The 230,686-nt window shown below is 52.0% G+C and carries 200 protein-coding genes, 1 other RNA gene, 4 pseudogenes and 1 riboswitch (1 of these 206 cut by a window edge); of the genes and pseudogenes, 93 read left to right on the top strand and 112 right to left on the bottom strand.

Annotated features, from left to right (window positions below):
• A protein-coding gene (locus K7X24_RS05880) for a YfgG family protein (RefSeq protein WP_103862474.1) crosses the window boundary here: on the top strand, positions 1-168 show its 3' portion. It extends 48 nt beyond the left edge of the window; 168 of the gene's 216 nt are visible here — the last part of the coding sequence; its start codon lies beyond the left edge, outside the window; it ends in the stop codon at positions 166-168.
• A gap of 295 nt (positions 169-463) precedes the next feature.
• Here the strand turns inward: K7X24_RS05880 and K7X24_RS05875 are convergent, their stop codons facing one another.
• Together K7X24_RS05875 and K7X24_RS05870 are read right to left on the bottom strand one after the other, a co-directional pair.
• Positions 464-889, bottom strand: coding sequence for an organic hydroperoxide resistance protein (locus K7X24_RS05875; RefSeq protein WP_039486432.1), 426 nt, complete (start codon positions 887-889; stop codon positions 464-466).
• 188 nt (positions 890-1,077) lie between these two features.
• On the bottom strand, positions 1,078-1,527 hold the full coding sequence (locus K7X24_RS05870; RefSeq protein WP_224553601.1) for a MarR family winged helix-turn-helix transcriptional regulator: 450 nt from the start codon (positions 1,525-1,527) through the stop codon (positions 1,078-1,080).
• Between the two features lie 220 nt (positions 1,528-1,747).
• On the opposite strand from K7X24_RS05870, the gene mgtE reads away from it, so the two are divergent.
• The 3 genes from mgtE (at position 1,748) to K7X24_RS05855 (ending at position 4,126) form a co-directional block, all read left to right on the top strand.
• Positions 1,748-3,226, top strand: coding sequence for a magnesium transporter (mgtE, locus tag K7X24_RS05865; protein WP_103862475.1), 1,479 nt, complete (start codon positions 1,748-1,750; stop codon positions 3,224-3,226).
• 115 nt (positions 3,227-3,341) lie between these two features.
• Positions 3,342-3,524 carry a type II toxin-antitoxin system HicA family toxin gene (locus tag K7X24_RS05860; protein ID WP_039515475.1) on the top strand — a complete coding sequence of 61 codons (183 nt, stop codon included), beginning with the start codon at positions 3,342-3,344 and terminating at the stop codon, positions 3,522-3,524.
• Between the two features lie 164 nt (positions 3,525-3,688).
• Complete coding sequence (locus tag K7X24_RS05855) at positions 3,689-4,126, top strand: hypothetical protein (RefSeq protein WP_102118900.1); 438 nt, start codon at positions 3,689-3,691, stop codon at positions 4,124-4,126.
• 41 nt (positions 4,127-4,167) lie between these two features.
• Here the strand turns inward: K7X24_RS05855 and galK are convergent, their stop codons facing one another.
• Complete coding sequence (galK, locus tag K7X24_RS05850) at positions 4,168-5,331, bottom strand: galactokinase (RefSeq protein ID WP_103862477.1); 1,164 nt, start codon at positions 5,329-5,331, stop codon at positions 4,168-4,170.
• A 9-nt stretch (positions 5,332-5,340) separates the two neighbouring features.
• On the bottom strand, positions 5,341-6,381 hold the full coding sequence (gene galT / locus K7X24_RS05845) for a galactose-1-phosphate uridylyltransferase (protein ID WP_109224849.1): 1,041 nt from the start codon (positions 6,379-6,381) through the stop codon (positions 5,341-5,343).
• Positions 6,382-6,845: 464 nt separating this feature from the next.
• Here galT and galR point away from each other — a divergent pair, with 464 nt between their 5' ends.
• Positions 6,846-7,856, top strand: coding sequence for an HTH-type transcriptional regulator GalR (gene galR / locus K7X24_RS05840; RefSeq protein ID WP_040031480.1), 1,011 nt, complete (start codon positions 6,846-6,848; stop codon positions 7,854-7,856).
• A gap of 484 nt (positions 7,857-8,340) precedes the next feature.
• Positions 8,341-9,648, top strand: a complete 1,308-nt coding sequence (locus K7X24_RS05835; RefSeq protein WP_224553599.1) for a maltoporin — start codon at positions 8,341-8,343, stop codon at positions 9,646-9,648.
• A 511-nt stretch (positions 9,649-10,159) separates the two neighbouring features.
• Here the strand turns inward: K7X24_RS05835 and K7X24_RS05830 are convergent.
• The gene (locus tag K7X24_RS05830) at positions 10,160-11,242 is read right to left on the bottom strand and encodes an ABC transporter ATP-binding protein (RefSeq protein WP_224553598.1); all 1,083 of its coding nucleotides are present in this window, start codon (positions 11,240-11,242) and stop codon (positions 10,160-10,162) included.
• A 494-nt stretch (positions 11,243-11,736) separates the two neighbouring features.
• Between K7X24_RS05830 and K7X24_RS05825 the strand changes: the two genes are divergently transcribed.
• The 6 genes from K7X24_RS05825 to K7X24_RS05800 all read left to right on the top strand — a co-directional run bounded on the left by K7X24_RS05825 (position 11,737) and on the right by K7X24_RS05800 (position 19,265).
• On the top strand, positions 11,737-12,969 hold the full coding sequence (locus K7X24_RS05825; protein ID WP_039486443.1) for an extracellular solute-binding protein: 1,233 nt from the start codon (positions 11,737-11,739) through the stop codon (positions 12,967-12,969).
• 88 nt (positions 12,970-13,057) lie between these two features.
• A complete protein-coding gene (locus tag K7X24_RS05820) occupies positions 13,058-14,374 on the top strand; it encodes a carbohydrate ABC transporter permease (protein ID WP_224553595.1) in 1,317 nt (438 codons plus the stop codon).
• A 12-nt stretch (positions 14,375-14,386) separates the two neighbouring features.
• Complete coding sequence (locus tag K7X24_RS05815) at positions 14,387-15,235, top strand: sugar ABC transporter permease (protein WP_039474975.1); 849 nt, start codon at positions 14,387-14,389, stop codon at positions 15,233-15,235.
• Between the two features lie 35 nt (positions 15,236-15,270).
• The gene (locus K7X24_RS05810) at positions 15,271-16,485 is read left to right on the top strand and encodes an arabinogalactan endo-beta-1,4-galactanase (protein ID WP_103160315.1); all 1,215 of its coding nucleotides are present in this window, start codon (positions 15,271-15,273) and stop codon (positions 16,483-16,485) included.
• A 226-nt stretch (positions 16,486-16,711) separates the two neighbouring features.
• Complete coding sequence (locus K7X24_RS05805) at positions 16,712-18,772, top strand: beta-galactosidase (protein WP_224553593.1); 2,061 nt, start codon at positions 16,712-16,714, stop codon at positions 18,770-18,772.
• 151 nt (positions 18,773-18,923) lie between these two features.
• A complete protein-coding gene (locus tag K7X24_RS05800; protein ID WP_010301002.1) occupies positions 18,924-19,265 on the top strand; it encodes a glucose PTS transporter subunit EIIB in 342 nt (113 codons plus the stop codon).
• A 395-nt stretch (positions 19,266-19,660) separates the two neighbouring features.
• On the opposite strand, the gene K7X24_RS05795 is transcribed toward K7X24_RS05800, so the two are convergent.
• Entirely contained in the window at positions 19,661-20,626 is a 966-nt protein-coding gene (locus K7X24_RS05795; RefSeq protein ID WP_224553591.1) for an aldo/keto reductase, read from the bottom strand.
• 263 nt (positions 20,627-20,889) lie between these two features.
• Between K7X24_RS05795 and K7X24_RS05790 the strand changes: the two genes are divergently transcribed.
• The 12 genes from K7X24_RS05790 (at position 20,890) to yegS (ending at position 39,056) form a co-directional block, all read left to right on the top strand.
• Entirely contained in the window at positions 20,890-22,080 is a 1,191-nt protein-coding gene (locus K7X24_RS05790) for a NupC/NupG family nucleoside CNT transporter (RefSeq protein WP_117624702.1), read from the top strand.
• Positions 22,081-22,325: 245 nt separating this feature from the next.
• Entirely contained in the window at positions 22,326-23,561 is a 1,236-nt protein-coding gene (locus K7X24_RS05785; RefSeq protein WP_010305664.1) for an MdtA/MuxA family multidrug efflux RND transporter periplasmic adaptor subunit, read from the top strand.
• Positions 23,561-26,683 carry an MdtB/MuxB family multidrug efflux RND transporter permease subunit gene (locus K7X24_RS05780; RefSeq protein ID WP_161509644.1) on the top strand — a complete coding sequence of 1,041 codons (3,123 nt, stop codon included), beginning with the start codon at positions 23,561-23,563 and terminating at the stop codon, positions 26,681-26,683. Before K7X24_RS05785 ends, K7X24_RS05780 begins: the two co-directional genes overlap by 1 nt.
• Positions 26,680-29,760, top strand: a complete 3,081-nt coding sequence (mdtC, locus tag K7X24_RS05775) for a multidrug efflux RND transporter permease subunit MdtC (RefSeq protein WP_224553590.1) — start codon at positions 26,680-26,682, stop codon at positions 29,758-29,760. Before K7X24_RS05780 ends, mdtC begins: the two co-directional genes overlap by 4 nt.
• Before the next feature lie 262 nt (positions 29,761-30,022).
• Positions 30,023-31,423 carry an MFS transporter gene (locus K7X24_RS05770; RefSeq protein ID WP_224553587.1) on the top strand — a complete coding sequence of 467 codons (1,401 nt, stop codon included), beginning with the start codon at positions 30,023-30,025 and terminating at the stop codon, positions 31,421-31,423.
• Positions 31,424-31,430: 7 nt separating this feature from the next.
• Entirely contained in the window at positions 31,431-32,798 is a 1,368-nt protein-coding gene (baeS, locus tag K7X24_RS05765) for a two-component system sensor histidine kinase BaeS (RefSeq protein WP_224553585.1), read from the top strand.
• A gap of 33 nt (positions 32,799-32,831) precedes the next feature.
• Positions 32,832-33,560: a two-component system response regulator BaeR gene (gene baeR / locus K7X24_RS05760; RefSeq protein ID WP_039474996.1), complete on the top strand. Its 729-nt coding sequence runs from the start codon at positions 32,832-32,834 to the stop codon at positions 33,558-33,560.
• 30 nt (positions 33,561-33,590) lie between these two features.
• Positions 33,591-34,235, top strand: a complete 645-nt coding sequence (locus K7X24_RS05755) for a Vat family streptogramin A O-acetyltransferase (RefSeq protein WP_411961336.1) — start codon at positions 33,591-33,593, stop codon at positions 34,233-34,235.
• Positions 34,236-34,288: 53 nt separating this feature from the next.
• A complete protein-coding gene (locus K7X24_RS05750; protein WP_010305694.1) occupies positions 34,289-34,840 on the top strand; it encodes a GNAT family N-acetyltransferase in 552 nt (183 codons plus the stop codon).
• Between the two features lie 367 nt (positions 34,841-35,207).
• Positions 35,208-36,167, top strand: a complete 960-nt coding sequence (locus tag K7X24_RS05745; protein WP_224553582.1) for a glutathione S-transferase family protein — start codon at positions 35,208-35,210, stop codon at positions 36,165-36,167.
• Between the two features lie 213 nt (positions 36,168-36,380).
• On the top strand, positions 36,381-37,742 hold the full coding sequence (gene yegQ, locus K7X24_RS05740) for a tRNA 5-hydroxyuridine modification protein YegQ (protein WP_103940871.1): 1,362 nt from the start codon (positions 36,381-36,383) through the stop codon (positions 37,740-37,742).
• Between the two features lie 414 nt (positions 37,743-38,156).
• Positions 38,157-39,056: a lipid kinase YegS gene (gene yegS, locus K7X24_RS05735; RefSeq protein WP_224553580.1), complete on the top strand. Its 900-nt coding sequence runs from the start codon at positions 38,157-38,159 to the stop codon at positions 39,054-39,056.
• A 28-nt stretch (positions 39,057-39,084) separates the two neighbouring features.
• Here yegS and psiE read toward each other — a convergent pair whose 3' ends face one another.
• The 13 genes and pseudogenes from psiE to K7X24_RS05670 form a co-directional block, all read right to left on the bottom strand.
• Complete coding sequence (psiE, locus tag K7X24_RS05730) at positions 39,085-39,492, bottom strand: phosphate-starvation-inducible protein PsiE (protein ID WP_224553578.1); 408 nt, start codon at positions 39,490-39,492, stop codon at positions 39,085-39,087.
• A 153-nt stretch (positions 39,493-39,645) separates the two neighbouring features.
• Complete coding sequence (gene thiD / locus K7X24_RS05725; protein WP_224553576.1) at positions 39,646-40,449, bottom strand: bifunctional hydroxymethylpyrimidine kinase/phosphomethylpyrimidine kinase; 804 nt, start codon at positions 40,447-40,449, stop codon at positions 39,646-39,648.
• Positions 40,449-40,808: pseudogene (locus K7X24_RS05720) on the bottom strand (hydroxyethylthiazole kinase); the annotation flags it as partial. The gene thiD and the pseudogene K7X24_RS05720, both read right to left, overlap by 1 nt.
• 36 nt (positions 40,809-40,844) lie before the next feature.
• A riboswitch (TPP riboswitch) is annotated at positions 40,845-40,942 on the bottom strand.
• Between the two features lie 234 nt (positions 40,943-41,176).
• Positions 41,177-41,503, bottom strand: a complete 327-nt coding sequence (locus K7X24_RS05715) for an IS3 family transposase (protein WP_411961335.1) — start codon at positions 41,501-41,503, stop codon at positions 41,177-41,179.
• A gap of 41 nt (positions 41,504-41,544) precedes the next feature.
• Positions 41,545-41,718 (bottom strand): hypothetical protein, encoded by a 174-nt coding sequence (locus K7X24_RS05710; RefSeq protein ID WP_224553574.1) that lies wholly within the window; start codon positions 41,716-41,718, stop codon positions 41,545-41,547.
• 8 nt (positions 41,719-41,726) lie between these two features.
• The gene (locus tag K7X24_RS05705) at positions 41,727-42,017 is read right to left on the bottom strand and encodes a transposase (RefSeq protein ID WP_224553572.1); all 291 of its coding nucleotides are present in this window, start codon (positions 42,015-42,017) and stop codon (positions 41,727-41,729) included.
• Between the two features lie 177 nt (positions 42,018-42,194).
• On the bottom strand, positions 42,195-47,303 hold the full coding sequence (locus K7X24_RS05700; protein WP_224553570.1) for a type I polyketide synthase: 5,109 nt from the start codon (positions 47,301-47,303) through the stop codon (positions 42,195-42,197).
• 55 nt (positions 47,304-47,358) lie between these two features.
• Positions 47,359-49,845: a pentapeptide repeat-containing protein gene (locus K7X24_RS05695; RefSeq protein ID WP_224553569.1), complete on the bottom strand. Its 2,487-nt coding sequence runs from the start codon at positions 49,843-49,845 to the stop codon at positions 47,359-47,361.
• A gap of 4 nt (positions 49,846-49,849) precedes the next feature.
• Complete coding sequence (locus K7X24_RS05690; protein WP_224553567.1) at positions 49,850-50,023, bottom strand: hypothetical protein; 174 nt, start codon at positions 50,021-50,023, stop codon at positions 49,850-49,852.
• Positions 50,020-50,991 carry a hypothetical protein gene (locus tag K7X24_RS21980; RefSeq protein ID WP_263499240.1) on the bottom strand — a complete coding sequence of 324 codons (972 nt, stop codon included), beginning with the start codon at positions 50,989-50,991 and terminating at the stop codon, positions 50,020-50,022. The genes K7X24_RS05690 and K7X24_RS21980 overlap by 4 nt, the downstream gene beginning before the upstream one ends.
• Positions 50,992-51,271: 280 nt before the next feature.
• Positions 51,272-51,457 carry a hypothetical protein gene (locus K7X24_RS05675; protein ID WP_224553560.1) on the bottom strand — a complete coding sequence of 62 codons (186 nt, stop codon included), beginning with the start codon at positions 51,455-51,457 and terminating at the stop codon, positions 51,272-51,274.
• Between the two features lie 4 nt (positions 51,458-51,461).
• Positions 51,462-51,590: a hypothetical protein gene (locus tag K7X24_RS21975; protein WP_263499239.1), complete on the bottom strand. Its 129-nt coding sequence runs from the start codon at positions 51,588-51,590 to the stop codon at positions 51,462-51,464.
• Positions 51,591-51,604: 14 nt separating this feature from the next.
• A complete protein-coding gene (locus K7X24_RS05670; RefSeq protein WP_224553558.1) occupies positions 51,605-52,846 on the bottom strand; it encodes a hypothetical protein in 1,242 nt (413 codons plus the stop codon).
• On the opposite strand from K7X24_RS05670, the gene K7X24_RS05665 reads away from it, so the two are divergent.
• Positions 52,845-53,066 carry a hypothetical protein gene (locus K7X24_RS05665; protein ID WP_224553557.1) on the top strand — a complete coding sequence of 74 codons (222 nt, stop codon included), beginning with the start codon at positions 52,845-52,847 and terminating at the stop codon, positions 53,064-53,066. The two genes, K7X24_RS05670 and K7X24_RS05665, sit on opposite strands and share 2 nt — an antisense overlap.
• Positions 53,067-53,357: 291 nt before the next feature.
• Here the strand turns inward: K7X24_RS05665 and K7X24_RS05660 are convergent, their stop codons facing one another.
• A complete protein-coding gene (locus K7X24_RS05660) occupies positions 53,358-54,434 on the bottom strand; it encodes a hypothetical protein (RefSeq protein ID WP_318013126.1) in 1,077 nt (358 codons plus the stop codon).
• A gap of 489 nt (positions 54,435-54,923) precedes the next feature.
• The gene (locus K7X24_RS05655) at positions 54,924-58,946 is read right to left on the bottom strand and encodes a hypothetical protein (protein WP_224553553.1); all 4,023 of its coding nucleotides are present in this window, start codon (positions 58,944-58,946) and stop codon (positions 54,924-54,926) included.
• Between the two features lie 1,158 nt (positions 58,947-60,104).
• On the opposite strand from K7X24_RS05655, the pseudogene K7X24_RS05650 reads away from it, so the two are divergent.
• A pseudogene (locus K7X24_RS05650) lies at positions 60,105-60,260 on the top strand (IS3 family transposase); the annotation flags it as partial.
• A 701-nt stretch (positions 60,261-60,961) separates the two neighbouring features.
• Complete coding sequence (locus K7X24_RS05645; RefSeq protein ID WP_224553552.1) at positions 60,962-61,456, top strand: hypothetical protein; 495 nt, start codon at positions 60,962-60,964, stop codon at positions 61,454-61,456.
• A gap of 201 nt (positions 61,457-61,657) precedes the next feature.
• On the opposite strand, the gene K7X24_RS05640 is transcribed toward K7X24_RS05645, so the two are convergent.
• From K7X24_RS05640 to K7X24_RS05630, 3 genes and pseudogenes are all read right to left on the bottom strand, one after another.
• Positions 61,658-61,816, bottom strand: coding sequence for a DDE-type integrase/transposase/recombinase (locus tag K7X24_RS05640; protein WP_411909697.1), 159 nt, complete (start codon positions 61,814-61,816; stop codon positions 61,658-61,660).
• Positions 61,817-61,832: 16 nt separating this feature from the next.
• Positions 61,833-62,093: a hypothetical protein gene (locus tag K7X24_RS05635; protein WP_224553550.1), complete on the bottom strand. Its 261-nt coding sequence runs from the start codon at positions 62,091-62,093 to the stop codon at positions 61,833-61,835.
• Between the two features lie 718 nt (positions 62,094-62,811).
• Positions 62,812-63,058: pseudogene (locus K7X24_RS05630) on the bottom strand (integrase); the annotation flags it as partial.
• A 131-nt stretch (positions 63,059-63,189) separates the two neighbouring features.
• Here K7X24_RS05630 and ahr point away from each other — a divergent pair.
• From ahr to K7X24_RS05615, 3 genes and pseudogenes are all read left to right on the top strand, one after another.
• Entirely contained in the window at positions 63,190-64,209 is a 1,020-nt protein-coding gene (gene ahr, locus K7X24_RS05625; RefSeq protein ID WP_224553548.1) for an NADPH-dependent aldehyde reductase Ahr, read from the top strand.
• A gap of 153 nt (positions 64,210-64,362) precedes the next feature.
• The gene (locus tag K7X24_RS05620) at positions 64,363-65,286 is read left to right on the top strand and encodes a GGDEF domain-containing protein (RefSeq protein WP_224553546.1); all 924 of its coding nucleotides are present in this window, start codon (positions 64,363-64,365) and stop codon (positions 65,284-65,286) included.
• A 36-nt stretch (positions 65,287-65,322) separates the two neighbouring features.
• Positions 65,323-65,415 (top strand): annotated as a pseudogene (locus K7X24_RS05615) (alcohol dehydrogenase); the annotation flags it as partial.
• A gap of 62 nt (positions 65,416-65,477) precedes the next feature.
• Here K7X24_RS05615 and K7X24_RS05610 read toward each other — a convergent pair.
• The 3 genes from K7X24_RS05610 to K7X24_RS05600 form a co-directional block, all read right to left on the bottom strand.
• Complete coding sequence (locus tag K7X24_RS05610) at positions 65,478-66,296, bottom strand: hypothetical protein (protein ID WP_224553544.1); 819 nt, start codon at positions 66,294-66,296, stop codon at positions 65,478-65,480.
• 195 nt (positions 66,297-66,491) lie between these two features.
• The gene (locus tag K7X24_RS05605; protein WP_029368761.1) at positions 66,492-67,259 is read right to left on the bottom strand and encodes a sulfite exporter TauE/SafE family protein; all 768 of its coding nucleotides are present in this window, start codon (positions 67,257-67,259) and stop codon (positions 66,492-66,494) included.
• Positions 67,260-67,332: 73 nt separating this feature from the next.
• Positions 67,333-67,719, bottom strand: coding sequence for a VOC family protein (locus tag K7X24_RS05600; protein ID WP_010305519.1), 387 nt, complete (start codon positions 67,717-67,719; stop codon positions 67,333-67,335).
• Positions 67,720-67,930: 211 nt separating this feature from the next.
• Here K7X24_RS05600 and K7X24_RS05595 point away from each other — a divergent pair, with 211 nt between their 5' ends.
• Positions 67,931-68,833, top strand: a complete 903-nt coding sequence (locus tag K7X24_RS05595) for a LysR family transcriptional regulator (protein ID WP_224553542.1) — start codon at positions 67,931-67,933, stop codon at positions 68,831-68,833.
• A gap of 16 nt (positions 68,834-68,849) precedes the next feature.
• On the opposite strand, the gene K7X24_RS05590 is transcribed toward K7X24_RS05595, so the two are convergent.
• Positions 68,850-69,623 carry a DUF3750 domain-containing protein gene (locus tag K7X24_RS05590; protein ID WP_130638265.1) on the bottom strand — a complete coding sequence of 258 codons (774 nt, stop codon included), beginning with the start codon at positions 69,621-69,623 and terminating at the stop codon, positions 68,850-68,852.
• A 409-nt stretch (positions 69,624-70,032) separates the two neighbouring features.
• Here K7X24_RS05590 and K7X24_RS05585 point away from each other — a divergent pair, with 409 nt between their 5' ends.
• The gene (locus tag K7X24_RS05585) at positions 70,033-71,166 is read left to right on the top strand and encodes a linear amide C-N hydrolase (protein ID WP_180780775.1); all 1,134 of its coding nucleotides are present in this window, start codon (positions 70,033-70,035) and stop codon (positions 71,164-71,166) included.
• A gap of 109 nt (positions 71,167-71,275) precedes the next feature.
• On the opposite strand, the gene K7X24_RS05580 is transcribed toward K7X24_RS05585, so the two are convergent.
• Genes K7X24_RS05580 through K7X24_RS05570 form a run of 3 tightly spaced genes read right to left on the bottom strand, consistent with a single transcriptional unit; the run spans position 71,276 to position 73,052 of the window.
• Positions 71,276-71,584, bottom strand: a complete 309-nt coding sequence (locus K7X24_RS05580; RefSeq protein WP_039545435.1) for a YciI family protein — start codon at positions 71,582-71,584, stop codon at positions 71,276-71,278.
• Between the two features lie 39 nt (positions 71,585-71,623).
• Positions 71,624-72,244 carry an FMN-dependent NADH-azoreductase gene (locus K7X24_RS05575; protein ID WP_119881719.1) on the bottom strand — a complete coding sequence of 207 codons (621 nt, stop codon included), beginning with the start codon at positions 72,242-72,244 and terminating at the stop codon, positions 71,624-71,626.
• A 34-nt stretch (positions 72,245-72,278) separates the two neighbouring features.
• Complete coding sequence (locus K7X24_RS05570; protein WP_224553540.1) at positions 72,279-73,052, bottom strand: alpha/beta fold hydrolase; 774 nt, start codon at positions 73,050-73,052, stop codon at positions 72,279-72,281.
• Positions 73,053-73,217: 165 nt separating this feature from the next.
• Between K7X24_RS05570 and K7X24_RS05565 the strand changes: the two genes are divergently transcribed.
• From K7X24_RS05565 to K7X24_RS05555, 3 genes are all read left to right on the top strand, one after another.
• The gene (locus K7X24_RS05565; RefSeq protein ID WP_224553538.1) at positions 73,218-74,246 is read left to right on the top strand and encodes a GlxA family transcriptional regulator; all 1,029 of its coding nucleotides are present in this window, start codon (positions 73,218-73,220) and stop codon (positions 74,244-74,246) included.
• 105 nt (positions 74,247-74,351) lie between these two features.
• A complete protein-coding gene (locus K7X24_RS05560) occupies positions 74,352-75,806 on the top strand; it encodes an SEL1-like repeat protein (protein WP_224553536.1) in 1,455 nt (484 codons plus the stop codon).
• A gap of 190 nt (positions 75,807-75,996) precedes the next feature.
• Positions 75,997-76,560 (top strand): YcxB family protein, encoded by a 564-nt coding sequence (locus tag K7X24_RS05555; RefSeq protein ID WP_224553534.1) that lies wholly within the window; start codon positions 75,997-75,999, stop codon positions 76,558-76,560.
• A 98-nt stretch (positions 76,561-76,658) separates the two neighbouring features.
• Here K7X24_RS05555 and K7X24_RS05550 read toward each other — a convergent pair whose 3' ends face one another.
• On the bottom strand, positions 76,659-76,874 hold the full coding sequence (locus K7X24_RS05550; protein WP_010279992.1) for a helix-turn-helix domain-containing protein: 216 nt from the start codon (positions 76,872-76,874) through the stop codon (positions 76,659-76,661).
• 447 nt (positions 76,875-77,321) lie between these two features.
• Here K7X24_RS05550 and K7X24_RS05545 point away from each other — a divergent pair, with 447 nt between their 5' ends.
• Together K7X24_RS05545 and K7X24_RS05540 are read left to right on the top strand one after the other, a co-directional pair.
• Positions 77,322-77,588, top strand: coding sequence for a type II toxin-antitoxin system RelE/ParE family toxin (locus K7X24_RS05545; protein ID WP_072014407.1), 267 nt, complete (start codon positions 77,322-77,324; stop codon positions 77,586-77,588).
• 4 nt (positions 77,589-77,592) lie between these two features.
• Positions 77,593-77,931, top strand: a complete 339-nt coding sequence (locus K7X24_RS05540; RefSeq protein ID WP_103158110.1) for an addiction module antidote protein — start codon at positions 77,593-77,595, stop codon at positions 77,929-77,931.
• Between the two features lie 113 nt (positions 77,932-78,044).
• Here the strand turns inward: K7X24_RS05540 and guaA are convergent, their stop codons facing one another.
• Together guaA and guaB are read right to left on the bottom strand one after the other, a co-directional pair.
• Positions 78,045-79,622: a glutamine-hydrolyzing GMP synthase gene (gene guaA / locus K7X24_RS05535; RefSeq protein WP_039545443.1), complete on the bottom strand. Its 1,578-nt coding sequence runs from the start codon at positions 79,620-79,622 to the stop codon at positions 78,045-78,047.
• A gap of 118 nt (positions 79,623-79,740) precedes the next feature.
• Positions 79,741-81,207 (bottom strand): IMP dehydrogenase, encoded by a 1,467-nt coding sequence (guaB, locus tag K7X24_RS05530; RefSeq protein ID WP_005970134.1) that lies wholly within the window; start codon positions 81,205-81,207, stop codon positions 79,741-79,743.
• A gap of 171 nt (positions 81,208-81,378) precedes the next feature.
• Between guaB and xseA the strand changes: the two genes are divergently transcribed.
• From xseA to K7X24_RS05515, 3 genes are all read left to right on the top strand, one after another.
• The gene (gene xseA / locus K7X24_RS05525; RefSeq protein WP_224553532.1) at positions 81,379-82,773 is read left to right on the top strand and encodes an exodeoxyribonuclease VII large subunit; all 1,395 of its coding nucleotides are present in this window, start codon (positions 81,379-81,381) and stop codon (positions 82,771-82,773) included.
• 228 nt (positions 82,774-83,001) lie between these two features.
• Positions 83,002-84,045 carry a M4 family metallopeptidase gene (locus K7X24_RS05520; RefSeq protein WP_224553530.1) on the top strand — a complete coding sequence of 348 codons (1,044 nt, stop codon included), beginning with the start codon at positions 83,002-83,004 and terminating at the stop codon, positions 84,043-84,045.
• Positions 84,042-84,386, top strand: a complete 345-nt coding sequence (locus tag K7X24_RS05515) for a protealysin inhibitor emfourin (protein ID WP_224553528.1) — start codon at positions 84,042-84,044, stop codon at positions 84,384-84,386. Before K7X24_RS05520 ends, K7X24_RS05515 begins: the two co-directional genes overlap by 4 nt.
• A gap of 192 nt (positions 84,387-84,578) precedes the next feature.
• Here the strand turns inward: K7X24_RS05515 and K7X24_RS05510 are convergent, their stop codons facing one another.
• From K7X24_RS05510 to ndk, 10 genes are all read right to left on the bottom strand, one after another.
• Positions 84,579-85,538, bottom strand: coding sequence for an AEC family transporter (locus tag K7X24_RS05510; protein WP_224553526.1), 960 nt, complete (start codon positions 85,536-85,538; stop codon positions 84,579-84,581).
• 92 nt (positions 85,539-85,630) lie between these two features.
• A complete protein-coding gene (gene der / locus K7X24_RS05505) occupies positions 85,631-87,118 on the bottom strand; it encodes a ribosome biogenesis GTPase Der (protein ID WP_224553525.1) in 1,488 nt (495 codons plus the stop codon).
• A 143-nt stretch (positions 87,119-87,261) separates the two neighbouring features.
• Entirely contained in the window at positions 87,262-88,443 is a 1,182-nt protein-coding gene (gene bamB, locus K7X24_RS05500) for an outer membrane protein assembly factor BamB (RefSeq protein WP_224553522.1), read from the bottom strand.
• Between the two features lie 10 nt (positions 88,444-88,453).
• The gene (locus tag K7X24_RS05495; protein ID WP_224553519.1) at positions 88,454-89,074 is read right to left on the bottom strand and encodes a YfgM family protein; all 621 of its coding nucleotides are present in this window, start codon (positions 89,072-89,074) and stop codon (positions 88,454-88,456) included.
• A 13-nt stretch (positions 89,075-89,087) separates the two neighbouring features.
• On the bottom strand, positions 89,088-90,362 hold the full coding sequence (gene hisS / locus K7X24_RS05490; protein WP_224553517.1) for a histidine--tRNA ligase: 1,275 nt from the start codon (positions 90,360-90,362) through the stop codon (positions 89,088-89,090).
• Positions 90,363-90,499: 137 nt separating this feature from the next.
• Positions 90,500-91,621, bottom strand: a complete 1,122-nt coding sequence (ispG, locus tag K7X24_RS05485) for a flavodoxin-dependent (E)-4-hydroxy-3-methylbut-2-enyl-diphosphate synthase (RefSeq protein ID WP_039274788.1) — start codon at positions 91,619-91,621, stop codon at positions 90,500-90,502.
• Between the two features lie 40 nt (positions 91,622-91,661).
• Positions 91,662-92,663: a cytoskeleton protein RodZ gene (gene rodZ, locus K7X24_RS05480; protein WP_224553515.1), complete on the bottom strand. Its 1,002-nt coding sequence runs from the start codon at positions 92,661-92,663 to the stop codon at positions 91,662-91,664.
• On the bottom strand, positions 92,653-93,408 hold the full coding sequence (gene pilW / locus K7X24_RS05475) for a type IV pilus biogenesis/stability protein PilW (protein WP_130621476.1): 756 nt from the start codon (positions 93,406-93,408) through the stop codon (positions 92,653-92,655). The genes rodZ and pilW overlap by 11 nt, the downstream gene beginning before the upstream one ends.
• Before the next feature lie 231 nt (positions 93,409-93,639).
• Positions 93,640-94,896: a bifunctional tRNA (adenosine(37)-C2)-methyltransferase TrmG/ribosomal RNA large subunit methyltransferase RlmN gene (locus K7X24_RS05470; protein WP_224553513.1), complete on the bottom strand. Its 1,257-nt coding sequence runs from the start codon at positions 94,894-94,896 to the stop codon at positions 93,640-93,642.
• A 241-nt stretch (positions 94,897-95,137) separates the two neighbouring features.
• Positions 95,138-95,566, bottom strand: coding sequence for a nucleoside-diphosphate kinase (gene ndk, locus K7X24_RS05465; RefSeq protein ID WP_224553511.1), 429 nt, complete (start codon positions 95,564-95,566; stop codon positions 95,138-95,140).
• A gap of 484 nt (positions 95,567-96,050) precedes the next feature.
• On the opposite strand from ndk, the gene K7X24_RS05460 reads away from it, so the two are divergent.
• The 4 genes from K7X24_RS05460 (at position 96,051) to K7X24_RS05445 (ending at position 100,809) form a co-directional block, all read left to right on the top strand.
• Entirely contained in the window at positions 96,051-97,631 is a 1,581-nt protein-coding gene (locus K7X24_RS05460) for a PTS transporter subunit EIIC (RefSeq protein WP_103971506.1), read from the top strand.
• Positions 97,632-97,644: 13 nt separating this feature from the next.
• Positions 97,645-99,006, top strand: a complete 1,362-nt coding sequence (locus K7X24_RS05455; protein WP_224553509.1) for a 6-phospho-alpha-glucosidase — start codon at positions 97,645-97,647, stop codon at positions 99,004-99,006.
• A gap of 103 nt (positions 99,007-99,109) precedes the next feature.
• Positions 99,110-99,979 (top strand): 3-mercaptopyruvate sulfurtransferase, encoded by an 870-nt coding sequence (gene sseA, locus K7X24_RS05450; protein ID WP_224553507.1) that lies wholly within the window; start codon positions 99,110-99,112, stop codon positions 99,977-99,979.
• 41 nt (positions 99,980-100,020) lie between these two features.
• Entirely contained in the window at positions 100,021-100,809 is a 789-nt protein-coding gene (locus K7X24_RS05445) for a MurR/RpiR family transcriptional regulator (RefSeq protein WP_224553505.1), read from the top strand.
• A gap of 219 nt (positions 100,810-101,028) precedes the next feature.
• On the opposite strand, the gene sseB is transcribed toward K7X24_RS05445, so the two are convergent.
• The 11 genes from sseB to trmJ all read right to left on the bottom strand — a co-directional run bounded on the left by sseB (position 101,029) and on the right by trmJ (position 110,093).
• The gene (gene sseB / locus K7X24_RS05440; RefSeq protein ID WP_224553503.1) at positions 101,029-101,823 is read right to left on the bottom strand and encodes an enhanced serine sensitivity protein SseB; all 795 of its coding nucleotides are present in this window, start codon (positions 101,821-101,823) and stop codon (positions 101,029-101,031) included.
• A 52-nt stretch (positions 101,824-101,875) separates the two neighbouring features.
• A complete protein-coding gene (pepB, locus tag K7X24_RS05435) occupies positions 101,876-103,183 on the bottom strand; it encodes an aminopeptidase PepB (protein WP_224553502.1) in 1,308 nt (435 codons plus the stop codon).
• 212 nt (positions 103,184-103,395) lie between these two features.
• Positions 103,396-103,596 (bottom strand): Fe-S cluster assembly protein IscX, encoded by a 201-nt coding sequence (gene iscX, locus K7X24_RS05430; RefSeq protein WP_005970169.1) that lies wholly within the window; start codon positions 103,594-103,596, stop codon positions 103,396-103,398.
• A 21-nt stretch (positions 103,597-103,617) separates the two neighbouring features.
• Positions 103,618-103,953 carry an ISC system 2Fe-2S type ferredoxin gene (gene fdx, locus K7X24_RS05425; RefSeq protein ID WP_039475101.1) on the bottom strand — a complete coding sequence of 112 codons (336 nt, stop codon included), beginning with the start codon at positions 103,951-103,953 and terminating at the stop codon, positions 103,618-103,620.
• Between the two features lies 1 nt (position 103,954).
• Entirely contained in the window at positions 103,955-105,805 is a 1,851-nt protein-coding gene (gene hscA / locus K7X24_RS05420; RefSeq protein ID WP_224553499.1) for a Fe-S protein assembly chaperone HscA, read from the bottom strand.
• A 75-nt stretch (positions 105,806-105,880) separates the two neighbouring features.
• Positions 105,881-106,399, bottom strand: a complete 519-nt coding sequence (gene hscB, locus K7X24_RS05415) for a co-chaperone HscB (protein WP_103862543.1) — start codon at positions 106,397-106,399, stop codon at positions 105,881-105,883.
• 71 nt (positions 106,400-106,470) lie between these two features.
• Complete coding sequence (gene iscA, locus K7X24_RS05410) at positions 106,471-106,794, bottom strand: iron-sulfur cluster assembly protein IscA (RefSeq protein WP_010307854.1); 324 nt, start codon at positions 106,792-106,794, stop codon at positions 106,471-106,473.
• Between the two features lie 80 nt (positions 106,795-106,874).
• Positions 106,875-107,261 carry a Fe-S cluster assembly scaffold IscU gene (gene iscU / locus K7X24_RS05405; protein WP_005970177.1) on the bottom strand — a complete coding sequence of 129 codons (387 nt, stop codon included), beginning with the start codon at positions 107,259-107,261 and terminating at the stop codon, positions 106,875-106,877.
• 24 nt (positions 107,262-107,285) lie between these two features.
• On the bottom strand, positions 107,286-108,500 hold the full coding sequence (locus tag K7X24_RS05400; protein ID WP_103862544.1) for an IscS subfamily cysteine desulfurase: 1,215 nt from the start codon (positions 108,498-108,500) through the stop codon (positions 107,286-107,288).
• 253 nt (positions 108,501-108,753) lie between these two features.
• Positions 108,754-109,248 (bottom strand): Fe-S cluster assembly transcriptional regulator IscR, encoded by a 495-nt coding sequence (gene iscR, locus K7X24_RS05395; RefSeq protein ID WP_039306127.1) that lies wholly within the window; start codon positions 109,246-109,248, stop codon positions 108,754-108,756.
• Between the two features lie 119 nt (positions 109,249-109,367).
• The gene (trmJ, locus tag K7X24_RS05390) at positions 109,368-110,093 is read right to left on the bottom strand and encodes a tRNA (cytosine(32)/uridine(32)-2'-O)-methyltransferase TrmJ (RefSeq protein ID WP_010307858.1); all 726 of its coding nucleotides are present in this window, start codon (positions 110,091-110,093) and stop codon (positions 109,368-109,370) included.
• A gap of 135 nt (positions 110,094-110,228) precedes the next feature.
• On the opposite strand from trmJ, the gene suhB reads away from it, so the two are divergent.
• The 4 genes from suhB (at position 110,229) to K7X24_RS05370 (ending at position 114,192) form a co-directional block, all read left to right on the top strand.
• A complete protein-coding gene (suhB, locus tag K7X24_RS05385) occupies positions 110,229-111,032 on the top strand; it encodes an inositol-1-monophosphatase (protein ID WP_224553496.1) in 804 nt (267 codons plus the stop codon).
• Between the two features lie 155 nt (positions 111,033-111,187).
• Positions 111,188-112,306, top strand: a complete 1,119-nt coding sequence (locus K7X24_RS05380; RefSeq protein ID WP_224553495.1) for an ABC transporter substrate-binding protein — start codon at positions 111,188-111,190, stop codon at positions 112,304-112,306.
• Positions 112,307-112,312: 6 nt separating this feature from the next.
• Positions 112,313-113,395, top strand: coding sequence for a FecCD family ABC transporter permease (locus K7X24_RS05375; protein WP_224553493.1), 1,083 nt, complete (start codon positions 112,313-112,315; stop codon positions 113,393-113,395).
• Complete coding sequence (locus tag K7X24_RS05370; protein WP_103971502.1) at positions 113,392-114,192, top strand: ABC transporter ATP-binding protein; 801 nt, start codon at positions 113,392-113,394, stop codon at positions 114,190-114,192. The genes K7X24_RS05375 and K7X24_RS05370 overlap by 4 nt, the downstream gene beginning before the upstream one ends.
• 137 nt (positions 114,193-114,329) lie before the next feature.
• On the opposite strand, the gene ybbP is transcribed toward K7X24_RS05370, so the two are convergent.
• Positions 114,330-116,759, bottom strand: coding sequence for a putative ABC transporter permease subunit YbbP (gene ybbP / locus K7X24_RS05365; RefSeq protein ID WP_224553490.1), 2,430 nt, complete (start codon positions 116,757-116,759; stop codon positions 114,330-114,332).
• Positions 116,756-117,487: a putative ABC transporter ATP-binding protein YbbA gene (gene ybbA, locus K7X24_RS05360; RefSeq protein ID WP_010307452.1), complete on the bottom strand. Its 732-nt coding sequence runs from the start codon at positions 117,485-117,487 to the stop codon at positions 116,756-116,758. The genes ybbP and ybbA overlap by 4 nt, the downstream gene beginning before the upstream one ends.
• Between ybbA and tesA the strand changes: the two genes are divergently transcribed.
• The 3 genes from tesA to K7X24_RS05345 all read left to right on the top strand — a co-directional run bounded on the left by tesA (position 117,410) and on the right by K7X24_RS05345 (position 119,863).
• The gene (gene tesA / locus K7X24_RS05355; protein ID WP_072036803.1) at positions 117,410-118,093 is read left to right on the top strand and encodes a multifunctional acyl-CoA thioesterase I/protease I/lysophospholipase L1; all 684 of its coding nucleotides are present in this window, start codon (positions 117,410-117,412) and stop codon (positions 118,091-118,093) included. The two genes, ybbA and tesA, sit on opposite strands and share 78 nt — an antisense overlap.
• A 28-nt stretch (positions 118,094-118,121) precedes the next feature.
• Positions 118,122-118,892, top strand: a complete 771-nt coding sequence (locus K7X24_RS05350) for an SDR family oxidoreductase (protein WP_224553488.1) — start codon at positions 118,122-118,124, stop codon at positions 118,890-118,892.
• A gap of 110 nt (positions 118,893-119,002) precedes the next feature.
• Positions 119,003-119,863: a co-chaperone YbbN gene (locus tag K7X24_RS05345; protein WP_010307439.1), complete on the top strand. Its 861-nt coding sequence runs from the start codon at positions 119,003-119,005 to the stop codon at positions 119,861-119,863.
• Between the two features lie 424 nt (positions 119,864-120,287).
• Here the strand turns inward: K7X24_RS05345 and K7X24_RS05340 are convergent, their stop codons facing one another.
• Positions 120,288-121,481: a nicotinamide mononucleotide deamidase-related protein YfaY gene (locus K7X24_RS05340; RefSeq protein WP_224553486.1), complete on the bottom strand. Its 1,194-nt coding sequence runs from the start codon at positions 121,479-121,481 to the stop codon at positions 120,288-120,290.
• A gap of 221 nt (positions 121,482-121,702) precedes the next feature.
• Between K7X24_RS05340 and tyrP the strand changes: the two genes are divergently transcribed.
• The gene (tyrP, locus tag K7X24_RS05335; RefSeq protein WP_211023245.1) at positions 121,703-122,911 is read left to right on the top strand and encodes a tyrosine transporter TyrP; all 1,209 of its coding nucleotides are present in this window, start codon (positions 121,703-121,705) and stop codon (positions 122,909-122,911) included.
• A gap of 141 nt (positions 122,912-123,052) precedes the next feature.
• On the opposite strand, the gene K7X24_RS05330 is transcribed toward tyrP, so the two are convergent.
• The gene (locus K7X24_RS05330; protein WP_211027509.1) at positions 123,053-123,592 is read right to left on the bottom strand and encodes a YfaZ family outer membrane protein; all 540 of its coding nucleotides are present in this window, start codon (positions 123,590-123,592) and stop codon (positions 123,053-123,055) included.
• A gap of 252 nt (positions 123,593-123,844) precedes the next feature.
• Here K7X24_RS05330 and K7X24_RS05325 point away from each other — a divergent pair, with 252 nt between their 5' ends.
• Positions 123,845-124,051, top strand: a complete 207-nt coding sequence (locus tag K7X24_RS05325) for a catalase (protein ID WP_224553484.1) — start codon at positions 123,845-123,847, stop codon at positions 124,049-124,051.
• A 1-nt stretch (position 124,052) separates the two neighbouring features.
• On the opposite strand, the gene menE is transcribed toward K7X24_RS05325, so the two are convergent.
• The 6 genes from menE to menF all read right to left on the bottom strand — a co-directional run bounded on the left by menE (position 124,053) and on the right by menF (position 131,379).
• A complete protein-coding gene (gene menE, locus K7X24_RS05320) occupies positions 124,053-125,504 on the bottom strand; it encodes an o-succinylbenzoate--CoA ligase (RefSeq protein WP_224553482.1) in 1,452 nt (483 codons plus the stop codon).
• A complete protein-coding gene (gene menC / locus K7X24_RS05315) occupies positions 125,492-126,463 on the bottom strand; it encodes an o-succinylbenzoate synthase (RefSeq protein WP_224553480.1) in 972 nt (323 codons plus the stop codon). The genes menE and menC overlap by 13 nt, the downstream gene beginning before the upstream one ends.
• A complete protein-coding gene (gene menB, locus K7X24_RS05310; RefSeq protein ID WP_010301311.1) occupies positions 126,463-127,320 on the bottom strand; it encodes a 1,4-dihydroxy-2-naphthoyl-CoA synthase in 858 nt (285 codons plus the stop codon). Before menB ends, menC begins: the two co-directional genes overlap by 1 nt.
• A gap of 5 nt (positions 127,321-127,325) precedes the next feature.
• Entirely contained in the window at positions 127,326-128,141 is an 816-nt protein-coding gene (gene menH, locus K7X24_RS05305) for a 2-succinyl-6-hydroxy-2,4-cyclohexadiene-1-carboxylate synthase (RefSeq protein ID WP_224553478.1), read from the bottom strand.
• Positions 128,129-129,811, bottom strand: coding sequence for a 2-succinyl-5-enolpyruvyl-6-hydroxy-3-cyclohexene-1-carboxylic-acid synthase (menD, locus tag K7X24_RS05300; RefSeq protein ID WP_224553476.1), 1,683 nt, complete (start codon positions 129,809-129,811; stop codon positions 128,129-128,131). The genes menH and menD overlap by 13 nt, the downstream gene beginning before the upstream one ends.
• A 245-nt stretch (positions 129,812-130,056) precedes the next feature.
• The gene (gene menF / locus K7X24_RS05295) at positions 130,057-131,379 is read right to left on the bottom strand and encodes an isochorismate synthase MenF (RefSeq protein ID WP_224553474.1); all 1,323 of its coding nucleotides are present in this window, start codon (positions 131,377-131,379) and stop codon (positions 130,057-130,059) included.
• Between the two features lie 343 nt (positions 131,380-131,722).
• Here menF and K7X24_RS05290 point away from each other — a divergent pair, with 343 nt between their 5' ends.
• Genes K7X24_RS05290 through rcsB form a run of 3 tightly spaced genes read left to right on the top strand, consistent with a single transcriptional unit; the run spans position 131,723 to position 136,255 of the window.
• Positions 131,723-132,892 carry an MFS transporter gene (locus K7X24_RS05290; protein WP_103860146.1) on the top strand — a complete coding sequence of 390 codons (1,170 nt, stop codon included), beginning with the start codon at positions 131,723-131,725 and terminating at the stop codon, positions 132,890-132,892.
• A gap of 16 nt (positions 132,893-132,908) precedes the next feature.
• A complete protein-coding gene (rcsD, locus tag K7X24_RS05285) occupies positions 132,909-135,596 on the top strand; it encodes a phosphotransferase RcsD (protein ID WP_224553471.1) in 2,688 nt (895 codons plus the stop codon).
• A gap of 8 nt (positions 135,597-135,604) precedes the next feature.
• Complete coding sequence (rcsB, locus tag K7X24_RS05280; protein ID WP_005976164.1) at positions 135,605-136,255, top strand: response regulator transcription factor RcsB; 651 nt, start codon at positions 135,605-135,607, stop codon at positions 136,253-136,255.
• 37 nt (positions 136,256-136,292) lie between these two features.
• Here rcsB and rcsC read toward each other — a convergent pair whose 3' ends face one another.
• Both rcsC and gyrA read right to left on the bottom strand, forming a co-directional pair.
• Positions 136,293-139,148 (bottom strand): two-component system sensor histidine kinase RcsC, encoded by a 2,856-nt coding sequence (gene rcsC / locus K7X24_RS05275; RefSeq protein ID WP_224553469.1) that lies wholly within the window; start codon positions 139,146-139,148, stop codon positions 136,293-136,295.
• Positions 139,149-139,263: 115 nt separating this feature from the next.
• Positions 139,264-141,903 carry a DNA topoisomerase (ATP-hydrolyzing) subunit A gene (gene gyrA, locus K7X24_RS05270; protein WP_224553467.1) on the bottom strand — a complete coding sequence of 880 codons (2,640 nt, stop codon included), beginning with the start codon at positions 141,901-141,903 and terminating at the stop codon, positions 139,264-139,266.
• Between the two features lie 260 nt (positions 141,904-142,163).
• Here gyrA and ubiG point away from each other — a divergent pair, with 260 nt between their 5' ends.
• From ubiG to K7X24_RS05240, 6 genes are all read left to right on the top strand, one after another.
• Positions 142,164-142,883: a bifunctional 2-polyprenyl-6-hydroxyphenol methylase/3-demethylubiquinol 3-O-methyltransferase UbiG gene (gene ubiG, locus K7X24_RS05265; protein WP_224553465.1), complete on the top strand. Its 720-nt coding sequence runs from the start codon at positions 142,164-142,166 to the stop codon at positions 142,881-142,883.
• 349 nt (positions 142,884-143,232) lie between these two features.
• Entirely contained in the window at positions 143,233-145,518 is a 2,286-nt protein-coding gene (nrdA, locus tag K7X24_RS05260; RefSeq protein WP_224553463.1) for a class 1a ribonucleoside-diphosphate reductase subunit alpha, read from the top strand.
• A 120-nt stretch (positions 145,519-145,638) separates the two neighbouring features.
• Entirely contained in the window at positions 145,639-146,769 is a 1,131-nt protein-coding gene (gene nrdB, locus K7X24_RS05255) for a class Ia ribonucleoside-diphosphate reductase subunit beta (RefSeq protein WP_224553461.1), read from the top strand.
• 3 nt (positions 146,770-146,772) lie between these two features.
• Positions 146,773-147,033 (top strand): class I ribonucleotide reductase maintenance protein YfaE, encoded by a 261-nt coding sequence (yfaE, locus tag K7X24_RS05250; protein WP_224553459.1) that lies wholly within the window; start codon positions 146,773-146,775, stop codon positions 147,031-147,033.
• Between the two features lie 274 nt (positions 147,034-147,307).
• Positions 147,308-148,222, top strand: a complete 915-nt coding sequence (locus K7X24_RS05245) for an SPFH domain-containing protein (RefSeq protein ID WP_224553457.1) — start codon at positions 147,308-147,310, stop codon at positions 148,220-148,222.
• The gene (locus tag K7X24_RS05240) at positions 148,222-148,677 is read left to right on the top strand and encodes an NfeD family protein (RefSeq protein ID WP_224553455.1); all 456 of its coding nucleotides are present in this window, start codon (positions 148,222-148,224) and stop codon (positions 148,675-148,677) included. Before K7X24_RS05245 ends, K7X24_RS05240 begins: the two co-directional genes overlap by 1 nt.
• A gap of 36 nt (positions 148,678-148,713) precedes the next feature.
• Here K7X24_RS05240 and cueR read toward each other — a convergent pair whose 3' ends face one another.
• Positions 148,714-149,121: a Cu(I)-responsive transcriptional regulator gene (cueR, locus tag K7X24_RS05235; RefSeq protein WP_224553453.1), complete on the bottom strand. Its 408-nt coding sequence runs from the start codon at positions 149,119-149,121 to the stop codon at positions 148,714-148,716.
• Positions 149,122-149,237: 116 nt separating this feature from the next.
• On the opposite strand from cueR, the gene copA reads away from it, so the two are divergent.
• Positions 149,238-151,961, top strand: a complete 2,724-nt coding sequence (gene copA / locus K7X24_RS05230) for a copper-exporting P-type ATPase CopA (protein ID WP_224553451.1) — start codon at positions 149,238-149,240, stop codon at positions 151,959-151,961.
• 93 nt (positions 151,962-152,054) lie between these two features.
• On the opposite strand, the gene K7X24_RS05225 is transcribed toward copA, so the two are convergent.
• Both K7X24_RS05225 and K7X24_RS05220 read right to left on the bottom strand, forming a co-directional pair.
• Positions 152,055-152,486 carry a type II toxin-antitoxin system HicB family antitoxin gene (locus tag K7X24_RS05225; RefSeq protein WP_103970630.1) on the bottom strand — a complete coding sequence of 144 codons (432 nt, stop codon included), beginning with the start codon at positions 152,484-152,486 and terminating at the stop codon, positions 152,055-152,057.
• A gap of 22 nt (positions 152,487-152,508) precedes the next feature.
• Positions 152,509-152,691, bottom strand: coding sequence for a type II toxin-antitoxin system HicA family toxin (locus K7X24_RS05220; protein WP_103941744.1), 183 nt, complete (start codon positions 152,689-152,691; stop codon positions 152,509-152,511).
• Between the two features lie 175 nt (positions 152,692-152,866).
• Here K7X24_RS05220 and K7X24_RS05215 point away from each other — a divergent pair, with 175 nt between their 5' ends.
• Together K7X24_RS05215 and ybaK are read left to right on the top strand one after the other, a co-directional pair.
• A complete protein-coding gene (locus K7X24_RS05215) occupies positions 152,867-153,685 on the top strand; it encodes a TraB/GumN family protein (protein ID WP_103941746.1) in 819 nt (272 codons plus the stop codon).
• Between the two features lie 70 nt (positions 153,686-153,755).
• On the top strand, positions 153,756-154,235 hold the full coding sequence (ybaK, locus tag K7X24_RS05210) for a Cys-tRNA(Pro)/Cys-tRNA(Cys) deacylase YbaK (RefSeq protein ID WP_005976136.1): 480 nt from the start codon (positions 153,756-153,758) through the stop codon (positions 154,233-154,235).
• Between the two features lie 303 nt (positions 154,236-154,538).
• On the opposite strand, the gene K7X24_RS05205 is transcribed toward ybaK, so the two are convergent.
• The 9 genes from K7X24_RS05205 to ushA form a co-directional block, all read right to left on the bottom strand.
• Positions 154,539-155,921 (bottom strand): glycoside hydrolase family 28 protein, encoded by a 1,383-nt coding sequence (locus K7X24_RS05205; protein ID WP_224553449.1) that lies wholly within the window; start codon positions 155,919-155,921, stop codon positions 154,539-154,541.
• 213 nt (positions 155,922-156,134) lie between these two features.
• Positions 156,135-156,551, bottom strand: coding sequence for a hypothetical protein (locus K7X24_RS05200; protein WP_224553447.1), 417 nt, complete (start codon positions 156,549-156,551; stop codon positions 156,135-156,137).
• 35 nt (positions 156,552-156,586) lie between these two features.
• A complete protein-coding gene (locus tag K7X24_RS05195) occupies positions 156,587-156,823 on the bottom strand; it encodes a hypothetical protein (protein WP_224553446.1) in 237 nt (78 codons plus the stop codon).
• 332 nt (positions 156,824-157,155) lie between these two features.
• Positions 157,156-158,118, bottom strand: coding sequence for a GTPase (yjiA, locus tag K7X24_RS05190; RefSeq protein ID WP_224553444.1), 963 nt, complete (start codon positions 158,116-158,118; stop codon positions 157,156-157,158).
• Positions 158,119-158,134: 16 nt separating this feature from the next.
• On the bottom strand, positions 158,135-158,338 hold the full coding sequence (locus K7X24_RS05185) for a YbdD/YjiX family protein (RefSeq protein ID WP_005976130.1): 204 nt from the start codon (positions 158,336-158,338) through the stop codon (positions 158,135-158,137).
• A 145-nt stretch (positions 158,339-158,483) separates the two neighbouring features.
• On the bottom strand, positions 158,484-160,637 hold the full coding sequence (locus tag K7X24_RS05180) for a carbon starvation CstA family protein (RefSeq protein WP_224553442.1): 2,154 nt from the start codon (positions 160,635-160,637) through the stop codon (positions 158,484-158,486).
• 290 nt (positions 160,638-160,927) lie between these two features.
• Positions 160,928-162,934: a discoidin domain-containing protein gene (locus tag K7X24_RS05175; protein ID WP_224553440.1), complete on the bottom strand. Its 2,007-nt coding sequence runs from the start codon at positions 162,932-162,934 to the stop codon at positions 160,928-160,930.
• A gap of 163 nt (positions 162,935-163,097) precedes the next feature.
• Positions 163,098-165,119: a discoidin domain-containing protein gene (locus tag K7X24_RS05170; RefSeq protein WP_224553438.1), complete on the bottom strand. Its 2,022-nt coding sequence runs from the start codon at positions 165,117-165,119 to the stop codon at positions 163,098-163,100.
• A gap of 233 nt (positions 165,120-165,352) precedes the next feature.
• Positions 165,353-167,002, bottom strand: a complete 1,650-nt coding sequence (ushA, locus tag K7X24_RS05165; protein WP_224553436.1) for a bifunctional UDP-sugar hydrolase/5'-nucleotidase UshA — start codon at positions 167,000-167,002, stop codon at positions 165,353-165,355.
• Between the two features lie 678 nt (positions 167,003-167,680).
• Between ushA and ybaL the strand changes: the two genes are divergently transcribed.
• Positions 167,681-169,366: a YbaL family putative K(+) efflux transporter gene (ybaL, locus tag K7X24_RS05160; RefSeq protein ID WP_224553434.1), complete on the top strand. Its 1,686-nt coding sequence runs from the start codon at positions 167,681-167,683 to the stop codon at positions 169,364-169,366.
• A 104-nt stretch (positions 169,367-169,470) separates the two neighbouring features.
• Here the strand turns inward: ybaL and hemH are convergent, their stop codons facing one another.
• The 8 genes from hemH to K7X24_RS05120 all read right to left on the bottom strand — a co-directional run bounded on the left by hemH (position 169,471) and on the right by K7X24_RS05120 (position 177,867).
• On the bottom strand, positions 169,471-170,433 hold the full coding sequence (gene hemH, locus K7X24_RS05155; RefSeq protein WP_107332486.1) for a ferrochelatase: 963 nt from the start codon (positions 170,431-170,433) through the stop codon (positions 169,471-169,473).
• A gap of 222 nt (positions 170,434-170,655) precedes the next feature.
• On the bottom strand, positions 170,656-171,300 hold the full coding sequence (gene adk, locus K7X24_RS05150) for an adenylate kinase (protein WP_130623114.1): 645 nt from the start codon (positions 171,298-171,300) through the stop codon (positions 170,656-170,658).
• Positions 171,301-171,564: 264 nt separating this feature from the next.
• Positions 171,565-173,448, bottom strand: coding sequence for a molecular chaperone HtpG (gene htpG / locus K7X24_RS05145; protein ID WP_224553866.1), 1,884 nt, complete (start codon positions 173,446-173,448; stop codon positions 171,565-171,567).
• A 179-nt stretch (positions 173,449-173,627) separates the two neighbouring features.
• Positions 173,628-174,233: a recombination mediator RecR gene (gene recR / locus K7X24_RS05140; RefSeq protein WP_039487881.1), complete on the bottom strand. Its 606-nt coding sequence runs from the start codon at positions 174,231-174,233 to the stop codon at positions 173,628-173,630.
• A complete protein-coding gene (locus K7X24_RS05135; protein WP_224553432.1) occupies positions 174,233-174,562 on the bottom strand; it encodes a YbaB/EbfC family nucleoid-associated protein in 330 nt (109 codons plus the stop codon). Before K7X24_RS05135 ends, recR begins: the two co-directional genes overlap by 1 nt.
• A 40-nt stretch (positions 174,563-174,602) precedes the next feature.
• Positions 174,603-176,627 (bottom strand): DNA polymerase III subunit gamma/tau, encoded by a 2,025-nt coding sequence (gene dnaX, locus K7X24_RS05130; protein ID WP_224553430.1) that lies wholly within the window; start codon positions 176,625-176,627, stop codon positions 174,603-174,605.
• Positions 176,628-176,701: 74 nt separating this feature from the next.
• Positions 176,702-177,256 (bottom strand): adenine phosphoribosyltransferase, encoded by a 555-nt coding sequence (apt, locus tag K7X24_RS05125; protein WP_224553428.1) that lies wholly within the window; start codon positions 177,254-177,256, stop codon positions 176,702-176,704.
• 215 nt (positions 177,257-177,471) lie between these two features.
• Positions 177,472-177,867, bottom strand: a complete 396-nt coding sequence (locus K7X24_RS05120) for a DUF454 family protein (RefSeq protein WP_224553426.1) — start codon at positions 177,865-177,867, stop codon at positions 177,472-177,474.
• A gap of 209 nt (positions 177,868-178,076) precedes the next feature.
• Here K7X24_RS05120 and priC point away from each other — a divergent pair, with 209 nt between their 5' ends.
• Complete coding sequence (gene priC, locus K7X24_RS05115) at positions 178,077-178,613, top strand: primosomal replication protein PriC (RefSeq protein WP_224553424.1); 537 nt, start codon at positions 178,077-178,079, stop codon at positions 178,611-178,613.
• 37 nt (positions 178,614-178,650) lie between these two features.
• Positions 178,651-178,821, top strand: a complete 171-nt coding sequence (gene rsmS, locus K7X24_RS05110; RefSeq protein ID WP_224553422.1) for a pleiotropic regulatory protein RsmS — start codon at positions 178,651-178,653, stop codon at positions 178,819-178,821.
• 57 nt (positions 178,822-178,878) lie between these two features.
• On the opposite strand, the gene acrR is transcribed toward rsmS, so the two are convergent.
• The gene (gene acrR, locus K7X24_RS05105; RefSeq protein WP_224553420.1) at positions 178,879-179,520 is read right to left on the bottom strand and encodes a multidrug efflux transporter transcriptional repressor AcrR; all 642 of its coding nucleotides are present in this window, start codon (positions 179,518-179,520) and stop codon (positions 178,879-178,881) included.
• 165 nt (positions 179,521-179,685) lie between these two features.
• Here acrR and K7X24_RS05100 point away from each other — a divergent pair, with 165 nt between their 5' ends.
• The 6 genes from K7X24_RS05100 to K7X24_RS05075 all read left to right on the top strand — a co-directional run bounded on the left by K7X24_RS05100 (position 179,686) and on the right by K7X24_RS05075 (position 185,902).
• Positions 179,686-180,879, top strand: a complete 1,194-nt coding sequence (locus tag K7X24_RS05100) for an efflux RND transporter periplasmic adaptor subunit (RefSeq protein ID WP_224553418.1) — start codon at positions 179,686-179,688, stop codon at positions 180,877-180,879.
• Between the two features lie 28 nt (positions 180,880-180,907).
• Positions 180,908-184,036 carry an efflux RND transporter permease subunit gene (locus tag K7X24_RS05095; protein ID WP_224553416.1) on the top strand — a complete coding sequence of 1,043 codons (3,129 nt, stop codon included), beginning with the start codon at positions 180,908-180,910 and terminating at the stop codon, positions 184,034-184,036.
• Positions 184,037-184,271: 235 nt separating this feature from the next.
• Positions 184,272-184,520 (top strand): type B 50S ribosomal protein L31, encoded by a 249-nt coding sequence (locus K7X24_RS05090; RefSeq protein ID WP_224553414.1) that lies wholly within the window; start codon positions 184,272-184,274, stop codon positions 184,518-184,520.
• A gap of 16 nt (positions 184,521-184,536) precedes the next feature.
• Entirely contained in the window at positions 184,537-184,680 is a 144-nt protein-coding gene (gene ykgO, locus K7X24_RS05085) for a type B 50S ribosomal protein L36 (protein ID WP_005976091.1), read from the top strand.
• Positions 184,681-185,277: 597 nt separating this feature from the next.
• A complete protein-coding gene (gene tomB, locus K7X24_RS05080; protein WP_224553412.1) occupies positions 185,278-185,646 on the top strand; it encodes an Hha toxicity modulator TomB in 369 nt (122 codons plus the stop codon).
• A gap of 52 nt (positions 185,647-185,698) precedes the next feature.
• The gene (locus K7X24_RS05075; protein WP_005976087.1) at positions 185,699-185,902 is read left to right on the top strand and encodes an HHA domain-containing protein; all 204 of its coding nucleotides are present in this window, start codon (positions 185,699-185,701) and stop codon (positions 185,900-185,902) included.
• A gap of 552 nt (positions 185,903-186,454) precedes the next feature.
• Here the strand turns inward: K7X24_RS05075 and ffs are convergent.
• Positions 186,455-186,551, bottom strand: an RNA gene (gene ffs, locus K7X24_RS05070) — signal recognition particle sRNA small type.
• A 211-nt stretch (positions 186,552-186,762) separates the two neighbouring features.
• On the opposite strand from ffs, the gene K7X24_RS05065 reads away from it, so the two are divergent.
• A complete protein-coding gene (locus K7X24_RS05065; RefSeq protein WP_224553410.1) occupies positions 186,763-187,083 on the top strand; it encodes an MGMT family protein in 321 nt (106 codons plus the stop codon).
• A 21-nt stretch (positions 187,084-187,104) separates the two neighbouring features.
• On the opposite strand, the gene K7X24_RS05060 is transcribed toward K7X24_RS05065, so the two are convergent.
• Positions 187,105-187,665, bottom strand: coding sequence for a YbaY family lipoprotein (locus K7X24_RS05060; protein ID WP_224553408.1), 561 nt, complete (start codon positions 187,663-187,665; stop codon positions 187,105-187,107).
• Between the two features lie 207 nt (positions 187,666-187,872).
• Here K7X24_RS05060 and tesB point away from each other — a divergent pair, with 207 nt between their 5' ends.
• Positions 187,873-188,736 carry an acyl-CoA thioesterase II gene (tesB, locus tag K7X24_RS05055; protein ID WP_224553406.1) on the top strand — a complete coding sequence of 288 codons (864 nt, stop codon included), beginning with the start codon at positions 187,873-187,875 and terminating at the stop codon, positions 188,734-188,736.
• Between the two features lie 134 nt (positions 188,737-188,870).
• On the opposite strand, the gene amtB is transcribed toward tesB, so the two are convergent.
• The 5 genes from amtB to K7X24_RS05030 all read right to left on the bottom strand — a co-directional run bounded on the left by amtB (position 188,871) and on the right by K7X24_RS05030 (position 195,241).
• Positions 188,871-190,157, bottom strand: coding sequence for an ammonium transporter AmtB (gene amtB / locus K7X24_RS05050; protein ID WP_161973278.1), 1,287 nt, complete (start codon positions 190,155-190,157; stop codon positions 188,871-188,873).
• Between the two features lie 39 nt (positions 190,158-190,196).
• Positions 190,197-190,535 (bottom strand): P-II family nitrogen regulator, encoded by a 339-nt coding sequence (gene glnK / locus K7X24_RS05045; RefSeq protein WP_002208627.1) that lies wholly within the window; start codon positions 190,533-190,535, stop codon positions 190,197-190,199.
• 359 nt (positions 190,536-190,894) lie between these two features.
• Positions 190,895-192,667: a SmdB family multidrug efflux ABC transporter permease/ATP-binding protein gene (locus K7X24_RS05040; RefSeq protein WP_224553404.1), complete on the bottom strand. Its 1,773-nt coding sequence runs from the start codon at positions 192,665-192,667 to the stop codon at positions 190,895-190,897.
• The gene (locus tag K7X24_RS05035) at positions 192,660-194,429 is read right to left on the bottom strand and encodes a SmdA family multidrug ABC transporter permease/ATP-binding protein (protein ID WP_224553402.1); all 1,770 of its coding nucleotides are present in this window, start codon (positions 194,427-194,429) and stop codon (positions 192,660-192,662) included. Before K7X24_RS05035 ends, K7X24_RS05040 begins: the two co-directional genes overlap by 8 nt.
• A 350-nt stretch (positions 194,430-194,779) precedes the next feature.
• Entirely contained in the window at positions 194,780-195,241 is a 462-nt protein-coding gene (locus K7X24_RS05030) for an Lrp/AsnC family transcriptional regulator (protein WP_010282169.1), read from the bottom strand.
• Positions 195,242-195,508: 267 nt separating this feature from the next.
• Here K7X24_RS05030 and K7X24_RS05025 point away from each other — a divergent pair, with 267 nt between their 5' ends.
• From K7X24_RS05025 to queC, 3 genes are all read left to right on the top strand, one after another.
• Positions 195,509-195,952 carry a hypothetical protein gene (locus tag K7X24_RS05025; RefSeq protein ID WP_039490505.1) on the top strand — a complete coding sequence of 148 codons (444 nt, stop codon included), beginning with the start codon at positions 195,509-195,511 and terminating at the stop codon, positions 195,950-195,952.
• A gap of 156 nt (positions 195,953-196,108) precedes the next feature.
• Positions 196,109-197,185 (top strand): PLP-dependent cysteine synthase family protein, encoded by a 1,077-nt coding sequence (locus K7X24_RS05020; protein ID WP_263499237.1) that lies wholly within the window; start codon positions 196,109-196,111, stop codon positions 197,183-197,185.
• 99 nt (positions 197,186-197,284) lie between these two features.
• The gene (queC, locus tag K7X24_RS05015) at positions 197,285-197,980 is read left to right on the top strand and encodes a 7-cyano-7-deazaguanine synthase QueC (RefSeq protein ID WP_224553399.1); all 696 of its coding nucleotides are present in this window, start codon (positions 197,285-197,287) and stop codon (positions 197,978-197,980) included.
• A gap of 96 nt (positions 197,981-198,076) precedes the next feature.
• On the opposite strand, the gene K7X24_RS05010 is transcribed toward queC, so the two are convergent.
• The 9 genes from K7X24_RS05010 to bolA form a co-directional block, all read right to left on the bottom strand.
• The gene (locus tag K7X24_RS05010; protein WP_224553398.1) at positions 198,077-198,475 is read right to left on the bottom strand and encodes an acyl-CoA thioesterase; all 399 of its coding nucleotides are present in this window, start codon (positions 198,473-198,475) and stop codon (positions 198,077-198,079) included.
• 105 nt (positions 198,476-198,580) lie between these two features.
• Positions 198,581-198,946, bottom strand: coding sequence for a helix-hairpin-helix domain-containing protein (locus tag K7X24_RS05005; RefSeq protein ID WP_224553396.1), 366 nt, complete (start codon positions 198,944-198,946; stop codon positions 198,581-198,583).
• Between the two features lie 138 nt (positions 198,947-199,084).
• Positions 199,085-200,965 (bottom strand): peptidylprolyl isomerase, encoded by a 1,881-nt coding sequence (gene ppiD, locus K7X24_RS05000; protein ID WP_224553394.1) that lies wholly within the window; start codon positions 200,963-200,965, stop codon positions 199,085-199,087.
• Between the two features lie 394 nt (positions 200,966-201,359).
• Complete coding sequence (gene hupB, locus K7X24_RS04995; RefSeq protein ID WP_005976031.1) at positions 201,360-201,632, bottom strand: nucleoid-associated protein HU-beta; 273 nt, start codon at positions 201,630-201,632, stop codon at positions 201,360-201,362.
• A gap of 197 nt (positions 201,633-201,829) precedes the next feature.
• Positions 201,830-204,211, bottom strand: a complete 2,382-nt coding sequence (gene lon / locus K7X24_RS04990) for an endopeptidase La (protein ID WP_224553392.1) — start codon at positions 204,209-204,211, stop codon at positions 201,830-201,832.
• 192 nt (positions 204,212-204,403) lie between these two features.
• Positions 204,404-205,678 (bottom strand): ATP-dependent protease ATP-binding subunit ClpX, encoded by a 1,275-nt coding sequence (gene clpX, locus K7X24_RS04985; RefSeq protein WP_039485483.1) that lies wholly within the window; start codon positions 205,676-205,678, stop codon positions 204,404-204,406.
• Between the two features lie 163 nt (positions 205,679-205,841).
• Positions 205,842-206,465: an ATP-dependent Clp endopeptidase proteolytic subunit ClpP gene (clpP, locus tag K7X24_RS04980; protein ID WP_224553390.1), complete on the bottom strand. Its 624-nt coding sequence runs from the start codon at positions 206,463-206,465 to the stop codon at positions 205,842-205,844.
• Positions 206,466-207,075: 610 nt separating this feature from the next.
• Complete coding sequence (tig, locus tag K7X24_RS04975; protein ID WP_224553387.1) at positions 207,076-208,380, bottom strand: trigger factor; 1,305 nt, start codon at positions 208,378-208,380, stop codon at positions 207,076-207,078.
• A 318-nt stretch (positions 208,381-208,698) separates the two neighbouring features.
• Positions 208,699-209,013 carry a transcriptional regulator BolA gene (gene bolA / locus K7X24_RS04970; protein ID WP_224553385.1) on the bottom strand — a complete coding sequence of 105 codons (315 nt, stop codon included), beginning with the start codon at positions 209,011-209,013 and terminating at the stop codon, positions 208,699-208,701.
• 323 nt (positions 209,014-209,336) lie between these two features.
• Here bolA and K7X24_RS04965 point away from each other — a divergent pair, with 323 nt between their 5' ends.
• The 8 genes from K7X24_RS04965 to K7X24_RS04930 all read left to right on the top strand — a co-directional run bounded on the left by K7X24_RS04965 (position 209,337) and on the right by K7X24_RS04930 (position 218,214).
• The gene (locus tag K7X24_RS04965) at positions 209,337-209,915 is read left to right on the top strand and encodes a lipoprotein (RefSeq protein ID WP_039472373.1); all 579 of its coding nucleotides are present in this window, start codon (positions 209,337-209,339) and stop codon (positions 209,913-209,915) included.
• Positions 209,916-209,974: 59 nt separating this feature from the next.
• A complete protein-coding gene (gene ampG / locus K7X24_RS04960; RefSeq protein ID WP_224553383.1) occupies positions 209,975-211,462 on the top strand; it encodes a muropeptide MFS transporter AmpG in 1,488 nt (495 codons plus the stop codon).
• A gap of 424 nt (positions 211,463-211,886) precedes the next feature.
• On the top strand, positions 211,887-212,849 hold the full coding sequence (gene cyoA / locus K7X24_RS04955) for a cytochrome o ubiquinol oxidase subunit II (protein WP_224553381.1): 963 nt from the start codon (positions 211,887-211,889) through the stop codon (positions 212,847-212,849).
• A gap of 4 nt (positions 212,850-212,853) precedes the next feature.
• Positions 212,854-214,845 carry a cytochrome o ubiquinol oxidase subunit I gene (gene cyoB, locus K7X24_RS04950; protein WP_103862982.1) on the top strand — a complete coding sequence of 664 codons (1,992 nt, stop codon included), beginning with the start codon at positions 212,854-212,856 and terminating at the stop codon, positions 214,843-214,845.
• Positions 214,835-215,449, top strand: coding sequence for a cytochrome o ubiquinol oxidase subunit III (locus K7X24_RS04945; protein WP_224553379.1), 615 nt, complete (start codon positions 214,835-214,837; stop codon positions 215,447-215,449). The genes cyoB and K7X24_RS04945 overlap by 11 nt, the downstream gene beginning before the upstream one ends.
• On the top strand, positions 215,449-215,781 hold the full coding sequence (locus K7X24_RS04940) for a cytochrome o ubiquinol oxidase subunit IV (RefSeq protein ID WP_039490482.1): 333 nt from the start codon (positions 215,449-215,451) through the stop codon (positions 215,779-215,781). Before K7X24_RS04945 ends, K7X24_RS04940 begins: the two co-directional genes overlap by 1 nt.
• Positions 215,782-215,795: 14 nt before the next feature.
• On the top strand, positions 215,796-216,686 hold the full coding sequence (cyoE, locus tag K7X24_RS04935; protein ID WP_010282097.1) for a heme o synthase: 891 nt from the start codon (positions 215,796-215,798) through the stop codon (positions 216,684-216,686).
• 163 nt (positions 216,687-216,849) lie between these two features.
• A complete protein-coding gene (locus tag K7X24_RS04930; RefSeq protein WP_224553377.1) occupies positions 216,850-218,214 on the top strand; it encodes an MFS transporter in 1,365 nt (454 codons plus the stop codon).
• Positions 218,215-218,276: 62 nt separating this feature from the next.
• On the opposite strand, the gene K7X24_RS04925 is transcribed toward K7X24_RS04930, so the two are convergent.
• Positions 218,277-218,768, bottom strand: coding sequence for a YajQ family cyclic di-GMP-binding protein (locus K7X24_RS04925; protein ID WP_005976012.1), 492 nt, complete (start codon positions 218,766-218,768; stop codon positions 218,277-218,279).
• A gap of 188 nt (positions 218,769-218,956) precedes the next feature.
• On the opposite strand from K7X24_RS04925, the gene panE reads away from it, so the two are divergent.
• Together panE and yajL are read left to right on the top strand one after the other, a co-directional pair.
• Positions 218,957-219,865 (top strand): 2-dehydropantoate 2-reductase, encoded by a 909-nt coding sequence (panE, locus tag K7X24_RS04920; RefSeq protein ID WP_103862979.1) that lies wholly within the window; start codon positions 218,957-218,959, stop codon positions 219,863-219,865.
• Positions 219,828-220,418, top strand: coding sequence for a protein deglycase YajL (gene yajL, locus K7X24_RS04915; protein ID WP_039356137.1), 591 nt, complete (start codon positions 219,828-219,830; stop codon positions 220,416-220,418). Before panE ends, yajL begins: the two co-directional genes overlap by 38 nt.
• A 217-nt stretch (positions 220,419-220,635) precedes the next feature.
• On the opposite strand, the gene thiI is transcribed toward yajL, so the two are convergent.
• Entirely contained in the window at positions 220,636-222,084 is a 1,449-nt protein-coding gene (gene thiI, locus K7X24_RS04910) for a tRNA uracil 4-sulfurtransferase ThiI (protein ID WP_224553376.1), read from the bottom strand.
• Between the two features lie 252 nt (positions 222,085-222,336).
• Here thiI and xseB point away from each other — a divergent pair, with 252 nt between their 5' ends.
• From xseB to dxs, 3 genes are read left to right on the top strand one after another with little or no spacing between them, the layout of a single operon-like run.
• On the top strand, positions 222,337-222,585 hold the full coding sequence (gene xseB / locus K7X24_RS04905) for an exodeoxyribonuclease VII small subunit (RefSeq protein ID WP_224553374.1): 249 nt from the start codon (positions 222,337-222,339) through the stop codon (positions 222,583-222,585).
• Positions 222,582-223,493 carry a (2E,6E)-farnesyl diphosphate synthase gene (ispA, locus tag K7X24_RS04900; protein WP_010299087.1) on the top strand — a complete coding sequence of 304 codons (912 nt, stop codon included), beginning with the start codon at positions 222,582-222,584 and terminating at the stop codon, positions 223,491-223,493. Before xseB ends, ispA begins: the two co-directional genes overlap by 4 nt.
• An 18-nt stretch (positions 223,494-223,511) precedes the next feature.
• On the top strand, positions 223,512-225,377 hold the full coding sequence (gene dxs, locus K7X24_RS04895) for a 1-deoxy-D-xylulose-5-phosphate synthase (protein ID WP_224553372.1): 1,866 nt from the start codon (positions 223,512-223,514) through the stop codon (positions 225,375-225,377).
• Between the two features lie 71 nt (positions 225,378-225,448).
• Here the strand turns inward: dxs and pgpA are convergent, their stop codons facing one another.
• From pgpA to nrdR, 6 genes are all read right to left on the bottom strand, one after another.
• A complete protein-coding gene (gene pgpA / locus K7X24_RS04890) occupies positions 225,449-225,985 on the bottom strand; it encodes a phosphatidylglycerophosphatase A (protein WP_224553370.1) in 537 nt (178 codons plus the stop codon).
• Positions 225,960-226,940 (bottom strand): thiamine-phosphate kinase, encoded by a 981-nt coding sequence (gene thiL, locus K7X24_RS04885; RefSeq protein ID WP_224553368.1) that lies wholly within the window; start codon positions 226,938-226,940, stop codon positions 225,960-225,962. Before thiL ends, pgpA begins: the two co-directional genes overlap by 26 nt.
• Before the next feature lie 68 nt (positions 226,941-227,008).
• Positions 227,009-227,428, bottom strand: a complete 420-nt coding sequence (nusB, locus tag K7X24_RS04880; protein ID WP_010282066.1) for a transcription antitermination factor NusB — start codon at positions 227,426-227,428, stop codon at positions 227,009-227,011.
• A gap of 24 nt (positions 227,429-227,452) precedes the next feature.
• Positions 227,453-227,929, bottom strand: a complete 477-nt coding sequence (ribE, locus tag K7X24_RS04875) for a 6,7-dimethyl-8-ribityllumazine synthase (RefSeq protein ID WP_103941805.1) — start codon at positions 227,927-227,929, stop codon at positions 227,453-227,455.
• Between the two features lie 111 nt (positions 227,930-228,040).
• A complete protein-coding gene (gene ribD, locus K7X24_RS04870) occupies positions 228,041-229,177 on the bottom strand; it encodes a bifunctional diaminohydroxyphosphoribosylaminopyrimidine deaminase/5-amino-6-(5-phosphoribosylamino)uracil reductase RibD (RefSeq protein WP_224553366.1) in 1,137 nt (378 codons plus the stop codon).
• A gap of 35 nt (positions 229,178-229,212) precedes the next feature.
• Entirely contained in the window at positions 229,213-229,662 is a 450-nt protein-coding gene (gene nrdR / locus K7X24_RS04865; RefSeq protein WP_005975999.1) for a transcriptional regulator NrdR, read from the bottom strand.
• A gap of 217 nt (positions 229,663-229,879) precedes the next feature.
• Between nrdR and K7X24_RS04860 the strand changes: the two genes are divergently transcribed.
• Positions 229,880-230,449, top strand: coding sequence for a DUF3251 domain-containing protein (locus K7X24_RS04860; protein WP_103862973.1), 570 nt, complete (start codon positions 229,880-229,882; stop codon positions 230,447-230,449).
• The last annotated feature ends 237 nt before the right edge of the window (positions 230,450-230,686 follow it).

Raw genomic sequence — 230,686 nt, 5'->3', positions numbered from 1 at the left:
AGTGGCTCTCGGATCGCCCGTGCCGTTTTACTCATCAGCTTCATTATTCTTTTAGGCCGTTTTGCTTACTCCACTGTCACCGCGTTTGGTCATCATCAAGACAAACAGCAGCAGCGTGCTGAACAATTACTGCTTCCTGCCAACGCACTCGTCAATCAGAAAGAGTAGCGCTTAGCCAACCCGTTCCTTATATTCTCTTTTTTCTTCATCAGGCTTTGTTGCCTTCGTATTCCCGTGCCCGTCATTCACGCCCGTTGCCTATTGAAATGATGCCGCACCAATAAAAAAACGTCGGGAGCGTTTTTCAACGTTGCGTAGCAACGGCCCGAAGGGTGACGGACGAGGATGTCCGTCATAAAAAAAACGGCAGTGCGAATCTTCGCAGCCACCGTTTTTATTAATCAATTTTGTTCATTAATCAATCGTGTTCACCAATCAATCATGAACTTGCTTCAAGCCGGACTTAGACGATAGTCAGGGTCACGTCGATGTTGCCACGCGTTGCATTGGAGTATGGGCAAACGATATGGGCTTTCTGCACTAAATCTTCAGCCACGGCGCGATCCAGGCCCGGCAGGGAAATTTTCAGTTCGACTTCGATACCAAATCCTGTCGGGATGGCACCGATGCCTACGCTACCGTTTACCGTGGTATCAGCAGGGACAGCGATTTTGTCACGCGCGCCGACAAACTTCATCGCGCCAAGGAAACAGGCAGAATAGCCCGCAGCGAACAGCTGCTCTGGGTTCGTCCCTTCAGCGCCTGCACCGCCCAGCTCACGTGGGGTCGTCAATTTAATATCAACCGCTTTATCGGAAGACACCGCACGACCATCACGACCACCAGTAGCTTGAGCATGAGCAACGTATAATACTTTTTCAATAGACATAATGTGACTCCAGATAGTTAGAGAATAGCCTAAGGCAGTATAGAGGCTGCTCAGGCCTTAATTACATAGCGAAAAATTAAATCGCGAACTACTTATTTGCGTAAAGAAAATCGCATAAAAGCATACTACTTAACAAATATAGCGCTGTCTGACAGCGCTACGGATGCACAAGGCAACCGCCAGTATTTTCAAAGATGCCCAATCAGATTCTTGCGCAGCGTCTCTAAATCTTTTTTGATCGTCTGTAGCTGGTCAAGATGGCATCCCGTCGCGCAAAACACGCTTTCAGGAATCGCTCGTGCCTGCTGCTGAAGTGCTCGCCCTGCTTCAGTTAACCCGACCAGCACCTGACGCTCATCTTCAGTTCCCCGATTACGCACCACTAAGCCTGCGCTTTGTAACCGCTTGAGCAACGGCGTTAGCGTGGCAGAATCGAGATACAGACGCTCGCCCAACTCAGACACCGTCAAACCATCACGCTCCCACAGCACCAGCATCACCAGATATTGGGGATAGGTCAGATTCAGTTCAGACAGCAAACGACGATACAGTTTATTCATCGCCAGATTGGCTGAATACAGTGCGAAGCACAGTTGTCCATCCAGTTTGTAAGCGTTGTCGTTCATCGTCTCTGCCATCGGTATCGGTTACGTTTCTGGAACTGACTATATATCGCCAAAAACTAAGTAGCAAGCGATTTAATAATCCGTTAGATAATTTTTTTCATAAAAAATACGTCTGGGTACACTATCGCACACCTTTCAGACGGCGATTCGCCAGTAATCCTATTCTTAATCTACTGATTTTGCGCTACGTTTAATAAAACACGGATAAAAAACAGATCGAGCATAAAACATTATGTCGAGTGTAAAAAAACTTACCGACCTCCGGCGCCGTATCTCCCTTCTGCTATTGGAAAATAAAGAACTGGTTGAAGACATTATCAACCGGCAACCGCGCGTTACAGCAGGCGATGACGCAACGTTGGGCGACAATGCTGCATTAAATAACAACATTAGGCTGCGCGAAAAAAGCATCCTGCTCGATCAAACCGCAGAAATCAGCGAGCTTATTATCGGGCTGCATGCCGCTGACCTTGCCGATCTGCTGGAATCCTTACCACAGGATGAACGGCTGGCGCTCTGGCGGCTTATTCCTGTAGAGAAGCGCGGCCGCGTGTTGATTGAGGCCTCTGATAGCATTTCTGACGATCTGATCGGCGATATGCAGGACAAGGAAATCCTAAGGGCGGTTCGGATACTGGATGTTGATGAGCAGGCTCAGCTGTCTCGCCTCGTCCCCCGTCATCTACTGGGCAGAATACTGACTTCGCTTGAGCCGAAGCAGCGCGCACAGCTACGTGCAGCCATCAATTATGATGAAGACTGCCTCGGCCACATGATGGATTTCAAACTCATCACCGTGCGCGCTGATGTCACGCTCGCGGCCGTACAGCGCTATCTGCGCTATCGCAAAAAGATCCCCAATTCCACCGATAAGCTGTTTGTTACCGATCGCAAGAACACGCTGATCGGCGAGCTATCGCTGGCCAACATTCTGCTCCATTCTCCTAATGCTCTGGTTACTGACGTCATGGACGATCAGCCGTTGCGGTTCCAGCCTGAAGATAAAGTCGAAGAGGCCGCAGGGGCTTTTGAACGTTACGATTTAATTTCCAGCGCCGTGGTCGATAGCAAAGGGAAACTCATGGGACGCCTGACGATTGAGGATATCCTCGACGTCGTGAATCGAGAAAGCGACAGCAATCTGCGGCGTTCGGGGGGCTTAACGCCTTCTGAAGACGTCTACGCGCCCGTGTATAAATCATTTCGCAATCGCTGGGCGTGGCTGGCCATCAATCTTTGTACGGCGCTCATCGCCTCGCGGGTCATCGGCCTGTTTGAGCACACGTTATCCCATTTGGTGGCGTTGGCGACGCTCATGCCAATTGTCGCCGGCATCGGTGGGAATACCGGCAACCAGACGATCACCATGATTGTGCGTGCACTGGCGTTGCATCAGCTTGAACACGGCAAGAAATCGTACCTGTTGCTAAAAGAATTAGGCGTTGCGCTGGTAAACGGGGTGATCTGGGGCACGATTATGGGCGTGGTGACCTTCCTGCTCTATGGTAATGCCGCGATGGGTGGCGTGATGATGCTGGCGATTCTGTTGAACCTGCTGCTCGCCGCGCTGATGGGCGTCGCTATTCCGTTGGTCATGATGAAACTCGGCCGCGACCCGGCCATCGGCTCCAGCGTAATGATTACGGCGATCACGGATACTGGCGGCTTCTTTATCTTCCTAGGACTGGCAACGCTGTTCCTGCTGCCTTGATAAAAGGGCTAGAGTTAACATTAATGATTCATTAGTTAACATATAAGTTGTCATTTTATACAAATAAGTTAGTGTGGTTATAGGGTGAAAACTGAGCAAAGTGGCGGAATGCCAAATGAAATATTCTGAATTCAGACGCTGGCTTCTGCAACAAGGAGCAGAATTGACTAAAGCATCGGGAGGTGGAAGCCACCTTAAAGTTAAATTAAACGGAAAAGCATCCGTTTTGCCTTTTCATGGCGCAAAAGAAATACCTGAGCCTCTTCGTAAGAAAATCATGAAAGATTTGGGGCTATGATACTTAAGGCTTACCAGCCAATTTGGCTATCTCATATACCAAAATTTCTGTAAATTCAGCGAATTGGTTAGAAGAACCACTAATATGATTAAGTCGATACCACTATAATCTATGTAAGTGCGATTCTCGTTACATCGGGGGAAACCCCATTTAGAGGTAAAAGTATGTTCAACTATCCCGTAAAACTGGAACTCGACGAAGCAACCGGACAATACGTGGTTTCTTGCCGCGATTTGCCATTAATGAATTCGGTTGGTGACTCCGTTGACTCAGCCCTTCTGGAATCTGTTGACGGAATTGTTACCGCCATAGCCATCGAAATTGAAGAACGCCGTCCAGTTCCTTACGCTAGCGCACCAATAGCAGGAGAGCACGTTGTCACGATCCCAGTATTAGTGACGATGAAGGCTGCATTACATAATGCAATGATTGAAACAGGAACGCGTAAAGCTGAACTTGCCAGACGCTTAGGCCAAAAAGGTCCGCAAATTGATCGCCTTTTGGATGTTGAACATTCATCAAAAGTTGAAACGATAGAGTTAGCTCTGCGCCAGCTTAACCGCGACGTTAATATTTCTATTTCCCCACAGGCTCGGCAATAAATGGAAAAGGTGAGGTTTCCCTCACCTTTTCCAGCCTGGGCTTAACTCACGCGACCCGCACCACCGGATGCCTGACACAGGTAGATGGACGGCTGAAGACCGGTACGCGCCGGATATTCCCGTTCAATCACCTGTTTGACTTCATCCGTCAGCGCCGAAGGGATAAGGGCGACAATGCAGCCACCGAAACCGCCTCCAGTCATACGTACACCGCCCCGCTCACCGACATACTCTTGAATCAGATCCACCAGCGCATCGATCGGTGGCACGGTAATTTCAAAGTCGTCGCGCATGGAAACATGTGATTCCGCCATCAGCGTAAACAAACGGTGCGCATCCTGACGCGCCAGCGCATCGGCCGCTTCCAGCGTACGGCGGTTCTCGGTAATAACGTGTCGCGCACGGCGTACCGCTACTGGATCCAGCCCCTCGATTCCCGCTTCAAACTGTGCGAGGGAAACATCACGCAGCGCCTTGACGTTAAAGTGACGCGCCGCGGCTTCACACTGCTGGCGTCGCGTGTTGTATTCGCTGTCCACCAGCCCACGGCGCACGTTAGAATTCACGATCAGGACGTCAACACCGTCGAGCATACGTACAGAGCGCCCTTCCAGAGAGCGGCAGTCGATCAACAGCGCCTGACCAACACGCCCTTGAGCAGAAATAAACTGATCCATAATGCCGCAGCTACAGCCAACAAAATGGTTTTCTGCCTGCTGACCGTTCAAGGCCACATCCAGCTGGCTGATGTCCAGATCATTCAGCTCCTTGAACGTCTGCCCGATAGCCACTTCCAGCGAGGCCGATGAACTTAGCCCTGCGCCAGAAGGCACGTTACCGGAGACAACCATATCCATGCCAGTGAGCGGCAGGCCACGCGCCAGCAAAAATTTCACCGTTCCACGGATATAGTTCGCCCAGGTATAGTCCGGGTGAGGCACGATCTCTTTGGCGAGATCGAATTCATCCTGCTGGTTGTCAAAGTCCACCGCCACCACCCGCACGATGCCATCCTGACGTACCGCCGCGCTGACCACCGTCTGGTAATCGATAGCACAAGGCAAGACAAAACCATCGTTATAGTCGGTGTGCTCACCAATCAGGTTGACCCGGCCGGGAGCCTGAATAGCCGCGTGCGGCGCATAGCCAAATAATCGGACAAAAACAGACTCGGTTAACTGACGTAGAGAATCAATACGGCTCATAAAATGACCTCAAATTTGCTCACGAAAATGGATATCACTCACGCTGCGTAAACGTTCAGCGGCCTGCTCTGCCGTCAGATCACGCTGTGCCTCAGCCAGCATTTCATAGCCAACCATAAATTTGCGCACGCTGGCAGAACGTAATAACGGGGGATAAAAATGGGCATGCAGCTGCCAGTGTGCGATGTCATCACCCTTGAACGGCGCGCCATGCCATCCCATCGAATAAGGGAATGAACATTGGAACAAGTTGTCGTAACGGCTGGTCAGCTTTTTCAGGAGCAGCGCCAGATCGTCACGCTGAACGTCATGTAGCTGTGGCAACCGCTGTACAGCGAACTTGGGCAGCACCAGCGTTTCAAACGGCCACGACGCCCAGTACGGGACAACCGCCAACCAGTGTTCCGTTTCCACCACGATGCGCGAACCGTCAGCCTGCTCGCGGCGAACGTAGTCCAGCAGTAACGGCGAACCGTGACGGGAGAAATAATCTCGCTGCTGCTCATCCTCACGCTGTACTTCGTTCGGTAGAAAATCATTAGCCCAAACCTGCCCGTGCGGATGGGGATTGGAGCACCCCATCATCGTCCCTTTATTCTCAAAGACCTGAACCCACGGATACCGCTTGCCCAGTTCTTCAGTCTGATCGCTCCACGTATCGATCACTGCTTTCAGCGCCGGTAATGAAAGCTGCGGCAGACTTTTACTGTGATCGGGAGAAAAACAGATGACACGGCTGACGCCACGAGCTTGCTGCACGCGGAAAAGCTCATCGTCGCCCGACGGTGCCTCCGGCGTGTCCTCCATCAAAGCCGAAAAGTCATTCGTGAAAACAAAGGTGCCCTGATAGTGCGGGTTGATATCGCCAGTAATACGTTTATTACCCGCACACAGATAGCAGGTCGGATCGTAAGGCGGCGGCGTGGCGCGATCCGGTTCATCCTGCTGCCCTTGCCAGGGGCGCTTGGCGCGATGCGGAGAAACCAGAATCCATTCGCCTTTCAGCGGGTTAAAACGGCGATGCGGATGTTCAGTCGGCTCAAACTGCATAAGCTATTCCTCAATACAAAACACAAATTCGGTACAACCGCGGCACCATCCGCAACCCATTGTATGGCGCTAACAGTCCGTCAGAGATCTGGAAGAGGCATCAGGTCAGTCCGTAAACTCAGCCAGAAAAATCCCTTAATGTAATCAGTTTCACTATATGGCATGGATAAAATAGCTGTAATAATGCTAAAGAAAGATAGTCAGCTATCGTTTAGTCATCACATAAGTGTAATCGGTTACCCTAAATTTAAACCCCGAAATGGTATTTTGGAAGAGAGAAATGACCGATGATTGTTGATAGCGATCACATAAGTACGGTCTGGATCAAAAAGGAAAGGTGGTCGGATAGGTAACATCCCCCAAAAACCTGTACATTTATAAATATAAGTAATCGATTTTTTCTTTTAACGTGTGCGTTAGGCTGCGGTCCGCCTCACCACGCATTTGACCGCTCAGGAATGCCAATGGCCACAATAAAGGATGTTGCTCGTCTATCAGGTGTATCAGTCGCTACGGTTTCGCGCGTGATTAATAACTCGCCCAAAGCCAGTACTGCGTCAAGGGAAGCCGTACACAAGGCCATGGCGGAGCTGCAATATCATCCGAACGCCAATGCCAGAGCGCTCGCGCATCAAAGTGCAGAGACTATGGGGCTGGTTGTCGCGGATGTATCCGATCCCTTTTTCGGGACGATGGTTAAATCTGTCGAACAAATTGCCCAGGCAACCGGCAACTTTCTGCTGATTGGTAACGGCTATCACAACGCCGAGCAGGAAAAGAAAGCCATTGAACAGTTAATTCGCCACCGCTGTTCCGGGCTAGTCGTGCACGCAAAGATGCTTTCAGATGAAGAACTGGCAGCGCTGATGAGCCACATTCCTGACATGGTGCTCATCAACCGCACGTTACCCGGTTATGAAAACCGCTGCGTTGCGCTCGACGATCGCTATGGCTCCTGGCTGGCAACGCGTCATTTAATTCAGGAAGGGCACCAGAGGATCGGTTTTCTCTGTTCTAACCACCAAATTTCCGACTCCGCCGACCGTCTGCAAGGCTATGTGGATGCGCTGCAAGAGCACGGCATCGCACGGGATGAACGCCTCATTGCCCGCGCCTCGCCGGACGAAGTGGGCGGCGAATCTGCCATGATGGAGCTGCTGAGTCGGGGCGGCAACATGACAGCAGTCGTGTGTTACAACGATTCCATGGCCGCAGGCGCGCTTTCCGTCCTGAGTGATAACAGCATCAGCGTACCGCAGGATATGTCGGTGATTGGGTTTGATGACGTATTGATCGCTCGCTACCTTCGCCCTCGCCTGACCACCGTGCACTATCCGGTTTCCGCCATGGCAATTCAGGCCGCAGAATTAGCCATCGCGCTATCTCACGGTAAACAGCTCAGTGAAACCACGAATATGTTTAGCCCGACGCTGGTACGCCGCCATTCGGTGAGTCCCCCGGCCCGTAAGAAGTAGTCGCCTTTCACCAACGTCGCTTGCCTGACGCAATACTCATTTGCATCAGGCAGGTAGCGACATCATTGCCTTCTGACCTCCCCCCTTGTTTGCGCTTTCCTTTTAACTAACCTCCTTTCCCTCTATTCCAAAAATGTTTCCTACTCGGCATCGCATCACTCCTTTTATGTAACGCCACCGATTCTGACATAAAAAAATTTTATGCTGCATTTTAGACGCGCCAGAAAAATGTGTAACCAGTTACACATCATTACGCAGCAAATAACACCGCTCCAGTACTGATAAACAATCAAAATACCACCTGTAACATCGTTACATCAGTGTAAATATTGGTGTAACTCTTTTGTGTTTTGTGAGAACAATCATGTCACGCGCCATTTTATTCCCCCATAATCCTTCGCCATGAGTGGAAACGTTTTACCTCCGTTCACGTCATGTTATTTGGAACATCCACATTCTTACCCGAATAAGCGAAAGGTATATTATGAAAAGAAAACTGCTGACAACATCCATTGCGCTGAGTTTGGCAATGCTGGCAACCCCTTCTTATTCTGTTGATTTTTCAGGATACTTCCGTTCTGGCGTGGGTGCATCAAACCACGGAAAACAACAGGCAGCCGATAAAAGTTATGTGGGAAGATTAGGTAACGAAGATGACACCTACGGCGAAATCCAATTAGGGCAGCAGCTGTATAACGAAAATGGGAAAACGTTTTACTTCGATAGCATGATTTCCATGTTCTCCAATGGCTCGAACGATAATGAAACGACAAAAAATGACGATGCCGAGTTTGGTTTGCGCCAGTTAAACCTTCAGGCAAAAGGCTTTGTACCTGGACTGCCGGATGCCACGGTCTGGGCGGGGAAACGCTACTATCAGCGTCATGACTTGCACATCATCGATACCAAATACTGGAATATCTCCGGTGCGGGTGCCGGGATCGAAAACGTCAAAGCAGGCGAAGGCGCGTTCTCTTTTGCCTGGATCCGTGCCGATGCTGAAAACATGAACATTGATTTAGGCTGCGACACCAGCACTCAAGCATGTAAAGACAGGACAGACACCTATAACGACCTGAATATCAACTATCTGGACGCTCGCTATGCAGGCTGGAAGCCGTGGGACGGCGCGTGGACGGAGTTCGGTATTTCCTACGCGATGCCAAATGAAGCAGACACGCAGAAAAATGCGTTCCTCGCGGAAGGACAAAAATTCGATCCTAAAAACTCGATGATGATCACGGGTGAGCTCAGCCACTACTTCTCTGGCCTCAAATCCAACCAGAAACTGGTGCTGCAATATGCCGACAAAGGGCTGGCGCACAACATGGTCGATCAGGGCGGCGGCTGGTATGACGTCTGGAGCATCAACGACAGCGCCAAAGGCTACCGCGTCATTCAGACCGGTGACCTACCAATCACTGATAATATTTCTCTTAGCCATGTTCTGACCTACGGTAAAGCGGATGAAATCAGCCGCTGGCGCGACAGCACAGAATTATTGTCTGCGGTAGGTCGCGGCCAATATGTCTGGACCAAGAACCAAAAAACCTATCTGGAAGCCGGCGCATATCAGAAAAAAGATAGCTGGAAAGCGGGTACAGAAACCAAATACAGTGGTGAGAAATACACGCTGGCACACGCCTTCACCGCCGATATTCCCATGATGACACGCCCGGAACTGCGCTTCTTCGTTTCTTACCAAAACCGTGGAAATGAAAACCGCAACACCTTCAACGACGATCGCAGCAATGCAGTGAACTTCGGTATTCAGGCAGAAGCCTGGTGGTAATACCGCACTAACCCTCAGCTCGACGGGCCCATCATTCCCGTCGGGCGTTTCCCAAAAGGCTTTCTACGGAAAGCCTTTTTCTGTTGCGGATGGTATCCGCTATAAAATTTTCACTGTTTCTTATACCGGCGTAAAAAATCGCGCTGAGGTGTGAATGACTGCCGGATGAGCGGCATGGACGCCGCGAAAGCCTGCGCCGCGTCTGGAACGCGTCGCAGGTGATCCGATCAGCAGGCATGCATACCGAAGGAACCGCGCAGCGGCGCGAATCACGCCGAAAAGCCAGTGGTCAAGGCGCTGCGGCGATTGAGCGCGCCTTGTCGGGCGTGTAACGATGTTACAGAGAAATAAGATGCCTAACACGCACGAAACACTTACACCGCATCAGCATAAAGAAAAACAGTTTTTATAATAGGCCGTAGACAGCGGCAGCAAAGCCAGCGCCCGCTAAGGGCGCTGTTTATGTTTAGTAGGGGTTTTGCTATTCAGATCAAGCGATTCAAAAACTTAACTACTCACTGATACGCAGGCCATCAGCGTTGAACACCAGACAGTTATTCGGGGAGAAGAAGACCTCAATATGTTCATAAGGCTTGAAGGCACTGTCGCCCGCCAGCAGAAGTTTGAAGTTATCGATGCCACAGCATTGTCCGAACAGGTAGGTACTGTTACCTAAACGTTCGACGACTTCACAACCGAATGACAGAGGTATCCCCTCACCTTCCGGTGACACGTGTTCCGGCCGCAGCCCCAGCGTTATCGTGCTGCCAACAGTCAGTTCGCCAGTGCAAATCGGCAGCTCAAGCTGCAACTGCTCAGCAACATTCACCGTCAGGCTATCCGGCGTCCAATCGATAACCTGCGCAGGCAGGAAATTCATTTTTGGCGAGCCGATAAAGCCCGCGACAAACTGATTAACTGGATGATAATAAAGCTCCATCGGCGATCCGACCTGCTCGACTTTGCCGTAATTCATGACCACAATTTTATCGGCCAGCGTCATGGCTTCGACCTGATCGTGCGTCACGTAGATCATCGTCGTTTTCAATTCCTGATGCAGTTTGGCAATGTGCAATCGCATATCCACGCGCAGCTCTGCATCCAGATTCGACAGCGGTTCATCAAACAGGAACACTTTCGGGTTACGTACGATGGCGCGCCCTATCGCCACACGCTGGCGCTGCCCACCGGATAGCTCCTTCGGCTTACGTTCCAGCAGGTGAGACAGTTGCAGCGTCTTCGCCACCATCTCGATTTGGTGCTTAATCTGGTCTTTCGGAACGCCATTCACACGCAGGCCGTAGCCCATATTCTCAGCGACGGTCATGTGCGGGTACAGCGCATAAGACTGGAACACCATCGCCACGCCACGGTGAGCGGGGGCAACATCATTCACCACTGCCTCATCAATCATGATTTCACCGCCCGTGACATCTTCCAGCCCGGCAATCATTCTCAGCAACGTCGACTTACCACAGCCAGACGGCCCAACAAAAACGGCGAACTCTCCATCCGCAATCGTCAGATTCACATCGTGAAGCGTAATCGTTTTGCCAAAATGCTTACTCACTCTATCCAACTGGATCGACGCCATAACGGTAACCTCTTGATAATTTTGCTTTTTAGGATATAAGCGCTGAGTCACAACGGCCCAGTGGTCGTCGACTCAAAATGGCTCGGTAGCCCTTCCAGACGCATTAGCATCCGGCCAGGTTTTACCTGCACGCTGGTCATAATTGCAATATAACAGCATGGTGTAACCGCTTGCACAAACAGGGGGTTACTTTTGTGCATAAGATCACAGCCTTTACATGTTTCGCTGGCAGACGTGGCGCACTCTGCTTAATGTAATCGCCATTGGTGTAACCGTTATCCTAGTTTGTGGAAAACGCGCAACAAAGCGTCAAGCGCCACACAGCGACGATCGCCAAACAACGTGTACTGTTAGATGACTCATTCCCTTCGGTGTACTGCCGTGTGATGTAACGTTACACCAACATCGCACAGGGACAGCAAAAACGGTGAAAACGGGAAAGTACGCGACAATTTCCGACCATGATTGGCCCACCAGGGCTTTGAGGACTAATGATGAAAATGAAAACACTGACCACCGTCATTATGATTTCACTGGGTATCACCGGCGTACTCAGCAAATCAGCGCTGGCAGCCGACAAAGAACTTCTGGTATGGGAAGATATCAAGAAATCTGATGGCATCGCCGACGCGATCAAAGCCTTTGAAAAACAGAATAATGTCAAAATCAAAGTGCTGGAAACGCCCTACGCGCAGCAGATTGAGAAACTCCGTCTGGATGGCCCAGCAGGAATCGGCCCGGATGTGATCGTGATGCCACACGATCAGGTGGGTACCGCCGTCGTTCAGGGATTGATTAGCGAACTGAAGCTGGATCAGACATTCCTGTCGAGTTTCACCAAACCTGCTCTGGAAGCACAAACCTATAACGGTAAGCTGTATGGCGTGCCGAAAGCCGTTGAAACCACCGTGCTGGTGTACAACAAAGACCTGATGCCACAGCCGCCGGAAAAATTCGACGACTTGTTCACCTTCTCCAAACAGCAACGTGCCGAAGGCCGCTATGGTCTGCTGGCGAAATTTGACGAAATTTATTACGCCTATGGCGTCATCGCTGGGATGGGTGGCTACATTTTCGGGCAGAACAGCAACGGTTCACCGAACGTAAAAGACATCGGTCTGGATAAACAAGCCACCATCGATGCCGTCAACTACATCAAGAAATTCTACGCCGATGGCCTGTTCCCGCCGGGCATCGTCGGTGAAACCGGCGCTAACGCCATCGACTCCCTGTTTACCGAGAAAAAAGCCGCTGCCGTGATTACCGGCCCGTGGGCATTCCAGCCGTACAAAAACGCAGGCGTAAACTATGGCGTCGCCCCACTGCCACTGCTGCCAAACGGCGAGCATCCGCGTTCGCTGCTGGGCGTGAAAGGCTACAGCATCTCCACCTACTCTAAAAACAAAGAGCTAGCGCAGAAATTCATTGAGTTCATCAATCAGCCTGAGTACGCCAAAATTCGCTTCCAGTTAACCGGCGAAATCCCACCGATCGCGGCGCTGGTTGACGATCCGCTGATTAAGGATGACGAAAAATCCCGTGCTGTCGCGATCCAGTCTGGCTATGCCGTTCCTATGCCGAGCGTACCGGAAATGCAGGAAGTCTGGACGCCAGCGAACAGCGCGCTGCAACTGAGCGTGACCGGCAAGCAGGACACCAAAGCGGCGCTGGAATCTGCCGTGAAGATTATCAAAATGCAGATCGAAGCTAACCACAGTAACCAGTAATCCCCCGCACCACCGTGGGTCAACATGGGATCCCTTATTTCTCCCCAATCGGTTTCGGGATGTGAGGGATACCCATGTTTTTAAGAAAATGGAGGTAGATGTGACCGTCAACGCCAGCGGCCTTACGCCACAAGAGAGAGGATGTCGCCACGCCAGAACGGCTGTATTGCTGGCGCTCGTCCCCGGACTCGGACAGATTTATAATCGCCAGTTCGTCAAAGGCGCGCTTTTCTTTATCGTCATGGCCTGCTTCATCGGTATATTCCATGATTTCCTGCGAAACGGTGCCTGGGGGCTCATCACGTTGGGCACTGAGCTGCCGCGCGATCACTCTATCTTTCTGCTGGCAAAAGGCATTATCAGCGTGATCGTCGCCGCCTTTGGCGTCGGCGTTTACTATTTGAGCCTGCGCGATGCCTACGCGTGCGGTGCCAGACGCGATAAAGGTCTGCCGTTGAACAGCGTGAAGAAGCAATATCAGATGCTGCTGAGCGAAGGCTTCCCTTATCTGATGATCACCCCCAGCTTCATCTTGCTGGTCTTTGTCGTGGTTTTCCCGATTATTTTCGGTTTTTCCATCGCCTTTACCAATTACAATCTCTATCACACGCCGCCCGCCAAGCTGGTCGACTGGGTAGGGATGACGAACTTTATCAACATCTTCCGGCTCGATCTCTGGCGTTCGACATTCTTTGACGTGCTGCAATGGACGGTGATTTGGACGCTGATTGCGACCACACTCCAGTGCGCCGTAGGCATCCTGTTGGCGATTTTAGTAAATCAGAAAGGGCTGCGTTTCAAACCGCTGATCCGCACCATTCTGATCCTGCCATGGGCAGTGCCGGGTTTCGTCACTATTCTGGTTTTCGCGGGGATGTTTAACGAAACGTTTGGCGTGATTAATAACGGCATTCTGGCCGCATTGGGGATTGAACCCAAGGCGTGGATGACCGATCCATTCTGGACCAAAACCGCACTGATCTTGATGCAAACCTGGTTAGGTTTCCCCTTTGTGTTCGCCATGACCACCGGCGTATTGCAGGCGATTCCTGACGATTTGTACGAAGCCGCAACCATTGACGGCGCCAGCAGCTGGTACAAGCTGACCACCATCACGCTGCCGCTGGTGCTCTACTCCATTGCACCGATCATCATCACGCAGTACACGTTCAACTTTAATAATTTCAACATCATCTATCTGTTCAACAACGGCGGACCGGCGGTGATCGGTTCCAATGCGGGCGGGACGGATATTCTGGTGTCCTGGATTTATAAGCTGACCATGTCTTCTTCCCAATATGCGATCGCAGCCAGCATCACCATTCTGCTGTCGATTTTTGTTGTGGGCGTCGCGCTGTGGCAGTTCCGCGCCACCAATTCCTTCAAACAAGACAACATGGCATAGGAAAGCGCGCAGATGAAAAAACACAGCGTTAAACGCCAGAATTTTATCAAACTCGGCCTGACCTACCTGCTGTTGACGATCGTGGCAGTCATCATTATTTATCCACTGATCTGGACGGTTGGCGCGTCGCTGAACCCCGGCAACAGCCTGCTCAACACCTCGATCATCCCGGATAACTTCTCCTTTATTCACTATGAGGAGCTGTTTAACGGCCAGATTGACTACGCGGCATGGTACTGGAACTCGATGAAAATCAGCTTCCTGACCATGATTCTGACGCTCGTCAGCGTCAGTTTCACCGCATATTCCTTCTCTCGCTTCCGCTTTCGCGGCCGCCAGAATGGGCTGATGTTGTTTCTACTCTTGCAGATGATCCCGCAGTTCTCCGCGCTGATCGCCATCTTCGTACTGGCGCAGATGCTGGGGCTGGTGAACAGCCATATTGCGCTGGTGCTGGTTTACGTCGGCGGCATGATCCCGATGAATACCTATCTGATGAAAGGCTATCTGGATGCCATTCCGAAAGATCTGGATGAGTCCGCGCGTATGGACGGTGCAGGCAACTTCCGCATCTTTATCGAGATCATTATGCCGCTGTCCAAACCGATCATCGCGGTGATAGCCCTGTTCTCGTTTACCGGCCCGCTGGGCGACTTCATTCTCTCCAGCACCATCCTGCGCACGCCGGATCAGTACACGCTGCCCATCGGGCTGTACAACCTGGTCTCACAGAAGATGGGAGCCAGCTACACCACCTACGCCGCTGGAGCCGTACTGATCGCGGTACCGGTCGCCATTCTTTATCTTTCATTGCAAAAGTACTTTGTCTCCGGCCTGACCTCAGGCGGAACCAAAGGGTAATAACTCAACATCTGTACCTATTCCAGGAACGTAAAATGAAAATGAAAAAACGCGTACTGATGGCCGCCATGCTGGCAACTGGCCTGTTGACCTTCTCCCTGCCGCAAACCCTGTATGCCGCAGAGAATGTGACGATCAATAAGTTGACGAACGTCCCTGCCGATTTCATTAAAGGCGCGGATATTTCCATGCTGAATGAGGTGGAAAAGCACGGCGGCAAATTTTATGACGAACATGGCAAACAGAAAGATGCCATGCTGATCCTGAAAGAGAACGGCATTAACTATATCCGTCTGCGCATCTGGAACGATCCGAAAGATGCAGCGGGCAACGGTTACGGCGGCGGTAACAACGATCTGGCTACCACGCTGGCACTGGCTAAACGCGCCAAAGCGAACGGCATGAAAGTGCTGCTGGATTTCCACTACAGCGATTTCTGGACCGATCCGGCTCACCAAAACAAGCCTAAAGCCTGGTCTGGCCTAAACGCAGCGCAGCTCACAACTGCCGTACATGACTACACCAAAGCCACCATTAGCGAATTCCAGAAAGCGGGCGTCATGCCGGATATGGTGCAGATCGGTAACGAATTGAACGGCGGAATGCTGTGGCCGGAAGGAAAAAGTTGGGGTCAGGGTGGCGGCGAATTCGATCGCCTCGCGGCGATGCTGAAAGCCGGTATTCAGGGCGTGAAGGACGTACAGGGCGCGAATAACGTCAAGATCATGCTGCATCTGGCGGAAGGCACCAAAAACGACACCTTTATCTGGTGGTTCGATGAAATCGTCAAACGTAATGTCCCGTTTGATGTCATCGGTGCCTCGTTCTACACCTACTGGAACGGCCCCATCAGCGCGTTGCAGTACAACATGAACGACGTCACCAAACGCTACAATAAAGACATCATCGTGGTTGAAGCCGCCTATGCTTACACGTTGGAAAACTGCGATAACGCGGAAAACAGCTTCCAGCAAAAAGAGTTGGATGCTGGCGGTTACCCCGCTTCCGTTCAGGGTCAGGCCAATTACCTGCACGATTTGATGCAAAGCGTCATCAACGTACCCAACCAGCGCGGCAAAGGCGTCTTCTATTGGGAGCCAATCTGGCTGCCTACCCCCGGCGCAACCTGGGCCACGAAAGCGGGTATGAAATACAACAACGACGAATGGAAAGAAGGCAACGCGCGGGAAAACCAAGCGCTGTTCGACTGCAAAGGCAACGTACTGCCTTCCATCAAAGCGTTTAAGTAAGTCGTAAACCGTATTCAGAGCGTGACAACCCGTTTAACTGAACAAGAGCGGCGATAATGGGATAGAAGAGTAAAGCGTTTGCGCCAGGGATGGCGCAACCCGAGCGTACAGGGATGTATTCACAGCGTCTTTACGATCTACCCATCATCGCCGCATCAGCACATTGCCAGCTATCTCGAACACGCAAACCGTATTCAGAGCGTGACAACCCGTTTAGGAGAGAACGATGTTCAAATTCCCCCCGCTAAGCAGCAAGGTGCCTGTTCTGCTGCACGGCGCAGACTATAACCCTGACCAATGGCTGGATGACCCAGAGGTTCTGGAAAAAGACATTGAGATGATGAAGCAGACCCAGTGCAACGTCATGTCCGTGGGTATTTTCAGCTGGTCTGGGATTGAGCCGGAAGAAGGTCGCTACGAATTTGGCTGGCTGGATGGCATCCTCGACACGCTGTATGCCAACGGTATCTTCGTTTTCCTGGCAACACCGAGCGGCGCACGCCCGGCTTGGCTATCGCAGAAATACCCAGACGTGCTGCGCGTGGGCAGCAACCGCGTGCAAGCGCTGCACGGCGGTCGCCACAACCACTGCCTGAGCTCGCCGAACTATCGCGAGAAAGTAAAACAAATCAACACCCAGTTGGCAAAGCGTTACTCGCACCATCCTGCGGTGATCGGCTGGCATATTTCCAACGAATACAGCGGCGAATGCCATTGCGATACCTGCCGCAGCACTTTCCAGAGCTGGCTGAAAGCGCGCTACGGCACAATAGACGCACTGAATAAAGCGTGGTGGAGCACCTTCTGGAGCCACACCTACACCGACTGGTCACAGTTAGAACCCCCGTCGTCCATCGGTGAAGTATCCATCCACGGCCTGAATCTGGACTGGAAACGCTTTAACACCTCACAGGTCAGCGATTTTTGTGCCGCCGAAATTGCACCGCTAAAAGCTGAAAATCCGTCTCTGCCAACGACGACGAACTTCATGGAATATTTCTATGATTACGACTACTGGCAGTTGGCGAAGGTGATCGACTTCGTCTCCTGGGACAGCTACCCGCTGTGGCATAACGCGGAAGATGACTGCACGCTGGGCGCCTACACCGCGATGTATCACGATCTGATGCGTACGCTGAAAGGTGGAAAACCGTTCTACCTGATGGAGTCAACGCCGAGCCTGACCAACTGGCAACCGATCAGCAAACTGAAAAAGCCGGGCATGCATATCCTGTCTTCGCTTCAGGCCGTCGCGCACGGGTCAGACTCCGTGCAGTATTTCCAGTGGCGTAAGAGCCGCGGTTCCGTTGAAAAATTCCACGGTGCCGTGGTCGATCATGTCGGACACATCAACACCCGCGTAGGGCGTGAAGTGCAGGAATTGGGTGACATACTCAACAAACTCGCACCGGTGGCAGGCAGTCGGGTTGACGCCAAAGTCGCCATCATTTTCGACTGGGAAAGCCGCTGGGCAATGGATAACGCCCAAGGGCCGCGCAACGCGGGGCTGTTCTACGAAAAAACTGTCACCGAGCATTATCGTACGTTCTGGGAACAGGGCGTGGCGGTGGATATCATCAACGCCGATGTCGATCTCAGCGGTTATCAGCTCGTGATCGCACCGATGCTCTACATGGTACGCGATGGCTTTGCCGAACGTGTCGATGCCTTCGTCAAACAAGGCGGTCGCTTCGTCACCACCTACTGGTCTGGCGTCGTCAACGAAACCGATCTGTGTCACCAAAACGGTTTCCCTGGCCCGCTGCGTCCGATCATGGGGATCTGGGCAGAAGAAATCGATGGGCTGTACGATCATGAAAGCAACAGCATCAGCGGTCTGGACGGCAACGAGCAACGTCTGGTCGGCCCGTATCAGGTCACCCACCTGTGCGAGTTGATTCATCTGGAAGGCGCGCGGGCGCTGGCAACCTATGACAGCGATTTCTACGCGGGTCGTCCGGCTGTTACAGTCAATGATCACGGCAAAGGGCAGGCCTATTATATCGCGTCGCGCAACGATCTCGCCTTCCAGCGTGATTTCTTCACCACGCTGATACAGACGCTGGATCTACCGCGTGCGCTGCCGACCGACCTGCCCTACGGCATTGTCGCTCATCGCCGCGATGACGGAGAAAGCGAGTTCATCTTCGTACAGAACTACACCGCAACGCCGCAACAGATCGCGCTGCCAGCCACCTACGAGGAAATGACGACGGGCAGCACGCTTTCGGGGTTTATTGACCTGTCAGGCTATGGCTGCCGGATTCTACGCCGCGCGCTACAGTAAGGCTCATGCTTGTTGGCTAAGCATTACGATACTGGGCGAGCGCGGTGAAGACGTTCCTACGGAACCTCATCACCGTGTGTCGCCTAACAGTAATGTTACGTGAACGGCATTATCATACGCACGCTGATAAACAAACGAAGAGGTGACTACGATGGGCAAGATTCACAATTTTCGGAAATTGTTCGCATCAATGTTGGGTAAGCAAATTACCGAGATTGAAATCGCTTCACCGCTAGACAAAGAAAACTTGCAGCAGTTGGTAACCGCCTTTGGCGGCAAAGAAAATATCGTCAGTCTGGATGCCTGCATCACCCGCCTGCGGGTCGAGGTTCACAGCCTACGGCTGGTTAACAGCGACAGTCTGCAAAAACTGGGCGCTATCGGCGTGATCATCGTCGGCCATCAGGTACAGGCCATCTTCGGCACCCAGTCGGATAACCTGCGCCGCGAGTTAGCCGCCTGGTTTGAGGATGATGGAGCAGAAGCGCGCTAAATGTTCGCTGTCTCTTAGTCACATTTTTATGCCACTGTTGAGGCGGTTTCGTGCGCGATAAATGTTGTAAATGTATGAGTATCTTGCCGTTATCTGGCGTAAAAATTATGCAGCGGTGGGCTTGACCGCCGAGTGAGCGACAGGACGTCGCGAAAACCAGTGCCGCGTCGGGAACGCGTCACTGGTGGCTCGATTAGCGGTCATGAACACCGATGGCACCGCGTAAGCGGCATAATTCCCGCCAAAAGCCGGGGTTCATAGGGGGCTGGCGTAGCCCCCTATGTCGGGCGCGTGCTACGAGGTAGCATGAAAATGGCGGTATGATGGCGCACGAAACCATTTCCACACCCGCATATAAAGTGTAATGAAGAAACACCTGCGAAGAAGGCAATTTCCTAATAGCGACTCGCACGATTCAACAGTTCAATATCTTCTGCTGGCAGCACCAGCCGCGTCGCGCCCGCCAGTTCTGCGACCTGTTCCAGCGACGTCGCACTGGCGATTGGGGCCGTGATGCTCGGACGTGCAATCAGCCAGGCCAGCGCGACCTGCGATGGCGTCGTCTGATGCGCATTCGCCACGCTATCCAACGCTTCCAAAATGGTGCGACCGCGCTCGTTCAGGTATTTTTCTACTACGCCCTGCCCGCGTGCGCTTTTCGACGCATCCTTCGGCTGACGATACTTGCCTGACAGAAACCCGCTAGCCAGCGAATAGTAGCTAATGACGCCAATCCCCTGCTCACGCACCAGCGGCTCTAGCGCGGCCTCATAACCCTGCCGATCGTACAAATTGTATTCCGGTTGCAGCGTTTCATAACGCGCCAGATGGTTGGCTTTACTGACTTTCAGCGCCTCCGCCAGACGCGTCGCACTGTAGTTAGACGCCCCAATCGCGCGCACTTTGCCCTCTTTAATCAGCGCATCAAACGCGGCCAGCGTTTCTTCCAGCGGTGTATCTTTGTCGTCAGTATGTGCCTGATAGAGATCGATGTAGTCAGTTTGCAAACGCTGTAATGAGGCCTCGACCGCCTGTCGAATATAGCGGGGAGACAGCCCTTTCTTGCCATCGCCTAAATCCATACCCACTTTGGTGGCAAGAATGACCTTGTCACGCTGGCCGCTTTTTTTCAGCCAGTTACCGATGATCGTTTCAGATTCACCGCCCTGATTACCGGTAGCCCAGCGCGAGTAAACATCAGCAGTATCAATGAAATTCAGCCCGTGCGCCAGCAGCGCATCCAACAGGCTGAACGACGTCGATTCGTCAACCGTCCAGCCAAAGACATTACCGCCGAAAGAAAAAGGTGGAACCACGATCCCAGAACGTCCAAGCTCACGTGTGGTATCTGATACTGACATAATCACTCTCCTTTTGAATCATGCAGAAAACATCATGAAAAGCCCCGCCAGCCTGCAACCTCAAGTAGGCCGACGTCACTTTCTGTGTGGAATAAGAATAATGAATGACCAGAAAAGTGCGAATAACGAGACGTAGCATTTAGTTTAGATAAAATCCCAAGGTATAATTGTTTTTTTGCGTTCTTCCTCTCATTTTTAATGCACGCGTTACATAAAATGACGTGGAAAATTAGGCCTGCCTCATATTTGGAGCACACATGTCCCTGTCCCATATCGCGCAATTTATTCTGGCGCTGGTTGTTGTTGCGGCGCTGGCACTACTCGTCTGCCGCGATCGTAAAAGTATTCGTATTCGTTTTATTATTCAGTTACTCGTCATCGAAATTTTGCTCGCTTATTTCTTCCTGTACTCCGACATCGGATTAGGCGCAGTCAAAGGGGTCGCAGCGCTATTCGACAAACTACTCGGATTTGCAGGTCAAGGGACGGACTTCGTATTCGGTGACATGGTTAACAGTGAGAAGAACCTGATTTCCTTCTTCTTTAAAGTGCTCTGCCCTATCGTCTTCATTTCCGCGCTGATCGGTATCCTGCAACACATTAGAGTGCTGCCCATCATCATCCGCGCGATTGGTACGGTTCTGTCCAAAGTGAACGGCATGGGTAAATTGGAATCCTTTAACGCAGTCAGTTCACTGATTCTCGGCCAGTCCGAAAACTTCATTGCCTACAAAGACATTCTGGGCAAGATGTCCGAAAAACGCATGTACACCATGTCCGCGACCGCCATGTCGACCGTTTCGATGTCTATCGTCGGTGCGTACATGTCTATGCTGGATGCCAAATTCGTCGTTGCCGCGCTGATTCTGAACATGTTCAGTACCTTCATCGTGCTGTCGCTGATTAACCCCTACAAAGTCGGTGAAGAGCAGGAATTGCAGTTGGGTAATCTGCATGAAAATCAGAGCTTCTTTGAAATGCTGGGCGAATACATTCTGGCAGGCTTCAAAGTGGCCGTTATCGTTGCAGCGATGCTGATCGGCTTCATTGCACTGATTGCCGCAGTCAACGCGATTTTCAGCGCCATTTTTGGCATCAGCTTCCAGGAAGTCCTCGGCTACGTGTTCTATCCGTTCGCCTGGATCATGGGTATCCCGTCTCACGAAGCCCTTCAGGTTGGTAGCATCATGGCAACCAAACTGGTTTCTAACGAATTTGTGGCGATGCTGGAGCTGCAAAAAGTAGCAGGCGAACTGTCTCCACGCAGCGTGGGCATCCTGTCTGTGTTCCTGGTGTCCTTCGCCAACTTCTCGTCCATCGGTATTATTGCCGGTGCGATTAAAGGCCTGAACGAACAACAGGGCAACGTGGTTTCCCGTTTCGGCCTGAAGCTGGTTTACGGTTCTACGCTGGTGAGCATCCTTTCCGCCGCTATTGCCGGTCTGGTGCTGTAATCCTTCATCACGTTATAAAATTTTTATCTCTATCCGGCAGCCTTGTGCTGCCGGATTCTTTTTCCTACAAACCCTGACATATCTTCCATAATTCCTTCATTTTTGTCCGGCATCCCTTGTTTAAACTAGTAAAATAAGGCCATTGGTCTAATAACGTGCTGGGTATGACAGCCAACGCACATGCAGCGTGAAGTATGCGGCTACGCCGTGCCTCCCGCGCAACCTGGAGAGAGTAATCCATCACTATGAATGCCAAACGTATCCGAGGCCTGCTGGTAATTGCCGCCGTTATCGCTATTGCCGTACTGATCTGGCGCCATTTTACCCAGGTACCGCCTGCCGCCCCTGGCACGAGTGAACAGCATGCCGCCCGTACGTCACATTCGGGAAGCAATAGCAATGGCGGTGGACGCCGCGCTGCTATGCGCACGCTGGCCCCTGTGCAGGCTGCGATGACGCAATCCGCTTCCGTGCCCTATTATCTGTCAGGTTTAGGCACTGTGACGGCAGCCAATACTGTGACGCTGCGCAGCCGGGTGAACGGTCAGTTGATGGCGTTGCACTTTCAGGAAGGGCAACAGGTTAAGGCTGGCGAGCTGCTGGCGGAAATCGACCCTCGTCCTTTTCAGGTTGAGCTGACGCAGGCTCAGGGACAGTTGGCAAAAGATCAGGCCTCACTGGCTAACGCCCGACAGGATTTAGCGCGCTATCAGCAGTTGGTGAAAACCAACCTGATCTCCCGTCAAGAACTGGATGCGCAGACCGCCGCCGTTCGTCAGGCGGAAGGCACGCTAAAAGCCGATGAAGGTGCCGTCGCCAGCGCACAGCTTCAGCTGGATTACAGCAAAATCACCGCCCCTATCAGCGGTCGGATCGGTTTAAAACAGGTCGATGTGGGGAATTACATCACCAGCGGCGACACCAATGGCATTGTCGTGATTACGCAGACCTACCCTATTGATGTGGTCTTTACCGTACCGGAAGCGGAAATCTCCACGATTCTGAGTGCGCAGAAATCAGGTCAGCCGCCCGTGGTAGAAGCCTGGGATCGTGCTAATCAAAAGAAACTCTCGCAGGGCATCCTGCTGAGCATGGACAACCAGATCGACGCCACCACGGGCACGATCAAGCTCAAAGCGCGTTTTGACAATCTGGACGATGCCCTGTTCCCGAACCAGTTCGTGAATATCCGCATGAAGGTCGACACGCTGAAAAATGCCGTCGTCGCGCCGTCCGCCGCCGTACAAATGGGCAATGAAGGCCGCTTCGTCTGGATTCTGAATGATAAAAATGAAGTGAGTAAGCGTCAGGTTACCACCAGTATTCAGTACGGCCAGTTGGTTGTCGTGACCGCCGGGCTGGACGCGAATGTTCAGGTCGTGACTGACGGTATCGACCGCCTGACCGAAGGCGCGAAAGTGGAAGTCATTCCCTCAGCGTTGACGGAGAAAACGCCCGCAATCGCTGGGGAGAAATCCTGATGCAGGATACCGTTCCAGCCAGCGGCGGTGGGCCGTCACGCCTGTTTATTCTGCGTCCGGTCGCCACGACGCTGCTGATGATCGCCATTCTGCTCGCCGGTATTATCGGCTATCGGGCGCTGCCGGTGTCCGCGTTGCCCGAAGTCGATTATCCGACGATTCAGGTTATTACCCTGTATCCCGGTGCCAGCCCCGACGTGGTGACCTCGGCGATTACCGCGCCGCTGGAGCGGCAGTTCGGACAGATGTCCGGGCTAAAACAGATGTCGACGCAGAGCGCAGGCGGCGCATCCGTCATTACGCTTCAATTCCAGCTTGAGCTATCGCTGGACGTCGCCGAACAGGACGTTCAGGCCGCCATCAATGCGGCCAGCAACCTGCTGCCTAACGATCTGCCCTACCCACCGACCTACAGCAAAGTGAATCCGGCGGATCCGCCGATTATGACGCTGGCCGTCACCTCCAGCGCCATGTCGATGACGCAGGTGCAGGACATGGTGGACAACCGCATCGCGCAGAAAATCTCGCAGGTGGCGGGCGTCGGGCTAGTATCGTTAGCCGGTGGGCAACGTCCGGCAGTACGGGTCAGGCTGAACGCGCCAGCGCTAGCGGCGTACGGTTTGACCAGCGAAACGATCCGCACCGCCATTACTGCCGCCAACGTGAATTCCGCCAAGGGGAGCCTGGATGGTCCGACGCGCTCGGTGACGCTCTCCGCCAACGATCAGATGAAGTCCGTTGATGATTACCGCAAGCTGATTGTTGCATGGAAGAATGGCGCGCCGGTGCGGCTTCAGGATGTCGCAACGATTGAGCAGGCCGCCGAGAACATTCATCTCGGTGCCTGGGCGAATCGGCAGCAGGCGATCATTATCAACGTTCAGCGCCAGCCGGGTGCCAACGTCATCACGACCACGGACAGCATTAGTAAGATGCTGCCCGCGTTAAAAGCCAGCCTGCCGAACTCTGTCGAAGTCACCACGCTGACTGACCGCACCACCAGCATTCGCGCCTCGGTGAAAGACGTCCAGTTTGAGCTGCTGCTGGCTATCGCGCTGGTCGTGATGGTGATTTACCTGTTCTTGCGTAACGCCGTCGCCACGCTGATCCCCAGCATTGCCGTGCCGCTGTCGCTGATTGGCACCTTTGCCGCCATGTATTTTCTCGGTTTCTCCATCAATAACCTGACGCTCATGGCGCTCACCATCGCCACCGGTTTCGTGGTGGACGATGCCATCGTGGTGATTGAAAACATCGCCCGCTATATCGAAAAAGGGGAAAAACCGCTTAACGCGGCGCTGAAAGGTGCAGGGGAAATCGGCTTCACCATTATCTCTCTGACTTTCTCGCTCATCGCCGTGCTGATCCCGCTGCTGTTTATGGGCGATATCGTCGGACGCTTGTTCCGCGAATTCGCCGTCACGCTAGCGGTGTCTATCCTGATTTCCGCCGTCGTGTCACTCACGCTGACGCCCATGATGTGCGCACGAATGCTGAGCCATCAGTCGCTGCGTAAACAGAACCGCTTTACCCGCGCCAGCGAACGTTTCTTCACTCGCCTGATTGATGCCTACGGCGTCTGGCTGCGCAAGGTGTTGAATCATCCGTGGCTGACACTCAGCGTCGCGCTCGGTACGCTGCTGCTGACAGTTTTGCTCTATATCTGGATCCCGAAAGGCTTCTTCCCGATACAGGATAACGGCATCATTCAGGGCACCGTGCAGGCACCGCAGACGGTCTCGTTCAGCAATATGGCCGACCGCCAGCAGCGCGTCGCATCCATCATCATGAAAGATCCGACGGTGGAAAGCGTGTCCTCGTTCATCGGCGTTGACGGCACAAACGCCGCGCTGAACAGCGGCCGACTGCAAATCAACCTGAAACCGCTCAGTGAACGCAGCGAACGTATTCCAGAGATCATCAGTCGCCTGCAACAGCAAACTGCCCAGATCCCCGGCATTCAGCTGTATCTGCAACCGGTGCAGGATCTCACCATCGACACCCAGATTAGCCGCACGCAATACCAGTTTACCTTGCAGGCGATGTCGCTGGACGAGCTGAGCGAGTGGGTGCCAAAGCTGATGACCGAGTTGAAAAAACTGCCGCAGCTAGAGGATGTCAGCAGCGACTGGCAAGACGGCGCAGCGGTCGCCTACGTCAACGTGAACCGCGACAGCGCCAGCCGTCTGGGTATTACAATGTCACAGGTCGATAGCGCGCTGTACAATGCCTTTGGTCAGCGACTGGTTTCCACCATCTATACGCAGGCCAGCCAGTATCGCGTGGTGCTGGAGCACGATACGACCAACAACACCGGTCTGGACGCGCTGAACGACGTACGCCTCATCAGCAGCGACGGCGGGACCATTCCGCTCAGCAGCATTGCCACCATTGAAGAGCGTCAGGGGCCGTTGGCAATCAACCATATCGACCAGTTCCCGTCGACGACAATCTCCTTCAACGTCGCTAAAGGCTATGCGCTGGGCGAAGCGGTTGATGCCATCACGCAGGCCGAGCAGCAGATGAACCTGCCTGCGGATATCACCACTCGCTTTCAGGGCAGTACGCTGGCGTTCCAGTCAGCGCTGAGCAGCACCGTATGGCTCATCGTGGCGGCGATTGTCGCGATGTACATTGTGCTTGGCGTGCTATACGAGAGCTTTATTCACCCGATCACCATCTTGTCTACGCTGCCAACGGCGGGCGTCGGCGCACTGCTGGCGCTCATGATGGCGGGGAATGAGCTGGATGTGATCGCCATTATCGGGATCATTTTGCTCATCGGGATCGTGAAGAAGAACGCCATCATGATGATCGACTTCGCGCTGGCGGCGGAGCGAGAACAGGGCATGAAACCGTATGACGCGATTTATCAGGCCTGTCTGCTGCGTTTCCGGCCGATTTTGATGACCACTATGGCGGCGCTGCTGAGTGCGCTGCCGCTGATGCTGAGTACCGGCGTCGGCGCAGAGCTGCGCCAGCCGCTGGGGATCTGTATGGTCGGTGGCCTGATCATGAGCCAAATCCTGACGCTGTTTACCACACCGGTGATCTACCTGCTGTTTGATCGTCTGGCGATGCGTTTCCGCCGTGCGCCACGTCAGGAGGAAGAAACCGAGTGAAGTTCTTCGCCCTGTTCATCCACCGCCCCGTTGCCACCCTGCTGCTGACGCTGGCCATCGCGCTCTGTGGCGTATTAGGTTTCCGCCTGCTGCCGGTGTCGCCGCTGCCGCAGGTGGATTTCCCGGTAATCTCGGTCAGCGCCTCGCTGCCCGGTGCCTCGCCGGAAACCATGGCCTCTGCCGTCGCCACGCCGCTGGAGCGGGCACTCGGCAGGATCGCGGGCGTCAGCGAAATGACTTCCACCAGCTCGCTCGGCAGTACGCGCGTCATTCTGGTATTTAATCTCGACAGGGATATCAACGGCGCGGCGCGCGATGTGCAGGCAGCCATTAACGCGGCACAGAATCTGTTGCCGTCCGGCATGTCCAGCCGTCCGACCTACCGCAAAGTCAATCCGTCCGACGCCCCCGTCATGATTCTGACGCTGACCTCGGACACCTACAGTCAGGGACAGCTGTACGACTTTGCCTCTACCCAGCTGTCGCAGAAAATTTCGCAGATGGAAGGCGTTGGCGATGTCTCCATCGGCGGGAGCTCGCTGCCCGCCGTGCGCGTCGCGCTGAATCCAGTGGCGCTGTTTAATCAGGGAATTTCCCTCGATGAGGTGCGGCAGGCTATCGCGCAGGCGAACGTGCGCCAGCCGCTGGGGAACGTGGAAAACAGCCAGAAAAGCTGGCAGATACAAACCAACGATGAGCTAAAAACCGCCGATGCCTACGCGCCGCTGATTATCCACTACAACAACGGGGCCGCCGTCCGCCTGAGCGACGTCGCCACGGTAGAAGATTCCGTCCAGAACTCACGTAACGCAGGGATGGCGAACTCGAAGCCTGCGATTCTGGTGATGATTCGCCGCGCACCGGATGCCAACATTATCACCACGGTAGACAATATCCGCGCCGCGATGCCAGAGCTACGTGCCAGCCTGCCTGCCGAAATACAGTTGGACGTCGCGCAGGATCGTTCACCCACCATTCGCGCCTCGCTGGCGGAGGTCGAGCAATCGCTGATTATCGCCGTCGCGCTGGTTATTCTTGTCGTCTTCCTGTTCCTGCGCTCAGCCCGTGCAACCGCCATTCCAGCGCTGGCCGTCCCCGTGTCGCTTATCGGCACTTTCGCGGCCATGTATCTGTGCGGTTTTAGCCTGAACAACCTGTCGCTGATGGCGCTTACCATTGCCACCGGTTTCGTGGTGGATGACGCCATCGTGGTGCTGGAGAATATTTCCCGCCACATCGAAGCCGGCATGAAGCCGCTACAGGCCTCGCTTCAGGGCGTGCGCGAAGTGGGGTTTACCGTCTTATCGATGAGTCTGTCGCTGGTTGCGGTGTTCATTCCGCTGCTGCTGATGGATGGCTTGCCAGGGCGGTTATTCCGCGAATTTGCCGTCACGCTGTCGGTAGCGATCATGATTTCTCTGCTGATCTCGCTGACGCTGACGCCGATGCTGTGCGCCCGCCTGCTGCGTGCCGTTCCCAAACTCAGTCAGCCGCGCACCCGTGGTTTTAATCGTGTATTGCTCGCCATGCAGCAAGGCTACGGGCGCTCGCTGAAATGGGTGCTCAACCATGCGCGCTGGGTGTTGCTGCTCCTGCTGGGCACGATCGCGCTCAACGTTTGGCTGTACATCAGCATTCCCAAGACCTTCTTCCCAGAGCAGGACACGGGCCGATTGATGGGCTTCATTCAGGCCGACCAGAGCATTTCTTTTCAGGCCATGACGGTAAAGCTCCAGAACTTCATGACCATTGTCAGCAGCGATCCGGCGGTGGATAACGTGAACGGGTTTACCGGCGGATCGCGCACCAACAGCGGCTCGATGTTTATCTCACTGAAGCCGCTGTCCGAGCGTGATGTATCGGCACAGCAGGTGATCAGTCGCCTGCGCGTCAAGCTGGCAAAAGAACCCGGTGCCAACCTGTTTTTAATGCCGGTGCAGGATATTCGTATCGGCGGGCGGGAAGCGAGCGCCGGGTACCAATACACACTGCTGTCTGACGATTTGAGCGAGCTGCGCACCTGGGAACCCAAGATTCGTGCTGCTTTCAGCAAACTCCCTGAGCTGGCCGACGTGAACTCCGATCAGCAGGATAAAGGCGCAGAAATGGCGCTCACCTACGATCGCGATGCGATGGCGCAGCTCGGCATCAGCGTTTCTGCCGCTAACGCACTGCTCAATAACGCCTTCGGACAGCGCCAGATTTCAACCATTTACCAGCCGCTAAACCAATACAAGGTGGTGATGGAAGTCGACAACGCCTACACGCAGGACGTCAGTTCACTGAACAAAATGTTCGTGATCAATAACGAAGGTAAGCCCATCCCGCTCTCTTATTTCGCCAGTTGGAAGCCGATCAACGCGCCGCTTTCGGTGAACCATCAGGGGCTGTCTGCCGCCTCGACGATCTCTTTTAACCTGCCGGAGGGCACCGATCTTTCCAGCGCGACGGCAGCGATAGAAAGAACCATGACGTCGCTGGGCGTGCCGTCAGCGGTACGCGGTCAGTTCTCCGGTACAGCGCAGGCGTTCCAGCAGTCGCAGTCTTCCCAACTGTTGCTGATTCTGGCGGCGATTATCACCGTGTATATCGTGCTGGGCGTGCTGTATGAGAGCTATGTGCACCCGCTGACGATTCTGTCTACCCTGCCCTCGGCGGGCGTAGGCGCGCTGCTGGCGCTGGAGTGGTTCGGCGCACCGTTTAGTCTGGTGGCACTCATTGGCATCATGCTGCTGATTGGGATCGTGAAGAAGAACGCGATCATGATGGTGGATTTTGCGCTGGTGGCACAGCGCAGCGGCGGGTTGAGCGCACAGGACGCCATTTTTCAGGCCTGCCTGCTGCGTTTCCGCCCGATTATGATGACCACATTAGCCGCGCTGTTTGGCGCACTGCCGCTGGTGTTGACCAGCGGTGATGGTGCCGAGCTGCGCCAACCGCTCGGCATCACAATTGTCGGAGGTCTGGTGATGAGCCAAATCCTCACGCTGTATACCACTCCGGTGGTGTATCTGTTTTTCGACAAGCTGAGGAATATTCGGCGCAAAGCACCGGAGAAGGATTTGTCACTATCATGATAATAATCAATATGTTATTTCAGGGGAGATTTCGTGCGCTTAACTCGCAACGAACTCCCGCCAAACAGCCTGGGTTCACAGGGCGGCGGCGACTGAGCGCCCCTGTGTCGTGCGCATACGGAAAGCATGCAGAGAAAAACAAATGTTAAGCGCACGAAACCTCTCCGAGATAAAAATATTCGTGCTTTGAGAGCACCATGCGAAATGTGAGGACACCACCGACTATGCCCAATGTATTCAACAATCAAGAAGGTCATGAAAGATGACCCAACCAGCCTCCGTCCGCTGGCAGCTCTGGATTGTTGCCTTTGGCTTCTTTATGCAGACGCTGGACACCACCATCGTGAATACCGCGTTGCCTTCGATGGCGGCGAGTCTGAATGAAAGCCCGCTGCATATGCATTCGGTGATTGTTTCCTATGTGCTGACCGTCGCGGTGATGCTGCCCGCAAGCGGCTGGCTGGCGGACCGTATCGGCGTGAAGAACATCTTTTTCGCCGCAATTCTACTGTTTACGCTCGGGTCGCTGCTGTGCGCCCGTTCGGAGACGCTGAACGAACTGTTGGTTTCACGCGTCATTCAGGGCGTCGGCGGTGCGATGATGGTGCCAGTAGGCCGCCTGACAGTGATGAAGATTGTTCCGCGCGATCAGTATATGGCGGCGATGACATTCGTGACGCTGCCCGGCCAGATTGGCCCACTAATGGGGCCCGCGCTCGGCGGCTTTCTGGTGGAATATGCCAGTTGGCACTGGATTTTCCTCATCAACCTGCCAGTCGGCATTATCGGCGCGCTGGCAACCTGGTTCCTGATGCCCAATTACACCATGCGCACCCAACGCTTCGATATCAGCGGCTTCCTCTGGCTCGCCGTCGGGATGGCAACGCTGACATTGGCGCTGGACGGCAATCGCAGTCTGGGCATTCCGCCAATTGCCATTTTCGCCCTGATCGCCGTCGGGCTGATAGCGCTATTGAGCTATTGGCTGCACGCCCGTCACAACAAACGGGCGCTATTTAACTTGCATCTGTTCGACACATCCACCTTTTCTATCGGCCTGACAGGCGGGCTATTGGCCCGCATCGGCAGCGGCATGTTGCCGTTTATGACGCCGCTGTTTTTACAGTTGGGAATGGGGTTTTCTCCGTTCCACGCCGGGCTGATGATGGTGCCAATGGTGCTAGGCAGCATGGGAATGAAGCGGATCGTGGTGCAGGTCGTCAACCGATTCGGCTACCGCCACGTGCTGATTATCTCCACGCTGTTGCTGGCGCTGATCACGGCGCTGTTTGCACTGGTTGCGCTAATGAAATGGATCTGGATGATCCCGATTGTGCTGTTCTTCCTCGGTACGGTAAACGCCGTTCGCTTCTCCACCATGAACACGCTGACGTTGAAGGATCTGCCGGATACGCTCGCCAGCGGCGGCAATAGCCTGCTGTCGATGACCATGCAGTTGTCCACCAGCCTCGGTGTGAGTATCGCGGGTATTCTGCTGGGGATGTTTTCTCAGCCGCACATGGCGGCGGGAGGCGCGGAAACACATACGGTGTTTATTTACACCTATCTCAGCATGATCGTCATCATCGCCCTGCCCGTGTTGATTTTTAATCGCGTGCCAATGGACAGCGTCAAGCAGTCCACGCTGCCGCGCAAATCGTGAGGTTGTCATGAAATTTGGAATCACCGCCAAGCTGTTCCTCGCGATCTTCGCCACCTGTATGCTGGTGCTGATTACCATGCACTGGGGCGTGCGCGCCAGCTTCGAGCGCGGCTTTATCGACTACATTAAGCGCGGCAACGAACAGCGGGTCACGCAACTGCGCGATGCACTGGCGGAGCAATATCAGCAGCACGGCAACTGGTCATTCCTGCGTAACAATGAGCGCCTGGTGTTCAAGATGCTGCACTCGATGGATCAGAACAACGATACCGACAACAGCATGCAAGGATGGCGAGTCCGTCTTTGGGTGCTCGATACTGGTAAACGCAAACTGTTTGGCTCTCCAGCCCCCATCCCGAACGAAGGCACCTGGCAACCGATTCAGGTGCAAAACCAAACGGTCGGCTGGATTGTCGCTTCACCTGTTGAACGCCTGACCCGCAACGCCGATATCAGTTTCGATCAACAGCAACAGCGCACCAGTTGGCTGATTGTCGCACTCTCGACGCTGCTCGCGATTATCGCCACCTGGCTCACCGCACGTGGCCTGCTCGCGCCCGTCAAGCGACTGGTCAACGGCGTGCACAGTTTGGCATCGGGGGATTTCAGTACGCGGGTGACGGCAAGCTCGCACGACGAACTGGGCAGGCTGGCACAAGACTTCAACCAGCTTGCCATCACGCTGGAAAAAAATGAGCAGTCCCGTCGCGCGTTTATGGCCGACGTATCCCACGAATTACGCACGCCGCTGGCGGTGCTGCGTGGCGAGCTGGAAGCCTTGCAGGATGGCGTACGTAAACCCGACTCGAATTCTCTGCATTCGCTCCAGTCTGAAGTCGCGACGCTGACCAAACTGGTGGACGATCTGCATCAACTCACCCTGTCCGATCGCGGGGCGCTGGCCTACCGCAAAACGTCCGTGGACGTGGTGCAAATTCTGCATATTGCTATCGCCGCGTTTCATGAGCGTTTCCAGAAAAAGCAGATTACGCTCACCACCGCTTTACCGATTCAGGCTGGCGTCTTTGGTGACCCGGACCGGCTCAGCCAGCTATTTAACAATTTGCTGGAAAACAGCCTACGCTACACGGATGAGCAGGGTCAGTTGACCATTACGGTGGTTCAGCACCATAAACGCTGGGCGATTATCTGGCAGGACAGCGCCCCCGGCGTGACCGACGAGCAGCTCACGCTGATTTTCGAGCGCTTTTACCGTGCAGAAAGTTCGCGCAACCGCGCCAGCGGCGGTGCTGGGCTGGGGCTGGCTATCTGCAATAATATCGTTGAGGCACATAGCGGACGGCTGTATGCTGAACATTCGCCGTTAGGGGGAGTGATGATTACTATTGAGCTTCCATCGCACCTCCCGGATTAAGCGCCACTCACGACACCCAAAATAAGCAGAGCTATGACAACCGCACCCGATTTCGCTATGGCGTCACCGATTCTAATCGTCGAAGATGAGCCCAAATTGGGGCAACTGCTGGTGGATTACCTTCAGGCAGCGGACTATGCCACGCACTGGCTGCCCAACGGCAACGATGTCGTCGAGTGGGTGCGGCAGCATTCTCCTTCACTCATTTTGCTGGATTTAATGCTGCCGGGCTGCGACGGCCTGACGCTCTGTCGCACTATCCGCCAGTTTTCTAACGTGCCGATTATCATGGTCACCGCCCGCAGCGAAGAGATCGATCGCCTGCTGGGTCTGGAAATTGGTGCCGACGACTACATTTGCAAACCCTTCAGTCCGCGCGAAGTGGTCGTGCGCGTCAGAACGCTGCTGCGCCGCTGCGGCTGGCAAAATGATGGGCTGAAAGCCGCAGAGAAAACCGAAACGGCCCTGTTGATTGATAAAAGCGGCTTTCAGGCCAGCTATCTGGGGCAGAATCTCGATCTCACACCAGCAGAGTTTCGCCTGCTCAAGACGCTCTCCACCGAGCCGGGTAAGGTGTTTTCCCGCGAGGCGCTGCTGGATAAGCTCTACGACGATTATCGCGTCGTGACCGACCGCACCATCGATAGCCACATCAAAAACCTGCGTCGCAAGCTAGAACAGCTGGACGAAGAGACCTCATTTATCCGCACGGTATACGGCATCGGCTATCGCTGGGAAGCCGCGCCCTGTAATGAGGTATAACGCCAACCACCTTACGATGTTATGGAGACCATGTTGAACGGACCAGACCCCGATAACCGCTACCCCATGGCCAGTTTCCCCCAAGTGTGTTTCATCAAGAATGTTGTCACCAACCCGAATATTGAAATTGGCAACTACACCTATTATGACGATCCCGATGGTGCGGAAAATTTCGAGCAAAATGTGCTCTACCACTATCCGTTTCTCGGCGATAAATTAATCATCGGTAAGTTTTGCGCTATCGCGCGTGGCGCAAAATTTATCATGAACGGGGCCAATCATCGGCTTTCCGGCTTGTCTACCTACCCGTTTCAGATTTTTGGCAACGGCTGGGGAAAAGTGACGCCCAACCCCGGCGATCTGCCTTACAAAGGTGATACCCTCATCGGCAATGATGTCTGGATTGGCTATGATGCCCTGATCATGCCCGGCATCCGCATTGGAAATGGCGCCATCATTGCGTCACGCGCCGTGGTCACCGCCGATGTGCCCGCTTATACGGTCGTTGGCGGCAATCCGGCCCAAATCCTTAAATCCCGTTTTGCGCCGGACATCATCGATGCACTGGAAACGCTGTGCTGGTGGGACTGGCCGATAGAAAAAATCACGCGTCATCTGGAAGCCCTCGCGGCTGGCGATATGGCGGCGCTGCAAGCTGGCCATCTGTCAGAGTAACCGTCTTCCGTTCCACATGAATCATTCCACACGAAGAAGAGGCTTTCACGCTAATGACTGCGCTATTTTCCGAAACCACCCGAATCGAGACACCTCGCCTGCTGCTGCGTCCGCTCTATCGTGATGATGCACCTGCGCTGTTCGCCTTTATGTCCGACCCGGTTGTGATGCGTTTCTGGAACCACCCGCCCTGGCAACACATCGAGCAGGCGCACGACGCGATTGACGAACACTGGAGCGCGCTGTGTGCCGGGCAGCACATGAAACTGGGTCTGGAAGTCAAAGAGAGCGGCGAGCTGATCGGCACCTGCGTGCTGTTCAACCTTGAGATTGAGTCTAAACGCGCCGAAATCGGCTACTGTCTGGCGGCGAGTGCGCAAGGCAAAGGCTATATGGCGGAGGCGCTCTCTGCGCTGCGGGATTTTGCCTTTGAAACGGCGGGTCTAAGCCGACTGGAAGCCGAAATCGATCCCCGCAACGTGGCCTCAGCCCGCTCTCTGGAACGACTAGGATTCACGCAGGAAGGGCTGTTAAAGCAGCGGTGGATTGTAGACGGCGAGGTGTCCGACTCTGCGCTATACGGCCTGCTGGCGGCTAAGCGTTAGCCTAATGTTGATCGTTTAAGGATCGAGATACCGGGGCGACCACGGTGTGAGGCATCCCTGCGGGAACCTCCTCACCGTGTTTCCCCTATAAAATGCAAACGCATTTTAAATGCCGCTTGTGGCAGCCCGTCAGGGCGAGCACAGGGACTGTGCGAGTAAATCCATGCTTAAGTGACTGGTATTAGGCTCTAGCTCCCCGGCCCCTTCCCATGCTGGTCAAAAATACTGTCTGACTTAATGAAAATTTTGTCATTTTCTCTTTTCCCAAGGCTGTTACTCTTTTAAGCCTACAATAATAACGGGTATCACCTCGCACACAGTGCGGGACAGGGGTAACCTGCAACAGTACGGATAAGGGGAAAAGTGTATGTCAGGCTTAGTGAATGGCAAATGGGTTAACGGCGATGTCGCAGCGGAAGAGATCAAAAACGGGGCGTTCCACCGCGAAGAAACCAAATTTCGGCAAACCAAGCTGGTGCCAGAGGCCGGTCGTTACCAGCTTTTTGTCTCCTATCTCTGCCCGTGGGCATCGCGCACGCTGATTTTCCGCAAGCTGAAAGGGCTGGGGAACATCATTTCCCTCTCCGTTGCCAACCCGCGTATCGCCGATAACGGCTGGGAATTTGCCACGCCACAGGATGCCGGCGAGCATGTGGGTGAGATAAACTACCTGCACCAGCTGTACACCGCCAGCGTGCCCGACTACACCGGAAAGGTATCAGTCCCTGTGCTGTGGGATCGGGTAGAAGGCCGCATCGTGAACAACGAATCGGCGGATATCATCCGTATGTTGAACAGCGAATTTAACGACCTGACCGGCAATCACCTTGATTTCTACCCGTCAGAGCTGCGCAGCAAGATCGACCGCTGGAACGAAACCGTGTACCACAACGTCAACAACGGCGTGTATAAGACCGGGTTCGCCAAAACGCAGGAACATTATAACGATGCTGTCACCACGCTCTTCGCCACGCTGGACGAACTGGACAATCATCTGGGTAGCCACCGTTATATCATCGGCGACACGCTGACCGAGGCCGACTGGCGTCTGTTTGTGACGCTGGTGCGTTTTGACGTGGCCTACCACGGCGCGTTCAAATGTAATCTGAAGCGTATTGCCGACTACCCGAACCTGTCGAACTACCTGCGTGAACTGTACCAATGGCCGGGCGTCGCAGAAACGGTCAATATCGACCACATCAAAGCGGGCTATTACGGTATTGCCTGGCTGAACCCGACGCAGATTGTGCCGGTTGGCCCACAGGTCGATTTATATCAGCTCCACAACCGCGAAACGCTTGGAAAATCCCGTATCACCACGCGTTAATACGGCCTTATCTGGCCTGTTCCATTAATGGCAGGCCATTCTTTATTTAGGTCAAAAAAATTGATTTACGTCAAACGATTGATTTACGTCAAACAAAGGCCCCACATTTCGTGTGTCGTCTACTGCAATTTACCCCTATTAGCGCTAGAATCCTCCGCCTTTACTGCTCCCGCCGTGGAGCAGCCTGACTTGTGATCAGAATCGAGAGATACCATGTTTAAACCGGAACTGCTTTCTCCGGCCGGTACGCTGAAAAATATGCGCTACGCCTTTGCCTATGGCGCGGACGCGATTTATGCCGGTCAACCTCGCTACAGCCTGCGCGTGCGCAATAACGAATTCAACCATCAGACGCTGGCGCAAGCCATTAACGAAGCGCATGAGCTGGGCAAGAAATTTTATGTGGTCGTTAACATCGCGCCGCACAATGCCAAACTGAAAACCTTCCTGCGTGACCTGCAACCCGTGATCGAAATGGGGCCGGATGCGCTGATCATGTCCGATCCGGGCCTGATTATGCTGGTGCGGGAAAACTTCCCGCAGATGGATGTTCACCTTTCCGTTCAAGCCAACGCGGTCAATTGGGCGACGGTGAAATTCTGGCAGCAGATGGGGCTGACGCGCGTGATTCTGTCCCGCGAACTGTCGCTGGAAGAGATTGCAGAAATCCGCCAGAACGTCCCAGATATGGAACTGGAGATCTTCGTTCACGGCGCACTGTGCATGGCCTACTCTGGCCGCTGCCTGCTTTCCGGTTACATCAACAAGCGCGATCCGAATCAGGGCACTTGCACCAACGCCTGCCGCTGGGAATATAAGGTTCAGGAAGGCAAAGAGGATGACATCGGGAATATCGTTCATCAGCACGAACCTATCGCGGTGAAAAACGTTGAGCCTGCACTGGGCATCGGCGAACCGACCGACAAAGTCTTTATGCTGGAAGAAAACCTGCGCCCCGGCGAGTACATGAGCGCATTTGAAGACGAGCACGGCACCTACATCATGAACTCCCGCGATCTGCGTGCAATCCAACACGTTGAACGCCTGACGCAAATGCAGGTTCATTCGCTGAAAATCGAAGGCCGCACCAAGTCATTCTATTACTGTGCCCGTACCGCACAGGTTTATCGTCGTGCCATTGACGATGCCGTCGCGGGGAAACCGTTCGATCCAACGCTGCTGGAAACGCTGGAAGGCTTGGCGCACCGTGGCTACACCGAAGGCTTCCTGCGTCGCCACGTGCATGAAGATTACCAAAATTACGAATACGGCTACTCCGTTTCCGATCGTCAGCAGTTTGTCGGTGAATTCACCGGCGTACGCCGCGATGGGCTGGCGGAAGTCAATGTGAAGAACAAATTTTCCTGCGGCGACAGCGTGGAGATGATGACGCCAAACGGCAATATTCAATTCACCATCGAATCTATGCAGAATACCAAAGGGCAGCCGACCGATGTGGCGCCGGGTAACGGCCATATCGTCTATCTGCCCGTGCCAGACGATGTCTCGCTGGATTATGCGCTACTGCTGCGCAATCTGCCGGGCACCACCACGCGTAATCCTAACGCGGAATAAACCGGTAATACCGCCGGATGTCGCGTACATCCGGCAATGCCTCCCACAAGGCAATCCTTCCTTGCAGTATGCTCCCCCCTTATCAACCTTCCCCAACCGCGAATCAGTACGTCAGCCGCCCGAAGGTATCGTTACAAAGCTCAGGGTTTTTTAACGAATATTAGAAACAGATCACATCAATTAGCTGGTCTTGTGGTTAGTATTGCATCGCTGAGAAAACATAGAACGAAAAATAAGCGTAGTGATACTACTAGGAACCACCTCCTTGGCCAGCTCAATCTCCCTTGAGCTGGCTTTTCTTTTTCTCACGCCCCCCTATTTCCATACCGCAAACATTCCCTGACTCTTCTGATTTCTACCTACCGATTTAGTGACTATTATTAATTCCACTATCCTGCTTAGGAGAAATAGGCCATGGAAAAAAATCCGGTGACGCTGCTGATTCTGAATGGGAAAAGCGCGGGTAATGAAGAACTTCGCGAGGCCATTGGTGAGCTACGCAAGGACGGCTATACGCTGCATGTCCGCGTGACTTGGGAATACGGCGACGCCAAACGCTATGTGGAAGAGGCGATTCAGCTCAACGCGGATAACGTGATCGCCGCTGGCGGAGACGGTACCGTCAATGAAGTTGCCGCCGCATTAGCGGTACAGCCGGAAGCGGTGCGTCCGTGTCTGGGAATTGTGCCGCTGGGTACAGCCAACGATTTCGCCACCAGCTGTCAGATTCCAATGGAGATGCACAACGCACTAACGCTGGCTATAAAAGGCCGCGCCACCGCGATTGATATCGCCAAGGTGAACGATAGCCATTACTTCATCAACATGGCGACGGGCGGATTTGCCACGCGCATCACCACCGAGACACCGGCCAAGATGAAGGCCGCACTCGGGAGTGCCTCATACGTGCTGCACGCGCTCTTTCGCATGGATATGCTGCAAGCCGAGCGCTGTGAGATTCGCGGACCGGATTTTCACTGGTCGGGGGATACGCTGGTTGTCGCGGTGGGTAATGGTCGTCAGGCTGGCGGCGGGCAGCAGCTTTGCCCAGAAGCGCTAATTAACGATGGGCTGCTGGAGCTGAGCGTACTGTCAGCAACAGAGCTGCTGCCGAATATGCTTCAAGCCTGGTTTACCGGCAGCGAAAACCAGAACATGATTTCCGCTACCCTGCCCTGGCTGGAGATCACCGCCCCAGATGATATGACGTTTAATCTGGACGGCGAACCACTCACCGCCAAACGTTTCCATATCGAGGTGCTTCCCGCTGCGATTCACTGCCGGCTGCCGCCCCAGTGCTCGCTGCTGGAATAGCGGCGCGTTTCGACTATTCCTGTTTCTACTATTCCCGCTTCAGGCGATTACTGTTTGCCAGGTACAGCGTCACTACCAGCAGCAGGATCGCCGCGGAATACACCAGCGTATCCGACGGGCTTTTGTGATCGACAATAATCAGGCGAATGATGGCCGTGATGCCGATGTAGATAAAATAGCGTAGCGGGAAGTGATAGCCGGACTGGAAATACTTCACGATCAGCGCAATGAACTCAAAATACAGGAAATAGATCACAATGCCTTCTATCAACTGATAGGAGGAATCTTTTTCGTTGGAGATCAGCAACACTTTCGCCAGATGAAACGTTTCCTTGACTAAAAAAATCACTAGAATGGTCGCCAGCGCCAGCAGGCCGATATTGAGTATCGTCTGAAGCGCCTTGGCAGCCATCACACTGCGAGCAGAACCTGCCATATTTTATCCCCACACCCGATTACACATTAACGCCAAGATTTCACAGCAAAATAACCGGACGAACCGCGTACTGTCTATGCCGAATACGCTTAATTTAATTTGAAATTACTGGCAAATATGTCACGCAAAGTACAAGTCAATTTATTTATGGTGTTACCACCAGCGGTGGAAATGATGAACAGGGCCGATTCCGTGCCCGACCTCTAGCGTGTCGGCCTGCTGTAACGCCTGCTGTAAATAGTCCTTCGCTACCTTGACCGTCTCTCCCCAACCATCGTGACGCGGCCGCAGCGCCGCCAGCGCGGCAGACAGCGTGCAGCCGGTGCCGTGTGTATGGCGTGTATTCACGCGCGGGGAACTAAAGCGCTGTGGTTCGGCCTGCCGGCTGAACAGCCAGTCTGGGCTTTCCGCTTCACTGAGGTGACCGCCTTTCATCAGCACCGCCTGACAACCCATCGCCAGCAGCGCTTCCCCTTGCTCACGCATTTCCCGTTCATTGGTGGCCGATGACGTATTCAGCAGCGCGGCGGCCTCCGGCAGGTTCGGCGTAATCAGGGAAACCAGCGGCAACAGCTCACGACGGATCGATTCCACCGCCTCGGGAGCTAATAGCGGATCGCCACTTTTCGCCAGCATCACGGTGTCCAATACCACGAAAGGCACGGCGTAATGGCGCAGGCGCTCGGCAACGGCTTCGACAATATCGGTCTGCGCCAGCATGCCAATCTTGGCGCTGTCGATACGCACATCACTCAGCACGGAATCCAGCTGCGCTGCGACAAAATCTGGTTCAATCTGGTAGACGGACTGCACGCCACGCGTATTTTGCGCCACCAGCGCGGTAATGACCGACGTGCCGTAAGCACCCAGCGCAGAAAACGCTTTTAAATCCGCCTGAATTCCCGCACCACCGCTCGGATCGGTGCCCGCAATCGTCAACGCATTAATACGCTTCATGCCAGCAATTCCCGACAAAATTCACTCCGAAAGGTCAACCCACCAACGGCAACCGGATCGAGCACCCACGGCGTACCCGCCTGATGTGCGCTGTTTATCGCCGCCCGCATCGCCTCGGCACGCGTACGTTCCAGCGTCCCGACATTAATCAGCAGCGCATCAGCCACCGCGCTGAACTGCGCGGCTTCTTCGGGATCGACCACCATTGCTGGCGACGCATTCAGCGCCAGCAGCACATTAGCGGTAAAAGATTGCACCACATCGTTGGTCAAACAGTGCACCAGCAACAAGGCAGAACGAAATTGGGTTAGTGATGTTGCTGCCTGAGCGGCAGAAAAGTCGGCGGGTCGCGTGTTCATAAATCTCCCAACCGGCGTGGAAGAAGGCGGCTACCGGTGGGCATACCGTGACTTCCCTACGCTGGCATTATCCAGATCAGGTGGTACGGGTATTTCTCAGCCTTCAACGAAGAAGGGCACCCCGAGTCATGTAGATTGTTTATCTCTAATTTTTGCCAGATTAGGGGAAGTAGTTTGCTGATGCAAGCCCGCCCTTCCGGTTATCGCTTCTTCACGCTGTATGACCTCTTCCCTTTGTTCAATACCGGCGTAAAATTGACTTATCGGTCAGCTTTATGCATAAAAAACTGTTTAAACAGAGTTAAGAATTTTGTTCGATTTATTCACGGACAGCAGATTGATCTGTCCCTGAAATTATTCCCACCTAATTATGCTGCCATTTCATAATCCACCGGAGTTTGATAACCCAGTGTCGAATGTTTGCGACGGCGATTGTAAAACACTTCGATATAATCAAATATGGCGTTCATCGCCCCTTCTCTGCTGAAAAACGCTTTTCCCCGCATCAACTCCGTTTTCAGCGTGTGATAGAAGCTTTCCATTACCGCATTGTCGTAACAGCTCCCCTTTCCGCTCATTGAACAGCGTAAACCGTTCTCTTTCAGTACATCCCGATATCGATGGCTCGCATATTGACTCCCTCTGTCCGAATGCGCTATCACCAGCCTTGTCGGCTTTCGCTGTTTTATCGCCATCTCCAGTACGTCAATCACAACCTGAGTTTTCAGTCTGTTGCTTAAGTTCCCCGGCTGTCGTGATGCAACTGAATCAGCCTCCGGCTCAGGATGTCGTCAGCCAACTGTCGTTGGCTGGGAGGGCGGTTGCGCCATGACTGGTAACCCCGCCTGCTGACATTGAGCAACAGGCAAACTCGCTTCACTTCATGGAAAGCCGATAACGGAGTGACCATGGCGTATCTTAGCGGCTTTCCCACGCAAAGAACGCCGCCGCTTTTTTCAAGATGAGCTTATCCTCTTCCAGTTCAGCGATTTTGGCTTTAAGACGGCGAATCTCCAGTTCCTGTTCTGAAAGCTGCGACGTGTTGGAGAAAGCCGCCTCCGCCTTATCCTGATAGCGTTTTTTCCAGTTGTAGAGTGTGTTTTCTTTGATATCAAGCTCCTGAGCCATACGGGCAACAGACTTCCCGCTTTCGAGCATTAACGCTACAGCCCTGCGCTTGAACTCTGGGGTATATTGTTGTCTCGTCATAGTGACCTCGCTTTCGTTGACTGATTTGAAAACAAGGTGGGCACTAAATCAAGGACAGATCAGGGTTTAGTGCTCTGCTTCGCTCGACCCGGCTGATGATTTAGGATATTCGGCGATTAAGATCGCTCAACTCTGGTTTCTCTCCAAGTACTATACAGTTCAGGACAACTATTTAGTTCAGGCCATCCGATATAAGACTTTCACGGCAAGCTCTGATAGGGATTGCACGCTTAGTACCTCGTCTAGCGACACCTCGACGTGCAGGCTCTGGTTGATCTCGTGTACGATCATCAGGCTGTTGAGCGAATCGATTCCACTCTCGGCCAAAGGGAGATCTGGAGCAATGCTGTCCTCGGGTACATCAAGCACACGTGCACAGAGTCGGCGCAACAGCACGATCACATCGTCGACATTGCCAACCGGCGCAATAGACGTATCTTCACTCCTTGCTATACCCCGCCGCAGCCAGATTCCGCGCAGCAATGGCAGCTCATGCAAGGTGCTGGCTTGCATCTTCATCCAGTCAGCGCCAAAGAGCAGTCTCTGCCCGTCCGGGGCAGAAAAATGATGCTCAAGGGCATTCAGTGCAACCTGGGCAGTCAAGGGCAAAAGGCCGTATCCCGCCAGAACTGGCAACGTTCTGGCATCGCGCTGGGCAATGCCGGTGTTCCAAGGCCCCCAGTTCAAGGCCAGCGCTGGTAAACCTTGCCGACGACGCCAGAGCGCCAGATGATCCAGCGCAGAATTAGCCGCAGCGTAGGCCGCCATCCCAGGCAACGCAACCAAAGATCCAAGCGAAGAAAAGAGGACGAAGTGTTCAAGCGGATCATTGAGCATGGCACTGTGCAAGGTCCATGCCGACTGTGCCTTAGCAGCAAACACTTGGTCAAACACCGCAGGATCGAGCTCCGGTAAGCGCTGGTCTTCAACATACGCAGCACAATGCATTAACCCTAGGAGCGGCAACCCCGAAGCCTGACGATATTGCCTTAGGGCAGCCTCGGTAGCAGAGGCATCGGCCAGATCGACACTCAGGTACACCATCTCGGCCCCGAGAGCCCTAAGCGTCGACAACCGTGCCTCATCCTCGGCTCCCAGCACCGGCCTTCGCCCCAAGAGCAACAAATGACGCGCTCCACGTTCCACCATCCATCTTGTCACGACCGAGCCGATATCCCCCAAAGCACCGGTGATAACATAGGCACCATCGCAGCGAAATGACGGCGGCAATCGACAGCCTTCCTCCTCAACCTCACGAAGGCGTGCTACATAACGCTCTGCATCTCGCAGCACGATCTGGTCCTCTCCGTCATCACACAAAATCGCATCCCAGAGACTGGAAACAGTGCTAGCATCATCGACATCCACTGCCCCTCCCCAAAGGCCGGGCGCTTCCTGCTGACCGATGACCCGCAACATCCCCCATAGTCCCGCCCCCCTAAGATCGCTCTCCGGGTTGCCCCCAGAAGGCGAGTAGAGATTACGTGTCATGACCCAGAGCCGCGGCACATCAGGACGCACCGCCAGCAACTGGCACAGCCGGATGAGTTGATGAGTAACGTCCTGCGAGATTGGCTGAGGCGGCACAAGTAAGATGGCCTCAGTTTCCACTGGAATTTGCTCTACCAACTGCATCACGCCATCAGTGGTCTGAGGAAATTTCATCTGGCACACTTGGGTAGCCCGGCGATCCAGCTCTGCGGCCAATGCCCTCGTCCACTCGCCATTCCCCACAATTGCCCAATGGCGTATGCCTGCTGACTGGGTGATGGCAGGTACCGCCACCCATTCCAGACGACACGTCTTAAGGGTGGAGATCTCGCGCTGCAAAGAGCCAGCCAGCCGAACGCGGAAAGCATCAACACGACAGAGCAGGTCGCCGCCAGCCGAGTAGACCGACATCCATCCTTGCCATTCACCGTTCCCTACCCGTTTCTTGGTGGCATATACCGTGACGGGTCCACGCAATACGCCAAAAAGGTGCACACAACTTACGCTCACTGGTATTGTGAATTGGCTTGCCGGAAGCAGCTCGGTTGTCCCTGGAGCATCACACACCAGCACGCATTGAAATACACCATCAAGGGCTGCGGGGTGGAACACCATCCCCTCGGGGGGATCGGGTAGATCAAGATGGCACACCACTTCCTGATCCCCAACATATGCCTCACGCAACGTTTGGAAAGTCGGGCCATAGCTATATCGCATCATGGCGAAAGCGTCATACAGCGAGGCCCTCAGCAACTGGATGGGATAGCGCACGCCTACCGCATTTTGATCTGCATACGACATGACAGCCTGTATGCCTGCCGGAATACTACACAAGCTAGCGCGAGCTACTATCTGATACAGGGGTTCTCCCCCTGTTTTCGTGGCGTGAATCTGCACGTCCCCGGTAGCCCTATTTAGGAAGGTTTGAAAGCGGCAGGCCTGTCTTGGTTCTAGCGTCAGGGCATAGGTCAATTCCAGCGACCGAACCTGAATTTCTCCTACCGTAAACACTTCACGAGCCGCAGCCAGAATCATTTCCAGATATCCTGCCGCGGGAAACATGATTTCATCCAACACTTTATGGTCCGCCAACCAAGGATGCTGCTCGGGAATCACCTCCGACTCCCAAGCATCTCCAGCGCCTTTGAGCTTCTCTCCCAACAAGGCCCCAGCGCGGGGACGAAGCCGCCGTTCACGACTGCTCGAAGGTTCTCGCCAGTGCGGCGTGGAATTCCATGGGTAACTTGGCAGGTCGATATACTGCGCACCGGGAAACAACGCGTGCCAATCCGGCTCGTGACCAGCATCAAACAGCTCGCCAAGCACATCGTTCCAGTCTTTCCCTGCCCGACAGGCAAATACCTTGCCGCGGTATGGCTGCACAGCCTTAGTAAGCACCCCAGACAGTACGCTTGTTGGCGATACCTCCAACACGTGGTGATAGCCCGCCCTCAGCAACACGTCCAGCGCACGGTCAAACTGGAAGGGATCGATCAGATTAGCGGCCCAGTATTTGCCGCCCACAGCCTGCTCGATAGCGGTGCCGCTAACCGATGAAAACAGCGGCAGCGACGGAAGCGATGCCGACAGTCGCTCAGCGTCCTCCGTCAATGCATGGCGTATTCCTTCCAACTGAGTCGAATGAAAGGCCAGCCTTCCAGAAATGGGGCGACTGGCCAATCGATGCTGTTTAAGGACCCCGGCCAGAGTACGCAAGGCATCAGATCCTCCTGACAATACGCAACTACGCGGTCCGTTGCTTCCAGCAATGCCAACTGCACAACCCGCCGGATGCTGCGCCAGAATCTCTCCGATCTGTTCACGCCCTGCAGCGACGACTAACATTCCGCCATCTGTAGCGACGCTATCAAGCACCCTACAACGCCAGTACAGCAAACTTATCGATTGCTCAAGGTCGTAAACGCCAGCCAGATGAAAGGCGGCAACTTCGCCAGCGCTGTGCCCCAGTACAGCAGCAGGCTGGATTCCCCATGCTTGCCACTGCTTCGCCAGTGCCACCTGAACACTGAATTGTACAACCTGGCTCCGGACCTCCCCCGGGGCCTGCAGCAAGGCATACAATGACTCGCCGGACAGAGACCGCCACAGAGCCGCGCAACGCCCGAAGGTTTCGGCAAAGACCGATTCCTTCTCCAGCGTAGCGACTGCCATGGCCCAATGGGTGGTTCCCAGCCCAGGGAACACCCAGGCCAACCGCCCCATCTGCGCTCCAGCACTGCATGGCGTCACATGGTGCAGTTTGGCAAGTAAATCATCGCGTGAGGTAAAGGCGATCCCTTTGCGCAAGGGCAATCTATCGCGGGTCAGTGCACAGCTGTATGCCATGTCCTGCGGTGTCACACCAGGTCGCTCCAGCACACCAGCAAGCTGTTCTCCGAGTTGCTTAAGCGACTCGGGCGAGTGGGCGGTCAGGGGCAAGATCCCAGCCCGGCCAGCAACAGGGCTGACATAGTCTACGGGCATAGCAGGCGGTGCAGTTTCCAATACCACATGTACGTTGGTGCCACCAAAGCCGAATGAATTGACACCGGCCAGACAACGACCGACAGGCAAAGGCTCGGGTTGGTCGGGCACCTTGAGTGACAAGTCGTCGAACGCGATATTAGGATTAGGGGGCAGTGAATGCAGATTGCCCGGCACTCGCCGATGCTGCAGACACAACACCGTTTTGATCAGACCGGCAATTCCTGCCGCCGCTTCAGTGTGCCCAATGACCGATTTGCATGATCCCACCAGCAAAACCCGGTTGCTGCCGTCCTCTTTGCGGCACACTGTGCCGATCGCTTCAGCTTCAATCGGATCGCCAACCGGTGTTCCGGTGCCATGCGCCTCGACATAATCCAATTCAGACGCAGCAATACCGGCATTGTCGCACGCGGCACGAATCACCGCTTGCTGGGCATGCACGTTGGGCTGGGTAATGGTAGGCGTGCGGCCATCCTGATTGGAGGCGCTTCCACGAATGACGGCCAATACAGGATTACCGTCACGCAGTGCAGCCACCAAGGGTTTGAGGACCACCACTCCGATCCCTTCACTGCGCACATAGCCATCCGCTGCTGCCGAAAAACTGTGACAGCGATTACTCAACGACAGAAACCCAGTGCGGCTTTCCGCAACACAAAAATCGGGGATCAGCATCAACTGGCAGCCCCCAGCCAGGGCTAGATGGCTCTCGCCTCGGCGCAGACTCTCACATGCCAGATGAACGGCCAGCAAGGAGGAGGAGCAGGCCGTATCCAGCGTCATGGACGGTCCGCGCAAGTCAAAGGCATACGATACGCGGCTGGATGCCATGGTCCCCATCGCTCCGGTGGAGGTGTATCCCGATGCCTCACGCAAATCGGTAAGTTGCATATGCAGGTAGTCGTGGGTAAAGGCTCCTACATATACCCCGGTCGCACTGCCAGCCAGACTGGACGGCACGATTCTGGCACTTTCCAATGCCTCCCGGCTTGTTTGCAGCATCAGGCGGTGTTGGGGATCGATGAACGCCGCTTCGCTACTACTGATGCCGAACATCCCCGGATCAAATCCCGCCACATCATCGAGGAATCCCCCCTCCTTGGCGACCGAGCGCCCAGGAAGATTACGATCTCTGGCGCTGTATGCCTCACTGGACCACCGTACAGGCGGGATAGGCGTTATAGGGTCAGTCCCGCTCATTAACAACTGCCAGTATCGCTCGGGGGAGTTGGCACCACCGGGGAAGCGGCATCCCATACCAATGATGGCAATGGACATGTTTAGGCAAGATTCGTGGCGTTCGGTCATGGTATGGCTCCTCGGACTAGAGTGAGATAAATAGAGGGACTCGCTCTTGCCCGAATCAGGTGCACCACGTGGTCGGCGACGGTATGCACTTAGGTGGATGTGGCGGCAAGCCACTGGTCATCAAGTCGACATAGGTGGTACCGCTGTTGTGCATGGCATAGCGCAAACCGCTCGGGCACGTAGTACTGTCATTCATGGCACTTCGCAGTTGCGCCGTTGCCCCAAAGGTGATCACCACCGGTTCCAGGGTATTACCGGCTGCAGTGCGCACGATGCGCAAGGAAGCACCGCCATAGACCTGCAAGGCGTTGCTGCCAAGCTGCTCCTCTGCCAAAATGATGAACTGCAAGTAGCCGCGGTAACTCAGGTCATTGCTCGGAGGGGCATTAGCGATCAGCCAACTGGTATTGTTTTGCTTCACGGTGATGGTGGCATTGCCCAGCAACGGGTAGCCTCTGTCGACAAACGCCTGGCGCAGCGCTGCAGATACCACGGCAGCATTCAATGTCGTACACAGGTTGCTGTCCAGGGTAAAGAGCGGTGTACCGACCAGAGTTTGACCCGCCACGCTGAGATCCAGTGATACTGCGGCATTGGTCAGGTTGGCACCGCCGAGCTGTGCTTCACCAAAATCTGCCCCCTGCATGGACGCGAAAGCTAACGAAGAGGGCTTCAGCCCTTGGGTAGGAGACAACCGGGCCTTGCGAAATACGGTATTGACCAAATTGGCATAGGAGAGATTGGCACCATACAACCGAGCCTGGGTGAAGTCCATCGTGGCTAGATTGGCGCTGGACAGATTGGCCTGCTCGAGATTGGCATTGTCGGCGCGGGCGGTACTGCCGTACCAATGCACACCAGACATGTCTACTGCATAAAGATTGGCATTAGTCAGGATGGCGTCGGGCATGAAGACATTAGCCAGAATAGCCGCATCTCGAGCATCGGCCTGCTGGATCACCAAACGCTCCGCTTCACGACGGACAAACAATGGCGGTCCACCATGCTCGATCAGCCACTCCTCCCCCGACTGGCGTACAGTAACGCGCGGCGCTCCATACAATACGACACGCCCTTGGGCACACACATCGCCAAACTCAACCAGCAATGTTGCTTGATCCAGAGCATCGGCATGATGACGCTCTAGCGATGCGCGCGTAGACAGCGCACCAAACTGGGCACCGGTCAAGTCGGCATACGCCAGACTAGCATTCGACAGATTTGCTCCGACCAGGGAAATATTGCCAGTAAGCGTCGCCCCGCTCAGGTCGGCGTCAACCAGTACGGCGTTGCTCAACGAGGTGTTGTCCAGCAGGGCTCTTTTCAGCGACGCGCCGTAAAACACCACGCCATCAAGCGCCTTGCCGTGCAGGTTAACCTCATCCATCACACTCTTAGTGAAGTTGGTATTAGCGGTAATGATCGCATCGCGTAGATCCAGACCGCTCAGATTGGCGGCCATCAAAACACTGTCACTCAGGTTCAGAGATGACGCTCCGGTCACCTTGGATAGTAGCGCATTGGTCAAATCGGCCTGCGCAAAATTACAATAATTGATGTCCGCGCCGTCAAAACGGGTTTCGACCAGCGTTGCACCAACAAAGATCGCGCTTTGCAAGGTGGTCTTCTGCAGGTTGACGCGCGTCATGCTCGCCCTGCTTAAATCCACAGCCGCAAGACTCGCGCCCTCCAGGTTGACATTGACCAGGTTCGCTCCGCGCAATTTGGCATCGTTCAATATAACGCGCGGTAAGGAGGCACCGGAAAAGTCGGCGCCGAGAGCCTCAAGACCGGTCATTACAGCCGAGCCCACCGCATTACAGCCGCGAAATACCGCTTCTGGCAAATTGGCTGCCATCAGGGATGTACCACCGCCCAATGTCACAGCGTCGAAACGGGCTTTCGTTCCACTAATACCGCCCATGTCTGTCTTACCAAGGTCGCACCCGACAAACAGGGTACGGTTCACCGTGGCACCAGCAAGCTTAGCGCCAGCAAGCGTGGCACCTTGCAGGTTGGCATCGGACAGATCGGCGGCCATCAGGGCACACTTGTTAAGATTTTCTTCAGAAAGCCAGGCATGGCGAAGATTCCCGCCCATGGCACCGAATCTCTGGATCACCGTCAACGCTGGCGTGATCTCAACACGAGTGAACAACGTCGAAGCCGACGGCGATGTCGATACAGGAACCCACTGCAAAGTGTTACCGGCAGCGCTCAGATAGCTGTCCGCCGTGGTCCCGAGTCGTCGCAAGCGAAAAGCGCCCGAGTCGTTTGTCTCAAGAGAGATCTGTGCCACCGCAGATGCGCCTCGTGTCTGATTAGCCTGCGGTGTAGCACTGCTGTTCGACACATAAAGCCCATTGGTCCCCTGTAACCACAGAGGACCACCTGACGTCTCAGCGTAGGCATTAAGCCATTGCATCGAAGCATCTTCCATGTTGGATGACAGAATCAAGACACCGTCGCTGCGGGTGGTAACCCATTGCTCCGAAGCCGTAGCAAACTGCCATTTACCTGCAAACGACCAAATGGACCCCATACATTTATCCTCCAGTGTGGACAACCGACACGGCACCGCGCATACCCCCTGCGCCGCCTGTGGCACTGCGCACAGGCATACCATTCTGGCCATTCGCACCATTGCTGCCGTTACCCGCATCGGCGCCGTTGGCCCTACTGCTACCGCTGCGACCCTGAATCAGACTATCTATGCTCATGTCGACGCCTCCATTCTCACTGGTATGCCGTTGACAAACACCTTGCCAGCCTTGCCTGCCTGGCCTCCGTTGCCATCCGTACCCCAATTACCAGTAATGCCATTGCTACCTTTCGTTCTGCCGGTCCCGCCAGTACCACCAGTGCCACGAGCGCCAGATACGCCTCCCCAGCCCCCCTTGCCGCCGACTGCGAAAACGTTGAACGATGGATTGCCGTACTCATAGGTGATGTAGATATTACCGCCATTGCCACCGTTACCACCGTTACCACCATTGCCACTGTCACCGCCATTGCCGCCATTGCCGCCAGCACCGGCAGGGCACTCGCTGGTGGATGCACCACCATTGCCACCATCGCCGCCATGGCCGCCATAGCCACCACCACCACCACCACCCCCATCGCCACCGATTGTGGATACACTGACTTCACCACTCAATTCCACAACCGAAATGTTTACATCATGGGTGTCGCCCCCTTCTGCTCCATTCCCCCCGTGCCCCCCGCTGGTCCCTCGCGCGCCATCACTACCCGATGTAGCACCGCTGGCACAGTAGCTCTTATTGTCTTTCCCAGGGGAACCCTTCACCCCCGCCCCACCATTGGCACCATTCCCGCCATAGCTGCCAAGGCCACCAAACCCGCCATGATTGTTGAGATTATTCTTGGAGCGGCCATGGACGATCATATTCTGTGCTTTGACCGTGCCGTTGGTACGGTAAATGATTTCTCCGCCCGGCTCGACAGTGATGGTGTCGTAAACCAAGACTACCGGGTCGCCATTCACCCCACGGCTCTCAACAATCAGCGGCTTGCCGGGCGATACGGTGAGGTTATTACCCGCGAATAACGCCACCTGCATGGGGAAACGCTTGGCGTTGAGAATATCCTGATAGTCACTGACACGCTGTGAATTGCCGAACATGTAGGCACGGAATGCCTTGCACAGGTCTGCATGGTTCCCGCTCACCTTAGCCAAACGTTGCGCATCGAACGGGTCAGGCAAAGGATGGTGCTCTGCCATACCGGCCGGACCATATTGGCTGTCGGGCACACCACCCAGCGCTTTGAGCTCCTGGAGGGTATTCACGGTAAAGAATGCTGGCGGCACGGACGAAGCGGCCGGATCATCGGAAAAGAGTACCGGCCCGGCGAAATCCGAGGTTTTCAGGGAGGGTGGCTGGGCTTCTAGACCGGTCAGATGATATGAACGGCTCAACTCGGCCACGGTTGCTGCAACGCTCTTAGGGTCACTCATGGAAAGTATCCTGAGTAAAAAGTTGAACAGGTGTGATAACGGAGACATCACACTGCAGCAGTCCGCCATCTTCCAGCCGCAAGGTGGCGACAGCCAGCACCACGGGAAAGAAGACGCCGTCGCTGCGGGTGGTAACCCATCGCGCCGAAGCCCCAGCAAACAACCGAGTGGATGCCATACATTTATTCTCCAGTGTGGACAAGCGACACGGCACCGCGCATCCCGCCTGTGGCACTGCGCACAGGCATACCATTCTGGCCATTCGCCCCACGGCTACCGTTGCGACCCTGAGTCAGAATATCAATGCTCATGTCGACGCCTCCATTTACTGTTGCCTGTTGTTGACAAACATCTTGCCAGCCTCGCCTGCCTGGCCTCCGTTGCCTCCCGTGCCCGCCCTACCAGCAATGCCATAGTTACCTGGCTTTTTGCCGGTCCCGCCATTGCCACCAGTGCCACCAACGCCGGCTTTACCTCCGCGCCCTCCCAAGCCGCCGACTGCGGAAGCTTTGAACGATGGATTGCCGGACTCATAGGTGACATAGAAATTACCGCTATTGCCACCTTTTCCACCATCGCCACCATTACCGCCATTGCCCCCATTACCACCATTGCCGCCATCACCAGCAGCGCACTTGCTGGTGGGTGCACCACCATTGCCACCATTGCCGCCATTGCCGCCATTGCCACCAGCGCCACCAAGCCCCCCATTGCCACCGCTCATGAATGCAGTGATATTACCACTCAATTCCACAACCGAAATGTTGACATCATGGGCTCCGCCCCCATTTGCTCCATGCGACCCGTGCCCTCCAGGTGTCCCTGGCGTGCCATCACTACCCGATGTAGCACTGGTGACGCAGGTGTGCTTCTTTTCCTCCCCAGGGGTACCACTCGCCCCCTCCGCACCATGGCCGCCACTCGCGCCATACACGCCATACACGCCATCCTTGCCCTGATTCATGATGACATACTGGGAACTACCATGGACGTTCATATTCTGTGCTTTGACCATGCCGTTGGTACGGTAAATGATTTGTCCGCCCGGCTCGACAGTGATGGAGTCGTAAACCACGACTACCGGGTTGCCATGCCCCTCCTTGTCCTCAACAATGAGCGGTTTGCCGGGCGATACGGTGAGGTTGTTACCCACGAATATCGCTACCTGCATGGGGAAACGCTTGGCGTTGAGAATATCCTGATAGTCACTGACACGCTGTGAATTGCCGAACATGTAGGCACGGAATGCCTTGCACAGGTCTGCATGGTTCCCGCTCACCTTAACCAAACGTTGCGCATCGAACGGGTCAGGCAAAGGATGGTGTTCTGCCATGCCGGCCGGACCATATTGGCTGTCGGGTACACCACCCAGCGCTTTGAGCTCCTGGAGGGTATTCACGGTAAAGAATGCTGGCGGCACGGACGAAACGACCGGATCATTGGAAAACAGTACAGGCCCGGCGAAATCCGAGGTTTTCAGGGAGGGTGGCTGGGCTTCAAGACCGGTCAGATGATATGAACGGCTCAACTCGGCCAAGGTTGCTACAACGCTCTTAAGGTCACTCATGAGAAGTATCCTGTGTAAAAAGTTGAACATTTGTGATAACGAAGGCATCACACTGCAGCAGTCCGCTAGCTTCCAGCCGCAAGGTATCGACAGCCAGTACCACGGGAGCGAAGACGCCGTCGCTGCGGGTGGTAACCCATCGCGCCGAAGCCCCAGCAAACCGTCATTTACCAGCAAACAACCGAGTGGACGCCATACATTTATTCTCCAGTGTGGATAAGCGACACGGCACCGCTCATCCCCCTGCGTCGCCTGTGGCACTGCGCACAGGCACACCATTCTGCCCATTCAAAGCGAAGGTGCCTTCAACGTTCTCGCCGCCACGCTTGCCTATGCCACTAACGCCGCCACTCTTGCCTGTCCCGCTCATACCGACATTGGAAGAGGCCTTGACTGGCAGTGGCAGATACGCACTTGCTAAACAAGGGTTTCGCCCTATTCTGACCATTCGCCCCACGGCTACCGTTGCGACCCTGAGTCAGACTATCTATGCTCATGCCGACGCCTCTATTTACTGTGGCCTGCCGTTGACAAACACCTTGCCAACCAAACCAGCCGCGCCGGCCTTGCCTGGCGTGCCTTGCTTTCCAGTGGTGCCATAGTTACCTTTCGTTCTGCCGGCCCCGCCAGCGCCCCCAGAGCCACCAGCGCCTGCTTCTCCTCCGCGCCCTCCCGTGCCACCGACTGCGGAAGCGTTGAGCGCTGGCGTGCCGGATTCATAGGTGATATAGACATTACCGCCATTGCCACCTTGTCCGCCATCGCCACCATTACCGCCATTGCCACCCTTACCACCATTGCCGCCATCACCAGCAGCGCACTGGCTGGTGGATGCACCACCACTGCCACCATAGCCGCCATTGCCGCCATTGCGGCCGGAGCCACCATCCCCCCCTTGGCCACCGATCGAGCGTGCAATGACATTACCGCTCAATTCCTCAACTACTATGTTGACATCATTGCCGTTGCCCCCTTTTGATCCATCCCCCCCGTGCCCCCCGTCGCTTCCTGGTGCGCCATTGCTACCCGACGAAGCGCCGCTGGCACAGGAATTCTTATTGTCTTGCCCACTCGAACCATGCCAACCATTCCCACCATTGCGACCACTGCTGCCAGACGCACCATGGCCGCCGTCCCCGCCCTGATTAACAATGGCGCTATTCCCGGAGCTGCCTTGGACGTTCATATTCTGTGCTTTGACCGTGCCGTTGGTACGGTAAATGATTTGTCCGCCCGGCTCGACAGTGATGGTGCTGTAAACCAAGACTACTGGGTTGCCATGCCCCTCCTTGTCCTCAACAATGAGCGGTTTGCCGGGCGATACGGTGAGGTTGTTACCCGTGAATAACGCCACCTGCATGGGGAAACGCTTGGCGTTGAGAATATCCTGATAGTCACTGACACGCTGTGAATTGCCGAACATGTAGGCACGGAATGCCTTGCACAGGTCTGCATGGTTCCCGCTCACCTTAGCCAAACGTTGCGCATCGAACGGGTCAGGCAAAGGATGGTGCTCTGCCATACCGGCCGGACCATATTGGCTGTCGGGCACACCACCCAGCGCTTTGAGCTCCTGGAGGGTATTCACGGTAAAGAATGCTGGCGGCACGGACGAAACGGCCGGATCATCGGAAAAGAGTACCGGCCCGGCGAAATCCGAGGTTTTCAGGGAGGGTGGCTGGGCTTCAAGACCGGTCAGATGATATGATGAACGGCTCAACTCGGCCAAGGTTGCTGCAACGCTCTTAAGGTCACTCATGAGAAGTATCCTGTGTAAAAAGTTGAACATTTGTGATAACGGAGGCATCACACTGAAGCAGTCCGCCATCGTCTAGCCACAAGGTATCCCAGCACAACGGGATCGGTACCATTGCCCTGGATGAACAGCGTCTGACTATCCAGCAGCGTCAGGAACTCGATGGGGCCAGCGTTTTTTATTCATCCAGACTTAACTGACCCCAACGGGTTCCGGTTGGTAAAGTGGCAGTTGGGGTCACCTCTACGAGCGAAATACCTAGGCTGAGCAATATCTGTTCAAAGCCTGACTTATGGTTAATGACGACATAGGTAGCTCCTTTCAGACAGGAAAACCGTAGGTGGAGATCACCTGCTCGTTGTTCTTGTCAATCGTGGCAATGACCGGGTAGCGCGTAGCCGTGTCAGTTACAATGAAATAACCGCTCTCATTAAGCGTTTCGATGCGAGCCTTATTCGTTAGTGAATGCCCATGTGAAGCGAACATCTGGCCGATCTGAGCCATGTCATGTCTCTGGAAACTAGGCAACGTATCGATCGGTAGATCGAAGAGCGGCGTGGTCGGATTCCATTGGCTGACCACCGGTTCAGTACGTCCATTCGTCCCCTGGAAATGGCCATAGTTCAGGGCAATCAGGGTACGGAACTGGTTAACGACCAAACGTGCAGCAGCAAGGTACTGGCGTTTTGCAGGGTCCTGGACCAACATTGGGTCCGGCGAGGACACCAAATAGCGGCCATCCGGTTCATAGATGTCCAAAATGAAGTCGGACGGTGACATCCCGTCGTTACGGTGGGATAGCACGTAAATGTATCCCTTGGATTCGACCGCCACATCCAGGTAAGTAATACCCGCAGGTTGATGCAACGGCATGTACGACAAATAATTAGCAACGATGATTTTTTCTGGGCGATCCTTGTCCACGGTTAACAGATATGATTTGGCACCGGTCTGATCTTCGATTACCCATTTGACACCTTCGCCGATGATCTTGACCACAACATCGCTCAGATCGTTGTAGACCGAGACCCCCTGCTTTGCATAGGTCAGGGTATAGGTCACCGGTTTCTGCGGGTCGATGACCTCCCAACGCTGTCCTTTCTCAATAACCTTAATCCGGGTACTGCCAACAGGGTCGATCGCGCCATCCGGCATCTGGTTGTAGCACAGGTAGATACCTTCTTCGGCAAAGACGGCAATAATACGTTCGTTCAGCAAACCAGCATCCAGATCGCGCAGGAATGCAGAATCGCTGTTCGTAAACAAGAAAGTAAGGCCATTATTCCGAAACACGGCTTGCAGGCCTTCCGAAAAACGTCCCGCGTCGAGAGAAGGCTGAAAGTCGACCGTGCTCAGGGTAAATAAAGTCGGGCCGGTGAAACTGGGCACCGGATTGCCTTTGGTATCGAAAGCTTGTACTCGTGTATTGCCGGTTTCCAGCAGCAGTATCCGACCATCCGGCGTGACGGTCAGTGCAATGGGGCCATGTGTTAACCCCTGCAACACTCCCTGCCCCGATACCATCTGTGCAGCAGGCGCCTTATCATCGGATACCGGCCCAGAGCCCAGTGGCAAGATCTGCATCTTGCTGTACTTCCAACTAACGGCAATCACGCAGCCACTGGGATGCACCACCATGGCGTCCAGATGAGGAATGGTAAAAGTGCCCCAGGATTCGTTGGCCTTGACCAGCCCAAAGGTGTGGTTACCGTCGCGCAGATCGACCTGGCGTAGATGATAAGTACCAAAACGCGAGTCGATGATGAAGTTTAAAGGCGTGATGCTTTTCTCATTAGGACCGGTGCCAAAGGTGTTGTAGGCAATCAGTGGCTGCACCGTGAAACCAGTCTCAGACTGTTTAAGACGCTGGTTCAGGGTCTCGTTGCTCAGGGTAGAAATGTTCTGCAGTACATACATCTGCCCACTGTTCGGGGAACTTCCTGGGTTTTCCAGAGGTATGTTCTGTCCCGACGCCTGATAGCAGTACCCCACCTGGTAGTCTGAATCCAGTAGGGTGATATTCACCAGCTTGCAGACATTTTTGCCCACATTGCTGCAGTTAGCACCGGAGAGCGTAGTGGTCGGCACAGATCCGACTATCCATTCATGGCGCTGTTCCTTGGCATTGAAGGACAACTGCTGGCTATAATCGTACTGGGTAACCTGCGTGAGCGGCACCAACATCTCTTCGATATTGCCTTCCACCCGCATGACTCCCTTCGAAGCACTGTCCGGCTGGGCATCCAGCAAGCTGCTGGCATAGACACCGGCCAGCCAACCATTGGCAGAGTAGACATTGGCCTTGATTTTCAAGGTACCGCCCCAGCCAATATTATCAAAAGTGAAGAGCAGTGGCGTATCGGAGCTGGTAGCTGGCAAGGTTTGGGTTTGCGTAAAGTAGGTGCCGTTGGTGTACTCCACCGTCACCTGACAGGTCGCACCGATTGGTGGCCAGATTGCTGTTGATGGATTGCCTACCTCACCATGCTTCGGATCGGGATTCAAGGTGAAGTCCAGCGTCATCTGACGCTTGATATCCACTTCCAGCGTGGCTGGCGTAGAGAACAACTGGCCAGTCGTTACGGCAATCTGTGCAGCGCCTATCGCCAAAGCGGCGAGGCGAATACCCCAGCCGACCACAGGAACGGCTTGTGCAGCTGCGGCTGAGGCCAAATTCAGGGTGACATAGGTCGCGAGTTGTTCCATACCTTTCTTGGCCAAAATACCGACGATCAGGTCAGCAACTATAAACAGCACCTTTTTGGTATTAAACAGGGCAGCCGAGGCAATAGTGCCACCGGCAATCATCGGAAAAACGACACCGACCAAAATATCCACAACTTCAGGGTCGGAAATGAAGTTCTTGAACCACTGGCTGCTGCTCACCACGGCGCCGCCGAGCATCATCAGACTAGGAATAGCGTACTGAAATACGCTGGTCATGATCACTCCGGGCCACACGATGGGCTCTTCCCATCGTGAGATGCCAAGGCCACCGAACAGGAAACGGGCGGCCTGAGCTTCGCCAGGCCAAGGCAAGGTAAATTTAGTTGGATCTGTGGGCATGGGGATACCCATGATGGTATTAACAGCGCACAGGACATCGATCATTTTTTGCGAAGGCGTTTCAAAGGTGTTTTTCCCCAGGAGATAAGAGGCCCAGGAACCATTGACCTTGGGGTTGTCGATCGGTTGCTGCATGTTGCTATCTTTGAAAAACTGAATGAACACCCCGAGCTGACGCAGATAGGTATTCTTGAAATCGATTGAAAAGACCTGCTGATCTGGACTGTAACTGATGCTGTCGGCATAGACCGAAAGACCGTGATTGGGCGTGGCGTTCGTCGCCGTCCACAAGCGGCTGCCAGCCTTGAGCAACTCAGGGGTCTGACGGGAGCGGAGTGATGCTTCCGTCACTTCGCTGACGTCCACCGAACGACTCTGGCTAACACTCCAGTTCTGGTTCTGCAGGCGATGGTCGTTACGCGACGAGCTCAGCGCATTCGCCACAGGTGAACCACAGCCGTTTTCGGTCTCGACGGACAAGTTGTATTGCATGACCGGATCGCCAGCGGGGAAAATCACCTCCCCGTCCTTTCCCAGCCAATCGAATTCATAAATCATCTTGCTGCCGTCTGGATCAACCACCTGTTTATATTGGGCAAAGCCACCATCGGCTGTCGCGGGTCCCTGCCGCGACAGCGACAGTGCCAGCTCGTAGACCCGATTGTACTGCGCAGGATCCATGTCGGCAGGCGGAGCGATGTGGTCATTCATAACGATGGTGGCTGCATAAGCCTGGCTATTCGCCAGTTCTGGATGTGAAAACAAGATGCTGCATGCCATATCCCATGGCGTTTTCATGACATTGGCGTCCACCAGCAGATCGGCTGTGTCAATCAACTCCCGAGTCAAGTGCAGGGCTTCAACGCCCATTGCGCTGAGCTTACCGGGCAAAGCGACGCCAGCATTGCGTACGGCAAGCCGTGCAACATGACGCCGAGCATGACGGCGCAAATGCGCGTCGGGAATGTGGTAAGAGAGATGGCAGAGATCAGGCAAGGAAGAGTGAAAAGGTCCATTTTTTTCGCCCATCACCTTGATCAAGGTGACATGGTGTGGCAAAAAACACGCTTTGGGAATTTCCGCGTAGTGGCTAATGCTGTGTTGCCCGTGCCGTACCGCCAGACCCAAGGCGGGATTGTCGGCAGCTGCGCGAGCCAAACTATGCTCATCGTGCAGTATCAGAGGGAAACTGTGTTCGCCGACCGTTACATTCAATGTCGCGGAATTAGTGCGCAAATGTCCTTGCGCCAGATCGAAATGCAGAATTTGTGTTGCCATGAAAAATACTCTCCGACTCGGTTGCCGATACGATAGGTAGCGCGATCCAGTGATTCTTCCAGCCTTGGTCAATTTGTCCTTGAAATGACTCCCACCTAATTACGCTGCCGTTCTTAATCCCCGTATTTAATAACTCAGCGTCCAATAGTTTCAACGCAATGATAAAACACCGCGATAGAATCGAATATAGCGGCCAGCACTTACTCTCTGCTGACAAACACGATTTCTACATTAGCTTCAATTTTTTTATCATTATTTTCAGAGCGTTTATCACAAACTATTCTTTCAGTCTATTACCCTAATTCCAACTGGTTATTCAGATAGAATAAAGACTTATAACTATTACCAAACACAATCCATTTTGTTTCGTCAATATATGTGCTATATCCCTTCAGAGCGTCTGACTCTCGGCTTTCAGATCAGGCTATTTCATCAGGCATCTGATAAGATTTTTTCCGTGAATACGTTTTTCATCCTGCAAATCACTTTACAGACGCAAAGCACCGCACTCTCCCCAACGGCCGTGATACAACTAATTATTTCATAGACATTCAGTTTTGAATGTCTATGATTTTGAGAGATATCTCAAAGTCATTTACTGTCAACGGAGGCTTCATAACATTTTCCAATCTTGCATGAAAGCACATTTTTTAATTCTAACAGTATAACAACCAATTACAATCGTTAAATCCCGATTGTAAGTAATAGATTACTAAGCAGGAATAATTACAACTCACCGATAATATCGGCATGTTCTTTGTGAGGCGTTTTTGGCAAGTCTAAAATAATAATAGGCATCGACATAAAAAAAGCAATATAACAGACAAAAAAAACAGGAATTAGATTACATAATTAACGATCTTATGAATTTGTTATTAATATCCTGGCTAATTATATCTCATTGTACATGGCTGTTCAAAATAACAAATTGCTGAATGACTTAGCATAATGTAGCTACACTCTGTGGAAGGTTTGTCAAACAAAGCATTAGAGGGTTATCGTCATCGAATGCCCAACTGATAAAACTGTGCTTTCGAACGTCGTTTTTTACAAAGCAATTACTGTATCCTAAAGGGCATTCCCTTGTTGTGATGGCTGAAAGCATGATAATCGCCTGAGGTCACCACCATGCACGAAAAGTCTCTCTACGTTCATATCCTCGGCCTGTCGACAACGACGCGCTGGGTAAGGCAGTGACGAGATGAACGGCAAGGTAAATCACCAAAAGCGTCTCCCATTACCCCTGAGCAGATTGAAATACGTGAGTTAAAGAAAAAACTACAACGTATCAGAACACTGAATGAAGTCAGGAAAATGACGGAACGTTGGCTGCATGAATATAACGGAGGGTTACCCCCAAACGAATCGGAAAACCGATACTGGAAAAACTCTAAAGCGGTGGCCAATTTTAGTTGACCACTACAAACAAAGCCGTAAAAGGCAGGAAGAGATTTGTCCGTCACGTTATTCAGGCGTGAAATGAGGACAGATAGTAGGGGAGATAAACGACAACGCGCCATCCAAAATGGCGCATTGTTTGTGTAATCCATAAGTCCTATCATGTGACGAAATCATGCTAACACGACTCGGCATTGCTTCCTTGATGTCTTATTATTTATAAGTCTGCTTATTAATGCAATTGCATTTTTTATTTTTTGTGAATGATAGCCATCCTTATAATTTTTAAATTTACTTCTATTCTTTAATTTTAATCGGAAGGTGATTTTATTACTATCATTCGTCGTTCATGATAATGATTTTTATCAAAAAAACAGCGTATTGTTTTTTAAGGTTTTTTTGAATGCTACTTTTTAAGATGGTGATAATGGTATTTTTTTTTAAAAATTCAATTTATATCTTATCTGAAATCATAGGGTTGGTTGACAATTTAATATTACTTTACTTAACTTAATCTGACTGTTAAACCAGTTGCCTTTAGGTTTATTTGATATTTTCTTAAGTATTATAACCATTCACTTAGCTAATTATTTATTGAAAATAAATGAGGTATTATTATGAATCTATTACGTTCAAGTATCTTAGTTGGAGCAATGCTAGCTATGCCGTTGGCATATGCATTAGAAAATGGCATTCGTGACATGAGTAACACCTTGCTCCATTCTGGAGAGAATCAAAATACGAAGACTACGTTGGGGTCGTCACAATACGGTATGACCTTAATTTCTGACAAAAAAGAAACTAATCATGTAGTGGTTTACCAAATAGAAAATGGTGTTGAAATCACTGAAAAAGACTTAAGTGATTTATTTGAGACTTATGATTTGGTAGTGATAAATTTGCGAGATGGGCGGTTGGTTCCAGCAATTCATACACCTAATCCTTCTGGATATCCATCACAAAAAGCCATTACTCTTAATAATACTTCCTCTCCTTCAGCCACACCCGTTAAATTGTATGTGAATGGAAAGGAGGAATTAGTGAAGCCCAACAGAGGAGCCTATATTTTTTCTAGCAATGGTGTATGGACCGTATCTGGATTACAGCCGTAGAGCCTTGTTTATAGAGTGAAAATGTTATTTTTATTAAAAAAAAGAGAGTTGACAATATGATTTTGGCAATTCTCTTTTTACTTTTTTAGTAAAGATGATTAAATTTCACAAAAAAAATAAAGGGTGAAAATTTCAATTGGTAGATTGGTATTTTGTTGTGTATCCAATATATATTTATCAATGAAGGCACTGATAACTCGTTCATCTCACCATCTCCAGTGCCTCAATCACAACCTGAGTTTTCAGTCTGTTACTCAGGCTCCAGCCAATTATTCGTCTGGAATACAGGTCTATGACGGTCGCCAGATACAGCCAGCCTTCTTCCGTACGGATATACGTTATATCCGTAGCCCACGCCATATCCGTTTCTGCCGGACTACATTCCCAGTTCAGCAGGTTGGGCGCTATAGGATAATCGTGCTGACTGTTCGTCCCGTAAATCACTTTGCAGACGCCGGATACCGTAAGTTCCCAGGCTGTCGTGATGCAACTGAATTAGCCGCTGGCTCAGGATGTCGTCAGCCAACTGTCGTTGACTGGGTGTTCGGTTGCGCCATGATTGGTAACCCCGCATGCTGACATTGAACAACAGGCAAACGCGTTTCACCGCATGGAAAGCCGATAACTGAGTGACCATGGCGTATCTTAGCGGCTTTCCCGCGCAAAGAACGCCGCTTTTTTCAGGATGAGTTTGTCCTCTTCCAGTTCAGCGATTTTGGCTTTAAGGCGTCGAATTTCCAGTTCCTGTTCGGAAAGCTGTGGCGTGTTGGAGAAAGCAGTTCCCGCCTTATCCTGATCGAGTTTTTCCAGTTGGGCACTAAATCAAGGACAGATCAGATCCTGTTTCCCGCCGAAAGTTCGATTTATTCAATAAAGCCCAGGTAAAGATGAATTTTTGACGATATGGACCAGAAGAGATGAATGGGCAATCTGGGGTGTAACAAGAGGAAAAAAACAGGTAGGCCAGAAACAAAAAAACCTCCGATTAAGGAAGTTTTTATGCTGCACTTTATGCATGACAGAATCAAAAAAATCATTGATTCTATTGAATGTGTGGCGGAGGAGTAGTCCGCAACCTTAAGGTTCTTAGCCGTCCAATACAGTACATTTTTAATATATAAAACAATATATTGTCATTAAATCATCGTTCGGTAACGTATTGCTATTTCCTCGGCAATCAGCCATTTTATGCAGTACCGTATGTAGGGCGGTATGGATGCTTCCATGATGGCTCGTCTCAAAGAACTGGAAAAGGAAAATCGCCGCCTCAAAAAGATGTATGCCGAAGAACGACTCTAAGCCGAGATTATTCAGGAGGCCATGGCAAAAAATGGTGCAGCCATCGCGCCGAAAGCAGTGGTATTCTCAGTTTTCCCCTGCCCTCCTTCTGAGATCAGGAAATAGTGCTGCTGGCTGTCCTCATCATATTTGATCTATGACTTCTTCTGCTTGGCAAGCTCACCTCTTCTAGCTCCGGTGTATACCAGCAGATATATGATCCACTTCCACCAATCGACAGGCTGCTTGAGCATCCCCAACAAACGTCTTTATTTCTGCGGTGCTATATGCTCCAAACCTCACTTTAGAAGGTACTACAACTACAGTTAGTGAGTAACGTAAAGCAAGCCATCGCTCCCCGACACAAAATGAAAAACCACAGGCACGTTGTGACATAGAGAAAAACGCCATAACCCTTTAGACTGGTTAATCAAACCCATACTGAGGAAATTGTGATGACGATGATAAAGAGTTATGCCGCACCGGAAGCAGGCGCAGCGCTGGAGTTGTATGAGTTTGATGCGGGTGAACTGCACGCGGAAGACGTCGAAGTCGTGGTTGATTACTGCGGCGTATGCCATTCCGATCTGTCGATGATTGATAACGAATGGGGCATGTCGAGCTATCCGCTGGTTGCCGGGCATGAAGTGATTGGCAGTGTACATGCGCTAGGTGACGCGGCGAAAAGCAAAGGATTAAAGATTGGTCAGCGCGTAGGCATTGGCTGGACGGCTCGCAGCTGTGGGCACTGCGATGCCTGTATCAGCGGCAGTCAAACTAACTGTCAGCAAGGCAGTGTGCCGACCATCCTGAATAAAGGCGGTTTTGCCAATAAGATTCGCGCGAACTGGCAGTGGGCTATCCCGCTTCCTGATTCCATTGATATCGAATCGGCGGGTCCGTTGCTGTGCGGCGGCATCACCGTGTTCAAACCGCTGTTAATGCACCATGTCACTGCGACCAGCCGCGTCGGCGTGATCGGTATCGGTGGCCTGGGGCATATCGCGATTAAGCTTCTGCACGCGATGGGCTGTGAAGTCACAGCGTTCAGTTCGAACCCTGCCAAAGAGCAGGAAGTGCTGGCGATGGGTGCCGATAAGGTCGTCAACAGCCGCGATCCGCAGGCGCTGACCGCACTGGCAGGCCAGTTCGATCTCATCATCAACACCGTGAGCGTCGATCTGGAATGGCAGCCTTACTTCAACGCGCTCGCCTATAACGGGAAGTTCCATACCGTCGGCGCGGTGATGAAGCCATTCAGCGTTCCAGCTTTCACGCTTATCGCAGGTGACCGCAGCGTTTCCGGTTCTTCTACCGGTTCACCGCATGAGCTGCGTTCCTTGATGAAGCTTGCGGCGCGTGCCAACGTGAAGCCGCAGACGGAACTGTTCCCGATGTCGAAAATCAATGATGCTATCCAGCACGTACGTGACGGCAAAGCCCGCTACCGCGTGGTACTGAAAGCCGATTTTTAATCGGTAAAGACGCCTGAGCAATCAGGCGTCTGCTTTTGCAGAATCAGTCCGCCCTATACCATCCTCTGGAGTACACCTGCGGTTAACATAATACTGAATCTATTCAATCTATTTCATGATAGGATTAAAAGGTGATACAAGAGGAGGTAAGCGATGCCTTTTAAACAATATGATCATGATTTCATTGATAAAAAAAAGAAGACGTTTTGCCCGATAAGGCTCGCCCTATTATCGTCAACGCTGATCGTTATATTTAATGTCCTGTTCTTAAAGCATCGAGATTTTCAGGAGCAGTTACACAACAATCCTGGGATTTATACCGATGCGATCGCACTGGTTTTTCTTTTTTTTATCTTATCGTGTACCAGTAAAATATCACTTAACCACACTTCTGCCTTATCCATTCGCCTCGGGCTACACGTATGGATATGCTCCGCCACGTTTGATTTTATGGATGAGTTTGTTTATCAGACTAAACTTATTGGATATTACGTTGAGGATTTACTGAGAATTATTGGTATGTTTGGCGTCGGATTTGGTGTTTATAACCTGATACAGCAAATCAACAATAAGTATGTTGAAGCCAGAATACAATCATTTAGCGATGAACTCACGCAACTTCCTAATCGTCGGTTTTTTATTAACGAATTAAAAAAACTCGAAGCGAAAACACCCTATTTATTTATTATCGACATCGATAATTTCAAAGTCATCAATGACAAATATGGTCATACGAAAGGCGATGAAATATTAAGTAAATTCGGCCATATTCTTTCCCGTTTCGATAATAGTGAAGTTGTCGCGACCCGAATAGGTGGCGAAGAATTCGCGATTATTCTGTATGCTGGGACACAGGCTCGGGCAGAGAAACTGGCAAGCGAAGTACTAAAAAATGCGAACAAAATCATCATTAAAAATATGCATCATCTTTCTGTTAGCATTGGGGCGGGTAAGAAACAGCCTCAGGAACCCACTGAACACTTTATGAAGCGCGTGGATGTTGCACTTTACCGAGCCAAAAGCACGGGTAAAGGCAAGGTTGAATGGGCTCTGGAACCGAAAGAAAAAACCCTGTAGCACGACTCCCCTTCTCTCCATAACACGGCCGCATGGACGCGCCGTCCACTGAAAGACATCAACGCCATTTTCGCTGAAATGAAAGACGGGAAAATCACAGGCCGTCTGGTGATCGAGCTGCCACGGTAAACCGCGATTTATTAATATAAAACGAGATAGCACAGCGCTATCCCGTCTATTTTTTTTATAGCTTAGCTAAGCGTTTGTGTATTACCTGGGCAAACGAGCTGCTTACTTTTAATATGGTAAACCTCGACGTCAGGACGCGTGAAAAAGGCAATTTCCCACGGGTTTTTAGTGACGAATTCATGGCGTACTTTTTCATAAAGCGGATTGTCACGCGCGATAATAAACGCTTCCCCTTCGATAATGGTGTAGTTCCATTCAATGGCCCGCTCGAAGGTATAATGGCTGCGTTCATCCATCGCAAAAAAGCAGTGCGGATTACGTTTGAGCAGCTGAGATTTAAAGGTTTCAGGGAACGTAATCAGGAAGATATCGTTATCCACAGACGACAGGAATGCCAGCACCGTAGTATGCGGCTGTTCGGCGGCCATAGTAATTAATACACCGACCTTATTGGAGAAATCCTGCTTTTCCGTCGGTGGAAAATCAACCATCGGCGTCAGCGGCACTGGCATTGATGGGCGGTCGTCTAGTGGAAACTGATAGCCCGGTTCGCGGATATCCAGCACGGGCGTGAAACCGTGCAGAAGCTGACACTCTCTCGGTTCCAGCACGACCCAATCCCCGTCGCTGGCGACCACACGCCCTTTGTAAGAGGCGCGATAAACCTGAATATTGGCATCAAATTCATCAACCCCAGAGCGATTATCAAGGTGGATAGTTGCCAGATCGCCAACGGCAAACTCATGCCCGTGTGGGAAAAAAACGCGCAGACTGTTATCCGCATTGGGATAGACGCCGCAAATATGGATGACCATGCCACCCTGCTTATATCCCGCCAGTACACCGAGAGTTTGCTTTCCTAAATAGCTCACGAGATTCATACATCACGCCTTATTCAGATTGGGCTTCAGAGAGGACGCGACCCAACTTCACTCGGGCCGTTCCAGCAGCGGTCAGGAAATTGAGAAATCATTTACGCTAACCGCATCACTTCCTACCTATCAACGGAGAAAGCGCTGAAAACTTTAGGCTGAATAGGTAGGAATTAAAAGCGATAAGTAGGACATACCACCCAGTTATTTCAGCACCAGCATAGTGATTCCCACTCCGATCAGCATCAGACAAAACGCCCCACGCAGGTAAACAACTGGCAGCTTGTGTGCTAAAGCCACGCCCCAGGACACGCTGAAGATCCCGCCCAACGCCAGTGGTAAACCAATACCCCAGTCAACGTTACCCGCCTGCGAGTAGGATAGCAGCGCCGCCAGTGCGCCCGGAACAACAAGTATCAACGCCATGCCCTGCGCCTGCGTTTGCGCAAAGGCAAACAGCGTAACCAGCACTGGCACCACAACCAGACCGCCGCCGACGGTAAAAATACCGGACATAAACCCGCTCGCTACCCCAAGTAGCGGCAGGTATTTGGTCGACAGCACAATTTCCGACGTTTGGCTGCGCTTCTTGTTATACCACTGCCACATATAGAACGCCGCCAACACCAGCAGGAAAGTGGCAAAGGCGCGCTGGAGATTGTGAACATCAATCGATGAAGCGATGTGAGCCGCAAGGTAAGCGGACCCCGTCGCGAAAGCACACATGGTCAACGCCACCCGCGTATCAATGCGGTTACGCTGGCGATAGCGTAGAAAACCAATCAGCACGTTAGGCGTAATCATCACCAGCGCGGTTCCCTGTGCCATATGTTGATCCATCCCGAAGAGCACGCCCAGAATCGGAATCGCGATCAGCCCACCGCCAATCCCCAGCATTCCTCCGCAAAATCCCAGCCCGATACCCAAAAGCAAACACAACAAAATATCGCTGAACATCATTAAGCTAAACATAAAAAATGCATGACCTATATATCACAAGACTATCTGGAGAACCGCGTTTCAGGCCGGTAGGCAGACAATGGCTTTAGGGTAAATATTCCGCGATTTCGATCAAATTCAGATCGGGATCGCGCAGATAGAGAGAACGGATTGGCTGCGTTGCGCCGGTTCGCATCACCGGTCCTTCGCTAATTGGCCAGCGGCAGCGTGCCAGATGATCCATAACCTGCTCCAGCGGCACCGACGCAATAAAACACAGATCGAGCGAGCCAGGAACGGGCAGATGTGCCTTGGGCTCATGCTCGGCTCCGCGCAGGTGCACATTGATTTTTTGATGACCAAAATGAAAAGCAACGCGCCCATTCGCAAACGTTTCTTCCCGCATTTGCAGCACATCAACATAAAAATGTCGGGTCGCCGCAAAATCAACGCAGGTCAATACAAGGTGATCGACATGATCGATAAGTGACATTGATAGGTCCTATCCTGAACGATATTTCTCACATCCTAGGAGTAACGCGGTCTTTTGATAATCCCTGAATACTCAATGACCCTTTCCTGATAGGAAAACCGCCTACTGTGATAGAGTAAGCGTGCCATAAGAAAAGTGACAACACGCTGCTCTGCATCAACACACTGGTCACTGACGTGTTTTTCAGACCACCGAGGAAGCTCGATAAACCATGATTAACCCAACGCACTTTGACCTCCAGTCGCTCCGCATCTTTTTGCAGGTTGCCCAAACGGGTAGCCTGACCAAAGCCGCAGAAAAATTCCACATTACGCTTTCAGCCCTGAGCAAGCGTATCGCCGAGCTGGAGCGCACCGTGGACTGTGCGCTGTTTATTCGAATGCCGCGCGGCCTGACGTTAACCCCGGCAGGAAAGGAATTGGTGAATCACGCGCGCAATGTGTTGAGCAACGTGGAGCGTATGGCGAGTGAAATGAACGACTACGCCGTTGGCGTGCGCGGCCACGTACACATGTGGGCGAATACCTCAGCGATTATTCAGTTTCTTCCACAGGATCTAGCGTCGTTCCTGCTGGCACGACCGCTCATTCGTATTAACCTGGAGGAAAAGCTCAGTAAAACCGTGGTGACGGCGCTGGCGATGGGCGAAGCCGATATCGGCATCTTCGCGGACAATGTCGGTTCACAGGGGGTCGAGAAGATTCCTTATCGTCAGGACAAGCTTGTCGTACTCGTTCCGCCACATCACCCGCTTTCCGTGCGGCCAGAAGTCAGCTTTAACGACACTCTGGGCTACGACTACGTCGGCCTCAATAACGGCAGTTCGTTGCTGAAACAGCTAAAAGATGCCTCAGATGAGCTGGGGAGAGTGCTGCGCCTGCGGGTGCAGGTCAGCAGCTTTGACGGCATTTGTCGCATGATCGAAGCAGGGCTGGGGATCAGCGTCTTGCCGGAAGGGGCAATTCGCCCAGGAGTGCTCGGCACCGAGTTACGTGCCATCAGTCTCACTGACGAGTGGGCTTCACGCCAGCTCTGGCTGGGCGTGAAATCCAGCGCGACGTTACAACCTGAAGTCGCTAACCTGCTGACACATCTGCGGCAATGCGGCGCATAAAGGTGAAGCGCGAGCTTCAGCCTTCTTCACTACCCGTTTTTTCATAGCCGAGGCGGCCAACAAAGGGTAAACGCAGCGCGGGCGGGTTCATATCCACGCCCATGTTCAGCCCCAGAATGTTGGCCTCAATTCCCTCTTCAATGCCCATCGTGATGCCCAGCACGCCCAACAGCGAGATTTGCACGCCACTTCCCGATGGCGACAGCCCCACTGGGCGCGTGATCGGACGGTAATCTTTACCAATGGCATTAGCGGGCATATCCAGCTTGAGCGCGGGCACTTCGCGGCCAATGTGCGCCAGAAACGTATTACTGTTCGGCCCCGGCCAGGCGTGGTAAGTATTCGGCCACGGATAGCTTTTGATCGCAGCTTCAATCTGCGGAATCATCGCTTCCGCCTTGTCGCCACGGTGCTCTACCAAGAGCTTCGGCTTCGCACCATACCAATAAGCATCGGCCACCGAACGGTTAAGACGGACGACGTTATCGCTCCCCCAGCTCACGACCTCATAACGGCGATATTGGGTTTCCCCCGCTTTCTTGAAAATGATCCACGGATGTACCGCCACCAGCCCACGCCAGCCGTACGTCGGCGCAGCATAAACCTGCACGATAGCAGTCTGGCGAAATTGCACAGGGTTCGGCGCCAAGCCGGAAGAATCACGTTTGGCAGACCACCAGCTTTGCCCATTAAACGTTTCGCCGTTACGCGTTGATTGCGCCCAGCTTTGCCAAAAAGACAGCAACAGCACACAAATAAACCCAATCCCCAAGAATTTGAGGTACGTCATAGGCCAGATAGCTCACTGAAAAAGAGGAAACGGAATCGATACGCCTGTGGGCGAGCGCCCACAGTGAAAATCGCTCAAAAAATCATTCCACCAGTTTACCGCCAGTTGGCGGTTAGGTTAAGCACTGGGTGAAATATTGACCTATTTTTACGTTATGTGGGTGCGACGACAACCGTCTCAACGCGTTTTATGCAACGTTCGTTTTAATGCGAGGATCTATTGAAAATAAACCTAAAATAAACGAACTATCAAAAAAGACATTCTCATCGAATAATAATAAATAAACTAATCAACACGCATTGTTATATTTATTTTTAGAACACCTGCCTGCCATAAATAAATCACTGACTATAATCATCGGTAAGATTAGTAAACGGCTCACCTCTGATAATAAACATGGAGAAATTAAATGATAAGAAATAATAAGCATCTTAAGTCTACGGTATGCGCGCTGTCATTAGCCGCATTAACGCTAGGCTCAGCGGTTTCACTCGCCTGTACGCGGTTCGTTTATATGGATCCACAGAATCCTGATTACCCCGTTACCGCACGTTCAATGGACTGGGCCGACGATACCGATACTAATCTCTGGATTTTTCCACGAGGATTAGAACGCTCTGGCGCTGCTGGAAAATATCCATCATTAGAGTGGACATCAAAATACGGCAGCGTCATTGCCTCTGCTTTCGACAGTAACGTCAACATGGCCTCTACAACCGATGGCGTTAATGAAAAAGGGTTGGCGGCCAACGTACTCTGGCTGGCGGAATCTAAATATCCTAAAACCGCACCGACGGCACAAAAACCAGGCTTAAGCGTCGCTGCGTGGGCACAATATGTACTGGATAATTTTGCTACCGTCGATGAAGCCGTAAAGGCGCTGAAAGAGGGAAAATTTATACTGGTCACAAAAGACTTACCACATCAGGATAGAAAGGCAACGCTTCACCTCTCCTTATCCGATTCATCCGGTGACAGTGCAATTATTGAATATATCGATGGCAAGCAGGTCATTCACCATAATAAGGATTATCAGGTGATGACCAATTCCCCTACTTTCGATCAGCAGTTGACGCTGAATACCTATTGGGATCAGATAGGTGGCAATGTGATGCTACCGGGAACGAACCGCGCGGCCGATCGTTTTGTTCGTGCCTCATTCTATGTGAAAAATGTTGCACCCAATAAACTCATTCCAGGGGTGGCAGAGAAAAGTAAAATAGAAAAAGATAAGGCGGACTTAGCCACCGCATTCAGTATCATACGTAATGTTTCGGTCCCTTATGGTTATTCATTACCGAATATGCCAAATATCGCTTCAACGCGCTGGCGTACCGTTGTTGATCATAAGTCGCTGCAATACTTTTTTGAGTCTGCCGTATCCCCCAATATTTTTTGGGTTGATTTGAATAAGATCGACTTTGCTCCGCGTGGAAATAACGCCAGCAAGTTAGATTTAGGACCAAACCAAAGTACGATTTATTCTGGTCAGGCTTCCGGGCACTTTAAACCCGCTACGCCGTTTAAATTCGCAGGGCTGTAAATCCGGAAATTACTTTTCGATACGCGGTTTATTCCACGATGATGCTAAAGCGCCATGTTCGCATGGCGCTTTAGCGCAATTATAATAAGTAAGGGTATCTACAGACTAGTTACAACGACTTCGCATTCCCCGCCCATTCACCATAGAAATGGCTCGAGCAAATTCCAGGTTCAATTTCCTTTATCTCTGTGTTGACTAATCCCAGATTGACAAAGGGATCGTCGGCCAGAATGTCTTCCATATCAGAAAGTTCTAACCCGTAGGCTAAAATAAACCCACCTGTACCATCCTCCAACGGGCCAGCAAAAATAACATTTCCCTTTTTAATATTATCCGCCAGCCATTTTTTGTGGGCGTCAATACTCTTTTCAAGTTCATCTTTCGGGCTGGTGTAATACAGCGTAATGGCATAGAGCATAATTGCTACCTCAATGATTATTGTTTGGCTATATATTTTTTAAGCTATGGATGTAACCACAGAATGGATAGAGGACTTCGCATTTTGGATTTCACGATTCTTGATTTCATCCCCTTTTGAAGCACCTTCTGCGCGGATGAAATGAATATCGGTAATGCCAAGAAAGCGGAAAAAACCCTGAAGATAGCGCTCCTGAAAATCCATATCTAAAAAAGGTGGCGTGGTATAGAAACCACCACGGGAGGAAACCACAATAACCGTTCTTCCCCCAGATAAACCTACTGGGCCTTTTTCCGTATATTTAAAGGTCTTTCCTGCCTGTGCAAGACGATCCAGCCACGATTTCAATTGGCTAGAGACAGAAAAGTTATACATCGGCGCGCCAATGACAATCACATCATTCGCCAGAAACTCCGCCACCAACGCTTCAGAGAGTTGGTGTTCCCGCAGCGTTGCTTCATCCGCTGAAGAAGACGCTATTTGGCGGAAACCCGCCGCAATCGGCCCGGTTAAGTGGCGTATTTCATTTTTAACCACATCCCGATAAGTGACGACGGCTTGCGGATGCTGTTTGACTAACTGTTCCACAACGTCAGCAGAAATCTGTCGGGAAACGGAACCGCTCTCAAGAATACTGGAGTCTATATGTAAAATGTTCACAATGACTTCTCCTACATTGAGTTTCAACGCTCACTTATTTAACTGCTTTAGCTGCGCTAGCAATAAAATCCGCGACAGCTTCCGGGTGTGACACCAGAGACATATGGCTAGACGAAATAGACTGTGTCTTTGCACCGATATGGCTCGCGATGTCTTTCTGAATCGATGGATTTAATGCCTTGTCCTTCTCCGTCAACAAATACCAGGTTGGTTTATTTTTCCACGCCGCCTGCTGAACGCGATCGCCAAAGGCTTTTGCAGCAATCGGCTGTTGCACCGCAGCCAGCGCCTGTGCTTTTTTCAGGGGGACATCACCCGCCATCACCTCACGGTACTGTTCGGGGTTATCCAGCCAAATCAGGCCATTAGAATCGGGTGCCATGCCTTCCATCGGCGCTTTCAGGCGTTGCAATAAATCAGAGACGGATTCTCCACTGTCTGGCACCAGCGCCGACAAATAGACAATGCCGCGAACCTTGGGATCATTACCGGCCTGCGTCACGACGGCCCCCGCCCATGAATGCCCCACCAGCAGCACATCGCCCTGCTGCCTTTGCAGCACGCGCTCCGTCGCTTCAACGTCATCCGCTAAGGAAGTGAGCGGGTTTTGCACCGCAGTTACGTGGTATCCCATTTCCTGTAGTCGAGCCGTGACGGCAGACCAACTGGAGCCATCGGCAAAGGCACCGTGGACCAAGACGATATTGTTAATTTTTGCCGCCTCCGCAACATTGTGAACGCTGGCAGACAGCACCAGACCTAACGCGATAGCCAGATGGCCGAGCCATTTAATGCGGTAATGCGTCATATGCTTTCCTCTGAAAGGGTGATACGGCTGCCGGTTTCCCCGATGCGTTTCATCAGGGGTAGCGAATGGTTGAATGTTAATCGTGGTTGATGCTTGCGGTAAGATGGCAAATTTGACATAGTTCATGCAAAATTCGCCAAATCGTGTCTGACAGGCAAAATCACTATGCACATCTCCATTATGGCGCTGCCGGGCAGCATGCAGTCGGCCATATCTGGGCTTTCCGATATCTTCTGGATGGTCAATCAGACGCTCATTACACAGCCTGATAGCATCGCTTCTACCGACTCGCCGCTGTCTTTTGAAACGTCCATCGTCAGTGCAGACGGCAAGCCCGTGCGTGATGCGCAGGGGAGACTGATTCACGTAGACAGTTCGTTTGACGCAGTGGGTAAGTCGGATGTCGTGCTGGCAACCGGAATGATGCTCGGGCCCGATAAATTACCGATGTCGATGTCATCCGTTAATGAATCCGCGCTGTGGCTCAGGGAGCAATATCGACAGGGCTCGCTGATAGGCGGTGCCTGTGCGGGGGGATTTATTCTGGCCGAGGCCGGGCTGCTGGATGGCCGGTTCTGCACCACGACATGGTGGCTCTACCACACGTTTAAGCAGAAATACCCGAAGGCAAAGCCGGTATGGGGCAAAGCGCTGGAAGAACAAGATGGCATCATTACCACTGGCGGGCCACTGTCCTGGGTCGAACTTGCCCTGCATATTATTCGCCGCAGTGGCGGACATAAGCTCGCAAAATTAGCAGCAGATATCGCAGTAGCAGATAGCCAGCCCCTTTCTCAACGTATTTATGCTCCGCAGGGGTTCATTAATACCGTACATCCTTTGCTGCTGCGTGCCGAACAGCTCATCCGCTATGAGAACCCGTCAATTACCGCAGAAGAATTAGCAAGCGCCCTGAATTTCAGTGACCGAACGCTTCACCGAAAGCTCAAAGAGCTCACAGCGGAAAGCCCGAAAAACTTTATTACCCGCGTCAGGATCGAAATGGCCTGTCGACTGCTTGAAAACCCGATGACCCATATCAAGCAGGTCGCCGCCGAATGTGGTTACAGTGAAGACACCGCCTTCCGACGCGCCTTTTCCCAGCAGATGGAGATGACGCCGACCCAGTTCAGGAAATGGGCGCTGTTGAGGAATAATCAGCAGATCGCGTTGGATCATGAGGATGATGATTAAGGCGATGACTCTGAAAGACACGGCTTACGGTAAACCACCGTCTTGATTGGCACTTTTGCTACACATTGCTATTCACTCAGGGAATGAATTAAGGACATAAAATCGATGATAAGGAAAACCGTTCTTGCCACGCTGATCGGCCTATCGGCAGTATCCATCAGCCAGGCAAATGACAAGATAGATACGCTCTACAAACGCCTCACGCAGCAGGATGCGGCTGCATTAACCGCGTTGACGGCGCTAGCGAAAGACAACGATCCGCAGGCATTGAGCACGCTGGGGTTCATCTATGAATATGGCATCACCGTCCCGCAAAATACGATACAAGCGCTCCAGTATTATCAGCAGGCCTGTGAAATAGACGGCAATGTTGGCTGCTACAACGTCTGGTATTTTTATCAATACGGCAAAGGCGTGGCGCAGGATAAAGCTCGCGCCAAACAGTTCGCAGAAAAAATGAACCGAGCCGACATAAAAATACCCGTTGATGTGATGGATAAGGTTGTCGATTACATTTATTCCGCGAAAGCCGCTGCCGATAGCGATATATCCTATCGCCCTAAACTAATTCGAGCAGTAAGACGATATTTGACTAGCGGCGATGCCGATACTCAACGCTTCTTCACCCATATTGGTTTTAGCCAGCAGGATATTCTGCGACTCGCGACATTCTGGGCAAAGGATGGCGATCCAGAAATTAATTTCCATGTCGGTCATTTCTATAATTTTGGCTATGCCGATATTAAAAATGAGAATATTGAGGCGTTGAAGTGGTTCCGTGTCGCTGCTGAAGGCGGCCATCGAGAAGCACAAAATATACTTGGGTTAGTATACGAAAAAGGACGTTGGGGCGTTTACCCAGATGGGACAGAAGCTGAAAAATGGTATGAGCGTGCAGCAAAACAAGGCGATGATAACGCATTAATGAGTCTGGGAAAAATGTATTATAATGGTGTGCTTATCAAGGCCAATTACGGTAAAGCCTATACCTTGTTTGAACAAGCCTATAAGCGTGACCTAACTGGTGCCAGCAGCTATTTATCTCAGATGTATTACAGCGGCCAGTACGTTGACGTAGATTGTCATGAGGCTCAAAAATACGCAGGGAGCACAGATAACAATTATTTTCGCCAGTGTGAAAAAGACAAACGCGAGAGAATAGCGACCCGCGGCGTATTACCTCTTTTAACGTTAAAGCATGAATCTAGCCCATACGGTGGAAATAATAATCCCTATAAATGCGAGCTTAATTTCTCTATCAATACAAATAAATTAGGCGAAGTCGCCAATTTTCGCGCCACGCTGCGACTCAAAAATAGTGAAGGCGCTTCAGCCGAACAAATACTCGCCTTCCCGCCTTTTGGGTTGAGTAGCCTTGATGCCGGAATGATGGGAGAAAAATTCATTTTTTCCCAGGAATCAACCCTGCTCCCGCAGTATCAATCCGATTTTTGCCAGTTCAGCGATCTGAAATTTCAGGTCACCTCCGCGACAGCCACGATTAACGGCGAGGAGGTAGATGTCCTTAAGGCGGGAATATTGAGGCAACAGGAGCGTTAACACTCGCGGTGAATGCTTGATTCTCCATACTGATAGCCCAGAGATCTGGGCTATTTAACCTTTCAGCGCATTCGACGACGTGGCTACTGTTACTTCTCACGTACAGAGAGGAAATTAGACAGAAAAATCCTCTACATCTCATGCACGATGTGAATATAATATTGTATGGATAATAGAGATCGTAAAGAAAATGGAAACAGAAATTAAAGAATTCATTATTCACCAGACGTTAACACAAAACGACTATGAAAAGAGTATTAAGTCGATATCTAGCTGGAATGAAAAGAGACAGAGTTATAAGCACAGGATAATTAATTCCCTGTCAATGCTTTCATTTGTTTTGTTACTTTTGTCGCTCTTTATATTACTGGCGATCATTTTTTTATCCAGCGAACGTGAAGCCCACCCAGTCATAAAATTATTTCCTTACCTTACGGCTTCACTAGTCGTACTTTATATTTTACTTTCATTACTCACCAGAAAAATAAAAAGCTATCCTTCAGGGGTATTTCCAACAAAGGTAAAAATAACGATAAACAATGATGGTATCTACGGAGAAACGGAAAGCTCATACAGTCTCTATAAATGGCATGCGATTTCTCACCTTAATAAAATCGATAATCATTTATTTTTACTCGTTGATAATATAATTGCTATCCCTATTTCGCTTCGTAATTTTTCTGATGAAAAAGAAGCTGAGTCACTCATTCTTTTTATTGAAGAAAGAATGGGGAACCCAGAAGCAACGCCATAGCGGTGGTCTCTGCATGACTCGGTCATGTGGCTGAGTCATTTAAACAAAGCGCCATCGATGAATGGCGCTTTCTCGCTTATCTCCCCTACTCCCTGCCCTCATTTCACGCCTGAATAACGCGACGGCCAAATCTCTTCCGGCCTTTTCCCCATCGCTTCGGCAATCAAGCGCTCGCCTTTCGGCCAATGTCTTGTAAGCGCATTTGCCAGCGTGGATGACGCCAACCCCGCTGCTCTGGAAACCGCCGCCAGCGTCGTCCCTTTCTTCCGTAATCCCGCGATAATATCCGCTGGGTGCCAGTCAGTGTGATTCATTCCATTTCCCTCCACCTATCAAAAACCATTTTGATTTCCGTGTGGGTAGGATCGCGCTTTGTGATGAGTAAGACCACGGACGATGAGTCACATATTTAAGGTGTTAGATGAGCGTTATGATTCTGACTATCTATTTATGTGGATAGCGACAAAAATTTCGTGCGTGCTAACCACCGTATTTATCTGTCATTTCATCATACGCGCTCAGTCGCCACAGCGCCTTGACCACTGGCTTTTTGGCGCTAATTGCGTCGCTGTGCGACACCTTCGGCGTTCGTGACCGTCATTCGGACCGCCAGTGACGCGTTTACTCGCCCCATAAATGGGGCTCACCCTTCGGGCCAGCACAAGTGCTGTTCAAAAACGTCTCGACGTTTTTGTCAGACGCGGCACTGACTTTCGCCGCATCCATGCGGCTCATCCGACGGCCACGATCGCCTCAGCGCAATTTTTTACGCCGAGGAAAAAAATCCTCGCGCTGCGTCAAAAGTAGGTATCCGAATAGATCGTGCAGAAAAGGGAAATTTCGGCGACCATAAATTTGAAAGAGACGGTGTTTGGGAGATCAAAGTTGATTATGGTCCAGGCTATCGAGTGTATTACGCGATAGAAGGCGATAAGATGATTTTGCTCTTCATCTGTGACGATAAATCAAGCCAAAGCAAAGATTTAGATAAAGCGGTGCAATACTGGCGGGATTATCAAAAGAGGTAACATCATGGCAATCATCACCCAATCCACTACATTCGAAAAAGCCATTAGCCACGATGATGCAATGGTTGCGGAACTACGAGAAAATCCTGAATACGCAGAAATATACCTCCAGACAGCACTAGAGGATATTTATGAGGAAGGTGGCATCGCTGCATTCCTGACAGCATTACGCCGTGTTGTTGAAGCGCGTGGCGGAGTGGGCGAAATAGCCAAAAAATCGGGTCTGTCTCGCCAACAGCTATACAGAACATTGTCTGCAAATGGCAACCCAACGCTGACGACACTCACCGAAATCACCAGAGCCGCAGGCGTTCGGCTTATTCCCCATACTCATCATAATTAAAAATATCAGTAGCTCGATCACGTAGAAATACGTAGTCAGACGTAAAAAAACCCGCAGTTACGCGGGTTTAGATATTTTTTGCTGTTTAGCACAACGCTATTTCAGACGCAGGCTTATTCCCACTCAATCGTGGCCGGTGGCTTACCCGATACGTCATAAACAACGCGGGAGATACCGTCGACTTCGTTGATGATGCGGTTGGAGACGCGGCCAAGGAAGTCGTATGGCAGGTGTGCCCAGTGCGCGGTCATAAAGTCGATGGTTTCTACCGCGCGCAGCGCGACAACCCAATCGTATTTACGGCCATCGCCCATCACGCCCACGGAACGAACTGGCAGGAAGACGGTGAATGCCTGACTGACCTTGTTGTACAGGTCGGCTTTGTGCAGCTCTTCGATAAAGATCGCATCCGCACGACGCAGCAGGTCGCAGTATTCTTTCTTCACTTCACCCAGCACACGCACGCCCAGACCAGGGCCCGGGAACGGATGACGGTACAGCATGTTGTACGGCAGACCCAGTTCCAAACCGATCTTGCGTACTTCGTCTTTGAACAGCTCTTTCAGCGGCTCAACCAGACCCAGCTTCATCTCTTTCGGCAGGCCACCCACGTTGTGGTGTGACTTGATCACGTGCGCTTTGCCAGTGGCAGAAGCCGCGGATTCGATTACGTCTGGGTAGATGGTGCCTTGCGCCAGCCATTTCACTTGTTCTTGCTTGCTGGCTTCTTCATCAAACACTTCAACAAACACGCGACCGATAATTTTACGCTTGGCTTCCGGCTCATCTTCACCCGCCAGTTCGCTCAGGAAGCGATCTTCCGCCGCCACGTGAACAATGTTCAGACCGAACTGATCGCCGAACATTTCCAGAACTTGATCGGCTTCGTTCAGACGCAGCAGGCCGTTATCAACAAACACGCAGGTCAGACGATCGCCAATCGCACGGTGCAGCAGCATTGCAGTAACAGAAGAATCCACGCCGCCAGACAGGCCCAAAATCACGTGATCGTTGCCTACCTGCTCACGAATACGGTTCACCGCATCGTCGATAATCTTGGCTGGCGTCCACAGCGCTTCACACTGGCAGATATCAAGAACAAAACGCTCCAGCATGCGCTGGCCCTGACGGGTGTGCGTCACTTCCGGGTGGAACTGCACGCCGTAAAAACGCTTCTCTTCGTTAGCCATAATGGCAAACGGGCAGGTATCGGTGCTGGCAACGGTCTCAAACCCTTCTGGGATCGCCGTTACTTTGTCGCCGTGGCTCATCCAGACATCCAGCAGCGGTGCACCTGCGGCGCTCAACGCATCCTGAATATCACGCACCAACGCGCTATCCGTTTTCACTTCTACCTGCGCATAACCAAACTCACGCTCGTTGGAACCTTCAACGTGGCCACCCAACTGCATCGCCATCGTCTGCATGCCATAGCACACGCCTAATACTGGTACGCCAGCATTGAAAACGTATTCTGGCGCACGCGGGCTGCCAAACTCAGTGGTGCTTTCTGGGCCGCCGGACAGGATGATCCCGTTCGGATTAAACCCACGAATCTGTGCTTCCGTGACATCCCATGCCCACAGTTCACAGTAAACGCCCAGTTCACGCACGCGACGTGCAACCAGCTGCGTGTACTGTGAGCCGAAATCCAGAATAAGAATGCGGTGTTGATGAATGTTTTGAGTCATGAGGAGCATGTTCCAAAAAGCAAAAGACAAAAGCGAAAAGTAAACCCAGCTAACCGCTCCGCCTCATTCAAAGGCAGAGCGGCGCGAAATAGTACAGGGTTTATTGCGTTAAATCACCTTATGAACCCATACGGTAGTTCGGTGACTCTTTAGTAATGGTAACGTCGTGAACGTGGCTTTCCTGAATGCCCGCGCCGCTGATGCGTACAAACTCAGCCTGCGTGCGCAGTGCGTCGATAGTGGCGCAACCGGTCAGACCCATACAGGAGCGCAAGCCGCCCATCTGCTGATGAACGATCTCTTTCAGGCGGCCTTTATAGGCTACGCGGCCTTCGATACCTTCCGGCACCAGTTTGTCGGCAGCGTTATCGGTCTGGAAGTAACGGTCTGATGAGCCTTTGGACATTGCGCCCAGTGAACCCATGCCGCGATAAGATTTGAATGAACGGCCCTGATACAGTTCGATTTCACCTGGGGATTCTTCTGTACCCGCCAGCATAGAACCGACCATGACACAGGCTGCGCCTGCCGCGATGGCTTTAGCGATGTCGCCGGAGAAGCGGATACCGCCGTCGGCGATAACCGGAATGCCCGTGCCTTCCAGCGCTTCAACGGCATCAGAGATAGCCGTAATCTGCGGTACGCCCACGCCAGTCACGATACGCGTCGTACAGATAGAGCCAGGGCCGATGCCGACTTTCACTGCGCTCACGCCCGCTTCGACCAACGCTTTCGCACCAGAGCCTGTCGCCACATTGCCACCGATGATTTCAAGGTTCGGGTATTTAGCACGTGTTTCACGAATACGCTGCAATACACCTTCGGAATGGCCGTGTGAGGAGTCGATCAGCAGGACGTCAACGCCTGCGGCAACCAGCGCATCAACGCGCTCTTCGTTACCTGCACCCGCACCAACCGCTGCACCTACACGCAGACGACCGTGTTCGTCTTTACACGCATTCGGTTTACGTTCTGCTTTCTGGAAATCTTTTACCGTGATCATGCCGATCAGGTGGAATTGGTCGTCAATCACCAGCGCTTTTTCAACGCGTTTTTCGTGCATTTTCTGCAACACGACATCACGCGCTTCGCCTTCTTTGACCGTGACCAGACGCTCTTTCGGCGTCATGAACGCGCTAACCGGCTTTTCCAAATCGGTAACAAAACGCACGTCACGACCGGTGATGATACCGACCAGTTCGTTGTCTTTTGCCACAACAGGATAGCCAGCGAAGCCGTTGCGCTCGGTCAGCTCTTTCATTTCACGCAGTGTGGTTTCTGGCGTCACGGTTTGTGGATCAACCACTACGCCGCTTTCGTGTTTTTTCACGCGGCTAACTTCTTCAGCCTGACGCTCAATGGACATATTTTTGTGAATAAAGCCCAGACCGCCTTCCTGCGCCAGCGCAATGGCCAGGCCGGATTCGGTAACGGTATCCATCGCTGCGGACAGCATAGGAATATTCAGGCGAATGTTTTTCGTCAACTGCGTGGACAGATCGGCAGTGTTAGGCAGAACAGTAGAATGAGCGGGAACCAGGAGGACGTCATCAAACGTCAGTGCTTCTTTAGCGATACGTAGCATGGGCAATATCTCACCAAGGTGGATGTAAGAATAGATAAAATATTGCCGTGGCATTATACAGAGCGTAATCGGTTGCCTCCAGCATTATTTTACTAAAATGCTTGATTACCTGTTTCAGGTAGGTAGTATCGATCAATTAAGTGACTGTTTTAAAATTTGATCTGGCTCACAATGTCTCAATTTCCCTCCTCTGCAATTTTTACCGTTAGCCGCCTGAATCAGACGGTTAGACAACTGTTGGAAATGGAAATGGGCCAGATTTGGCTCTCCGGCGAAATCTCCAACCTTTCTCAGCCCTCATCCGGCCATTGGTATTTCACGCTGAAAGACGAACGTGCACAGGTGCGCTGCGCGATGTTTCGTACCAGCAACCGTAAAGTAACGTTCCGCCCGCAAAACGGTCAGCAAGTGCTGATTCGGGCGAGTATTACGCTCTACGAACCCCGTGGTGATTATCAGCTGCTGGCGGAAAGCATGCAGCCCGCAGGTGATGGCCTGCTACAGCAGCAGTTTGAGCAGCTCAAGCAGCGTCTCGCCGCCGAAGGGCTGTTCGACCAGCAGTTTAAGCAAGTGCTCCCCTCTCCTGCCAAACAGGTCGGCGTGATTACGTCAGCCAGCGGTGCCGCCCTGCACGATATTTTGCAGGTGTTACAGCGCCGCGATCCGTCACTGCCGGTGATTGTGTATCCCACGTCGGTGCAAGGTGCGGAAGCACCGCTACAGATTGTTCGCGCTATTGAGCTGGCTAACCAGCGGGATGAATGTGACGTGTTAATCGTCGGGCGCGGTGGCGGTTCTCTGGAAGATCTGTGGAGCTTTAATGACGAACGGGTAGCCCGCGCGATTTTCGCCAGCCGCATTCCTATCGTCAGCGCCGTCGGCCACGAAACCGATGTCACCATCGCCGATTTTGTCGGTGACCTGCGTGCGCCCACGCCGTCGGCTGCTGCCGAGTTAGTGAGTCGTAACCAACTTGAGCTATTGCGCCAGATACAGTCCCAGCGTCAGCGGCTGGAAATGGCGATGGATTATTACCTTGCCCAGCGCAATCGGGACTTTACCCGTCTGCACCACCGCTTACAGCAGCAGCATCCGCAGCTGCGGCTGGCGCGTCAGCAGGCACAGCTGGTTAAACTGCGTCAGCGGCTGGATGACGCCATGCAGCAGCAGCTTCGGCAGACCTCGCGCCGAAGTGAACGCTTACAACAGCGCCTGATGCAACAACAACCGCAGACCCGCATTCATCGCGCACAGCAGCGTTTACAGCAGCTTAGCTATCAGATGCAGAGCGCGGTGGAACGTCAGTTGAATCAGAACAAACAGAAGCTAGGCATCGCCTGTTCGCGACTGGAAGGCGTTAGTCCGCTGGCGACGCTGGCGCGCGGCTATAACGTCACCACCGCACCAGACGGTAAGGTGCTGAAAAACGTCGCACAAATCACCCCCGGCGAAACACTGAAAACCCGTTTGCAGGACGGCTGGGTAGAAAGTCAGGTCACGACGCGGGTTCCGAATCAAAGCTCCGTGAAAAAGCGGCGAAAACCCTCATCCTCGACACCAAAATAACGCGAACGGCATAAAATGCATGAATGGGGATTTGTCCTAAAACAACGGCGATCCTCCATTCTTACCCCCAGTATCTGAACTATACTCATTCCCAGCTCACTAATTTATATTCACTGTTTTCACTGCATGGGTTACTAGCCTCCACGTGGCGAAATGAAGTGGATAAAGACAGTGAGCTTTGTTGATCGTCTGTGTTACCCCTGATGAGCGTTTTCAAGGAGATGAGGTATGAAGTCCAGACCGATTTGTAGCGTGATCCCCCCTTACATTTTGCATCGCATTATCGCAAACGGCACAGACGAGCAGCGCCACTGTGCGCAACAAACGCTGATGCACGTTCAGTCATTGATGGTTAGTCACCATCCCCGCCCAGGACCCCATGAAAAATTACCTGCTGGGCAGGCAAACCGCAGCATTCACGATGCCGAACAGTTGCAACAGTTGCTTGGCAAACTGGTACGCACCGAAGGTAAGCCCAGCATCGGTGATATCGCGGTGGATGAGGCCTATAACTATCTAGGCGTAACCTATGATTTCTTCTGGAAGGTCTTCCAGCGTAATTCACTAGACACCGAGGGGCTGTCGCTGGCGGGCACCGTGCATTACGGTCAGAACTACCAGAATGCCTTCTGGAACGGGCAGCAGATGGTATTCGGGGATGGCGACGGCAACATATTCAATCGCTTCACGATCGCGCTTGATGTAGTCGCGCATGAGCTCACCCACGGCATTACGGAAAATGAAGTGGGGCTGATTTATTTTCGCCAGTCTGGTGCGCTAAATGAATCGCTGTCCGATGTCTTTGGTTCCATGGTCAAACAGTATCATTTAGGGCAAACCGCTGAGCAGGCCGACTGGCTTATCGGTGCCGAGCTTCTGGCAGACGGTATTCACGGTATGGGGCTGCGGTCGATGTCCCAGCCGGGCACCGCGTATGATGATGAGCTGTTAGGTATCGATCCCCAGCCCTCTCACATGAATGAGTACGTGAACACCCGTGAAGACAACGGCGGCGTACACTTGAATTCAGGCATCCCCAACCGGGCATTCTATCTGGTGGCCATCGCGCTGGGCGGCCATTCATGGGAAAAAGCGGGTCGCATCTGGTACGACACGCTGTGTGATAAAACACTGCCGCAAAATGCGGATTTTGAAATTTTCGCGCGCCATACCATTCAACATGCCACTAAGCGTTTTAACCATACTGTTGCTGATATTGTCCAGCAGTCGTGGGAAACCGTGGGTGTGGAGGTTCGGCAGGAGTTCCTATGAAGACGCTGCCGGCGCTCAACGACGATGCTATCATTGAGCTAGCGCGTGAAGGGGGATTTGCCTTTATCCCCAAGCTGGCGGGGCCGCGACGCTTCGCGCTCGCCAGCGTGCCGTCATCCGAGCGGGGACGCATTTGTAACGCGATCCGTCATGCCTTTCCTAACGCTCGAGAACTCAGCGAACCGGACGACCCGGGCCGTGGCGACCAGTTTTATTACCGCATCAGTATCAGCTATAGCCACCCGCAGCAGAATCAGTCTACCGGTATCATCTTACTGATCCCCGAAGATAGTGCGCCACCGGAGCTGGCTGAGCTGTGGCGCAACGGCCTACCGCAGTAACGAAGGGTTTAGTCAGCGAGCGTGTAGCTAAGCACCACCCGCCGTTTAGAAATCATCCCGTGCTGCTGGCAAGCAGCGCAGTGAAATGTGTGATCTGTTTGCCATAGCATCACGCTATGGCAGTGCGGACAGATTGCCTCCATCTTATCGCCTCCTGAGCTTATGCTAAACCGTGTGTTCGCAATATTTACGTTAAATCACGCCCAGTGAACGTAAAAAGTAGAGCCCTAACGCAATCACAAAGAAGGCTCCTGCCGTCGTCAGCCCGATGATATTGGCCGCCAGCGTGGCATTTCCGCCCATCGCCCGCGTCATCACGTAGCTTCCCGATGCCGTTGGCGTCGAGGAAAACAGGAAGATGATTCCAAGTTCAACGCCCCGGAAGCCCACCAGCCATCCCCCGAACGTCAACAGTCCCGGAACGACAAACAGCTTAGCTACGGAAGAGAGCATCGCGACATTGGACGAACGAAACATACTGCGCCATTCCAGACTGGCTCCGGCACAGAGCAACGCCAGCGGCAGCGCCATTGAGGAAATAAAGCCGCCCGTTTGCTTAATCACAGTAGGCATTGGCAACTGACTCTGCGCATACGCGACCCCACAGAGCAAACCGATAATCAGCGGGTTGGTGACGATCCCCCGCAATAACGTAAGAATGCTGATACGCTGATCTGGCGATTTACGTTGCAGGCTGCGCGTTAGGGTAACCACCGACAACGCGTTAAACATAATTACCGTTACAATCAGATACAGCGACCCAACCGCCACGCCTTCTTCACCATACGCGCTCATGGCAAACGCCAGCCCCATGATGCCCGTGTTAGAGCGGAAGCCCCCTTGCACGAAGATCCCGCGCTCCGTGGGTTCTTTAATGAGGCGGACGGCAGCAATTTCCAGCAGTAAGAATGTTACCAGCGTGCCTAATGTGCCATACACCACCAGCGGCCACTGTTCTGAAAACGACTGATGGTTGGTTGCGACACTGAAAAACAGCAGGCAAGGCAAAGAAAGATTGAACACTAGCCGCATGGCTGCATCGCAGAAGGCATCGTTTAGCAGACCGATTTTGCGCAATGCGACGCCCATTAACAGCATTAGCAAATTAGGCATCGTAACGTTGAACGCGAAACTCCAGGTTTCCCAGGACATGACTTTCCTTGATTATTATTCGTTTCGTCGATGATTGTTTGTTTTATCAGAAATAAAACGGGGCGAATATCGCTATTCGCCCCGTTAGTAAATCACTTACTTTTTTTAAGATGCGACATCAGCCGCTTACGCTTGCGCAGCTGGTTTGGCGTCAGCGTGTTGCGCTTATCTGCAAAAGGGTTTTCCCCTTCTTTAAACTGAATACGAATCGGCGTGCCCATCACTTCCAGCGAGCGGCGATAGTAGTTCATCAAGTAACGCTTGTAGGAATCTGGTAGGTCTTTCACCTGGTTGCCGTGGATCACCACAATCGGTGGGTTATAGCCACCGGCGTGCGCATATTTCAGCTTAACACGACGACCGCGTACCAGAGGAGGCTGGTGATCGTCTGCCGCCATTTGCATGATACGCGTTAACATCGCCGTACTGACGCGACGAGTCGCGCACGAATAGGCTTCGGTTACCGACTCAAACAGGTTACCCACGCCGCTACCGTGTAGCGCAGAAATAAAGTGAATGCGGGCAAAATCGATAAAGCCGAGACGCAGATCCAGCATATCTTTCACCTGATCGCGCACTTCCTGTGACAGGCCATCCCACTTGTTCACCACAATCACCAGTGAGCGCCCACTATTGAGGATAAAGCCCAGTAGCGAGAGATCCTGATCGGAGATACCTTCACGCGCATCGATAACCAGCAACACCACATTGGCATCTTCAATCGCCTGCAACGTCTTGATGACGGAGAATTTTTCTACCGTTTCCGTGACTTTTCCACGTTTACGCACCCCGGCAGTATCAATCAGAATATACTCACGTTCGTCGCGCACCATCGGGATGTAGATACTGTCACGCGTCGTGCCCGGCATGTCGTACACGACTACGCGCTCTTCACCCAGAATCCGGTTAGTCAGCGTAGATTTGCCCACATTAGGACGCCCGACAATCGCCAGTTTGATCGGCAAATCTTCAGGATTGAAATCGTCTTCCGCTTCTTCTTCGCTGGCATACTCTTTCGCTTCTAACGCTGCCCAGTAAGCCGCGTTCTCTTCTTCTTCGGTTAACTCGACCGGCTCTTCTATTTCATCCTGCACGAACGGCAGCAAAACCGTTTCCAGCAGTGACGTCACGCCACGGCCATGAGACGCCGCGATCGCGTACACTTCGCCCATACCGAGCGAATAAAAATCCGCCGTGACCGTATCTGGGTCGAGGCCATCGGTCTTATTGGCGACCAGCACCGTGGTTTTTTTACGGCTGCGCAAATGCTTGGCAATGCCTTCATCCGCAGGCATCAACCCCGCGCGAGCATCCACCATGAACAGCACGATATCCGCCTCTTCAATCGCGACCAGCGATTGGCCAGCCATACGCGTTTCCACACCGTCTTCTGTGCCGTCGATGCCACCGGTATCGACGATAATAAATTCATGCCCTTCCACTTCTGCACGACCATACTTGCGGTCACGAGTCAGCCCAGGAAAATCCGCCACTAATGCATCACGAGTGCGCGTTAAGCGGTTAAATAGCGTGGATTTCCCCACATTCGGGCGCCCGACCAGCGCGACGACAGGTATCATTGTTACAACCTCATTACTTATATTTCAATACGTTATAGCGAAATACTCGCTGACGATAAAAAGACGAAACGGCCCCTGATAATGTCAGGAGCCGTTATATGAGCACACCCAAAAACGCTGTGCTCCAAATCAATACGGATTACTTAGCGAGTGAACGCGTAGACATCACCGTTTTTCGCCTGAATCAGCAGCTTATCGCTGGCAACCACAGGCTTGCTCAGGAAACCAGAACTATCCACTTTTTGCTGCACCACAAAGCGACCATCCGCCGTATTCAACCAGTGCAGGTAACCTTCAGCATCGCCCACAACCAGATAACCGTTATACAGCGCTGGTGCCGTCAAGTTACGGTGCAGCAGATCGCTTTGACGCCACACACTCACGCCGCCATTAGTGTTCAACGCAACAACGCGATCGTCCTGATCGACCAGATAGATGCGGTCGCCGTCAATGATGAAATCATGCACTGAACCCAGTTCACGCTTCCACAGAACCTGACCAGAACGCAGATCCAACGCGGTCATGTTACCATTGTAACCCAGCGCGTAAACCACTTCGCCCGCGACAACCGGCGTCGTGTCGACATCGTTCAGACGATCGATTTCGGTGGCGCCACTCGGCTGTGAAATACGCTGTTGCCAAATGAGCTGACCCTGATTGATCATCACGGCGTTCACACGGCCGTTATCCCCCCCCACAATCGCCGCACCAAATGCAGTTGTCGGGGCAGATTCGCCGCGCAGAGACAGCGTCGGCATATCCAGATTGACGCTCCACTTGATTGCGCCATCTGCTTCATTCAATGCCTGCAACATGCCGTTGCTGGTGTGAATCAGCACTACACCATCGCTGACGACAGGGCGAGACAGCGCTTCGCCAGCCACTTTGGTCTGCCATACTGGCGTACCATCTTCCACATTCAGCGCATAAACCTGGGCTCTTTCGCTGCCGACATAGACATGGTTACCAGAAACCGTTACGCCGCCGGACAGCAGCGCCGGATTATTGCGGGAGAAGAAATTGGTCTTCTCTGACAGATTCGCGCGCCAAATCTCTTTGCCGTCACTCAGATCCATCGCTTTCACGGTGCCACGACGATCGGCAGCAAAAACGCGATTATCCTGCCATGCGGGGTGAAGATTGGAATAAAACTCACCAATCCCGCTCCCAACCGAGCTGTTCCAAACCTTGGTTGGCGTGAACTGGTTTTCCACCTGCGGCAGTGGAGACATAGTGACAACATCTTCTTCGCTGTTAAACAGCGAGCATCCGCTCAGCAGGGCAACAGAAACCAGTCCTACCAAAAGTGTTTTACGCAATTGCATGGAATTCCTCTTAGCTGGACAGGTTATTCAGTTTCATACGCAGTAACGCTTGCTGTGCCTGCGATGGATTGGAAGACAACCCTTTGTTGTAGGCATCGCGCGCAGCCTGATTATCCCCTTTGCTCACCAGGATATCACCACGCACTTCCGCAGCCTGTGATGCCCAACCTTCCAGTTTGATGGCATCCAATGTTTTCAGCGCGTCATCCGCTTTGTTTTCCTGTAGCTGAACCCGCGCCAGACGCAGATTCACTACCGCCAGCAGGTCGGCATCTTTAGTCTGCGACTGCGCCTGTACCAGTTGCTGTGCTGCTTTAGCATAATCTTTCTGATCAACGTAATGACGAGCCAGCTCCAGAGAAGCCAGCGCACCATAGGTATTCTTATTCTCAGCCGTAAATTTCTCAGTTGAAGCAATCGCTTCAGCTTTGCCTTCGGCCAATTGCTCCGTCACCTGCTGATAAGATGAAGATGCCGCCATCACGCTGTCATTTTGGTGGCTTTGCCAGAAACGCCAGCCAACCAGTGCGCCAACGCCCAGCACAACACCGACAACTAACGCCTTTCCGTTCTCCGCGAGGAAACGACGTAGTGCATCAACCTGTTCATTCTCTGTGGTATAGACTTCCACGGTGTCTCTCTCCTCAATCCAGTAACGTTGCCAGCCGCGATGCGACGTCGGCCTGTGCCAATGTATTCTGCTCGCCATTGCTCAGGTTTTTAACCACAACCTGACCGGCCGCCACTTCATTTTCGCCTAATACCAATGCGACGCGTGCACCCCATTTATCAGCACGGGCGAATTGTTTCTTAAAGTTGCCACCGCCGTAGTTGGTCATCAGTTTCAACTGCGGCAGCGCGTCACGTAATTTCTCCGCCAGTTGCATCGCCGCAACCTGCGTTCCCGCACCGGAAGAAATCAGATAAGCATCTACGCCTGACTGTGCTTTGAAATCTGGATTGACAGACTGCACCAGCAGAACCAGACGCTCCAGACCCATCGCAAAACCGACCGCTGGCGTCGCGTGCCCGCCCAGTTGTTCCACCATACCATCATAACGCCCACCGGCACAGACCGTGCCCTGCGCGCCCAGACTGGTTGTCACCCACTCAAATACGGTGCGGTTATAGTAATCCAAACCACGAACCAGACGCGGATTAACGGTATATGGGATGCCGGACTGCGTTAAAAGTTCACCCAGCGCCTCAAAGTGTGTACGCGATTCATCATCCAGATAGTCCGTCAGCACTGGCGCGTCGTTCAGCAACACCTGAATCTGCGGATTTTTCGTATCCAGAACGCGCAGCGGGTTGGTGTACATCCGGCGCAGGCAGTCTTCATCCAACTGCTCTTTATGCTGTTCGAGGAACGCCACCAGCGCTTCGCGATAGCGCGCGCGTGCATCTAACGAACCAATCGAGTTCAGTTCCAGCTTCACGTGGTCGGCGATGCCCAGCACACGCCACCAGCGGGCGGTCATCAGGATCAGCTCGGCATCAATATCCGGCCCTTGCAGACCAAACACTTCACAGCCCAACTGATGGAACTGGCGATAGCGCCCTTTCTGCGGACGCTCGTAGCGAAACATCGGACCGACATACCACAGCCGCTGTTCCTGATTATAGAGAATACCGTGCTCAATACCGGCGCGGACGCAGCCTGCCGTCCCTTCTGGGCGCAGAGTCAGGCTATCGCCATTGCGATCGTCAAAGGTATACATCTCTTTTTCGACGACATCGGTCACTTCACCGATAGCGCGCTTAAACAGCGGTGTTTGCTCGACAATCGGCAAACGAATTTCATTATAGCCGTAGCCGCTGAGCACCTGTTTCAGGCTGTTTTCAATACGCTGCCACAATGCCGTTTCGGCTGGCAGGTAATCGTTCATGCCACGGATGGCTTGAATATTTTTTGCCACGTCAGTTCTCTATGCGTTTTTCAAAAAATAAACCCGATTATAGAGGGATTGTCGTCGCATCTTCAATGCGGGGCATCCCCATCGGGTTCAGGAATCGTGAATTAGGCGGGTAACGGCATACCGTCACGCCGTCAGAGTTACTTATCCACCAGATTGACAGTAATACGCTGATTTTCGTCCATCATGGAGGCTTTCGCGCGGATCTTGGCTTCTAACTGATCGATCATCTGTTCGTTATCGAAGCGCTCTCTCTGCCGCACGCCGTCTTCATAGAAGCCGCTCTTATTGTGTCCACCGGTAACGCCAATGGTCGACACCAGCGCTTCACCGGGGCCATTCACCACGCAGCCGATAATCGAAACATCCATCGGCGTGATGAGATCTTCCAGCCGTTGTTCCAGCGCATTCACCGTACCGATCACGTCAAATTCCTGACGAGAGCAGGTCGGGCAAGCAATGAAGTTGATTCCGCGCGCACGAATGCGCAGTGACTTCAGGATATCGAAGCCAACTTTCACTTCTTCAACCGGATCGGCCGCCAGTGAGATGCGCAGCGTGTCGCCAATACCTTCAGACAGCAGCAGACCGAGACCGATAGCCGATTTCACCGCACCGCTACGTGCACCGCCCGCTTCGGTAATACCGAGGTGCAGTGGCTGATCGATACGCGCAGCCAGCAGGCGATAGGATTGCACCGCGAGAAAAACATCCGACGCTTTGACGCTGACTTTAAACTGATCGAAGTTCAGGCGGTCGAGGATATCGACATGGCGCATTGCCGATTCGAGCAGCGCTTCCGGCGTTGGCTCACCGTATTTTTCCTGCAAATCTTTTTCCAACGAGCCACCGTTAACACCAATGCGGATCGGGATATTATTGTAACGCGCGCAGTCGACAACCGAGCGAATACGCTCTTCGTTACCAATATTGCCGGGGTTGATGCGCAGACAGTCGACACCGTATTCCGCGACTTTCAGTGCGATGCGGTAGTCAAAATGGATGTCGGCGACGAGCGGGACATTCACCTGCTGTTTGATAAGCTTAAAAGCTTCCGCCGCGTCCATGGTTGGCACGGAGACGCGGACGATATCGACGCCAACACGTTCCAACGCTCTGATTTGGTTAACGGTAGCTTCAACGTCGGTGGTTCGGGTGTTGGTCATGGATTGCACCGCAATCGGCGCACCATCACCAACAGGCACCTTGCCGACGTAAATCCGTGTTGATTTTCGGCGGGTTATGGGTGCAGCGTTATGCATTACTTCATCTCCAACATTGCAGTCTTACCTGAACAACACGTTATTCTGCGGTCAGCGTCAGACGTGCAACCTGACTGCTACGCACAAATTGGCTTAAATCGACCGGCTTACCTTGAAATTGAATCTGTACCGCAGCAGGCGCACCAATTTTAAGTTTATAGGGTGACTGACCATCCAGATTCAGTGTGCCGCCATTACGCTGCATACCGCTGAACAGTTTCTTACCGCTGGCATCTGTCACTTCCAGCCAGCAATCGGCCTTGAAGGTCATCACCAAGGCATGAGCCGCAGAGACCGGATTACTCTCCGCTACCGTACCCGCAGCGGGTGCAACGGCCCCAGCCCCCAACAGAACATTACCCACAGTTTGTGGCGGTGCGGCGTTCGCGTGTGAAGGCGATTGACTGGAAGGTGCAGCAGACGGTGCTGAAACGGAAGAAGAAGGCGTTGAAGGTGTCGCCGTGACAGTGGCAGAAAGATCGACTGGCGTGGAAGAAGGTGACACAGCAGAATTCAGTGTCGCCATTTCCTGCGAGGCACTGCTGTCCATCAGCGGAAGAGACTGCCCTTCCGTCTGTGCCTGCATCGAACTGGCGTGATCAACCATGCTATTGATTTCTGCCTGCTGAGCCTGATGGTTTTGCCACCACCATGCGCCCGTTAGCCCCAGAACAACCAGCACGACCAACCAGGTGATTGTCATCAACCAGCCATCACGCTTTTTGCGGCTTTTTTTGAGCGAAAAACTCTGCATCGGCGAGACTGAGATCGTTTTAGGTATGGCCTGCTTATCTACGATGGGAAGCAGTTCATCTTCGGGTAAATGAACCAGCTTGGCATAAGAACGGATATAGCCGCGCAGAAAGGTCGGCGCTAAATCGGCAGGCGTCGTCCCGTCTTCAATATCGCGAACGGTGGTGACTTTAAGGCACAAACGCTCAGCAATAGTTTGCTGAGTCAGCCCAAGGCGTTCACGCGCCTCACGCAGACGTTCGCCGGGTAGTTTTGCTTCTGTTTTATCTTGGGTGGCTTCAGTATTCATTAGCTAAGAAATGCTGGTACTGTTTAGATTGTGGAAAACTTCGCGCCAGCACGTTGCCATAACGTTCTTTATCGCCATCATGGCCCGCTAACGCGGCGAAACGAATCTGTAACCATAAGCTTTCGGCACTGGCCGGAAGAATATGCTGGTAAATATCAAGCAGCAGCTGCGCTTGCTCATTTTTCCCAGCAGCAAACTGTTGGTTTGCCTCCGTCAGCAAAGCACTGCCTTTCGTCGGGTCATACTTCAGCGCCCGACTCAATAAATTGCGCGCGTCTTCAGTCTGTCCGGCATTGAAAAAGCAGTATCCCGCATTTTCCAACGCATCAGCAACCTGACTGTAATCAGGAAGTTGTGCAGCCGCACTAAACTGTCGCTGAGCCGCTACATACTGCCCTAAACTACACAGAAACGCACCGTAATTATTCATGACGCTGCCATTTTCCGGCGCCATGTTCAACACATGCTGATAACGCTGTTCAGCCAGCCGATTTTCACCTATCCGCTGCTCGTAAAGCGCCATCCCCAATTGTGTTCGATAATCCTGCGGAGCAATCGCTACCGCCTTCTCAAGATTCTGCCGAGCCGAATCCAGATTATTGTGCGCCAGATAGGTCAACCCTAGCTGCAAGCGGGTTTGGGCGACCGCGGGATTTGTCGTCTCCTGAGGCGATTTCACACACCCCACTAGCAACAGCAGCGCAAACAAGCCACTCAGCCAATACGTTCCCTGCAATAAAGACATTCCTTGTAATAAAGAAAGTCCCTGTGATAGTGGCTTTGCCATCCCTGTTCCCTCGCCTTGTCGTCTTTGTCAGACATCCTGACCAGCGAGGTTACCTGAATATAACCAGGGTGACAGTCAGACCTAACAACAACGCGGCGCGACTCGCAATTTGCTCACTTTTGCCCTGCAAATTACCTCAGCGAACGACATCGGGTTAACGCTTCCGCATTAACCCGCGCCCATTTGATATCAGACCGCTTTCACCGCGATAGGTTCACCGGCCATTTTCTTCTTCAGCGTACGTTTGGTTCTGTCTACGACTTCACCAGCCAACTGACCGCAGGCAGCATCAATGTCATCCCCACGGGTCTTACGTACGATTGTCGTGAAGCCATACTCCATCAGTACCTTGGAGAAACGGTCAACGCGGCTGTTTGAGCTGCGGCCATACGGCGCGCCCGGGAACGGGTTCCACGGAATCAGGTTGATCTTGCACGGCGTATCTTTCAGGCATTCCGCCAGTTGATGCGCGTGCTCGGTGCCATCATTGATATGATCCAACATCACATACTCAACGGTAACACGTCCCTGATTCGCATTGGATTTTTCCAGATAGCGACGTACCGCGCTCAGGAACATCTCAATATTGTACTTTTTGTTGATCGGCATGATTTCGTTGCGGATGTCGTCAGTCGGCGCATGCAGAGAAATCGCCAGCGCGACATCGATCATATCGCCCAATTTATCCAACGCAGGCACTACGCCTGACGTAGACAGCGTCACACGACGCTTGGACAAACCAAAGCCGAAGTCATCCAGCATGATTTCCATCGCCGGCACCACGTTAGTCAGGTTCAGCAACGGTTCGCCCATGCCCATCATCACGACGTTGGTGATCGGGCGCTGACCGGTGACTTTAAACGCACCGATGATCTTCGCCGCACGCCACACCTGACCGATGATTTCCGATACGCGCAGGTTGCGGTTAAAGCCCTGCTGCGCCGTTGAGCAGAATTTGCACTCCAGCGCACAGCCTACCTGAGACGATACACACAGCGTGGCGCGATCTTCTTCTGGAATATAAACCGTTTCAACCCGTTGACCGCCCACCAGAATCGCCCACTTGATGGTGCCGTCGGAAGAGCGCTGTTCGTCCACCACTTCAGGGGCACGAATTTCAGCGATCTCCTGCAATTTGTTGCGGAAGACTTTGTTAATATCCGTCATCTGGTTGAAGTCATCACAGCAGTAGTGATACATCCACTTCATGACCTGATCGGCGCGGAACGGTTTCTCTCCCATCGACATGAAGAGGTCACGCATTTGCTGGCGGTTAAGATCCAACAGATTGATTTTTTCCGCACTGGCTTTGACGGATTGAGAGGCATCAGCGGACGCCGGAGTGAATTCGGACACAGTTTGCTCGGATACGGTAGTTTTAGATGCGGTAGTGTTAGATGCCGTCGTTTCAGACACGACGGTTTCAGACGCGATTTGCTTAGACATTGTCAATCCTGGCCTCGTTATTACACGTTATGGCGCTAAAAAGAAGGTTGAATTCGATGGTTATGACCAAAGAAACGCCCCGGATAAGTGCAGGCTCATCCGGGGCGCAGCATTGTACAAAGTTTAAAACAGGTAAGCTACCATCACCGCTTTTTTTCTGTGTCATTACTCCGACACTGCACACTCACGCAACGAAAAAGAAGCAACATCACACGCGCTAACCTGTTTATCACACGCAACATTACGCGCGCGCGCAGATTTCGTCATCGCTGAAGAAATAAGCGATTTCACGCTGAGCAGATTCGATAGAGTCAGAACCGTGTACCGCGTTCGCCGTGAAGCTGTCCGCGTAATCAGCACGCAGCGTTCCCGCCAATGCGTTTGCCGGGTTGGTGGCACCCATAATGTCGCGGTTACGTTGAACAGCGTTTTCACCTTCCAGCGCCTGCACCATGATCGGGCCAGACATCATGAATTCGACCAGGCCATCAAAGAACGGCTTGCCTTTATGCTCAGCGTAAAAACCTTCCGCTTGCTCACGGTTCAGGCGCAGCATTTTAGCAGCAACAATGGTAAAACCAGCGCTTTCAAAGCGTGCGTAAATCGCACCGATGGCATTTTTAGCAACCGCATTAGGTTTTACGATGGAGAAGGTACGTTCTATCGTCATATTGACCTCATTAACTAAACTGTCAGATTACAGCCGGATTATAAGAATTGTATCAACCCTAAATAATTCGAGTTGCAGGCAGGCGGCAACCGCACGAATCCCCGGGAGCTTACACCAGTAAGTGACTGGGGTGAGTAAGAGAAGCCAACGCACATGCAGCTTGAAGTATGACGGGTATACCCGGCCAGTGAAAGTGGCGCAGATTATAAGGGTAGCGGCCTTTGTTGCCTACCAAGGAGATAACATTTTATTAAAAAAAATATTACCTCTCACCCTCTCTTCATTAACGATTACGCCTCGTGCTTTTTCGCTTCCCACCGCTCAGTACTGAATGTAACAAATCATCGGCGATCACAGTTCTGAAGGTTACTTGTAACGTTATAGGTTATTTGTTTTTAAAACAATAAGATAACTGGAATCTCTTTGTCATTCACTGCTAGCCTTGCTGCTGTACCCACCATAATGGCCAGTAAGAGGGCTGATAATGAAAAGAGCGGTCAATGCATTGCAAAATTTCGGCAAGTCCCTGTATGGGCCGGTGCTGATACTCCCGATTGTCGGGTTATTCATCGCATTTGGGAATGTGTTCGGTAACGGCAATTTAGCGGGCTACGTCCCTTTACTTAATCACCCCTTGATTCAGGATTTTGGTCAACTGGTTTCCAAATCTGCCGTGGCGATTCTGGCTAATTTGGCGCTGGTGTTCGCCGTTGGAATACCGATCGGACTGGCGAAACGCGATAAGGGCTACGCTGCGCTGATTGGTCTGGTGATGTTTATCATCTTCATTAATGCCATGAACATCACGCTGCAATTGCAGGGCAAGCTCGTGCCTGCCGCAGAAATGCGCCCTGCCGGGCAAGGCATGGTGCTGGGCGTTCAGGTTCTGGAAATGGGCGTTTTCGCCGGTATCCTGATCGGTGGATTCGCAGGCTATCTGTATAACCGCTATTCCAGTAAGCAGTTTAACGGCGTGATGGCGATCTATTCCGGCCACTGCTTCGTCGCCATTCTGGTGATTCCGCTGGCGATTGCGCTGGGCTTTGCGATGAGCACCCTGTGGCCGTTTGCTCAGCACGGCATTACCTGGCTAGCCTTCGCTATCAAAGGCGCTGGCCCTGTTGGCATCGCGATATATGGCTTTCTCGAACGCGTGCTGATCCCCACCGGGCTGCATCATCTGGTCTATACCCCGTTCCTGTACACCGAATTGGGCGGAACCGCAGAGGTATGCGGCAAGCTGTATCAGGGCGCACGCAACATCTATTTTGCCGAAATGGCCTGTCAGGACGTCAAACAGCTGAGTTCTACCGTGGTCTGGGATGCGCGCGGTATCAGTAAAATGTTTGGTCTGACGGCCGCTGCGCTGGCGATGTACGTGACAGCGAAGCCAGAAAAACGGCTGGCCGCCAAAGCCATTCTGATTCCAGCCGCTTTTACCTCTTTCTTACTGGGCGTCACCGAACCGCTGGAGTTTTCCTTCCTGTTCGTCGCCCCGATGCTGTTTGCCGTCCACGCCGTACTGACTGGTATAGGGATGATGCTGTTCTCCATCATGGGCGTACATGCGATTGGTGCCAACGGCGTCATCGACTTCCTGCTTTATAACCTGCCGCTGGGCATCGAGAAATCCAACTGGCCGATGTACATCGTGGTTGGGCTGACTATGTCGGTGATTTACTTCTTCGTCTTCCGCTTCCTGATTCTGTACTTCGACATGCCAACACCAGGGCGTGAAATCGATGAGGAAGAGACGCGGCTTTATTCCAAAACCGAATATCAGTCCAAGACAGAGAATCAGGCAAAAACGCAGGATGCGGTGAAAGGCGATGCCCAACTTGTCGGTGCCACCATCATCGCAGGGTTGGGTGGTAAGCCCAATATCGAGGTGGTGGATAACTGCTACACCCGCCTGCGGGTCACGCTCATCGACCCCGCTTTGGTAGACGAACAACAGCTTAAGAACACCGGTGCGAAAGCCGTTATCCGACAGGGTAACAACGTACAGGTGGTTTACGGACTTCACGTCAAAACTATACGCGAAGCAGTTGAAAACGCGCTTTAACAGGAGACTGACCATGACGAAACCCCCATTTATTCTGACGATTGCCGGTGGCGGCAGCACTTATACCCCGGGCATCGTAAAAAGTCTGATGGTGCGTCTTGCGGATTTCCCGCTGGCAGAGATTCGTTTATATGACATCGACGGCCCGCGGCAGGACATCATCGCACCAGTGGTGGAAAAGGTGATTCGCGACCACAGTGACAGCATTGTCTTTACCGTCACAACCGACGCAGAAACCGCATTTACCGGCGCTCACTTTGTCTTTGCCCAGATGCGCGTCGGCCAGTACAAAATGCGCGAGCAGGATGAAAAAATCCCACTACGCCACGGCGTCGTCGGGCAGGAAACCTGTGGCCCCGGCGGGCTGGCCTACGGCCTGCGTACTATTCTGCCAATGGCCGAATTGATCGATCTGGTTGAGCACTATGCGCATAAAGAGGCGTGGATCGTCAATTACTCCAACCCCGCCGCGATTGTTGCCGAAGGCGTGCGTCGTCTGCGTCCTAACGCCCGCGTGTTGAATATCTGCGACATGCCAGTTGCCGCGATGCGTAATATCGCCGCCGTGCTGGGCGTCGATCGTCACGACATCACCGTGGACTATTTCGGGCTGAATCACTTTGGCTGGTTTACCCGCGTGCTGGTCGACGGTGTCGATCGTATGCCAGAACTGCGCGAACATATCGCCCGCTACGGCCTGCTGACCGCCGATGCCGCCGATACCGATCCGCAGCACGCCGATCCGTCATGGGTGAAAACCTGGCGCAACATCAAACCGATCATGGATCATTTCCCGGAATTCGTGCCGAATCCGTATTTGCAGTACTACCTGATGCCGAACCAGATCGTTGAGCATCAGGATCCTGACTACACGCGCGCCAATGAAGTGATGGACGGGCGTGAGAAGAAGCTGTTTGCGGCAGCGGCCAGCTACAAAGAAACCGGTATTCTGTCGGATGCGTTCCACGTTGGCGTGCACGGCTCGTTCATCGTTGATGTCGCCTGCTCGCTGGCGTTCGATCTGCGTCAGCGCCATCTGGTCATCGTCGAAAACCAAGGCGCTATCGCCAATCTGCCTTACGATGCGATGGTGGAAGTCCCGGCTTATATCACCGCCCAAGGGCCAGAGCCCGTGCGGATGGGGAATGTTCCGCAGTTCCATCGCGCCTTGCTGGAGCAGCAGTTAGCGTCCGAACAATTACTGGTTGAAGCCACGCTGGAAGGCAGCTACGAGAAGGCCTTGCAGGCATTTACCCTGAACCGTACCGTGCCAACCATGCAGCACGCCAAAGCCATTCTGGACGAGATGATTGAAGCCAATCAGGATTACTGGCCGCAATTAAAACAAGCATATAGAGACGGTATCGCCCAATAATCCGCTACTTGTCGGATTAGGGAAAATCGCTGACAATGAATCTATCATTGCACATCAATGATAGATTCGGGGTCGAATTCGTCGGCCCCAACGTGGAGGATCTATGTCAGCATCGTCTTCTGATTTGCCCGTTTCTCATGAACGGTTTGTCTCCGCAGACTGGCTTGCCAGCCACCTGAATGACAGCAGCATCACGCTCATCGATGCCCGAATGTTGCCTCCGGGCAACGCCACCCGTGATATTCATGCTGAATACCGCGCCGGTCATCTGCCTGGCGCGGTTTTTTTTGATATTGAAACGCTATCCGATCACAGCACCGACCTGCCACATATGATGCCAACGCGCGAAGACTTCGCACACGCAATGGGCAAGTTGGGGATCGATAACCAGCAGCATCTGGTGATTTACGATGAAGGCAACCTCTTCTCCGCGCCGCGTGCGTGGTGGATGCTGCACACCTTCGGCGCGACATCCCTTTCAATCCTGAGCGGTGGTCTGGCTGGCTGGACAGCACAGAACCTACCGTTGGAACAGGGCTATGTGACACCAAAGCCAACGACGTTCCACGCTACGCTGGATGAGAACGCCATTCGCTCACGCGATGAAGTGCTTTCCATCTGTCGGGATAAATCAGAACAGATTGTCGATGCCCGCCCCGCTCCGCGTTTTAATGCTGAAGTGGATGAGCCGCGCCCCGGCCTGCATCGCGGCCATATTCCCAACAGCCTGAACGTGCCGTGGACCGATTTAGTGAGCCATGGTGCGCTAAAACCCAATGCCGAACTGGCAACCATTCTTCATAAGCACGGCGTGGATTTCACTCGTCCCATCGTCGCCAGCTGCGGCTCTGGCGTAACGGCATCTGTCGTCGTGCTGGCACTGACGCAGTTAAATGTCCCGAATGTGACGCTGTACGATGGTTCGTGGAGCGATTGGGGTAGCCGCGATGATGTCCCCATTGCGCGTGATTAATCTCGTTCGGTGTTTTAGCGCCTGTTGGTCAGGAGTAGTAGGTGGATAATCGGCTGGCGTCCTTAATGCAGCACGGTCAGGCGCTGACTCGCGCGGAATACCGCGTGCTGGCTTTTATCGCCAAGCATTCATCACTGATAGGCAAAATCACGGTGCGGGAGCTGGCGCAGAAAACCTATGTGTCCACGGCGACGATCATGCGGCTATGCCAGAAAATCGGCTTTAGCGGCTACAGTGAATTCATTTATCACTGCAAAACGCTGCTCACGGATAATCCGCGTCTTGCCCCCTCACCTGTCGTTACACCCAATGACGCTTCGCTTCCTGATGCTTTCCAGCATTTTATCGACAATTATCAGCGCACGTTTGCCTACATTAGCCATCAGGATAGGGCCGCTTTCAGCGCTATCCTGCGGCAGGAAAGCCACTTTTTCCTCTATGGCGCGGGGTTTTCCCATCTGTTTGCCGAATATTTGGCGAAGAAACTGCAGGTGCTGGGGAAAGATGCCTTCTCCTCTGGGTTAGGAGACAGCCGAGGTATTTTTCTCAATAACGCGCCGAAATATCAGGTGTTTATCGCCATCTCTCGCAGTGGGGAAACCGAGCAGGTGCTGGATAAGGCGCGTATCGCCAAAAACATTGGCATGAAGGTGATCGCATTTACCCGCGCGTCGTTGAATTCGTTAGGCGAGTTAGCCGATTTGCACTTCCGGCTCTACGATGATGCGGTTCACTATGCGGCGGAAGCCGGTGAGATTAGCTCATTCGAATCGAATCTGGTGATGCTGATCGATTTACTGCTGTTGCAGGCAACAGCGGAAAAATCGTAATCCGCCGTTGCCTGTATCAAACTTATATACCCTAAATAATTCGAGTTGCGTGGCAAAACGTTAACGTTTTGAACAACGCTATGCGTTGGCCCGTTAGGGCAAGGCTCATTTATAGCCTTGTAACGCGGCAACCGCACGAATCCCCAGGAACTTACACAGGTAAGTGACTGGGGTGAGTAAGGGCAGCCAACGCACAAGCAGCTTGAAGTATGACGGGTATCAGGCGTTGCCGGTGGCCTTAAACTCCCTAAGGAAACTCCCCCACTTGCGCTCGTAAAACGGCGTGGTGTGTTTAATCATGTAGTGGCTGATGCCCGGTTCGCCTTCTTTCACCAGACACAGGTCGACAGGACGCTCGTCCGGCAACGTATCGCTGGCGACGCTGCCCGCTTCACGGATGATGGTTTCTTCATCCTGCTCGGCATCAATACCAATCAGCAGGTGCGGTTGCTCTTCACCCGGCTCCTGAATCTGCGCCAGAAACGCCCGTTTTACATGGCGATGTTTGGTAAACAGCTGCGTCAGGGAATCAATCATCTGTGCGGGCATCTCGGCTGGCTGGCTCAGTATGACCTGCATCTCTTCTTCAACAACGCGTTGCTGAACAAAGCCGTTACCTTCGCCAGACAGAATATGTTCAATTTCCTGTGGCAAAAACTCTTTGCCATACGGCAACTTAGGATTGAGGAACAGCGTGGCGCCCTGCGTCATTTCAAACAGCGAACGCGTCGGTAGCGCCAGAAAAGGCGCTTCTTCCGTAATCACGCTCTGTAATGCTTCCAGAGAAGAGAAGAAAGGAATAGCGGATGAGCCATCGTCTTTTTCCCAGTGTTGGATGTTCACATTACTGCCCGCGTGCAACACCACCTCACCGGATTCATCCCCGTCATCGGTAGTGCCCAGCACAAACACCGTGGCTTCCATCAGTTCACTGAAAAACTCAGGACGATGCGCGGGTTCCGTTGCAGCCAGAATCAACACTTCTTCCAGTTTATTACGTGGCGAAAACTCCATACTTTCCTCAACATGATTACGTTAAAAACCGACGCTTTAAGACCTGAACCGACTATTTGGCGTTGCTCAGCAGGAGGTTAGCCAGCGTGCGTACGCCGAGCCCCGTTGCACCTGTCGCCCACTGCTCTACCGCGCCTTTACGGTACGTCGCGGAACAGTCAATGTGCAGCCAGCCCTGCTGGTAATTTTTCACAAAGTGCGACAGGAAAGCCGCTGCCGTGCTGGCACCAGCAGTGTGTGCACCACTGGCAATGTTGTTCAGATCCGCAAAGCTGGACGGCAGATGGCTGCGGTGGAACTCTTCCAACGGCAGACGCCAGAACGGTTCGTTTTCTTCTTTCGCACTTTCCTGCAATGCCGCCACCAGCTCATCATCGAAGCTGAACAGCGCGTGATAGTCGTTGCCCAGTGCCGTTTTTGCCGCGCCCGTCAGCGTTGCGCAGTCGATGATCCACTGTGGATTCTGCTCAGAAGCATCGATCAGGCCATCCGCCAGCACCAAGCGCCCTTCCGCGTCGGTGTTCATTACCTCAACCGTTTTACCGTTGCGGTAGCGAATGATGTCGCCCAGTCGGAATGCATTGCCGCTCACCATGTTGTCCGCGCAGCACAGGTACAGCTTCACGCGCTGTTGCAAACCACGCGCCGCCGCCAGCGCCAGCGCGCCCGTCAGGGTGGCCGCACCGCCCATGTCCGATTTCATGGAATCCATAGAGCTGCTGGGTTTCAGGCTGTAGCCGCCGGTATCAAACGTAATACCTTTACCTACCAGACAAGCGAACACTGGCGCATCCGGGTTGCCCGTTGGGTTATAGTCCAGCGCCAGCAGCACCGGCTGACGTTCAGAGCCGCGCCCCACCGTGTGCAGGCCGGCATAATTCTGTTCACGCAGATCTTCACCTTTGGTGATGCGGTAGCTGACGGCATCACAGGCTACGTCACACAGCAGGTCGACTGCGCGGGTCGCCAGTTGCTCTGGCCCCAAATCTTCAGCAGGCAGGTTGATGGTGTCACGCACCCAGTCCACAATCTTCAGGCGAGCGTTCAGCTCTTTCTTGTCGGCGCCGTTCAGTTCCGCCCATTCAACCGTTCTTTGCCCTTTCGGCCCGCGATATCCCTGCCAGAATGCCCAGCTGTTTGCCAGATCCCAGCCTTCACCCGCTAACTTAACGTGTTTAATCCCCTGCCCATCAATTTTACGGGTGGCACGTTGGATCACCGCCAGTGCAGCTTTACCGTTCAGGGACGCCCCTGCATGAATGGTAAAACCCTGCTCATTCACACTCAGCGTCGCTTTTTCTCCCCAGCGCGCGTCAGCAGGTTGAGTGGAGAGTGAAATCAGCATGGTATTGTTCGTCATAGTGCTTCTCCGATAATAGGTATTCCTGCCACTTTTCATGTTTGCAGGTGATGTTCATATTTGCAGACATTCTGCTTATCAATGCGTGTTTATAAACGCTCTCGCTTATAAATACCCGGTTTGCAGATAAATAAACGGTGCATCATGACATGCAAATGTTACGAATTTTGGCACGAAATAAAATGGGCCACCCAAGGCAGCCCGTCATAATGTTAGTCGGCTTCATCTAACCAGACCAGCAGGATCGCTTCCAGAATTTTTTCATTGGAAGCGTCCGGTCGATCGTCAAATTCATCCAGCTCGCAGATCCACTGGTGCATGTCCGTGAAACGCACGGTTTTCGGATCGAGATCGGGAAACTGGTCGTAAAGCGCTTCGCCGATAGCCCGGCTGTCTGTCCATTTTAATCCCATCGCGGTTTCTCCTTATTCAGATCAATGCTCGCGTGCGTGGTTGATCGTGTAGCGCGGGATCTCGACAACCAGATCGTCCCCGGCGATACGCGCCTGACAGCCCAGACGGCTTTCCGGCTCCAGACCCCAGGCCTTATCCAGCATGTCGTCTTCTTCTTCCGTACTTTCCACCAACGAGTCAAAGCCTTCGCGCACGATGCAGTGGCAAGTGGTGCAGGCACAGGATTTCTCGCAGGCGTGTTCAACGTCAATACCGTTACGCAGAGCGACTTCCAAAATGCTTTCACCGCGTTCCGCTTCCAAAACCGCCCCTTCAGGGCACAGATCCTGATGCGGTAAAAAAACTATTTTAGGCATGTTACACCTCATCCACAGAATGGCCTGCCAGCGCGCGACGGATAGAGGCATCCATACGACGAGCGGCGAATTCCTGGGTTTGTTGATCGACTGTTTTAATCGCGGCTTCAATTGCCACGGGATCGCTTCCCTGCATCATCGTATGCAGGTGTTCAGATGCCGCGACAATGATGCCTTTTTCGTCATGGCTCAATAATTCTGCGTCGGCCACCAGCGCACTTTGCAAGCTTTCCAGCACGCGTGCAGCCTCAACTTTTTGTTCTGCCAGCCGACGTGCACCAACATCTTCCTTCGCATTCAGCATCGAGTCGGTGATCATCGTGGCAATTTCCGTATCGCTCAAACCGTATGACGGTTTAACCTGAATGGATGCCTCAACGCCCGTCGATTTCTCCATCGCCGTCACGCTCAGCAAGCCATCCGCATCGACCTGAAAGGTCACGCGAATGTGAGCCCCACCAGCAGGCAGCGGTGGCAAACCGCGCAGTGAGAAGCGCGCAAGCGAGCGGCAATCCGCCACCATTTCGCGCTCACCCTGCAAGACGTGGATCATCATGCCGCTCTGGCCATCTTTGAAGGTGGTGAATTCCTGTGCGCGGGCAACCGGGATCGTGGTATTGCGCGGAATGATTTTTTCCACCAGCCCGCCCATCGTCTCCAGCCCCAGCGACAAGGGGATCACGTCCAGTAGCAGCATTTCACTGTCTGGCTTGTTGCCCACCAGAATATCAGCCTGAATCGCCGCACCGATAGCCACAACCTTGTCTGGATCGATCGACGTCAACGGCGTGCGGCCAAAAAACGTTCCCACCTGCTCGCGCACTAGTGGAACACGCGTCGATCCGCCCACCATCACGACTTCCAGCACGTCTTCTGCCGTCAGCCCTGCATCTTTCAGCGTACGACGGCAGGACAACAGTGTGCGTTTCACCAGCGGAGCAATCAGCGCATCAAGCTGTTCACGGGTGATATCGCCCTGCCAACCTGCGACATCCACGCGTACTGTCTCGGCGCTGCTTAGCGCAATCTTGGCTTTCACCGCCGCATCACGAAAGGCATGATCCAACTGGCGATCGTCGCGATCGTGAATGCCCGCCTGCTCACGCAACCACTCCGCCAGCAGATGATCGAAATCATCACCGCCCAGCGCAGAATCGCCGCCCGTCGCCAGCACTTCAAAGACGCCACGGCTCAGGCGCAGAATGGAAATATCAAAGGTACCGCCGCCCAGATCGTAAATGGCGATCACACCCTCTTTACCGGAATCCAGCCCGTAGGCAATCGCGGCCGCGGTCGGCTCGTTCAGTAGGCGTAAGACGTGCAGCCCAGCCAGACGTGCCGCATCTTTGGTGCCCTGACGCTGTGCGTCATCGAAATAGGCGGGAACGGTAATCACCACGCCATCAGGCACGCCGCCTAACGCCGCTTCCGCACGCGCAGCCAGCGCGGACAAAATATCCGCCGATACCTGTACAGGATTGAGGTTGCCGGCCGACGTCTGAATCAGCGGCAGGCCGTTATCGCTGGCATGAAAGCGATAGGGTAAATGCGGGTAACGCTGCTGAATATCGTCCAGAGAACGCCCCATCAGGCGTTTAACTGAACTGACGGTATTTTCCAGATCGTGGGCAGCATTGTCGCGCGCGTGCCAGCCGACGCTGTGACCATCGTGACGATAGTGGACAACCGACGGCAGCAGGTCGCGTCCGTCACTATCCGCCAGCGTCTGCGCTTCGCCGCTGCGTACGGTAGCAACAAGAGAATGGGTCGTGCCTAAATCAATACCGACAGCCAGACGGCGCTGGTGTGGTGCGGCGCTAAGGCCGGGCTCACTAATTTGTAATAAGGCCATATTGAGCTTCCATCAATTGGCTGACGAAAAAACCGGTATGGTAATCACCATCGGTTTCCCCGCCGGATTAACCAGTTATCTGTCCAGCAATTGTTCTTCGAGTTCTTCAACCTGTTGCTGGAGCTTGTCTAAAAAGCGTAGCTTGCGCACGGTATCCGCGGCGTCTGTCCACGTCTCATTATCGAGTTCATCACGCATATGCGAACGGCGCTTAACGATCGTTGCCTGCAACCGCTCCGCGAAGGCAGTTAGCGCCTCATCCGCATCGGATCGCTGTGAGATCGTCTCCAACTCTTCGCGCAGTTCCAGCTGTTCCATCAGGAATGCCGTGTCCTTCATCGTATGCTGTTCGTTGTTCACATCAAAACCGTGCAGCGACAGCATATACTCTGCGCGTTTCAGCGGATGCTTGAGCGCCTGATAGGCATTATTGATCGTCGCCGCCTGCTGCACCGCCAGCATGCGCTCGCGCTCTGGGCTGGCAGCATAACGATCAGGATGGAACTGCCGCTGCAAATCCTGAAAACGGGATGCAAGCAGGCCGCCATCCACATCATAGCGAATGGGCAGCCCGAATAACGTAAAGTAATCCATAGTGGTACTCTGGGAGTTCTGGGTAGCAGCGCAGGCCATTAATCGATCGCACGCTCACTACCCAAGAGGGGTCAGACGTTGAAACTTTCGCCGCAACCACATTCGCCGGAAATGTTCGGATTATTGAACTTAAAGCCTTCGTTCAGCCCTTCTTTGACGAAATCCAATTCGGTTCCGTCAAGATAGACCAGACTTTTGCCGTCCACGATGACTTTGACGCCTTTGTCTTCAAAGACCGTATCACCGTCGTTCAAATCATCAACAAACTCCAGCACATACGCCATACCGGAACAGCCGGATGTGCGTACGCCAAGACGCAGCCCAAGGCCTTTGCCCCGGTTTGCGATGAAAGCACTCACGCGTTGTGCCGCACTTTCGCTCAGAGAAATCGACATACTGTTACCTCGATCGTTCGCCACCTCGACGGAATCTGGCACCGAGAGAAACAGTGCCCCGACGAGTTCAGCCGCAGAGATTACTGCGCGTCGCGTTTACTTTTGTAATCCGCAATCGCTGCCTTGATAGCGTCTTCCGCCAGAATGGAGCAGTGAATCTTCACTGGCGGTAGCTCAAGCTCTTCGGCAATCTGCGTGTTCTTAATCGCTTCAGCTTCATTCAGCGATTTGCCTTTTACCCACTCGGTGACCAGCGAGCTGGAGGCAATGGCAGAACCACAACCGTATGTCTTGAAGCGGGCATCTTCGATGATACCCTCATTGTTGACTTTTATCTGCAACTTCATCACATCGCCGCACGCTGGCGCGCCGACCATGCCGCTGCCGATAGACGGATCGGCGTTGTCAAACGAACCCACATTACGTGGGTTTTCATAGTGATCAATTACTTTTTCGCTGTAAGCCATGATAGTCGTCCCCGCTCTGGTGAATTAATGATGCGCCCACTCGATGCTGCTGATATCCACGCCCTGCTTGAACATTTCCCACAGCGGAGAAAGATCGCGCAGACGACCGATAGATTTACGTACCAGCTCGATGGTGTAGTCGATCTCTTCTTCGGTGGTGAAACGTCCCAGCGAGAAACGGATCGAGCTATGTGCCAGCTCATCATTCATGCCCAGCGCACGTAACACGTAGGAGGGCTCCAGACTGGCCGACGTACAGGCAGAACCGGACGATACCGCCAGATCCTTGAGCGCCATAATCAGCGATTCACCTTCAACATAGTTGAAGCTGACGTTCAGGATAGTGGGCACGCCCTGCTCGATGTCACCATTCAGGTAGACTTCTTCAATATCATTAATACCGTTCCACAGACGATCGCGCAGCGCACGCAGGCGATCCATTTCTGCAGTCATCTCTTCTTTTGCGATGCGGTAGGCTTCACCCATACCGACAATTTGGTGCACAGGCAAAGTGCCAGAACGCATACCGCGCTCATGGCCGCCGCCGTGCATCTGCGCTTCGAGACGAATACGGGGTTTACGACGAACATACAGTGCCCCGATCCCTTTCGGCCCATAGATTTTATGGCCGGAGAAAGACATCAGATCCACTTTTAACTGGTTGAGATCGATAGGCAGCTTGCCTACGCTCTGCGTGGCATCAACATGGAACACGATGCCCCGGCTACGGCACATTTCACCGATAGCAGCGATATCCTGCACAACGCCGATTTCATTGTTGACGTGCATGATGGAAACCAGAATGGTGTCCTCACGCATTGCCGCTTCGAGTTCAGCCAGATCGATAATACCGTTGCGCTGTGGGGCCAGATAAGTCACCTCAAAGCCTTCGCGTTCGAGTTGACGACAGGTATCCAGCACGGCTTTGTGTTCGGTCTTACTGGTGATGATGTGCTTACCCTTCTTCTGATAGAAGTTGGCAACACCTTTAATTGCGAGGTTATCGGCTTCGGTCGCGCCTGACGTGAAGACGATCTCACGTGGGTCGGCACCAACCAGTTCAGCAATTTGGTTACGGGCGATATCAACCGCCTCTTCCGCCTGCCAGCCAAAACGGTGGGAACGGGAAGCCGGATTACCGAACGTACCGTCCAACGTCAAACACTGCATCATTTTCTCAGCGACGCGCGGGTCAACCGGCGTGGTAGCTGAATAATCAAGATAGATAGGTAACTTCATTGCTCATAAACTCCGTACATCACTTCAAAACGTACAATGCGTTTTGTTTTATTGACAGGTTGTTTATACCCGCAACCTCTCGGGCCAATGCAAAAAATCTGACGATGTTATCGTTGGAACAATTTATCGTCGGAACAACACCGTGACAGTCGGATTAACACCAACACCACATTGGGCAATGTGGTCAGGATTATGCGGCTATCAGAAAGGCAAAACGTGACGAGTAAGAGTTACTCGTCACGTTGAAGGTATATTAGGCGCGCAGGTTAACGTTAATCGTTTCCTGGATACGTCCATTGGCAGTGCGGCGCGTGTCAGCATCCTGACGATCCGCAACGTTCAGTACTTCCTTATTGTTCACCAGCTCATCCAGCGTGATGTTATTCAGGAAGTCGGTAATACGGTCGCTCAGATCGCGCCACAGCGTGTGCGTCAGGCAGCGATCGCCACCCTGGCAGCCTTCGCGGCCTTGGCAACGCGTTGCATCAACAGATTCATCGACAGCCGAAATGACCATACCAACAGCGATTTCATTCGCGTTTTTACCCAGCAGGTAACCGCCACCCGGGCCACGAACGCTGGCAACCAGTCCGTTCTTACGCAAGCGTGAAAACAGCTGCTCCAGATAAGACAGTGAAATACCCTGGCGTTCAGAAATATCCGCCAATGGAACCGGTCCTTCCTGGGAGTGCAGAGCCACATCGAGCATGGCGGTAACGGCGTAACGGCCTTTGGATGTCAGTCTCATGATAGTGGTACCTGTAGATAAAACATGTATTATGAAAACATGTATTGGCAGAACATACCGCGAGTCTGACATTCCCGAGTGTTTTAGTCAACTATTTAACCGAGTAAAATACTCAAGTATTATTCGTCGTGTGTTTTTTGTACCGAACTCAGTATCCCACGCAGGATATTCAGTTCCTGACTTTCAGGCCTGGCGCGAGTAAACAGGCGACGCAGTTTGTTCATCACCTGCCCTTGATGTGCCGGTCGGATAAATCCGGTTTGCAGCAGCGTCTGTTCAAGATGCTGATAAAATCGCTCCAGATCGTCGACCAGCGGGTACGGCGATTCTTCGTGTTCCGGCTGCCCAGCCTGTAAGCGATCCAAATGCGCGATGCGCACTTCATAAGCAATGATCTGTACCGCCATCGCCAGATTGAGCGAGCTGTATTCCGGATTAGCGGGAATTGCCACGTGGTAATGGCATTTCTGAAGCTCCTCATTCGTCAGCCCCACGCGTTCACGACCAAACACCAGCGCGACTGGCGCGTGTTCCGCTTCCTGCGCGCTACGAATGCCGCACTCACGCGGTTCCAGCATCGGCCAGGGTAAGGTTCGAGAACGTGCGCTGGTGCCGACGACCAAACCACACCCTTCGAGCGCCTGATCGAACGAATCCACAATGGTGGCATTGCCGATAACATCGCTGGCACCTGCCGCCAACGCAATTGCCTGCGAATCAGGCTTCACCAATGGGTTGACTAAATAAAGTTTGCTTAATCCCATGGTTTTCATCGCCCTGGCCACTGACCCCATATTGCCAGTGTGCGACGTTTCAACCAGAACAATGCGAATATTGTCTAACATATGTACTCTATTGTGCGAAAGGAAGTCGTGCGAAAAGGAAACCGCCGTACTCTAACACAAACTTCGCTATTTGACTTTTCTCCTGCTATACTCTGCGCCGCTTTCCGTTCTTTAACATTCCAGTGGACCGATACCATGCATCCGATGCTCAACATCGCTATACGCGCTGCGCGTAAAGCCGGTAATTTAATTGCCAAAAACTATGAAACGCCAGACGCCGTCGAAGCTAGCCAGAAAGGCAGCAACGATTTTGTGACCAACGTTGATCGGGATGCAGAACGTCTGATCGTTGAAGTCATCCGTAAGTCTTACCCACAGCACACCATTATTGGTGAAGAATGTGGCGAGCTGGTTGGCGAAGATCCGGCAGTACAATGGGTTATCGATCCTCTGGATGGCACCACCAACTTCATCAAACGTTTACCCCACTTCGCTGTTTCTATCGCGGTCCGCATTAAAGGCCGTACCGAAGTTGCCGTTGTTTACGATCCTATGCGCAATGAGCTATTTAGTGCCACCCGTGGTCAGGGCGCACAATTGAACGGCTACCGTCTGCGCAGCAGCACTGCCCGCGATCTTGAAGGCGCCGTACTGGCAACAGGCTTCCCCTTCAAATTAAAACAGCACAGCAAAAGTTACATCAACGTCATCAGCGCGCTGTTCACTCATTGTGCAGATTTCCGTCGCACGGGTTCTGCGGCACTGGATCTGGCCTATGTGGCCTCGGGTCGCGTTGACGGTTTCTTTGAGATCGGCCTGAAGCCATGGGATTTTGCCGGTGGCGAATTACTGGTACGTGAAGCAGGCGGGATCGTGACGGACTTCGTTGGCGGCCATAACTATCTAACATCTGGCAATCTGGTTGCAGGCAACCCGCGTGTGGTGAAATCCATTCTGGGCACTATCCGTGAAGAACTGAGCGACGCGCTGAAACGCTAATCTCAACCGACTCCGGCCCACTTACATAAAAATGAAACAGGGCCGGAGTTGTTATTTTTCTTTACATATGAATCCTGTATACGCATTGTTTATCCTTATACGATAATAACTATCAAACTCATTACACTGATAGATTGTGAACTAGGATCGCCACCATGTTAAGAAAATCAGTAAGATCGTTCTTGCTAACTACACTCTTCACCGCTCCCCTTTTCAGCTACGCCACCCAGTATCCTCTTACTGTCACCGATTTCGACGGCAGAAGTGTCACCATTAAACAAGAACCACAGCGTGTCATTCTGCAAGACGGGCGCGATATTATGGCAATGGCATTGCTTGACCGCGATAATCCCTTTCAGCGTCTGGTCGCCTGGAACAATCTGGCGAAAAAACAGGACACCGCAACCTGGGATATGCTGAAAGGAAAATGGCCACAGTCCGTCGGTATTCTAGACATGGGATTCAGTGACAAAGGCAACGTTGATCTGGAAAGCGTGCTGTCAAAACAGCCAGATCTGATGATTGCCCAGTTGCGTGCCAAAGCAGCGCTGATGGAAAGTGGCGTGGTCGACAAGCTCAGCGCGCTGAACATTCCTGTACTGTTTGTCGATTATGAAATCAATCCGGCTAAAGATACGGCACCCAGTATCGACCTGCTGGGTAAAGTTCTGAACCGTGAAGCCAATGCCAAAGCGTATACCGATTTTTATCGTCAACACTTCGATGCTATTCAGCAGAAAACCGCTGCAATCACCCCGAAACCCAGCGTCTTTATTGAAGCCATCGCCGGCAATTCCGATTCCTGCTGCTTCACGCACGGCCACAATGGTTGGGGCGGATTGATTGAATCCGTCGGCGCAAAAAATATTGGCTCGGATCTACTGCCGGGCGCATCAGGCTTTGTCTCGCTGGAAAAAATTATCAGCATGAAACCTGACGCCTACATCATGACAGGCTCTAAACGCGGCAACAGTCAGGTGCTACCATTAGGCTATGGTGCCAATGTCGAAGACGTTCGCGCCCAGGCTAATGTGCTGCTAAGTCGCACTGGTATTAGCCAGATTCCGGCGGTTCAGGCTAAGCACGTCTATGGCATTTACCACCATTTCTACAATCATCCCTACAACATTGTCGGTATGGAATATCTGGCAAAGGATATTTATCCTCAGACGTTTACCAACCTGAACCCTGATGATACATATCGCCATATCATTCAAAGTTTTACCTCGCTGCCTGACAGTAACTTTATCTTTGCCTGGAAACAAGGTGAGTAATTTTTCATGAGTACAACCACTGAACTGAGTATCCGCAATACTGCTACGGATGCCAACACCGTTATGGACAACTATCGCGGCATCATTCGACGCCGCGTGGGTGTGATGGCGATACTGCTGTTGATCATCATCGGCTCGTTGTTGCTGGATTTCACGATGGGGCCTTCAGGGCTGACGCTTGATGTACTTTGGCAGACGCTGACCGATCCGGCCAGCGCCGATGCCGGTACGCGCGTGATCGTCTGGGATATTCGTCTGCCTTACGCGCTGATGGCTATCGTTGTCGGACTGTCACTTGGTCTGGCCGGTGCAGAAATGCAAACTATCCTGAACAACCCGCTGGCCAGTCCATTTACGCTCGGCGTTTCTTCCGCCGCCGCATTCGGCGCTGCGCTGGCTATCGTCCTCGGTATCGGTATCCCCGGTATTCCGGCTCAGTGGTTTATCTCCGCAAACGCCTTTATCTTTGCGCTGCTGGCAGCGTTGCTGCTTGATGGCATTACCCGCTGGACGCAGGTCGCGACCTCCGGCGTCGTGCTGTTCGGTATCGCGCTGGTGTTCACCTTCAACGCGCTGGTATCCATGCTCCAGTTCATCGCCAACGAAGACACGCTACAAGGTCTGGTTTTCTGGACGATGGGTAGTCTGGCCCGAGCCTCGTGGGAAAAACTGGGTATCCTGCTGCTGGTGCTGGCTATCGTGATGCCAATTTCGCTAATGAGCTCATGGAAACTGACCGCGCTGCGATTGGGTGAAGATCGCGCCGTTAGTTTTGGTATTAACGTCCGCCGTCTGCGTCTGGCGACGCTGCTGCGCATCAGTATTTTGTCCGCCATTTCGGTCGCATTTGTTGGCCCCATCGGCTTTATCGGTCTGGTTGCTCCGCATATCGCACGTATGATTTTCGGTGAAGACCACCGCTTCTATCTGCCTGCCAGTGCGTTAACTGGCGCGCTGGTGCTGTCGATGGCATCCGTTGCCTCGAAAAACCTCATCCCCGGCGTCATTATCCCAGTCGGGATCGTCACATCACTGGTTGGCGTCCCCTTCTTCCTGAGTATTATCCTGCGCCACAGAGGAAACGTATGAACCAGCAAACCTCTTCTGGGTTACGCCTTTCCCACTTTCGCGCCGGTTACCCCAAGCGTCAGGTGATTCGCGATCTGTCCGTACCGCAGTTGCCGCGCGGGAAAATTACCGTGCTGCTTGGCCCCAACGGCAGCGGTAAATCAACGCTGTTGCGTGCGATGGCAGGTCTGAATGCTTCCGAAGGCGAACTGTGGTTGGATGACGCCAACCTGATGGCGTTACCTTTTGCTCAGCGGGCGGAAAAAGTCGTTTATTTGCCGCAATCCTTGCCAGCCGGCGTTCACCTGCACGTGCTGGAATCGATTATCGTCGCACAGCGCGCGTCAGGCGGCATGCACAACGCCGAAAAGCAGGATGAAGTAATGAGCCTGCTGCGTCAGTTAGGCATTGAACATCTGGCGTTGAGCTATCTCGATCAGCTCTCCGGCGGACAGAAACAGCTGGTTGGTTTAGCACAATCGCTGATCCGTCAACCTTCGCTGCTCCTGCTGGACGAACCGCTTAGCGCACTCGATCTGAACTATCAGTTTCACGTGATGGATTTGGTACGTAAAGAAACGCGCAAGCGCAACATCATCACCGTCGTGGTAGTGCATGACATCAATATCGCGCTACGTCATGGCGACCATGTATTGATGCTGCAAAACGGTAATTTGATTGCCAATGGCGCACCGGCCGAGGTGATTAGTCCTGAAAGCCTGTCAGCGGTCTATGGCGTACGCGGACGCATCGAGCGTTGCTCGCAGGGCGTGCCGCAGGTGATTATCGACGGGTTGGTCAGCGAACCCACTATTTAAGCCCTCGCTGGTCGAGCAGACGGTGAGGTTCCTTCACCGTCTGTTTATCGTTTCTCACTACGCTGGCAATGGCTCATCGCGTAGGAATGGTACAGACAACCACCTCATCGGGATTTAATTTACCCAACAAACATCGACTACCCCGCAAACTGCCGGAACAGTGCTTTACCGCGCAAGAGTCGTAGCCCCAGCCAGCCGCCGCAGAGAGACAGAAGGAACGCTGCGATTAACGGCAGTGCTATCCACATCCCGATATTCGGTTCCCAGGCAAAGTTAAAGACCTTACGCTGCAACAGCCACAGGGCCGATTCTGCGCCAATCGCCGCAGCGGTTCCCGCAACCAGACCCAGCACCGCGAATTCACACCACAGCGTGGTGCGCAGCAGGCGTAAACCAGCTCCCAGCGTGCGGTATACCATCAGTTCCTGACGTCGCTGACGCATCCCGACCTGAATCTGAGCCAGCAACAGCAGCACGCCACAGAACAGCACCAGGATGACCATAATCTCCAGCGCGCGACTCACCTGCTGCAAGACCTGCCCAACCTGACGCAGAATACTACCGATATCCAGCACGCTCACTGTCGGGAACTGGCGGTTCAGCTGCGTAATCATCTTCTCATCGCCATCGTAGCGGAAGCTGGTCAGCCAAGACTGTGGCTGGTTATCCAACGCTCCCACGGGGAAAATAAAGAAGAAATTCGGACGCAGGCTTTCCCAATCTACCTGACGGAAACTGGTCACCGTGGCGCTAAACGGCTGCGTGTCGCCAGTGAAGGTCAGCGTATCGCCAATCTTGATGCCCATCTCTTTGGCTTCTTTTGCTTCCATCGAGACTTCACCCGTCTTCGGCGCTTCGCCTTCCACCAACACATTGTGTTGCGGGATCCCGTTCATCCAGGTCAGATTCAGCTCACGGTTCACCGTGTTGCCGCCCGGATCATCCTCGTGGATCACTTCCGTAGCAACCTGCTGATTAATCTCCGTCAGGCGCGCACGAATAATCGGGAAGAACTGCTCTGGCGTCACGTCATGCTGAGAGAGAAACTCCCTCACCTGCGGCACCTGTTCCGCCGTGATATTCAGCAGGAAATAGTTCGGGCTGCCCGGCGGCAACTGCTGTTGCCAGCGTTCCAGTAAATCACCGCGCATCACCAGCAGCAGCGCTAATAGCATGAAGGACAACGAAAACGCCGCCAGTTGGCTGAGTGTCGACCACGGCTGACGCAGCAGGCGATTAATCGCCAGACGCAACGCCAGTCGTTTAACCGTCAAACGCCGTAACAGCAGCAGACCGCCCCAGCCAATGACACCCAGCAGTAGCGACAGCACCGCCACACCGCCGAGCAGCGACCACAGCAGCACGCCGCCACCGGACAACACCGCTAGCAGGCCGACGACAATAATCAGGACAATCGGCAGGTAATAGCGCAGCGGCCACACGTCCGCCACCACATCCTGACGCAAAACGCGCAGCGGCTGTGTCGCCAGTAGCAGTCGATACGGACGCAGCCCAACCAGCAACGAGATCAGCACCAGCGATCCCAGCGCCCATACCCACGGCCACAGCCCGGATGCAGGCAATGCGGCGGGTAGCACCGGAGCCAACATTTTCATCAGCAGCGCCTCAAACCCAAGGCCGAGCACGCTACCGCAAACCGCCGCCAGACCCAGTACAGAAAGCCACTGCCCGATAATTAATCGCCTCAGCGCTTGTTTGCCGGCTCCCAGCGTTTTCAGAATAGCGACCAAATCATAGCGGCTGCGGCAGTAGTGCCCCATCGCCACCGCGACCGCAGCAATAGACAGCAACAGCGTCAGCAGCGCCGACAGCAACAGGAACTGCTGCGACCGCTTTAACGACTGGCTCAGCGCACCTTCGGAATCTTCCATGCCATACCAGCGCTGATCGGGCTTGAGCTGTGGCTTGATGAAGTTGCTAAATTCGCTAATTTGCTTCTCATTGCCAGAAAACATGTAGCGCCAGGTAATACGGCCCCCCGGCTGAATCGCCCCCGTTTTCTCGACATCGTCCAGATTCATCAGAATACGTGGAGCAGTCTCAAACGGATTGAAGCCGGAATCCGGTTCCTGAATCAGTTCACCGCTGATACGCAGCGAGGTATCGCCGACATCCAGCATGTCACCGACTTTCAGCCCAAGTAACGCCAGCAGGCGCGGAGCCACCAGCACCGTTCCCGCTTCTGCATGCAGCCCTTCAGGGCGCGTCTGCAAATTGCCGTACAGCGGATAACGCTGGTCGGTCGCTTTAACCTGCGCCAGCTGCGGTGTATCGCCCGCGAACGTCATGGTCATGAAAGAAATCTGGCGACTGAGCGTCAGCCCGCGCTGCTGCGCGTCTAAAAGCCAGTCTTCCGCGACGGGTCGCGACGCACGCAGCACGCGGTCGCCCGCCAGAAAATCACGGCTCTGCTGGCTGAGCCCTTTTTCCATGCGGTCGCTAATCGTACCCAGCGCCAGCACGCAGGCCACGGCCAGCGTTAGCGCCAGCCAGACAATCAATAAGGAAGGAGAGCGCCATTCGCGCCAGAACCATCGCCAGCTCATGCGTCCTCCCGCAGCTTGCCGTCGACTAACCGCAGGCGTCGCTCGCAGCGGGCCGCCAGTTGCTCATCGTGCGTCACCAGAATCAGCGTGGTGGCATAATCGCGATTGAGGGAAAACAGCAGATCAACAATGCGCTCACCGGTTTTACGATCCAGATTCCCAGTAGGTTCATCGGCAAACAAGACGTTAGGACGACCGCTGAACGCGCGAGCCAACGCCACACGCTGCTGCTCACCGCCGGAAAGCTGAGCGGGAAGATGATGTAAGCGCTCACCCAACCCAAGCTGCTGTAAAAGCTGTTCAGCCTGTCCACGACTGTGGCTGTCGCTTTCACCGCGCAACAATGCGGGTAACTGTACGTTCTCCAACGCATTCAGCGTCGGCACCAGCATGAAAGACTGAAAGACGAAACCGACATGCTGGGCACGGAGCGCCGCACGGCCTTCTTCATCCAGTGCGCTCAGCGATTTGCCCATCAGGCTAACGTCACCTTCGGTGCCATCATCCAGACCAGCCAGAATCCCCAGTAACGTCGATTTCCCCGAACCGGATTCACCAATCAGGGCAATTGTCTGCGCAGGTTTGACAATAAGCTCAACTCCGGTAAGGATGGAAAGCCGATTTTCTCCTTGACCAACGTGCTTACTAAGATGATGAACTTCAAGAATGTTTTCTACGTGCGCAGTTTTGCTTGGCGTAGCACTCGCTGGGCTGGTCTTCGCAAACATGTTTTCGTCCTTTTGCTTCTGGGATTATGCAGCGTACGCGCTTTCGCCGCTGACACATTATTAATTCTGGGCGATAGCCTCAGTGCGGGCTATCAGATGCCGATCGCTAACGCGTGGCCAACGCTATTGAACACGCAGTGGCAGACGCAGAAAAAAGGCGTCGCGGTGGTTAACGCCAGCATTAGCGGCGATACCACCGCACAAGCGCTAGCGCGTCTTCCTGCCCTGCTGAAACAGCATCAGCCGCGTTGGGTGTTGATTGAACTGGGCGGCAATGACGGTCTTCGGGGATTTCCAGCAGCCAACATCGAGCAGGATCTGGCGAAAATCATCACGCTGGTCAAACAGGCTAATGCCCAACCGTTGCTCATGCAGGTTCGTTTGCCGACCAACTATGGCCGCCGCTACACCGAGTCATTCAGCAATATCTACCCCAAACTCGCGGAGCAGTTTGCGCTTCCTCTGCTGCCTTTCTTTATGGAGCAGGTGTATCTTAAACCGGAGTGGATGATGGAAGATGGCATCCATCCAACCCGGGATGCCCAACCGTTTATCGCAGACTGGATGGCGAAGCAGCTGGAACCCTTAGTTAACCATGAGTCTTAATAAATAGGCTTTTGAATTAGGTAAAGTTATGCAAAAAACGGTCTTCATTACGGGTTGCTCCAGCGGTATTGGCCTGATTGCCGCTCAGGATCTGCAAAAACGCGGCTATCGCGTGATTGCGGCCTGCCGTCGCGCAGAGGATGTGGCGCGTCTGACCACGCTGGGTTTGGAAGCGATTACGCTCGATCTGGATGACAGCGCCAGCGTGGAACAAGCCGCGGCGGAGGTGATCAGACTGGCCGATAATCGCCTGTACGGCTTGTTTAATAACGCTGGATATGGCCTGTATGGCCCGTTGAATACCATTTCGCGCCAGCAGCTCGAACAGCAGTTTTCCAGCAACCTGTTCGGCACGCATCAGCTCACACAGCTATTATTACCCGCGATGCTGCCGCATGGTGAAGGCCGTATCATCCAGACCAGTTCCGTGCTGGGGCTGGTGTCTACACCGGGTCGCGGTGCGTATGCCGCCAGCAAATATGCGCTGGAAGCCTGGTCGGATGCGTTGCGTATGGAATTACACGGCAGCGGCCTGCACGTCAGCCTGATCGAGCCAGGCCCGATCAGCACGCGCTTTACCAATAACGTGGCACAGACGCAGACGGACAAACCGGTCACCAACCCCGGCATCGCTAAACGCTTCACGCTGCCGCCGGAAGCGATCTTGCCGAAGCTCCATCATGCGTTGGAAAGCTCACGGCCAAAATTACGCTATCCCGTGACGCTGGTGGCTCACGCCTTAACCTGGCTGCGTCGTTTGCTACCGGGGTGTCTGCTGGATAAAGTATTACGAGGATAAGGTCGCAGAGGGCGATGTATTGCGCACTCACCTCTGCACAAGGCTTGTAAGTGACACCGACAGGCCCCATCTAAGAGTCAAATGAATTCAAGAAGTAAGAGAGACTACTCATGTTAGAACAACAAGCGACTATCGTTGACGTCAATGAATCCAACCTGCATCAGGTGTTGGAACACTCCACGACACTGCCAGTCCTGTTTTACTTCTGGTCGGGGCGTAGCCAGCACTGCCTGGAGCTGGAACCGGTGCTGGACAAGCTGGCGCAGGAATACGCAGGACAGTTCGTTCTGGCGAAGGTTGACTGTGATGCCGAGCAGCGCGTCGCCGCTCAGTTTGGCCTGCGCTCAATCCCAACCGTGTATCTGTTTAAAGACGGGCAGCCGCTGGATGGTTTTCAGGGTCCACAGCCGGAAGAGGCGATTCGTGAATTGCTGAAACGCGCGCTGCCGAAAGAAGAAGAGCTGAAAGTCGCACAGGCGCAGCAGCTGATTCAGGAAGACAAACTGCCGGAAGCAATGCAACTGCTGAAAGACGCCTGGCAACTCAGCCAGCAGCGCAGTGACATCGGTCTGATGCTGGCGGAAGTGCAGATTCAAATTAAACGCAGTGAAGATGCTGAAGCCGTGTTGGCCACAATTCCTTTGCAAGATCGAGACACGCGCTACCATAGCCTCGTGGCTCAGATTGAATTGCTGAAACAGGCGGCAGACACGCCAGAAATTCAGCATCTACAGCAGCAATTGGACGCCGATCCGCAAAATGCGGATCTCGCGGTACAGCTGGCTCTGCAACTGCATCAGGTCGGCCGTAACGAAGAAGCGCTTGAACTACTGATGGGCTTCCTGAAGAAAGATCTGGCCGTTGCTAACGGCAGCGCACGTAAAACGCTGATGGACATCATGGCCGCCCTCGGCACCAGCGACGCCCTCGCCGCCCGCTACCGCCGCCAGCTCTATTCGTTATTATATTGATTTATCTTGTGAAAAAGGCCAGAACGTTGATTCTGGCCTTTTTATTTGCAGGCATTAGCAGTGTTGTTTTTTCATCGTCTTATGCTGAATTACTGTGATAGTTTCGGGCGTGCTAACCCGGCGTAAAAATTGCGCTGAGGTGAGCGTTACCGCCGAGTGAGCGGCATGGACGCCGCGAAAGCCAGTGCCGCGTCGGGAACGCGTCACTGGCGGCTCGACAAGCGGGAACGATCGCCGAAGGCACCGCGTAGCGGCGTAATTCACGCCAAAAAGCCTAGGGGTCACGGGGCGAGCGGCGCTTGAGACGCCCCGTGTCGGGCGCGTGCTATGAAGTAGCATGAAAATGACGGTATCATCGCGCACGAAACAGCCTCGACAGTGACATAAAAATACGACTCAGAGGCAGCCTTAGATCCCCCGCCGACTACAACGTCCCCAACACCGTGATCCAACCATGTCCGCCGTAGACGGACCAGCCATTTAGCCAGCGGCGCAGCATGTTCATCGCCAGCATCGCAACGACTTCCTGATGGGTTTTCAGGCTGTAGCGCTGTACGTTGAACTGTATCGTTTGGGCAAAAGATCCTTCCGGCGTATGCAGCGCTAATGACAGCTCTGCATCATTCCGGTTACCCACAACCAGCGCTAACGATGCCCCCTGACGCTCCGCCAGATGGCGAGCATAGTCCACTAACCCAGACAGGCTGGTATCCTCAACGTTTGCCAACAGTTCCCCGCCCGCCAGCGGAACGTTCGCCGACTGAAGCTGCCAGTTGAGCAATCCTGCCGTGAAGTGTTCACTCACTGCCAGCGTCATATCACGCTCGGCCAGACGCCGTGCTAGCTGTGCCGGTAACCCCTCGGTTCCTTCAAAGATGGTATTTTCCCCTGCCACGGTGCGCACCGTTTCCCACAGTTGCTCCATATTTTCCTGCTGCGCGGCTGGGCCAGTCAGCTTCAGCTCGATAATTGGCATAGAAGAGCGGTAGCCCAGCACCACGCTCGGCGGTAACGCCATGCCGTCCAACTGGCTTGCCAGATCGCTTTCAGAACGGCCAAAAGTCGTCAGGCGTAGGCACAGTGGGGCATCGGCGACAGCAAAACGCTCGCGCAAGCGCGGCATAATTTGCTGATCGACCATGACCTTAAACTCAGACGGCACGCCCGGTGTAAAAAACATCAGGCACTTGTTCAATTGCAGCGCAAAACCACAGGCGGTGCCCACCGGGTTATCCACCATTTCCGCGCTGGCAGGGATTTGCGCCTGTTTGCGGTTGCTCGGTGCCATCACTCTGCCACGCTCAGCAAAGAAAGCCTCCATACGCGCCAGCCATTCCGCGTGCTCAACCAGCCCTTCTCCTGCGGCAGTGGCCGCCGCCAACGCGCTGAGATCGTCGCTGGTCGGCCCCAGGCCGCCGTTCACAATCAGGATATCGGCTATCTGGCTACGCTGCGTTATCGCAGTCACCAGCGCATCGAGATCGTCCCCCACCGTCATCCGGCTGGTCATCGGTAATCCCTGCTGAAACAGATAATCCGCCAGCCAGGCCGCATTGGTATCAATAATCTGACCATGCAGCACTTCATCGCCGGTACATAACATCTCGACCCTAAGCATTTTTTTATTCCTCGTGACGATCCTGAAACCACTTTAAAAAGTCGCATGAACAAACACAATGTTTCTTTCTGCCTGCCCGATAACGCACCGCCTTCGACGCCCCTCACTCCAGTGTAAATATAAAATTACACCCCTCGTAACGGCGTTTTGACAGAAATCACTGAATACTCTACCCTGCTGCCAAAAATATCTGGATAGCCACGCTATTTATAGAGGAATAGGTGAAAAATCGTACTCTTGGCAGCATTTTTATCGTTGCAGGCACCACTATCGGAGCTGGAATGTTGGCGATGCCGTTAGCCACCGCAGGCGTCGGATTTGGTACTACATTGATGATATTGATCGGTCTGTGGGCACTGATGTGTTACAGCGCCCTGTTGCTGGTTGAAGTGTATCAACATCAACCCTCGCACACCGGGCTGGGCACGCTGGCAAAAATCTACCTCGGTCGCTGGGGACAGTGGATTACCGGCTTTAGTATGTTATTTCTGATGTATGCGCTCACCGCGGCCTATATCAGCGGCGCAGGCGAACTGCTCGCCAGCAGTATCAGCCAGTGGAGTGGCTACTCACTTCCATTGTCCGCAGGTATTCTGCTCTTCACGCTGGTTGCTGGCGGCGTCGTCTGCATCGGAACATCCTCAGTCGATTTGTTTAACCGCATCCTGTTTAGCGGCAAAGTGCTGATGCTCATCATCATGCTGGCAGTCATGGTTCCCCATATTCAGCGCGTCAACCTCTTAACGCTACCGCTGCAACAAGGTCTGACGCTCTCGGCATTACCCGTCATTCTGACGTCGTTCGGCTTTCACGGCAGTATCCCCAGTATCGTGCACTACATGGGTGGCGACAGCCGTAAGCTGCGCCGGATATTCCTTATCGGTAGCGTGATACCGCTGATTGCCTATATCTTCTGGCAGCTCGTGATGTTGGGCAGCCTCAGCTCTTCAACATTCAATGCTATTTTGGCCGATCAGGCGGGATTGAATGGGTTGATGCAGGCTATTCGCACGCTGGTTGCCTCACCGCACGTTGAACTGGCCGTCCACCTGTTTGCCGATCTGGCGCTGGCGACCTCTTTCCTCGGCGTGGCACTTGGACTGTTCGATTATTTAGCCGATCTGTTTAAACGTAAAAATAGCATCATCGGGCGCGCGCAAACGGGCTTGCTGACCTTTATTCCCCCGCTGGTGTTTGCCCTCTTTTATCCGCAAGGGTTCGTGATGGCGCTGGGCTATGCGGCGATTGCGCTGGCCGTGCTGGCATTGCTTATTCCGGTCCTGCTGAGCTGGCAGGTGCGCAAACAGCGCCCTGAAATACGCGCGACGCGCGGTGGTGTACCAGTCTTGGCACTGGTCTTTACCAGCGGCGTCGCCATCATCCTGATCCAACTGGCGATGGTGGCAGGCTGGCTACCGTCAATCAGTTAACCCGAAATATAAAAAAACGCAGGGAGCGTTTTTCAACGTCGCTTGCGACGGCCCGAAGGGGGACGGACAAGAATGTCCGTCATAAAAAAAGAGCGTGAACTCAACATTCACGCTCTTTTTTCTTTTAACTTCAGATAGCTATCAGAAGTTCAGACCAACGCCAACATAGGCAGAATCAGCCAGTCTGTTATCCGGGCCGTTCTCACGCGCCATATTGATGTAGCGGTAGCCGACATCGACGTTCAGCGGTCCAAATACCTGCCAGCGAACGCCCGCTTTCCCTTCAACATAGTGGTCGACATGGCTGGAGAAGGAATCCGGTGAATAGTAACCTTCACCATACAGCGAGAACTGACGGCTCAGCGGCCACTGCACGCCACCGCCCAGTGCGACGCCATAGCCATCATTGCCGTGATCCTGATTCAGGTACAGCGCTTTACCACCCAAAGTCAGCTTAAGTGGACCAACAGGAATGGTGTATCCCAGACCGAAGCCGTATACATCATTATTGTTGTCGCCGTGGGCGTAGCTTACATTACCCGCAAGCCCAGGAATGCCCAGACCGAAGCCCGCACTGGCGCCTGCGTAATCGCGACCCGCTTCCCCAGAAAGGCTAATGGCATGTACAGAAGCACTTGCAAGCAACAAGCTTCCCGCACAGGCAATCACAAACTTTTTCATTTTCAATATCCTTAAAAACCGTCGTTAAACGCGCGTGTAAAGGTGTTATCGTTGCCGATTCTACCCGAAACGTCCCCTCACTCCAGCACGAAATTACCCTGAGCAGTGATTTATTCTTTTAATAATCATGAAAGTTTGCCTTCACCGTTGCTGACAATGGCAGTAATAAGTGCCGCCTATTTGCTCAAAAAAGACAAAGTGAACAATAGTATTCACCATGGATGACGACAAAACAGGCAGAAGGAAACGATGATGAGAGAAGAAAAATTAGCCACAGGAAAGCGCACCACAGCGATGAATCCCCTTCCTGTGGGTTCCGATACGCACAGCCCGATGCGGTTTCAGGACATGTGGTTTCTGGAGAAGCTGGCGCTGTTTGATCGTGAAACCAGCGCCAGTAACCAGACCAGTCATCCACGAAAGGTGGCAAAATCCGGCACCAGCGCACCGGACAACTAGCCTACGACCGACCTACGCGACCTGTTGTGTTAGGCGAATGGTGCGTTGCATTGACCCAGTTTTTCACCTGCTGGCGAGAAAGCTTAATCCCACCATTTTTCAATTCAACGGGCAGCGCATAATACGCGACCGGACGCTGAAATCCGGCAAGCTGCGGCTGTAGCCAATCGCGTATCGCATCAAGCGTCGTGGTTTGTGCCACCTCCAATACCGCAACAGGACGGTGGCCGAACTCCGCATCGTCAACGGGTACAATGCAGGCCTGTTGAACATCGGGGTGTGCCAACAGCACGGCTTCGATATTCTCGGGCTGAATCCCTTCCCCGCCGCTGAAAAATTGATTATCCAGACGCCCCAGAATGTGCCACTCACCTTCAGTCAGTAGCCCACGATCCCGAGTGTGAAACCAGCCGTCATCATCGACGAGTGAAATCAGTTTTCCGTCACGCCAATAGCCAGCGGCAAGCGTACTGCCACGCAGCAGAATTTCATCCTCCACCAGCCGGATCTCTCGCCCATGCAGCGGCATGCCGACGCCCGAACGTCCGTCAGCACGTTTCGCGCAGACCGTAGATGCCAGTTCCGTCAGGCCATAGCCACACCAGCAACTGACGCCTCGCGCTTCCGCCTGTTGCGTCAGCGCCTGCGGGATCATCGCGCCGCCGAGCAATACGGCCTTTAATGCCGTGGGGAATGTCCCCTCTGACAGCAGCCGCCACAGTTGCGTCGGCACTAGAGAAGCATGGGTGCAATCGCGCAGCGCACTATCCAGAGGCTGATGCGCACGGACAACAATCGTTGCCCCGGTCGCAAGCCAGCGCCAGACAATGCCCTGCCCGGAAACGTGAAAGAGCGGAAGTGACAACAGCCAGCTATCGTTGGCGGAAAATGCCATCATCTGAACCACGCCTTCCGCGCTGGAGAGATGGGCAGCAAATGAATGTACCGCCGCCTTCGGCATCCCGCTGGAGCCGGATGTCAGCGTCAGCGTCGCCAGCCGATCGGCCTGCCAGCGTAATCTATCAGTACGGCGGCTTTCCTCGGCATCACACAGGGGTAAAGAATCAGACGGCAAAGAAAGCGTGCGTACAGCCTCCGGCCACGATTTATCATTCAGGCACAGGCCATACGTTACATTCAGCGCAGGCAGTAGCGCCTCGGTTAATACATCAGGTAACTGTGGATTCAGCGGCAGTACGCGCACGCCGCACTGTAACAGCGCCAGATAGCTGAACAGCATCTGGACGCTATTTTTCCCGCGTAGCGCGACCGTACAGTCGGGCATAACGCCCTGCTGGGTAAAACGCTCTGCCAGCTGATCTACCCGCTGGGCAAGCGACTGCCAGCTCCAGCGGGTTTCATCTTCAATCAATGCGACAGGCTCATTCAACGAAACAGACTGGGGCGTCTGGCTAGCCCAGTGTCGCCACGGCCAGTCAGTCAGGATTGCCATACCACGTCCAGTTGCTCAGCAGCCAACAGCGGCAACGCGCTATCCGGCCAGCGTTGAACCACCTGCGCCTGCATCAGATCCAACGTGTCCAGCCCTGGAACCGTATCCGGCGTCAGCCAGTGCGCCAGACGTGCCAGCTGCGTTAAGCCCAGACTGGATTCGATGCTGGAGCTGATCACCGCCGTTAATCCAGCCTGATGCGTTTCCTGCACCAGCTGTTGGCAGCGTGCGAGGCTGCCGACCAGCGTAGGTTTGATCACAATCGCGCTCACGCCCGGCTCGGCTTCTACCCGAAAATCCGCCTCGCGCACGCTTTCATCCCAGGCAATGTTGATGCCCGTTTCTCGCGCAAACTCGCGAGATTCTTCACGGGTTTTGCAAGGTTCTTCGAGGAAGGCAATGCGCGAACGCAATGACGGCGCGACATAACGAGCGAAGCCATCGGCTTTGGCTCGCGTCCAACTGCGGTTGGCATCCAGACGGAGTTTCAGATCTGGCAAGGCTTCCAGCAGCACGTTAACGATCATGCCATCACGCACCGCTTCGTACAGGCCGACTTTGATCTTTGCCACTTTCTCGCCCGGCATCGCCTGTAGCATCTCAAACAGCTCGTCAGGATCGCCGCTGCACAATGGCGCTTTGCGATAGTCCGCCGCCTGCGGCAAACGCTGCTCCAGCTCGGCCTGCGCACAGCTCAAGCCAAAGGCAACCGACGGCGGAAGATCGTCAGAAAATGCCTGTCCTGCTGCCCACGATTGCAGCTGTTCAAGCGCGGCTGATTCCGCCTCTGCCAACGTTTCCAAGCTGAATTCCGGCAACGGCGCAATCTCACCCCAGCCCAACAGCTCGCCGTCTTGCAGGCGAACGATAAGCCCATCACGGGTCTTCAGACGCTGATTGCGCAGCACCACTCCGGCTTCCATCGGCACGCTGTAACGATAGAGAGTGACCTGACGCATTACGGATTCCGTTTGAATTTGCTGAAGTCAGGCTGACGTTTTTCATTGAACGCGTTGCGACCTTCCTGCCCTTCGTCTGTCATGTAGAACAGCATGGTGGCGTTACCCGCCAGCTCCTGCAAGCCCGCTTGACCGTCACAGTCTGCGTTCAGCGCCGCTTTCAGACAGCGCAGCGCCATTGGGCTGTTTTGCAGCATTTCACGGCACCAGCGCACAGTTTCTTTTTCCAGATCCGCCAACGGTACTACCGTGTTAACCAATCCCATATCCAGCGCTTGTGCAGCGTCGTACTGGCGGCACAGGAACCAGATTTCACGCGCTTTCTTCTGACCCACGATGCGCGCCATGTAAGAAGCGCCCCAGCCGCCGTCAAAGGAACCAACACGCGGACCCGTTTGACCGAAGATGGCGTTCTCTGCCGCAATCGTCAGGTCACACATCATGTGCAGAACGTGTCCGCCACCGATGGAATAGCCTGCGACCATCGCGACAACTGGCTTAGGACAGGTACGGATCTGGCGCTGGAAATCCAGCACGTTCAGGTGATGCACACCGCTGTCATCCTGATAGCCGCCGTAGTCGCCGCGTACTTTCTGATCGCCGCCGGAGCAGAATGCCTTATCGCCCGCGCCAGTCAGGATGATCGTCCCGATACCGTCGTCATGACGCGCATTATCGAGCGCCTGAATCATCTCTTTTACCGTTTGCGGACGGAACGCATTGCGAACCTGAGGACGGTTAATAGTGATTTTGGCAATGCCATCAATGGATTTATGGTAGAGAATATCGGCGAAGTCGCCGCTGCAATCGTGCCATTCAATCGGTGCGTAAAGCAGATCTTCACTCGGATAAAGCATAGTTATCAATCCTTAACGTGATGCAAAAGAAAAGAGCGAACCCGCTCGGCATAGGCCGTTGGATTCGCCTGATGAGCATTGTGACCCGCCTGAGCCACGCTCAGTAACGGCAGGCCGTATTGCGCCGCCAGCGTTTGAAACTTCACGTCGCTGACACCGCATAAGTAAACAAAAGGTATCGACAGGTGCTGGAGGCGTTCCACCAAAAAAGGCTGCCGCCCCAGCGAGGTGGCTTCCAGCATTGCCGCAACGGACGCACCGTGATTGGCGCTACGCCGCACGATCAGCTGTTCACGCTGAGTAGAGTCAACATCGGCAAAGACCGCCTGCTGATACCAGTCCTGCAAGACCGCTGGCAGCGGTTCCTGACGAAAGCGCTGCACCCAACGTGCATCATGGTGGATGCGTTCCGTACGCTGCTCCGGCGTTGCCAAGCCGGGATGCCCGCCTTCGACCAGTAACCCGAGCATGCCGTCATGCTGCCCGTTGCAGGCGTGATACATCGCGATACGCCCACCAAGCGAATAGCCTAGCAGCCAGTAATTCTCAATGCCTTGATCCAACAGCGTCTTGCTTAACTGGCTACTAACATCGGCAAAATCTGTTGTGGATATCGTTCGCGACGCGCCGTGTCCGGGTAAATCCACCAGCAGCACGGGCCAGTCACGACAGAACGGCAGGATGGGCTGCCAATCCTCACCGCTGCCTAATAAACCATGCAGACACACCAGCCATGACTGCCTCGGAGCCACCGCGCCATGCGTCACTTTCCTGCAGCCTAGCCCTTGAAAATCTATCCCCTGAAACTCTAGTGCGCCCACGTCGCCACCTGAGCGACCAGTTCATTGAGCGTTTCCGCGCCGTCTTTTGGCTCAACCACCACTTCCAGCAGCGTGACGCCGCCCTGAGTCCAGCAATCCGCTACCGTACTCGCTAGCTGTTCCCAGCTCTCGGCACGCACGTAATTCAGGCCAAACATCGCGGCCGCGTGGCCGAACTCCACATTTTGCGGCATGCAGTAAAACGCTTCACGCTGTGCAACCGGCGTCGGCAGCAGGGAAAATATCTGGCCGCCGTTATTGTTCACCACGATTAATACCAGCGGTGCGGGAGACTGACGCAGCAGCGCCAGCGCATTCAAATCGTATAACGCGGAAAGATCGCCGACGATGCCCAGCGTGGCTTTTGACGTGGCACGCTGTACACCGGCCAGCGTGGAAATCAAGCCATCAATGCCGCTGGCACCGCGATTACCGTACACCGGATATCCCTGTGGGAGCTGCGCCAATGCGTCGATCAGGCGTACAACAAGGCTGTTGCCGACAAACAACTGCCCGTCCGGCGGCAACAGCGCTGGTATGCGCTGCGCCAGCTGTGCCTCACCAAAGCGGGAAGCCAGATGTGCGTCAACCTGCCGCTGCGTTCTGTCGGCAATATCCGCCAGCAAATCCGCCCACGGAGCTTGTTTATGTGCGGGATGCGCAGACAGCCATTCGCCCACGTCCGCCACCAGACGGCGTCCGCGGTGATGAGCCGGATCCAGCCGTCCCGGTAGGTCATCGATTAACCAGAATTCTTGTGGCTGGCACTGTTCCTGCCATTGCAGCAGTCGCTTACCGGTCAGGCTACCGCCGAACTGCAAGACAATTTCCGCCTGCTGTAAGTGAGCCGCTGCATCAGGATGCGCTAACCAAATATCCGCACAAGGTAACGGCTGCCCGCTTTGCGACAGGACATCGCCAATCAGCGGCCAGCCCAGTTCGTTCGCCCACGCGGCGAGTTGCACCCCTTGCTCAGGACTCACGCGACCGGCGAGGACAACGCCCCGCTTCTGTCGCCACTGCAACCAGTCCGATTGCACCGCCAGCGTACTCTGGCGCATTTCGCGCAGCCAGGGCTCACGGCTATTCCACCAGTCGCCCAGCGTCATCAGCCAGTCCTGATACACCGTGCCGTCATCGGCACCGTACAGCGGTTCGGCAAAGGGACAGTTAATGTGCAACGCGCCGTGCGTCAGCCGCGCCATGGCGCTATCCACAGAGGAAACCAGCCAGCTAGCCGGAATATCGGGCGTGGGGCGCGGTAAATCCAGCGCCAGCGTGGGGTGAGAAGCATACAGTGCATGTTGACGAATCGCCTGATTCGCACCGCAGTCAATCAACTCCGGCGGACGATCGGCCGTCAGAACCACCAGACGTTCACCGGTCAACCCCGCTTCAATGATGGCGGGATAAAGATTCGCGGCAGCAGTGCCTGACGTCACGATAATCGCAACCGGTTCACGCGAGGCTTTTGCCAGCCCCAGCGCCAAATGCCCAAGCCCCCGCTCGTCAAAATGCGTGTGGCAAATCAGTGCGTGATTATCCGCCGCAGACAGCGTCAACGGGGTGGAGCGAGAGCCAGGCGCGATGCAGACATGCCGGACACCGTGGCGGGTCAGCGATTCCAGCAGTAATGTAGCCCAGCGGCGATTAAATACACTTGTTGACATGTTGTACTCAACAACTCAGGTTGCAGGTTATATCCGTTATACTTCAAGCCGCATAGCGTTGTTCAAAACGCTAACGTTTTGTCACGCAACTCGAATGATTTAGGGTATTAAGCAAATACTAATGATCAAGCTGTTGGCGGTCTGGTTGCCCTTCAGCACACATCGAGATCAGCCTTATTATATTTTTTTTTATCACGCTGACTTTGATATAAACCAGTACCTCGCACAACAACCATAAAACAAAACTATGACATATCACCGTCTAACAGGGATCTTAGCCCTGCGGCTTTGTTTTCTAACTCCTGCCATTCTTGTTCTGGATCAGAACCCGCTACAATTCCGGCACCGGCATAGAGCGTTAAAACATGATCTCGCACTTCAGCCGAACGTAGCGCCACGCTGAATTCAGACTGCTGACGCGAAAGGTAACCTGCGGAACCCGCGTACCAGCCGCGTTCAAACGGTTCATGTTCGGCAATAAAACGACGAGCCTCTTGCCTCGGCAGACCCGCGACGGCTGCCGTGGGCTGTAACGCATTCAGGCACTCGCTATCGGATGCAGTGCGCAGCGTGGCGTGAATGGTACGGCGCAGATGCTGTACTTTACGCAGGCGCACAATTTCCGGCGGCATGACATCCAGCGACAGCGCGGACTGCTGTAGCCGCTGGCAAATATCATCCACCACCAGCATGTTCTCGCACTGATTTTTGGTGTCATTCATCAGCCAGTCGGCCAGTTCCGCGGCTTTGCGCGCATCGCGGTCGCTTGCCACCGTCCCCGCCAGCGCCTCGGTTTCTAGTTCGTTACCCCGTCGGCGATAAAGCCGCTCTGGGCTGGAACCAAGAAACGCATGACGCGCATCGTGCGCCAGCATGAAATGGAAACAGTGGTGATTTGCCGCCCGGCTGGCAGCCATAAAGGTGGTGCCCTGTAGCGGCTGCGTCAGCGTTAACGTGGTCGCCCGCGCCAGAACGACCTTTTCCATCAGCCCGGTATTGATGTCATGCAGCGCCCGCTGGAGCAAATCAATCCACCCCTGACGCTCCGGCTGATGCCCGACGGACTGCACCTCCGCATGCAAAAGAGGCTGCGACGCGGGTGGTAAAAGAAGATTAATAAACGCCGAGGCTTCAACGGCATCCTGTTGCAATGATGTATCACTGAACAGATTAATACTCAGGCTGAGCGTGTCATCCTGACGTCGCAGTTCTGCCCGGGGCAAAAACAGGTAGCTGGGTGACGCAACGTAGTCCTCTTTCGTTTGATTAAACGCGTTCAGCCCCCAGATGCGCACATCGGAATCGCACTGCTGCTGAGCAAGAAACGCCTCGACGTCCTGAATGTGGCGAAACCCGCACACGTTGCCACAAACAGCGGCTTCTTCACGATCCTGACGATGCTGCCAATAGAACTGGGGGTAAACTGGCTGGGTCGCCAGCCACGGCAATAGCTCAGACGCATCGCTGAGGGCCAACGAACGCGTTATTTGTCTGAAACCTGCGCGCTCAGGCTGTGGCTCGCGCAAATCCTGCTGCAGATGCCGCAGCAAGTCGGAAAGTTGTTTCACCGTTACCCCGGAGACCTAACACAAAGTAGGGGATTATACGGGAAAAAAACACGTCGTGGGTGAGAGGTTACGCAAGACCATAACGGTGAGCACGGACTGAAATCGCACCAAACGGCAAAACGGGTCGCGCGCATCGCTTTAAAATCCAATTACATCATCATTATTGCTTTAATTGACCGATTCTTTTGCCGATTATCTAATCGGCATTTTTTTGCCCGCGCCACGGCCCCACATATCCCTTCTCCCCTCGCGCCAACGCCGCACGCCAGGATTCTTTCCATTCAGACCGCTAATTATGGTAAAAGTAGGCCCTTGTTACGTCGACCGGATAGCCTCGTTCAGGATGAGTACAGCTCTGAATTCCAACCCGTTATGCATTAATCAGAATCTGCCAGGGAAGAAAGCACAGGCAGCCACGCGCATCGTTTTCTTTGTTGCGGGCTTTGCTATGGCTTCCTGGGCGCCGCTGGTGCCCTTTGTCAAAACGCGGCTGGCTATCAGTGATGCCTCTCTGGGGATGTTGCTGCTTTCTCTCGGTATTGGCTCGCTCTTAGCCATGCCGCTTACCGGTTTCCTCACCAGCAAACTGGGGTGTCGCAGCGTTATTTTGCTGGCAAGCGCGCTGCTTTGTCTGGTGTTGCCCGCGCTGACGCAGGCAGAAACGCTGCCTCTCATGGCTATAACGCTGCTCTTTTTCGGCGCGTCCATGGGTATGATTGATGTCGCGATGAATATTCAGGCCGTCATCGTGGAACGGGCGAGCGGTCGGGCGATGATGTCCGGTTTTCATGGCTTCTTTAGCATCGGGGGGATTGTCGGCGCAGGCGGCGTCAGCGCCCTGCTGTGGCTTGGCCTGTCCCCGCTGATGGCGATTTTGGCGATTGTCGCACTCATGCTGATATTTATGGCAACGGCGCATAAACACCTGCTGCGCACCACAAATCAAGATGACGACAGCCCGCTGTTTGTCATCCCACGCGGCTGGGTGATGTTCATTGGCTCACTGTGCTTCATCATGTTCTTAGCCGAAGGTTCCATATTGGACTGGAGCGCCCTCTTCTTAACGGTTGAACGCAACCTGAGCGGCGCGCAGGCGGGCATGGGCTATGCAGCATTTTCCGTCGCGATGACGCTAGGCAGGTTGAACGGCGATCGTATTGTTAACGCACTAGGACGCTACGCAATTCTGACCGGTGGCAGCCTCTGTGCCGCACTCGGTCTGGTGTTAACGATCAGCATTGATAATGCAATCACCGCCATTCTTGGCTTTGTGATGGTGGGTATTGGCGCATCGAATGTGGTACCGATCCTTTTCAGCGCAGCAGGGAATCAAAAGATCATGCCGCCGAATCTGGCCATCGCCTCCATTACCACAGTGGGCTATGCAGGTATTCTGATCGGCCCGACCATTCTCGGCTTTATTGCACAGTTCAGCAATTTGGCTACCGCATTCGGGTTTGTCGCACTGCTATTGCTGGGCGTTAGCGCCAGTGCGCGTGCCGTTATCCGCTAATCAGGAGCGTTAATTGATGCCAGCCATGATCCTGCGTTATTTTTCACTCCTTACGGTGCTGTCGCTCCTTATTACCGGAACGTTCGGCTATAACTACATCAACGATTTGCTGGCAGAAAAAAAACATTCGCTGACAACAATTGCCCAGGGCATACAGAAACGTATCGATACCTATCGTTTTTTCACGTACCAAATTTACGGCAGTTTGAACAGTGAACCATCCGCTAGCGACGCCAATATTACCGCGATTAATTTAATGTCCGATGTTTTCTACGTAGAAAAAAACGGTCAGAAAACGGACGCACTGATTTTTGGACAACACGATAAAGTCACACTAACTTCGGTTCGTCGAATATCACGCTACCTCGATATTCTCTGGGGTGCAGAGAATAGTGTCTATTCCATGTATTACCTGAATGGCATCGACAGCAGCCTGACGATGATTTCTACGCAGACGTTGAAAGATATCTCTTCGCAGTTCCGTGGCAATTATATTACGGTCATTGCAGAAGCCCGTCGGGCGGAAATGCTGCAACAGGCGAATGTATTAGACGAACGCGAAAGTTTTTCTCCGCTGCGTAAATTGCGATTCTATAACGACTACTATTTTACGCTGCGCACTACATTCAACCAGCCGGGCCATCTTGCGACGATTCTTGCATTTGATCTACCGATTAACGATTTAATTCCAGACACCATTCCGCGCGAATATCTTATGCTGAGGCCGGATACGCCAGCGGCCAGCAATATGGACAGCAGTAATACGAGCGAAGGTACGGCCGACGCGCAGCTTCATGGTTCCAATATTGAAATCTCCGCCACGCTCGTGAATGCGCCGATAAAAGTCGTTTTTCAGGTGTCTGTCAAAGCCGTGATTATTGATTCATTGCGTAATAACATCTGGCTTCTGCTGTTAAATCTGGTTCTGCTGAGTTTATCCATTGCAGGCTTTTATCTTTTCCGTCGTAAATATGCGCATCCTGGAGAAGATTTATCTCATCAGTTAGAAAAAAAACTGAATATTTACCGCGAAATGGCGAGCAGAATCCCAATGGGCGTGCTGGTTTATGATTTCAGCATTAACAAAGTCATCATACAAAATGAACGTGCGGAGCATCTGCTCCCGCATTTGAGCCTACAAAAAATAACCAATATGGCGGACGAACATCAGGGCGTCATTCAGGTCACCATTAATAATGAGATGTATGAAATTCGCCAAATCCGCAGCCAATATTCATCTGACTATTGTCTCTTCCTGCTGCGTGAACAGGATAAAGAGATTCAGGTGCAGCGGAGACTGCTGCTCGCCCAGCGTGAATACGAAAAGAATATTCATGCCAGAAAACGGTTATTCCAAAACCTGCTCAGCGAATTCAAACAACCGCTGATTTCACTGCGGCAGCATATTTATACGCTACGCCACAGCGAGACAGCAACCGTGCTGACACCCACGCTGGATCAGCTAACGGCAGATACCCGCTGCGCGATCGAACTGCTGGAAAATATCGCCTTGCATGAAAAGCTGGAAGCGCAGGAATGGACCGTGGTCAACGACAGTTTTTCACTCCTGACGCTTATTGACCAGGTTCTCCTTGAGCTGCTGCCACGATTGAATCAAAAAGGCCTGACCCTATTCCATCATTACAATCTGGATATGAATCAAACCTACGTAGGCGATGCAGAACTATTGAAAAAGACGCTGACGCTGCTGCTGAATTATTCGGTGACCAATACGGATTACGGCAAGGTTACGGTGTCGATTGATAGAAAAAATAATGAGTCGGATACGCTGATTATTCAGATCAGCGATACGGGAACGAATGTTTCTGGCAAAGAGCAGGAAAATATTCGGCATCCTTTCCTGCATCCTGCTACTACCGATCGTTTCGGACAAAATTCAGGATTGACCTTATTTTTGTGCAATCAACTCTGTAATAAACTGGGCGGCGCGTTAACTATCAACAGTAAGACTGGGTTAGGCACACACTATATTCTGACGCTAAAACTGGAACCGGAAGCGCTTCCCGTTGAGGAAGAAAAACTGCTGGACGGTATTACCGTTCTGCTGGATGTGACGTCCGATGAAGTACAGCATATTGTCGGCAATATGCTGACGGGCTGGGGCGCAAATTATCTGGTTAGCGATGAACGCCAGATTAATCAGGAAGCGGATATCTGCATGACTGACGACCCGGAGAAAAAAGCAGATTATACGCTGCTGTTGAGTCATGACGATGACACAGTAACGCCTTTGGGCCCGCGCCGTTTGCGGGTGAATTATAATATCAGCCACCTCCTGCAGGAGGCATTACTTAAGCTGATTGAGCTACAACTGGAAACATCACCCGATACGCTACAGGAAGGGGAACCGGATAGTGTCGAATTTTACGCCGTACAATTGGCATCAAGCGACTATTATTCGCTGTTCGTGGAGACAGTACCGGATGATTTAAAGAGGCTGTATACTGAAGTGGAAGCAGGCGATTTCCCGTCGCTTTCGCAGACGGCACACCGGCTGAAAGGCGTGTTTGCCATGCTTAATCTGCATCCTGGCAAACAGTTGTGTGAACAGCTTGAACAGCATATTACCGCGCATGATAGTGAACAGATCGAGGCTAGCCTTTATGAAATTGAGAGGTTTGTCAGTGCATTACTATCCCCAGTAGAACCTAAAGGGCAGCAAGGTAGCCAACAAGATGAGTAACCAAAACGATGAGTAACTTAAACGTAATTATTGCCGACGACCATCCTATTGTCCTTTTTGGCATCAAAAAATCGCTTGAGCAGATTGAATGGGTCAATGTAGTTGGCGAATTTGAAGACTCAACAGCGTTGATCAATAACCTACCTAAGCTGGATGCTAATGTTTTAATCACCGATTTATCCATGCCAGGCGATAAATACGGCGATGGTATTACCCTCATTAAATACATTAAGCGCCATTTTCCCCACCTCTCTATTATTGTTCTTACTATGAATAATAATCCAGCGATTCTGAGTGCAGTGCTGGATTTGGATATCGAAGGCATCGTACTGAAACAGGGGGCGCCGACCGATTTGCCCAAAGCGCTGGCGGCCCTGCAAAAAGGGAAGAAATTCACTCCAGACAGCGTATCCAAAGTGCTGGAGAAAATCAGCGCCAGCGGCTACGGCGACAAACGCCTGTCTCCGAAAGAAAGTGAAGTGCTACGCTTGTTTGCAGAAGGCTTTTTGGTTACCGAAATCGCCAAAAAATTGAATCGTAGTATTAAAACGATCAGTAGCCAGAAGAAGTCAGCCATGACCAAGCTGGGCGTCGAGAACGATATCGCCCTGCTGAATTACCTGTCTTCCGTTAACGGTGGCGCAACGCAGGTCGATTAAGGTTTTCCTCTCCTGCACCGGCAGCCGCTGGTGCAGGTTATTCCATAGATGTTCTCGCCTGACGCACCACGTTGCTGTAATGCGCCAACGACTGCTGCAACGTATCCAGCGTAACCGGTTTTGACAAACAGTTATCCATCCCAGCGCCAAGGCAACGATCTCGTTCTTCCGCCAACGCATTTGCCGTAACACCGATAACAGGGAAGCGTAATCCCTGCTCACGCATACGCTGTGTGAACAAATAACCATCCATATTCGGCATGTTGACATCCGTCAGCACGATATCAATGTGATTTTTACTCAACACGCTCAGCCCATCTACGCCATCATTCGCCGTCATCGCTTGATAGCCCAGAGAACCGAGCTGATCCGCCAACAGTCGACGGTTGATGGGGTGATCGTCAACTACCAGAATCACCATGTCGCCATTCTCCGCTCGCACATAGTTGGTCAGTGGCGGAGAAATCTCGGCGCGAGTTCTATCCTCGCTTTCTGAGCGATAGGTTTTCTCCAGCAAATCAGGCAGGTTCTGAGGTGTCGATGTCCCTTGCACCCAGTGCCCTTCGCTGACTTTCTGCGCTGATCCGTTATGCGCGCCACTCATCACGATATGCGCCCGAACGGCAATGTCTTCTGTCGACGTATAATCACTGATCATCACATCGTCAGGAGATACAGTTTGATTCTGGTAACGTACAGCCTGTACTCCTTGATCCTGCAACAGAGTCAGCAAATATGCCTCTAGCCGCGCATTACGGACCCTCAACCAGCATGTCTTCCCTTGCAGACTGGCGTTGATCGTCACGGGAGAATAGTGCGCTTTATACAACGGAATCCTGACGCCAAATAAGCTGCCAAGCCCAGGCTCCGACTCAATGGTAATATCGCCATCCATCAGATTGACCAGCTTTTCACAAATCGCAAGCCCCAAGCCTGTGCCCTGAAAATGACGTTGCACACCGCTCCCAGCCTGGAAGAATGGATCAAACAGCTTCACCACCTCGCGCGGTTGAATGCCCACGCCAGTATCGCGCACCAAAAATTCCAGATAGCCATCGCGGCAAGCAACTTCAAAAATAATGCAGCCCGTGTCGGTAAATTTAATGGCGTTGCTCAACAGGTTAGACAACACCTGCTGCAAGCGTACGGGATCGCCAAACAGGCTGACGGGAACATTAGGATTGATAAAGCAGTACAGCGTTAGGCGTTTTTTAACCACTAGCGGGAGATAGTTACTGGTGATGTGGCTGATGACTTCATGCGGCGCAAATTCACACGGTTCTATCTTCAACTGTTCCGACTCAATCTTGGAAAAATCGAGAATATCGCTGATGATCTTTAGCAGCAGCGAGGAGGAGTTGTTCATCGCCACAACCAGACGGTTGGCATCCTTCGGCAGCGACTTGGTTTGCAGCAGGTCGAGGTTACCGATAATTCCGTAAAGCGGCGTACGCAGTTCATGGCTGACGGTGGCGAGGAACATCGATTTGGACTGGCTGGCCTGCTCGGCGGCATTCGCCATTTCCTGTAGTGACTCTTCCATTTTGACGCGCGCGCTGACATCCAGCAGCACACAAATTGCCACATTTTCATTACGATAGCGCGAGTGGACAAAGCTGATTTGCAGGTGATAGTTACGGCTAGTCATGACATCCACAAACTTGGACTGCTGCTCGCAAATGATGCGAGTAATTCGCAGCCTATCCTCATGGGTAAGCAGATTGAGATAGTTGTGTGCCAGCTCGTTACTGAGGATATTCGTGCCGTCATTAATACGCAGAATGCAAATTCCTACCGGTGCCGATGCGACAATCTTGCGGTTAAATTGCTCATTCTCTTCCAGTTGGAACGCATTCACTTCTGCAGGCAATAGCATTTTCCGCTCAAATACTAGCGCCAGTACAAACAGCAAAATAGCCCATAATATATTCAGCACAAGCATGTTGATCATCAATGCGCTGATGTGAGAAAGCAGTACCTTCAACGGCAGCGAGTACACAATACTGAATGAAGTAGGCGGCAGCGATTTCTTCAGAATGAGTTCATCATAGCCATTCACATAGCCAAAATAATTATGCTCAGAGGGGTAGCCGTCTACCGAAGAAACATAGCGATCTTTATCATCGGAAAACTGCAAAACTACCTGATTATATTGATCCAACAGCCGAGCACCGATCGGAAATTTACCCATGGTGACGAAGTCATCCAGACGAATCGTCTGTTCAATCCCCATGATGACTTCCAGCTTGTTATCCACATAAATCGGCGTCAGCGCATATAAATAGCCAACATCGGGGATTGACGCAGGGGTAATCCAATAGACCGTTTCATCGCGTCCAGTTTGAGTGCGACTCTTCTTCTGATCCTGAAACCGATCCTGCACATTTTTAAGCAAGTTATCACGGTCGAGCGACTGGTTACGGATGCCGAAATCAACCATACAGCGCCGATCGCCGCCGACAAAAAAGACCCGATTAAGATCGTAGACGGCAGAGAAATTATCCTGCCAGCCGTTGAAAAAATGGCTCAATGAGAGCAGCGCCGCATTCCCGCCATATTGCGTGGAACACGTTGCGCCGGGAGCTAGCGCATAAACGGAAACACCGGGGCCCCCTTCCGTTGGCGGCTCTGCCTTTTCTCTTGCCAACATCAGGCGATTTGCAGCCAGATATTCGAGTTCGCGTACAATATCCGACGCGTGTCGGATGTAACCCTGCGACAGATCAAAGCTGAGGTTATACTCCTGCCGCAGCTCTGACTCTTTTGCATTCAATACGTTAGTGATATAGAAAACGGATATCAGCGCTCCCAACACCCACAGCATGATCGCCAGAATCCGAAACAAATAGCGGGAAACTTTTAATGTGGTATGAAATGAGGCGAGATATTTCAAGTGGATACCGTTGAATGATAGGAGAACCCGTTTGCTGATACACTACCGAGAGTCAATAAAAAAAGCCAGCGCATCGCGCTGGCTTACTCTACTCGTTCCGATTTAAGGAAAAGGATTATTCGTCATCTTCAGCGATGTCATCATCGCCATCAATGTCATCGATAGCATCATCGTCTTCGGCGATTTCACCTTCGACTTTTACCACGCCATCGAGCTCTTCATCTTCTACCGGTTCTGCAACGCGTTGTAGACCAACAACACTTTCATCTTCCGCAGTGCGAATCAGCGTCACACCCTGAGTGTTACGGCCAACAATGCTGACTTCAGATACGCGTGTACGCACCAGCGTTCCCGCATCAGTGATCATCATGATCTGGTCAGCAGTATCAACCTGAACCGCACCAACCACTTTACCGTTACGCTCGCTGACCTTGATAGAGATAACCCCTTTCGTCGCACGCGACTTGGTCGGGTACTCGCTCACGGCAGTACGCTTACCAAAGCCATTTTGCGTGACGGTCAGGATATCGCCTTCGCCGCGAGGAATGATCAGAGAAACGACACGATCTTCGCCTTGCAGGTTGATACCACGGACGCCCGTTGCCGTACGGCCCATCGAACGCACCGCTTGTTCAGAGAAGCGAACCACTTTGCCTTCCGCAGAGAACAGCATCGCTTCATCACTACCGTCGGTCAGGTCAACACCAATCAGCTCGTCACCTTCATTTAGGTTAACCGCGATGATCCCCGCACTACGCGGACGGCTGAATTCCGTCAGCGCCGTCTTCTTCACGGTACCGCTCGCGGTTGCCATGAAGATATGGCGGCCTTCTTCGTATTCACGCACCGGCAGAATTGCCGTAATACGCTCATTCGGTTCAAGCGGCAGCAGGTTGACTATAGGACGACCGCGCGCACCGCGGCTGGCTTCCGGCAATTGATATACCTTCATCCAATACAAACGGCCACGGCTGGAGAAACACAGAATCGTATCGTGGGTGTTCGCCACCAGAAGGCGATCGATAAAGTCTTCTTCTTTTATACGGGCGGCAGACTTGCCGCGGCCGCCGCGGCGTTGGGCTTCGTAGTCGCTCAGCGGCTGATATTTCACATACCCTTGATGAGACAGCGTTACCACAACATCTTCCTGATTGATCAGATCTTCGATGTTAATATCGGCGGTGTTTGCCGTGATTTCCGTGCGGCGACCATCATTATACTGCGTTTTGATCACTTCCAGCTCTTCACGGATCACTTCCATCAGGCGCTCAGGGCTATTGAGGATATAAAGCAACTCGGCAATCTGGGCCAGCAGCTCTTTATATTCATCCAGCAGCTTTTCGTGTTCCATGCCGGTCAGTTTCTGCAAGCGCAGATCCAGAATCGCCTGCGCCTGCGGTTCAGTCAGGTAGTAACGCCCGTCACGGATGCCGAACTCCGGTTCCAGCCATTCTGGACGCGCAGCATCATCGCCCGCACGTTCCAACATGGTAGCAACGCTACCCAGCTCCCATGCCTGTGCGATCAGCGACGCTTTCGCTTCAGCAGGTGACGCAGCACGACGAATCAGTTCGATAATCGGATCGATGTTCGCCAGCGCAATAGCCAGACCTTCCAGGATATGAGCACGGTCACGAGCTTTACGCAGTTCAAAAATGGTACGACGCGTCACCACTTCACGGCGGTGGCGCACAAACGCGACCAGAATGTCCTTCAGCGGCATGATCTTCGGCTGGCCCTGATGCAGAGCGACCATGTTGATGCCGAATGACGTCTGAAGCTGGGTCTGGGAGTACAAATTATTCAGTACCACTTCGCCCACGGCGTCACGTTTAATCTCGATGACGATACGCATACCGTCTTTATCGGATTCGTCACGCAGCGCGCTAATGCCTTCGATACGTTTATCTTTGACCAGCTCGGCAATTTTCTCGATCAAGCGAGCTTTGTTCACCTGATACGGAATTTCATGCACAATGATGGTTTCACGGCCAGTTTTCGCGTCCGCTTCAACTTCGGCACGCGCACGGATGTAGATCTTGCCACGACCCGTACGATAGGCCTCTTCAATACCGCGTCTACCGTTAATGATGGCCGCCGTCGGGAAGTCAGGCCCAGTGATGTGCTCCATCAAGCCTTCAAGGCTAATATCTTCATCGTCAATATAAGCTAGGCAGCCATTCACGACTTCTGTCAGGTTATGCGGTGGAATGTTAGTAGCCATCCCAACTGCGATACCGGAAGAACCGTTAACCAGCAGGTTGGGAATACGCGTTGGCATAACGTCAGGAATCTGCTCGGTGCCGTCATAGTTCGGCACAAAATCGACCGTTTCTTTTTCAAGATCGGCCAGCAGTTCATGGGCAATTTTCGACATGCGAATTTCGGTATAACGCATAGCCGCAGCGGAGTCGCCGTCAATCGAACCGAAGTTGCCCTGACCATCGACCAGCATGTAACGCAGTGAAAAAGGCTGCGCCATACGTACAATGGTTTCATAAACGGCAGAATCACCATGTGGGTGATATTTACCGATGACATCCCCGACAACACGGGCGGATTTTTTATACGCTTTGTTCCAGTCGTTACCCAGTACGCTCATTGCATACAGTACGCGGCGGTGTACCGGTTTAAGTCCATCACGAACATCTGGTAATGCACGCCCGACAATAACGGACATCGCATAATCCAGATACGAGCTTTTCAGCTCTTCTTCAATGTTGACCGGTGTGATTTCTCTGGCAAGGTCGCTCATGGAGCCGCTATCCCTCTATTTAGGCATCTACCCGTATTCAGAAAAGTGAACCGTTCAGAAAGGCGAACTGTTCAAAAGGTGAAAAATTATATCACAAACCACAGTTTCGGGGGAAACTCCCTTCCGCTCCGAACAGGCTGTTTCCCCAATAGGCTTTCATTCCTCAGATATCCCTCAGAGAAAACGGACACCGCTGCACGTTGCGACACGAACGGGGTATACTCGCGGCAGTAGAATATAACGAAGGGCAGTGATGACACATGAATGTAGAAAATCAAACTCCGAACGTTGACCATCAGGAAATTGCCAAATTTGAGGCCATCGCTTCACGCTGGTGGGATTTAGAAGGCGAATTCAAACCATTGCACCGCATTAATCCGCTACGTCTGGGGTATATTTCGCAGCATGCGGAAGGCTTGTTCGGCAAGAAAGTGTTGGATGTCGGCTGCGGCGGCGGCATTTTGGCCGAGAGCATGGCGCGTGAAGGGGCGGACGTGACGGGGCTGGATATGGGCGTAGAGCCGTTGCAGGTCGCGCGCTTGCACGCGCTGGAAAGCGGTGTTTCCGTCGATTACGTGCAGGAAACGGTAGAAGCCCATGCAAGCACTTACACTGGCCTCTATGATGTCGTCACCTGCATGGAAATGCTGGAGCACGTTCCCGACCCACGATCGGTGGTAAAGGCCTGTGCTCAGTTGGTCAAACCCGGCGGACATGTATTTTTCTCCACAATCAACCGCAATGCGAAAGCGTGGATGATAGCCGTCATCGGCGCCGAATATCTGCTAAAAATGGTGCCACGCGGCACACACGATATTAAGAAATTCATTCGCCCAGCGGAGCTAATGCGCTGGGTTGATGAAACCGCACTGCGTGAGAGACATATCACAGGACTGCACTACAATCCGCTGACGGACCACTTTAAACTTGGCCCAAACGTAGACGTGAACTACATGCTACATACTCGCCACGATAAATAGAATCGATTCGGAATACTCTTAAATGTCTCGCGGCTTTTTGCCGCGTAATTTGTTAGTTTCGCCTGCTAAACCAACAAAATGTCAGGGGCTTCTTTTTTTTTACAGAATATTGACATCCTCTTAGCCCTTACAAAATCAGGATTTCGAGAAACTAACGATTCAGGAACATGAAATCAACACCAAAATCAAGCCTTGTTCTCAAACGAATCCACACTACAATACTCACCATATAGTAGCCATTTATCAAAAAACATCTATATCTAGTATTTATCCACAGAGTTAGTCACAGAAGTATTTCTGTGAATAAACAGGGGATATTTTTTATTTTCACCAACAGGTAAATCCCAACATGAACCAGAGCTTGCTCGTTACCAAGCGCGATGGCAGTAAAGAAAAAATCAATTTGGATAAAATCCACCGCGTCATTACCTGGGCCGCTGAAGGTTTACACAATGTCTCCGTTTCTCAAGTGGAGCTACGCTCCCACATTCAGTTTTACGACGGAATCAAAACCTCCGACATTCATGAAACTATCATTAAAGCCGCAGCCGACCTGATCTCCCGAGAAAGTCCAGATTACCAATATCTGGCCGCGCGTTTGGCGATCTTCCATCTGCGTAAAAAAGCCTACGGCCAGTTTGAACCGCCTGCTCTGCTGACTCACGTCACCAAGATGGTAGAACTGGGCAAGTACGACAAACACCTGCTGGAAGACTATAGCCAGGAAGAATTCGCCCAAATGGACGCTTTCATCGATCACTGGCGTGACATGAATTTCTCCTATGCGGCGGTGAAACAGCTGGAAGGGAAATACCTGGTACAAAACCGTGTCACCGGTGATATCTACGAAAGCGCCCAATTCCTGTACATTCTGGTCGCTGCCTGCCTGTTCTCCGGCTATCCGCGTGAGACTCGTCTGGATTACGTTAAACGTTTTTATGACGCGATCTCTACGTTCAAAATCTCTCTGCCAACGCCAATCATGGCGGGGGTGCGTACGCCAACGCGTCAGTTCAGTTCCTGCGTGCTGATCGAATGCGGCGACAGTCTGGATTCCATCAACGCAACGTCCAGCGCAATCGTGAAATACGTTTCCCAGCGTGCTGGTATCGGCATCAACGCAGGCCACATCCGTGCACTCGGCAGCCCGATTCGCGGCGGAGAAGCATTCCACACTGGCTGTATCCCTTTCTATAAGCACTTCCAGACAGCGGTGAAATCCTGCTCTCAGGGTGGCGTACGCGGCGGTGCAGCCACGCTGTTCTACCCGCTGTGGCATCTGGAAGTGGAAAGCCTGTTGGTGTTGAAAAACAACCGTGGTGTAGAAGGTAACCGCGTTCGTCACCTCGATTACGGCGTGCAGTTGAACAAACTGATGTATCAGCGTTTGGTAAAAGGTGAAGAAATCACACTGTTCAGTCCATCTGACGTCCCGGGATTGTATGACGCTTTCTTCGCCGATCAGAATGAATTCGAGCGCCTGTATGTGCAATATGAGCAGGATGCCAGTATCCGCAAACAGCGTATCAAAGCCGGTGAGCTGTTCTCCCTGATGATGCAGGAACGTGCTTCCACAGGACGCATCTATATTCAAAACGTTGACCACTGCAACACGCACAGCCCATTCGATCCACAGATTGCACCCGTTCGCCAGTCCAACCTGTGTCTGGAAATCGCGTTGCCGACCAAGCCGTTGAACGACGTCAATGATGAAAACGGTGAAATCGCGCTGTGTACGCTGTCTGCTTTCAACCTCGGTGCCATCAATAGCTTAGACGATCTGGAAGATCTGGCGACGCTGGCTGTGCGTGCACTGGACGCCCTGCTGGATTATCAGGATTATCCGATTAAGGCCGCAGAACGTGGTGCGATGGGTCGCCGTACATTGGGTATTGGCGTCATCAACTTCGCCTACTATCTGGCGAAAAACGGAGTACGTTACTCTGACGGTAGCGCCAACGGCCTGACACACAAAACGTTTGAAGCCATTCAATACTATCTGCTGAAGGCATCGAATGTGCTGGCGCGTGAGCAAGGGGCCTGTCCGTGGTTTAATGAAACCACCTATTCACAGGGTATTCTGCCTATCGATACCTACAAGCGCGATCTGGACGCGATTTGCAACGAACCGCTGCATCTCGACTGGGAAGCGTTGCGTAAAGACATCAAAGAATACGGACTGCGCAACTCCACACTGTCTGCGCTGATGCCGTCTGAAACGTCGTCTCAGATCTCCAACGCCACCAACGGTATTGAACCACCGCGCGGCCACATCAGCGTCAAAGCGTCTAAAGACGGCATTCTGCGCCAGGTAGTGCCGGAATACGAAACGCTGAAAGACGCTTACGAGCTGCTGTGGGATATGCCAAATAACGACGGCTATCTGCAACTAGTTGGTCTGATGCAGAAATTTGTCGATCAGGCGATCTCCTCCAACACCAACTACGATCCGTCACGCTTCCCGTCAGGTCGAGTACCGATGAAACAGTTGCTGAAAGATCTCGTCACGGCCTACAAATTCGGCATTAAGACGCTGTATTACCAAAACACCCGTGACGGCGCTGAAGACATACAAGATGACCTGCTGGCAGAGCCACAGGACGATGGCTGCGAAGGCGGCGCGTGTAAAATTTAAGCTAATAAGAAAGGCTGCGATGCAGCCTTTCATCCTTTATAGCGGGTGCCCCTATCCGCACCCTACGGGGCTGCCACAATTGGCGTTAAAAAATGCTCCGGCATTTTTTTGGAGAAATTAATGGCCTATACCACTTTTTCACAGAATAAAAACGACCAACTGCTCGAACCGATGTTCTTCGGTCAGTGTGTTAACGTGGCGCGTTTTGACCAACAAAAATATGAAATTTTCGAAAAGCTGATCGAAAAGCAACTGTCCTTCTTCTGGCGCCCAGAAGAAGTCGACGTATCCCGCGATCGCATCGACTATCAGGCGCTGCCCGATCATGAAAAACATATCTTCATCAGCAACCTGAAATACCAAACGCTGCTGGATTCTATTCAGGGACGTAGCCCGAACGTGGCGCTGCTGCCGCTGATTTCTATCCCTGAGCTGGAAACCTGGGTGGAAACCTGGGCTTTCTCGGAAACCATTCACTCACGCTCTTACACACACATCATCCGTAATATCGTGAACGATCCGTCGCTGGTGTTTGACGATATCGTGACTAACGAAGAAATCCTGAAGCGTGCCAAAGATATCTCCGGCTACTACGACTCGCTGATTGAGATGACCAGCTACTATCATCTGCTAGGTGAAGGGACGCATCAGATTAACGGCAAAAGCGTGACCGTAAACCTTCATGCGCTGAAAAAGCAGCTGTACCTGTGCCTGATGAGCGTAAACGCACTGGAAGCGATTCGCTTCTACGTCAGCTTCGCCTGCTCGTTTGCTTTTGCGGAACGCGAATTGATGGAGGGCAATGCGAAAATCATCAAGCTAATTGCCCGTGATGAAGCGCTGCACCTGACAGGTACACAGCACATGCTGAACCTGATGCGCTCAGGCCATGACGATCCCGAAATGGCGCAGATTGCTGAAGAGTGCCAGCAAGAATGTTATGACCTGTTCGTGCTCGCTGCTCAGCAAGAAAAAGAGTGGGCTGAATACCTGTTCCGCGACGGTTCGATGATTGGCTTGAACAAAGATATTCTGTGCCAGTACGTGGAATACATCACCAACATCCGCATGCAGGCCGTTGGGCTGCCGCTGCCGTTCCAGACGCGCACGAACCCAATCCCGTGGATCAACGCCTGGCTGGTGTCCGATAACGTACAGGTCGCGCCACAGGAAGTTGAAGTCAGCTCTTATCTGGTCGGTCAGATCGATTCAGAAATCAGCGACGACGATCTGAGCGATTTCCAGCTGTAATCGATGAGCAATCCAACGATCACACTGCGCACATCCGGTGCGCAGTTTTCCTGTTCAGACGACCGCCCTTCGCTGCTGGATGTGCTGGAGTCTAACCGAGTCAGCATTGAATATCAGTGCCGCTCCGGCTATTGCGGATCCTGTCGACTGCGTCTGGTGAAAGGCAGAGTGGCGTATCATCAAACCCCGCTGGCCTGCATCCAACAGGATGAAATCCTCCCCTGCTGCTGTATGCCTCAGGGCGACATCGAACTTGATATCTAGCCCCCGTTCCCTCACAGGACATTCTCCTTACCGCGTTTACTGGCGGGCGTATTTACTGCCCGCTTTCATACTCAAGTGAGTTACACTACCTACTGAAATCGTTTTTCGACTGCTATATACCCTAAATAATTCAAGTTGCGGGACAAAACACAGGTGTTTTGAACAATACAAAGCGTTGGCCCGTCAGGGCGAGGCTCAGAGATGAGCGGAGTATTACCAACGTACATGCAGCTTGAAGTATGGCGGGGATAAAACAACCTAGAGGTTTTAGAATATGCTCACCGTCATTCCTATTTTGATCTTTGTTGCACTCATCATCGTCTGGTCAGGCATCAAAATTGTACCTCAGGGATATCAATGGACTGTGGAACGGTTTGGTCGCTATACCAAAACGCTGATGCCGGGGCTGAATCTGGTCGTACCGTTTATGGATCGCGTTGGTCGTAAAATCAACATGATGGAACAGGTATTAGACATACCCTCTCAGGAAATTATCTCACGCGATAACGCCAATGTAGCCATTGATGCCGTCTGCTTTATTCAGGTAATCGATCCCGCGCGGGCCGCCTATGAAGTTAGCAATCTGGAACAGGCTATCGTGAACCTCACCATGACCAACTTCCGTACGGTGCTGGGTTCCATGGAGCTGGACGAGATGCTGTCTCAACGCGATAGCATCAACACCCGCCTGCTACACATTGTTGATGAAGCCACTAACCCGTGGGGCGTGAAAATCACCCGCATCGAGATTCGCGACGTACGCCCGCCCGCTGAACTGATTGCCGCCATGAATGCACAGATGAAAGCAGAGCGTAACAAGCGTGCTGATATTCTGGAGGCCGAAGGGATACGTCAGGCCGCGATTCTGAAAGCAGAAGGGGAAAAACAGTCACAGATTCTGAAAGCCGAAGGCCAGCGCCAATCCGCCTTCCTTGAAGCAGAAGCTCGTGAGCGTGCGGCAGAAGCGGAAGCACAAGCGACTAAAATGGTATCCGAAGCCATCGCGGCAGGTAACATTCAGGCAATTAATTACTTTGTCGCACAGAAATATACCGATGCGTTACAGCAGATCGGTTCTTCTAATAACAGCAAAGTGATCATGATGCCGCTGGAAGCTAGCAACCTTATGGGGGCTATCGGTGGGATCACAGAACTGATTAAAGATAGCAAAAACAGCAGAGGTCAATAATGGGTATTGAACTGGTGATGGAAAATGCGCACTGGTTCTGGCTGTCGCTCGGTGGTCTGCTTTTAGCAGCCGAAATGCTGGGCGCCAGTGGCTATTTGCTGTGGAGCGGTTTATCGGCAGTATTGGTTGGGCTATTAACGTGGATGATGCCGCTGGGGTGGCCATTACAGGGAACGATTTTCGCCATCCTGACGATCGTTACGGCACTACTCTGGTGGTATTGGCTGCGTAAACGAACGCAGTCACGCCCACAGTCGATGCTCAACCAGCGCGGGCAACAACTGGTTGGACTGCGCACTACGCTGACCGACCCAGTGCTCAACGGTTTCGGGCGGGTAAACATCGGTGACAGCAGTTGGCGTGTGAAATCAGAACAGGATCTGCCCGTCGGCACGCAGGTTGAAGTGATTGCCATCGATGGTATCACGCTGCATGTACGACCGACTGAGCGCTAATTAACGCATTATTTGGGGGAGATCGTCTCCCCTTTATCACTCTTTTCTCTTTTGACAACAGCCCGCCAGATTATTGATTATCGGACAGTCTGCGCTCCCATCTCCCGGACACTGTTCGGCCAGCGTCAGCAAATGTTCACGCATCGTTTTCAGCTCTTCGATATGCATCTCGATTTCCTGCACTTTCTGCAAGGTTCGTGCTTTTACATCAGAACTTCGCCGCAGCGGATCGTTAAATAACGTAACCAGCTCTCGGCATTCATCCAGATTAAAACCAACCTGGCGCGCCTGACGCAGCAGCGTCAGCTCTTCGACGTGATGGTCGTCGTAGCTGCGGTAACCATTTTCAGAACGCAGCGGCGTAGTCAGAAGTTCTTTCTCTTCATAGAAGCGAATGGTTTTACTACTAAGACCGGTTTTTTTCGCAACATCACTGATATTCATGATTTCCCCCTTGACCCTCCCCTTGCTAGAAGGTTTACCTTATCCAATAACTAGTAGAAATCTGATGGCCGGTCAACGTCTTTCACCTCCGGCTGTGATCACGGGAGAAAATTATTATGTCTCAAACTATCGTGTTGTCGTTGCAGGGACTGACCTGCGGACACTGTGTCCAACGCGTGAAAAAAGCGCTGGACGCGTTGCCTGCGGTCGAACAAACCAACGTCACCCAACAGTACGCCAGAATCAGCGGCGACGTTGATTCCCAGACGTTGATCGACACTATTGAGCAGGCTGGCTACGAAGCACAGCTCGCTACCACGCCGGATGTCTCTCTTCAGCTTTCCGGCCTGAGCTGCAATCACTGTGTCGCCGCTACGCGTAAAGTGTTGGAAGCCATTCCCAGCGTCGTGGCGACGGATGTCACCAAAGAGCAGGCAACCGTGTATGGCAACGTTGAGGCCACAACACTGATTAGCGCCATTGAAGAAGCCGGCTATCACGCCAGCGTGCAGGAGAACGTTCACCCAAAAACTGAGCCGCTGGCACAGGTAGCGACGACGCCGGAAGCGCTGCCAGCGGCCGAGAGTATTCTTCCGGCAATGACAACACTCGCCACCCGCGATGACGACAGCGTACAGCTCCTGCTTCAGGGGATGAGCTGCGCCAGCTGCGTGAACCGCGTGCAGACGGCGTTGCAAAACGTCAGCGGCGTCATGCAGGCGCGCGTAAATCTGGCCGAACGCAGCGCGTTGGTCAGCGGTCACGCTGAGCCGGAAGCGCTGATTGCTGCCGTTGAGCAAGCGGGCTATGGCGCAGAAATTATTCAGGACGAAGAAGCTCGCCGCGCACGCCAGCAGCAAACCTCTCAGCAAGCTATTCTCCGTTTCCAATGGCAGGCCGCGCTGGGATTGCTGCTTGGTGTGCCACTGATGCTGTGGGGCGTACTAGGCGGCAGCATGAGCCTGACGCCGGAAAGCCAAACGCCGTGGCTGGTCATCGGTATTTTGACGCTAGCGGTGATGGTATTCGCTGGCAGTCATTTTTACCATAACGCCTGGCGCAGCCTGAAAAATGGCACAGCGACCATGGATACGCTGGTCGCGCTGGGAACAGGTGCTGCCTGGCTTTACTCTATTACCGTCAACCTATGGCCGGATCTTTTCCCAATAGCGGCGCGTCACCTTTACTATGAAGCCAGCGCCATGATCATCGGTTTAATCAACCTCGGTCATGCGTTGGAACAGCGCGCCCGTCAACGCTCTTCGCGGGCGCTGGAACGGTTACTGGATTTGACGCCCCCCACCGCTCGCGTCGTAACGCCGGAAGGTGAGAAATCCATTCCGCTATCCGACGTGCAGTCCGGCATGACGCTGCGCCTGACAACCGGCGACCGTATTCCTGTCGATGGCGAGATTTTGCAAGGCGAAGTGTGGGTGGATGAAGCCATGCTGACCGGGGAACCGATCCCGCAAGCCAAAACGTCCGGCGATACCGTTCACGCTGGCACGCTGGTTTCCGACGGCAGCGTCCTCTTTCGCGTGGACGCGATCGGCAACCGAACTACCCTATCGCGAATCATCCGACTGGTCAGGCAGGCGCAAAGTAGCAAACCCGCTATCGGCCAGTTGGCGGATCGCATTTCTGCCGTGTTTGTTCCCGTCGTCGTGGCCATCGCACTTCTCAGCGGCGCATTCTGGTTCTTCTTGGGGCCACAGCCGCAGATTGTCTACACGCTCATTATCGTCACGACCGTTCTGATCATTGCTTGCCCCTGTGCGCTTGGGCTGGCAACACCAATGTCGATTATTTCCGGCGTCGGACGTGCCGCGGAGTTTGGCGTGCTGGTGCGTGATGCCGATGCCTTACAGCAGGCCAGCAAGCTGGATGTACTGGTGTTTGACAAAACTGGGACGCTAACCGAAGGACAGCCGCGCGTCGTGGCGATTCATACCTTCGCCGACGTGACGGAAACTCAGGCGTTGGACTGGGCGGCTTCGCTGGAGCAAGGCTCGAATCATCCACTGGCAAAAGCGATTCTTGAACGAGCAGGGAATCTGACGCTCACGCCAGCCGAACAGTTCCGTACGCTGCGCGGTCTCGGCGTCAGCGGCAAGATCGGTGATGCACACCTGCTACTGGGGAATCCGGCGCTTCTGCAGCAACATCAGGTCGATATCACCGCAGGCGAAATGCTGATCGGCGAACAGGCTCAGCGCGGAATCACACCAGTATTACTGGCGGCGAATGGTCACATCATTGCGGTGTTCTCCATCCACGATCCGCTGCGAGCGGATAGCGTCAGCGCCTTGCAGCGTCTCCACCAGCAGGGCTATCAACTCGTCATGCTCACGGGGGACAACCCGCTCACGGCGAAGAGCATCGCTAAAGAAGCGGGTATCGATCAGGTGATTGCTGGCGTGCTGCCAGACGGCAAAGCGGAGGCCATCAAAAAGTTACAGGCTCAGGGCAAGCGCGTGGCCATGATTGGTGATGGCATCAACGATGCACCGGCACTGGCACAGGCCGATGTCGGCATTGCGATGGGCGGAGGCAGCGATATCGCGATTGAAACCGCTGCTATCACGCTGATGCGCCACAGCCTGCACGGTGTCGCCGATGCGCTGGCGCTCTCCAATGCCACACTGCGCAACATGAAGCAGAACCTGCTGGGCGCGTTTATCTATAACTCGCTGGGGATCCCCATTGCCGCTGGCGTGCTCTACCCGCTGACAGGGACGCTACTTAGCCCAGTGGTGGCCGGTGCAGCGATGGCGCTCTCCTCCATCACGGTGGTCAGCAACGCCAACCGCCTGCTGCGTTTTAAACCTAAAAATCAGTAATACAAACGCGGCGCGTTGTTGAGACGTGCCGCGTTTTCCTTTCTGAAAATCGTCGTGATTTTATCGCTGGCAACCAGACCTATTCACCCACGCTCACTCCAGTTCATGGCGTGCGGCTTCTGCCAAAAAATGGCTGCGATCGCGATAAGTACCCGGCTGCTCTCGCACGCGATTATCAATACGCTGTATCAACGTATCGGGAAGTGAAATGTTCAATCGCTGCGGTTTTCCCTCAAAAGCCGATAAATCCACATCCAGCACGAACCAACTATCGTAGTCCGCAAAATCTGGTATTGCCGCATAGATGAGATGTCCAGCATCATTAAGTCGTTTAATATCCAGATTTCCGCGGCTCACCGCTTCATCAATAATGGTTAAAATCGCTTCCCGCGCCATGCGTGCAATCTCTTGTTGGCTGTCAGCTGCAGAGAAGCAGCCATAATCATCAGTACACAACGCCGGAACGATCAGCCCATATGCCGTAGCATCATCTTTTGGCGTTTCAACACCGACTGAAAAAAACATATTGCCTCCGAAAAGGCGGGGATCAGATCCCCGCCATTTTTTTGATGGATTTGACAGTTCCAAGTGGTAAATCCTTTTTTGGATGCGGCACTGGAAATGTTTTTCCAGTAATGGGTGACCACCATATTTGGTGACTCCCGCCGTTATGCCGTTTGCACTCACAACCTGCCGCTGCCAGCTCCTTTATCAGGTCAGTTGATGTCATGTATCCTCCTAACCTGACTTTCATTATACACACCAATACACACCCATCAATCTTTACGCATAGGGAGAATTGAGTAACCAAACACGTGGGCTTCCGTGCCCTTAGGATTGGTATACCTTGTATTGTTCCGCATCTAGCGTTTAGCATAGTTATTCCACATCAGGAGACGGAACCAATGGGGCAACTGCTGCGTAGAATCGCGACTTTTCTTGGCTTTATCTCACCGCTGGCTTACGCCTACCCAGCGATAGACGTTCAGCTTACCAATGAACGACAACTGCATCTGGTCGGCAGCATTCATATGGGTAGCAAGGATATGGCACCGCTGCCCGATACGCTGTTGCAACAGCTCCGGCAGGCGACCGCACTTATCGTCGAAGCCGATATATCCGATTCACATTCCCCTTTCGGGCACAGTGACGCCGAGCCACCGCTCGTACAGCGCCTCAGCCCGGAAAACTACCGCCAACTGCAAAAAATCTGCGAGTCGCTCTCTTTCGATGAGAGTAATATCAGTACGCTTCCGGCCTGGCAGGCCGCGCTGATGCTGCAAGCCAGACAGGCGCAGTTGCTGGGCTTACGCCCCGACTACGGTATCGATTATCAGTTAATTAACGCCGCGAAATCTCACGGTATTCAGGTTATCGAGCTGGAAGGACAGCAGACGCAGGTTGATTTGTTACAACAACTACCGCAGGGCGGCCTGCTGTTGCTGGAGGATACGATTAAACACTGGCGCACCAACGCACATTTGCTACAAACGATGGTGGGATGGTGGCTAGACAGCAGACCCGGCAAATATACGCCGGATATCCCCGCGACGTTCAGCAATGAAATGACCGACCTGTTGATGGGCCAGCGTAACCGCCGCTGGCAACAGCAGCTTCAGGAATTGCCACCCGGAAATTACGTTGTGGCCGTAGGCGCACTGCATCTGTATGGCGATGAGAATTTACCCACGCTGCTAAAAAACGGTCATACCGCAACCCCATGAAAGAACACATTATGACGCGTAGCCGCGTCCGCAAGATAAGGCCCGCTACAGGGTTAAGGATAGTGAAATCATGACACCCGCAGTCAATCTGCTCGAAAAAAACAAGGTCGCCTTTACGCTACACAGCTACCACCACGACAGCGATGAAACCAACTTTGGCGAAGAAGCGGCCAGAAAGCTGGGACTGAATAAAGAACAGGTTTATAAAACGCTGCTCGTTTCTCTGAATGGTGATGCGAAAAATCTCGCCGTGGCCGTTACGCCAGTCGCTGGCATGCTGGATCTCAAGAAAGTCGCCCGTGCGCTGTCAGCTAAAAAAGCGGATATGGCCGATCCGGTCATCGCTCAGCGTGTCACAGGTTATCTGGTAGGAGGAATCAGCCCACTTGGGCAGAAGAAACTGTTGCCAACCGTGATTGATGAACCGGCACGCCAGTTCGGTACCATTTTCATTTCCGGCGGTAAACGTGGGTTGGATATTGAACTATCGGCAGACGATCTGGCGCGACTGCTGCGCGCCACCTTTGCCGATATCGCCAAGCATGATTAATACTCGCGATTAAATGAGCATAACCTGCCTGACGATGTAGCATCAAAACGAAGCAGATAGCAGAGGACTCCACGGCCAGTGTGTCCCCTGCTACCGCTTCATATACTCGTCATACTTCAAGTTTCATGTGCGTTGGCTGCACTCAGTCACCCGAATCACTTACTTGAGTAAGCTCATCGGGATTCCTTCCCTTGCCGCGTCACGATGCTCCTTGATGAGCATCGCCCTAAAGGGCTAACGCTTCGCGTTATTCAAAACGAACTCGTTTTGTCCCGAAACTCGAATTATTTAGGGTATAATCGATTACTGATCGACTTTTGCCCCTTTATCCAACTGCATCACTGGGCCTTCTTTCACATTCAGCGTCAGGCCTTTGGTCTGCAACTCCGCATTTCTTACGCGAATGCCTTTATCCGCATCAATGCGTACATTATCAAAGTGGAAACCACTGAGTGGGGCTTCCGGTACGCCGATAATGTAAGCCGCTGCTTTGGTCTTACCGGTCGACTCCAGATTCTCGATCGTCACATTGCTGAAATGCGGCGTCTTGTATTGATCAAACGGCTGCTCTGGATCGGTATCCGGCGGATAAATTTGCTCACCCATCGTGAAGCCGCCTTCGGCCAGCATCTTGTCTACTTCAGCCTGCACAATCGGCGCGGCTTTGTAGTAAGCGGCAAAGACCAGCGGGATTTCAACATCCACCATTTTGGTATTACGGTAAGTGATGTTTTTCACTTCGCCGCCTTTACCACGCAGGGTTTTAATGCGGATACCGTACATGGAACCTTCGAACTGGTTATTTTCAACCAGCACGTTATTCACGCCGCCAGAGGTTTCGCTGCCGATAGAAATGCCGCGCCCCTGCTTCAGGATATTGTTGGCGATATAGATGTTATCCACGACGCCATTCGGGAATCGGCTATCCGGCTTCTCGGCTTTTATCGCGATGTGGTCATCATTACAGTCGATATAGTTGTTGGTAATACGGATATTCTGGCTGTCGATCGGGTCGATAGCATCGGTATTTGGCGCATGCCACGGCGACAGAATCCGAGTACCGTTCACATCCACATCATGCGAGTAACGCATCACAATGTGGAAACTCGGAGAGTGAGTGAGCGTGACGCCATCCACCAGCACGTTACTAGAGCTTTTGATATAAATCAGACGTGGACGATCGGTGCCACCTTTCTTGCCGGTTGCACGAATATTCTCACGCCAGCGCTCCCACCAGACAGCGCCTTGCCCATCAATCGTGCCCTGCCCAGTGATAGCCACATTCTGTGCATCGGCAATACTGATAAAGGGAAGCCAGCCATTTTCCGCTTCAGCGTACTTGGTTTTTTCCGTCGCGCGATAGGCTGCTTCTTCGGTCGACGCGACGATGGTCGCATCTTTTGCCAGATCCAGCCTGATGTTACTTTTCAGGAACAGCGGATCAACCAGATAGTTACCGCGAGGAACGTGTACTGTTCCGCCGCCAGCCGCAGCACAATCATCAATCGCTTTCTGGAAAGCCTGGGTATTCAGTGCGATTTGTAGGCGGTGGCCTTCGGCCCCGTATTGCGTGACGTCACAGATTTTATCTGGGAATTTCACGGAACTGGCCGCTTGTGCCGAACCAGCCTGAATACCCAATGTGATGCAGGAAGCCATTAATGACAGAGCAAGACCACTACGCATACTTAACCCCACTAAATAATGAAATATCGTTTTAATAAAATAACACCAAGATTCCATTAAAAAGCGAGGGGCGATCACATTTTAGATGTATTTGTAATAATTACAATAAGGTAGGAGTTTTTTCGTGCAATTGCCTTATTCCGGTCCTGTTGGTTCACACATTACGGATACCCTACGAGACAACCTGTCGCATAACGATTATCCTTAAGAAATTTAGATAAGATTTTCTTTTCCGAAAGTGATAATGACACGGTCAGGAGCTAGGAAGTATGCAGGCTGCTCGTTTAGCTTTGTTTCTTTCATCTTTGGCTTTAGTGAATCATTAGTGAAATTTGGAACATTAGCATTTAATGCTATGTTCATTCCTGTTTTTTGATTAATCACTGATGTCATAGATTTTTTTATTGAGAGTTCATTTAAAAAATTCTCATATTTATAAATTTTACTTTTTATCAAAATTTCTTTTTTTAAATTTGAATTAGTATTTATAAGTTCACAACATAAAAATTCATTTTTTACAGAAATAATTTTCTCTGCAAATGATTGATATTTACTATTTTCCATCGCTAATTCGAAGGCCGCACTACTGCTACGAAAGATATTTGCCCGCAGATAGTTTACTATTTTCATAAAAAAATTAGCTTCCTTTTACATAGTTGCTTTTTTTATCGTTTGATTCGCACGCTACTGCCAAGATTGTCTACAAGCTCAGCCGATGAGACTGGGCGTAAGTCTACCGCATTATTACGATGGTGCCCCTTCTTAAATACATCGGCTGATTGCTGCACTTTACCAATATTTTGGCTAAATACGGATACTTGCCGACTCGTGCCACCGTTATTTATTGATGTGTCGTTTATAGCATATGGTTTTGAACTACTTCCAGCACCGTTGATATTCATATCATATATCCTTAAACAAAATTTTTACTTTATCCATTCTAAATAAAAACGAGATGAAAACTATAAAAAAACGATTAATAATCATGTTAAATTAATAGTTTAATGATGCCGAGAAGGGAAATAATCATTACTGAATAATAGTAGTTCTCATCTCATTTATATTCAACACTGGCTTCTTCTGCAGCTGGTAGTTGGTTGAACTGCCGATGGCAGATGCGGGCTACCATAGCGGTTAATTAATACCTGATAAAGTGCAGGATAAAAAAGAAGCAGAATTGAAGAGAGCGGATTTAGGCTGGCCTGAATAGCCAGCCCAGACCAGAAAAATAGCGTTATGCCGCCAGGCGAGCGAAAGCGTCACGGATTTCCTGTTCAGGTAAATCCACACCTATAAACACCAGCACGCTCTTTCTTTCTTCATCAGCGTGCCATTCTCTGTCCCAGTCGGCGCTATACAAGCGCTGAACGCCCTGAAACAGCAGGCGGCGGTCATCACTGTTGATGGCCAAAATACCTTTATAACGCAGCAGATTATCGGAGAATTGCAGCAGCAGGTTTTCCATCACATCGGAAACAGACTGAAGCTCAACCGCCTTATCGAGATACACAACGATTGATTGCACGTTATTCTGCGCGGGGGCAACAAAGCGAAATACTGGCGTTTTCACGTCCAGCTTGTCGCTGAGGACAAAACCGTCGATGTTAAACAGCACGCTCAGATCGATATCGCCATGGACTACAGGGTAGATCGGTGCACGCGCATTGATGCGATGCAAACGCGGTAGCAGCATCTCGTCTTCGCTTGCCACGTCGGTTTTGGTCAGCAGTATGCGGTCGGCATAGCCAATCTGCGACTGCGCAATGGTGAACTGATCGAGCTGCTGCTGCGCATGTACTGCATCCACCAGCGTGATAATCCCATCCAAAAAAAAGCGTTCACAGATAATTTCATGCGAAAAGAAAGTCTGCGCCACCGGCCCCGGATCGGCCATACCAGTGCATTCAATGATGACGTGATCAAAATCCAACGTGCCATTATCCACGCCATCAATCAGATCGAGCAGCGCATCGGCCAGTTCATTGGACTGCGTACAGCAGATGCAGCCGTTGCTCAGCGTCGTAATCTGGCTGGCCCGTTCACCGATCAACGTATTATCAATCGGGACTTCGCCAAATTCGTTTTCAATCACGGCAATCTTGTAGCCGTGCTCAGCATTCAGGATATGCCGTAATAAGGTGGTTTTCCCTGCACCAAGAAAACCGGTCAGAATGGTGACATAAAGTGGTTGAGTCATAACAGATCCCAAGTCGTTAACAGCAACGCATCCCGCCTTTGCCGTCTCCGCCGTAACGCGCCTGCTGGCGTTCGCGAAAGAATTCTTCGTACGTCATCGCAGGTTTATCTGGGTGATTAGTCTGCATATGCTGCACATAGGTATCATAATCTGGCATACCGACCAGCATACGCGCCGCCTGGCCCAAATATTTTCCTGCTTTTCCCAGATTGCCAAACATCATTACCTCCAGACCATCGCCTGCAATAGCGGCTAGATAAAAAATACCCTGTATAACGTTATACATTATACAGGGTATCTGTACCCGTCATCTTTCACGTTCAGCCTTGCTAGCTGTCTCGCAAAATCTGACGGGCGCGAGTCACTTAGTGGCCGGAAGAGACTTTCACGCCACCTTCAGGAACCGGGACATACGGGGTTTCCTGATCGGTACGTTCAGCCACTTTACGTGCAGCCAGTGCCGCTTTAATACCGTACGCAATAATACTGTACACTACGATCAGGAACAGAATGCTCAGACCGGCGTTGGTATAGTTGTTAGTCACGATATGGTTCATGTTCGCAATCTGCTGCGCGCTTAGATCGGCACCGCCTTCCGCAATTTTGCCCTTGAACATATTCGCCATGTAGAAGAAGCCTTCCAACTGAGGATTGTCGCTGAACAGTTTCAGACCCAGCGCCCAGGTAGTACAGATCAGCAGCCAAATCGCCGGAACCAGCGTGACCCAGATGTACTGCGTACGTTTCATCTTAATCAGGATAACCGTACCCAGAATCAGCGCCACGGCAGCCAGCATCTGGTTAGAGATACCGAACAACGGCCACAGGCTCTTCACGCCGCCCAATGGATCAACCACGCCTTGATACAGTAGGTAGCCCCACAGACCAACGCAGCCAGCCGTACCGATCATACCAGCAATCAGAGAGTCGGTTTTCTTCAGGAACGGAACGAAGTTACCCAACAGATCCTGCAGCATGAAGCGGCCCGCACGCGTACCCGCATCCAATGCCGTCAGAATGAACAGTGCTTCAAACAGAATACCGAAGTGGTACCAGAAGCCCATGTTGGCACCAGGAATGATCTGGTGGAACACGTGTGCGATACCGACAGCCAGCGTTGGTGCACCACCTGCACGGTTCAGAACGGAAGGTTCACCGATATCTTTCGCCGTTTGCAGAATCTGCTCAGGAGAAATCACGAAGCCCCAAGAGCTAACCGTCGCCGCCGCATGGGCAGATACGTCCTGCAGCTGTGCCAGAATCATCGGCGCATCTGCTGTGCCCAGACGATGCAGATCAGGCATCGTAATACCCAGCGCCGCTGGCGGAGTATTCATTGCGAAGTACAGACCAGGTTCGATGATAGACGCCGCAACCAGCGCCATGATCGCCACGAAAGATTCCATCAGCATGGCACCGTAACCGATGAAACGCGCATCGTTTTCGTTAGCCATCAATTTCGGCGTAGTACCGGAAGCAATCAGCGCGTGGAAGCCAGACACCGCGCCACAGGCAATCGTAATAAACAGGAACGGGAACAGCGTACCTTTCCAAACCGGACCGGTGCCATCCACAAACTGCGTTACCGCTGGCATTTTCAGATCAGGATTCAGAATCACGATACCAATCGCCAGACCGACGATGACACCAATTTTCAGGAAGGTCGCCAGATAGTCACGCGGCGCCAGAATCAACCATACTGGCAGCAGTGCGGACACGAAGGCATAACCAATCAGCGTATAGGTGATGGTGGTATCTTTGAAGGTCAGCGCTGGGCCCCAGTACGGGTCATGCGCCACTACGCCACCAAACCAGATTGCCAGCACCAGCAATACGATCCCGATCACCGAGATTTCACCGACTTTACCCGGACGGATAAAGCGCATGTAGACGCCCATGAACAGCGCGATCGGCACAGTAGAACACACGGTAAAGACGCCCCACGGACTTTCTGCCAGCGCTTTCACCACGATCAGCGCCAGTACGGCAAGAATGATGATCATGATAAGGAAGCAGCCGAACAGTGCAATCGTACCCGGGACTGGGCCTAATTCTTTCTTAACGATTTCGCCTAACGACGCACCGTTACGACGGGTCGAAATAAACAGGACCATGAAGTCCTGTACGGCACCCGCCAACACCACGCCGCCCAGCAGCCATAAGGTGCCCGGCAAGTAGCCGACCTGTGCGGCCAGCACCGGTCCAACCAGCGGACCCGCACCTGCAATAGCAGCAAAGTGGTGCCCGAACAGGACATTACGGTTCGTTGGCACATAGTTAAGACCGTCGTTATTCACAACGGCGGGGGTTGCTCTAGTCGGATCTAACTGCATGACTTTTTGTGCGATATACAGGCTGTAGTATCGATAAGCCACGAGGTAAACGGCGACAGAAGCAACAATAATCCATAATGCACTAATATGCTCACCGCGACGTAGTGCGACTACGCCGAGGCAAGCAGCCCCGATGATTCCAAGAATCATCCAAGGGATGTGTTTAAGAATGGCGTTGCTCTTCATAAGACATCCTTCAATTAAAAATCACAATCGTTTGATTTTGTTAGCTGTAGAAAAATAAACCCTGGTAATGCGTCGTGCGATAACACGGGTTATCGCGTATTTCAGATAAAGGAAAATAGTGGCGGCACATTACGCCATCGCGTACGCGCGTGGGCGGGTATTTGGGTAGGCGGCAGAATAGCGAGCTAAGCGGTTAGAATGACGCATTGAGTGGCTGGGGATAAATTGGGCGGTATAAAACGAAAAGGCCGCGGCGTTCGCGGCCAGTAGAGTGTTAATGTGATGAGCGATTACGGAACCTGGTATGCCAGTTTGTAATTACCCGCCGTCGCGGTGCGGAATGTCACACTGTCCGTGCGCCAGCGGATTTCCACTTCCGCGGGTGACTGCACTTTCCAACTGGAAGCATCGTTGACGTTCAGCACCAGTCGATCAATCGTCGCAACGTCTGTCTCTGGATTGGTGATATCAAGCGCAAACGCAAACGCAAGTGAGTCCGGCACGCCGTTATTGGATGAAAACAGCTGCGTCCACTGTGCCGCCGTAATACCGTCAAGCTCGGCTGGCGTCATACCGTCCGCAATCAGTGCTTCTGCGCCTGCGGTATCGGCTGACAGCGCCCCCACATCAACCCACGTCCCGTTCCGCAAGACATGCCAGTTAACTAGATCCCGCGTCACAGCGATACGCACCTTGCCTTTGCCCGTCTGCGTGGCGGTTAGCGTTGCGGCATTGACTGTTGCCCACGAACCCGCAGAGGCAGATAATAGGGATTTATTGATAATAATTTGTGAATTCGGGAGATACGTCAATTTAATATTGCGCTGATTCTCTGCGTGTACTGAGAACGGAGAAATAGCGGAAAAATCAGAGCCATTAATGGTTCCAGATGATGAAAACCCACGACTAAAATCAGCCGTTGCAATATTCTCCAGCAATCCATTATTAACCGTATACCATGCATTATCACTGCCATTAATCAGCAGGCGGCCATGAGGGAATAATTTAATGTTTTGTATAACAACATAGTTAGTATTTGGGTTTGATTCAGTGATAATAATTCGGTATGACGCATACGCTACTGATGAAGATATCCTGTACTCTCTGATAATCCCAGCGTTACTATTCGTATCATTATTAACAGAATGAAGGGATTCCCATGTAATCCCATCATGACTGCCCTCAAATCGCCATGATCGTGGACTACTGATAACAGATGATAATCGATTCTGGATTGAATAACCGCCGATAGCTTCTGGGTTCGGTAGATCTACCCGCAGCCACTGAGGTTCTTCAGCTGTTGGCCCAACTTCAGAATTCCAAAAACCAGGATTGGTCGACGAAAACGCCATCCACCCAGAATATGCTGGAGTGTATACCGATGATGAAGAAATCGTATATCCGCTCGGAGATACATTTGATTCCATTTCAGGGATAATAGATGTTGTTTCAGTATCATCGATTGATAACGATTTAGCATCAGGTTTTATATCTGCAAAATATTCTCCACCTGATTCAACCAATTCGACAACTCCGCCCATGTACGGCTGTACTTGCCCATCAAAAACAACCGCACTCGTTGCGTTATAACCTGGCTCACTCGACGCATTAAAGTCATCAACAACGTAGGCCTGATTTGCCGTCCCCTCTTCTTCTTTCAGCGCATACGCCGCGAGATTAAATGTATTTTGTGGGCGAATGCTGAACGCGTGGTTTTGCCCTGCCGTTTCACTCAGCCGTTCGGCAACAATATAACCCGAACCACCGACAGAACCACCACCTGCTGCACTGATAATGGTTTTCTCATTCTCTGGATTATAGCTCAACGTCACACCCGATCCGGCTTCCAGCGAGGAATGAATGAGCTGCTTTGTTTTTTGCGTGTAGTCGGTGATTTCCGCTGTGGTGTGCGTGTGATCCGCGGCGGCAACGCCCATCTGCACTGGCGTCGGTGAAAAATCACCGCTGCCCAGCAGCGACTGGCCAAAGAGCGTGCGGATAGTGGAACCAGAAATTAATTCAGCCTGCTTGGCATTCCAGACTGCTTTTTCATCTGGCGAGGCAAATTTTCTGGTGGCGGTTTCGGTAATCTGATCGGCAGTATAGTCGCCAACTTGTGCAGTTACGACACCGGTACGTCCAAAGACGGAAACAACGCCAGAAACATCAGGTTCTTGATCTCCGCCATTGTCTGAATGGCAGCACGTATGGGGATCAACCTGGATAGGAGGATAAACGGTACATGTTGATTTTCCCGTACTATCACAGACATTAATTTCAATATTTACGCTTTTCATTATGTTGATAACTCCGTTAATAAAGGGCATGGGGAGTATCACTTAGTTTCAAGAGAGATTATTTTAAAGCACGTTACTAATCTGTTGCCACCTTTTATATAAAATACAGAAGCAAAAATGGCCGCAAATACGCGGCCATTGGAATATGTCATCGGGTGAATAATTACGGAACCTGATACGCCAGTTTGTAATTGCCTGCCGTCACGGTGCGGAATGTCACACAGTCCGTGCGCCAGCGGATTTCCACTTCCGCGGGTGACTGCACTTTCCAGTTGGAAGCATCGTTGACGTTCAGCACCAGTCGGTCAATCGTCGCGACGTCTGTCACCGGATCGGTAATATCAAGCGCAAATGCAAACGCGAGTGAATCCGGTACGCCGTTATTGGATGAAAACAGCTGCGTCCACTGTGCCGCCGTAATACCGCCAAGCTCGGCTGGCGTCATACCGTCCGCAATCAGTGCTTCTGCGCCTGCGGTATCGGCTGACAGCGCCCCCACATCAACCCACGCCCCGTTCTGCAACACATGCCAATTTACTAAGTCTCGCGTGACGGCGACACGTACTTTGCCGTTGCCCGTCTGCGTTGCTGTTAGCGTGGCGGCATTGATTTGTGGCCATAACGCCGCGCTCGATAGGGCTTTCTGTATTGCAATTTGAGGATGCGGTGTATATAGCACTTTTGCATCAATATTTTTTGATGCAAAAATCGTTACTGGCTGTATTCCTGACAATGATAATTCAGGTATTACGCCAGATGACAAAAAACCAGTCTCATAAAAATCTACCGCCACAGATGGTGCTGGGACCGATGTTAATATCCCATTGTTCGCTGAATACCACTTACCATCACTGCCGTTAATCAGCAGTCGCTCGCTGCGGAATATTTCAAGTTCCCCAATTTGGACATGCGGGCCAGCATTTTGCTCGGTTATTAAAATACGGAATGATGAATACGGCGTGTTATTGGTGAACGTATATTCTCGAACCGCCCCCCTCGCATCACGAGTATCATTAGATACCGTATGTAACGTATTCCACGTTGTACCATCATTACTCCCCTGAAACATCCACGATTTCGGGCTGAGTGGTCCAGGATTCAGGTTTTCGTTTGTTATTCTGTATGTATCAATCAATACAGGAGCCGCCATAGTAATACGCAACCAATGTGGGTTAGCGACTGTTGGTACGGTTTTGGATGCCCAGTATCGATTTAACGTTCCGTTGAATGCTGTCCACGCCGCGTATTGCGATGAATACTCGGACGATGCGTCAACCGTGTAGCCAACTGAACTATTATTTGCTGTCATCGCAGGAATCAGCGTTTTATTAACAGCATCAATTTCAATGCTTTCACCGTCTGATTTGATTGGTGACGAATAAAAATTACCGGATTGCGCCAAGTTATATAGCTTTCCGACATAGGGACGTAATGTGTTATCAAACACAGTAGCATGAGTTACGTTGTAGTTCTCTTCGCTAGACACGCCGAAACCGTCAACAACATAAGTCTGATTCGCTGCGCCAGCGACTTCTTTCAGCGCATACGCCGCGAGATTAAATTTACTTTGTGGGCTGATGCTGAACGCATGATTTTGCCCTGCCGTTGCACCCTTACGCTCGGCAACAATATAGCCAGAGCCGCCGTTGCCGGAACCACCGCCCGCTGCGCTGATTACCGTTTTCTCATTCACCGGGTTATAAATCAGCGTCACACCCGTCCCCGCTTCCAGCGAAGAATGGATGAGCTGCTTCGTTTTCTGTGTATAGTCCGTAATCTCTGATGTGGTATGCGTGTGCCCCACAGCCGCAGCGCCCATTTGTGCCGGCGTAGGTGAAATATCACCACTACCCAGCAGAGATTCCCCAAAGAGCGTGCGAATAGTGGCTCCTGAGAGTAATGTATCCTGCTTTGCATTCCAGATCGCTTTTTCATCCAGCGTGGCAAAGGTTCTGGTAGCCGTTTCGGTAATCTGATCGGCCGTATAGTCACCGGCTTGAGCGGTCACGACACCCGTACGCCCGAATACAGAGGAAACCCCGGACACACCAGATTGCGGTTCGCACTGATTATCCGTATCCGCATGACAGCAGGTGTGAGGATTGATCTGAATTGGGGGATTAACAGCACATGTTGATTTTCCCGTGCTGCCGCAGACGTTGATTTCAATATTTACGTTTTTCATAGACCGACTACTCCGTTAGTGAGGGTGCATCAGGAGTATCGTGTATTTAGCAGATCGGTTATTTTAAAGCGCTTTACTAAACATAAAATTATTTAATCAATTAAATCATAAAATTACATTCATTCCATTGGAGCTATTGAGGGTTTAAATGTGTCCCCCCCTTAACAGTCTACATCCTAAGAAACAGCGGTTTTCGCCACCAGCAAAGAGACAAAAACCGCCATGATTATTAGTTATTTATAAACAATTTCACCCTTCGGCGCGTAGGATTCTGCATCCAACGGAGAGTGCTTCTCGATGTATTGTTTCAACACTTCAGCATCAACAAAACCCGTGTTCACATAGCCCGGTAGGTTATCAAGACGCGGGTAACCATCCCCGCCCATCGCATTAAAGTTCAGCGTTGCCATGCGATAAACTTTATCTTCCTGCAACGGCTCACCTTTGATTTTCACGTTCTGCACACCCTGCCCGTCTGCCGTCAAGCTGACGTTAAGGAATTGCGCATAGGCACCAGAATCCACCTTTTTATTGGCGGCTACGGCCAGATACTTCTCGACATCGCTGCCTTTCATATCCACATAGACCAACGTGTTGGCAAACGGTTGAACCTTCAGTACATCTTTATAGGTGATATCACCTGATTCAATTGAATCGCGTACACCGCCACCGCTCATGATGGCAAAATCAGCTCCTGCACGCTCAAGCTGTGCCGACAACAGTACGTGTGCCAAATTGGTCTGACGGAAACGCACCTGATTGCGATCGCCTTCCAGTTTGCCCTTCACGCTACCGATCTTGATGCCCAACTGCGCCTGCCCTTTTTCCTGGAACGGCGTCAGCATTTTCATGACGTCAGGATCCTGCGTGATTTCATGCGTATAGAAAACACGCTCAGTCTTACCGTCTTTCTCCACCTTTTTCTTCAGGTTGATCGGAATCAACTGATAATGCTCAAGCTTTAACTCACCATTGCGGAATGTGAAATCGGCACGACCAACATATTTACCCCACTCATGCGCCTGAACAATCCAGGTGCCGTTCTGGCGATCGGGTGCACAAGGCGTGCCCGGCACATAATCCACTTGCTTTTTATTTTCCTGCGCCATACAGACTGGATCCTGCGAATGGCCGCCAACAATCATGTCCAGATATCCATCAGGCAGGCTACGCGCCATTTCCACATCACCCGGCACATTAGAGCCATGATTACCGTCGTCATAGTGCCCCATATGCGTCGCGGCAATAATCACATCCGGCTTTTCGCTCTTACGCAATTGCTCAACAACCAGCTTCGCTTCCGTCGAAGGGTTACGGAATTCGATATCAGTAAAATACTCAGAATTGCCTAATTTGGCCGTATCATCCGTTGTCAGGCCGATAACTGCGATTTTCACACCGTGCTTGTCGAACAAGGCATAAGGCTTGAACAAACGTTTATCGGTGCTTTTTTGATAGATATTGGCCGATAACAGCGGGAATTTTGCCCATTTTTCCTGCTGACGCAGGACAGACAGCGGGTTATCGAATTCATGGTTGCCGAGCGCCATCGCATCATAGCCAACCATGTTCATACCACGGAAATCTGGCTCTGCATCCTGCAAATCGGACTCAGGCACACCAGTATTAATATCACCACCGGAAAGCAGCAGTACGCTACCACCACTACTCGCCACTTCCTGACGAATTTGATCGACCAGCGTTTTTTGCGCCGCCAGCCCATATTCGCCGTGATCGTTATGCCAGAAGTGGCCGTGATGATCATTCGTATGCAAAATAGTGATGGCGTATGTTTTGTCTTTTTCCCAAGCCATTGACATAACAGGTGTTAGCGCCAGCGATACCGCCATCGCACATCCCAGAGCTTTTATTGAAAAACGCATGATAAATCCCCGTTTATTTTAAAGACCCAGTGGAACCACTGAGAAACTCACCGCACAAACTCTAATTTATCGCACAACTTAGCACAGCAAGATGAACAATGCGCGAGGCGCATTCACGCTGTCTGCCAGCAACGTGCGGTAGCCGACAAAATCGGATTAGGTAGAACAGCGATGGTGATACCTGGCACTGCCGTCGTGCTGTCACGAACTCTTGCTAATATGGATACTTCATCGGAATAACCCAACGACACACCGTTTATCCCCTATTTTTTGGGGTTTTACGTCAGTGGATAAAACCATTCCGCTGAATACACGGGAAAGCCGTGGGGCATTACAGCCCATAACATCATGCTATCAGAATAATTACGCATGTTTATCAATGCTTATCGCGAGAAACCATCCCTAAATCTGTGTTAGACTACCTTTAACTGGAGAAACTGATATTTTTCATAAAATACCACTTTTATCCAAGCAACATTTCGCTATATGCAATAGAATTTATTTATACCCAGAGTAATTGGCGTTGCAGCCAAACAGCAAACGAACGAATCCCAATACGCTTTTCGGTACATAATAAAAGTCATAAGGGTACGTAAGCACTGCTAACCACGCTGTAACTTCAAAGCAAGAAGGGTAAATCCGCTCAATTACGTTTCACCTATGGCACAAGGAGTTGGGATGCATGCTGCAACACCGCTAATTTCTACTATCGCTGGGGGGTTGGTTCTTGCCTTCCTCCTTGGTATTCTGGCACACCGCCTGCGTATCTCTCCCCTTGTTGGTTACCTTGCCGCAGGCGTACTTGTCGGTCCTTTTACACCTGGCTTCGTTGCCGATGCTTCACTGGCATCAGAACTCGCGGAACTTGGCGTAATCCTGCTGATGTTTGGCGTTGGTCTGCACTTCTCACTAAAAGATCTCATGGCGGTAAAGTCCATCGCCATTCCCGGTGCGATAGCCCAGATTGCCGTGGCAACGCTACTTGGAATGGGGTTATCCACCATGCTGGGTTGGAGCCTGGCGAGCGGCCTGGTTTTCGGCCTTTGCCTCTCAACCGCCAGTACTGTAGTTCTGCTACGCGCGTTGGAAGAACGACAGCTTATTGATAGTCAACGTGGTCAAATCGCCATCGGCTGGCTGATTGTGGAAGATCTGGCGATGGTCCTTACGCTGGTTCTGCTACCGGCCTTCGGCGACATGATCGGCGCTGAGCATGCCGACACCAGCAAACTGCTAACCGATTTGGCCTGGACCATCGGTAAAGTGATTGCATTTATTACCCTGATGATTGTCGTAGGTCGTCGTCTGGTGCCGTGGGTATTGGCAAAAAGCGCCAGTACTGGCTCACGTGAGCTTTTCACACTGGCAGTGTTAGCAATGGCGCTGGGCATCGCCTTTGGCGCGGTGAAACTGTTTGATGTCTCCTTTGCTCTGGGCGCATTCTTCGCTGGTGTGGTATTGAACGAATCTGAACTCAGCCAGCGTGCGGCGCACGACACGCTGCCGCTGCGCGATGCCTTCGCCGTACTGTTCTTCGTTTCCGTCGGTATGCTGTTTGATCCGATGATCCTGCTGAACGACCCGATTTCCGTGCTGATCACGCTGGCGATTATCGTGTTCGGTAAGTCGGCCGCCGCTTTCGTGCTGGTCCGGCTCTTTGGTCACTCGAAGCGGACAGCATTAACGATTTCCGCCAGTCTGGCGCAAATCGGTGAATTTGCTTTTATTTTGGCCGGACTCGGTATTGTGCTGGGGCTGCTGTCCGAAGAAGGACGGAATCTGGTACTGGCCGGTGCCATACTCTCCATCATGATAAACCCGTTGCTGTTTACCCTGCTTGAACGCTATCTGGCGAAGAACGAAACAATAGAAGAACAGATTGTGGAAGAAGCGATTGAGGAAGAGAAACAGATTCCTGTCGATATGTGCAACCATGCGCTGCTAGTCGGCTATGGTCGTGTTGGTAGCCTGATTGGTGCCAAACTGCATCAGGCCGGAATTCCCATCGTTGTCATTGAGAATTCACGTACACGTGTTGATGCACTGCGTGAACAGGGAATTAAAGCTGTATTAGGTAACGCCACCAAGCCTGAAATCATGGATATTGCGCGTCTGGACTGCGCCCGTTGGCTATTGCTGACCATTCCGAACGGCTATGAGGCGGGGGAAATCGTCGCTGCAGCTCGTGAGAAGCGTGCCGATCTGGAGATTATCGCCCGCGCGCACTATGACGATGAAGTCAGCTACATTATGGAGCACGGTGCCAACGAAGTAGTAATGGGGGAGCGGGAAATCGCCAACAGCATGATCACTATGTTGAAGCTGGATGACATTCCACCCGCGCCTCAGGCATGCCCTATTTAAATGCCTACACGTTAGAGACAAAAATGGCGGGTCTATTTGGCCCGCCATTTTTTTACGTTGTGCAATATACCGTCAAACATCACCAGACAAAAACGGTCTTGTCCCTACTCTGCTTTGCTCACTAACTGTTCCAGCAGATCGATGTGTAGCGGATCGTCATTGAGCGCAGGAATATAGTGGAATGCCTCTCCGCCTGCGTGCAGGAAAATCTCACGGTTCTGTTCCTGAATCTCTTCCAACGTTTCCAGACAATCAGCGGAAAAACCGGGGCACATAATCTGAATGTGCTTGATTCCCTGCGCGGGTAGCCCCTGCATGGTTTCATCCGTATATGGCGTCAGCCAGGGTTCACGGCCAAAACGCGACTGGAAGGTCATCATTATTTTGCCTTCCGGCAGCCCCAGCGCAGCAATCAGCGCCTCGGTGGTCGCCCGACAGCGTTGTGGATAGTCATCCCCTTCATTGGCATACCGCTCGGGAATGCCGTGATAGGAGATCACTAATCTGTCGGGTTCACCGTGTTCAGCAAAAGACTGCTCGACACGGTGCTTCAACGCCGCAATATACGCAGGATGTTCGGCGTAATCACGGATAAAGCGAATCGCAGGCAACTGACGATTATCCCGCAGTTGCGCCGCTAACCCATCCCACACAGCGGCTGTTGTTGAGCAGGAATACTGCGGATACATCGGCAAGACCACCAGTTGCGTTACGCCTTGCGCCAGTAGCTTATCCAGCGCCGAACGCAGACTGGGCGAACCATAGCTCATCCCCAGTTCAACAGGCGTTTCCGGCATGCGAGCAGCCAGTGCCTGCTGCTGTCGACGGCTAATCACCAACAGCGGCGATCCCTCTTCCATCCAGACCGATTGATAGAGCTTCGCCACTCGCGGTGAACGGGTTGGCAGGATGATACCGCGCAGCAGCGGCCACCATAGCAGGCGCGGCGTATCCACCACGCGTCGGTCGCTGAGAAACTCCGCCAGATAACGCCTCACCGCCTGCGGCGTCGGGGCATCGGGTGTCCCTAAGTTCACCATCAGCACGCCGTATTTCTCTTGTTTCATCGCCGTCTTCCTTTTATGGAGAAGCAGGCTTTCTCTCAGCCCGCCAGTGCGTAACATCAAATGTCTATTGTAGCGAAAAAAAGCTAAACAAATACGGGTAGATAGCAGGGATAACGCCGATGCTATCAATAGAGGAAACAAAGCAAATGAGGATCTCAGAACGAAAAAATGCCAGACGATCGTCTGGCATTCAGATAGCGGAGTATGATTCGCTTAGAAAAATTAACCCAGAATGGTTTCCAACTCTGCGCGAACTTCTTCCACTTTACGCGTACCTTCCACTTTGAAATAGCGCGTATTACCCGCGTCAGCTTCTTTCTGATAGTAAGAAACCAGTGGTGCAGTCTGCTGATGGTACTCAACCAGACGCTTACGCACGGTATCTTCCTGATCGTCCTTACGAATAGTCAGCTCTTCGCCCGTCACGTCGTCTTTACCTTCAACTTTAGGCGGATTGAATTTTACATGATAGACACGACCGGACGCCGCATGAACGCGACGGCCAATGATACGATCGATGATCAGTTCGTCAGGAACTGCAAATTCGATAACGTAATCCACATTGATGCCTGCATCTTTCATCGCATCAGCTTGTGGAATGGTGCGTGGGAAGCCATCCAGCAGAAAACCGTTACGGCAATCCTCCTGGGCGATGCGTTCTTTAACCAGAGCAATGACCAGTTCATCAGTGACCAGCTTACCTGCGTCCATGATTTCTTTAGCCTGCTTGCCCAATTCAGTACCCGCTTTTACTGCTGCACGCAGCATGTCACCCGTGGAAATCTGCGGAATACCGTATTTTTCCATGATGAATTGAGCCTGAGTACCTTTGCCTGCGCCCGGAGCGCCCAGCAGAATAATACGCATCGCGTAAATCCCCTTGCTATGTAATATTTATAAAATAAATTTGAAAATCGCTAAACCATACCATTCCAGACGCTTATGCTCAAGGAACGGGCTCGCTTCAGCAACGCAGAGGCAGATGAAAAAAAGCCAGATACCTAAAAATACGGTTTGCCGTCTGCCCAATGTTGCCATTCAGTGTAGACGAAGAAAAACTCAATAACGGAAGTAAGCGTAAAAGTCAGGGGAAAGACCCCAGTTGTCACCGGGGTCTGGAGGATATCACTATCAGGCACTTAACAGCTGATTCATACGGCGGATGAACAGGTTCGGATCGTCCAGCGTACCGCGTTCGGCCAGCAGAGCCTGATCCAGCAGCAGTTCAACCCACTCGCCAAATTCAGCCTCATCAGAAACGTCAGCCGCACGTTTAATTAGCGCGTGCTCTGGGTTCAGTTCAAAAATGTACTTCACTTCTGGTGCCTGTTGGCCCGCTGCGGCGAACAGTTTCGCCATCTGCGTGCTCATCTCGTCAGCATCCGTTACGACAATCGCAGGCGTATCGGTCAAACGGTAGGTGAAACGCACATCTTTAACACGCTCGCCCAGCAGGGTTTTCACACGATCAATAAATGGCTCCAGCGCTTTCTGTGCTTCTTTCTGCGCATCGTTTTCTTCATCAGCCAGTTTATCCAGCGTGTCATCTGCTTTGCTAACAGACTGGAAGGATTTACCGTCGAACTCAGTCAGGTAGCTCATCATCCATTCGTCAATACGCTCGGACAACAGCAATACCTCGATGCCTTTCTTACGGAACAGTTCCAGATGCGGGCTGCTTTTCGCCGCCGCATAGCTATCCGCAGTGATGTAGTAGATCTTGTCCTGACTTTCCACCATCCGGCTAACGTAATCTTCCAGCGATACCGTCTGTGCGGAGCTGTCGGATTGCGTAGTGGCAAAGCGCAGCAGTTTCGCGATCGCTTCGCGATTGCTGCCATCTTCAGCCGGGCCTTCTTTCAGCACCAGACCGAACTGTTGCCAGAACGTTTGGTATTTCTCCGCGTCATCTTTCGCCAGTTTATCCAGCATTTGCAGCACGCGTTTAGTCAGCGCATTACGCAGGTTCTGCGTCACACGGCTGTCCTGCAAAATCTCACGGGAAACGTTCAGCGGCAGATCGTTGGAATCAATCAGGCCACGAACAAAACGCAGGTAGTTCGGCATGAACTGCTCGGCATCATCCATAATAAAGACGCGCTGAACGTACAGTTTCAAACCGTGTTTATGATCGCGGTTCCACATATCCCACGGTGCACGGGCAGGGATATAAAGCAGACTAGTGTATTCCTGCTTCCCTTCCACACGATTGTGGCTCCAGCTCAGTGGATCGGTAAAGTCATGGGAGATGTGTTTATAAAACTCGTTATATTCCTCATCGCTGACTTCAGATTTACTGCGCGTCCACAGAGCCTGTGCTTTGTTAACTTTTTCCCAGCTAACGGTGGACTCACCGCCTTCTTCTTCGCTTTCTGTCTGGGATTGAATTTCTACCGGCAGCGCGATGTGGTCGGAATATTTGCTGATGACGGAACGCACACGCCAATCATCCAGGAATTCGTCTTCACCTTCACGCAGGTGCAAGGTGATTTCCGTACCACGATCGTCTTTGGTGATGTCAGCGATGGTGTAATCACCTTCACCAGCAGATTCCCAGTACACGCCCTGATCGGCACTCGCTCCCGCGGCACGGGTACGCACGGTCACTTTATCCGCCACGATGAAGGCAGAGTAGAAGCCCACACCGAACTGGCCAATCAGTTGGCTATCTTTAACCTGATCGGAACCCATAGATTCCAGAAAGGCCTTGGTGCCGGATTTCGCAATCGTACCGAGATTATCAATGACTTCGTCACGGCTCATGCCGATACCGTTGTCAGAAATCGTCAGGGTGCGTTTTTCTTTATCCGTAGACACACGCACGCGCAGATCGCCATCACCCGCATACAGCTCTGGTGTGGACAGCGCACGGAAACGCAGCTTGTCTGCCGCATCGGAGGCGTTGGAGATCAATTCACGCAGAAAAATTTCTTTGTTGGAATAAAGCGAATGGATCATCAAATGCAGGAGTTGCTTAACTTCGGACTGGAACCCGCGAGTTTCTTGGCCTTTCATGCTCATTGTTGCTTACCTCAATCCTAATATTATTCAGGCTGATTAAACTGACGATAAGTAGCAAGTGGGGATAAACCAAGGTGATTTCAAGGGGTAAATTCAGCGAAAAAAGAAAACAGTGAGATGAAAGAGGAACACAAGACTGCGGCTGCCAGATAATGATACTGGCAGCCGACAGATTAAAACCGGAAAGGCTGACGACCCGCAAGTGAATGGGAAAGCGTAGTGCCATCGACCATTTCCAGCTCACCGCCAACGGGAACACCGTGTGCAATGCGGCTTGCCATCACACCGTGTTGTGCGCACAGTTCAGCGATATAATTCGCGGTGGCATCACCTTCCACAGTCGGGTTGGTAGCCAGAATCACTTCGCTCATCGATTCCACTTGCAGGCGTTCTTCCAACCGCCCTAAACCGATATCGTCTGGGCCAATGCCATCCAACGGTGACAAATGCCCCATCAGAACGAAGTAACGACCAGCAAACTGCCCCGTCTGTTCAATGGCATGAATATCCGCGGGGCTTTCTACCACACAAATCTGCCCGTTTTGCTGGCGGCGCGGATTTGAGCAAATCGCACAAACGTCCTGCTCGGTAAATGTCCGGCAATCGCTACAGTGACCGATTTCGGACATCGCCCGCGTCAACGCCTGCGCCAGACGCATACCGCCACTGCGGTTACGTTGCAGTAGCTGAAACGCCATGCGCTGCGCCGACTTGGGCCCAACGCCCGGCAGGCAGCGCAGCGCTTCCATCAATGATTCAAGAAGCGGACTGGTCTGCATCAGAACGGCATCTTGAAGCCCGGCGGCAGTTGCATACCGCTGGAAACCGACGCCATTTTCTCTTTCTGCGTTTCAGCAATACGACGAGCGGCATCATTGAACGCCGCAGCGATCAGGTCTTCCAGCATCTCTTTGTCGTCTTCCATCAAGCTTGGATCGATCTCAATACGGCGGCAATTATGCGCACCGTTGATCGTGATTTTCACCAGACCTGCACCCGATTCGCCCGTGACTTCCAGATTCGCCACTTCTTCCTGCATCTGCTGCATTTTTTCCTGCATCTGCTGGGCTTGCTTCATCAGGTTGCCAATTCCACCTTTACCAAACATAGTTTTCTCTCTATCACGTCGGGCTGCGTACACGCAGCGGTTAAACAGGGCGGATACTTTCTTCGTCCAGTTCCGCATCAAAGAAACGCCGCAGCGTTTGAATCGTTGTATCGGCCAGAATCGACTGACGCGCCTGCGCCAGTTTCTCTTCATAGATAGCCTGACGCCACTCCAGCGGCGTCCGTACCGCCGGGTTGTCGTCTTCAGTAATCAGTAATTCTACAGGATGCCCGTAGTGAGCCGTCAATGCGTCCAACAGCGTCTTTTGCGCCGCAGGCGAATTCAGGTGCCGCTGGGATGAACGCAGATGCAGATGGATCTTACCTGCTTCTTCGCTCTCTTTAAACGCATTGAGTGCCAGCTGTTGTACCAGCTTTGGCAACGTCAGGCGATGGATTTCCGCCGCCCATGCATCCCGCTCCAGTGACTCTTCCGCTAGCCGTGCCGCCAGTTCAGGCGTTTTTTCGTGCTCTAATGCTGAACGCAACGCTTTTGGCGTCGCTACGTCAACCTTCTCTTCTTCGACTTTATTCTGCGCCCGCCAGCGATAGGCTTCCGGTTTTTTGGGTTCGGAGGAAGAAGTTTTCGCGTTTTGCCGTTGAATGCTGCGCTCAGTCACCGAAGCCAATCGCTCCAGCGCTGAGGTTGCCGGCCGCGTGTTGTCAGACGCTGCCGGATCAGCCTTTTTTGGTGGCGTACTCCCCTGTTTTCGCAGGAGCTGGCTGCGAGCCTGTAATAGCTGAGAAGTTGCATCAGGCAGCTCGCTCTCACTATATTGATCCGCAGACCCCGTTGAAGCAGGCATTTCTCCTAGCGGCGGCTGCACGTCTTCAGGAAATTCACTGCTTTGCGGCATTGGCGCACGAACCGTCGCCGATGTCGTGGCAACAGGCTGCTGTGCAGGAGTCTGGAGAGAAGTCTGAATAATAGAAGGCGCACGCGCAGCACTCACTGGCGCTACAGGCTCGGCGATAATTTGACTGGGATGAAACGCCAACGCTCTCAGTAGCGCCATTTCAACGCCCATCCGGCGATCGGGCGCAAAAGGCAATTCTTTGCGGCCAATGAGCATTGTCTGGTAATAAAGCTGTACGTCCGCTGGCGGCAGCGCGCGCGCTAACTCTCGCATACGCGCTTCAACCGCAGCGTAATCATCACCCAGCGCAGCGGGCAGCAGTTGAACCATCGCAATACGATGCAACAGCGTCTGAGTTTCTACCAGCAGCGATTCCCAATCCACACCTCGTGCCGCGACTTGATCTAATAGCGACATGACCTGTGCCCCATCGCCTTTCGCCAGCGCTTCAATGAGTGCTAGCGGTTGCTCATCGTCCAGCGTGCCCAGCATGTTGCTGACGGAATCCGTCGTCACCTGCCCTTGCCCCATAGCAATAGCCTGATCGGTCAGACTCAGCGCATCACGCAAACTCCCATCAGCAGCACGAGCCAGAAGCTGTAACGCACGCGGCTCACTGACGAGATTTTCAGCCTGTAATACCTGTTCCAGATGCGCGCGAATCTGTTCAACATCCAGCGCTTTGAGGTGAAATTGCAGACAGCGCGACAGAATGGTCACAGGCAACTTCTGTGGATCGGTGGTCGCCAACAGGAATTTCACGTGCGGGGGCGGTTCTTCCAGCGTTTTCAGCAGCGCATTAAAGCTGTGGCGCGATAGCATGTGTACTTCGTCAATCAGGTACACCTTGAATCGCCCACGCGCAGGGGCGTACTGCACGTTATCCAGCAGATCGCGCGTGTCTTCGACTTTAGTGCGAGACGCCGCGTCAATTTCGATTAAATCGACAAAACGGCCCTGTTCGATTTCGCGGCAGTTGCCACACTGGCCACACGGCGTTGCCGTCACACCCTGTTCGCAATTCAGCCCTTTTGCCAGCAAACGGGCAATCGACGTCTTCCCGACACCACGGGTGCCAGAAAACAAATACGCATGATGAATTCTGCCTAGGGAAAGGCCGTTAGCCAACGCGGTCAGGACATGCTCCTGACCGACAACATGGGCAAAGGTTTGGGGACGCCACTTACGGGCAAGAACCTGATAGCTCATCAATACCGCAACAGTCGAGTTATTGAGGCGATCATGCTAACACAGCCACGCCGCTATCGGCGAGACTGTTATGATTAATGTCCGGGGAAGTCAACCAGGCTATAGCAGGTGACACCCATCTCGGTCAGGCGTTGCTCGCCACCCAGATCGAACAAATTGATGATAAAAGCGGCATCATTGACCGAACCACCCAGGCGACGGATCAATTTCACCGTGGCTTCGAGCGTACCGCCGGTTGCCAGCAGATCGTCGATCACCAGAACATTATCGCCAGCGGAGATTGCATCTGCATGAATTTCCAGCGTATCTGAACCGTATTCCAGTTCATAGCTTTCACTGATAGTCGCACGTGGCAGCTTGCCCGGTTTACGCACGGGAACAAAACCTACGCCTAGCGCCAACGCAACTGGGGCGCCAAACAGGAAACCACGCGCTTCAGTACCGACAACCTTCGTCACACCAGTGTTGCGGTAACGGTTTGCCAGCATCTCAATACTGGCCGCATAGGCCACAGGATCTTCCAGCAGGCTGGTAACATCACGGAACAGTATGCCCAACTTAGGATAATCGGGGATGCTTTTGATACTGTTTTTAATTAATTCTGCCTGCTGTGCTGTTACGGTCGTCATAGTTGTGCCTGATAAAACGTTCTGAACATACCAATGCCGGTCGCCACAAGGCTTTCATCATCGCATGATGCGATGAATAGGCATTATGACAAAGAGGAAAAATGGCGACCCGTGCACGAAAACGGTCAAATCTAGTCAAAGTGACGGATAAATGCAACCACCCGCACTCTGGGTGTGTATTTTTTGTCTGTCCGTCACAGAGGCCGCCGCTTACACTATCTTTTCGGATTCGCACTCTGCGTTTGTTGTTCTGGATCAATCACGGGTAAACGAAGCATGAAGGTCAGCAAAATAGCCAAAATGACCAACAGCAAGATCCTGACCCAGACGAGCTTAACCAGCCAGAGCGAAAGCGCGAATGTTAACAAAATCATGGTGACAGCCTTCCATTTTGCCCCCGGCGGCAACGCCCGATGCTGCTGCCAGTGGCGCAGATAGCGACCAAACCAGGATCGGTACAGTAACCAGTCATGGAAACGCGGGGACGAGCGGGCAAAACACCAAGCGGCCAGTAACAAGAAAGGTGTGGTCGGCAATAAAGGCAACACGACCCCTAACGTTGCCAGCACAACAGCAACCCATCCCAATATCATCAGCAACACGCGATACATATTCACCTTTCTGTTTTGTTCACTACAACTATGTTTTGTCTGTGACAATGTCCACCACACTTTATCACCACCTTGCCTGATGGATTAGTTAAGATATCCTCATGCAGTGCAGTAAAGCGACGTAGACTAACGATGCCGATATATACCACGCGCCGACACACCGCGCGAAGCTAGCTCGCTGAATAATCAGCTGACCATAAGGGAAAAAAGTGAACACGCATCGATTGCTACAAGCGCTTGAACAACAAATTAATACGCTAGCGAAAGAGCTTGAGCCGCTGGCGGATAAAGCCGTGCCGCAATCGCGTTTTGATCGTCAACTTTTTAGCAGCTACGGCACCCGGCTACGTGATTATCGCGCCGAAGTTGAACAAAATTTACAAGCGATAAAGCAGTTAGTAGCAGAGCAGCGCACCGATCGCGTGGCATTTTTGGCTGAAAAGCTGGTCAGCCAGATAGCTGCATTGCAGCGTGAGCTGGCAACGCAGTCATTACGCAGGCAGGAGCAAAGTAACGCACCACAGCCGGAAGATCTGTATCACAAGCTCGCGGAACATCAGGATTATGAACGCCGTCTGCTTTCTATGATTCAGGATAGAGAAAGCCTGCTCATCACGCAGACGCAATTCAGCGAGCAACAGCGGCTGCAAAAAGAGCTGGCTGCGCTCGAAGGACGGCTATCCCGCTGCCACCAGGCACTATTACGTCTGGAACGTCAGATCGAACGCCGGGAACAAGGGCTGTAGCGCGGCGGCTTCGCCGAGAAAGAGGAGGAACTGATTCATGTCACTTGAAAACGCCCCATCTGAAGTCAAGCTGGCGGTCGATTTGATTATGCTGCTGGAAGAGAACCAGATCGAACCCCGTATCGCGCTAGCCGCATTGGCAATAGTACGAACCGATTTTGAGAAAAAGCTCTCACAAGAAGATGGTGACGCTAAATCCTCCGCCTAAGGTAAAAATAGCTCAGGAGCTTAAAGGCAACAGGTATTAGCGCCGTCGATCAACAGCTTATTCAGCGGGTTTACGTAGCGCCGAGCTAAAATGCAGCATATCAATAAAAGCATCCACCAGCGCGGAGGCTTCCTGATCGAGATCGAAACTTTCCGGCATAAATAGCCAGTTTTCCATCACGCCAGAAAAGTAGGCACGCATCGCAATCGCCGCACGACGTGGATGAATGTCCGTCGGCAACATCCCCACCCGGATGCACTTAATCAGGTTTTCTTCAATATCGACATAGCAGGAGAGATAAAGCTCTTTGCGCGCATTGTACGATTGCAACATTTCACCGACAAACTCACATTTGTGAAAAGCGATCTCCATAATGGATCGCCAATGCGTATCACTAACGGTTAAACGCAGCATATAAATCAATAATTCACGCATCACGCGGAGTGGATTATCAGGGAATTTTGTCTGATACTCTATTTCAAACTCACTGATTTTTGACTCAGCCAGAGCCCAGATCTCATCGAAGATTTCGGCTTTGTTCTTAAAATGCCAATAAATAGCACCCCGAGTCACACCAGCAGCAGTCGCAATGTCAGACAATGAGGTCGCGGACACACCATGCTCAGAGAAGACTCTTAACGCAGTATCCAGTATATGTTTTCGGGTTTCCTGAGCCTGTTTTTTGGTTTTTCGTGCCATGATAATTTGGTTTTTCGTGCCATATCGCTGTATTTGAAGGAAAGCGTGATTTACATACATTCAAGAATGTATGTAACATAGCATGAACATAAGACTATAGCAGCAATGGGTTTTTAAGCTTGTGATCCATTGGTCAATTTCAAATCGGACACTTGAGGTTTATCTATGAACAAAAACAGAAGGCTAACGCCTCTGGCGGCAGTTCTGATGCTTTCTGGCGGCTTAATGCTCGCAGGATGTGATAGCGGCAATAATCAGCAAGGCGGCGCACAGCAGCAGATGCCTGAAGTGGGTATTGTGACGTTAAAAACAGAAGCACTGAATGTCATGACCGAACTGCCTGGCCGTACAAGTGCTTACCGCATTGCAGAGGTTCGCCCGCAGGTTGGCGGTATTATCCTCAAACGCAACTTTGTTGAAGGGTCTGACGTTAAAGCTGGCGCATCGCTGTATCAAATCGATCCTGCGACATATCAGGCAAACTACAACAGCGCCAAAGGTTCACTCGCTCAGGCACAAGCTCAGGCACAAATCGCCCGTTTGACGGTTGACCGCTATAAACCGCTGCTTGGCACCAACTACGTAAGTAAGCAAGATTACGATCAGGCCGTCGCAACATCCCGTCAGGCTGATGCCTCTGTTCAGGCTGCCAAAGCGGCAGTTGATACGGCACAAATCAATCTGGCTTATACCAAAGTCAATTCGCCAATCGAAGGCCGCGTGGGTAAATCCACAGTGACGGAAGGCGCATTGGTGGCAACCGGACAGGCGACAGCATTAACAACCGTGCAGCAACTCGATCCGATTTATGTTGATGTCACACAGTCCAGTAATGATTTTCTGCAACTGAAGAGAGAACTGGAAAACGGCACGCTGAAGCAGAGTGAAGGCAAAGCCAACGTTCGCCTGCTGTTGGAAAACGGTACGGAATATACTGAGGCAGGTACATTAGAATTCTCTGATGTCACGGTAGACGAAACCACCGGTTCCCTCACACTGCGCGCTATTTTCCCGAACCCACAGCACAACCTCCTTCCCGGAATGTTTGTACGAGCTCGCCTCGATTCCGGCGTGAACCCAACAGCCTTGTTAGTTCCTCAGCAAGGTGTTACCCGCGATCCACGTGGTCAGGCCACGGCGATGGTGGTTGGGGAAGGCGATAAAGTAGAACCTCGCACGCTTAAAACTAGTAAGGCAGTTGGTGACAAATGGTTAGTTACCGAAGGCTTGAAAGCGGGCGATCGCGTTATCGTTACTGGTCTGCAAAAAATCAGACCCGGTGCGCAGGTGAAAGCTAAAGAAGTCGCTTCAGAAAATCAGCAGACGCCGCAAGCGTCAGCAGAACCCGCGAAGTCTTAAGACGTTCTAACAGGAGCCGGTATAATTCATGGCTAAGTTTTTTATAGATCGACCCATTTTTGCATGGGTGCTCGCCATCATGGTAATGCTGACGGGGTTGCTGGCAATTGTTAAATTACCTATTGCCCAGTATCCAACGATCGCACCACCTGCGATTGAAGTAACAGCAAATTATCCAGGGGCCGATGCATCAACGCTGCAAGATTCCGTGACGCAGGTTATCGAACAGAATATGAACGGTATCGATAACCTGATGTACATGTCATCAAGCAGTGATTCTTCTGGTACGGTTCAGATTACGCTGACGTTTGACGCGGGTACCGATCCGGACATCGCACAGGTTCAGGTGCAGAACAAACTGCAACTGGCCATGCCGCTGCTGCCGCAGGAAGTACAGCAGCAAGGGGTTAACGTTCAGAAATCAAGCAGTAGCTTCCTCATGGTTGCCGCCTTCATCAGTGAAGACGGTAAAATGTCACAGGAAGATATCGCTGACTACGTGGCTGCTAACGTTAAAGATCCCATCAGCCGTACATCTGGCGTAGGTGACGCACAGCTGTTTGGTGCCCAGTACGCGATGCGTATCTGGCTGGATCCGAACAAACTGAACAACTATCAGTTAACCTCAAGTGATGTCACCGCAGCGATCAGAGTCCAAAACAACCAGATCGCGGCAGGACAACTGGGGGGAGCGCCACCTGTTCCCGGCCAGCAGTTGAACGCCTCGATCATTGCGCAAACCCGACTGAATTCAGCAGAGGAGTTTTCTAAAATCCTGCTGAAGGTTAACGCTGACGGCTCTCAGGTTCGTCTTAAAGATGTTGCCCGCGTTGAGTTGGGCGCAGAAAGCTATGACACGATTGCACGTTACAATGGTCAACCCGCTGCTGGTATCGGTATCAAGCTGGCGACAGGCGCGAATGCGCTGGATACCGCGACTGCCGTAAAAAATTCACTAACAAAACTGGAAGAGTTCTTCCCTTCTGGCATGAAAGTGGTTTACCCGTATGACACAACGCCCTTCGTTAAGATCTCGATCAACGAAGTCGTGAAAACGCTGGTAGAAGCCATCGTACTGGTATTCCTGGTGATGTATCTGTTCTTGCAGAACTTCCGTGCCACGCTGATCCCAACCATCGCGGTACCGGTCGTCTTGCTGGGGACGTTTGCTATCCTCTCCGCGTTTGGTTATTCCATTAACACCTTGACGATGTTCGCGATGGTCCTCGCCATCGGGCTTCTGGTGGATGACGCCATCGTCGTCGTGGAAAACGTGGAACGTGTCATGGCGGAAGAAGGTCTACCGCCTAAAGAAGCGACAAAACGCTCCATGGAGCAGATCCAGGGGGCGTTGGTCGGTATTGCGCTGGTCCTGTCCGCGGTATTCGTCCCGATGGCGTTTACTGGTGGTTCCACAGGGGCAATCTACCGCCAGTTCTCCATCACTATCGTTTCTGCGATGGTGCTGTCGGTCTTGGTAGCATTGATTTTGACACCTGCGCTTTGTGCAACGCTGCTAAAACCGATTGACAAAGGCGATCACGGTGAGAAGAAAGGCTTCTTCGGCTGGTTCAACAGACTGTTCGAGAAAAGCACTAATCACTACACCGATAGCGTGGCAAATATCCTGCGCAGCACGGGTCGTTATCTGGTCATCTACCTGTTGATTGTTGTGGGTCTGGCACTCTTGTTCTTACGTTTGCCGACGTCTTTCCTGCCGGACGAAGATCAGGGGGTTCTGCTGAACATCGTTCAGTTGCCTTCAGGTGCGACGCAGGAAAACACCCAGAAAATCATGGACAGAATGACACAGTACTATCTCGAAAATGAGAAAGGTAACGTCAAGTCCGTGTTTACCGTGACGGGCTTCGGGTTCTCTGGTCGTGGACAGAATGCCGGTTTGGCCTTCGCCAGCTTGAATGACTGGAGTGAACGAAGCGGTGCAGAAAATAAAGTTCTAGCGATTGCAGGCCGAGCAAACGCAGCCTTTAGCCAGTATAAAGAAGCTATGGTTTTCGCAGTCAACCTTCCTGCGATTATCGAACTGGGTACCGCAACAGGTTTCGACTTCCAGTTGATTGACCAGGCTAACCTTGGCCATGCAAAACTGACGGAAGCACGTAACCAACTGCTAGGTATGGCAGCACAACGTCCTGATACGCTGGTGCAAGTTCGTCCTAACGGGATGGAAGATACACCGCAGTTCCGCCTCGATATCGATCAGGAAAAAGCGCAAGCGCTTGGCGTGTCACTGTCGGATATCAGCTCAACGTTGGCAACCACGCTGGGTGGATCTTACGTGAATGACTTCATCGATCGCGGTCGCGTGAAGAAAGTTTACGTTCAGGCCGATGCGCCTTTCCGTATGCTGCCAGATGACATCAAGAACTGGTACATCCGGGGTAGCAACGGACAAATGGTGCCATTCTCTGCCTTCACACAGAGCCACTGGGAATATGGCTCACCGCGTCTGGAACGTTATAACGGCCAACCATCCATGCAGATCCAAGGTGAAGCCGCTCCAGGTAAGAGTACCGGTGAAGCCATGGCATTGATGGAAAATTTCGTGACCCAATTACCGCAAGGTATCGGCTACGAATGGACGGGTATGTCCTATCAAGAGCGGCTATCAGGCAATCAGGCACCCGCAATCTATGCCATTTCACTGATTGTCGTGTTCCTATGTCTGGCGGCGCTTTATGAGAGCTGGTCAATTCCGTTCTCTGTCATGCTGGTGGTTCCATTGGGGATCATCGGTGCGTTGATTGCGGCGAATATGACAAGTCTTGAAAACGACGTTTACTTTAAGGTGGGCCTGCTAACAACCATTGGGCTATCCGCGAAGAACGCCATATTGATTGTCGAATTTGCTAAAGATCTGATGGAAAAAGAAGGAAAAGGGCTGATAGAAGCAACGCTCGATGCCGTTCGTATGCGTTTACGTCCAATCCTGATGACATCACTTGCCTTTATCCTCGGTGTTATGCCGCTGGTTATCAGTAGTGGTGCAGGTTCCGGTGCACAGAACGCCGTTGGTACTGGCGTAATGGGCGGGATGATTACCGCAACCGTGCTGGCTATCTTCTTCGTTCCAGTGTTCTTTGTTGTGGTCCGCCGTCGCTTCGGCAAGAAAGTGGACGATACAACAACGCACTAAGACCGAATCCCTTCCGATATACTCGAAAAGGCCGCCTAGCGGCCTTTTTTACGTCCCTTCCCGAGTCTCCCATGACTAACCTAGGCTAAGCAGTACTATGCGCTATTTGGCTAAGGTTCGTTGTCTCTATAGTGGCTTAGAGAATGCTGACGTCTACCGCAACATAATAGTTGATCCTGATGCTAAAAAAGCGCAACATACTAGATATGTTATAACATAACAATCAGAGGCAACTATGAAAGTGGGTATTCATCCTGACTATCGCACAGTGGTATTTCATGATACCAGCGCGGATGTCTATTACAGGACTGGGTCAACCATTAAAACCGATCGAACCATTGAGCTTGAGGGTACCAGCTACCCTTACGTCACTATTGACGTTTCTTCGGCATCGCATCCCTATTACACCGGGAAGCAAAAAGAATATTCCAAAGAAGGCAGCACAGCGCGCTTCCAGCAGCGTTTTGGGAACTTCTTCAAGTAATCAGAGAGGCTATTAAATGCAGGTGCTTAGTTCGCTACGTTCAGCAAAGAATCGTCATAAAGATTGTATTGTGGTCCGCCGTCGCGGGCGAGTTTATGTTATATGCAAATCCAACCCGCGCTTTAAGGCCGTGCAAGGCGGGAAAAAGAAAAAAGGTTAATCTTTCTCGCGCCCATCCCGATACAGTCAGTGTTATGACGCGAACAAGACTGTACGGGATGATTCGCATGAAAAAACTGCTGAAACAGTAAGATAACGCATACCAACAACCCTTATCCGTTGAGTAATCTCTTCGCATTCCTTCTGCCATTTCTCATATTTTCAGATAGAAATAATTAAATAATCAGCAGCCGAGTTTATTCTATGCTCATTGTTACAACAAAAATTCTGAGAATTAATCAAAATAAATAGCAGTGAAAACCTTACCTATTATCCGCGAACTTTACGAACACTTTTGCTATAGTCATATATAGAATGACGTAACCGTAACCAGCATGGTATAGCTATACTTAAGGTTAAGTCATGAGATGTTGCTATTTACGCCAACGCTATTTCGCGACATAGTAGATACTGAGAGGTACGATAATCACTGTTTTCTCATTCATTACAGAACAAATCACAATGGTTCAACGCCCTGTCTGTAACAGCATGAATACGAAACAACGTTAACGTTTTATCTTGTAAGCTTCATCAGTCTACCTGTTTACCAGGTGTTAACCGCAGTAACACTGAATAACGGCTTAACGGAGGGATTGATATGGATGAGTACACACCAAAACATTATGATATTGCCCAACTCAGATTCTTATGTGAGAATCTGTGTGACGAAAGCATAGCAACGTTAGGCGATAGCAGTCATGGCTGGGTTAATGATCCAACATCTGCGATCAATCTCCAATTAAATGAACTTATTGAGCATATTGCTACGTTTATTCTCATATTTAAAATAAAATACCCTAACGAAAGTGAACTTTCAGAGCAGGTTGAAAAATATTTGGATGACACTTACGTTTTGTTTAGCAACTATGGTATTAATGATGCTGAACTACGGCGCTGGCAGAAGTCCAAAGCAAAACTATTCGGAATGTTCTCAGGGGAGAACATCTATACGCCTGCTAAAACTTAAGCAATAATTTATTTAAATTTTTAACCACCAGGTATTGTTTGCATAGGCCATTATGAAAAAAATCGACTATTTGATGCGTTTACGTAAATGCACAACCATTGATACTCTCGAACGCGTTATTGAAAAGAATAAGTATGAGCTCTCCAATGATGAACTGGAGATGTTCTTTTCCGCAGCCGATCATCGCCTGGCAGAACTGACGATGAACAAACTCTACGACAAAGTCCCCACCGCAGTGTGGAGATACGTTCGTTAGTTTCTAACAAAGCGCATACAAAAACTAACATTATATACACTGCGCCGATAATATTATCGGCCTTTGTTTTTATTATATTTTTGATGTGTTAATTAAAATACAATTGTAACAAATTGTATTTTAATATTAAGCAAAACGACACTCCCCCTCATATTTCATGCCTATCTGTCCACTGCCCATCATTTCCACTTTAAATAATTTGATTTTTAGGGCAAGGAACTTCCAATGGACTTACTCAGGTGAGTGAACGCAGCCAATGCTAATACACTTGAAGTATGATGGGTATATAACCACCACGTCGATAACATCACTAATAGCATATCCCCTGATGAAAGCAGAAGACGTCATAATTGCCGAAATTATTACTTACCAGGCAAAAGTGTACTCCCTTTGGAAAGATAGAGTTCAGCAAATGATGTCTGTAGAACGAGGAATGGCAGCTTTAGATTTAAGGCAGACAGCCAGACTTATAACAGAGAACTGAAATTATGGATAGAAAATGAAAGCCAATCTTGACGGAAAAACCGTTATACAAGCTTAAATTGGTGGAGACCCTGCCAGCTACATCCCGGCACACACGTCTCCTGCTGCGGCTGCTTCCTTCCGGATCTGACCGAGTCCACAGGTTAGTGTTGCGGGAGAACCGACAGGGCCTCCATTGACAACTTCACGACAATTTTTAGATAACAATTTGTGCTATCACACTTCTTGTTATACCTACACATGCCACAAAGCGGTGTGCATTATCAGCGATGAGATAGGCAATTGCAAGCTAACGCAGACTAACCGTTGTTTTCTTACCCACCTCACTATGCCACTATGATATTCAATCGGTTTAGGAACAGCAGGAACATACACTGATGTCAGAAGAAAACGATAACTTCCGCCAACGCATTTTTCAAATCGTCGCGGCAATTCCCTATGGAAAAATAGCGACCTATGGCGACATTGCACAGCTTGCCGATTCGCCCAGAGCATCAAGACAAGTGGGTGGTGTATTAAAACGCCTACCGAAAGACAGCAAACTCCCTTGGTATCGAGTAATCAATCGTAAAGGTGAAATATCGCTGGTCGGTGGAGATTATCTACGCCAGAAGTCAGCGTTACAGGCAGAGGGCATAATTTTCAATCGCCAAGGGAAAATTGATCTTACCAAATATCGCTGGCAATACGCGCCGTAGAAGCGTGTATTGCCAAATAAACTACCAGGTTGGTTGCGTTGTCGCTGGCTTCATATGCGGTGTTTGATTTTCTGGGCTAGCTATCATGGATTCCTGATTTTTAGTGGGTAAGGGAACAGAAGCGACAGGTATCATCACCAAATCGGCATCATTCACTCCATTGCTAATGACTGGCAGGACGTTCTCCGTCACCATTACGATACGATCGTCTATCGCGACCGCGGCGCTGAGTAAGAGACGTGCATTGGGCTGAATGTCAGCTGGATTATATGGTAACTCGAATTGGAAAGGAGCCTGCTTTCCTTCTGTACGCATCACGCGTTGAGTAATCACTTTTGAAGGCGCATCTGCTAGCGATGCATCAGACACCGTAACGGTCAAAACGGTGTTGTGGGGTAACGCGATACGTTGACGGATGTTTACAGTCCCAGTTACCGCAGGCATCACAACAGCTGGGCGCTGCGCAGAAGCACTGGTGACGGGCGCACCAGTCTGAGGAGAAACGCCATAATCACTCCTCTGTGCACATGCAGTCAAAATCATCAATAACGTGATACCACTTAAGATATGCCATAATTTCATTCAGTCAGTCTCCTTTATTATTGCCACTGGCCTTCGAAAACCAGCACTTAAAAATAGTATAATTCACCCAATACAATAATAATGGTACAAAACTCTGATTTTTTCCTGAAAACCACACGTTAATTACAGCAAAAAACCATAATAAAATATTTTATAATCCACAAAACAAAGACATAACACACCACCGCATATATTAAGGCCGATATCATGAGTCAATCACTACAACACCTTCTCGACCTCCTGTATTTAGAGAAACTCGAAGAAGGGCTATTTCGCGGACAAAGCGATGATTTAGGGCTGCGCCAGGTTTTTGGTGGACAAGTCGTCGGTCAGGCCATGTCAGCCGCTAAGCAGACCGTTCCTGTCGAGCGCAATATTCACTCTTTTCACAGCTATTTTTTGCTACCTGGCGACAGTCAAAAACCGATTATTTATGACGTTGAAAATCTGCGCGATGGCAATAGTTTCAGCGCGCGCCGCGTTAGGGCTATCCAGAATGGTCGCCCTATTTTTTATATGACGGCCTCATTTCAAAGTCATGAAGAAGGGTTTGAGCACCAGAATGTGATGCCAAACGTCGCACCGCCTGAGGATCTGAAATCCGAGCAGGAAATCGCACAAGACATGCAGCACCTTCTGCCGCCCCGCTTTCGCGATAAATTTATTCAGGCCAGCCCGATTGAGATGCGCCCGGTTAAATTCCATAACCCACTAAAAGGCGAAGTGGATGAGCCAGTGCGACACGTCTGGTGCCGTGCCAGCAGTCCGCTACCCGACGATAAGCGTATCCACCAATATCTACTCGGCTATACGTCTGACTGCAATTTCCTACTCACGGCCTTGCAGCCTCACGGCGTTGGCTTTTTAGAACCGGGTATGCAGGTCGCCACAATCGATCACTCGATGTGGTTCCATCGTGATTTCCGGCTGGATGACTGGCTGTTATATACCGTAGAAAGCACGTCTGCATCCGGTGCTCGTGGTTTCGTGCGTGGGCAATTCTATACCCGGGAAGGCGTGCTGGTTGCATCCAGCGTGCAGGAAGGCGTCATACGTCGCCGCCAGCCGTAAACCTTGCGGCAGCCTCGTAACGTAAAAAACCACCTCATCAGGAGGTGGTTTAAGACTGATAATAAAGCAGGCGTGGAGTTTCCCCACGCCTGCTTACTGTACTCAAACGATCTCACTGATTAATTTACGCGATCTTATTGGTTGTAAGCACTCTCGCCATGACTGTTGACGTCCAGACCTTCGCGCTCTTGATCTTCAGGTACACGCAGGCCGACAATCATATCCGCCACTTTGAAGGCAACGAATGCCACCACGCCGGACAACACCAGACAAACAATGACGCTGAACAACTGAACCCAAACCTGATGCGCCATCGTCACACCTTCCGCATATCCAGTACCACCCAGTGATGCTGAGGTAAATACGCCAGTCAGGATACAGCCAACGATACCGCACACGCCGTGAACACCGAACACATCACACGGGTCATCCACACGCAGCCATCTTTTCAGTACCGTTACGCCCCACAAGCCTGCAACGCCACCAGCCAGACCGATGATCAGGGCACCGCCGACGCCAACCGTACCCGCTGCTGGCGTGATTGCCACCAGACCAGCGATACAACCAGAGCATGCGCCCAGAAGAGAAGGCTTACCACGTACCATCCACTCACCGCCAACCCATGCCAGAATTGCAGCAGCAGTCGCGACAACGGTGTTCAGGAAAGCCAGAGCGGCGATACCGTTCGCAGCACCTGCAGAACCGGCATTGAAACCAAACCAGCCGATGTACAGAATCGCCGTACCGATAAATACCATTGGCAGGTTATGCGGTTTGAAGGCTTCTTTGCCAAAACCAGCACGTTTGCCCAGCAGGTAAGCACCCACCAACCCAGCAACCGCGGCGTTGATGTGAACCACCGTACCACCAGCGAAGTCCAGCGCGCCATCCGCAGCCAGATAGCCACCGCCCCATACCATGTGCGTCATCGGCAGGTAGGAGAACGTCAGCCACAGCGCAACGAAGATCAGCACCGCAGAGAAACGAATACGCTCAGCAATCGCACCGACAATCAGCGCGACGGTGATGCAGGCAAAGGAAGCCTGATAGGCCACATGTACAAATTGATAATAGGTGCCGCTGATGGACTCAATCCCGATACCTTTCAGCATAAACGTGCTGAAACCACCGAAGAAAGCATTCCCTTCGCTGAACGCCAAGCTATATCCGTAAACGACCCACAGGATACAAACCATCGCGAACGTTACGCTCACCTGCGTCATCATGGACAAAACGTTTTTAGAGCGAATCAGGCCGCCGTAAAACAGTGCAATGCCCGGTATAGTCATAAAGAGTACCAGCGCGGTACAAATCATAATAAAAGCGTTATCCGCTTTATCAATCGTCGGTGTCGCAGCCATTGCCCAGGACGGGAGTAATGCCGCCACACCGAGACCTAATGAAGAGAGTAGTTTTTTCATTTTCATCCATCCCTATTTACGTATCTACGCTAGGTGTTGTTAAAGTGCGGCTTCGTCAGTTTCACCCGTACGAATACGGATAACTCTTTGCAACTCGGCGACAAAAATTTTGCCGTCACCAATTTTTCCGGTGTACGCGGCTTTGCTGATGACATCGATCACTTCATCCAGTTGATCGTCTGCAATTGCGATATCAATTTTTACCTTGGGTAAAAAGTTGACGCTGTACTCCGCGCCGCGATATAGCTCCGCGTGCCCTTTCTGACGACCAAATCCTTTCACCTCAGTGACGGTGAGTCCCTGGATGCCGACAGAAGATAACGCTTCACGTACATCTTCCAGCTTGAATGGTTTTATCACCACAGTAACCAGTTTCATTTATCTTCCCCCTAGCCATTACGTTCAGGCTTTCGCCCGTCACTTGTTCGATTACGTGCTCTATGAAGTAGGTCTACGTCATGACTAAAGCAAAGGGTGTGCCATAAATGATTTATCTGGCATAAATCAGGAAAGAGAACGCGATTAACGATAAGAAAGGGCAAAAAGAAAACAGTATGGGAAAGAAATTCAGGAAGATTTGGGCAAAAATCGCACCAATATGGTGCATGAAGAGTGTTTTTAGTGCAACTCGGGGGGAAACCAGAATCACGATGCTTATTGATGGTGCGAAGCCATGAATAGACTGTCAGTCTGCACCACACAAGGCGGTGCAGACCGGATACTATCTCAGGTCAGTCTCAGTGCGCAGGGCAAGGCTCAGTGCTGGTAGCGGCAAGATCCTCTCCGGCAAGTTGCAACTGATACATTTGATAATAGCGCCCCTGCTGTTGCAACAGTTGATCATGTGTTCCCCGTTCAACGGTTTGCCCATGATGGAGCACCATAATCGTGTCAGCCTCAACGATAGTGGAAAGCCGATGAGCGATGATAATCAAGGTCGTCTGTTCCCTGATGATACGGAGCGCCTTTTGCACTGCTTGTTCCGTGCCAGAGTCAATATTCGCTGTCGCTTCATCGAGAATCAGGATCTTAGGCGTTTGCACCAGTACCCGTGCGATCGCCAACAGCTGCTTTTGTCCGGTAGACAGGTTATTCCCCTGCTCACCAATGCGCGTATGCAATCCTTCAGCCCGGACCAGTTCGGCGAGCTGTACCACTTCCAGCACGCGCCAGACGGCCTCTTCGCTGATATCACGCCCCAGCGTTACATTCACAAACATGGACTCCGCCAGCACAACTGGATCCTGTTGCACCATTGCCACATTTTGGCGCAACACCGCATGAGAGAGCGTCGACAGCGGACGACCATCAAGCCAAATCTCACCCTCATCTGGCGCGTAATACCCCATAAGCAAACTGGCTAGCGTACTTTTCCCACTGCCGGTATGCCCGACCAGCGCGACGAATCCGCGCTCTGGTATCGTCAGAGAAATATTCTGTAGCACACGTTTTTCTGTGCCATACGAGAAAGAAACCTCATCAATATCGACGCGCCCAGTCGCCAGAGGACGCTCATCATCGCCGTAGCTCTGCTTTTTGCCATCCATCAATTCAAAGATACGCTCACCAGCGACGACCGCCTGCTGTAACATGGACTGCTGGGTTGTCAGTTCAATCAGCGGTTCATTCAGACGGCCCAAATAGTTGATAAACGCGTACAAGACCCCGACGCCAACCGATCCAATTGAGCTGAAACCAAATTGGATTAACAAGCCACACAGCACCATTGCGGCAAACAGGCTCAGCAACGGCCTCAGCAGGAAACCTTCCAAACGCAGGGCCTTCATCCGCGCTTCATAATGTTCATAGCTGGCTGCGCCCAGTTTCTTGCCAAAGCGAGCCTGCTGGCGAAACTGCTGAATGACGCCCATGCCATTAATCACTTCGTTGAAACCATCATTAATGTCGGCCAGATAGCTTCGCACCTTGCGCACAGTCGGCGTACTAAAGCGATGGTACAGCACCATAACCGTCGCTACCGCAGGGAAAATCATCAACGCAACCAGCGCCATCTGCCAGTTCAGACTAAACATCGCCACCAGCATGGCACCAACCAGCGCCGCACTGCGTAATACCGTTGACACCACCATGACGTACAGATCTTTAACCACCTCAGTGTCATTGGTAACGCGTGAAATCAGTTGCCCAACAGGTTGCGTATCAAATGTACTCAGCGGCTGGCGCAACGCCGCGTCCATCACATCAATACGCAGTTGCTGAACGACACCAACCGCGACCCGGTTAAACAACAGCGTCTGAAAATAGTGCAGCGAGGCCGCCAGAATTTGCAGCAGGATATAGGCCATTGCTAGACCAGCCGCAATCGCCAGCGGGAACTGGCCTTTTGCTATCAAATCATCAATAAAATAGCTCACTAACACAGGGCCTGAGACTTCAGCGATTGCGGCAATCCACAGCATCAGGACGCCCTGCATCAGCGGTTTTCTCCAAGGGGAGCCATAGGCCAGCAAACGTTTCAGGGTTGGCCAAAACTGTTGAGGGCTATTCATTTTTCGTTCCTTTCAGCTGCGGCACATCATCCAGCGCCGCCTCCAGCTGTTGATAACGGTACATATCCCGATACCAGCCAGGTTGTGCCGCCAGGGTTCGGTGTGTGCCACGCTGCACCGTTTGTCCTTGCTGCAACACCACGATTTCATTCGCTTCGGTTAGGGCTGACAGGCGATGTGCGCTGATGATCAGCGTCCGTTTTTCGCCCCACGTTTTGAGATTCTGCAAAATCTGATGCTCCGTTCGCCCATCAACCGCAGACAGCGCATCGTCCAGCACCAGAATTTCAGCATCCAGCAGTAATGCACGGGCAATCGCGATCCGCTGTTTTTGACCGCCTGATAACATCACGCCGCGCTCTCCGACCTCCGTCTGGTAACTCTGAGGCAAACGCAGAATGTCGTCATGAACGCTGGCAAGCCGCGCAGCCTGTTCAATCTGTTGTTGGGTAGCATCAGGTCGACCCAGTGCGATGTTTCGTCCCACCGTATCGGAAAACAAAAAGGGCATTTGCCCCACAACGGCAAAACGGCTCCGAAGTTCATCCAACCGAATGGCGCTCAATGGACGATCGTGATAACGAATCTCTCCCGATTGGGTATCGAAATGACGCAAAATCAACGCCAGTAGCGTACTTTTACCCGATCCTGTCGGCCCACATAATCCCAGCATATTGCCCGGCGCCAGCGTAAATTGAATATGTTGTAAAGCATCACGGGTATTATCCGAGTAGCGAAACGCGGAGATATTCACATCCAGCACGCCCCGCTCGGCGGGCAAGGATTCCTCACCGTCTTTCACCACGAGATCTTCCGCAAGCAGCTGTCGAATACGGCTATATGCCGCGCTACCACGCTCAACAATATTAAACATCCAGGCCAGCGCCAGCATTGGCCAGATCATCAACCCCAGATACATGACGAAGCTGGTCAACAAACCTAACGTCAGCGAACCGTTAATCACCATCCAACTGCCGCCGCCAATCGCCAGCAAATTCGAAAGCCCGACGGCAATATAAATCGTGGGATCGAAGCGGGCATCAACGCAAGCGACGTGCATATTTTTAGCGCCGGCATCCGCCGCAACCTGCGCAAAACGCGCGGACTGATAGTTTTCCAGCCCAAAGGCTTTAATCATCCGAATGCTGGTCAAGCTTTCCTGCGCCTGATCGTTCAGCGAAGAGAACGCCGCCTGTGCGGATTTAAAGCGGTTATGCAGTTGGGTGCCGTAGCGTTTGATGAAAATCGCCATGACAGGCATCGGAAGCAACGCCAGCAAGGTCAGTTCCCAACTAATTTGAGTACACATGACAACCAGCACGGCGCAGCCCATTACCATCGAATCGACCAGCGTCAGCACGCCCTCTCCGGCGGCAAAGACCACGCGATCTACATCGTTAGTCGCACGCGCCATCAGATCGCCAGTACGGTGACGTTGATAAAACGCCGGATGCTGGCGGCTCAGTTGACGGTAAAAATCCTCTCGTAGCTCAACCGCCAACTGGTATGACGCACCAAACAGGAATACGCGCCACACATAGCGCAACAGATAGACCATGACGGCAGTCAACAGCATCACGCCAATCCACTTCATCATTTCGGTCATCGACATGCCGTGCTGCGTCACACCATCGACAATCACGCCGACCAGTTTAGGGGGCAGCAATTGCAGAATAGCAATCGCAATCAATAGCGCAACAGCACCCAGATAACGCCGCCATTCGCGGCGAAAATACCAACTCAGTTGAGCAAACAGTCTCACGCGGTTTTCATTCCAATAGCCAGATGAGTCATGACAGACTCAGACAAGTCATTATACAAAAGACGGATATACGCTAAATAATTCAAGTTTCAGGACAAAACGTACTCGTTTTGAACAACACTTCGCGTTGGCCCGCTAGGGCGATGCTCAGCAATGTGCATCGTAACGCGGCAAGAGAAGGAATCCCGATGAGCTTACTCAAGTCAGTGATTCGGGAGACTGACAAACCAGCCAGAGGCTAGTTTGAACGCTGCTTGCAGCGGCCCCAACGGGGCGAGCCACACGCCAGTGTGTCGAGTAATGCTGCCAACGCACATGTAACTTGAAGTATGACGAGTATGGATGATGAATCACAGGGATAAGGGCAATGCCGTGGTATGTTTGATTCGTTCCATAGCAAAGCTAGATGTTACATCGACCAGCCCGGGAATACCATTCACCAGCCGCTTATAGAAATCATCATAGCTTTTCATATCAGCAACCTGAACCTGCATCAGGTAGTCGTACTCACCAGCCATGCGATAGAAAGCCAGCACCTCCGGCATGTCAGACACTACGCGGGTGAAGGTCTGATACCAGTCACGGTTGTGCTGCTGCGTCTTCAATAAGACAAACGCCGTCAGCCCTAACCCAAGACGTTCATTATCCAACAGCGCTACCCGAGCCCGGATGATCCCTTCCTCTTCCAGACGCTTCAGTCGTTTCCAGCATGGTGTAGATGTCAGATTAACCGCCTCGGCCAGCGTCTGTAGCGAAAGCGTGCAATCCTGTTGCAACATATTCAGCAGTGTGCGATCAATTTTATCCAGCATAGCGCTACCTCATGGAAAATTTTTCCCTACTTTCCCCCATTAAGAGAAAAAAGCAATATTCTTCCCGCCCCAAATTGCCTTCAATATTCGCTGACAACATCAGCAAACCACATCACCATTCGATAATGAAAAAACATAACAAATTGTATAGTATCGAATTTAATTGCCTTTCACGAAAGGTGATACGACAAACTGGCAGACTGATTTCTACAATTCATTATGTATCAGCCAGTGATATATTTTATGCCAACCAGGAGTGGCGAAACGATGACAAAAGATAAAAATAATAAATTCAGTATGATAGGTATGATTTTGGGCGCAATCGGATTAGTCGTTGCCGTATCCTATTTTTGGACTGGACCACTGACACCTGAAGTACCGATTGAAGAACGAATAGCAGAGAAGATTGTTTCCATCCGTGATACCACGTTGGATAGATTAATGGGAAAAGTTGCCCCCACACCACCACAGCAATCTTCATTCAATGAAGAGCGGTTAGTGATTGCAGCAACATCCGTATTAGGTTGCCTTGCGATAATTTTCGCTGTTTTCGGCTTCGCTCGCCGTGAATCCACCAGACCAAGCATGAGCGCAGCCATGCTCGGTATCGCCGTGATCGCATTCCCTTTTATCATTAGTGCCATCAATATGGCGTTCGCTTTAATGGCCCTCGTTGCGCTGGCAGCCGCCATCGCCATGTTTTTTGGGTAAGCACCCCTCAGCCCGGCAAATGGAAAGTATCCCCCAAAAACCAGAAATAAAGAGTAAATAATTTCTTTAAATTGGTCATGTAGAGATAAAAAGATAACCTTTTTATCCTGAAAACTCGTTACTCTATTCGCATCACTGCCTAACCGAGTTTTTATCATGACCAATGCCTGGGTTAAAAATGCCATCAGCGCTATCGAAGCAGATTTTCAGCGCTCAGCTGATACGCATCTTATCCGACTGACCCTGCCGGACTACCCCGGTATCTATTTTTATCTCAAAGATGAAAGCACCCACCCCAGCGGTAGCCTGAAACATCGCCTGGCTCGTTCCTTATTTCTCTACGGGCTGTGCAACGGTTGGATTAAAGAAGGCACGCCAATTATCGAAGCGTCATCCGGCAGCACTGCCGTGTCAGAAGCCTATTTTGCACGTTTACTTGGCCTGCCATTTATCGCCGTCATGCCTTCCTGTACCGCAAAAAGAAAAATCGAGCAAATCGCTTTCTATGGCGGGCGCTGCCATTTTGTCGAACAGGCGGGACAAATCTATGCTGCATCCGAACAGCTCGCACAAGAGATGAACGGCCATTATATGGATCAGTTCACCTACGCGGAACGTGCCACCGACTGGCGCGGCAACAACAATATTGCCGATAGCATTTACCGCCAAATGGCACGTGAACCGCATACCGTGCCAGATTACATCGTGATGAGCGCAGGAACTGGCGGTACGTCAGCCACGCTCGGACGCTACATTCGCTATCAGGGACTGGATACGCAACTGGTCGTTGTCGACCCAGAAAACTCCGTCTTCTACGACTGCTACCAACAGCGGGATCGCTCCATCACAGGGCCATGTGGTAGCCGGATAGAAGGTATTGGTCGCCCGCGCGCCGAGCCTTCTTTTATTCCTGACGTCATTGATAGCATGATCAAAGTGCCGGATGCCGCCAGCATCGCAACGCTGTACTGGCTGGAAAGCGTGTTAGGCCGCAAAGCAGGTGCCTCTACCGGCACCAACGTCTGGGGTATGCTGCAACTGGCCAAAGAGATGGTGAGTCGGGGTCAAAAAGGCGCGATTGTGACCCTGCTATGCGATAGCGGCGAACGCTATCTGGACACCTACTACAACAGCGGTTGGGTAGAAAAAAATATCGGCGACATAAGCCCCTACCTTGATGCCCTGAACGCCCCAGAAATGTCACCTCTCATGCCGGAACTCAGCCCGGTGTGAGGCTGGTGTATTCAGCGCACAGCCTCAGCGCTGAATACGGGCTATTTTTCAGGTAACATAGCGGCTTTACATCACACCCCGCATTAAGGTGAATGAAGAATGAAGCGTGCTGTTGTCGTTTTTAGCGGTGGACAAGATTCCACAACCTGCCTGATTAAGGCTCTGCAAGATTATGATGACGTCCACTGCATCACCTTCGATTATGGGCAACGTCACCGTGCTGAAATTGATGTCGCTCGGGAACTCAGCCAGAAACTGGGGGCAACGGCACATAAGGTTCTGGACGTCGGCTTGCTGAATGAGCTCGCCACCAGCAGCCTGACGCGTGACAGTATCCCTGTCCCCGATTACGACGCTAATGCACAAGGCATCCCCAACACTTTTGTTCCGGGAAGAAACATTCTTTTCCTGACGCTCGCCTCTATCTACGCCTATCAAGTTGGTGCGGAAGCCGTCATTACCGGCGTGTGTGAGACCGATTTTTCCGGTTACCCAGATTGTCGCGATGAATTCGTCAAGGCACTGAATCAGGCTATTGTTTTAGGTATTGCCCGCGATATCCGTTTTGAAACCCCGCTGATGTGGCTTAATAAGGCCGAAACCTGGGCGCTGGCGGATCATTACCAGCAACTCGATACCGTTCGTTACCACACGCTAACCTGCTATAACGGGAGCAAGGGTGATGGGTGTGGTCAGTGTGCCGCCTGCCATTTACGCGCAAACGGGCTTGCGCAGTATCAGAATGATTCCGTGGCTGTGATGGCATCGCTGAAGCAGAAAGCAGGATTACGCTGATATTTCACGCCACCATTCAGAAACCGACACGCAGAAACATCACACAATCTAAAAACAGCAGGCCACGCCTTACAGGTAGTGGCCTGTTGCTTCATATTAACGGCGAATCTCGTTTAGGTGTTCCAGCAACTCTCCCTCCAGCGGCAGTGATTTTTGCGTCAATAAATCGATACAGACAAACGTCAGCGTGGCATCAACCACATCGCTTTCATCAGATGCCCGGGTTATTTTCTGACTGAGCACGCCACTTTTCGTATTCATCTGTAGCAGTTCGCTATCAATACGTAGCACGTCACCGAGAACGGCTGGCTTGCGATAGTTGATATTGATATTCACCACGACGAAAGCAATATTGTTGCTATGCATCCAGCCAAAAGCGGGCAACGTTTCCAGCCATTGCCAACGCGCTTCTTCCAGAAACTCAAGATAGCGCGCGTTATTAACGTGCTGATAAACATCAATGTGATAACCACGAACGGTAATGAAAGTCTGCATTGCAGTAATACTCCTGTGACAACACCAACAGCTGGTATGACCTGATAATTAGCCTAGCAGAGGTTCGCAGCCCAGAAGAAGTGCTCGACTGGGCTGCGACTGATATCACAGTTTTAAACGAGAGAGATTTCGCTCAACCAACGCAGCCCCAATTCCTGGGACCTCCGTTAATTGATCGATCTGGGTAAAAGGACCATGTTGCTCACGATAGCTAACGATCGCTTCCGCCTTTTTAAGGCCGACACCGTTCATTATTTCAGCCAAATCAGCAGCGCTTGCTGCATTAATGCTTACCTTATCCTCATCACCATCAGGAAGCGTTGCTTTTTCCACTTTCTGATCTGCTGGCGCAGACTTCACCGCTGTCGCCGTACTGTCGGCGGATTTAGGTGCCGCCTGACCCAGCAATGGCAACCCCGACAAACTCATCCCAATGATTAAGCATAGTGCTTTTATTCCTGATTTTTTCATGCTGTTTCCTCCTTGTGTGTGACAGCACGGCTACCTTGCCGCAGACTCATCAACACCGCAAACAGCAGAATTTAAATGTGGAAAAGGCCGCGAAAGCGGCCTTTTGTTGTTGCAACGATTTGCAAATTTTTGCGGAGCTTATTGCTGTTCTTGCGCCGCATTGCCCATCTTAATTTTCGCTTCACTACGCAAGCTGGACAGCAGAGAATCAAACAGCGCGCCCAGAGAACCTTGCTGAACCTGGCTGGCAAACTGTGTTTTCTGCTCATCATTTAGCTGATGTGGCGTCACGCTATCCAGCGCGACCAGCACGACATTACCGGCTTGATCCTGAGTAATCGCATAAGATGGCTTATCTTTCTCTGGGTGTGGCATAGCAAAGATTGCTTCGGCCGTTGCATCACCCTGAGAGATAGAAGACATCGTTTTTGCTTCACCAAAGCTCAGATCTGCCGCTTTAAGCGCATCGTCTTTACCTTGCTTCAGCTCAGCCAGAATTTTTTCAGCGTCTACACGAGTCTGCTGTTCAGCCTTCTGACGTTTCAGCACCTCGACGATCTCAGTACGCACCTGATCCAGAGGGCGAGTACTTTCAGGCTTGTGCTCAGTGATACGCAGAACGAAAGCACGATCGCCGTCGACGTTAATCACATCGGAGTTGTTGCCCGCAGCACCGTTTTCGCCCAACAGCGTACCGCTAAAGATAGCCTGCGTTACCGGTTGGAAGTTCAGCGCAGCGGGAACTTTCTCACGCGTAAACCAGTCGGTCTGCGTGGCTTTCACACCAGCGGCTTCTTCTGCTGAGGCCAAAGACTCGTTGTCATTGCTTGCCGCTTCGCTGATTTTTTGTTGCAGCGCATAGTAGCCATCCTGCGCTTTCTCATGCTTCACTTTCTCAGCGATCTCGGCACGCACTTCGTTCAGCGGTTTGACCTGCTGCGGTTGAACATCATCCAGACGCACAATCAGATAGCCAACAGAAGATTTAATCGCTTCGGAAACCTGACCTTTCTCCGTCAGTTTTGCCTGCTTCAGCTCATCAATCATGCTGTTTTCGTCCATCCACCCCAGATCGCCACCGTTGCGGCGCGAGATAACGTCCGTTGATTTTTCTTTCGCCAGCGTAGCGAAATTACCACCTTGCTTCAGCGCATCCAGAACAGACTTTGCATCAGCCTCATTCTTCACCTGAATAACGCTGAATTTTTTGCGCTCAAGTTGGGAATAGTCGCTCTTGTTCTGTTCGTAGAAATCGTTGATGGCAGCATCGTCTACTTTCACGCCGTCCATAATGCTTGCCGCATCCAGCGTGATATAGCTGACTTTGAATTCTTCTGGTGCGATGAAATTCCCTTTATTTTGATCGTAATAACTCTGGACTTCATCGTCAGCAACCGTCTGGGCTTTCGCCTTGGCTGCAATATCAATGGTTGCGACACGGACAACGCGATCTTGTGCAGCCAGTTTCACCAGATTATCGATCTCCTGCGGCAGCAGGAACGCGGTATTGCCAAAACCACGAATCAGCTGCTGTGAAGTCAGTTGTTTACGCAGCATCAGAGCATACATATCCGGCGTTACGCCAAGACGACGAACCTGATCCAGATACTTTTCATTATCAAAACGGTTGTTGGTCTGAAACGAAGGAACGTCAAAGATTGCCTGTTTGATTTGCTCATCACTGATGTTCAGTCCCAGCTTGTTGGCATACTGATCCAGCAAGGTTTCATCAATGAGTTGGGAGAGTGCCTGCTTACGCAATTGCTGCATGTAGCCGTCATTACTCGCCAGAAGAGAGAAATTCTCACCCAAGGCTTCCTGCTGACGACTGCGTTCGTTCTGTACCGCCTGCTCAAGCTGTGCGCGGGTAATTTCTTGCCCGTTCACCTTTGCAGCGTAATCTCCTGAACCACCAATAAGATAATCACCAACGCCAGTTAGAACGAATGATGCGATGATCAAAGCAAGAATAATTTTGAGCACGACGTTATTCGCGGCCGTACGTAAATTGTCCATCATAATGTGACAACACTCCGCTGTAGAATGGATAAAACTCCCTGCGCTGGCCGAAGCCTGCATCCTTGCGATTGCTATAGCCCAATACAAGGCTAGGGCGCACTTAAGCTTGTTGCCCGCCACGTTCTGCCATGTGTCGGGTATGTATATACTCGCCATATTTCAAGTTGCATGTGCGTTGGCTACGTTCAGTCACCCGAATTACTTACTTAAGTAAGCTCATCGGGATTCCCTCTCTTGCCGCCTTCACGCAACTCGAATTATTTAGGGTAAAATCCTATATAAATAAAAGGCACATCATAAAATGATGCGCCTCGTATCTTACCCTACCAATATCATTGCGTCAGGTATTGTTTGGCGCCCAAAGTGGTTATCAGCCAAACCTGTGACGTAATAATCAGTTAACGGCGTCTTTCAGCGTTTTACCAGCACGGAATCCTGGTACTTTCGCCGCAGGGATACTGATTTCTTTACCAGTTTGCGGGTTACGGCCGGTACGAGCAGCACGCTCACGCACTGAGAAAGTACCAAAACCAACCAACGCAACATCATCCCCTTCTTTCAGGGATTCGGTAACGGAACCAATAATTGCATCCAACACACGCCCTGCTGCCGCTTTGGAAATATCAGCATCTGCGGCAATTTTGTCGATCAATTGTGACTTGTTCACTCTGTCATCCCCTCTGGAATTCTCTTATCGCGCTTCAATGTCCCAAGACGCGACACGTGACTTATTATCAATACTGTCATGCCTAGCCAGTTATGGCTAAAACTAACAGTGCTCTAACTTAGCGGTACAAAAAAAAGCTGGCAAGCACGATTTCACTCACCAGCCCTGATTTTCTCAAGGGTTTTTGCGACAGGTCACTATTTTGCCTTGGCTTTGGCCTTGGCTTTAGGCGTCGTGACCACCTGCATGCCAGAAGGCGCATTCAGCAATGCGAACGCCAATACTTCCTCGATACGTTTCACCGGATGGATTTCCAGATCGGCAATCACGTTCTGTGGGATATCTTCCAGATCGCGCTTGTTGTCATCAGGAATCAAGACCGTCTTGATTCCACCACGGTGTGCTGCCAGCAGTTTCTCTTTCAGACCACCAATCGGCAGCACCAGACCACGCAGGGTAATCTCACCCGTCATCGCCACATCGGCACGCACCGGATTCCCGGTCAAACAAGAAACCAGTGCGGTACACATAGCGATACCCGCACTCGGACCATCTTTTGGCGTCGCACCTTCTGGAACGTGAACGTGGATATCACGCTTCTCGTAAAAATCAGCATTGATGCCTAATTTTTCTGCACGGGCGCGAACCACGGTAAGCGCAGCCTGAATCGACTCCTGCATGACTTCACCCAACGAACCGGTATAAGTCAGCTTACCTTTGCCCGGCACGCAGGCGGTTTCAATCGTCAGCAGATCGCCGCCAACTTCCGTCCAGGCCAGTCCGGTCACCTGCCCTACGCGATTTTCATCGTCCGCACGGCCATAGTCAAAACGCTGTACCCCAAGGAAATCCTTAAGGTTATCGCCCGAAATCTGGATATGCTTAGTGGATTTATCCATCAACAGCGTTTTTACTGCTTTACGGCACAGCTTGGAGATTTCACGCTCGAGGCTACGCACGCCAGCTTCACGCGTGTAATAACGGATAATGCCAACAATTGCACTGTCTTCTACCGACAGTTCGCCATTTTTCAGCGCATTACGTTCGATCTGTTTCGGCAGCAGATGCTGTTTGGCGATATTCAGTTTTTCGTCTTCGGTATAGCCGGAAAGACGAATGACTTCCATACGGTCAAGCAGCGGTGCCGGGATGTTCATGGAGTTAGACGTCGCAACAAACATCACATCGGACAGATCGTAGTCGACTTCCAAATAGTGATCGTTAAACGCCACGTTCTGCTCAGGATCGAGCACTTCCAGCAAGGCAGAAGCCGGATCGCCACGCATGTCAGAAGACATTTTGTCGATCTCGTCCAGCAGGAATAGTGGGTTTTTCACACCAACTTTTGCCATTTTCTGGATTAGTTTGCCCGGCATTGAACCGATATAGGTACGACGGTGCCCGCGGATTTCCGCTTCGTCACGCACGCCACCCAGCGCCATGCGCACATACTGACGTCCGGTCGCTTTGGCGATAGACTGACCGAGCGAAGTTTTACCCACGCCAGGCGGCCCCACCAGACACAGAATCGGCCCCCTGATCTTGCTGACACGGCTCTGTACTGCGAGATATTCAAGGATGCGTTCTTTCACGCGCTCCAGACCATAATGATCGATATCCAGCATTTCCTGCGCTTTCAGCAAGTCTTTCTTCACTTTGCTGCGCGCATTCCACGGCACCTGCACCATCCAGTCGATATAGCCGCGCACCACTGTCGCTTCCGCTGACATCGGTGACATCATTTTCAGCTTTTGTAATTCTGCTTCGGCTTTCTCACGCGCGTCTTTCGGCATTTTTGCCGCTTCAATCTTGCGTTTTAACGCTTCGTGTTCATCCGGTGCGTCATCCATCTCACCCAGCTCTTTCTGAATAGCTTTCATTTGCTCATTCAGATAGTACTCACGCTGGCTTTTTTCCATTTGCTTCTTAACGCGGCCACGAATCCGTTTTTCTACCTGCAACAGGTCGATTTCGGATTCCATCATCGCCATCAGATACTCCAAACGTTCAGTAATATCGAACATTTCAAGTACAGACTGCTTATCAGCCAATTTCAGCGGCATGTGCGCAGCAATAGTGTCGGCCAAACGCGCAGCATCATCAATGCTGTTCAGAGATGTCAGCACTTCCGGCGGGATCTTCTTGTTCAGCTTGATGTATCCCTCAAACTGATTGACCGCCGTGCGCATGAGCACTTCTTGCTCGCGCTCATCAATCGCTGGGGAATCAAGATATTCTGCGTGTGCAGCGAAATGTTCACCGCTGTCAGAAAGCGTCGTAATACGCGCACGCTGTAACCCCTCGACCAGCACTTTTACCGTGCCGTCCGGCAGTTTCAGCATTTGAAGAATTGAGGCTACCGTCCCTACCGAGAAAAGATCGTTAATACTTGGCTCATCCGTTGAAGCTTCTTTCTGTGCCACCAGCATGATCTTCTTATCATGATCCATTGCGGCTTCAAGGCACCGAATCGATTTCTCCCGACCAACAAACAACGGAATGACCATGTGCGGATAAACCACCACATCGCGCAATGGCAATACGGGGATTTCTATGCGTTCGGAACGCTCAGGGTTCATAGAGCTCTCTCTTAGTTTCGTTTCCGCCAGGTTATGGGAATCTCGTGAAACGCGGTTTTCACGGGTTTCATCAAATAGGTATTTGAGTATATGGGGATAAATGTCTCACATTCAACGACCAGCATGCGTGTAAAAAACAAATGGGGGATAAAATCCCCCATTTTTATTTTTTGATACAGCCAAATTGATTAATTATTCGCCGGAAGCCTGCTGTGTCTCAGGTTTGCCATAGATCAGCAATGGTTCGGACTGGCCCGCAATAACGGATTCATCAATGACGACTTTATCCACGCTTTCCAGCGATGGCAGGTCATACATGGTATCCAGCAGAGCAGCTTCAACGATAGAACGCAGACCACGTGCACCGGTTTTACGCACCATCGCTTTCTTGGCAATCGCCGTCAGCGCTTCATCACGGAATTCCAGCTCGACGCCTTCCAGATTGAACAACGCCTGATACTGTTTGGTCAGCGCATTCTTCGGCTCACGCAGAATCTGAATCAGCGCGTCTTCGCTCAGTTCTCTCAGCGTAGCAACGACTGGCAGACGACCAATAAACTCAGGAATCAAACCGAATTTAATCAAATCACCTGGCTCAACCTTGCCCAACAACTCGCCTTCTGTCGCTTTATCTGCGGTGCCTTTAACTGTTGCGTTAAAACCAATACCGCGTCCCGTGTCAGTACGCTGCTCGATCACTTTGTCCAGACCCGCGAACGCACCGCCACAGATAAAGAGGATCTTGGAGGTATCAACCTGCAAGAACTCCTGCTGCGGATGCTTACGTCCACCCTGCGGTGGAACCGCTGCGATAGTGCCTTCGATCAGCTTCAGCAGAGCCTGCTGAACGCCTTCACCAGATACATCGCGGGTGATCGATGGGTTGTCTGACTTACGAGAAATCTTGTCGATTTCATCGATGTAGACAATGCCGCGCTGCGCTTTCTGCACATCGTAATCGCACTTCTGCAACAGCTTCTGAATGATGTTCTCAACGTCTTCACCGACGTAGCCCGCTTCAGTCAGCGTAGTCGCATCCGCCATAGTAAACGGAACGTCCAGGAAGCGCGCCAGCGTTTCGGCCAGCAGCGTTTTACCGCTCCCCGTAGGACCGATCAGCAGGATGTTACTTTTACCCAGTTCGATCCCGTTGCTGCTGTCACCATTACGCAAGCGTTTATAGTGGTTATACACCGCAACGGCCAATACCTTCTTGGCCTGCTCTTGACCGATGACGTAATCGTCAAGGTGGCGGCGAATTTCGTGTGGCGTCGGCAACGCACTGCGCTCACGGTGGGGCGCCACTTCCTTAATTTCTTCGCGAATAATGTCGTTACACAAGTCAACACATTCATCGCAGATATACACCGACGGCCCGGCAATCAGCTTACGCACTTCATGCTGGCTTTTGCCGCAAAAAGAGCAGTACAGTAACTTTCCTGAACCGTCTTTGCGCTTATCTGTCATGAGTTAAACCTCTTTTTCGTCTTTTGCCCGCAGGCCAACCACAGCGATACCGCTACAACGAACGCCGATACTTATAGCTAATACGCGTAAAATAACCTCGCACAACAGACTATCGGTCGAACACTGATTTTTAGCTACACCAGACCGCTAATATGGCGAATTATCACCCACGGTTAGTGAATACGGAGTCTACCAAACCGTAGTCTACTGCCTCACTGGCAGAGAGGAAACGATCGCGCTCGGTGTCTCTCTCTATCACTCCAAGAGGTTGTTCCGTGTGTTTCGCCATCAGCTCATTCATTTTGGCTTTCACTTTCAGTATTTCTTTGGCATGGATTTCAATATCCGTTGCCTGACCTTGGAAACCGCCCAACGGCTGGTGAATCATGACACGCGAATTAGGCAAGCAAATACGTTTGCCTTTAGTACCTGCAGTTAACAGGAATGCGCCCATTGAACAAGCCTGCCCCATACAGATCGTACTGACATCCGGCTTGATAAACTGCATAGTGTCGTAAATGGACATACCTGCAGTAATAACGCCACCTGGAGAGTTAATGTACAGATAAATATCTTTTTCTGGATTTTCGGCTTCCAGAAATAGCATCTGCGCTACAACCAGATTCGCCATGTGATCTTCCACCTGACCAGTCAGGAAGATTATCCGTTCTTTTAGCAGACGGGAATAGATATCGTAAGAACGTTCCCCACGCGAGGTCTGTTCAACCACCATCGGCACTAACGCCATATGAGGTGCTTGTCTTTCTTGTTCGCCACTGTATGACATTCACGTCTCCTAGATAAAATGCGTCCGGCACTCTTATTGCGTTGCTCAATTCTACTAGAGATAGAGGGGGATGACTATGGAACCCTGTCCCGTCGCTGCTGAACAACTCATACCACCAAGAATCCTTACCTGCTGCGCCAACTTTTCCTCTAAGTGAGTGGGGGCACATGCATTGTATTTCAAGCTTACACTATCAATCGCTCTCTATTAAAGAGCCAATTATTTTATTATTAACACGTCATCGACACAGCAAATCTGTGGTTTAACTCTTTGCCTGATCTAATAAATTCTTCGCCTAACTTAATAATAGTGCAATTTCAGGCGATCATTTCTTGCGTATTGTCTGACAGGAGCGAAGGCGTTAAGCACCAGAGGTAAAGGATCAAGCGATCATCAGCGGAATCACGATTACCCAGACTGTCGTATAAATCCACCTCTTGAAGAGGTGGATTTATACGTGGGGTCCCCTACGCCAGTCAGTTAAGCAACTGACTGGCATTACCTCCGAGGAGGTGGTTTAAAACTGACAGTAAAAAGCCCGCGCCATAAGGCACGGGCTTTGATAGAAAGCATCTCACTACACAATAAACGATGTTGATATCAACAAAGTTTATGCCGTAGTAGTTTGATTCATCAGTTCGTTGAAACTCACTGATTTCTCAACGACTTTCGCTTTAGAAAGCACAGTTTCTACCGCTTGCTCTTCCAGTGCGACGTTACGCATGTTGTTCAGCAGCTCTTTGTTTTTGCTGTAGAACTCGATAACTTCCTGCGGATCTTCGTAAGCAGAAGCCATCTCTTCGATCAGTGCATTAACGCGTGCTTCGTCAGCTTTCAGCTCATTGCTGCTGATGACTTCGCCCAGCAACAGACCGATAACAACGCGGCGTTTAGCTTGCTCTTCGAACAGCTCACGCGGTAATTCCTGCGCTTGCTTCTCGTTGCCGCCAAAACGCTGCGCAGCCTGACGACGCAGAACGTCGATTTCGCCATCGATCAGTGCAACTGGCACGTCGATTTCGTTGGCGTTGATCAGTCCGTCCAGAACCTGAGTTTTAACACGGTTACGCACCGCACCTTTCAGCTCACGTTCCATATTTTTACGAACTTCAGCACGCAGACCTTCCTGAGAACCATCAGCCACGCCGAAACGTTTGATGAATTCTTCAGTCAGTTCAGGCAGCTCACGCTCTTCAACTTTCTTCAGGACGATAGCGAACTGAGCCGCTTTTCCTTTCAGGTTTTCAGCGTGGTAATCTTCTGGGAAGTTCACGTTGATAGTGAATTCTTCACCCGCTTTGTGCCCAACGATGCCATCTTCAAAGCCTGGGATCATGCGATTCTGGCCCATTGCCAGAACGAAGTCGGACGCTTTTCCGCCTTCGAAGACTTCACCGTCGATAGAACCGGTGAAATCGATCGTTGCACGATCTTCCGCTGCCGCAGCGCGGTCAGTTTCTTTCCAAGTCGCCTGTTGCTTACGCAGCGTGTCCAGCATGGTATCAACATCAGCATCAGTGACTTCAACAACCGGTTTTTCAACTTCGATTGCATCCAGACCTTTCAGCTCGACTTCTGGGTACACGTCAAATTCAACAGAGTAAGTGAAGTCGCCACCTACAGCATATTCGCCAGGGATGTAGTTAGGCGCGCCAACCGGATTAATTTTTTCTTTGATGATCGCATCAACAAAGTTGCGCTGCATCAGGTCACCCAATACGTCCTGACGCACAGAGGCACCATAACGCTGAGCAACAACATTCATCGGCACTTTGCCTTTACGAAAACCGTCAATACGTACTTTTTTGGCCGTGTTGACCAGCTCGCTCTTCACCGCACTCTCAATGATGTCAGCAGCAACGGTAATCGTTACGCGACGTCCCAGACCTTGAGTTGTTTCAACTGAAACTTGCATCTTGTTACCTCAAAAAATCACAGTGATCGGTCAACCCCAAAACTATTCTCGCGACGAAAAACTCTCACGACAGCGACACTTATTCAGACTGCCGCCACCGAAGGCGTACAGCTCAAATCAACCTCGCAGAACCGGGAAATTGCCAACCCCGTCCTTGTAGTCAGAAGCGTCCCGAATACATTCAGGAAAAAATTAGACGCGTATTATAGCGATATAGAGAGGATGAGTCGAGAACGGCGGGCGGACTATTACAGCAACGGATTCACACTTTTGTCAGTAACCCGCCCCGATATGTCAGGAACGGGCCATATTAATGACTTAAGAAAGGATGCCAGCGCCACCGCAAGGCGGTGAAGAAGGTACGGCATTTTGCAAACTGGTCCACTCTTTTGCCGTATACGTATGCAGCGCTAACGCATGCACTGGCCCTGCCAGCTCCGTAGCCAACACGGCATAGACCGCACGATGTCGCCCAATCACGCGTTCGCCCGTGAATTTATCGCTGACCAGCACAACTTTAAAATGGCTTTCTGCTCCCGCAGGTACGTTGTGACGATAACTCTCATCAGTCACGTCTAAATGAACGGGTTCAAAACCCACACGCAGCTTGTCTTCTATCGTTTCACGCATCATACGGCTACCCTTTCGGCTTGGGGAAAATTTGATATCAACGCGACATTACTGTCATTCACCGATGCACGAATCATTATAACCTCATCGTTTTTCAACCTGTTATGCGTAAAAACAGCATCGAGAGAAGAAAGCTGTACGCTACGGGTTGATATATCATCGACGGTCTTGATGTGATAAAAACGGTTTTTCCAGGTCAAAAGCGTGAAAAAGATGAATTTCAGGACAATTTACCTGCTATCGGATCTTTTTCCTGCCTGTGGCGATGATATGATATCAACAATATTTGTCAGCTCACCACACTAATCATTACTGAGAAAATACGAATGTTAAAAAAATTATTTTTCCCTCTTCTGGCCGTCATTCTGCTTGCAGGATGTGCAGCAAAAAGCAACACCTTGAACATCACCCCCAAAATTAGCGTGCCTTCTCAGGATCCGACGCTGATGGGCGTAACGATTAGCATCAATGGTGCAGACCAGCGCGCCGATCAGGCTCTGGCGAAAGTGAATCGTGATGGCCAACTGATTACGCTGACGCCTTCTCGCGATCTGCGTTTCTTGTTGCAAGAAGCGTTGGAGAAACAAATGACCGCACGTGGTTACATGATCGGTACTGGCGGCCCGGTAGCCTTGCAGATCGTGGTTAACCACCTGTACGCCGATGTCTCTGAAGGGAACCTGCGCTACAACATCACGACCAAAGCAGATATCTCCATCATTTCTCAGGCGGCAAACGGCAACAAGCAGGTGAAAAACTACCGTTCAACCTATAACGTTCAGGGTGCTTTCACCGCCAGCAACGACAAAATTACCGATGCTGTTAACACCGTGCTGGGTGATGTCATCAACGACATGGCACAAGACACCAGCGTAAGCAGCTTTATCAAAGAAAACGCCCGTTAATTTCTGCACGCCGCTTCCCTTGCTTCTGAACGCTTTCGGAGCAAGGGAAAGGACTCTCCATGATTAGTCGCATCATTGCTTTGTTCAGCCAACGTAATTCGCTTTTTATGCTGTTGCTTGGCTTCGCTTCCGGTTTACCACTGGCATTGACATCCGGCACATTGCAAGCCTGGATGACCGTCGAGAATGTCGATCTGAAAACCATTGGTTTCTTCTCTTTGGTAGGTCAAGCCTACGTATTCAAGTTTCTGTGGTCCCCCCTGATGGACCGCTATACCCCGCCATTCCTTGGTAGACGCCGTGGCTGGCTGATTCTCAGTCAACTTCTGCTGATCGCTGCCATTATTGGTATGGGATTTATGAACCCGGCTCGCGATCTCTGGTGGCTGGCTGCGCTGGCGGTTCTGGTCGCGTTCTGCTCCGCATCTCAGGATATTGTTTTTGATGCCTATAAGACGGATTTACTTCCTCCAGAAGAACGCGGTACAGGCGCAGCCACCTCGGTATTAGGTTATCGTCTGGCGATGCTGGTTTCTGGTGGGCTGGCATTGTGGATGGCCGATCGCTATTTCGGCTGGCAGACCACCTATTGGTTAATGGCAGGACTCATGCTGATCGGTGTGTTCGCGACCCTGTTAGCACCGGAACCACTGAATAGCCAGCCAGCGCCGCGCAGCATGGAACAAGCGATTGTTGCCCCCCTGCGCGATTTCTTTGCACGCAACAACGCCTGGCTCATTCTTCTGCTTATCGTGTTATACAAGCTCGGTGATGCCTTTGCGGTCAGCCTGACGACAACCTTCCTGATACGCGGAGTTGGTTTTAATGCTGGTGATGTCGGGCTGGTGAATAAGACGCTTGGACTCTTCGCCACCATCGTGGGAGCCATTTACGGCGGATTATTGATGCAGCGGCTCTCGTTGTTCAGAGCGCTGATGCTGTTTGGTATTCTTCAGGCCGTGTCCAACGCGGGATACTGGCTGCTGGCTATCACAGCCAAAAGTCTGTTCACCATGGCTACCGCTGTTTTTCTGGAAAACCTCTGCGGCGGTATGGGAACGGCTGCGTTTGTCGCACTATTGATGACGCTGTGTAATAAATCGTTTTCAGCCACACAGTTTGCTCTGCTTTCCGCCCTTGCCGCCGTCGGACGGGTTTACGTTGGCCCTATCGCAGGCTGGTTTGTCGAATCCTATGGCTGGGCATGGTTCTACCTGTTCTCGATTTTTGCCGCGTTACCGGGCCTGGCCATCCTGCTGATCTGCCGTGAGACGTTGGAGTTTACCCAGAAAACCGACACCTTTCAGTTACGCACAAACTTCCAGAACTATTACAAGAAAGCCTTACATATGTTGGGATTGGGTGTGATCGTGCTGGCATTGTGGCTCATGCTACTGATCAGCAATGCGCTGGAATGGTCCTCATTGCCTCTGTTGGCAGAATATCTGCTCGCCGCAGGCGGTACGCTTGCTCTGCTGGGCATTTTCTTCGGTAGCTTGTTGGATTACCTGTCACTCAGGCGGGCGTCAAAACCGTCAGTACATTGACTACTATTCGTTCAGGCAGCGCTCATCTGCTGCCTGAACCTATTACATCGTTCCTTTATTTAATTATTTTTCTCATAATATCTTGCTAGAGGAAATTTTATTTCCTCGTAAAATCCCCCAAAACTAATTTCATTTGTCATCAAAAGCGCTGGTTGAGCAAAAAATTTCACCAAACTAAAAATAGAAAATAAGCGTTACGGTGAGTTGTAATTTCTTATTATCCTTCCATACTCTTATCTGGGTAGCCTCTTAATTTGCTGTTTTTCAATACCATTTTTATTTTGGCTATCTTTGTGACATTAAGGGCAAAAAACAGCAACAAACGGCTGACATAACCTTAATCATGTTTACAGTGCAGTAACCTTCCCGTAAAATGCCCGCTCGCGTAAAATGACAATAGAGCCCTTGTTATTGAGGTCGCTAGATGAGACTCAAGAAATACAATACAATTTTTGGGATGCTGTCTTTATTTGCAGCCACTGCTCTGCTGAGCGGTTGCGATATGGCGCTGATGAACCCCAAAGGAGAGATCGGGTTAGAGCAAAGATCGTTAATACTGACTGCCATCGGGCTGATGTTGATCGTTGTGATTCCCGTTATCGTTATGACGATAGCTTTTGCCTGGAAGTTCCGTGCTTCCAATGAAAAGGCAAAATATACCCCGAACTGGTCACACTCCAATAAGATAGAAGCAGTAGTTTGGACTGTACCAATTATCATTATCGTCATTCTTGGCACGATTACCTGGAAGACGACCCACTCGCTTGATCCCTATAAGCCACTGGTGTCAGACGTCAAACCTATCAATGTCGAAGTTGTTTCACTTGACTGGAAATGGCTGTTTGTTTACCCGGACCTGGGTATCGCGACGGTTAACGAACTGGCTTTCCCTGCCAACGTACCTGTTGCGTTCAAGATCACATCCGACTCCGTGATGAACTCCTTCTTCATCCCTCGTCTTGGCGGACAGATTTACGCCATGGCCGGAATGCAGACGAAGCTCCACTTGATCGCTAATGAACCGGGTAAGTATGACGGTATCTCTGGCGGCTATAGTGGTAAAGGCTTCTCTGGTATGAAGTTCACCGCGATTGCCACGCCAACTCAACAAGAGTTCGACCAGTGGGTTGCGAACGTTCGGTCGTCCCCTAAGACACTGAATACCATGGATGAATTCAACGCGTTGGCTAAACCAAGCGAATTCCATCCTGTCGAATACTTCTCCACTGTCCAGCCGGATTTGTTCAATAATATTATTCGCAAATTCACAGGCAACGACATGAACATGCAACATCATGGTGAAGGCATGAAGCCCGACGAAAACATGCAACATGGTGAGGGTATGAACATGGGCGAGCATGGCTCGCACAAAGGAGCCGAGGGATAATACGATGTTCGGAAAACTTACACTCGATGCGGTTCCGTATCACGAACCCATTATTATGGTCACCGTGGCGGCAATCATCGTTGGCGGCCTTGCGCTGCTGGCGGCAATAACCTATTTAGGTAAGTGGAAATGGCTGTGGGCCGAGTGGTTCACATCCGTAGACCACAAGAAAATCGGTATCATGTACATCATCGTCGGCCTGGTGATGATGATACGTGGTTTTGCCGATGCCATCATGATGCGTGGCCAGCAGGTGCTAGCCTCCGCCGGGCAAGAAGGCTTCCTAAACGCTCACCACTACGATCAGATCTTCACCGCACACGGTGTCATCATGATCTTCTTTGTGGCAACCCCGTTCGTTGTTGGCTTGATGAACCTTGCGGTTCCCTTGCAGATCGGTGCGCGTGACGTTGCTTTCCCCTTCCTGAACTCCCTCAGCTTCTGGCTGTTTGTGGCTGGCGTTATCTTGATCAACCTCTCTCTCGGGGTGGGTGAGTTTGCGCAAACCGGCTGGGTGGCGTATCCGCCGCTTTCAGGAAAGGAGTACAGTCCCGGCGTCGGGGTCGATTACTGGATATGGAGTCTACAGATATCCGGTATAGGTACCACGCTGACAGGTGTTAACTTCTTCGCTACGATTCTGAAGATGCGCGCACCGGGCATGACGCTGATGAAAATGCCAGTATTTACCTGGACGGCACTGTGTACCAACGTGCTGATCATTGCTGCATTCCCGATATTGACCGTTACCATTGCGCTGCTGACGCTTGACCGTTACCTCGGCACCCATTTCTTTACCAATGATATGGGTGGCAACATGATGATGTACATCAACCTGATTTGGGCATGGGGTCATCCTGAGGTTTACATTCTGGTACTGCCAGTCTTCGGTATTTACTCCGAAGTGGTTGCGACCTTCTGTAAAAAACGGCTGTTTGGCTACACCTCACTGGTGTGGGCAACGATTGCGATTACGGTTCTGTCGTTCATCGTTTGGTTGCACCACTTCTTTACCATGGGGTCCGGCGCGAACGTCAACGCCTTCTTTGGTATAGCCACCATGATTATTTCAATCCCGACTGGGGTTAAAATCTTCAACTGGCTGTTCACCATGTATCAAGGCCGTATCGAATCCAACTCCGCGATGCTGTGGACCACGGGCTTCATCATCACCTTCACCATCGGTGGGATGACTGGGGTACTGCTGGCTGTACCAGGCGCGAACTTTGTCCTGCACAACAGTCTGTTCCTGATTGCTCACTTCCATAACGTGATCATCGGCGGCGTGGTGTTCGGTTGCTTCGCAGGTATTACTTACTGGTTCCCGAAAGCGTTTGGCTTCACCCTGAACGAAACCTGGGGTAAGCGCGCATTCTGGTTCTGGATTATCGGCTTCTTCGTTGCCTTCATGCCACTGTATGTCCTCGGCTTCATGGGAATGACGCGCCGTCTGAGCCAGCAAATCAACCCTGAGTTCCACGCTTTACTTGTTGTGGCTTCCATCGGTGCGGCATTAATCGGTATCGGCGTACTGTGTCAGGTTATGCAGTTCTACGTCAGTATCCGTGACCGTAACCAGAACCGCGATCTGACGGGCGACCCGTGGGGTGGACGTACGCTGGAGTGGGCAACCTCTTCTCCTGCACCGTTCTATAACTTCGCTATCGTGCCACACATCAACGATCGTGATGCGTTCTGGGAAGCGAAAGAGAAAGGTGAAGCTTACAAGCGCCCTGCCAGTTATGAAGAGATTCATATGCCGAAAAATACCGGCGCTGGTGTGATTATCTCTGCATTCAGCCTGGTATTCGGTTTTGCCATGATCTGGCATATCTGGTGGCTTGCTATCGCTGGCTTCGCTGGCATGATTGTGACCTGGATTGTGCATAGCTTTAATCAAGACGTGGATTACTACGTGCCGGTTAAAGAAATTGAGCAAATTGAGAATCAGAATTTTGATCAACTCAGTAAGGCAGGCGTGAAACATGTCAACTGAAACTCTGACTAACCACAATACTGCCCATGCCGAGCATGGGCACCACGACGCAGGAGCCAACAAAGTATTCGGCTTCTGGGTCTACCTGATGAGCGACCTGATCATTTTCGGGTCACTGTTCGCAACCTATGCGGTACTGGTTAACGGTACTGCGGGTGGCCCAAGCGGGAAGGACCTTTTCCAACTGCCTTTCGTGCTGGTGGAAACGTTCGCGCTGTTGTTCAGTAGTATTACCTACGGCATGGCGATGATCGCCATGAATAAGGGCAACAAATCTAAGGTTAATACCTGGTTAGGCGTGACCTTCCTGTTCGGTCTGGTGTTTATCGGGATGGAAATCTATGAATTCCATCACCTGATCGTTGAAGGCTATGGCCCAGATCGCAGCGCGTTCCTGTCTGCCTTCTTCGCACTGGTCGGCACCCACGGACTGCACGTAACGGGCGGTCTGATCTGGTTGGTCATCATGATGATTCAGGTGTCCAAGCGTGGCCTGACTGCAACCAATAAAACGCGTCTGATGTGCCTGAGCCTGTTCTGGCACTTCCTCGACGTGGTATGGATCTGTGTCTTCACCGTTGTTTATCTGCTGGGGGCAATGTAATGAGTCATTCAACAACCGATCATGCAGGTGCCAGCCACGGCAGCGTGAAGTCATATGTGATAGGTTTTGTTCTGTCGGTGATTTTGACAGTGATTCCTTTCAGTATGGTCATGAGCGGCACAGCCTCACATAGCGCCATTCTTTTCACGGTGGTGGGATGTGCCGTTGTTCAGATTCTGGTACATCTGGTGTACTTCCTGCACCTGAATACGTCCTCAGAAGAGCGCTGGAACGTGGTGGCTCTTGTGTTTGCCGTCCTGATTATCGCTATTGTCGTCGTGGGCTCCATCTGGATTATGATGAGCGCACACCACAATATGATGATCCAGTAACAGAGCCGTAAAAGATGATTAAGCAATACCTGCAAGTTACTAAACCAGGAATTATTTTCGGAAATCTGATTTCCGTTATCGGTGGATTTCTCCTTGCGGCCCAAGGCCGCATTGATTATCCCCTGTTTTTCGCCACCCTCGTGGGTGTGTCGTTAGTCGTTGCATCTGGCTGCGTGTTTAACAACGTCATTGACCGCGACATCGACAAGAAAATGGAGAGAACCAAAAATCGGGTTCTGGTAAAGGGACTGATTTCGCTGAAGGTAACGCTGGTTTACGCATCGCTGTTAGGTATTGCGGGCTTTGCTCTGCTCTACATCGCGGCTAACCCGCTGGCCATGTGGCTGGCGGTGATGGGCTTCGTCGTGTATGTCGGTGTGTATAGCCTGTACATGAAGCGGCATTCTGTTTATGGCACGCTGATTGGCAGCCTGTCCGGCGCGGCACCACCGGTTATCGGTTACTGTGCCGTCAGCAACCAGTTCGATGCTGGCGCGTTGATTCTGCTGCTGATCTTTAGCCTGTGGCAGATGCCGCATTCATACGCGATTGCGATTTTCCGCTTCAAGGATTATCAGGCCGCCAACATCCCGGTACTGCCGGTTGTGAAAGGCATCTCCGTTGCGAAACACCACATCACGCTGTACATCGTGGCGTTTGCGGTAGCGACTCTGATGCTGTCTCTCGGCGGCTATGCCGGCTATAAATATCTGATCGTTGCCGCAGCAGTTAGCGTCTGGTGGTTGGGTATGGCGCTGTCAGGCTATAAAAATGCGATTGATGACCGCGTGTGGGCAAGAAAACTGTTTGTTTTCTCCATTGTCGCGATTACCTCGCTGAGCGTCATGATGTCTGTGGATTCAATGGCACCAGCGCATGAAATCATGCTGACCTACCTGCGTTAATCACAAGCAGCGTTACATGCATTAAGAAAAACAGGTGGCTCGTCCACCTGTTTCTTCTTCTGCCCTCCCCCGCCTCTCCTCCGCCAAATCACGTAACAAACCTATCGTTTACTGTCTGGCCAATAACGCACTAAAATAGCGCCAATTGTTTTCCGAGGTACACATGAACGATAATAAAATGACCCCTGGCGAATTACGTGCCACATGGGGCTTGGGAGCCGTTTTTTCACTACGCATGCTTGGCATGTTCATGGTGTTGCCTGTCCTGACGACTTACGGCATGGCCTTACAAGGTGCCAGTGAAGCGCTGATCGGTATTGCGATTGGTATTTATGGCTTAATGCAGGCTATTTTCCAGATTCCCTTTGGTTTGGTCTCCGATCGTATCGGCAGAAAACCGCTGATCGTCGGGGGGCTGCTGATATTTGCACTCGGCAGCGTCATCGCCGCACTAAGCGACTCCATCTGGGGCATCATCCTTGGTCGGGCATTGCAGGGCGCTGGCGCGATTTCTGCCGCCGTCATGGCGCTGCTTTCCGACCTGACGCGTGAGCAGAACCGAACTAAAGCGATGGCGTTTATCGGCGTTAGCTTCGGCGTCACTTTTGCTATCGCGATGGTTCTGGGGCCAATCATTGCTCATGCCTTCGGTTTACAGGCGCTCTTCTGGGGCATCGCCCTTCTGTCACTCGCTGGCATTGTCATCACGCTGACGCTGATCCCTTCCGCACCTGAACACGTTCTGAATCGAGAATCGGCGATGGTACGCGGCAGTTTCCGCAAAGTGCTCAGCAATAGCCGCCTGCTGAAACTGAATATCGGCATTATGTGTCTGCATATTTTATTGATGTCGAGCTTTGTCGCCCTCCCCCGCGTAATGGAATCTGTGGGCTTGCCGCCGCAGGACCATTGGAAAGTCTATCTGGTCACGATGCTGATCTCTTTTGTCGGTGTCGTGCCTTTCATCATTTATGCTGAAGTGAAAAGACGAATGAAGCAGGTCTTCATCGGCTGTATCGTGGTGCTGATCGCCGCAGAGGTTGTCTTATGGGCGGCGGGTAACCATCTTTGGCAAATTATCATCGGCGTACAGCTGTTCTTCCTAGCCTTCAACGTCATGGAAGCCCTACTACCATCACTGATTAGCAAGGAATCACCTGCGGGATATAAAGGCACGGCGATGGGCGTTTACTCCACCACGCAGTTTATCGGTGTGGCAATTGGCGGAAGCATCGGCGGCGGGCTGTTTGAGCTTTATGGTGCCTCTGCCGTATTTATGGCTGGCGCGGCGATTGCGGCCATCTGGCTACTCGTCAGCGTCACCATGCAGGAGCCGCCTTATCTCAGTAGCCTGAGAATCGCGCTGTCCGATTTAGCATTGCAGGACAGTGAATTGGAACAGAAAATTCGCACCCAGCCCGGCGTGGCCGAAGTGGTTATCGTGCCGGATGAATACAGCGCCTATGTGAAGATCGACAACAAAAAGACCAATCGGCAGCAGTTAGAATTATTAGTGGGTCAATCCTAACGCACCATGCAAAAGGCCAGCTTTCGCTGGCCTTGCTGTTCATCAGCGGATGACTAAAAGCATCAATCGCGGAAGTTGGTAAACTGGAACGGCTGCCCCAGATTTCCGCCACGAATCAACGCCATCACGCCCTGCAAATCATCACGTGATTTACCGGTGACGCGAACCTGCTCACCTTGAATCTGCGCCTGCACTTTCAGCTTGCTGTCTTTAATCAGCTTGATGATTTGCTTAGCCAGCGTCGTTTCAATACCTTGCTTCAGCTTCGCTTCCACGCTGTACGTTTTTCCGCTGTGTTCCATTTCTTCTGGGATTTCCAGCGCACCGCCTTCAATACCTCGCTTAACCAGCTTTTCGCGCAGAATATCAACCAGCTGTTGTACCTGAAAATCTGACTCGCTGGCCACTTTGATACTCTGTGATTTCTCATTCAGTTCAAAGCTGGCCGGAACATTGCGAAAATCCCAACGGGTGCTCAGATCGCGCGTCGCATTTTCCACCGCGTTACGGACTTCCTGCATATCAATTTCCGAAACAATATCGAAAGATGGCATAATTCGCTCTCCTGACAAATTTGGCTGGCGAGCATAATAACCGCTCTTCTGCGATAAGCAAGATGCCAGACACGATCCCGATTTTTACGCGGCATCAGGTAAACAGCCCGAATAACACAAGATCACGATGTGAATGATAGCCTATGATGGCAGAACGACAGCGCCCGCATCAAATAAGGGAGACTCACATGAAAATCACCGTTCTTGGCTGTGGCGCGCTGGGTCAACTTTGGCTCGCCGCGTTACATCAGCAAGGGCATGATGTCCAAGGATGGCTGCGCATTCCGCAACCGTATTGTCCAGTCAATGTCACCCAGTTGGACGGTCAGCACTGTAATCTCAACCTGACGGCGAACGATCCCGATCATCTTGCCCAAAGCGAACTTCTGCTGGTGACGCTAAAAGCCTGGCAGGTTTCCGATGCCGTTACCGTGCTGTTGCCTCAGCTCAATCCGCATTGCACGATTCTGCTTTTACACAACGGGATGGGTACACGAGAAGAATTGCCGTCGCTGCAGCAGCCACTGGTACTCGGTATCACCACCCACGCAGCCCGACGCGACGCAAATAACGTCGTACACGTTGCGGCAGGTACAACGCATATCGGCACGTTTAATGGCGACAGTAGCCAAAGCCATTTAGCTGAAGTGCTACATCAGGCCTTACCGGATGTGGCTTGGCACACCAACATTAGCGCTACCTGCTGGCTGAAACTGGCGGCTAACTGCGTCATCAACCCGCTCACAGTGAAATATCACTGCACCAATGGCGAGCTTTCTGCGTACCCAGAACTGATTGCATCGCTTTGTCAGGAAGTGACCAGCGTCATGGAACGGGAAGGCTTCCATACATCGCGAGATAGCCTGCTGCTCTACGTGAATCAGATTATTCAGAACACCGCGGCAAACACCTCATCGATGTTGCAGGACATCATCGCTCAGCGACATACCGAAATTGACTACATTACCGGGTATTTACTGCACCGTGCGCGTCTCCACGGTCTGACGCTCCCCGAAAATGCCCGTCTGTTTGACTACATTAAGCACAAGGAAAATGATTATGACCGCATCGGCACTGGTGTGTCTGGCACCTGGTAGTGAAGAAACTGAAGCCGTCACGACCATCGATTTGCTTGTCCGAGCGGGTATTCAGGTCACACTTGCCAGTGTAGCCAGCGATGGCAATCTGGAAATCGTCTGCTCACGCGGGGTAAGGCTGCTGGCAGATGCCCCACTGGCTACCGTCGCCGATCGGCCTTTCGATGTGCTGGTGTTACCGGGCGGCCTGCAAGGTGCGGAGTGCTTCCGCGATAGCCCAATACTGGTGGAATGCATTCGACAAGCACATCTGGAAGGGAAAATTGTCGCTGCGATGTGTGCAACGCCTGCGCTAGTGCTGGAATATCATCAGCTGTTTCCCGTCGGAAACATGACGGGCTATCCCGCATTTAAGGATAAGATTGCACCAGAAAAATGGATGGAAAAGCGCGTCGTCTACGATCCACGTGTGAATCTGTTAACCACGCAAGGGCCAGGTACCAGCATGGATTTCGCACTGAAGATCATTGATTTACTGCTGGGAAAAGAAAAAGCCGCCGAGGTTGCTGAGCAGCTTATCCTGCCGCCGGGAATTCATAATTATCGCGATTAAGACTGACGAAAAAGGCGCTTGCGCACGTTCTGTCGTTGATAAACCTATTTGGGGAACGAAAACGGTGATAATGGAATAGAAGAGTAAAGCGTCCGCGCCAAGGATGGCGCGGCTCGAGCTTACATGGACGTACTTGCAGCGTCTTTACGATCTATCCATTATCACCGCTCGACGCACTTTGTCAGCAAGCCTAAGGCGCTTACGCGCCTTATTCCTATTACGGACGGTATACCTTCACATTGCTGAAACCTTGCTCACGCAGGTACAGCGCCTGCAAGCGGCTCATCACGCCACGCTCGCAGTAAAGTAGATAGGTTTTGCTCTGATCCAAATCGCCAAACTGCGTACCCAGCTTGTAGAACGGTAAAGATTTGATTTCGATCTGATCCAGCTCAAGCGGCTTATCGTCCTGTTCATCCGGCGCGCGGATATCCAACAGCACGTCAGTTGGCGCAAACGACGCGACCGTTTCGACTTCAACCACATCTTGCTTGGTCTGCTCGGCGATCTCACGGATATCAATATTCCGTGCTTCACTCACCACGCGATCCAGGATAGCAAAATCAAAGTGGCCTTCTTCGGCCTCAATCTTCGCTTTTACTGCCTTCACCGTCGGGCTTTTAGAGATCACACCACAGTATTCCGGCATCGTTTTGGCGAAATCTTCCGTCCCCAGCTCACGAGCCTGTTTGATAATGTGCTCTTTATCATGGGAAATCAGCGGGCGCAGAATCAGGGTATCAGAAGCATTATCGATCAAACGCAGGTTGGTTAGCGTCTGACTGGACACCTGCCCTAACGCTTCGCCGGTCACCAGCGCCTGAACACCGTAACGCTCAGCAACTTTGGAGGCCGCACGTACCATCATGCGTTTTAAGACGACACCCATCTGGCCGTCGTCAACCTTCTCCAGAATTTCACCCACGACAGGATCGAAATCGATAGCAATAAAACGCACCCGATGCGAGCTACCAAAACGGCTCCACAGATAGTGTGCTACCTGCTTCACACCGATCTCATGTGCTGCACCGCCAAGGTTGAAGAAGCAGTAATGCACGCGGCATCCACGACGCATCAACATATAGCTGGATACGCCAGAGTCGAAACCACCAGAAATCAGTGATAACACATCTTCCTGCGTACCGATTGGGTAACCACCGATCCCTTCGCTGCGGCCTTTAATCAGCAGCAGGCGATCCTGCTCGATTTCCAGATGCACGGTGACCTGCGGTGTCGTGAGGTTAACTCGCGCCGTTTCAATGTGCTGGTTCAAACCGCCGCCGACGTAGCGCTCCACGTCCTGAGAGCTAAACTCATGCTTACCGCGGCGTTTCACTCGCACACAAAACGTCTTGCCTTCCAACCGCTCACGATACAACGCCAGCGCCTGTTCAAAGATGTTATGTACATCGGTATAAGAATGATCTTCAACTTCCAGAATATGGTGAATACCCGGAATTCTTGTTAGCGCATCACGAATCGCTCCACGCTGATTTTCATCTTTGGCACGAACTTCGATATGATCCCAGTGACGGACAACCGCCAGCGTTTCATCATAGTGTTTTAATACGTTGCGAATGTTTCCGGTTAGAATCTTGATAAAGCGCAACCGAACAGATTGGCTCTTGATGGTGATTTCCGGGAACAATTTAATGATAAACTTCATGGTGGCTGTCGTTACTTGGTCAGAAAGGCGTAAATAAATTTACCCTGAGCACTAAAATCACGTTATCGGTAAAATCAACCAGAACAGAGATGATTTTACCAATAGCATCCAGGGCGCGGAGTATATCATTATATGAAGATATACTGTGCGCTTTAACCGTATAATTGTTGCGCATTCACAGATGACCACACGCAACACCACGCTCTGCCGCCACAAGCCAACGGCGTATAACACCAGGATTCTGAAACCACTATGCCTAAGAAGACCGAGCAGCCAGTCAGCTTTGAACGCTCGCTGAACGAACTGGAAAAAATCGTTACCCGCCTCGAATCAGGCGAGCTGCCGCTGGACGATGCACTAAATGAGTTTGAGCACGGCATCCAACTCGCTCGCCAAGGTCAGCAAAAACTGCAACAAGCAGAACAGCGCGTACAAATCCTGCTAAGCGACGATCCCGATGCGTCGCTGTCACCGTTTACACCGGATAACGACTCGCTATGACCGATTTCAGCACGCAATTGAATGCGCATTACCAACGCACTAACCGTATGTTGGGGCATTTCATCGCCAGCCTCCCCTTTCAGAGTAGTCCACTGGTCAATGCGATGGAGTATGGCTCACTCTTAGGAGGCAAACGCCTGCGTCCGTTTCTGGTTTATACTACTGGTGAACTGTTTGGCATGTCGTTAGAGAGTCTGGATGCCCCTGCTGCGGCAGTCGAATGTATCCATGCTTATTCATTGATTCATGACGATCTACCTGCAATGGACGACGACGATTTACGCCGTGGACAGCCAACCTGTCACATCAAGTTTGGCGAAGCGAATGCCATTTTGGCAGGCGATGCATTGCAAACGCTGGCATTTTCCATTTTGGCCGATGCACCGATGCCGCAGGTCTCTGACCGTGATCGACTGGCAATGATTTCAGAATTGGCTCACGCCAGTGGCGTAGCGGGCATGTGCGGTGGTCAGGCTTTCGATCTGGAAGCAGAGGGCCATCAGGTCGATCTGGCCGCGTTAGAACGGATTCATCGCCACAAAACCGGTGCATTGATTCGTGCCGCTGTCCGACTAGGCGCACTGGCAGCCGGCGAAACAGGCCGCGCCGCGTTGCCCCATCTGGATCGTTACGCTAACGCAATTGGGCTCGCTTTTCAGGTTCAGGACGATATTCTCGATGTTGTTGGCGACAGCGCGACAACAGGCAAACGTCAGGGTGCAGACCAGCAGTTAGGTAAAAGCACCTATCCCAGCTTACTGGGGCTAGATAACGCACGAAAAAAAGCACAGGAGCTCTATCAGGAATCACTGGCATCGCTGGACGATCTCGTCGCATCCAGCCCGATTCCGCTGAATATTGCCCCACTACAAGCGCTGGCGAATTTCATCGTTGAACGCGATAAGTAATTACCTAATGAGTCTCTAATGAGTTTTGATACCGCGAAGTACCCTACATTGGCGTTAGTGGAAACACCGGATGAGCTTCGGTTGTTGCCGAAAGAGAGCCTGCCAAAGCTGTGCGATGAGCTGCGCCAATATCTGCTGGACAGCGTCAGCCGTTCAAGCGGCCATTTTGCTTCAGGGTTAGGGACGGTTGAATTAACGGTTGCACTGCATTACGTCTATAACACCCCTTTCGATCATCTGGTGTGGGATGTCGGCCATCAGGCTTATCCGCACAAGATCATTACCGGCCGTCGCGAACGTATTTCAACGATCCGTCAAAAAGGCGGTTTGCACCCTTTCCCATGGCGTGATGAAAGCGAATATGACGTATTAAGCGTCGGGCATTCATCCACTTCAATCAGTGCCGGACTGGGCATGGCCGTTGCGGCCGAGCGTGAAGGCAAAGGCCGCCGTACCGTTTGTGTGATCGGCGACGGCGCGATTACCGCAGGCATGGCCTTTGAGGCGATGAACCATGCGGGCGACATCAAATCCGATCTGCTGGTGGTGCTGAACGACAATGAAATGTCGATTTCAGAAAACGTCGGCGCACTGAACAACCATCTGGCGCAGCTGCTATCCGGCAAGCTCTACGCCAGCCTGCGCGAAGGCGGCAAAAAGGTCTTATCTGGTCTGCCGCCCATCAAAGAGCTGGTGAAACGCACCGAAGAGCATCTTAAAGGCATGGTCGTGCCGGGCACGCTATTTGAGGAATTGGGTTTTAACTATATCGGCCCGGTTGACGGTCATGACGTTCAGGCGCTGGCGCATACGCTGAAGAACATGCGTAATCTGAAAGGCCCTCAGCTTCTGCACATCATGACGAAAAAAGGCAAGGGCTATGCCCCTGCCGAGCAGGATCCGATCAGCTGGCACGCGGTGCCGAAATTCGATCCGGCCAGCGGTACGCTACCGAAAAGCAAAGAAGGCGCGCAACCCACCTATTCCAAAATCTTCGGTCAATGGCTACAGGAAACGGCTGCCAAAGACAGCAAGCTCATGGCTATCACGCCTGCCATGCGTGAAGGTTCAGGCATGGTGCAATTCTCCCGCGACTACCCACAGCAATATTTTGACGTTGCGATTGCCGAACAGCATGCCGTAACGTTTGCTGCCGGTCTGGCTGTCGGTGGTTATCATCCGGTTGTCGCCATTTACTCGACTTTCCTGCAACGCGCTTACGATCAGGTCATCCACGATGTGGCGATCCAGAATCTACCAGTTCTGTTTGCTATCGATCGCGGCGGTATTGTTGGTGCAGATGGACAAACTCATCAGGGTGCGTTCGATCTCTCTTTCTTACGCTGTATCCCGAACATGATCATCATGACACCCAGCGATGAAAATGAGTGTCGCCAGATGTTGCACACGGGCTATCACTACCAGAAAGGTCCTACGGCGGTGCGCTATCCACGGGGAAATGGTACGGGTACGGAACTGACGCCACTATCAGAGCTGCCAATCGGTAAAGGTGTGGTGCGACGTCAAGGCGAAACGATCGCGATTCTGAACTTCGGTACGCTATTGCCGGAAGCTCAGGCTGCGGCAGAAAAGCTAAACGCCACCCTCGTCGATATGCGCTTTGTGAAACCGCTGGATGAAGCGTTACTTGAAGAGCTGGCGCAGTCTCACAGCACATTTGTGACGCTGGAAGAGAATGCGGTTATGGGCGGTGCAGGGAGCGGTGTGAATGAATTCCTGATGGCGAAACGCCTTGCCGTCTCGGTGCTGAACATTGGGCTACCGGACGTCTTTATTCCACAAGGTTCTCAGGAAGAAATCCGTGTCGATCTGGGTCTGGATGCCGCGGGTATCGAGCGCAGAATTACGCAGTGGATGGAATAAGCGACTCACAATAACCGGGGCACATGGCCCCGGTTCAATAATAATGTCAGTGATTCAATAACGCAGTAACGTCAGAATATCGGCCAGTGATAGCCGATGAAATAGATAATTCCCGCAGAGATCACCCCCGCGACGATATCGTCGATCATGATGCCCATACCGCCATGCACGTTGCGATCGAACCAGCGAATCGGCCAGGGTTTCCAGATATCCAGACAGCGGAAGACGACAAACCCTGCCGCCACCCATTGCCAGTTATCCACCGGGATCGCCATCAGGGTAATCCACATACCGACAAACTCGTCCCAGACGATGCTACCGTGATCGTGAACGCCCATATCTTTCGCGGTCTGATGACACAGGTAAACACCGATACAAATGCTCAGCATGACCAACAGCGAATACAATTCAAGCGGCAGGAACGACATGACGTACCACAGTGGAATCGCCGCCAATGACCCTACCGTACCCGGCATCCAGGGAGACAGACCGCTGCCAAACCCGGTTGCCATCAGGTGCCACGGGTTACTCAGCCGTAAGCGGCGTTTTGCCACTTCAGCACCTTTCGCCTTGTTCGCAGAGTCAGTTTTGCTCGCTAAAATGGTCATACCCCTTCCAGTTCAGCTCGGTCGCTTTATTATCCCTGAAAAAGCGTAGCCCTTCAGAGGAAGGCCCGATTTGCCCGATGCAGGTGTAGTCAGCGCCGAGATGCCCCAAGGCCAGTTCCAGCGCACCGCGGTTAATTTCCGGCACGGTAAAGCACAGCTCATAATCTTCGCCGCCAGATAGCGCCCAACGCAGCGCCTGCTCTTCATCGACGCAGCCCCGCAGCCAATCAGATTGTGGGATCACATCCAGATTAATACGCGCGCCGCACTCGCTGGCTTTAAGTATATGCTGTAGATCGGAGATGAGGCCGTCAGAAAGATCGATGGCCGAGCTGGCAAGATCGCGCAACGCCTGCCCTTGCAGGATTCTCGGCTGAGGACGGAGGTGACGTTGGAGCAGTCTCTGACGCGTCTCTTCATCCTCAACGTGCAGTGTATTCTGGAGGATAGCCAGACCCGCCGCGCTGTCGCCTAATGAGCCAGTAACATAAATCCAGTCACCAATTCTGGCCCCACGACGCGTCAACGCCCGACCTGCTGGCACCAGACCGTGGATAGTCAGCGTCAGGCTCAGTGGGCCGCGCGTCGTATCACCCCCCACCAGTTGCATACCATAATAATCAAGCAGCTCAAACAAGCTGTCGCTGTACGCGGATAGCCACTGGCTATTGCTTTTAGGTAGGGTAATGGCCAGAGAAAGCCAGGCAGGATCGGCCCCCATTGCAGCCAGATCGCTTAAATTGACCGCCAGAGATTTGTAACCCAGATCGGCGGGATCGATATCAGGTAGGAAATGAACGCCAGATACCAGCGTGTCGGTACTCACCGCCAGCATCTGCTTATCTGCCACCGTCAGTAACGCACAGTCATCACCGATGCCTAACTCAACATCGCGACGTGAACTTCGGACCCGATTAAAATAGCGGGCAATAAGGTCAAACTCACCTTCAACCATAACCTTTCCAGCCAGCCTATCATTCAAAAGCGATCAGGGCCGGATATCCGGCCCTGATTCGATTCGTTTTACTTCTTGCCTTTCCGTACACTCGGAGCAGCTTTGTCTAGCACGCCATTCACAAACTTATGGCTATCTTCAGCACCGAAGATTTTAGCCAGTTCGATGGCCTCGTTAATCGCCACCTTGTAAGGAACGTCTTCGCGCTTGCTCAGCTCAAACATCGCCAAACGCAGAATCGCTTTTTCAACCTGTCCCAATTCCTCAATTTGACGAGACAGGAAAGGCGCCATCAGTTGATCAAGCTTCTCAGCCTGAGTGGCAACACCCGCCAGCAATTCGCGGAAATAGGTAATGTCGACATCTTTGACATCCTGCTCGCTCAGGAATTGGTGTTCAACATCGGCAATATCATTTTTAGATAACTGCCAAGAGTAAAGCGCTTGAACCGCACATTCACGAGCGCGGCGACGAGCAGCAGGTTTCACGGAATTCCCCTTACTTAATCAGGCTTACTTAATCGCTTTCAATACATTAATCATTTCTAGCGCGGTCAAGGCAGCTTCAGCACCTTTGTTCCCCGCTTTCGTACCGGCACGCTCAATCGCCTGCTCAATGCTTTCCGTCGTCAGAACGCCGAAAGCAACAGGGATTTCACTGTCCATCGCAACAGAGGACAGGCCTGAGCTACATTCGCCAGCAACAAATTCAAAATGCGCTGTTCCACCACGGATGACCGTTCCCAGAGCAATCACGGCATCATATCCGCCATTTTTCGCGCTTTTGGTCAGCGCACGAACCGTCAATGGCAGTTCGTAAGCACCCGGCACCCAGACAACGGTGATGTTTTCGTCTTTAACCTGACCGATGCGTTTCAATGCATCAATCGCACCGTCCAGCAGGCTGTCGTTAATAAAATGGTTAAAACGCGCAATCGCAATCGCCACACGGGCATTAGGAGTAGCAACAACACCTTCAATAACGTTCATAGCATTCCTTGTATCTGGTCTTTATGGCCCGCTAGGGGGGCGGATTCTATCATAATTTTTGTTGGCACGTATCCGGTTTTGTCAGACCTGCACCACGTATTTACATACACATCAGAATTTAGGTTTCAGGCACAATCGCAAATCTGGGCCAATCTGGCGAACGTCTGCGATATCAAATTCCGGTGCCTGAGACAGTTGGTCAAGCCCAGGCAAGAGGCACAGCGAACGGGCATTTTCACCCAACAGTTTAGGGGCAAGATAAACGATAAGTTCATCAACAACGCCAGCATTAAGTAGCGCACCAGCCAGACTGGCCCCAGCTTCGACCCAAACGGAGTTAATCTGCCGTCTCCCCAGCACCATCATCAGCGCCACCAGATCAACACCGCCATTGTGCTGCGGTAGCATGACTTGTTCAACGCTCTGCGGCCACGCTTGTTCACCCGCCTGCACCCGCGCCAGCCAGGTCTCACCCGGTTGGCTAACAATACGATGCTGTGGCGTGACGCGCTGTTTACTGTCTACAATCACCCGCACGGGCTGCCTGAGATCCACTTCTGAATAGCGTTTCTGCACATCAGTACCCAGCTCTGACCAGCGTACGGTAAGCGAGGGATCGTCAGCTAACACCGTCGCACTGCTGCTCAGAATCGCTGCGCTCTCCGCACGAAAGCGCTGCACATCCTGACGCGCCTGCGGTGAAGTGATCCACTGACTTTCTCCCGACGCCATCGCAGTTCGGCCATCCAAAGACGCCGCCATTTTGAGCTGCACGTAAGGAAAGCCCGTCCGCATGCGTTTCAGGAAACCTACATTCACTTTCTCTGCTTCGGCCATCATCAAACCATGGCTGACGGCAATCCCCGCTTGCTGTAAGCGATGCAAACCACGACCCGCCACCTGTGGATTCGGATCCTGCATCGCAGCAACCACGCGGGAAACACCAGCAGTAATCAATGCATCGGCACAAGGCGGCGTTCGCCCATGGTGGCTACAGGGTTCCAACGTGACGTAAGCCGTCGCGCCACGCGCACGTTCCCCCGCCATTCTCAGCGCATGCACCTCAGCGTGGGGTTCACCAGCACGAAAATGATAGCCTTCACCTACAATTTCGCCATCACGAACAATCACACAGCCAACATTGGGGTTGGGTGCTGTCGTGAAACAACCACGGCGCGCCAGCTCTAACGCGCGCGCCATGTATAATTCATCCTGCGGCAAGTGGCCGTTTTCCTGAAAAACGCTCATTCCCGAACCTCTTATCTCTGTCGCGTTGACGCGGCTTAATCCTGCAAACGCGCAATCTCTTCGCCAAATTCGCGGATATCTTCAAAGCTGCGATACACCGATGCAAAGCGGATATAAGCCACTTTATCCAGCTTTCTCAACGCTTCCATCACCAGATTCCCCACCATCTTGGTGGTAACCTCACGTTCTCCGGTAGCACGAAGATGAGATTTAATGTGATTAATCGCCATTTCGACGTCATCAGAACTGACTGGCCTTTTTTCCAGCGCTTTCAGCATGCCGCTACGCAATTTATCTTCATTAAAGGGCTCGCGCACTTCATTGCTTTTGATAACTCGCGGCATCACCAGTTCAGCCACTTCAAACGTGGTGAAGCGTTCATGACAAACCAGACACTGCCGACGACGACGGACTTGCGAACCTTCGCCGACCAGACGGGAATCAATGACTTTGGTATCAACAGCGGAACAAAACGGGCAATGCATGATGTGTCCTGACCAGTAATCCTTAACGTAGCGACAGTTTACCCTGAATTAACGGACTAACCAAAACTCCTGATCCACGTTGCGAAGGGTTTCGCATCTCTCTCGGTAATAGGATGAAAAAAGCTGTCTCACCTATGACTTAGGCTTAATCGCAGCTAAACTCAGCAACAGGGATCAACGGATCAATGAATAAAACATCGAAAGGGGAACCACAGATATGAGAACCCGATATCGCGTACTGACCTTCCTGCCAGCGCTACTCTTGCTCGCAGGGTGCGCTGAACAGCGCCAGATGCCCAAATTGCAGAACCAGGTAGGTCAACTCAATCAGCAATTACAAACGCTGACCGATCAGGCCACGGCATTAGAGCGACAAAATGCGTTGAATTCTCAGTCCACCTCCGGCGTTTATTTACTGCCTGCCGCGCAAACCAGCACTGTATTGGAAAGCAGTATTGGCAGACTCAACGTATCGTTACGCAATATCGAGACTGAAGCGAACGGAACAAGCGCGTTGCTACACATTCGTACGCTTGATGCGAAGGGGCTACCGGCCTTTGGCGCGCAGCTTGACTGGGGACGGCTCGACCCTGTGAGCGGGAAGCCTTTAACGGGCGACACACAAACACAATCGTTTGTCGTCTCCCCTACTCTGTTACCAAAAGCCGAAGCGATTATTGAATTGCGCCTGAGCGGCCTGTCGCCGGAAGAACTCGGCTTTGTTCGTTTACATCAGGTTCAGGAAATACAGAGTCCGCCACCCGTTGCCGCAACCGAGTCCCCTTGATATATCCTTCATACTTCAAGCTGCATGTACGTTGGCTTTCCTCGCTCACCCCAGTCACTTACTGATGTAAGCTCCTGGGGATTAATGAGAGACATACTGTCTCTCACCGGAGGTCAGCCTTTGGCTGCTCAAATTCGTCTTTGACGAATTTGTCACTGTGTCGCCGCCTGCATGCAACTCGAATTATTTAGGATATACGCGCATTTCCCAGAGCTAAGATGCAAAAAACCCCGCAAT

Origin of the sequence: Pectobacterium versatile, assembly GCF_020166435.1 — a bacterium.
Lineage (GTDB): Bacteria > Pseudomonadota > Gammaproteobacteria > Enterobacterales > Enterobacteriaceae > Pectobacterium > Pectobacterium versatile.
This window is presented reverse-complemented; position numbering and strand designations above follow the sequence as displayed.

What these genes read in the sequence shown, in the direction of transcription:
- K7X24_RS05875 (WP_039486432.1), bottom strand. Translation starts at nt 889, where the DNA reads ATGTCTATTGAAAAAGTATTATACGTTGCTCATGCTCAAGCTACTGGT.
- K7X24_RS05870 (WP_224553601.1), bottom strand. Translation starts at nt 1,527, where the DNA reads ATGGCAGAGACGATGAACGACAACGCTTACAAACTGGATGGACAACTG.
- mgtE (WP_103862475.1), top strand. Translation starts at nt 1,748, where the DNA reads ATGTCGAGTGTAAAAAAACTTACCGACCTCCGGCGCCGTATCTCCCTT.
- K7X24_RS05860 (WP_039515475.1), top strand. Translation starts at nt 3,342, where the DNA reads ATGAAATATTCTGAATTCAGACGCTGGCTTCTGCAACAAGGAGCAGAA.
- K7X24_RS05855 (WP_102118900.1), top strand. Translation starts at nt 3,689, where the DNA reads ATGTTCAACTATCCCGTAAAACTGGAACTCGACGAAGCAACCGGACAA.
- galK (WP_103862477.1), bottom strand. Translation starts at nt 5,331, where the DNA reads ATGAGCCGTATTGATTCTCTACGTCAGTTAACCGAGTCTGTTTTTGTC.
- galT (WP_109224849.1), bottom strand. Translation starts at nt 6,381, where the DNA reads ATGCAGTTTGAGCCGACTGAACATCCGCATCGCCGTTTTAACCCGCTG.
- galR (WP_040031480.1), top strand. Translation starts at nt 6,846, where the DNA reads ATGGCCACAATAAAGGATGTTGCTCGTCTATCAGGTGTATCAGTCGCT.
- K7X24_RS05835 (WP_224553599.1), top strand. Translation starts at nt 8,341, where the DNA reads ATGAAAAGAAAACTGCTGACAACATCCATTGCGCTGAGTTTGGCAATG.
- K7X24_RS05830 (WP_224553598.1), bottom strand. Translation starts at nt 11,242, where the DNA reads ATGGCGTCGATCCAGTTGGATAGAGTGAGTAAGCATTTTGGCAAAACG.
- K7X24_RS05825 (WP_039486443.1), top strand. Translation starts at nt 11,737, where the DNA reads ATGAAAATGAAAACACTGACCACCGTCATTATGATTTCACTGGGTATC.
- K7X24_RS05820 (WP_224553595.1), top strand. Translation starts at nt 13,058, where the DNA reads ATGGAGGTAGATGTGACCGTCAACGCCAGCGGCCTTACGCCACAAGAG.
- K7X24_RS05815 (WP_039474975.1), top strand. Translation starts at nt 14,387, where the DNA reads ATGAAAAAACACAGCGTTAAACGCCAGAATTTTATCAAACTCGGCCTG.
- K7X24_RS05810 (WP_103160315.1), top strand. Translation starts at nt 15,271, where the DNA reads ATGAAAATGAAAAAACGCGTACTGATGGCCGCCATGCTGGCAACTGGC.
- K7X24_RS05805 (WP_224553593.1), top strand. Translation starts at nt 16,712, where the DNA reads ATGTTCAAATTCCCCCCGCTAAGCAGCAAGGTGCCTGTTCTGCTGCAC.
- K7X24_RS05800 (WP_010301002.1), top strand. Translation starts at nt 18,924, where the DNA reads ATGGGCAAGATTCACAATTTTCGGAAATTGTTCGCATCAATGTTGGGT.
- K7X24_RS05795 (WP_224553591.1), bottom strand. Translation starts at nt 20,626, where the DNA reads ATGTCAGTATCAGATACCACACGTGAGCTTGGACGTTCTGGGATCGTG.
- K7X24_RS05785 (WP_010305664.1), top strand. Translation starts at nt 22,326, where the DNA reads ATGAATGCCAAACGTATCCGAGGCCTGCTGGTAATTGCCGCCGTTATC.
- K7X24_RS05780 (WP_161509644.1), top strand. Translation starts at nt 23,561, where the DNA reads ATGCAGGATACCGTTCCAGCCAGCGGCGGTGGGCCGTCACGCCTGTTT.
- K7X24_RS05770 (WP_224553587.1), top strand. Translation starts at nt 30,023, where the DNA reads ATGACCCAACCAGCCTCCGTCCGCTGGCAGCTCTGGATTGTTGCCTTT.
- baeS (WP_224553585.1), top strand. Translation starts at nt 31,431, where the DNA reads ATGAAATTTGGAATCACCGCCAAGCTGTTCCTCGCGATCTTCGCCACC.
- baeR (WP_039474996.1), top strand. Translation starts at nt 32,832, where the DNA reads ATGACAACCGCACCCGATTTCGCTATGGCGTCACCGATTCTAATCGTC.
- K7X24_RS05755 (WP_411961336.1), top strand. Translation starts at nt 33,591, where the DNA reads ATGTTGAACGGACCAGACCCCGATAACCGCTACCCCATGGCCAGTTTC.
- K7X24_RS05750 (WP_010305694.1), top strand. Translation starts at nt 34,289, where the DNA reads ATGACTGCGCTATTTTCCGAAACCACCCGAATCGAGACACCTCGCCTG.
- K7X24_RS05745 (WP_224553582.1), top strand. Translation starts at nt 35,208, where the DNA reads ATGTCAGGCTTAGTGAATGGCAAATGGGTTAACGGCGATGTCGCAGCG.
- yegQ (WP_103940871.1), top strand. Translation starts at nt 36,381, where the DNA reads ATGTTTAAACCGGAACTGCTTTCTCCGGCCGGTACGCTGAAAAATATG.
- yegS (WP_224553580.1), top strand. Translation starts at nt 38,157, where the DNA reads ATGGAAAAAAATCCGGTGACGCTGCTGATTCTGAATGGGAAAAGCGCG.
- psiE (WP_224553578.1), bottom strand. Translation starts at nt 39,492, where the DNA reads ATGGCAGGTTCTGCTCGCAGTGTGATGGCTGCCAAGGCGCTTCAGACG.
- thiD (WP_224553576.1), bottom strand. Translation starts at nt 40,449, where the DNA reads ATGAAGCGTATTAATGCGTTGACGATTGCGGGCACCGATCCGAGCGGT.
- K7X24_RS05715 (WP_411961335.1), bottom strand. Translation starts at nt 41,503, where the DNA reads ATGGCGATAAAACAGCGAAAGCCGACAAGGCTGGTGATAGCGCATTCG.
- K7X24_RS05710 (WP_224553574.1), bottom strand. Translation starts at nt 41,718, where the DNA reads ATGGTCACTCCGTTATCGGCTTTCCATGAAGTGAAGCGAGTTTGCCTG.
- K7X24_RS05705 (WP_224553572.1), bottom strand. Translation starts at nt 42,017, where the DNA reads ATGACGAGACAACAATATACCCCAGAGTTCAAGCGCAGGGCTGTAGCG.
- K7X24_RS05700 (WP_224553570.1), bottom strand. Translation starts at nt 47,303, where the DNA reads ATGACCGAACGCCACGAATCTTGCCTAAACATGTCCATTGCCATCATT.
- K7X24_RS05695 (WP_224553569.1), bottom strand. Translation starts at nt 49,845, where the DNA reads ATGGGGTCCATTTGGTCGTTTGCAGGTAAATGGCAGTTTGCTACGGCT.
- K7X24_RS05690 (WP_224553567.1), bottom strand. Translation starts at nt 50,023, where the DNA reads ATGAGCATAGATAGTCTGATTCAGGGTCGCAGCGGTAGCAGTAGGGCC.
- K7X24_RS05675 (WP_224553560.1), bottom strand. Translation starts at nt 51,457, where the DNA reads ATGGCATCCACTCGGTTGTTTGCTGGGGCTTCGGCGCGATGGGTTACC.
- K7X24_RS21975 (WP_263499239.1), bottom strand. Translation starts at nt 51,590, where the DNA reads ATGAGCATTGATATTCTGACTCAGGGTCGCAACGGTAGCCGTGGGGCG.
- K7X24_RS05665 (WP_224553557.1), top strand. Translation starts at nt 52,845, where the DNA reads ATGAGAAGTATCCTGTGTAAAAAGTTGAACATTTGTGATAACGAAGGC.
- K7X24_RS05670 (WP_224553558.1), bottom strand. Translation starts at nt 52,846, where the DNA reads ATGAGTGACCTTAAGAGCGTTGTAGCAACCTTGGCCGAGTTGAGCCGT.
- K7X24_RS05655 (WP_224553553.1), bottom strand. Translation starts at nt 58,946, where the DNA reads ATGGCAACACAAATTCTGCATTTCGATCTGGCGCAAGGACATTTGCGC.
- K7X24_RS05645 (WP_224553552.1), top strand. Translation starts at nt 60,962, where the DNA reads ATGAATCTATTACGTTCAAGTATCTTAGTTGGAGCAATGCTAGCTATG.
- K7X24_RS05640 (WP_411909697.1), bottom strand. Translation starts at nt 61,816, where the DNA reads ATGGCGTGGGCTACGGATATAACGTATATCCGTACGGAAGAAGGCTGG.
- K7X24_RS05635 (WP_224553550.1), bottom strand. Translation starts at nt 62,093, where the DNA reads ATGGTCACTCAGTTATCGGCTTTCCATGCGGTGAAACGCGTTTGCCTG.
- ahr (WP_224553548.1), top strand. Translation starts at nt 63,190, where the DNA reads ATGACGATGATAAAGAGTTATGCCGCACCGGAAGCAGGCGCAGCGCTG.
- K7X24_RS05620 (WP_224553546.1), top strand. Translation starts at nt 64,363, where the DNA reads ATGCCTTTTAAACAATATGATCATGATTTCATTGATAAAAAAAAGAAG.
- K7X24_RS05610 (WP_224553544.1), bottom strand. Translation starts at nt 66,296, where the DNA reads ATGAATCTCGTGAGCTATTTAGGAAAGCAAACTCTCGGTGTACTGGCG.
- K7X24_RS05605 (WP_029368761.1), bottom strand. Translation starts at nt 67,259, where the DNA reads ATGTTTAGCTTAATGATGTTCAGCGATATTTTGTTGTGTTTGCTTTTG.
- K7X24_RS05600 (WP_010305519.1), bottom strand. Translation starts at nt 67,719, where the DNA reads ATGTCACTTATCGATCATGTCGATCACCTTGTATTGACCTGCGTTGAT.
- K7X24_RS05595 (WP_224553542.1), top strand. Translation starts at nt 67,931, where the DNA reads ATGATTAACCCAACGCACTTTGACCTCCAGTCGCTCCGCATCTTTTTG.
- K7X24_RS05590 (WP_130638265.1), bottom strand. Translation starts at nt 69,623, where the DNA reads ATGACGTACCTCAAATTCTTGGGGATTGGGTTTATTTGTGTGCTGTTG.
- K7X24_RS05585 (WP_180780775.1), top strand. Translation starts at nt 70,033, where the DNA reads ATGATAAGAAATAATAAGCATCTTAAGTCTACGGTATGCGCGCTGTCA.
- K7X24_RS05580 (WP_039545435.1), bottom strand. Translation starts at nt 71,584, where the DNA reads ATGCTCTATGCCATTACGCTGTATTACACCAGCCCGAAAGATGAACTT.
- K7X24_RS05570 (WP_224553540.1), bottom strand. Translation starts at nt 73,052, where the DNA reads ATGACGCATTACCGCATTAAATGGCTCGGCCATCTGGCTATCGCGTTA.
- K7X24_RS05565 (WP_224553538.1), top strand. Translation starts at nt 73,218, where the DNA reads ATGCACATCTCCATTATGGCGCTGCCGGGCAGCATGCAGTCGGCCATA.
- K7X24_RS05560 (WP_224553536.1), top strand. Translation starts at nt 74,352, where the DNA reads ATGATAAGGAAAACCGTTCTTGCCACGCTGATCGGCCTATCGGCAGTA.
- K7X24_RS05555 (WP_224553534.1), top strand. Translation starts at nt 75,997, where the DNA reads ATGGAAACAGAAATTAAAGAATTCATTATTCACCAGACGTTAACACAA.
- K7X24_RS05550 (WP_010279992.1), bottom strand. Translation starts at nt 76,874, where the DNA reads ATGAATCACACTGACTGGCACCCAGCGGATATTATCGCGGGATTACGG.
- K7X24_RS05540 (WP_103158110.1), top strand. Translation starts at nt 77,593, where the DNA reads ATGGCAATCATCACCCAATCCACTACATTCGAAAAAGCCATTAGCCAC.
- guaA (WP_039545443.1), bottom strand. Translation starts at nt 79,622, where the DNA reads ATGACTCAAAACATTCATCAACACCGCATTCTTATTCTGGATTTCGGC.
- guaB (WP_005970134.1), bottom strand. Translation starts at nt 81,207, where the DNA reads ATGCTACGTATCGCTAAAGAAGCACTGACGTTTGATGACGTCCTCCTG.
- xseA (WP_224553532.1), top strand. Translation starts at nt 81,379, where the DNA reads ATGTCTCAATTTCCCTCCTCTGCAATTTTTACCGTTAGCCGCCTGAAT.
- K7X24_RS05520 (WP_224553530.1), top strand. Translation starts at nt 83,002, where the DNA reads ATGAAGTCCAGACCGATTTGTAGCGTGATCCCCCCTTACATTTTGCAT.
- K7X24_RS05515 (WP_224553528.1), top strand. Translation starts at nt 84,042, where the DNA reads ATGAAGACGCTGCCGGCGCTCAACGACGATGCTATCATTGAGCTAGCG.
- K7X24_RS05510 (WP_224553526.1), bottom strand. Translation starts at nt 85,538, where the DNA reads ATGTCCTGGGAAACCTGGAGTTTCGCGTTCAACGTTACGATGCCTAAT.
- der (WP_224553525.1), bottom strand. Translation starts at nt 87,118, where the DNA reads ATGATACCTGTCGTCGCGCTGGTCGGGCGCCCGAATGTGGGGAAATCC.
- bamB (WP_224553522.1), bottom strand. Translation starts at nt 88,443, where the DNA reads ATGCAATTGCGTAAAACACTTTTGGTAGGACTGGTTTCTGTTGCCCTG.
- ispG (WP_039274788.1), bottom strand. Translation starts at nt 91,621, where the DNA reads ATGCATAACGCTGCACCCATAACCCGCCGAAAATCAACACGGATTTAC.
- rodZ (WP_224553515.1), bottom strand. Translation starts at nt 92,663, where the DNA reads ATGAATACTGAAGCCACCCAAGATAAAACAGAAGCAAAACTACCCGGC.
- pilW (WP_130621476.1), bottom strand. Translation starts at nt 93,408, where the DNA reads ATGTCTTTATTGCAGGGAACGTATTGGCTGAGTGGCTTGTTTGCGCTG.
- K7X24_RS05470 (WP_224553513.1), bottom strand. Translation starts at nt 94,896, where the DNA reads ATGTCTAAGCAAATCGCGTCTGAAACCGTCGTGTCTGAAACGACGGCA.
- ndk (WP_224553511.1), bottom strand. Translation starts at nt 95,566, where the DNA reads ATGACGATAGAACGTACCTTCTCCATCGTAAAACCTAATGCGGTTGCT.
- K7X24_RS05460 (WP_103971506.1), top strand. Translation starts at nt 96,051, where the DNA reads ATGAAAAGAGCGGTCAATGCATTGCAAAATTTCGGCAAGTCCCTGTAT.
- K7X24_RS05455 (WP_224553509.1), top strand. Translation starts at nt 97,645, where the DNA reads ATGACGAAACCCCCATTTATTCTGACGATTGCCGGTGGCGGCAGCACT.
- sseA (WP_224553507.1), top strand. Translation starts at nt 99,110, where the DNA reads ATGTCAGCATCGTCTTCTGATTTGCCCGTTTCTCATGAACGGTTTGTC.
- sseB (WP_224553503.1), bottom strand. Translation starts at nt 101,823, where the DNA reads ATGGAGTTTTCGCCACGTAATAAACTGGAAGAAGTGTTGATTCTGGCT.
- pepB (WP_224553502.1), bottom strand. Translation starts at nt 103,183, where the DNA reads ATGACGAACAATACCATGCTGATTTCACTCTCCACTCAACCTGCTGAC.
- iscX (WP_005970169.1), bottom strand. Translation starts at nt 103,596, where the DNA reads ATGGGATTAAAATGGACAGACAGCCGGGCTATCGGCGAAGCGCTTTAC.
- fdx (WP_039475101.1), bottom strand. Translation starts at nt 103,953, where the DNA reads ATGCCTAAAATAGTTTTTTTACCGCATCAGGATCTGTGCCCTGAAGGG.
- hscA (WP_224553499.1), bottom strand. Translation starts at nt 105,805, where the DNA reads ATGGCCTTATTACAAATTAGTGAGCCCGGCCTTAGCGCCGCACCACAC.
- hscB (WP_103862543.1), bottom strand. Translation starts at nt 106,399, where the DNA reads ATGGATTACTTTACGTTATTCGGGCTGCCCATTCGCTATGATGTGGAT.
- iscA (WP_010307854.1), bottom strand. Translation starts at nt 106,794, where the DNA reads ATGTCGATTTCTCTGAGCGAAAGTGCGGCACAACGCGTGAGTGCTTTC.
- iscU (WP_005970177.1), bottom strand. Translation starts at nt 107,261, where the DNA reads ATGGCTTACAGCGAAAAAGTAATTGATCACTATGAAAACCCACGTAAT.
- K7X24_RS05400 (WP_103862544.1), bottom strand. Translation starts at nt 108,500, where the DNA reads ATGAAGTTACCTATCTATCTTGATTATTCAGCTACCACGCCGGTTGAC.
- iscR (WP_039306127.1), bottom strand. Translation starts at nt 109,248, where the DNA reads ATGAGACTGACATCCAAAGGCCGTTACGCCGTTACCGCCATGCTCGAT.
- trmJ (WP_010307858.1), bottom strand. Translation starts at nt 110,093, where the DNA reads ATGTTAGACAATATTCGCATTGTTCTGGTTGAAACGTCGCACACTGGC.
- suhB (WP_224553496.1), top strand. Translation starts at nt 110,229, where the DNA reads ATGCATCCGATGCTCAACATCGCTATACGCGCTGCGCGTAAAGCCGGT.
- K7X24_RS05380 (WP_224553495.1), top strand. Translation starts at nt 111,188, where the DNA reads ATGTTAAGAAAATCAGTAAGATCGTTCTTGCTAACTACACTCTTCACC.
- K7X24_RS05375 (WP_224553493.1), top strand. Translation starts at nt 112,313, where the DNA reads ATGAGTACAACCACTGAACTGAGTATCCGCAATACTGCTACGGATGCC.
- K7X24_RS05370 (WP_103971502.1), top strand. Translation starts at nt 113,392, where the DNA reads ATGAACCAGCAAACCTCTTCTGGGTTACGCCTTTCCCACTTTCGCGCC.
- ybbP (WP_224553490.1), bottom strand. Translation starts at nt 116,759, where the DNA reads ATGAGCTGGCGATGGTTCTGGCGCGAATGGCGCTCTCCTTCCTTATTG.
- tesA (WP_072036803.1), top strand. Translation starts at nt 117,410, where the DNA reads ATGATGAACTTCAAGAATGTTTTCTACGTGCGCAGTTTTGCTTGGCGT.
- ybbA (WP_010307452.1), bottom strand. Translation starts at nt 117,487, where the DNA reads ATGTTTGCGAAGACCAGCCCAGCGAGTGCTACGCCAAGCAAAACTGCG.
- K7X24_RS05350 (WP_224553488.1), top strand. Translation starts at nt 118,122, where the DNA reads ATGCAAAAAACGGTCTTCATTACGGGTTGCTCCAGCGGTATTGGCCTG.
- K7X24_RS05345 (WP_010307439.1), top strand. Translation starts at nt 119,003, where the DNA reads ATGTTAGAACAACAAGCGACTATCGTTGACGTCAATGAATCCAACCTG.
- K7X24_RS05340 (WP_224553486.1), bottom strand. Translation starts at nt 121,481, where the DNA reads ATGCTTAGGGTCGAGATGTTATGTACCGGCGATGAAGTGCTGCATGGT.
- K7X24_RS05330 (WP_211027509.1), bottom strand. Translation starts at nt 123,592, where the DNA reads ATGAAAAAGTTTGTGATTGCCTGTGCGGGAAGCTTGTTGCTTGCAAGT.
- K7X24_RS05325 (WP_224553484.1), top strand. Translation starts at nt 123,845, where the DNA reads ATGAGAGAAGAAAAATTAGCCACAGGAAAGCGCACCACAGCGATGAAT.
- menE (WP_224553482.1), bottom strand. Translation starts at nt 125,504, where the DNA reads ATGGCAATCCTGACTGACTGGCCGTGGCGACACTGGGCTAGCCAGACG.
- menC (WP_224553480.1), bottom strand. Translation starts at nt 126,463, where the DNA reads ATGCGTCAGGTCACTCTCTATCGTTACAGCGTGCCGATGGAAGCCGGA.
- menB (WP_010301311.1), bottom strand. Translation starts at nt 127,320, where the DNA reads ATGCTTTATCCGAGTGAAGATCTGCTTTACGCACCGATTGAATGGCAC.
- menD (WP_224553476.1), bottom strand. Translation starts at nt 129,811, where the DNA reads ATGTCAACAAGTGTATTTAATCGCCGCTGGGCTACATTACTGCTGGAA.
- K7X24_RS05290 (WP_103860146.1), top strand. Translation starts at nt 131,723, where the DNA reads ATGAGTACAGCTCTGAATTCCAACCCGTTATGCATTAATCAGAATCTG.
- rcsD (WP_224553471.1), top strand. Translation starts at nt 132,909, where the DNA reads ATGCCAGCCATGATCCTGCGTTATTTTTCACTCCTTACGGTGCTGTCG.
- rcsB (WP_005976164.1), top strand. Translation starts at nt 135,605, where the DNA reads ATGAGTAACTTAAACGTAATTATTGCCGACGACCATCCTATTGTCCTT.
- gyrA (WP_224553467.1), bottom strand. Translation starts at nt 141,903, where the DNA reads ATGAGCGACCTTGCCAGAGAAATCACACCGGTCAACATTGAAGAAGAG.
- ubiG (WP_224553465.1), top strand. Translation starts at nt 142,164, where the DNA reads ATGAATGTAGAAAATCAAACTCCGAACGTTGACCATCAGGAAATTGCC.
- nrdA (WP_224553463.1), top strand. Translation starts at nt 143,233, where the DNA reads ATGAACCAGAGCTTGCTCGTTACCAAGCGCGATGGCAGTAAAGAAAAA.
- nrdB (WP_224553461.1), top strand. Translation starts at nt 145,639, where the DNA reads ATGGCCTATACCACTTTTTCACAGAATAAAAACGACCAACTGCTCGAA.
- yfaE (WP_224553459.1), top strand. Translation starts at nt 146,773, where the DNA reads ATGAGCAATCCAACGATCACACTGCGCACATCCGGTGCGCAGTTTTCC.
- K7X24_RS05245 (WP_224553457.1), top strand. Translation starts at nt 147,308, where the DNA reads ATGCTCACCGTCATTCCTATTTTGATCTTTGTTGCACTCATCATCGTC.
- K7X24_RS05240 (WP_224553455.1), top strand. Translation starts at nt 148,222, where the DNA reads ATGGGTATTGAACTGGTGATGGAAAATGCGCACTGGTTCTGGCTGTCG.
- cueR (WP_224553453.1), bottom strand. Translation starts at nt 149,121, where the DNA reads ATGAATATCAGTGATGTTGCGAAAAAAACCGGTCTTAGTAGTAAAACC.
- copA (WP_224553451.1), top strand. Translation starts at nt 149,238, where the DNA reads ATGTCTCAAACTATCGTGTTGTCGTTGCAGGGACTGACCTGCGGACAC.
- K7X24_RS05225 (WP_103970630.1), bottom strand. Translation starts at nt 152,486, where the DNA reads ATGTTTTTTTCAGTCGGTGTTGAAACGCCAAAAGATGATGCTACGGCA.
- K7X24_RS05220 (WP_103941744.1), bottom strand. Translation starts at nt 152,691, where the DNA reads ATGACATCAACTGACCTGATAAAGGAGCTGGCAGCGGCAGGTTGTGAG.
- K7X24_RS05215 (WP_103941746.1), top strand. Translation starts at nt 152,867, where the DNA reads ATGGGGCAACTGCTGCGTAGAATCGCGACTTTTCTTGGCTTTATCTCA.
- ybaK (WP_005976136.1), top strand. Translation starts at nt 153,756, where the DNA reads ATGACACCCGCAGTCAATCTGCTCGAAAAAAACAAGGTCGCCTTTACG.
- K7X24_RS05205 (WP_224553449.1), bottom strand. Translation starts at nt 155,921, where the DNA reads ATGCGTAGTGGTCTTGCTCTGTCATTAATGGCTTCCTGCATCACATTG.
- K7X24_RS05200 (WP_224553447.1), bottom strand. Translation starts at nt 156,551, where the DNA reads ATGAAAATAGTAAACTATCTGCGGGCAAATATCTTTCGTAGCAGTAGT.
- K7X24_RS05195 (WP_224553446.1), bottom strand. Translation starts at nt 156,823, where the DNA reads ATGAATATCAACGGTGCTGGAAGTAGTTCAAAACCATATGCTATAAAC.
- yjiA (WP_224553444.1), bottom strand. Translation starts at nt 158,118, where the DNA reads ATGACTCAACCACTTTATGTCACCATTCTGACCGGTTTTCTTGGTGCA.
- K7X24_RS05185 (WP_005976130.1), bottom strand. Translation starts at nt 158,338, where the DNA reads ATGTTTGGCAATCTGGGAAAAGCAGGAAAATATTTGGGCCAGGCGGCG.
- K7X24_RS05180 (WP_224553442.1), bottom strand. Translation starts at nt 160,637, where the DNA reads ATGAAGAGCAACGCCATTCTTAAACACATCCCTTGGATGATTCTTGGA.
- K7X24_RS05175 (WP_224553440.1), bottom strand. Translation starts at nt 162,934, where the DNA reads ATGAAAAGCGTAAATATTGAAATTAATGTCTGTGATAGTACGGGAAAA.
- K7X24_RS05170 (WP_224553438.1), bottom strand. Translation starts at nt 165,119, where the DNA reads ATGAAAAACGTAAATATTGAAATCAACGTCTGCGGCAGCACGGGAAAA.
- ushA (WP_224553436.1), bottom strand. Translation starts at nt 167,002, where the DNA reads ATGCGTTTTTCAATAAAAGCTCTGGGATGTGCGATGGCGGTATCGCTG.
- ybaL (WP_224553434.1), top strand. Translation starts at nt 167,681, where the DNA reads ATGCATGCTGCAACACCGCTAATTTCTACTATCGCTGGGGGGTTGGTT.
- hemH (WP_107332486.1), bottom strand. Translation starts at nt 170,433, where the DNA reads ATGAAACAAGAGAAATACGGCGTGCTGATGGTGAACTTAGGGACACCC.
- adk (WP_130623114.1), bottom strand. Translation starts at nt 171,300, where the DNA reads ATGCGTATTATTCTGCTGGGCGCTCCGGGCGCAGGCAAAGGTACTCAG.
- htpG (WP_224553866.1), bottom strand. Translation starts at nt 173,448, where the DNA reads ATGAAAGGCCAAGAAACTCGCGGGTTCCAGTCCGAAGTTAAGCAACTC.
- recR (WP_039487881.1), bottom strand. Translation starts at nt 174,233, where the DNA reads ATGCAGACCAGTCCGCTTCTTGAATCATTGATGGAAGCGCTGCGCTGC.
- K7X24_RS05135 (WP_224553432.1), bottom strand. Translation starts at nt 174,562, where the DNA reads ATGTTTGGTAAAGGTGGAATTGGCAACCTGATGAAGCAAGCCCAGCAG.
- dnaX (WP_224553430.1), bottom strand. Translation starts at nt 176,627, where the DNA reads ATGAGCTATCAGGTTCTTGCCCGTAAGTGGCGTCCCCAAACCTTTGCC.
- apt (WP_224553428.1), bottom strand. Translation starts at nt 177,256, where the DNA reads ATGACGACCGTAACAGCACAGCAGGCAGAATTAATTAAAAACAGTATC.
- K7X24_RS05120 (WP_224553426.1), bottom strand. Translation starts at nt 177,867, where the DNA reads ATGTATCGCGTGTTGCTGATGATATTGGGATGGGTTGCTGTTGTGCTG.
- rsmS (WP_224553422.1), top strand. Translation starts at nt 178,651, where the DNA reads ATGTCACTTGAAAACGCCCCATCTGAAGTCAAGCTGGCGGTCGATTTG.
- acrR (WP_224553420.1), bottom strand. Translation starts at nt 179,520, where the DNA reads ATGGCACGAAAAACCAAAAAACAGGCTCAGGAAACCCGAAAACATATA.
- K7X24_RS05100 (WP_224553418.1), top strand. Translation starts at nt 179,686, where the DNA reads ATGAACAAAAACAGAAGGCTAACGCCTCTGGCGGCAGTTCTGATGCTT.
- K7X24_RS05095 (WP_224553416.1), top strand. Translation starts at nt 180,908, where the DNA reads ATGGCTAAGTTTTTTATAGATCGACCCATTTTTGCATGGGTGCTCGCC.
- K7X24_RS05090 (WP_224553414.1), top strand. Translation starts at nt 184,272, where the DNA reads ATGAAAGTGGGTATTCATCCTGACTATCGCACAGTGGTATTTCATGAT.
- ykgO (WP_005976091.1), top strand. Translation starts at nt 184,537, where the DNA reads ATGCAGGTGCTTAGTTCGCTACGTTCAGCAAAGAATCGTCATAAAGAT.
- tomB (WP_224553412.1), top strand. Translation starts at nt 185,278, where the DNA reads ATGGATGAGTACACACCAAAACATTATGATATTGCCCAACTCAGATTC.
- K7X24_RS05075 (WP_005976087.1), top strand. Translation starts at nt 185,699, where the DNA reads ATGAAAAAAATCGACTATTTGATGCGTTTACGTAAATGCACAACCATT.
- K7X24_RS05065 (WP_224553410.1), top strand. Translation starts at nt 186,763, where the DNA reads ATGTCAGAAGAAAACGATAACTTCCGCCAACGCATTTTTCAAATCGTC.
- K7X24_RS05060 (WP_224553408.1), bottom strand. Translation starts at nt 187,665, where the DNA reads ATGAAATTATGGCATATCTTAAGTGGTATCACGTTATTGATGATTTTG.
- tesB (WP_224553406.1), top strand. Translation starts at nt 187,873, where the DNA reads ATGAGTCAATCACTACAACACCTTCTCGACCTCCTGTATTTAGAGAAA.
- amtB (WP_161973278.1), bottom strand. Translation starts at nt 190,157, where the DNA reads ATGAAAAAACTACTCTCTTCATTAGGTCTCGGTGTGGCGGCATTACTC.
- glnK (WP_002208627.1), bottom strand. Translation starts at nt 190,535, where the DNA reads ATGAAACTGGTTACTGTGGTGATAAAACCATTCAAGCTGGAAGATGTA.
- K7X24_RS05040 (WP_224553404.1), bottom strand. Translation starts at nt 192,667, where the DNA reads ATGAATAGCCCTCAACAGTTTTGGCCAACCCTGAAACGTTTGCTGGCC.
- K7X24_RS05030 (WP_010282169.1), bottom strand. Translation starts at nt 195,241, where the DNA reads ATGCTGGATAAAATTGATCGCACACTGCTGAATATGTTGCAACAGGAT.
- K7X24_RS05025 (WP_039490505.1), top strand. Translation starts at nt 195,509, where the DNA reads ATGACAAAAGATAAAAATAATAAATTCAGTATGATAGGTATGATTTTG.
- K7X24_RS05020 (WP_263499237.1), top strand. Translation starts at nt 196,109, where the DNA reads ATGACCAATGCCTGGGTTAAAAATGCCATCAGCGCTATCGAAGCAGAT.
- queC (WP_224553399.1), top strand. Translation starts at nt 197,285, where the DNA reads ATGAAGCGTGCTGTTGTCGTTTTTAGCGGTGGACAAGATTCCACAACC.
- K7X24_RS05010 (WP_224553398.1), bottom strand. Translation starts at nt 198,475, where the DNA reads ATGCAGACTTTCATTACCGTTCGTGGTTATCACATTGATGTTTATCAG.
- K7X24_RS05005 (WP_224553396.1), bottom strand. Translation starts at nt 198,946, where the DNA reads ATGAAAAAATCAGGAATAAAAGCACTATGCTTAATCATTGGGATGAGT.
- ppiD (WP_224553394.1), bottom strand. Translation starts at nt 200,965, where the DNA reads ATGATGGACAATTTACGTACGGCCGCGAATAACGTCGTGCTCAAAATT.
- lon (WP_224553392.1), bottom strand. Translation starts at nt 204,211, where the DNA reads ATGAACCCTGAGCGTTCCGAACGCATAGAAATCCCCGTATTGCCATTG.
- clpX (WP_039485483.1), bottom strand. Translation starts at nt 205,678, where the DNA reads ATGACAGATAAGCGCAAAGACGGTTCAGGAAAGTTACTGTACTGCTCT.
- clpP (WP_224553390.1), bottom strand. Translation starts at nt 206,465, where the DNA reads ATGTCATACAGTGGCGAACAAGAAAGACAAGCACCTCATATGGCGTTA.
- tig (WP_224553387.1), bottom strand. Translation starts at nt 208,380, where the DNA reads ATGCAAGTTTCAGTTGAAACAACTCAAGGTCTGGGACGTCGCGTAACG.
- bolA (WP_224553385.1), bottom strand. Translation starts at nt 209,013, where the DNA reads ATGATGCGTGAAACGATAGAAGACAAGCTGCGTGTGGGTTTTGAACCC.
- K7X24_RS04965 (WP_039472373.1), top strand. Translation starts at nt 209,337, where the DNA reads ATGTTAAAAAAATTATTTTTCCCTCTTCTGGCCGTCATTCTGCTTGCA.
- ampG (WP_224553383.1), top strand. Translation starts at nt 209,975, where the DNA reads ATGATTAGTCGCATCATTGCTTTGTTCAGCCAACGTAATTCGCTTTTT.
- cyoA (WP_224553381.1), top strand. Translation starts at nt 211,887, where the DNA reads ATGAGACTCAAGAAATACAATACAATTTTTGGGATGCTGTCTTTATTT.
- cyoB (WP_103862982.1), top strand. Translation starts at nt 212,854, where the DNA reads ATGTTCGGAAAACTTACACTCGATGCGGTTCCGTATCACGAACCCATT.
- K7X24_RS04945 (WP_224553379.1), top strand. Translation starts at nt 214,835, where the DNA reads ATGTCAACTGAAACTCTGACTAACCACAATACTGCCCATGCCGAGCAT.
- K7X24_RS04940 (WP_039490482.1), top strand. Translation starts at nt 215,449, where the DNA reads ATGAGTCATTCAACAACCGATCATGCAGGTGCCAGCCACGGCAGCGTG.
- cyoE (WP_010282097.1), top strand. Translation starts at nt 215,796, where the DNA reads ATGATTAAGCAATACCTGCAAGTTACTAAACCAGGAATTATTTTCGGA.
- K7X24_RS04930 (WP_224553377.1), top strand. Translation starts at nt 216,850, where the DNA reads ATGAACGATAATAAAATGACCCCTGGCGAATTACGTGCCACATGGGGC.
- K7X24_RS04925 (WP_005976012.1), bottom strand. Translation starts at nt 218,768, where the DNA reads ATGCCATCTTTCGATATTGTTTCGGAAATTGATATGCAGGAAGTCCGT.
- panE (WP_103862979.1), top strand. Translation starts at nt 218,957, where the DNA reads ATGAAAATCACCGTTCTTGGCTGTGGCGCGCTGGGTCAACTTTGGCTC.
- yajL (WP_039356137.1), top strand. Translation starts at nt 219,828, where the DNA reads ATGACCGCATCGGCACTGGTGTGTCTGGCACCTGGTAGTGAAGAAACT.
- thiI (WP_224553376.1), bottom strand. Translation starts at nt 222,084, where the DNA reads ATGAAGTTTATCATTAAATTGTTCCCGGAAATCACCATCAAGAGCCAA.
- xseB (WP_224553374.1), top strand. Translation starts at nt 222,337, where the DNA reads ATGCCTAAGAAGACCGAGCAGCCAGTCAGCTTTGAACGCTCGCTGAAC.
- ispA (WP_010299087.1), top strand. Translation starts at nt 222,582, where the DNA reads ATGACCGATTTCAGCACGCAATTGAATGCGCATTACCAACGCACTAAC.
- dxs (WP_224553372.1), top strand. Translation starts at nt 223,512, where the DNA reads ATGAGTTTTGATACCGCGAAGTACCCTACATTGGCGTTAGTGGAAACA.
- pgpA (WP_224553370.1), bottom strand. Translation starts at nt 225,985, where the DNA reads ATGACCATTTTAGCGAGCAAAACTGACTCTGCGAACAAGGCGAAAGGT.
- thiL (WP_224553368.1), bottom strand. Translation starts at nt 226,940, where the DNA reads ATGGTTGAAGGTGAGTTTGACCTTATTGCCCGCTATTTTAATCGGGTC.
- ribE (WP_103941805.1), bottom strand. Translation starts at nt 227,929, where the DNA reads ATGAACGTTATTGAAGGTGTTGTTGCTACTCCTAATGCCCGTGTGGCG.
- ribD (WP_224553366.1), bottom strand. Translation starts at nt 229,177, where the DNA reads ATGAGCGTTTTTCAGGAAAACGGCCACTTGCCGCAGGATGAATTATAC.
- nrdR (WP_005975999.1), bottom strand. Translation starts at nt 229,662, where the DNA reads ATGCATTGCCCGTTTTGTTCCGCTGTTGATACCAAAGTCATTGATTCC.
- K7X24_RS04860 (WP_103862973.1), top strand. Translation starts at nt 229,880, where the DNA reads ATGAGAACCCGATATCGCGTACTGACCTTCCTGCCAGCGCTACTCTTG.